The following is a 230,686-nucleotide window of genomic DNA, read 5'->3' as shown; positions in this document are numbered from 1 at the left end:
GAGTCGATCGGTCTGCAAGCGACTTTGATGATCGGTGCCGGTGTAACCCTGCTTGCCTTCTTCGTTTGCTTGGCCTGGGCTCCGGAAACCAAAGGTCGATCCCTGCAACAATCTGCGTCGCTGAGCATGGCGACATAATTGAATTCCCCAAGCACTTTTCTGGCTCGACGTTCGCAGGGCGTCACTGATAGGGTGGGGGCGGAACCTAACGGCGTTGGTGGCTACAAGTCATCTACGCCGCTGGGCGTTTCTGCAGGCTCAGCTTGGCAGCCCATTACTATGCCTTTCAGTATCCAGGACATCATCGACAACGTATCGCTGCGCACTCGCTTACTGACCGGCGCGGAAGGTGCGCTGCGAACCTTGCGATGGGCCCACGTATGCGAACTGTCTGACCCAAGCGAGTGGTTCGGGGAGGGTGACCTGCTGATGACCACAGGCATTGGTATACCTCCTGATGCCGAGCAGCAACGTGCATACGTCACTAGACTCTCCGAAGCCAAAGTGGCAGGCATGATGATCGGTGAGAACATGCAAGCCCCGGAAGACATCTCGGGCCTGCGTGACCAAGCATCGCTGTTAGGTTTTCCAGTACTGATCACTCATTACTCCGTGCCATTTTCTGCGGTCACGAAAGCCATTCTGGATGCAAGGCAACAGAACGAAGATCAGCGCCGAAGAGCTGTTGTACGGCTTTATGAGAGCGCAAGGATCGGGCTACGGCATCTCGGCCTGGATGGTCTTTTGCTAAGGCTCTCAGCCGATGTCATGGCAGACCTGTACCTGTTTGACACTCACACCTTAGGGCCTTGGGAAGAGGGACTTGCGCCGCTGCCTGAGCAATGGCGCGAAGTTCTCAGCTCCCGTGTACGACTCACCTACGATCTAACACGCTGTAATACCGGTGAAAGCGAAGCATTGGTTATGGCGCTACCAGCTCTGCCACAGTGCGCCATCCTTGCGACGGGTGGTCAGCTGCTTGATTACGGCATCCTCCACCACATTGCCTCAGTTCTGGCGATCGAACTGGAGCGCCTTCAGAGCGAGCACGAGCGGATGCTTCGATTGGGTTCTGAGCTCGTGGATGATCTTCTGAACAATAGGCTTACCGAGCGAGCTGCATCCGAGCGGCTGGAGCAATTGGATTGTCCACCTGGAACCGCCCATCTTGTTCTTGCCCGATTAGAGCATGAGGCACCAAACAACTGGCAGCTGGAGCTGAGTAGGCAGAGCTTGAAGTTGCTAGTCCGGCAGTCCGGTGATGAGCTCGTGATCTTGCTGACAAATCCTGCCGCGTGCCAACCACTACAAGCGGCTTTGGGATGTTGCATGGGAGTAAGCGCTGTGCTGGGAACGGGGCTCAGGGTGCAAGAGGCGCTACGGGAGGCCCGTCTAGCGCTTGCCCATTCGACACCGACACGGCAAATCGTTGAATACGGCAGTGCCTTGGACGAAGCGTTCTGGCTGCCCGGTGATCTCGAGCAAGCCAACAGAATGTATCGTCGGGTCATTGGCAGTCTAGTTGACTACGATGTTCAAAACGGAAGTCAGCTCATCCATACCTTGCGGGTGTTCCTGGAGCAGAATCGCTCGTGGCAAAAGTCCTCGCAGATTCTCAATGTTCACAAGCAGACGTTGATTTATCGTGTGCACCGGATTGAGGAAATCACCGGGCGATCGTTGGACGACACGGAAGGCGTGGTCGAGTTTTGGATTGCGTTGCGTTCAATGGACATAGCCGCAGAATCGCAGCCCTAGGCAATCGTGTGTAGGTGAGCAGGGAGGACCGATCAGCAGGCCGAATTCCCCTGAGAGACGCTAGGCGGCACCAATATTTCAAATGGCAATCCGAGCCCTTTCGGTTGTAGTGCGGGCGTCAGCGTCTTGGACGCTTCAACAATCGCATTTAGCATATATGGCTCCATAGGGCTTGCCTTCCGCAGCTTGGTGTCAACGTGGAGCATCATATGTTCCCCGGTCGCCACTGTGATATCTCCTTACATCCACGACATACGTGTACGGGTGCAATCGTACATCATCGTACCCGATGATTTCCGTATACACCTCAAGAGGTGCCAACTGTGCATTCTTTTAGATTTCGCTGCCGACCCTGGACCTTGAAAAAGCTATAGCCTCAGTCGATACTCTTCTGTGAAGCCTACCTTCCTGAGGAGCACCTCTCCTGCATCGGCCATGACTTTGTAATAATGCCATTCAGTCATGTGACCGTTGAGTCCCTTGAAGGCGTACTTGAAGTCAGCAATGCCACAGTACAACCCGATAGACTGGTTCGCGGTCTGCGCCGGGTAGCGCTTGAAAAGGGCATTAAAATTTTCGAGAACACCTCGATGGACAGCCTCGATCGCTCGGCTCCAGCAGTCCTAAAGACTCCTAAGGGTTCGATCACTGCCAACCGCCTCGTGCTTGCCCGCAATGCGTGGGCTGCCCAAATCCCTGAACTGCGCCGAACAATTCTTCGGTTACAAGCACGATAGTTGCCACTTCGCCTATCCCGGATCGACTGCAAAAAAATGGTTAGACAAGTGGAGAGGCAATTACCGACTCCCAGCTCATGGTTAATTACTACCGTATCACTAAGGATGCCCGTATAGCATTCGGCAAGAATACCGGGATGATTAGTTACGCCAGCCGCGTGGGTGGGGGGTATGCCAACGATCCAAATTTTAGCGAAGACACCGAGCGCGATTTCCGCCGCACCAATCCGGAACTCAACGATGAACCAACCACCCCACTCCTGGTGTGGCCCAATTGATCGCACTTACGACAGCCTGCCGGTCTTTGGAGGCCTGGGTGGCACCCGGCATATTTTAATATTCTCAAGATGTCTTTATGCCCCCGTGGCTCTCTGGCGTGGAATAGCAAATTCTTAGCAAGTGTTATCTGATTCCTAATCCCTCTAGGTAGATCCCTCGTTCATACGATTTTATAAATCGCATACCACCAATTTTGTTTTCCGTCTGGTGGTCAACACTGCGAAGGGTGCACACACTCGACTTGCATTCAGCGACTTGGGCTCCGGTGCCCAACCTCATTTGCGGAGAAAATAATGAATAATAAGCTCGCGCTCACCCTCGCATTAGCCTCAGCACCATTTTTTGGCCAGTATGCCATGGCAGACATCACTGTTATGTCCCATGGAGGAGCTAACAAGGAGGCCCAGGCCGTTGCGTTCTATAAGCCATATACCGATGAAGTGGGAACCAAGATTATTGCCGGTGAGTTCAATGGCGAGATGGCCAAGATCAAAGCAATGGTAGACACAGGTACCGTCACATGGGATGTGGTGGAGATGGAAATGCCTGTTTTGAGCCGCGCCTGTGATGAGGGCTTGCTTGAGGAATTCAGCCCGAATCCTTCAGTCGCTCAGCAGCTACTGCCTGAGGCTTTGAACACCTGTGGCGTGGGTTTCTTTGTGTGGTCGACAGTGCTCGCCTATAACGCGGATAAATTGAAAGTAGCGCCTACTGGTTGGGCGGACTTCTGGGATCTGAAAAAGTTTCCAGGGAAGAGGGGCCTCAGAAAAGGAGCGCTCAACACCTTAGAGTTTGCACTGTTGGCTGATGGTGTGCCTGCAGCTGATGTGTATACCGTGTTAGCAACCAAAGAAGGCCAAGATCGCGCATTTCGTAAACTTGATGAGATCAAACCAAGTATTCAATGGTGGGAAGCAGGTGCTCAACCGCCGCAGTTTCTGGCCGCAGGTGATGTTGTCATGAGCTCCGCTTGGAATGGTCGGATTAGCGCAGTACAAAAAGATAGTAACCTGCGTATTGTTTGGAACGGTGGGATTTACGACATGGATGCCTGGGTGATTCCTAAGGGATCTAAAAACGTTGCTGAAGCCAAGAAATTCATTGATTTCACGCTGGCATCTCAGCAGCAAAAAGCATTCTCCGAGAAAGTTAGCTACGGCCCGGTTAACATTTATGCCCTAAAATTACTGCCTACTGAACGGCGGGACTCTCTGCCAACAGCAGACGCGAATCTGTCGCAACAACTTCACGTGAATGCCGCTTTCTGGGCGGATTATGGCGAGCAACTGGAGCAACGTTTCAACTCTTGGGCGGCTCGATAATCGCTGACATTGCTTACCGATAGTGTACAAGACGCGGTGGTGATCTATCACTGCGTCCGAATTACAATTTTTACAAATTATAAAGTACTTTGATCTGGCTTAGCGGAAAGAAAATATTGAGGTGAATCCTAAATTCACTGCGAGCATAAAACTCATGCTATTTTGGAGTAAGAGTAAAGCAGTGCGAAAACGTATTCGCTCATACTTTAAATCTCTTTCGCGTGCTTTGCAGGGTTTAACGCACCGCAACATGTTACGACTGTTGCGGTTTTTTTCATTAGCTGTTGAGTTCCATCGATCTCTTCGTCCGAGCGAAGTCGGTTTGTCATGGTGATGCTTCACACTACAGACGGCAGAAAGAAGGGGTAAAGGCGCGTCGTTCGTCCGGTATGCCGCACGATCCATTACGTGATCAAACGATAAGTTATTCAAAATGGAATTCACGCTCACAAGTCGTAGTGAAATATCAAAACGACGCTGGTAATGTCCTGGCGTAAGCGCCCGGTAGCCACACCTTGACCACACGATTTTCCCCTGTGTTCCTCAAAACCACGCTCATTTGCAAGGCTTTAGTAAGCGCTTGGTAAGTCACCGTAGTTCGGAATCCCGCGCTTAGAGAACTCAAGAAGTAGTGAAGTGGGACGCCTCAGACCTCGACAGATGGTGCGGAGAAGATAAAGATTCGGTTGTCTTGGATTACCCGTACTCCGCGCCTTAGCTTCGGTCATCAGCGCCCATTATCAGACTGAGGGCTTTTTAGCAGGTCAATTCCCAGCGCGAGAATGTTCGTTCTTGCTACTGCCCTTGTGCCGATGAGGTTGCCAGATTTGCCCGGGCCCACTCCTCAGCGGTCGTGACTTGAATCGACTGCTGCGCGTTGAAAGTGCCTGCTTTAGGCCAGGCCACGCCTCTGCCCTGGGCGAACACAGCGCGGTACTTCTTGATGTGATGCGTTGGGTCTTTCTCCAGTTCTTGGAGCAAGTACGGAACAGTCCACACGTTACGTTTGAACGGGCGGCCCAGTACACGTTCGAGGAGGCTCGCAACCTCTCCGTACGTCACTGTGTCTCCCGAGAGGTACACAATCTGATTGCGGAAGCGAGGTTTGAAGAAGACGATTTCCGCTGCCAGTGCACCAATGTCGTCTGGAGTCGTGAGCGTCACGCTGGTCTCAAGACTGCCTAGTGCGTTCACGGTATCGTTTTCGAAGTCCACAACCTCGAATACAGGCTCGAACAGAAAGCTGGTGAACATTCCCGTCGAGATGATTACCCATTCAGTTTTATCCTGGGCACGAAGCAATTCGCGAACATCAAGCTGAGCATCGAACAGATCCTGAGGACTGCCCCGACCGATTACCTCGAAGTCGACACCAAACTGCCACGGGAAGTAGCGCTTCACACCGGACTTCAGAGCAGCGGTAGCCAGTTTCATCGGGGTTTCCCGGCCTGCAACCATGCCTGCACAGCCTATTACGGTATCGAAACGTGCGAATACTTCAGCCAGCTGATCGATTGAGTCATTCACGAGGTCTGCGGCCACCATCTGGATGCCGAGGCCCCGAAGCTCATCGATTTCGACCTTTTTCTCGGGCACTTGAGTGTTGATGGTCGAATCCCTGAGCAGGACGCTGATTGTGGAACCGGGCGCGCGCTTTGCTACTCGCGCAAGATTGCGCAGAACCGGCAGCCCAAGCTCACCGGCGCCTAGAACGAGAATGGATTGTGGGGAAAACTGGGTCACTTCGGTCATAATTTCTCCTGAGACCTGTTGCCTGTAAGATGAACAGATGCTTGCACGATTAGGCGACGTTCGTAAGAAGGCACACCTGTGATACCAGAGAATGAAATGACCAATCAGGATGTTCTCAGCCAGGCAGAGACAATCTGCCGGACGCTTAGAGAAGATGATGATGGCGTCAGGCGGGAGGTGCTTGCTCACGCAGGGAGCCGCTGGTCGTTAGGTATCCTGCATGCCTTGGGGGTGTACGGCACGATGCGCCATGCCGAAATAAAAAGGCAGATGACTGGTGTGACTCAGCGGATGCTGACGAAAACGCTCCGCTCTATGGAGCGGGATGGCCTGGTAGCTCGGCGGGAATTTGGTGAAATTCCCCCACGCGTTGAGTACGAGCTGACGCCGTTGGGGATGGAGCTGTTGATCCGCATGTCCCCTATCTGGACTTGGGTTGTCGAAAACGTTGAGGATTTCCGCAAGGCCCGACGCATTTTCGACAGCCAGGACGGCAAACAACCCGCATGGCAAACACCCACATCGACACCATTAGATTCAGAAGCGTCTGACTAATGGCTATTAAGAGCCCGGTGCCCATCGATGCGGTAGTAGTTGGTCAATCGCGCTGGCCTTTTGTGTCGGCAACCGCGTCAGTACATCCTTGAGGTACGCGAACGGATCATGCCCGTTCATGCGTGCCGACTGAATCAAGCTCATTATTGCCGCAGCCCGTTTGCCGCTCCGCAGCGATCCGGCGAACAGCCAATTGGAACGCCCAAGTGCCCACGGCCTGATCGTGTTTTCCACCGGGTTGTTGTCGATGGGCACAGCACCATCATCTAGGTAGCGCGTCAGCGCTACCCAGCGTTTCAAGCTGTAGTCCAAAGTCTTGGCCGTAGCCGACCCTTCAGGCACAAGCTCGCGTTGAGCCCGCATCCATTCGTGCAACTTCCCAGCGATGGGCACCGCCATTTCCTGGCGTAATCGCCTGCGATCTTCATCGCTCAATTCCTTGGCTTGCCGCTCGACATCGTACAGGCCGCCGATTGAGCGCAGTGCCCGTTCGGCCAGTTGGCTTTTGTTCGCCACATGCAGGTCGAAGAACTTGCGGCGGGCGTGGGCCATGCAGCCAATTTCGGTGATACCCAGTTCGAAGCTGGCCTTGTAACCCGCGAAGTCATCGCAGACCAGTTTGCCACTCCACGTGCCAAGGAAGTTACGCGCATGCTCGCCAGCACGGCTGGGGCTGAAGTCGTAAACCACGGCCCTCAGTGCCGAGAACGGCGTGGTGCAGTAAGCCCAAACATAGGCGCGGTGCGTTTTCTTCTCGCCGGGCGCCAGCATCTTTACAGGAGTTTCATCGGCATGAACGACTCGCTGAGCCAGCACCACCTTGCGCAGCGCATCCACCAGCGGCTGAAGTTGCACGCCGGTTTGACCTACCCACTGAGCTAGCGTTGAGCGCGGGATGGCCAGGCCAGCTCGGCCAAAGATCTTTTCTTGCCGATAAAGTGGAAGATGGTCGGCGAACTTGGCCACCATCACATGGGCCAACAGCCCGGCAGTGGGAATGCCCTTGTCGATCACCTGTGCCGGTATCGGCGCCTGGGTCAGAGTTTCGCACTGACGACAGGCCCACTTCCCACGCACATGTTGCTCAACGGTAAACACGCCCGGCGTGTAATCCAGTTTCTCGCTGACGTCTTCGCCGATACGCTGAAGTTGGCAGCCGCAGGCGCACTGAGTGCTTTCCGGTTCATGACGGATTACGGTACGTGGGAACTGCGCAGGCAACGGAGCACGCTTGGGCTGCTGACTGGGTTTGTCGGGCGCCGGGGCGGGACGAAGTGCTTTCAACTCGGCGTCGATGGCTTCGAGGTCGGTGCTGAGCAGGTCATCCAGCAAGCTGCCTTGCGCCGGGCTTATTTGCTCGCTGCGCTTGGCAAACTTGTGCCGTTTAAGGATCGCGATTTCGTGAGAGAGCTGCTCGATGATCGTCTCGTCACGATGAATCTTTCGGCCCATGGTGTCGACCTTCGACAGCAACTGCGCAGCGAGGGCGCGCAGTTGTTCAGGCGTCATGTGGTCGAGATTGGGCGAGGAAGTCATGCCGTGGATTTTACCAAAGCAGCCTACCCTGCCACAGCTGAAAGCCGAGGCTAAATCAATGTAATTGCGCCGTTAGAGCCAACCCGCAGCCATGGCAAACCGAGCACCAGCGCTTGCAGTTGTTCAGCGTCGAGTTCGACTTCCAGGCCGCGATGAGTGCCAGGCCAATGGAATTTCCCTTGGTTCAATCTCCGTGCTGCAAGCCAGATGCCCACGCCATCGTGTACGAGAACTTTCATTCGGTTAGCGCGGCGGTTGGCAAACAGATAGGCGCAGTGCGGCTTCGCCGCACCAAATACCGCGACAACACGGGCCAGTGCTGTTTCGGTGCCGGCACGCATGTCCATGGGCTCGGTGGCGAGCCAGATAGCGTCGATGCGTATCATTGCGAGAAGCTGCGAATGAAGCGGGCGCAGCCGTCCGGGTCGGAGACCGGCCATTTGACCGTCATGGATTTGTCGCCCAGCGGCAGCGTGATAACTACCACCTCATCAACGTGACGCTTGGGCATCGGTTGCAGGGGTACGAATGCTGGCAGCGATGCTGCGCGCTTGTCGCGGTAAATAGGCAGCCACTTGCGGATGACGTTGGCGTTGATACCGTGGCTGATGGCGACGCTCGAAACCGTGGCGCCAGGTTGGAGGCATTCCTGCACTACCTGAGTTTTAAAGGGTTTGGAATAAGAGCTTCGTTGGCGCATGGAAATCCTAGCAATAAGGGTGATCGCGTCCGCTAAAAATTAGGCGGACACCATCGGCCTTAATGCAGGAGTTCGGAAGGTGAGTTCGCCAGACGCTTAGTGCGCCAGTTAAAGCTGGCGGAGGATAGTCGATGAAAGTTCGATACTGGTAAGAAATGGCGAATCAACCAGACCCCGAGTCATGCACGTTGCACCGTGAGGTGCAGGGTGAAGCGTTGACAGGGGAAACCGATGGGCCAGCCATTGAGCCGCGTAATCAGGAATTCGGGATGCCGATGCTGTTAAGCGAAGCAGAAGGCAACACGGAGCATGGCGTTATACGCCAGTCATGCTCTGATCCCGCGCGGTCGGAGACCCTGTGCACGTCGGGAAGTCCACCGCACAGAAACTGGGAGATCTCAGCGGCGCCCAGTGCACAAGCACCGGGCGGAGCAGGAAAGGCCAAAAGCCGTAACCCTGCTGTTCACGTCGCTGAGAAGTCGGATACGTCCGTAGTACCTGAGAAGCCATCGAACAAAGGGCCTGGCCCGGCGGAGGTAGTGGAGGAAAGGGACGTAGCCAAGGGAAACACCGACACGCCCCCCGCGCCCCGGACACTGAGCCGGATCAGTTGCGCGTCGATGGGACTTGAAGGTGTACGTGAAGCAGCCCGAAGGAACAAGGGCATGCAGTTCACGGCATTGCTGCACCACATTACACCGCAGTTATTGGCGCAGAGCTTTTATGCGCTTCGCCGCGATGCGGCGGTGGGGGTGGACGGCATGTCGTGGCGAGAATATGAAGAAGGTCTTCTCCAGCGGGTAACCGATTTGCACGCAAGGCTCCACAGTGGAGCCTATCGGGCAACGCCATCGCGGCGGGTCTACGTTCCCAAAGCCGATGGCAGGCAACGCCCGTTGGGCATTGCCTCTCTGGAGGACAAGATCGTACAGCAGGCAGTCGTTACAGTTCTGAATGCGATCTATGAAGAGGACTTTCTGGGATTCTCGTACGGGTTTCGGCCGGGACGCAGCCAGCATGATGCGCTGGATGCGTTGACGGTCGCGCTGAAGGGCCAGAAGGTAAACTGGATATTGGATGCGGATATCACGTCGTTCTTTGATGAGATCGACCATGAATGGATGCTGATGTTTCTGGGACACCGGATTGCAGACCGGCGCCTGCTCGGGCTTATCTGCAAATGGCTCCAAGCGGGTGTTATGGAGGATGGCCGTAGGGTGGCTGCGACCAAGGGGACTCCCCAAGGCGCAGTGATCTCGCCATTGTTGGCGAATATCTATCTTCACTACGTGCTGGATCTGTGGGCAAGGCAGTGGCGCCAGCGGCATGCCCGTGGCGATGTGATTGTTGTGCGATACGCGGACGACAGCGTGGTGGGTTTCAGGTCGCAATGGCAGGCTCAGCAGTTTCTGGTGCAGTTGGAGGAACGCTTGGCCAGGTTCGGTTTATCCCTCAACGCCTCGAAGACACGGCTGATTGAGTTTGGTCGTTTTGCTGCGAGAAATTGTAGGAAGCGAGGGTTAGGTAAACCGGAGACGTTTGACTTCCTGGGCTTCACGCACTGTTGCAGTACCAACAGAAGCGGTGGTTTTCAAATACTGCGACTGACGGTCAAGAAGCGAATGCGTGCGACGCTGCTGGCTATTCGGAATGAGCTGAAGCGCCGACGTCATGAGCCCATCCGGGCTCATGGGCAATGGCTTACTCGGGTGGTCAGGGGCTACTTCAATTACCACGCGGTGCCGGGAAACCTGATACGCCTTGGTGGTTTTCGTTCAGCGGTCTGCCGTCTATGGCGGCAAGCCCTCAAACGTCGCAGCCAGCGTCATCGGCTTCAATGGTCACGCTACGGACGCCTTGCCGACCTCTACATACCTAGACCTAGAAATGCACATCCTTACCCTGAGGATCGCTTCGCGTCACATACCCGAGGCAGGAGCCGTATGCGGTAGTTCCGCACGTACGGATCTGTGCGGGGGGCGGCAGGTAACTGCCGTCCCTACCGCGACCGTCCTGGCCACGTTCGTCGAGCCATTAAAGGATGGAGGCGCAAATAGAAGCCCTGGAGCCGCGAACCTCCGGGGCTTCATTTTTTCAACAGATTTTTGGGCTATCGACTCGTTGCTTTGCCATTGCTTTTGTCCATATCTACTACCTTCAAGAGCTTTAAGAAGTTGAATATGGCGGAGGAGCGCAGTCAGACTCACACGCATGGCAGGAGAAATCGCTTCTTCGCGACGTATGTCGCGGCTAGATTTTTGCTTTGAACCACCCTAAAACCAGATCGGATTGTCGATATTGCTGGCCTAACGCGAAGGACTACATTGAGGCGTTCAGTAAACCGTCGGGAATGGTTTGAGAAGTGACTGAGGCTCGTGACTTAAAGGACAGGAATAAGGGCACATTGGTCTGATACAGGGTAGTGCTGAACCTTTTGCCTGACTGCTCATTTCTCCTCGGCGTTACCAGGCTGCCCGCTATCCCAGGCTTCAGTGAGCTCGTCTATTCGATCCGCGATTTGAGGCTTTTTTGATAGGACTAGGCACCGCGTGTTGCCGACAAATTCCTCTATCAAATACAGCGAGTCGCCAACATCAAGCTCGAGCTCCTGCAATGCTTCATCGGGAATTCGAATCGCACCGTCACCATCCCATTCTTCGATCATGATTTTCACAGGTGGCTTTATCACGTGTGGTCTCCGTTACGTTCAGTCGGCAAGCCGTTCCCGCCTGTAAATTCTCAGCAGCACTTTTTACAGGCCTGGGTAATCATCAAGTCTAAGGCTAGGAGCGGATCCATCCTCAGACTCGCACTTAGGCGTGTGTATTACTCCAGCTTCAGCGTCCGCACGCATCTGCTCGAGCTCTTTATGAAATGCTTTGTCCTGTACCGTGGGTTTGCTGGTGTATGGTTTACGCTCTGGTACAGGCTTGGCTGCATAAGTCGTTAACGCGTCTGGGTCGTGCTGCAGCTTTTCTTGTACTTGCGATTCGAGCATCGCACGGAGGGCGTCTTTATCGGGACGGCTAAGCATTTTTGTACTCCTAATTGGCAGCCAGCGATTAGCTCATCGGATGATGAAAGATGGCGCGTCCAAGCCTTAGCTGCAATCGCCTGCGGTGAATGGCTTTATCAAGTATGAAAATCGCAAAAAAAGGACGCATGTCTCAGTCTAATTTTGGGGGCCGGCCTCGGTTTAGCAAGGCCGACTTTCAACAAGCAGCAACTATTTGCAGTTGCCGGCCTTTCGATATCCCGCTGCCTGGGCCTCAGATTCTGACGTGAAGGAGATCTGATTTTTTTCGGACACCTGGCCATAACTAGGGCACCCCACTGAGAGGTGATACACCTGGCTCTTCCGATTACCGATGATCACACCTGTACCGGTCGCGCTCGCCAGGGTTTGCTGGGCTGCTACTCGCGGAGGATTGACGGGAAGGGCACTAACTACCCCATCACCAACTGCCTTGTAGCCTTGCGACCAGCGACGCTCGCCAGTTACAAACGGATTGGAGTGCCCCATGATTGCCGCGATACGGCGATCCCGTTCTTTTTCCCAAGCCGAAACCGGGTACTGCTTGTCCCAGGCCATCAGGAGCTGTTGCTGCTGACGTGACATGCTCAGTTTGTATCTGTCGAACATGTAAAAGGTTGTCCTCGCGACCAGCCCTTTGACTTCGTCACGCGGTTCCGCAGCACGTTGCTCAAAATCAACCCGCGTCTTGCACTGTCCGTACTGCGGCGCAATCCCGGAGGTCATGCCGTAGTTGAAATTACTACGGTCGCCATTCACCTCCCCAACAGATGGGTAGAGGTTGAACAGATCAGCTTCCATGGCTCGGAAAACGGGATCATCATCCACACAATGCTCTCGACCACCGTTCTGCCAGCATTGGCGCTGGTTACCGAATGTCCACGCAGGAACGATGTGTTCCCATTCAGTCCGTTCCGCTCGGCTCTGTTGTTTCCTGGTTTGATAGCCGCAAGATTCAGCATCAATCCGACCACCCGACTTACCTACCCATGTCCATTTGCAGCCGCAATACAGCTCGCCCATGGCACTGTTCGCCTGGTCAAGGTAGATCTTTTGCTTGGCGATGACCTTGGCTTCGGAAAAGGTCGATGGAGGGCTTGAGAAGGCGGGGGGGATTACTGAGAAGGTCAGCAGCGCTATTACGGAAAGCAGTTTTTTCATTGGAAAGCATTAGCCAATTAAGGGCGCGCATTGTACTCATGACGCCCATGCCCACTGCAGATTTTTCTCAGGAAAACGCAGCCTCGATAAATGCCTCTAGCGCTTTATCTTCCAGTATCTCAATAGAGAAGTGACCGAAGCGTTTGGGCAACCAAATGATGCGTGCCCCAGACGGGGATCGCAGGTTCGCACGAGCCAATGGCTTTCCATTTTCGTCTTCTGGCTGAACACCTGCAGCCATCAATTCGTCATAAGCTTTCTCGATGTCCGGCGTCGAGTAGCAGTGGCGGTAAATAATCCCTTCACCCGACGTATCCAATAGCTCTTTCAGGGTCCCCGCCAACGGCTGTACCAACATGAAGCGCTCTTGGCCCATCAGCGCAATCGCGTAGCGCACATGCAGACCGCCTCGTTCCCAGACGAGCGTTTTGGAGATACTGGCGTTGAGTATTTGCGCGTAGTAGGCACAGGCTTCGTCGAGATTCTTGACCAGTACATCTACGTGACTGAATTTCAGATCCATTTGCAGTCCTCCTGTTGAAACGGCGTCCATGGTAAACACGTCGCTGATCGAACACGTTTATCCAAAGTCGTAGTGAAATATCAAAACGACGCTGGTAATGTCCTGATCACGTTCGTCAAACCATTAAGGGATGGAGGCGAAAATAGAGGCCTTGGAGCCGCGAACCTCCGGGGCCTCGCTTCTAACCGAAATGCTCGCGTTTACGTTTGAAGCGTTCGGGCTGGCCGTGCGAATGGGCTGCTTTCAGGTCACGCCAGAAGGTCGACTAGGCGAATCACGCAAGCGAATCGCCGTCGCCTCATTTCTCCTAGGCATTGCCATATTGTCCGCTATCCGATGCTTCAGTGAGCGCGTCAATTCGATCCGCAATTTGAGGATTTTTGAGATAGGACTAGGCAGGGTGTGTTGCTGACAAGCTCGTATATCAAAAGTCACGAGTCACCAACATCTAGCTCCAACTCCTGCAATTCCTAATCGGGGACGTGTTGGGCGTATGCTTGCTAAATAGCAGTGGTAGGGCGCATTAAGTTAAACTTGAGGGGTGCCGATTCTTCATGAGCCGTCTAATGAGGGTAGTTAATTGAACAGTAAAGCTTCTTATGGAGAGTTGAAGTCAAAGCCGACATTGCGTGAGGATAAGGTGCTTCAACGCCAGTCCAGCATTCTTCGAGCGGTATTGGATGTAATTTCACAACAAGGGCTCACGGGGATCACAATGGGGGCGATTGCTAAGGCTGCTGGGTGCAGTTTTGGTGTGGTCGCGTTTCATTTCAAATCCAAAGAAGGTGTGATACTTGCGGCCCTTGATTACTTGGCCGAAGAGTATGATCAGCAACGGCGGCAGGTAATTTCTCCCACTGCAACACCTTTGGAAAATCTAAATGCTTTAATTGAAAACGACTTTGATACGCATGTCTGCACGCCCAGAAGCGCGGCACTTTGGTTGGCATTTTGGGCTGAATCAGTGAGAGTGGAAAGCTATAGAAAAAAATGCGCGGATATCAAGGCGCGGTATATTGAGCTGGACGGGGAGCTGATTTCAGCGCTCGCAAAGCAGCGATCGCTAAATCTGGATAGTACCTTTGTTGCCCACTCGTTGAATGCCCTGATCCATGGCCTTTGGACGTCGAACCTTGTGTTGAGAAATACAGGAGTCGAATGGCAGAAACTATCGAAAAACTCCTGCCGTGATTTACTAAGATCTTATTTTCCGGACGACTTCTAGTAACAATCTTTATCGTAGTTCCATTTCGAGCCAGCTGCAAAAAGCTTGAGCAGCAGCTGAAAGAGGTTTGTTGAATGGCTTGAGAAGGAAGAACCGTGCATGGCTGTCAATTGATAGGGGAGTTGGTGAGCCGAGCTGCCCTCGAAGTGTAGACATCTCTATCAATTCTTCATTCAACAAACAAATACCCGCACCTTCTATAGCCATACTGACAGCTATCCCGTAACTGTCGACATAATATCTTTGATAGCTTTCTGATTCATTATGCGGATGTGTGGCCAGCCAATCGCTCCAACCACTAGGGGTTCCCAGAACGTCAATTAATGGGAAATCCATAAAGTCAGAACCGCTTTCTTTCAGTCGGGAGGCGATTGCGTTCGAGCAATAAGGCCTTAATATAGAAGAAATTAGTGGGGTGATGTCGTATTGTGGCCAGTTACCAAGTCCATACCGAATATCCAGTTCTGCTTTTGACGGTGGGGCGTCTGCTTCCCAGTTTACTCCATAGATACGTAAGGATATTTGTGGGTACAAAGCAGTGAACCTGGACATGCGAGGTGCAAGCCAAAGTTGAGCAAAAGAGTTGTTGACGCTGATCTCAAGAACTCCTTGGGCAACTGAACTAAAGATATTCACTACACCTTGATGAATATGCCACAGTCCCTCGCGAACTACGCTTAAATAAGCGCGGCCGGCTATCGTTAACTGAATAGACCGGGTCTTGCGAACAAAAAGGTCTTTTCCCAGTTTATTTTCGAGCAGCCTAATTTGTTGGCTGACGGCAGACTGACTCATGTTCAACTCATCTGCTGCATCAGAAAAGCTCATATGCCGGCCAACCGCCTCAAACGTACGCAGCCAGTTCAATTGTAGATTTGAGAGCGACATATTGGCGAGTCCAAATTTATCTTACGAGAAACAGCAGCAGAGAAGAACCAACAAAGAAATTCCCTGAGTAATTCAGCCAGTGCATTTCTGCCGCTGGCTGAATGACTTCAGCAGCTTCTGCCCTCAAAACCAAGAAGTACATTCACCGCATTTACCCCTATATCCGACACGGCATACCCCCCTTCCATTATGAAAAGGGTGGGTAGCCCGAGATCAGCTATTCGCTCACCCATCCGTATGAAGTCCGTCGAGCGGAGCTTGAACTGTGAAATGGGATCGCCTTCAAAGGTATCAACGCCCAATGAAATTAAGATTGCGTCAGGGGCGTAAGCAGAGATTTTTTTACATGCGTCTTCCAACGCGGCAGACCATTCTTGCCAAGCGATTCCAAGCTCTAATGGATAGTTGAAATTGAACCCCTCACCGTCGCTTTCGCCACGTTCGTCCTTGTGCCCTACAAAATATGGGTACTCAGCTTGGGGGGTCGCATGTATGGACGCGAATAACACATCTTTACGCTGGTAGAAAATGTCTTGAGTACCGTTACCATGGTGGTAATCAACGTCAAGAATGGCGACACGCTTTGCTCCTTGCTCCAAAAAAGCCTGTGCGGCTAGAGCTGCATTGTTCAAGTAGCAATAGCCCCCCATAAAATTGGTGCCAGCGTGATGACCAGGAGGGCGGCACAATCCAAATGCGGCTCGAGCACCTTGCCGAATATGGTCTTGAGCGGTGAGTGCCACTTGGGCGGATCCGTATACCGCCTTCCATGTCCCTTCGCTAATTGGGGCTTCGTTATCAAAACTGTAGTAGCCCATCTGCCCAACAATGGCATCGGAAATCGGGCCTTGTCGGGACATTTTATGTGTCGGAAAGGTTGATGGGAAAATGTAGCCGGATCGGCCAGCGGCGACCCACCGGCCCCATGCTTCCCGGATGAAGGACACGTAGGCTTCGTCATGAACTTTGTGGATCACATCAAGCCCGAAATCATGTGGCGCCACGATGTCCCCTAGATTCTCCGACATCACTCGGTTTAGTACCATGTCTGCGCGACTCGGCTTCTCAAACCAGGGCTCAACTTTTCCGCGAAACATTTCAGACGGCCCGAAGTGTAGGCGGTGATCTTCACAGAAAACAGTTAGCATTGTAGTAATGCTCCTTTGAGTAACTTCGCGTTCGGTACGCACTGGAACAAAAATAAATTATAGAAGTTCTTCGGCGGCCAGTTTGATCCCTTTCCTCAAAATGCTGATGATGTCGTCGATCTGCTCTCGGGTGATAATCAAAGGTGGCGAGATGACGCACATATTAGCAATCGGACGCACAATTAAACCCAGGTCGAAGCATATGTCGTCGACCCTATTGGCGAATGCTTTATCTGCATCACTTGCAATTACAGAATCCTGCTGAGTCATGCATTCTACGCAACCCACCAGGCCGACTGAGCGAACATCAACAACGCCAGGAAGGTCTGCTAAAGTTCTTAATTGATTTTGGAAATATGGTGCTAACTCACGTGTATGTTCGAGAAGGTTTTCTTTTTCAATTAAGTCCATGTTTGCCAATGCAGCAGCACAGCTCACCGCATGGCCGCTCCAGGTATATCCATTTGTGAAGAAACCGCCCTTTGATGAGTCTCCGGACACTCGCGAGATTAGTTTTTCGGACACAGCCATCCCCCCGAGTGGTACATATCCAGAGGTAACACCTTTGGCGAAAGTGATGATGTCAGGTACGAAGCCAAAAGTTTTTTCTGAAGCAAACCACTCGCCGCATCGCCCAAAGGCTGAAACTACCTCGTCGGAGATATAGATGATGTCGAACTTCTCACAGAGCGCTTTAATACGAGAGTGGTAGCCTTTTGGCGGGATAATAACGCCACCTGATGCAAGGAAAGGCTCTGCAAGAAATGCAGCCACGGTGTCGGCGCCTAACTCCATAATTGTTGTTTCGAATTCAGTCACCAGCTGATCTAAGAAACGTTCTTCGGTCAAGCCGTTTGCCAAACGTATATTCGGGCTCGATATGAAACGAATGCGATCCTGATGGATATCGAAGTTTTGCCAATTACCTTCACGCCCAGAGCATGCAGCTGTCAGGTATGTGCTTCCATGGTAGCCGTCTTTTCGAACAATGATTCGCTTCTTCATTGGACGGCCAAGTACATTGTTGAAGTACTCAGTGAAACGCAATGCTGAGTCTACTGCGGTGGAGCCCCCAGTTGTAAAAAAAAACCGATTGAGGTCGCCTGGGGTGACGCGAGCAATTCTCTCCGCCAAGAGTGCTGCCGGGGAGTTTGTTGTGTACCACGGTGAGTTATAAGACAAACTCATCGCCTGCTTTGCGATCGCGTCAGCCATCTCGCCGCGCGAGTATCCGATTTGGGTGCACCACATCCCTGCCGGGCCATCAATCAGCCTGCGGCCCTCTGGTGTCGTTACATAAATCCCATCACCACTGGCTAGCATCGGGCGAGACGTGCTTCCAAGAGTCGACATGTTCTCAGCGGGCGTCAGCAGATGGCGTTTCGCCTTTTCATCAGTCGCAGTATTCATTTGTGCAGAATTCATCAAAGCCTCCAATTGATAACGACGCATGAGCTCGACTGACCTCCACATGGGCAGATCGGCTCTGCGCCAGAATTGTGGGTGGCAGAGTCTAGATATCAGAAAACTGATTGATCAATCAATCACAATCTGGGCTTTTCGAACGGTGGCTGCGTGTATCGTTGTCATCTCGTCAGTGGATCTCTATTGCGGCGGGTCGTATTACTTATGATGCGATTTTTTTGGTTCTGAGCATTTCCAGCTTGTCAAGCATCTGGTAGTACGTAGAGGTAGCTACGATTCCGACTCGACGGAAGGCATGAAACGCGAATGGGTCTAGCGCAGTAATCGGGCAGGACAGGGTGTCACGGCATGCCCCACTCACAAGCGCTGCCATTTCCCGGCCCAGGAATGTTGCATTGGCCACCCCACGTCCGTTGCAGCCGAGTGCTGCAAAGAGATTTGGCTCTAAAATATGTATATGTGGCATTGAGTCTTTGGTGAGCGCGACTTTGCCACTCCACACGTATTCCATTTCGATGCCTTCGACCTGTGGGAAGGTTTTGGTTAGCGCTCGATAAATGTTCTTCGCGTCATGGAATGTAGGCGCATCCTCAACAGGGCAGCGGCCGCCCATTAATAGACGACCATCTCCATCGAGTCGGAAATAGTGCAACAGGCGCCTGGTATCCGTTATTCCTTGACGACCTGGAAGGATGGAATCTAACTGCTGTACTGATAATGGTTTCGTTGCCAGTTGGAAACTTGTGACTGGTACTACCGTTTTGCTCAGCCCTGGTACCAATGACCCGGTGTAGGCGTTAGTTGCAATGATTACCTTGGCTGCGTTGATTGTGGTCGACGGTGTTTTAATTAGGTACCCGGCACCGCTACGTTCCATAGACAGGGCAGGGCAGTGCTTTATGATGCGCCCACCCATAGCCATAACGGAATTCGCCAAGCCTCGGGCGTAACTCAGAGGTTGCAGAGTTCCACCACGAGGGTCGAACCATCCGCCGACATATTCTCCTTTGGAAGAGCCTACAAGCCCTGCAACCTCATCGCGGTTTAAGAGTCGGCCTTGAATGCCTTCCAAACACCATTCTTGGTGCCTCGGAACTAAGGTATTGATGTAGGATTTGTCAGCGTGAGCGACTTGGATCCAGCCGGTTTTGACTAAGTTGCAATCAATGTTATACCGCTCCACCAACGAGTACAGCAACTCACCACTTGAACCAAACCCCTTAATTATTTTGTCTCCTACTTCTTTACCAAAAGTGGCTCGCAAATCACTGGGTAGCTGCTTCAAACCAGAAATTATCTGTCCGCCATTTCTTCCTGACGCACCCCAACCCGGTTCAGCTGAGTCAATGACCAAGACGTCCTGTTCTCCTTTCTCAAGAAGATGGAGTGCGGTGCTTAGCCCAACGTAGCCAGCACCGATAATCAAGTGGTGGGTTCTGACGCTATTCGGTAATTCTTGGCAGGAATTAAGAGCTGCAGCAGTCGCTGCCCAGAGACTGTTCGGTAGTGCTGCGGTTTCTGCTGACATGTTCTCACCTTCTAAAAATCGATGTATTGGACTAGGAAATGTGGTCGAAACGGCTTCGCTGTGTGACTAGCCGGTAAGGCGTCCGTAGGCATCTCCTTCAATTTCCTCAGCAGCGCTCAAGGTGTTTTTCATCAAGCAAGCGACTGTCATTGGGCCAACACCACCAGGAACGGGGGCTATAGCAGATGCGACCCGCATGACTGATTGTTGATCAACATCTCCCACCAATTTGACGATGCCGTCGACTTCGACTCGATTTATGCCGACATCTATAACAATAGCTCCTGGTTTTATGGCTGCTGCAGAGAGAAAGCCTGGCCTCCCCACGGCTACAATTACTATGTCAGCCTGTCGGCATTCTGCTTCCAAATTCTTTGTGTGAGAGTGCGCAAGAGTCACGGTGCAATTGGCCTGCGTGAGGAGAGCTGCCATAGGTTTTCCAACGATGTTGGATCGCCCCACTACGACAACCTTTGCTCCTTGCAAATCCCCGTAATGATGTTTCAACATGGTCATGCATCCCTGAGGTGTGCAGGGCACGAACCTGGAGTGACCTTGGGCGAGTAAGCCGACATTAATAGGGTGAAATCCATCAACATCTTTTGACGGAGAGAGGGCAGAAACTATTTTTGACTCATCAATGTGGGCAGGAAGCGGCAGTTGCACCAGTATCCCATGCACGAACCGGTCTTCATTCAGTTTCTGGATGAGGGCGAGCACCTCCTCTTCGGACGTTGATTCTTCAAGAAAATGAGGGAAAGACTCTATTCCCGAGTCTTGAGCCTTCTTGATCTTGTTGCGCACATACATTTGGCTTGCAGAATGCGCTCCAACCAGAATTACTGCCAGTCCCGGCGGATAGCCGCGACGGACACGAAATGCAACGGCACGAGCTGCCGTTTCTAACCGCAGACTCTCTGCCATCGCCTTCCCATCGATCAGGCTCGCGTTTGGCAAGTTCTCTTGCTCTGACTCGCAGATTGTAATATTAGCCACTTGGCACCTTTTCACGTAATTGAATAAATCGCATGGGGTACCGACGTGCACGGCAGGGTTTTCACGCGGTATTCGTATTTTGGGAAAATGCTACCTCGCTGACTTGCACGTCGACAAACGATCAATATCGGTGCCATGAATAAGATTGGCTTATAAGAAATTTCTCTTGGTAATCTGCTAAGTCATCTGGTGGCCAGGTTGTATGTTCTTGTGAGCGCATAGACTTAATCTTAGGTATGGGGTTTTTCTTTCAATGTCATAGAGTTAGCGTTGGGGCCTAACAAGTAATTTTTGTGTCTTTGCCAATCGATAAGGCTGACTAATCCATAGGCACTGAATCCATCGTTTGTCACAAGTTTTAACCTTCCCTAGGATCGCCTCCAAAGTATGCGAGGTTTCCGGGGGCTTTATGCAAGTGTTGGTCGCTGTCAAGCGTGTGGTGGATGCGAACATTCAAGTCAGGGTCAAGCCCGACGGTTTGGGCGTCGAACTTAGTAATCTCAAAATGGCGATCAACCCGTTCTGCGAAGTCGCAGTTGAGGCCGCTGTCCGTCTGAAGGAGGCAGGTAAGGCGTCGGAAGTAATTGCTGTCTCAGTCGGCAGTGAGGCGTGTCAGGAGCAGTTGCGCATGGCGCTTGCCATGGGGGTCGACCGTGCAGTGTTGGTTCGGGCGGCGGACGGGCTGGAGCCGCTGACGGTTGCCAAACTTCTACAGGTCATCGTCCAGAAAGAGAACGCTGACTTAATACTGCTTGGAAAGCAATCAATTGATGGTGATAACAACCAGACCGGTCAAATGCTGGCGGCGCTTATGGGGATTTCCCAAGGTGTATCTGCCTCGCATATCGAGGTGGCTGGTGTTGGTTTAAAAGTCACCCGTGAAGTCGATGGTGGAGTGGAAGTTCTTCACCTTAGTCTTCCTGCGGTAATAACCGCTGATTTGCGGTTGAACGAGCCACGTTACGCCTCGCTGCCGAACATCATGAAGGCGAAAAAAAAGCCGTTGGATGTTTTGCCTGTTGAGGGACTTGGGGTTGATTTGACCCCACACCTAAAAGTATTGGCGGTCTCTTCGCCACCGGTGCGCTTGGCAGGTAAGCAAGTGCAATCCGTCCACGAGCTAGTAGATAAACTAAAGAATGAAGCGGGGGTAATCTGATGGCCGTTTTGATTGTTGCAGATCATGACAACCACGTTTTGAAGCCTATTACTCTCAACACGTTAACTGCTGCCGTGGAGTTAGGTGCTCCAGTGGACATCTTGGTCGCAGGCCACTGCTGCGATGAGGTGGTTCAGCAGGTTGCGAAGCTAAATGGTGTATCTCGAGTTCGGGTTGCTGATGATGCGGCATATTCCGCTCAGTTAGCCGAAAACGTAGCGGCTCTAGTAGTGCGGCTTGTAGAGCAAGAGCATTACAGTCACGTCATTTCGGCTGCTAGTGTCTCTGGAAAAAATCTCCTGCCACGCGTAGCTGCTCTCCTAGATGTCGCGCAAATTTCTGACGTGGTGGAAGTTGTTTCTTCAGACACCTTCATACGCCCCATCTACGCCGGTAACGCGTTAGTTAAGGTGCAGAGCCAAGACTCGGTGAAAGTTATCAGTGTGCGTGGTAGTGCCTTCCTGTCGAGCCATCAGGGGGAGGGATGCGCAGTTATTGATGAAATCACAGATTGCCATGATCTTGGCTTATCGCAATTTGTTAGTGCTGAGCTGAGGGACTCAACAGGGGTCGACTTGAGCAGCGCCAGGATTGTGATCTCTGGCGGAAGAGGAATGGGCAGCGGGTCGAATTTCGCACTCATCGAGAAAGTAGCCTGCAAACTCGGTGCAGCAGTTGGGGCGTCTCGGGCCGCTGTGGACGCAGGTTTTGCAGACAATGATATGCAAGTTGGGCAAACCGGAAAAATTGTAGCGCCGGATCTGTACATCGCCGTTGGTATTTCTGGCGCCATTCAGCATCTGGCAGGGATGAAGGATTCGAAGGTAATCGTCGCCATTAATCAGGACGTAGATGCGCCGATCTTTCGTGTAGCGGATTACGCGTTAGTAGATGACCTGTTCGAGGCCTTGCCGGCACTTGAAGCCGCCCTTTCATAGTCATTTGAGCACATGATCATGGATCGTACTTATTGTCTTGCTTTCGACTGCCCCGACAAGGTGGGCATAGTTGCCCGGGTCTCGGGGATATTTGCAGATAATGGTGGCTGGATAGCTGAGGCCTCGCATCACTCCGACGAAGAAAGTCGCCGCTTTTTCAGTCGTATCCTGATTCGCGCAGACAGTGTTCCGTTCGACTATGAAGCCCTCAAACGCAAGATTTTACCGCTTGCTGAGGAACTGCAGATGAATTGGCGCCTAGTCGACAGTCACCGTAGAAAGCGGGTTGTGCTGATGTGCAGCAGGGGATCGCACTGTATGACTGATCTCCTGGATCGCTGGAAAAGTGGTGATCTCCATTGCGATATCGCGTGTGTCATTTCCAATCACGAAGATATGCGTGGATTAGCAGATTGGTTCGACATTCCGTTTCACTATGTCCCTATCGAAAAACATAACAAGGCTGAAGGTTTTGACCGGACTGAGGCGCTCATTGACGAGTATCAGGCTGATTGCATCGTGCTTGCTCGTTATATGCAAATCCTTCCACAAAATCTTTGTGAGAGATACCGCCACAAGGTGATCAACATTCACCATAGTTTCCTGCCCTCATTTATCGGTGCGAAGCCATATCACCAGGCTTCCCGTCGCGGGGTAAAACTCATTGGGGCGACCTGCCATTACGTCACTGAAGACTTAGACGAAGGCCCGATCATTGATCAAGACGTCGTCCGCGTGAGCCACCAGCAAAACGTCGATGATCTTGTGCGCCTAGGTAAGGACGTCGAGAAGACAGTCCTCGCTCGAGGTTTGCGTAGTCATCTGGAAGATCGGGTTCTTGTCTATGGCAACAAAACAGTCGTTTTCTAACCACTACCCATTGGAGTTGAAAAGTGAGTAATTCCGTACCGAGTTCGGCTCGAGTGGTGATTGTAGGCGGCGGAGTAATCGGCTGCAGTGTTGCATATCATCTGACGAAATTAGGCATAAAGGATGTCGTGCTACTTGAGCGCAAAACCCTAACTTGCGGCACTACCTGGCACGCAGCAGGTTTGGTGCCGACGTTACGCGCGACATACAACATGAGCATGCTCGCCAAATATAGCGCTGGCCTGTATGAGTCACTGGAACAGGAGACTGGTCAGGCAACGGGTTTCGTGCGCAATGGTTCGTTGAGCATTGCCACCCATGCTGAGCGTTTGACCGAGCTGAAGCGTGGTGCTTCCATGGCTAAACTCTGCGGTTTTCCTTGTGATGTTGTAAGTCCAGAGCAAGCTCTGGATTTGTGGCCGCTGCTGAATATTGAAGACGTCGTCGGCGGTATTTACCTGCCTATGGACGGCATCGTGAACCCTGTCGACGTATCCCAGGCGCTTGCCAAGGGGGCGCGGATGGGGGGCGCGAAAATTATTGAGAACACGAAGGTTCTTGATATAAAAATAAAAGATGGTAGAGCCGCAGGTGTCGTTACCGAATTTGGCGACATTGATGCCGAGTTTGTGGTGAATTGCGCCGGTATGTGGGCTCGGAATTTCGGAAAGAAGGCAGGCGTTAATATCCCCTTGCATGCTGCCGAACATTATTACGTGGTTACTGAACCGATGGCAGAAGTCACTGGTGTTTTGCCTACGTTGCGTGATCTTGACTCCTGTAACTACTTCAAAACCGACGCCGGCAAACTTCTGATTGGTACCTTTGAACCCAACGCCAAACCTTGGGGCCATGAGGGCATTCCGGATAGCTTCAGCTTCGATGAACTTCCGGCTGATATGGAGCATCTTGAACCTTATCTGGAGAACGCAATTCGGCGCATTCCAGCGCTTGAGAAAACCGGACTTCAGGTGTTTTTCAACGGCCCAGAGAGCTTTACTCAGGACGATCGCTATCATCTCGGCGAAGCACCAGAGCTGCGCAATTATTTCGTGGCTGCGGGCTTTAACTCGGTGGGTATACAGTCCGCCGGTGGTGCTGGGAAAGTTCTAGCTGAGTGGATTGTGAAGGGCCATGCTCCCATGGATTTGTGGGACGTAGACATTCGCCGCAGCATGCCATTTCAAGGAGCGCCGAAATATCTCTTTGATCGCACGACTGAAGGTCTAGGGCTGCTGTATGCCATGCACTGGCCATTCCGCCAATTTGAGACTGCGCGAAATGTACGGAAAAGTATTCTCCATGACCGCCTGGTAAAGGAGAACGCTTGCTATGGCGAGGTCTCTGGGTGGGAGAGAGCGAATTTCTTCGCGCCTAAAGGTGTAAAGCCGGAATACCAATATAGCTGGGGTAAGCAGAACTGGTTCGAGTGGTCTGCTGCTGAGCATCGAGCAGTTCGCGAAAATGTAGGTCTTTTTGACCAAAGTTCGTTCGCCAAAATTTTGGTGCAAGGGCGTGATGCGATGCCGATGCTCAATCGTATCTGCAGCAATGACATAAATGTTGAACCAGGAAAGATTGTCTATACCCAGTGGCTGAACGAGAGAGGAGGAATTGAAGCAGACCTTACCGTTACACGTCTCTCTGAAGAATCATTTCTCGTCGTTACTGGCCCCACTACTCAGACTCGTGACTTGAACTGGCTGCGCCGCAATACTCCACATGATGCGGCAGTGGTGGTCACAGATGTGACCTCCTCGATGGCGGTAATTAGTGTGATGGGCCCCAACTCAAGGGCTCTGTTGCAGTCGCTCACCGAAGACGACCTTTCCAACGAGGGCTTCCCGTTTGCAACGTCAAGGGAGATCGAACTGGGTTATGCCCGCATACGTGCATCTCGCATCACCTACGTCGGTGAGCTGGGCTGGGAGTTGTACATCCCTACAGAATTCGCTCCCGATGTATTCGACTGCATTTTTGAGGCGGGTAAAGCGTTTGAATTGAAGTTATGTGGCTACCACGCGCTCAATTCCCTGCGTATGGAAAAGGGTTATCGCCACTTTGGCCACGATGTGATGGAGGAGGATAGCCCCCTGGAGGCTGGGTTGGGATTCGCATCTGACTTCACCAAGGCTGGTGGTTTTATTGGCAAGGAAGCCTTGGAGGCACAGAAGCTCAAAGGCATCACTCGTCGCATGGTGCTTTTTCGTTTCATCGACCCTGATGGAATTAGCTACCACGAGGAGCCCATCTATAGAGATGGTTTAATTGTGGGGCGCACCACTTCTGGCATGTACGGTCATTACGTCGGAAGCAACATTGCAATGGGCTATGTCATCAATCAGTCCGGCGCTACACCTGACTGGATCAAACAAGGTGATTACGAAATCGAGATCGCCTGTAAGCGTTACAAGGTTGAGGCAAGTCTTCGAGCTTTCTATGACCCAGAAATGACGCGCATCAAGTGCTGATTGGATTTTTTTGTGATGCAGCGTAGCAGTGATAGACAGCGACATAGATCGTTGCTTTGAAGTATGTCCAACCGTTTCACCTCAACTGTCTAATTATCAAAAAAAATACGGAGTTGAAAATGAAGCGATACAAAATAAAAAGTCTTTTTGCTATAGCTGCCTCGTCCTTGGTATGTATGAGTGCTTTAGCAGCGGAAACAATGACGTTTGCAGGGTGGGGCGGAGTATTGCAGGACGCTCAAAGAAAAGCCTATCTCGTACCTGCGTCCGAGAAGCTTGGAATTAAAATCAATGAAGATACACTTGATGGATTGGCCGCTCTTCGTGCACAAGTTCTATCGGGAAAACCTACTTGGGATTTGGTTGAGCTAGGCACCAGCGAATGTACACAAGCCGAAGAGGAGGGTCTGGTTGAACCGCTTGACTTCAAAGTGATTAACGTCGAAGGCGTAGATCCGGCGGTCGTCAGTAAAACCTGGGTGGGGATTTTTGCGTACGCTACAGTGGTTGCGTGGGCGAAGGACACAGGTAAACCCGTTGCTCACAACTGGAAAGAGTTCTTCGATCCAAATGTAAAAGGAGCTCGAGCGCTGTATCGCCAACCTCACCTTACACTCGAAGCTGCACTACTTGGTGATGGTGTTGCTCCAAAAGATCTGTATCCGCTTGATGTTGACCGGGCATTTAAAGCGCTCGAAAGAATCAAGCCACAAGTGGTTAGCTGGTGGAGTGCTGGTGCAGACTCGGCGCAACTACTGCGCAGTCGCGAGGTGGATTTCCTGGCAATTTGGAATGGGCGGGTTGCGGATATAAAGGCCCAAGATGACCAAGTTGACTTCAGTATGGATGGGGGGATTCTCAACCATGACTGTGTTGTCATCCCTAAAGGCGCAGCGAACAAAGCCCTAGCGATGAAGTTAATCAATGAAATTCTCCAACCTAAAAGTCAGGCGACATTAGCTACCTTGGTTCCTTATGCACCTGTCAACTCAAAGGCTTATGAGTTAGGCCTAATTTCCCCAGAGCTCAGCCGTAAACTTCCAACTTCACCTGAAAATATCGGGAAAGTTGCAACTGTCGATCCCTACTACTGGATGAAAAACGAGGCAGCTTTGCGACAGCGCTTCAGCTTGTTCATCGTCAATTGATGTTCGGTGGCGGGCTCTTGTCCCGCCCGAATTTTGAGCTCACATGATTTAGATGAAATGAGGTGAGTATGACCACTGATAATAACCTTTCGTCCTCGATCACCATTGAGGGTGTGACAAAAAAATATGGTGAGTTCGTTGCTCTCGACAACGTTTCCCTAAATGTCCGCAGTGGAGAATTCCTTTCACTGCTCGGAGCGTCAGGATCCGGCAAGACCACTCTGCTAATGGCGCTCGCAGGATTTGTTCAGCCGGATACCGGGAGCGTTCGCTTCGGCGAGCGCGAAATGGTATTTGAGCCGCCACACAAACGTGATTTGGGCATGATGTTCCAGAATTACGCTTTGTTCCCTCACATGAATGTTTTTCAAAACGTCGCCTATCCATTGAAATTGCGCGGCTACTCGAGCAGCGACATCAAGAAACGGGTTCAAAACGTGTTAGAGATGGTCGAGTTGGCGCATCTTTCAATGCGGCGCATCGACGAGATGTCTGGCGGTCAACGGCAACGGATAGCTCTTGCCAGGGCAATCGTTTTTGAACCAAAGATCTTGCTAATGGATGAACCTCTTTCTGCTTTGGATAAGCGCCTTCGTGAATCCATGCAGCTTGAACTTCGGCGTCTGCATGAGCGTCTAGGGATGACTGTTGTATACGTAACTCACGATCAGCGTGAGGCATTGACTATGTCTGATCGCATCGCGGTTATGCAGGCAGGTCGTATTCAACAAATAGATATTCCGGAGGTTCTCTATGAGCGTCCTGCCAGCCGTTTCATCGCCGAGTTCGTTGGAGAGTCGTCTTGCATTCCGGTCGCCATGCGAGATGGCACTGCATGGTTCAGAGATAAACCGGTGAACGCCTTTGTAGTTCCAGGCGCAATGAAAAATCCTTGCCTGGTGATTCGCCCTGAGAAGTTGCGGTTTATTAGCTCGGAAGACGGCTCATACAATCAATTTCATGGGCGAGTCTTGGACATTATCTATCAGGGTGAAAGCCTGCTGTTGGAGGTGGATTTGGGTCAAGGCGAGCGTGTATCTATCCGCCGACCATCTCGTAATAAAGAAGGTGCTCCATTGCCACTTCGCGGGGACGCGGTAGTGCTTGGTCTTCATCCACAAGATAGTCTCGTGGTTGGGGATGCAGCATGACGGCACTAAACATGCAAAGTACGTTATATACAAGCGAGTTGCGTCGAGCACGAAAACGCCAAGGTTGGTTGCTGCTGACACCTATGCTCCCGGCTGTATTACTGGTGTGTTTCACGTTCGTGTTGCCTTTGCTTTGGCTAGGTGGGATGTCTTTCCTTGACGCGGAAGGCAACCTTAGTTTTGAAAACTACACGCGCCTTGTCCAACCCATTTACGTATTGGCTTTCACGCAAACTTTTAAAATCAGCCTTCTAGTAACTGCGGCATGCGTCTTTATAGGCTATCCGTATGCCTACTTCATGGTACATGGCCCTCGCAAGCTTGCGGGGCTGGCAATGGCTATCCTATTGATCTCTCTCTGGACATCGCTGTTGGTGCGAACTTATGCCTGGCTGGTATTGCTGCAGAGACGTGGATTGGTTAATGACTTGTTAATGTCGTTTGGTTTCGTTGATTCACCGCTCACGTTAGTACACAACGAAGTCGGCACGATGATTGGTATGGTGCACATCATGTTACCGTTCATTATCCTGCCGTTGTACGCAGCGATGAAGAGCATAAATCCGATCTATGTCCAAGCGGCTGCAGCTTTCGGTGCTTCTCCTTTGCGGGCATTCTTTGGCGTGTTCTTACCCCTGTCGTTACCTGGTCTCGCTGCCGGCGCAACTCTTGTATTTGTCTTGTGTCTTGGGTTCTACGTCACCCCATCACTTTTGGGGGGAGGACGAGTTCAGGTGCTGTCGATGCGAATCGAAAGTGACGTGTCTCTGAGCGCTAACTGGGGGGTGGCTTCGTCGCTGGGCGTCGTGCTTTTGGTAACGACCTTAGTCTTGCTGTTCACCGTTAAGAGAATTGCCGATAGAAGTCGGCGAAATGGGTGACCTCATGAAATCTAATTTCAAACGCAGACTAACTAGCGTTGCCAGTCAATCCTGGCTATATGCGCTTGTGATCCTCGCAATGTTGTTCTTACTGATACCGACACTAATCGTCATTCCGATGTCGTTTTCTGATGCTCGCTATCTTAGCTTTCCACCAAAGACGCTGAGCTTTCAGGCATATTTGAATTATGTGGCATCGGTGGAATGGCGATCCTCCACCACCGTGTCTCTGATCACAGCTACGATTACGACACTGCTGGCAACGATTTTGGGCACGGCTGCCTCTTATGCACTACATAACAGCACGCAGCGCTATGTCAGGATACTGCGTGGTCTGATGATGGCACCCATGATTGTGCCGACTATTTTCACCGCGCTCGGTCTGTTTTTTGTCTTTGCCCGTTTTGGCTTAAACAATTCAATACCAGGGCTAGTCATTGGGCACACTCTATTGGCGTTGCCCTACGTAATCATCAATGTAAGCGCTGGCCTCAAGACCTACGATATGACTCAAGAGCACGCTGCATGCATCCTCGGCGCATCTCGTATTCGCGCTTTTGTGGATATTACCCTCCCTCAAATCCGGTTTTCGGTAATCGCCGCTGCGTTGTTTTCCTTCGCCGTGTCGCTGGATGAAGCAGTTGTATCGCTTTTCATAAGTGGTGGTGATGGCGCAACGCTCACCAAGCGCATGTTTACCTCGCTTCGTTCGGACATTGATCCGGTAATAGCTGTGGTCGCGACCATCATGACGTTGCTCTCATGCGTCATGCTTGCAATTACCCTAATGAGCCAGCGGCGCGCGCGACGTTACGAAAACGTAACTGAAGCGTAAAGGAGAGAGCTGCTGATGGAGTCCAAGTGTAAAGAATACGATTACATTATCGTTGGGGCCGGGTCTGCCGGTTGTGTCCTCGCTAATCGACTTTCTGAAGATCCAGAGATTTCGGTGCTTCTGCTCGAAGCAGGTGGGAATGACAACAACTTATTCATCCACATGCCGGGAGGCGTGTACAAGGCTTGGCACGATGCGAGGTTTAATTGGAACTACGTGAGCCAGGCAGAAGCCCAAATGGAAAACCGGCGCATACCGATTCCGCGTGGGAAAGTTTTGGGCGGTAGCTCGTCTATCAACTCAATGGTGTACCTGAGAGGGCATCCATCTGACTACGACAGCTGGGCCAAAGATTTTGGTCTACACGATTGGGATTACGCCCACTGTCTCCCGTATTTCAAAAAGGCTGAACGTAGTGAGCGTGGTGCCAACGATTGGCACGGGGGAGATGGCCCTTTGGGCGTTAGCGTAAGCAGTTCCCCAAACGTGCTATATGACGCGTTTGTCGAGGCGGGAGCGGAATCAGGTTACGGGGCATCGGAGGATTTGAATGGTTACCGACCAGAAGGATTAGGTCGCTACGACAGTACCAAGTGGAATGGCCAACGCTGTTCCACTGCGGTGAGTTACCTGCGTCCTGCCATGCAGCGGGCGAATCTGACGGTTTTGACTCACGCGACAGTGCAGAAGGTAGTTCTCGAAGGGGCAAAAGCTACTGGCGTGCGCTTCCTTAAGGATGGCAGCCAACTATTGGCGTCCGCCAAGCTAGAAATTCTGCTGTGTGGTGGCGCGATCAATTCTCCGCAGTTACTCCTGCTCTCAGGGATAGGGCCAAGCGCGCATTTAGGCAGGATGGGGCTCAGAACTCTTATCGAGTTAGAAGGAGTTGGAATGAACCTGCAAGATCATGTCGACTTCATGATGCAATGGAATTGTCCTGAGCCCGTAACATTGGCGTATCTGCAGAATCCATTCGTAAAAGCTGTGGTTGGGGCTCAATGGCTCGTTACAAAAAAGGGCCCGGTTGCATCCAATATTTGGGAAGCTGGCGGCTTGGTTAGAACCGACTCGCGTATCTCTGTTCCAAATATCCAATTCCATTTTGCCCCTGTCGGTATTAACAGCGTTAACGGCCAACTGAAGTTAACACAAGGATTTCAGCTGCACGTAAGTCAGTTACGTCAAGAGTCTCGCGGCCGGGTAGAGCTTGCCGATGCCAATCCTAAATCTCCTCCAAAAATTATTTTCAACTTCCTCAATACAGAAAATGACAAGAGGGAGTTAATCGACGCAGTTCGTGTGGCTCGGCACATCATCGGCCAACCATCCATGAGCAAATTTCGAGGGAAGGAAATCTATCCAGGTGAGGCCGTGAGCACTGACCAGGATATTCTTCGGTTTATACGTCAGTGTGCGAATACCGAGTTCCATCCGTCCTGCACCTGTCGAATGGGAACTGATAGGGGGTCAGTAGTCGGGCCTGACTTGAGGGTACATGGTGTTGAAGGCCTGCGGGTAATCGACGCATCTGTCATGCCGAACGTGATCAGTGCCAACCTCAATGCGACAGTGATCATGATTGCAGAAAAAGCCTCCGACCTAATCAAGCGGCGAGAACCGCTTGCTGCCTACCGACCCCGTTTCTTTTTCGACGAATCTGCAGCAGATAAAGATTTTTGTTTCAGTGCCTCGTAACCCATATTCGGAGTTCTTTGATGCAGTCATATCTGAAATTTTACATTGACGGGTGTTGGGTTGAGTCTCAGGCATCCCTAAGGCTTGATGTTGTTAACCCCTCGAGCGAGGAAACAATTGCTCAAATAGCGTGCGGGGGAGCTGCTGATGTTGATATGGCGGTCGACTCTGCGAAACGAGCCTTCCATTCTTTCTCGCAGACCACAAGGCAGGAGCGTCTTGATTTGCTCCGCAAAATATTAGTGGCATACAACGAGCGTTACGAAGATCTCGTACAAGCCGTCAGTCAAGAGATGGGTGCTCCATTAGCATTTGCTCGTTCTGCACAGGTTTACTCCGGACGTGCTCATTTAGAGGAAAACATTCGGGCTTTGGAAGCATTCAGCTTCGAAGAGCGGCTCGGAAATACCCTCGTGATCAGAGAGCCCATTGGAGTGTGTGCACTTATCACTCCATGGAACTGGCCTTTAAACCAGATCGTCTGCAAAGTTGCGCCCGCACTGGCGGCGGGCTGTGCAGTAGTGCTGAAGCCTAGCGAGGTGGCTCCCCTTAGCGGAATTATTTTTGCAGAGATAATCCATGCCGCTGGTGTTCCACCAGGTGTCTTCAATCTAATAAACGGTACAGGTGCTCAAGTCGGTGAGCACTTGGTCAGCCATCCTCTAGTTGATATGGTCTCATTTACCGGGTCAACCAGAGCAGGGGTCAGTATTGCCAAAGCAGCAGCAGATACCGTCAAGCGAGTGACCCAGGAGCTAGGCGGAAAGTCCGCGAATATCCTGCTAGAAGACGCTGATTTTGAAATGGCTGTCAGTAAGGGTGTTCAAGCTTGCTTCTCGAACACAGGGCAGTCGTGCGACGCGCCCACTCGCATGTTGGTTCCAGCGAGTCGGCAAGACGAGGTGATCGAGATTGCCAAGCGTACCGCATCGCAAATAGTTACCGGGGATCCACGTCACGAAAATACCAATCTTGGGCCTGTTGTCAGCCTTCTCCAATACGAAAAGATTCAGGAACTGATATCCAGTGGCCTAGATGAGGGGGCTACCCCAGTTTGTGGCGGGCTGGGACGTCCGAACGGACTAACGTCGGGCTACTATGTGCGCCCCACGATTTTTGCCGATGTCACTCCTGGAATGCGAGTGGCTCGTGAGGAGATCTTCGGCCCAGTGCTGGTGATCATGCCCTATACAACAGAAGAGGAGGCCATCAGCATGGCCAACGACACTGTGTATGGCCTAGCTGCATATGTGCAGTCCACGGACAAAGCGAGGGCTCGAGAGGTTGCAAAACGCATGCGTGCCGGATCGGTATATTTGAATTATCCAGAGTGGAACATCCAAGCTCCTTTTGGAGGCTACAAGCAGTCCGGTAATGGACGGGAATATGCTCACTGGGGGATCCATGACTATCTTGAGATAAAAGGGGCTGTGGGCTGGTTCGCATCGGCCTAAATTCAGAGCATCGATAATGAGTGCGGAAGCTCCCCTCTCACCCTGAGCTATGTTATGCGGTCAAGTTAATTGGCCGCCTTTGGATGAAGTCAGCCATAGACTCGAATAGAGGAGATACTCGGTCGAACAGCGCCTGTCCCGATGCGATTAAGCAAATTCCTCGGCCATCTCTCCGAAACAGCGGGAAGTCAAACCAGTCTTCCAGGTTGCGGATCTGGTGCCTTACAGGGGCGTGAGTGTTGCCGCTGACCGAAAACTGACCCAGTAAAGGCTGTTCTGCCGACTGAAAACTGACCCAGGTGTTCAACTGCTTCTGCTCACTTTTCGAGCAGGAGAACACAGGGTGATCAGCATGGAAATGTTGGGAAAAATCCGGCGGATGTACTTCCGCGACAAGCTCTCGCTGCATCAGATAGCCAAGCGTACCGGACTGTCGAGAAATACCATTCGAAAATGGGTCAGAGCATCCGAAGCCACCCAGCCAGCGTACCAGCGGTGCGCAACCTTCAACAAACTCAGTCCATTTCACGAGACGCTGGAGCAGGCGCTCAAGGCCGATTCGTTTCGGGCAAAGCACAACCGCAGAAGTGCCAAAGCACTCTTCGAACAGATCAAGGCCGAGGGCTACGACGGCGGCTACAGTCAGCTCACCGCCTTCATACGCTCGTGGCGCGGCGAGCAAGGCAAGTCTTTACGGGCCTTTGTGTCGCTGACCTTTGCACTCGGGGAGGCCTTTCAATTCGACTGGAGCGAAGAAGGTCTGCTGATCGGCGGCCTGTTCCGACGCATCCAGGTCTCCCATATGAAGCTGTGCGCCAGTCGCGCATTTTGGTTGGTTGCGTATCCCAGCCAAGGCCACGAGATGTTGTTCGATGCCCATACCCGCTCGTTTGGCGCGTTAGGTGGGGTGCCGCGTCGCGGCATCTACGACAACATGAAAACGGCTGTCGACAAGGTCAACAAAGGCAAAGGCCGCACGGCCAATGCCCGGTTTGCCGTTATGTGTACCCACTACCTATTCGATCCGGACTTCTGCAACGTGGCCTCCGGCTGGGAAAAAGGCATCGTTGAAAAGAACGTCCAAGACAGCCGACGGCGCATCTGGCTCGATGCTCAAAACTGCATGTTCCATACCTTCGAGGAACTGAATGCCTGGCTCGGCCAACGCTGCCGTGTGCTCTGGGACGAACTGGTGCACCCGCAGTACAACGGGCTGACAGTGGCGGACGTCCTGGAGCTGAAACGCGCCGAATTGATGTCGATGCCCACCGCCTTTGATGGCTACGTCGAGCGCACCGTACGGGTCTCCAGCACCTGCCTGATCAGCGTGGCGCGAAATCGCTACTCGGTGCCGTGTGAGCGGGTCGGTCAGTGGGTCAGCAGCCGCTTGTATCCCACGCGGGTGGTGGTGATCGCCGAAGAAACGATGATTGCCTGTCACGAGCGCCTGTTTGATCGAGATCAGGTCAGTTTTGACTGGCAGCATTACATCCCGCTCATCGAACGCAAGCCCGGTGCGCTGCGCAATGGCGCTCCATTTGCCGATCTGCCGAAGCCGTTGCAACTACTAAAACGCGGTCTAAGGCGTCACACCAATGGTGATCGAGTCATGACGCAGGTACTAGCGGCGGTTCCCATCGCCGGGCTCGACGCCGTATTGGTGGCTGTGGAGTTGGTACTTGAATCAGGCAGCTTGACTGCTGACCACATCCTGAATGTCCTGGCTCGACTGACATCGACAGCAGCCCCTCCGTCCGCCGAAACCAGCCTTCAACTGAAGATAGCGCCTGTCGCCAATACGGCGCGCTACGACCGGCTCCGTACCACCGATGAGGAGACTCGCAATGCGTGATCTGATGGCTGAACTCAAAGAACTACGCCTGCATGGCATGGCCAGCGCCTGGGAAGAACTGGCGTCTCAAGGAGAAGCCTCGACAGCGTCGTCGAAATGGCTACTTGAGCATCTTCTCCAACAAGAACATGCGGATCGGGCGGTACGCTCAGTGAACCACCAGATGAACATGGCCAAACTGCCCATGCATCGAGATTTGGCCGGCTTCGACTTCAGCGCTTCCAGCGCAGACGCCCGCCTGATCAAGGATCTGTCCAACCTCGAGTTCACCGATACCGCACAAAATGTCGTGTTCATCGGCGGGCCTGGCACAGGAAAAACACATCTCGCCACCGCCTTGGCCGTTTCCGGGATCACGACGCATCACAAACGCGTGCGCTTCTACTCCACGGTGGATCTGGTCAATTTAGTGGAGCGCGAAAAGTACGACGGCAAGACAGGCCGAATCGCTCAAGGGCTGCTACGAACAGACCTGGTGATACTCGATGAACTGGGGTATTTGCCCTTCAGCCAGAGCGGTGGCGCCCTGTTATTTCACCTGCTATCCAAGCTGTACGAACACACCAGCGTGGTGATCACCACCAACCTCAGCTTCTCGGAATGGTCGAGTGTGTTTGGCGACGCCAAGATGACCACGGCGTTGCTGGATCGGCTGACACATCACTGCCACATCGTCGAAACGGGCAACGAGTCCTACCGTCTGCAACACAGCAGCCTGGTCGCCCAGACCAAGATCAAATCACGTGAACGAAAGCGCAAAGACGATGATGGTGCCGAGGACGATGAGCTGTTTTGATCTGCACCGAAAATACCCTGCCGCATGCCCACATGCGGTGGGGCTAAATGCCCCTTCCATCGGGACACGACTGCTAAGCTTATCCACAATTGCTGATGCCAAAATCAGCAATCCGCCCTAGGTCAATTTTCAATCGGCAGGGTGGGTCAGTTTTCAATCAGCGCCGACACATCCATCCATGCTAGTGCTTCTTGAGCATTGGAAATTGTGCGCGGCATAAAAGACCTCACTATCGGCAGTGGTGTAAAACATCGTCGGCTTCGCCGGGTGGTATCAATTGTCAATGGCTGCGGCAAGCGACTTTGCTGCAATTAGCGTGTTTTTCATTAAGCAAACTACTGTCATTGGGCCAACTCCTCCTGGAACAGGTGTTATCGCGCCGGCAACACTCAGAGCTGAGGCGTAATCAACATCTCCAACGAGCTGTTTGCCACTGTCGTCATCAATACGATTGATCCCGACGTCAATTACCACGGCGCCTGGCTTTATGTAGTTAGAGGAAATAAAGCGCGGCCGCCCAACAGCTACTACTAGTATGTCAGCCTTTGAACATTCATACCGCAGGTTCCGTGATCGTGAGTGTACGATGGTCACGGTGCAGTTTTCGTTCAATAGCAGGCTCGCCATAGGCTTTCCTACGATGTTCGACCTCCCCACTATTACCGCCTTCTTTCCCGCCAAATCTCCTAAGCGATCCTTCAGAAGCAGCAGGCATCCTAAAGGTGTACAAGGGACCAATTTAGGGTGCCCTTGACTAAGCATCCCCACGTTAACGGGATGGAAACCATCGACATCCTTAGCAGGATCGATCGCGGTCGTGATCAACCGTTCATCAATTTCGGGAGGGAGTGGTAATTGAACCAAGATGCCGTGAACTAAAGGGTCGCTGTTAAGTTTGCAAATGAGCGAGAGAATCTCCTCCTCGCTGCTGGTTGACTCCAGGAAGTACGGGTAGGATTTAATCCCCGCCTCCTCAGCTTTTTTCATTTTCGTAGACACATAGACTTGGCTGGCGGCGTCCTGTCCTACCAAGATGACAGCAAGCCCAGGAGCATGTCCATGCTGGTCACGGAATTCGAATGCCTCCACTGAAACCGTCTCAAGTAGACGAGCGGCGAAAGATTTTCCATCGATAATCAGGTCGGATTTTGTCATTGTTTTTTCTCAGGGAGTCGGGTAGAGAAATATTTACGATTAATTTCTTGGTAGCATTTTTCGCTATTTTTAGCCCGGTGCTGGATTGAGCATTCGCAGGATCTGGCGTTGCCCATGGCAAATAATTTCAGTGCTGGAGATTTCCAAAGTGCTCAAATGGTTAAGCATTGCTATGATGCTGGTCTTCGTGCACCGTAGATCGTCGTAAGCAAAAAGACCCACGTTCTTTCCCTGCTGCAATATGCAATTCAGCGAATGCTGCCAACGCTCGCGAGATTCTCGGATAACAACCTGCTGGTTAGGCGTTAGATTTCTATGCTCAAGCACCGCCAGTTGGAAATTCTCCGAATGGCTAGACAGGAAGCTTAAATATCGCTTGATGAAATCAAGAAGCTGAATCTTCGGAGTTGCTCCTCTTACAGCTTTAAGGGCCGCAGCCAGGGCGTACTCATGTTCCTCGAGTAGGTCGAAAAGCAGCGCTTGCTTACTCTCAAAATGGTGATAAAGCGAACCAGCGTGGATGCCCAGCTGATCGCCAAGCTTCCGCAAGCTTACCCCATGAAACCCTTTTGAAAGGAATAAGGTAGTGGCAGTGCTATACAGAAGCGAGCTACCGGATTCGATATTACGCCTTTTGTTTCCAGCAAAAGCCGAGGATTCAAGAACGGTATTGTTCATGGCTCGCATTCATCCGCGATGTTTAAATTTGCGCTCAAATTAAGCCTCCAAGTCTTAATTTTCGGGAGGCCGGATTGATGAATTAAATGCTTATGGGCAAGCTCTTGAAGAAAATACGAGCCGTTGTCAGCGGAAAATAATGGTCCGACTGCCGTTCATGAATACACGGCGTTCGATATGCCATTTCACCGCTCGAGAGAGGGCGAGAGTTTCGGTGTCACGGCCAACCGCGACCAATGCCTCGGCAACGTATGCGTGATCGACGCGTTGCACCTCTTGCTCGATTATTGGACCTTCGTCCAAATCGCTGGTGACGTAGTGTGCAGTAGCGCCGATGAGTTTCACGCCGCGTTCATATGCTTGATGGTACGGCTTCGCTCCTTTAAAGCCAGGAAGGAAGGAATGGTGAATATTGATAGCGCGTCCGGACAGCTGCTTGCACAGATTGTCGGAGAGAATTTGCATGTAGCGCGCTAGTACAACCAGTTCCGTGCCAGTGTCCTGCACGATTTTCATTAATGCAGCCTCCTGTTGCGCCTTTGTTTCCTTTGTTATTGGCAGGTAAACAAATCTGATTCCCTCGCGCTCTACCATGGGGCGTAAGTCCAGATGATTGGACACAACCGCAGTAATCTCCATTTCGAGATCCCCTTTGGCGCGTCGGTATAATAGATCAGAGAGGCAGTGGTCGAATTTACTCACCATTAAAAGCACCCGCATCGGGTCATTCTCGGGATGAATAGACCAGTGCATATCGAATCTTTCGGCGATCGAAGCGAAATCGTTTCGCACAGAATTGAGATCGATAGCCGCTCCATCGTTGCAGCGGAACAACGCGCGTGTGAAAAACCTTCCATTTTGCTCGTCGTCATACTGTGCCATTTCACTAATATAGAAACCGCTCTCAGCAAGGAAAGAGGAAATCGCTGAGATTATCCCCGACGTAGCCGGACAGCTTACGTTTAAAATGTAATTGTTGGCTGTAGTTTGCATAATCTCATCCCGATATGATTTGTGATTTGCCTAGTGGTCAAAACCGCCGATGTGACAATGTTATGACCGTGATGAATTCATTACCTGGAGCGGCCTCAGTATCAATCAGCTTCGGATGGCCAAATCCACCCAACCTGCCGCTGAGATCCAGGTAGGGCTCACACATCGCCACGGCGCATGGGCTTTCAGGGGATGGGAGCCTGGATGCTGGACGCTCGTGAACTATATTCTGATTTTGTTCATGAACGATAGAGTATTTCCGTTCATTGAGCAAGCTGCCAATCTTGATGTAGCGGTCGCGCCGTATGCCTGATGGGGCAAGAATGGGAGCGGGGGAACGCTGATGATGGCAACTGCTCAACACGGATCTGCGGGGGGGGCGTAGCTGCCGTTAAGCTTGTATGACGGCTATCTGGTTTTATGGGGGCCTTTCAGGGGGGATGCCTCTCGGCGCCTTTCTCCGAGATGAAACTGCCTCCTCAGTAGGCTGTGGCCGCCTGAGTGTTGGTCACGGTTTTACCGTATACCAGCTTGATCACCGCTTCTGCTTCTTTCACGCGGCCTTTGCTGGCCAGCCAACGGGGCGACTCAGGGATGCCGCGGCGGATTATCACCACGATCAGACCCACTACTGCGCCACTGAACAACATCCAACGCCACATAGAGTGGTCGCCAGTCCAGGCCACTACGACATAACCACGATGAAGGCTGTCATAGCGCCTACTGACCATGCCAGGCCTGACAGTCCGATCATGAAAACTCGCCCTTCGTGGTGGCCCTGCAAGGCCGTAACCAGGTCGCGGTCCATGCCGGGGTAGAGGGTGTCCTGCAGAACATCACTGTTTCGCTGCCGTATTTCGATCAGGTGAGCAAAATCAAGTGAGGGCGGGAGCTTCTCGCGGGATACAAGTGACCGGTAGCGGACTGTTGACGCTGTTGGTCACGCTCGTCGGCCTGTTGTTTTTCACCTTTGTGCTGACCACCTTGTCACCCGTGGATCCGGCATTACGCATCGCCGGCGACCGCGCCAGTGAATCAACCCTGACTCAGGTGCGTACGGATCTGGGGCTCGATCAGCCCTGGCCGGTGCGATTCGGTCGCTACCTCAAGCAGCTGACACAGGGCACCTGGGCGTTTCGAATACATCCAGCCAACCTGTGCTGGATGATTTGAAACGTGCACTGCCCGCGACGCTGGAACTGGCGACCCTGGCGATCATTCTGGGCGCCAGCCTGGGATTGTCGTTGGGGCTGCTGGCTGCGTGGCGGCCAGGTGGCTGGGTCGACACTCTGGTGCGATTGTTTTCCCTGATTGGTTATTCGGTGCCGGTGTTCTGGCTTGGCTTGCTGATGTTGTTGCTGTTCTACGCAAAGTTGCAGTGGGCAGGAGGTCCGGGACGCCTGGATGATGGGTATTTCTACAGCATCGAATTGTCCAGCGGCTGGGTGCTCTGGGGTACCTGGCGCTCCGGTGAGTCGGGAGCGTTGGCGAATGCGTTTTCGCACCTGGTGTTGCCGGTGTTGGTCTTGGGTTTTTATGCCATGCCGGTATTTGCCGGCTCACGTGCTCTGCGTTGCTGGGTGAGATGGGCAAGGAATATGTGATGACCGCATTGGCTAAGGGCGCCGGGCGCGGGCGGGTGTTGTTGCGCCATGTTTTGCCCAATGTCGCCGGCACGTTGGTAGTGGTGGTTGCGCTGTCCTACGCCAGTTTGCTCGAAGGATCGATTCTTACTGAAACCGTATTTGCCTGGCCGGGCATTGGCCGCTATTTGACCACGGCGTTGTTCGCCGGCGATGTACCGGCGATTCTGTTGATCGGACTGTGTTTCGTGGTCGTCAATGGCCTGGCTGATGTGCTGGCAGGCCTTATCGATCCACGTATCCGGGAGGTGTCATGAGTGTTTCCGTTGCCTTCGACGGCGTATTGGTCCGGCGCTGGTGGCGCAGCTCGCCTGCTTTGGCGCTGGGTGTATCGCTGATCGTCGTGCTGGTATTGGTGGCGGTGTTCGCGCCGCTGTTGAACGGCTTTGATCCGAACCAGCAAAATATTCAGGAACGCCTGTTGCCACCTTCGGCCCAACATTGGTTGGGTACCGACGGTTTTGGCCGAGACCTCTTCACGCGTTTGCTCTACGGCACCCGTCCAACCTTGTTGCTGGTGTCACTGGTCTTGCTGCTGACCTTGCCAATCGGCGTGCTGGTCGGTGTCACGGCGGGCTTCTATGGCTGCTCGACGAGCCAACCTCGGCGTTGGACATGACTGTCCAGGCCGAGATCCTCAACCTGCTCCAGACGCTGCGTCGTGACACCGGCATGACCATGATCCTGGTCAGCCACGATATGAACACGGTTGCTCATCTCTGTGACATAGCGCTGTTGATCAAGCAGGGCGGTATCGAGCAGCGACTCGATCGTGCTCAGTTAAGAACCGTAATCGCTCCAACCCCAATGGCGGCGATCAACATCACCAGTACTGTCCCGACCGTCCATTTCAGTGAGACGCGCTGATTGTCGCCGTAGTCGATATCCAGCAGTCCGCACAGCAAATACGTGGACGCAACCAGTGGGCTGAGCAAATGCACGGGCTGACCGATCAGTGAAGCGATCGCCATCTCGTGTCGATCTATTCCATAGTGAGCCGCCGTTTCTGCCAGGATGGGCAGCACGCCAAAATAGAAAGCATCATTGGTCAGAACGTAGGTAAACGGCATGCTGAGCAGTGCGGTAATCACCGACATGTAGTGACCCGACTGCTGCGGCAGGAGGGAGACCAGGTTTTCCGAGATGGCCTTGATCATCCCGGTGCCGCCCTTGATGCCGACGAAAATGCCCGCCGCGAAGATCAGCAAGGTGACGGCCATGACGTTGTCCGCATGCCGGGCGATGACTTCCTTTTGTTGTTTCAGCGTCGGGAAATTGACCAGGCATGCGAGGCCAAAGGCAATCATGAACAGGATTGGCAATGGCATCAGACTCAGCATCATGCAAGCGATCAGCGTAAGGGTGAGCGAGAGGTTGAACAGAAAGCGCGGATCATTCAGGCGAATATGAGCATAGCCTTTGAGCACTTCGTCCTCGCTCACGCTGACTCGCCCCAGGCGGCGATATTCCATGCGCCCCAGCCACCAGGCGGCAAAAATGACCCATAGCCCACCGGCGACCATAATCGGAATCATCTGCACGAACAATTCGGTGATGTCGACATGCATGGCGCTGGCGGCACGGGAAAACGGCCCTGCCCAAGGCAGGATGTTCATCACGCCAATGGCCATCAGCAACACCGTCGCCATCACCTGCAAGCGGATGCCCGTCAATCGGTACAGTGGCAGCAGCGCGGCGGTGGCGATGATGTAGGTGGTAGCGCCATCGCCATCCAGCCCGACGCATAGCCCGAGCACGGCCGTGCCGACGCCGGATCGCCCTGGACCAGTCGCAGGAGTACCTTGATGAGCGGGTTGAACAACCCCGCGTCGGTCATCATGCAGAAATAAAGGATCGCGAAGGTCAACATGATGCCGGTGGGGGCCAGCATCTTCACGCCATCGAACATCATGGTGCCCAGTTGCGGGGCGAAACCGGCCAGGCAGCCAAATGCGATGGGTACAAGCAGCAACGCCACCAGCGGTGACAGGCGCTTACTCATGATCAGGTACATGAAGCAAGTGATCATGGCATAGCTGAGAAAGATCAACATGGGATGCCCCCTTTTATTGGTTTTGTCGGGTGCGGGCAGGTGGCGCCCGCTTTTTTCAGGTCGAGCGAACCCCGTGCGCATTGCGCACAAGGTCTGCGTTTTAGGGAATTCAGCTGTGGGAGTACATGGGCTGGCCAGCGTGCTCGAGATCGGCGACCAGAATCGCGCTGCTGGATGAGTCGGTGATAAACAGCTGTTTATTGCCTTGGCCGCCAAAGGCCAGGTTAGTAACGGTGCGACCCTGGGTGCAGGCACGAATGCGGTAGAGCGGCACGGCGTGGGAATCGAAAACCCACACGCAGCCATTGCCCGCGTCGCATACGTACAGGTTGCCGTCGGTGTCCAGTGCCATACCGTCCGCGCCACTGACGCCGCCCGCCATGGCGGTGAAAATTCCGACCTTGCTGGTACTGCCATCGCGCTTGATCGGCAGCCGCCAGACCGCGTTCCCGCGGGTCATGGCCACAAATAGCGCATTCTGAGCGACGTCCATCACCAGCCCGTTCGGGCTGGGGCCGTTGTCGATCAGGCAGGTCAGCATTTCTTTATCCAGATCGTAGGTGAACACCCGGCCAGTGGGATCGTGCTGGCCTGTCTGTCCTTGATCGGTGAAGTAGAGTTTGCCGGCAGCGTCGAAAAACAGGTCGTTGACCCCTTTGAATCCTTCGCTGCGGTTATGAGTGAGAAACGGGTTGATCACGCCACTGTGAGGGTCCAGTACCAGGATGCCGCGTTTGTAGTCGGCGATGAAGATTCGGCCATCGCGATGGATCTTCAGTCCGTTGGGCCAGCCCTCGTATTCGACCACCAGCGTCCACGTGCCCTGCGGATTAATACGAAAGATTCGGCCATAGGGAATGTCGGTCACGTAAAGGTTGCCATGTACATCGAACGATGGACCTTCCAGAAAGCTCTCGACCCTTTGCCCGGGTTTGTTCGCCCGCACCCAGTCTGAGTCGCCATCCTTGTGGAATGCTCGGGGAAGGGTGGTGAATAAACGCGTGGTTAAATCGCGCGGGGGGGCATACAGGCTCACTGGGACGTCTCCTGGCAGGCGAAGAAACGCGCACCGGTTTTGCGGCTGCGAGCGCTTCGTTAGGTCTTGTTGTTCTGTCTAATAGAATTATATGCCTACAGACAGAACAAATGTCGATGTTATTGGCCCATCTGTCAACCGTTCGATCGTCATTCGTCGCCCCACTGTTCCCCGATTGCCGATCCGGTTTGCGCTGTGTGCATGCCATGTTTATTCGAATTCCGGATAGACGGTGCGTTGACAGCGGAAAAGACCAGGCTCATTCTATAAACAGAACGACGTTCTGGCTAATAGAACTATCTGATTTATACATCCGGAGACCGGGCGATGAACCATAAGAAAAACATCGACATTTTGATCAGTGAGGTAGGTCCGCGAGACGGGCTGCAAAGTGTCAGTGCGACAATGCCTACCGAATTGAAGCTTCAATGGCTAACCGCCCTGGCGGACGCGGGACTGGGGGAAATCGAAATCGGCTCCTTCGTATCGCCCAAGCTTTTGCCGCAAATGGCCGACGCCGCGCAGTTGGTCGAACACATGCGTCAGCGACCGGAAGTGTTCGTCACTGCCCTGGTACCCAATCTCAAAGGGGCACAGGCCGCGTTCGCTGCCGGAGTGCAAAAAATCACGTTGCCGATCTCGGTCAGCGAGCCGCACTCGATCGCCAACATCCGCAAGACGCATGATCAGGTCTACGAAGAGGTGCGCTCGATTGTCGCCCTGCGTAATGAGCGATACACCCATGTGGAAATTGAAGCGGGCTTGTCCACGGTGTTTGGCTGCACGATCCAGGGCGAGGTACGCGAAGACGATGTGATTCGCATGGCGCTGATCATGGCGCGCCTGGGCGTTGACGAGGTGGGGTTGGCCGATACCGTTGGTTATGCCAATCCAATGCAGGTCCGCAGTGTGTTCACGAGATTACGCCAGGAAATCGGGGGCATGGCCGGCAGTGCGCACTTCCACAACACTCGAGGGCAAGGCCTGGCAAACGTAGTGGCGGCGCTGGAAGTGGGCGTCACGACGATAGATGCTTCCCAGGGTGGCATTGGCGGGTGCCCATACGCGCCAGGCGCATCGGGCAATATCGTCACCGAGGACCTGGTCTACCTGCTCGAATCCATGGGGCTGCGTACCGGCGTCGATATCGACAAGCTGGTGGCGGCGCGGGAATGGTTGAAGAAAGGGTTGCCCGGTGAGCCGCTGTACGGATTCGTCCCCGATGCCGGTGTAGGCAAGAACTTCCACTATGCCGGGGGTGCACGATGAGTGCCCGTAACGCTAACCTGCAAACCTTGCCACTAGCCGGTGTGCGCGTCATTGAGTTCGTGCATATGGTCATGGGACCGACCTGTGGTCTGGTCCTGGCCGACCTGGGGGCCGAAGTCATCAAGGTGGAGCCTACTCCCGAGGGTGATAACACGCGTCGCTTGACCGGTTCAGGCGCCGGATACTGGGTGACGTACAACCGCAACAAGAAAAGCTTCGCCGTCGATATCAAGACGACTGATGGCATGGCCGCCGTACGCAAGCTGATAGAAACCGCTGACGTAGTCACCGAGAACTTTCGGCCTGGGGCGATGGAAAAGCTTGGCTTGGGATACGAGCAGGTCAAGGCCATCAAGCCCGATATCATTTACAGCTCCATGAAGGGCTTTTTGCCAGGGCCTTACGCGCACCGTACCGCACTGGATGAAGTGGTGCAGATGATGACCGGCCTGGCGTATATGACCGGGCCTGAGGGGCGACCCTTGCGGGCGGGCGCCTCGGTCAATGACGTGATGGGCGGAATGTTCAGCGCCATTTCGATCCTGGCTGCGCTCTGGCAGCGCAAGGCGACCGGGGAAGGGCAGTTCGTGCAGACCGGCCTCTTTGAGAACTCGGCGTTCCTGGTAGGCCAGCACATGATGCAAATGGCGACCACGGGCAAGCCCGCGGCACCGATGCCCAGCCGGCTTTCGGCGTGGGCCATCTACGACGTTTTTGATACCTGTGATGATCAACAAGTGTTCATGGGCGTTGTCAGCGACAGCCAGTGGCTGAGCTTTTGCCAGGCATTTGGTTTCGAGCAGTTTGGGCAAGATCCCTTGCTGGCTAAAAATACTCAGCGTGTGCAGGCACGCTCGACGATCCTGCCTGTGGTCAGAGAACGTCTTTCGCAACTGAGCAAGCAGTCTGTCATGGACATGTGTGAGCAGGCAGGTCTTCCTTTCTCGCCCATCCAGCGTCCCCAGGACCTGTTTGACGACGTCCATCTGAATCAATCCGGTGGTCTGGCGCATCTGGCTCTGGATAACGGCGACGAGGTGAAAGTGCCGATGCTGCCCTTTGAAATGAATGGCCAGCGTTTCGATGCGCGTCTCAATGTGCCTGCCCTGGGAAGCCATTCCGAGGAGCTACTCATGCAAATGGGCTATGCCGAGACGGACATCGACGAACTGCGCGCGCGCGGCATCGTTCGCTGATCAAAGCCGGCAGGCATCACAATCGCTGGTGGTAATTCCCGCCACCGGCCCTATAAAAATAATCCGAGGAACCTGTCATGGCGATTGTCACGGCAACCCCAAAACGTGCCGGTAGCACCGACTCGCAGTCACTGAGCGAGCAACAGACACGCGTACTGCACAAGGCCGCATGGCGCTTGATCCCGCTGCTTGCCCTGGCCTATTTTTTTAACTATCTGGACCGCACCAGCGTCGGTTATGCCGCCTTGCAGATGACTGAAGACCTGGGGCTGACTGCAACGCAGTTTGGTCTGGGCGCGGGCATCATGTTTTTTGGCTATTGCTTGTGCGAAGTCCCCAGTAACCTCGCCATGTACCGGTATGGCGCCAGGCTTTGGATGGCCCGGATCATGATCACCTGGGGGCTGGCTGCCGCGGCAACGGCGCTGGTGGTCGGGCCCAACAGTTTTTACGTGGTGAGGCTGATTCTCGGGATTGCCGAGGCGGGTTTCTTTCCCGGCGTCATATTTTTTCTGACCCTGTGGTTTCCGGCTCAATACCGAACCCGCGTACTTGCATGGTTTACCGTCGCCACGCCCATTTCATTCCTAGTTGGCGGTCCATTGTCAGTCTGGCTGCTGCAAATGCATGGCATTCTGGGGCTTGCGGGCTGGCAGTGGATGTTTCTGATCGAAGGGATTCCGGCCTGCATCCTCGGGCTGGTCACGCTGAAGGTGCTGACCAGTACACCCGCACAAGCCAAGTGGCTTTCCGATGACGAGCGTGAGCTGCTCAATGGCATGCTGGCGCAGGAGCAGAGCAAAGGTCAGCACAGCCACGGTTTCAAGGCGGCGTTGAAAGACCCTCGAGTATGGATTCTCAGTTCGATCACCTTCAGCTTTACGCTGGGCTCCTATGGCATCGGCATTTGGCTGCCGCAGATGCTCAAGGCTCACGGCGTAGAGGTGAGCATGATTGGTTGGGTTGCAGCCATTCCGTATTTCTTTGCAACCATTGGTTTGTTGATCTGGGCGAAACATGTCGATCGCACTGGCAAAGGCATTTTCAACCTGACCCTGGCCATGCTTCTGGCAGGCCTGGCGCTGGTGGTGGCCCTGCAGATGGATGCCCTGGTTCCCGCTTTGATCGGCATCACCTTGGCATTGGTCGGTACGATTGCCGGCAAGACTATTTTCTACACCCTGCCAGGCAAGTTTCTTCGTGGCCAGGCGGCGGCTGGAGGCATTGCGTTGATCAACTCGATCGGTGCCTTCGGCGGGTTCGTCGGCCCCTACCTGATGGGCTTTCTCAAGGATTACACCGGCTCTTTCACGGCTGGCTTGATGGTCATGGGCTGCATCATGTTTTTCGCTGCGGGGATGGTGACGTTGTTGCGTTTCTTTCTGCGCGAGGATTGATCCAGTGGCGGCAGTCGGGATTGAAAGGGTATGTTACTGCGACTGAAAAATGTCTGACGCGACGGTTGGACAAGGCCGTCCCTTTCGGTCGTCGACTATCTAGAGCTTGCGAGTAACCATGAAGAGTGACCCAGACAAGAATCCAGCGGAGCAAACCAGCCAATCCGAAGGAGGTGTAGCGGCAGTTGATCGTGCGTTTGCGATCCTCGGTGCATTCAATATCGATCATGAATACTTGAGCCTGGCGGAGATCGCGCGACGTACCGGGCTCTATAAAAGCACCATCCTGCGCCTGATTGCCTCGCTGGAAAAAGCCGGATTCGTGCGCCGCTCGAGCGATGGCAACTATTCGGTCGGTCCGGAGCCATTGCGCCTTTCCCAGTTGTACCAGGCGTCATTCCGGTTGCGTGACGTGATCCACCCGTTGCTGGAATCGATCACTGAAGAGAGCGGCGAAACCTCTTCCTTTTATGTGCTTGAAAACGGCAGTCGCGTGGTGCTCTTCCGCGTCGAGCCAAAGCGTGCCGTGCGGGTTTCCGTATTGGAAGGCGCACGCTTTGCGCTGCACTCAGGGGCCTCCGGGAAAATCCTGAGGGCATTCCTGCGCCACGCAGATCCAGCGCTGGCAGAGGTTCGGGAACGGTATTGGGCATGTTCCTTCGGAGAGCGAGACCCGGAGACCACGGCGGTGTCCGTACCCGTGTTTGCCATGGGCGGCGAATTGAAGGGAGCGCTCACACTTTCAGGGCCATCCGATCGGTTGGTGAAAGACCACATCGAGCACGCGGCGGCTGTCCTTCTTCGCAATGCGGTGATCGCCACCAGCGCTTTGGGTGGCAACAGTGCAGAGCTGCGAGCGGCATTGGAAAGACTCAGTCTGTAGGCCCGTCAGGCCGGGCCAGAACCTCGCGCAAATGCCCGAACTCAAACGGTTGGCAGCCTTGTGCTACTACGTCGTGGGCCGGGAATTGCCTGAGTCGACTTCTGCTGAAGACGACGAGCAGATCCTCACCATCCTGCGCCACAGTTGGTGCTTGCACGGTCGGGTCGCCAACGGCGAACGGGTCCATGTGCCCTCGCGCTTTGCCCAGCATCGACCCTGGCTGGATCGATTCCTGAGCGGGTGGCGTTAGGGATCGAGGATTGGCTGGCGCGCCCGAACATACCCGCCGGGTCTCTTCACCTGCGAACTCGGCCCGCCGCCTTATGCGATCACAGGGGCTGATGGGCGTGATATCACGGATCGCTGGGCAGAGGTGTTGATGTTGAAGGAGCTGGTGCGTGGGGTTTGGCGTAAAGTGTCGCGCGGCCAGAGCCGCGCGCAGTCGTGTTGAGGAATTACCAGAGTGGCAGCACGTAACTGAGGATCAGGCGGTTTTCATCCAGATCGTTGCCGAAATGGCTGGACCGCACGGTCGCGTTGCGCCACTTCACGCCGACGTTCTTCAACGGTCCGCTCTGTACTACGTAGCCGATGTCGGTGTCGCGTTCCCACTCCTTGCCTTCGGGTCGGCCGGCGCCCAACTCGATGTTGTCGCCGGACAGGTAGCGGGTCATGAAGGTCAGGCCGGGCATCCCGAGCGCAGCAAAATCGTAGTCGTAGCGGGCCTGCCAGGACTTCTCGTCACGGTTGGCGAAATCGCCGATCTGGACGAAGTTGACCAGGAAGGCATCGGCGCCGCCGATGTAGGCGAAGCCGGTGTCGCCGCTCATCGATTGATAACCGGCGCCGAAGCCGTGCCCGCCCAGGGTGTAGGTCAGCAGGGCGCCGAAGGCGCGGTTGTCGACGTTGCTGTGGCCGTCGTCGTCGGAGCGGGCATACCGCAGATCGGTCTTGAGCGACTGTCCTTGGCTGATCGGCAGCACATGCACGAGGTTGACGATGTGCTGGTCGTAGAGTCCGTCGAGCTTGGCGTAGCTGTAGCCGGTGGTGAGTTGCGGTGTCCACTTGTAGCTCAGGCCGGCGAAGTCGAACTGGTCGCTGGTAGCACTGGCGACAATGCCGCGCGCGTTGCCGGTGGTGACGGTCATGTCCTCGCGGTTGGAGGAGTCGCGCTGGCTCACTTGGCGCAAGCGGCCGCCGTCGAAAGTCAGGCCGGCGAACTCGCTGGAGTTCAGGTGCGCCCCTTCGAAGGTCTGCTGCAGCAGGCGCGAATCGTTGGCCAGTACGGTGGGCAGCTTGGGCAGCAGGGTGCCGACCTTGAGCACGCTTTTGGAGGCGCGCAACTTGGCGGTCAGGCCCAGCTCGCTGTAGTTGTCCGGCGCGCCGTTGACCCTTTCCCGATCGCGCGGTAGCAGGCCGGAGCCCGCGCGGTCGGGGCTGGAGTCGAGCTTCACGCCGAGCAGGCCAAGGGCGTCGACCCCCACGCCGATGGTGCCTTCGGTGTAGCCGGATTCGTAGCGCAGCAGGAAGCCCTGTGCCCATTCTTCCTGTTTGGATTGCGGGGCGTTGTCCTGGCGGAAGTCGCGGTTGAAGTAGAAGTTGCGCAGCTCGACGCTGGCTTTGCTGTTGGCAAGAAACTCGGCGAAGGCCTGGGGCGAGAGCGCGAGGGTGGAGCCCAGTGTGGCGAGAATAGCGGCACGGCTCATTAGTGATCTCCTGGCACGGCACCGTTTGCGAAGCGGGACCAGCCGTGGTGTCCGCAGAGGTGGATTCGCATTCGGGCAGCCTTGATTGTTGTTATGTCGGCTATGCGGGCTTAAGCCGCGTCGGCGACATAGCGAAGACCGTGCCAGATCTGTAATCGATTGACTTCCATGGCTTATTTTTGAAATCGAAGAAAACAAGGGATGATGGGAGTCTTTAAATCAAGACGGTCTTTGTGCTTTTTTCCTTTAAAGGCCAGCCCAATCGCGCAGGAAGAAAAATCTCTTTTTGGAGATATTTCTCTGTTTCGAGATGAGAGATGTCGCGTGAGCGTCTTCATACGGCGTCGAATGTCCGCGTGAATGGCTCGTTTCTGCCACGCTACGGGGCCTGCGCGCTCGAACTGGGCCTATGCCCTCGATGGTTCGTTGGCGAACACCTCGCGGATGATCTGCAGGTACCGTTGGGCACCCAGACCCAGCGGCTCCGACTTGATCCAGATGACATCGACCCACAGCCGCAGTCGGCTGGCCATGTTTGTCGAAGTGCACTTCCCTCAAGGCGCCCGAGGCGATCAGAGGTTGCACCAATGGCTGGGGCAGGTAGGCCCAGGCCGGACTGGACCAGATCCAGGGTGGCCAGGTAGCTGTCGGTCAGCCAGATCTGTCGGGACAGCACGATACGTGGATCGGAACCTGTGGGGGTTCCCGAGGTCACGATGATCTGGCGCTGCTTGGCAAGTTGTTCCTCGCTCAATGGAACGCCGTTTCCTTGCGCGACGGGATGCCGGGGCGAGGCAATCGCCACCAGCAACTGGCTGCCCGCCTCGAGAAAAGACTCGCGCTCATCGATGCCGGGCCGTTCGAAGACCAGAGCCAACTGCACGCTGCCTTCGTGCAGCATGCGTACCGCTTCGGTCTGCGAGGCCGAGCGCAGTTCGATCTGCAGATTGGGGAACTCCTGGGCCAGGCGTTCCAGGGGTTGGCTCCAGTTGCCGGTTTGCAGCTCTGGCGCCATGGCGATGCTCAAGCGCTTTTCCAGTCCCTTGTGCAGTTGCAGGGCCTGGGCGTCGAGCGCATTCAGCTGGCAGATGACCTGCCGTGCCTGGGGCTCAAGGGCGAGGGCCGCCGCCGTCGGCAGGGCCTTGCGCGTGGCCCGGTCGAACAGTTGCAAGTCCAGCTCCGCTTCCAATTGGGCGATCGCCCTGCCGATCGCCTAGGATACGCGGCCCAGTTTGCGTGCCGCATGCACAGCCGGCACCGGCAATCCTTGTTCGCGCAGGAAGGTCAGGGCCGCCTGTTGCGCTTCGAGTTCGACCCGGGCGTAGCTGCCGTGGCAGACCTTGAACACGAAGCGCCCTTGCCGCGTATCCAGTCGGTAATTGAGATCCTGTTGGCTACCGAGCGTTTGCAGGGCGCCTTCAAGGCCATAGTGCGCCCGCAGCAAGGCCTGGGCCTGGACTGCACTAAGTGAAGGGGCTGGTTGGCTGGAGCGTGTGAGCAGGGTGGTCGGGGGCGAAACGGGCACTTCTTGGGAGAACATGGACGTTACCATTGGGCAGGCAGTTGAGCGTGCCAATCTATGTCCGTCTCGCCTGATGAAAAAAGCTGATCATCATCAGTATTCCTGACAACACATGCCTTGGCGGATCGTCGCTCCTGCCGGGCGCCGGGCTTGTTTTTGGTCAGGAATGAGAAGGGGGTCATACGACCCCCTTCGGATTAATGAAACTCGTGGTCGACTTCGGACCAGAGGCTGACTCTCTGGCCTCGGCCTTTGAAAAACTCGATTTCGCGCTTGATGCCGGAGCTGATCTCCCAGCCTGGCAGGTCAAGGATGATGAGTTCTTCCATGACGTCCATGAACACCGCATCGACAGGGGCCCAGAGTTTACCGATTGCGGCGTTGTCCTTACCTGTAAACGCAAGGTTGATCGGGTGCGACATCGTCACTTGGCTGAAAACAGCGTTGCCCGACTCTACGATTTTGGCCGCCACCTGGTTGCAGGCCTGGAAGCGCTCGTGGATCACCTTGGCATCGGTATGGCTGTAAGGACAGGCCAGGAAAATCTTACGCATTTCTACCTCTTTCAATTTGGCGAGTCGCTCGCCTTCGTGGGTTGGCAATTACGCGGAGCGAGGAACCGGCATGTCTGCGCAGTCCTGCTCTTTATCTTGAGTGCGCTCCGCCGCCTCGTAGCGCTGGGCAGCCGGAACGGAGAACTTGATCGCGATACCCACTGCCAGCAGTCCGCCAAACAGTTTGGCCAGCAGAACGGGCATGATCAGCGAGGGCTGGAAGTTCGCAGTGAACGCCAGATGATCGCCGATGGTGGCCTGGGCACAGACGCCCAGGGCGACGCACAAGACTTTGTCGCGGGCGTTGAGATTCTTGAACACGTGGTACACGGCGATGATGTTGGCGAACACCATCACGAAGGCCGCGGCACCCGAGGGCGACAGGCCGAAGTGCCGGCCCAGTATGGTCATCGGTTTGCGGCAGTACTTCTGGAACAGGTAGCAGATGGGGAAGGTGCCGGCCAGCATGATGCCGATGTAGCCTGCAATCTCGATGGCTCGGAACAGCTCCTTCTGGTCGGCGAACATGGGGTCGAATCCCCAGAAGCCGAAATGCTTCATGAAGAAACCGGTGAAATGCTCCACGATCGCCAGGGCCAGGATGATCTTGATGAAGGCATCCATCGCCTTGCCGAACACCAGGAAGCCAGTGACCATCAGGTTCGCCTGGTATCGCAGCCCCGCAGCGAGGACGAAACAGAAGACGAACAGGGGCGCCAGCAGTTTCAGGCAGGCGACAAAGTCCAGGGTCAGGTAATGCAGGGCGGGCGAACTGGTCGACACGATTTCGCGCACGGGAATGTTGAAACTCGTGATCATCAGCATCGCGGTCAGGACAGCAAAGGGGATACTGATCAAACCGGCCATTGCGCCGAGGGCAAGGTACTTGTGGTCCTTGTGCTCGAGCATCATGAGGCCGACCGGAATCAGATAGACGATCGTTGCCCCCGAGGTGTAGCCAACGATCATGGCGGTGATCCAGACATCGCGGTTGGCCGCGATTGCATCGGCCAACTGGTAGCCGCCCATGTCCACGGCGATGATCGACAGTGCTGCGATCGAGACGTCGGAGCCCATCAGGCTGAAGTAGGGGCCAAGGGCCATCTCGATGAACTTCGACAGGAAGGGGATCGAGATCATGATCCCTGCCTGGGCCAGGAACACCGGTCCGATCGAGTGGATGCCATTCACGAACTCTTTTCCCAGACCGCTTTGCGGCTTCAGGACAGACGCAAAGGCGCCAACCATCGCGCCTATCATGATCAGGTAGATCACATAGTTTCCAAACTCAGCCATTGCTTCACCTTCTCTCACCGTGCCGGCGGGCTCCGCCCTGAGGGCGTCCCGCATGAACTTGTTGTTGTTTCGGTACCGATCTGGTCGCAGACCACATGCAGTCTTCCTGTGAAACCTGGCCTTGGCTGGGGTCGAGTACAGCCTTTTATGTTGAGGTTTCTGAGTGTTTACTAACCACTTCGCATGCCATTCGTTGTTTTGCTGTGGTTTTGCGGAATCTACTTACTGGATTCGGTCAATTCGACGGCGTAGTCTTCGACGAAACGCCTTGGACGCTGGGCGTGACGGAGTGGGAGCCATTTGTGTATTCCAACGCATCCGGCGCAACCAAGCAGTCCAGTCCTGAAGCGCAACGGTTACCCATGCCTCATCTGTGTTCCTCGGTAACAGAAGTGCGCGGTGATGGGGCAATGACGACATAACAGAGGAGTAACGATGCGTCCCAATGAACGACAGCAACACATACTGGAACTGTTGAGGCAGCGAGAAAGGATCTCGGTCGAGGAGCTGGCTCGAACCCTCGGTACATCTCAGGAGACGATTCGCCGAGACCTCACTACCTTGTCTGAAGGGGGGCAAGTCACCAAGTACCATGGGGGCGCATCGTTGCCCCCCAGAGGTGAGCACGAGAACGCATTCCAGACGCGGATGAACGAGTTCTCCATCGAGAAGCGCGCGGTGGCGCGTTATGCCGCTGGCTTATACTCGCCCGGCGACAGCATCCTGATCGATACCGGTACGACCACCTTGTTCTTCGCCCGGGAGCTGGCCAAGCTCAGCCGTATCACGGTCATCACCAACTCGCTGATGATTGCCGAAAGTATCGGTGCCAGTGGTAACCGGGTTTTCATGATCGGGGGCGAATACCGGCCGGACTCTGCCCAGAATACGGGGGCGCTGGCGATGGAGCAGATTGCGCGTTTCAACGCCGAGCATGCGGTCGTGACGATCGGGGCGTTGAGTGCTGATGGCGCTTTCGACTTCTCGATCGAGGAGGCCGAGATCACTCGGGCCATGATCGCGCGCACGCGCTTCCTGACGGTGATTGCGGACTCCTCGAAGATGGGCAAGCGTGCTTTGTTCCAGGTTTTTCCGCTGGAGCGCATCGATCGCTTGATCATCGACCGCAAGCCGGCAGGAGAGTTGGCGAGGGCGTTGGCCGAAGCCCATGTCGATGTGCACGAAGCACCATTGGCTGGCCGGCTGGAAGGGTGACAAGGCGTTGGAACGGCGGGGCAGAGTCAACCTGGCAGCAAGGCTTGCCCCGCTACCAGTTTCAAACTCTCCCGTGGACTTACCTCCAATCCCTGCAGCGTTTCACGGCGTCGGAAAATGTTTCGCGCCATTGCTGCGCTTGTCCGCTGTCGATGCGAGGACGGAACTTCGTGCTGGTGTTGCGAGGAGGCGTCAGCTCAATGCCCAGGCCCTTTGCGGCCAGGGCGGCACAGCCGAACGACGTCAACTCGTCGAAACGCTGCGTGACGATGCAGCGCTGCAGTGCATCGGCGAGGAACTGGGCGAAATACGGGCTGCGCGCGAGACCTCCATCGATGGACAGCTGGTCGGTCACATTCAGGAAGGCGTCCATGGCGGAGATGACCTCGACACTGCGCAGCGCGACGCCTTCCAGCAACGCCTGGCACATGTCCTGGCGAGTGGTACCACCGTTCATGCCGACCCACAGGGCGGCGGCACTGCGATCCCAGTGCGGGCAAGCCAGGCCCGACAGCGCCGGTACGAACGTCAGGCGCCGTGAAATGGCAGGTGCTTGCTCGAATGCGGCGAGTTCGGAAAAGTCGCTGAACAGGCCCAGTCGCCCGGCCCATTCGACGGCTGCGCTGGCATCGTAGACGCCACCGTCCATGGCATAGGTGGGCTTGCCGGCAATCTGCCAGGCGATGGTTGCCAGCAGGCCTTTCTCCGGTGCCTGGATGATCTGGTCTCCGGTGACGGTCAGCGCAAAGGCGCCAGTACCGAAGGTGATCTTGGCGTCGCCACCGGTCCGGCAGCCATGGCCATACAGGGACGCCTGTTGGTCGACGATGGACGCGGTGACAGGGGTAACCCCGATCTCGCCGAAGAAGCCGACGGTGTCGCGTATTTCCGGCAAGGTTTCCAGCGGTACGCCAAACAGCTCGCACAGTTCGCTGTCCCATTGTCCGGTGGCCAGGTTCATCAGGGAGGTCCGCGAGGCGGTCGTCACGTCGGTGGCGAACACCCCGGTGAGTCGGTCCAGGAAGTACGCGTCAGTGGTACCCAGACGCAGGCGTTTGGCCTTGAGCGCACTCTGGGCGGCGGGCAGGTTCTGGACGATCCAGGCCAGCTTGCTCGCGGAGAAGTACGGGTCCAGCGCAAGTCCCGCCCTGGACAGTGTCAGGGCCTCGGCGCCAGTGGCTCGCAGGCGGTTGATTTCTGCCGCGGTGCGGTTGTCCTGCCAAACAATCACTGGCGATAGAGGCTCGCCCGTTCTGGCATCCCAGGCCAGGCAGCTTTCGCCCTGGTTGGCGATGCCGATCGCATCGACCTTGCCGGTCGACTCCAGGCAGCGCTGCAGGTTGTTGAGCAGCTCGATCGGGTCATGTTCCACCCAGCCTGGGTGAGGATGGTGCTGTTGATGCCTCAGTGATAACTGAATATCGGCCGAGCCATTCTGATTGACGACCAGGACACGGGTGCTGGTGGTGCCTTGGTCTATTGCGGCAATACGCATTTCTTTTAGTCTCCTCGGCTATTGTCTTACTCGCCGACAAAGTCGACTTCAATCTGGCGCACGCCTGGCGCAACGTTCAACGCGGCAATGGGAACGAGAATCCGGCGCTCCGGCAGCGCCGAGATACTGCGCGACCAGAGTTCCTTGCCATCAGCGCTGATCAGTAGACGACCACGGCTGGCGCAGCTTACGCGCATCTGCAGGTTCTTCATGCCTTCGACCGGCGCAAGGCTCAGGCGCTGAGGCACGCAGAGCTTGAGCGGAGCCTTGCAGACGACCTCGATTTCCTGACCAGGCGCCGGCAGTGGGTCGCGCAGATCACGGGCCATCAGGGTCGCGATCTTGCGACCTTCGCGGTATGACCAGCCTGCGGTTTCAATCGGGCGCAAAAGGTTCCCGGCGGCGAAGTAGGCCGGGTCGGAACAGCGCCCGTACTGGTCAATGGCAGGGCCACCGCTCCTGGTGTCCAGCTTGAGGTCACTCAGCCTGACTAGGCTTGACTCGGGCACGAAACGTCCGGTCAACAGCACGCCATCGCACTCGAATTCCCTGACACTGCCATCCGCCAGCTTGACGCTTGCTCCCTCTACACGGCCTGTGCCGTGGATTTCCTGGAGCTGTGCGCCGAAGTACATGGGCACGCCGCAGAGCCGGGGGAACAGCGAGAGGGGCCAGCGCGCGGTGGCACGTTGATTGGCTTCAATCATCGCCACGGGCTGGATGCCTGCTTTGCGGCAACTCAGCACGGAGGAGAGGCTGACCAGTTCAGTGCCGACAATCAATGGCCGCTCGAACGGCTTGAGGTGCTTGAGGTAGAGGTAGGACTGGAAGGCCCCGGTATTGATGATGCCAAGGGGGCGATCGCCTCCGACCAGGCGTGCCGAGCGTGGCATCTCGCGTGCACCGGTCGCGATGAGCACCCGGCGGGCATGGATGCGCAGCGGACCTTGCGGGCTCACGACCTCCAGTTGTCCATGGGCACCCAGGCGGGTCACCGAATGCAGGACGCGTATGTCGACGCCGGCCTTTTTTGCTTCGTCGACATTGCGCTTGGCGTAGTCGGGACCGGAGTAGACGCGGCCGTATTCCCAGAACCCGAACGGCGGGTGCCCGCAGTGGCGAGGAATACCGCCTGCCTCGGGTTCGCGCTCGATGACCAGCACCTTGCCGATACCCTGCCTGCGCAGCTCGATGGCGGCAGAAAGTCCGGAGGGGCCACCTCCGACAATGGCGACGTCGACGTTTTCGATCTCAGTGGGACTCATGGCAATCACCTGTAGCGAGAGGAATGGCGAGATGGCCGGCGCTCAGCTCGGCGACGCGTGCCCCGCAGTAGAAACCCTGGCAACGGCCCATGCAGGCGCGGGTTCTACGCTTGAGCCCACCGAGGTCGCCTGGAGGGAGAGGGCTGCGCAGCGCTGCATCGATTTCGCGAAGCGTGACCATTTCGCAATGGCAAACGATCTCTCCATACCCAGGCTGCTGATAGTCCCGAGGCAAGTGTTCCGCCAGGTTCGGCATCGATGGCCACTGCTGATTGGCCGGGGGGCAGTGCTGGGTGTCATAAAGGCTGAAGACATGTTTAGCGATGCCCAGCGCAGCGGTCAGGCCAGTCGAGCGGATACCTCCTACGGTAATCCAGTTCTTGCCCTCGACCTTGCGTACCCGGTACTCCTTTTTCTCCGATGCCGGACGCAGGGCGGCATAGGTTGCGGTGACCGGCATGCCTTCGAGCGCCGGGATACGCTCGACTGCCGCGGCAATCAGTTGGCTGAGGACTTCGCTGTCGAGCCGGGCATGGAGGCGATCATCCTGTTCTTCGGCGGTTGGACCGACGAGCAGGTTGCCGTACACGGTCCTGGTGAGCACGATGCCCTTGGTGCGTTCGTTCGGTACGGGGAGCACGATGTTCTTCAGGTAGCGCGAGGCAGCCTTGTCGAACACCACGAATTGCCCTTTGCGAGGGTGAATCGAGAAACTGGATTGGCCGAGGAGCTTCTGCTCCAGGTGGTCGCCGAACAACCCGGCGCAATTGATGACCGTCCGCGTCAGGAACACCCCGCGAGAGGTTAACAGGCGCCATACGCCGCCATCGAATTGGCCGTTCGTGACCTCGGCGTTGAACTGCGTGTTCGCGCCATGCATCAGCGCCTGTTGGAGATAGGCCAGGGGGGCAGACCATGGATCGATCAGGAATTCGCCCGGCACTTCGGCGGCCCCAAGCGCGTGAGCGGCCAGGTGAGGTTCCAGGGCCCGAACCCGTTCACGGTCGATGATCCTGACGTCCGCGACGCCATTGTCATGAGCCTGCTCAACGATGCCGTCGAGCTTCCGCAGATCTTCCTCGCTCCAGGCGACCACCATGGCCCCCGATTTCAGTAACGGCAGGTTCATCCTGGCATGAATGTCCAGGTACTCCTGGTAGCCGTCCTGCATGCAACGCAGTTCAAGGCTGTCCCGAGGCGCATCGAAGCCGGTGTGGAGGATCGCACTGTTGCCCTTGCTGGCCCCCGACAGGATGTCAGAGCTCTTTTCCAACAGCAGCACGCGAGCCCCTTCCAGAGTGAATCGCCGCACCAATGCGCATCCCACGACACCGCCGCCGACGACGATAACGTCGTAGACATCGGTGCGATCAGCTAAGGGTTTCGTCATGTTATTGCTCGTTCGGATAAATCATTCATGGCAACGGAGGTGCATCCCCTATGCCGCTGACCGAATCAGTGCTGAATTGACCGGATCAGGACGATTGATCAGTCAATATGGGGCGTCTTTTCTGGCAACAGTGCAGGGCGGGCAAGAATACCCGATGTCTTTAACGGCCTTGAATGGTGGATCTATGCCCATTGCCTGGCGGTTTCAGGCAGGAACTGCCCGAGTCAGAAGTGACCGAGTAGATTCGGTCAGGAGCGGTAAGTGGTCAGCTGTTTGTGGTTTCAGTCATAAATCCCTCGGTTTGATACCGCGCTACACAGTAGCGCGCGTCAGTGTTACTGACGCGCGCTTGTGTCGCTGATCTGGAAGCGTGTTGAGCAAACGCTATCAGCGGAGTCACTTACCTCTCGGGAAGGGAAATCGTGGCCTCCATGAACGTCACGGCATTTCCAACCAGAAACACCCGATCCCCGGACAGTTCACAGTCGAGCCAGCCGCCTCGCATGGATGCCTGGTAAGCCAGGAGACAATTGCGACCCAGTCGGCCAGCCCAGTAAGGCACAAGAGTGGCGTGAATCGACCCGGTAACAGGGTCTTCGGGAATACCTGCGCCGGGGGCGAAGTAGCGTGAGACGAACTGCGCTTTTGAGCCTTCCGACTCTTGTCCCGTCACAACGAGTCCGACAGGACCGAGACGAGCGATCGCGATGAGGTCGGGAACGAAACGGCGCACTGCGTCGGCACTGCCGAGGTCGACAAATAGGTTCTCGAAGTTGCGGAAGATACGCGCAGGCGGCAGCTCGAAGATATCGGCGATTTCTCCTGGAAGGGCGTCCAGCGCCTCTGGCGAAAGGCAGGGAATATCGAGCTTGTATCCACGGACCTCTTTCGATACCCGCAACTCTCCGACGCGAGTGTGAAACACCAATGGAGCCTTCTCGTTCTTGCTCAATAGAACATGTGCGGTCGCCAAGGTAGCGTGGCCGCAGAAATCGACTTCATGCGCCGGAGCGAACCAGCGCAGATCCCACTCCCCGTCGGATCGGGCTTTGACAAAAGCCGTTTCGGCGAGGTTGTTTTCCTGGGTGATCGCTAGCATCAGGTCATCTGGCAGCCAGTCCTCGAGCACAAGAACGGCAGCGGGGTTTCCGGAAAAAAGCCGGTCGGTAAAGGCATCGACTTGATACATACGCATGATTGGGTCCTTGCTTGCAGAGGGTTCGTCGGCTTGTGGCGAGCGTTCAGTCAACAGCTGAGGTGATCTTCTACCTGACGCTGTCCTGCCCTTTCCATGGGGGCGTTCAGCCATTCAGGTATACAGGCTTTCAGGTGATGAAGGGCGAGGCGCTATTTTGGTATTCCCCGAGCGAATTCAAACCTTAGTTCGAGCGATACCTGGCGACGCTGGAACCCTGCGCGCCTCAATGGCCTCGCGACGTCTCTCAACGCTGGCGCCGAAGGCCTCGGCGATCCTCAGTAGGTGAACGCAATGGGCGGTGCATTGCCGTTGAGCAGGTAGTCGCCGATGGCCTTGTACTTGTAAGCCAGGGCATCATGGGTGGTGTGGGTGCGGGCGTTACGCCAGTGGCGATCGAAGTTGTAGCGCGATTGGGTGGTGGCGGCGCCGCCGACTTCGTACAGGCGCTCGCACACGTGCAAGGCAGCGCGGGTTGAAGCGATCTTGGCTTCTGCCACGGCAATCGAGGCGCGCACCAGAATCTCCTCCAGTTCGGCACCTTGCGCCAAGCCTTGCAATTGGCTGCGAGCGGCCAGGTCGACGGCGCCGGCAGCCTTCTCCATCAGCGCCTCGGCCCCATGGATGCGGGCCGCCAGATCACCCACGGTGTGCAGGATGTAAGGGTCGTTGCGTGCCTGATCGACGCCACTTTCACGCACCGGGCGCGAGCCGGTACGCGCCCAGAGCACCGCGTCGTCGAGAGCTGCCAGGCCGATACCGATATCGATGGCGCAATGAATCAGCTGCGCGCTGGCGCCGACGTAGTTACGCCGCTGGTACCACTGGGCCAGAGGGATCACTTGCTCCGGGCGTACCGAGACATTTTCCAGCAAGGTACTGCCGCTGGCGGTGACCCGTTGGCCCATGCCGTCCCAGTCGTCGAGCATGGAGATGCCCGGTGTATCGGCCGGCAGGATCACGTAGACCGCGTGGCCATCCTCGTCCACGGCCTGGACTTTGAGCAGGTCGGCGAACAGGCAACCGGTGCTGTAGAACTTGCTGCCATTGAGCACCAGACGCTCGCCATTCCGCTCCAGCCGGGTGTGGATGTCCCCGCGGAAGGTACCACTGCGTTCGGCAATGGCCCCCGAGGACAGCTGGCGCTCGACGAAGGCTCCGAGGTACAGGCGCTGCTGCTCGGGGCTGGCGATAAGACGCAGGTGCTCGACGGTGGCGAAATGCGGGAACAGCGCCTGGGCGACACTGGGATCGGCCTTGCCCAGGGCGATGAAGATCTGCGCCACCTGCAACTGGCTGATGTCGCCGCCGCCCAGCTCGGCAGGAACCCGGGCGGCGCCCAGGCCCGAATTGCGGATCAGGTCGAGTTGCGCATAGGGCAGGAGCCTGCCGGCATCGCGCTCGGCGGCGCCAGGTTGGATCTGAGTGGCCAGTTGTTGGGCAAGGTCGAGGTAATCGGTCATGGAAGTGTCCATCGAGAAGGTCAGGAAGCGTCGCGCAGGGCGTGCCGTGGCACGCCGAACAAAAGGATCAGGGTGCCGCTGGCCACCAGGGCCGCGACGATGTAGAGCGCCAGGCTGATATCGCCGGTACCGGTCTTGATCGCACCGATCATGATCGGCGTCAGCAGGCTGCTGATCTGCCCGCAGCAGTTGACCAGCGCCAGGCCGGCAGCTTTGGCGCGGTCCGACAGGTAGTAGGTGGGAATGGTCCAGAAGATCGCCGTGGCCACCAGGTAGCCGCTGGTCATCAGGGTCAGCACGGCAATCGCCGAGTAAGGGCTGAACAGGAAGCCGGGCAGAATCAGCATTGCCAGCGCCGCGCTCAGGCCACCTAGGGCGAAGTGCCAACGGCGCTCCTGATGCAGATCCGAATGCCGACAGGCCCATAGCATCAAGGTGACACCCACCACATAGGGCACGGCCGAGAGCAGCCCCAGTTGCCCGAGGTGACTGATCCCCGACTCGCGAATGATCGAGGGTGCCCAGATGTTGGTGACATTGCCGGTGCACATGATGGTCAGGCAGTAGGCCAGGGTGATGAACCAGACCTTGCGGTCCTTGAGGGCTTCGACGAAGCGCTGATGACCGCCGGGTTTGCGCTGTTGCCGTTCATGGGCCAGGGCCTGCGCGATGGCGTACTTTTCTGCATCGCTCAACCAATTGGCGGTGGCCGGCTTGTCATCCAGCCAATACCAGGCGAACAGCCCGGCGAGCACCGGGGGAATGCCAGTCACCACGAACAGCCATTGCCAGCCGGTAAAACCACCGAGCCCGGCGAAGTGCCCCATGATCGAGGTTGACAGCGGGCCACCGATGATCCCGCAGACGGCGATCGCCATGATGAACCGCGAGGTGATCCGCGCCCGGTGGGTCGCGGGAAACCAGTAGGTCAGGTACAGGATCACGCCGGGAAAGAACCCGGCTTCGGCTGCCCCCAGCAAGATCCGCAGCACATAGAACTGCGCCGGAGTCTGGGCGAACGCGGTGGCGATGGTCACCAGCCCCCAGAGGATCATGATTCGGGTCATGGTTTTCTTCGCGCCGATTTTCTCCAGCAACAGGTTGCTGGGGATCTCGAACAGCAGGTAGCCAATGGAGAACACCCCGACGATGATGCCGAAGGTGGCGTCGCTGATGTTCAGGTCGGTCTTGAACTGCAAATGCGCGAAGCCGATGTTGACCCGGTCCAGCCAGTTGAGGACAAAACAAAGGAACAGGAACGGCATGATGCGCCACACCAGTTTTCGATACAGGCGCTGGTCGAAGGCCGGTACCGCGCTGTCGGCGTGCGGATGAGCATGGGCGCTCAAGGTGCTGGGAGTGTTCATTGGCCCTTACCAGCTCACGTCGACTTTGGCGAAGTAATAGGCGCCTTCCAGACCGTAGGGCGAGTACCAGCTGTAGGTCGGGTTGTCGGTGGGGAAGAAGTAGAAGCGCTTGGCTTCGTCGTTGAGCTGCTGGGGCCGGCGGTCGAAGATGTTTTCCCCACCGATGGTCAGTTTCACCGCGTCGCTCAGGTAGTAGCCCAGGCTCAGGTCGGTGATGAAGGCCGGGCGGATTTCTTCGTCGCGGCTGGCGGAAATCTGATTGCGCCCGGTGACTTTGGAGTAACGGGTTTCCTTGAGCGTGAGGTCGAAGTCGCCCAGTTGCCAGGCGGCGGTCAGGGAGGTGACGTTCTTCGGGTAGGCGTCGGTCAGGTTGCCCTGGCGGTCGCGGCCGACCGCGCTGATCCCGGTGCCGGCCAGTGCCGCGGGCTCCTTGATCTTCTCGATGGTCTGCAGGCTCTGGTTGCTGAGCAGGGTCCACTTGGTCTTGCCATAACGGCCCAGGTCGTAACGGTAGTCGGCCACCAGGTCGATGCCGCGGGTGCGGGTATCGGCGAGGTTGCCGAAGTAGGAAACGATCTGGTTGGGGTTCAGTCCCTGGGTGGCCAGCAGGTTGGAAACCGCCGTACCTTGCAGGTTGCTGGTTTGCAGGATGCGATCCTTGATATCGATCTGATACAGGTCGACGGTGACGTCCAGGTTCTCGGTCGGCGTGGCGACAAAGCCCAGGCTGTAGTTCATCGAGCGTTCCGGTTTCAGATCCTTGGCGCCCAAGGCTTGCCCGGCTGCGTCGTCGACGGTCACATAACGCGTGGTCGCCTGCTCCAGTACGCCGCTGAACGGATTGGTGCGCCATGCGGTGAGTGACGAGGAGTAGTACTGCTGTTGCAGGGACGGTGCGCGAAAACCGTTGCTGATAGTGCCGCGCACGGCGAATTGCGGGGTAAAGGCATAGCGTGTCGAGAACTTGCCGCTACCGGTATCGCCGAAGTCGCTGTAGTGCTCGAAACGACCGGCCAGGCTCATGTCCCACTTATCGGTCAGGCTCTGGTTGAAGTCGACGTAGCCGGCGGTATTGGTTCGCGAGTAATTATGCGCGTCGGCCGGGGTGAAACCCACCAGCCCTGGCGCGCCCGGGTTGGGACGTTGGCCCGCCAGGGGGTGTCCGACCGGGAACACATAGCCGCCATCGGCGTAAGATGCGTACTCGCCGTCCTGGATTTCAAACCCATCGCGACGAAACTCCAGGCCTGTAGACACGTTCAACGGCTTGGCGAACAGCCCGGTGTCGAACGAGCGGGTCAGGTCCAGGTTGTTGGTCCATTGGCTGGCGATCAGGTTGCCACCATCCATGTTGCGGGGGCTGTTCGGCCCCAGGGACGGGTTGAGCGAGCGTTCGTTGCGGGTGTTGGCGTTGTTGTAGCCATAGCTGGTGCTCAGGTCCCAATGCCAGCCCAGCAGATCGTCGTTGCGTACACCGAACACGTTCTGGAAGTCGTCTTCCTCGACCACGAAACGCGGCGAGAAACCGTCCGGGTACACCGAGACGATGTTTTGCGGCGAGTTGGCGGTGCGATAGGTGCCCCAACTGGTGGAGTTGCGGTGGCTCAGGGTCGAGAACGAGTACAGGGTATAGGCGTCGTTGAGCGGCAGTTCGGTGTTATAGGCGAAATCGTAGGTCTGCGCCCGAGGCTGGCCCAGTTGCTGGCGATAGCGGCTTTCGCTGGTTTCCCGCGGATCGGGCCGGCCGTTCTGGCGAAAATAGATACTGGTGCGGTCTGGAACCGCGCCCGCGACGTTGGAGCTTTCCTGAATGCCGATATCGGCGCTGAGACTGAAGAAACCGTCGTTGGGCAGTTCGAAGCCCTGGTTGATCTGGCCCTGGCCGCGGGCGCCGAAATTGCCCTTGCCGCCAACCCGCTCCTTGTACTGCCCATACAGTGCACTGGCGCTACCACCGGAACGGTTGTCCTTGAGGATGATATTGATCACCCCGGCGATGGCGTCCGAGCCGTATTGTGCCGCCGCACCGTCGCGCAGCACTTCGACGTGATCCACGGCGCTGATGGGGATCAGGTCGAGATCTGCGGGTGACTGGCCGCTGGAGGCGGCGGCGTTCTGTACGAAAATCAGCGAGGTGTTGTGCCGGCGTTTGCCATTGACCAGCACCAGTACATGGTTGCCGCCCAACCCGCGCAGTGTCGCGGACTTGACCGACAGGCCGGTGCCGCCGGTGAAGCCCGCGGCGTTGGTATAGGACGGCACGCTGGCGGCCAGGGCGTCGCGCAGATTCTGTTTGCCAGAGCGAGCCAGGTCGTCGGCACTGATGACGTCGATAGGGGCCAGGCTCTTGGCCACGGTGCGGCCGCTGTCCCGGGCGCCGGTAACGACCACGGTCTGCAGGGCGGTTTCGTTGGCAGCCGCCGGTCGTGGTCTGTCTTCTTCGGCCAGGGTCACCTGGCTGGCGCAGAGCCCGAGGAGGCTGGCGCTTAGCAGGCTGAGCCTGGGATAAAAACGGGTGCAGGGGTGAGACATGGTGAGGCTCCAATGAAGAGGTGCCGCTTTCCATTCCTGGTGGTGGGTGTGCCTGACAGTACTGGCGAAGCTGGGTGTGTTGGTTTTTCGCTTATTGATGGGCGCTACCGGTCGCGCATGACGTCCTGGCGAGCCTGGTCGACCAGCGCCATATGGCGTTGCAGGCGGCTTTTCCTTTCCGCCAGTAACAAGGCCTTGGTCCATTCGACAGCCTTGCCGGAGTGCGCGGCCAGGCGTGTAGCCAGTTCCACGGCGCTGTCATAGGGGTTGTCGACCACGCGATTGACCAGGCCCATGGCCAGCGCCTGATCGGCATCGAACTGACGGGCGCTGAGCATGATGTCCAGGGCCGCCGCTTCGCCAATCAGGCTCGGCAGGGTGATAGCGCTGAAGCCGGACAGCATACCGTGCTGCACTTCCGGAAAATTGAATCGGGTGTCATGCCGAGCAATGCGGAAATCGCAATGGATGGCCAGGCTGATGCCCAGCCCCAGGGTGTAGCCGTGCAAGGCGGCAATCACCGGTTTGTTCAGGTCATGGCCAACGCCGGGCAGGGCGCGGGCGAGCAGCTCGCTGCTGACGGTCTCGCCGGTGGTGGCTATTTCCTTGAGGTCGGAGCCTGCGCAGAAGGCTCTCTCGCCAGCGCCCCGCAGAACGATTGCGCGAACGGCACGATCGTTCTGCGCGCGCTGCCAGGCCTCGCCCAGCTCATATTTGGCCTGGCTGTCCAGGGCGTTCAGGCGCTCCTGCCGATTGAGGGTGACCACCAGAACACCTTCGCCAACCTGTTGATACTCGACTGTCATGACTTCGATTTCATTGAGTGTGAAAGAAAGACGCATTGCCCCTTGAGGTCCGCGTCAAAGTGGGGAAAACTTAATTTATGCGCACAATGCGCACAACATGTTTGTTATACGAACATATTCTTACCAAATTACTAACGGTTATAAAAAATGAAAGCGATAGTTCTAAAAGCCTTTGGAGGGCCGGAGCAGTTGCAAGTGCAAGAGGTGCCGACACCCCAGGCCGGCCCGGGTGAAGTCTTGGTCAAGGTGCAGGCGGCCGGGGTTTGTCACCACGATCTGCTGCACCGCGCCGGTCATCTGCCAGGGGCGCATGTCGGGGTAGTGCTGGGCCATGAAGTGGCGGGCGACGTGGTCGAGGTCGGGGCGGGGGTGTTGCAACTGGCCGTGGGCGCCAGGGTCGTGATCTACCAGCGACGTTTTTGCGGGCAATGCCGGGACTGCCTGCGCGGGCGCCAGGATCTGTGCCGGGCCTTGGGCCTGCCCTCGGTGGACACCGAAGGGGCCTATGCGCAATACCTGCGGGTGCCGGCTATCTTGGCCGTCGAACTGCCCGAGGGCCTGGACTATGCCCAGGCTGCGCTGGCGTCATGCCCGATCGCGACCAGCGTCCGGGCCTTGCAGGGCGAAGCGGCCCTCAAGCCCGGCGAAACCGTGTTGATCAACGGTGCCAGTGGCGGTCTGGGAGCGCACCAGATTCAACTGGCTCGGGCGCTGGGCGCCAGGGTGATTGCCGTTACGGGCAGCCCGGAGAAACGCGACTTCCTGCATGCGCTGGGGGCCCATGAGGTGATCGTGGCGAACGAGGGATACAGCGCCCAGGTCTGGACGCTGACCGGCAAGCGCGGCGTGGACGCGGCCATGGATAACCTCGGGCATACCCTGCAAGACACTCTGCGCTGCATGGCCCTGGGGGGGCGGGTGGTGGTGCTGGGCAACGTGCGCCCTGGCAGCGTCCCAATCAATCCGGGCCTGTTGATCGGACGGCGGCTCAAGGTTCAGGGTTCGGGCAGTGCGACGCTTGAAGAGTTGCGCATGGCGCTGGCGCTGATCCACAGCGGCCACGTCAGGCCGTTGATCGACCGGGTGCTGCCTTTTCATGAAGTGGCCCTGGCCCATGCGCTGCTGGAGTCGCGTCAGGTCAGTGGACGTATCGTCCTGAGCGGGTGGTAGCCATGGACATCAGTACGCTGCTTGCCCAGGCCGCCTGCAAATGGCCAAACGAAACGGCGCTGCGGGAACCGTCCAGTGCTCGGACCCTGACCTTCCTGGAGCTCGATCGGGCCCTCGATGCTGTCGGCCACGCCTTGGACGGGCTGCGGATCGCCCCCGGAGCCCGGGTCGCGCTGTTGGCCGACGCCAGCATCGACTACCTGCTCGCCGACTATGGCTGCATGGCCAACGGCCGGGTACGGGTGCCCCTCGATCCGGCGCTGGCCGCGGACGAATTGCTGGCCCAACTGCGCGACGCCGGCGCCGTGTTGTTGCTGTTTTCACCCGCGTACACGGCACTGGTCGAAGACTTGCGCCTGGCGGGTATCGAGTGCCGGCCCTTGAGTTCAGTGAGTGAAGCCGCGCCCCCGGCAGGGCAGCCACGGCCAGCGCAATCCCCCCAGGCGCTGGCCTCACTGAATTACACCGGCGGCACCACCGGCGCGCCCAAGGCGGTCATGCACCGGCATGCGAGCCTTTGCGCGGTGCTGCAGAACATCGTCATGGCCCGCGGCGCCTCAGCCGGCGATGTGCTGTTGAATGTCCGCCCGTTGTGGCCGATCGCCGCTGTCGCGGTATTGGCGCATCTGCTCAGCGGTGGGCAAGTGGTGCTGGACGGGCGCTTCGATGGCGAACGCTTTATCGCGCAACTGCACGAGTATCGGGTCGCCTTCAGTTCGCTGGTGCCGACCCAGCTTTTGCGGCTGATACGCGAAGCGGGTGCCGGCCCCGAGGACTTGCCCTTCTTCAAGAGCCTCGACGTGGGGGCCGCCGCGCTGGCGAGCGACGTCCTGGACGGCGCGTACCAGTTGTTTGGCGAGCGGATCAGCGTGCTTTACGGCATGACCGAAGCGCCCTGGAGCTGCTACCTCTCGGCTTCGCAGATGGCTGCGGCACGGCGTGCCGGAGAGAGCGCCGAAGGCCTGGTGGGACGTCCGGTATTTGCTGCGGCGGTGCGTATCGACCAGGCCGATGCCAATGGCGTCGGCGAAATCCTGCTCGGCGGACCGCAGTTGATGAGCGGCTATTGGCAACTCGAAGCCCTCAGCGCCCAGACACTCGACCAGGGCTGGCTGCGCAGCGGCGATCTGGGGCGGCTTCGCGATGACGGGCAATTGCTGGTCCTGGGGCGCTGTAAGGACATCATTCGCAGCGGTGGAAAATCGGTACAGCCCGGCGAGGTCGAACAGAGCCTGTTGGGCCATCCCGGCGTGGCCGACGCCCATGTGTTCGGCCTGCCGGACGTCGAGTGGGGAGAACAGGTCTGTGCCGCGGTGGTGCTGGATGGCACGCGGCAAGTGTCGGCAGCGCAATTGATTGAGCACTGCCGCGCGCAGTTGTCGCGGTACAAGGTGCCGCGGCGGATTTACTTCACCGATCAGTTGCCACGTTCGCACTACGGCAAGGTGCAGAAGAACCGGTTGCTGGCGGCTCTCGGCCCCGACCTGCTGTCCTAAAGGCTGCCCAACTGCGCCGCGATGCCTTCGCAAGCTCGGCGCACATGGCTGGCCAGGGAGGAACCGGAGTGGGTCTCGTCCTCCATCTCCAGCCCGGCCACTACCACGGCGCCCATGGCGATTGTGGCCTCGGGCCGGATGGGGAAGGCCACCGAGGACAGGCCGGGCTTGAACTCACCGTGACCGAAGGCAAAGTCCGCCTCGCGGCGAATCTGCTCGAGGGCTGGCAGCACCCTGGCATAGCGCTCTTCACCCAGGATGGCCAGGGCCGTCGATTCGCCGTAGGTGGCCAGTATCGCCCGCCCGCTGGGGCTGCCGTCGATGGGAAACTGGTCGGCCAGGTCTACGATCACGTTGAGCGGAGTCGACGGGGTCCACATCCGTTCTATCAGCACCACTTGATCGCCTACGGGAACCGACAACGAAACGATGGCCTGGCGCTCGCCGATGACGCGCTGCAACTCGATGGCATAGGGCAGGGCGATCTTCCTCAGGTTCAAGCGATTCAGATAGGCCGCCGAATAGATCAGGCTCTCGGGTCCGATGCGGTAGGTGCCGCCCTGGGACTCGATCAGGCTCCAGTAGGTCAGGGTCTTGAGCAGGCGGTGGATGGTCGTCCGGTCGATCCCGGTCAGGCGCGCCAAGTCCAGCGCACTGGCGCCATGCTTGAGCCCGGCAAGGGTGCGCAGCAGCACAATCGAGCGGTCAATGACCTGAACGCGTCCGCCTCCAGCGTTGTCCTTGCCGTTGTTGAGTGCGGGTTGAGTCGAAGAAATATCCATTGTGGCAGTGGTTTCCGAAAGCTTTTTGATCGGCTGGCACGGAATGCCGGCTCGGCCGGAGGCCAAGGTTAACGGTGATCTGCGACGGGGTGAAGAGGAGAGTGAAGTAAACCTGGGTTAGTGCTTGGACATCTGGACGGTTGTGCACCGATCAGCGCCTACATCGCCACAGAGAAAGCGCGCAGCTCGGCCCTCGGTCGCCGCGAAACGAAGGGCGACGAGGATATGGTCAACGGAGGGCGCAGTGCCTTTTTGTCTGCACCGATGCTGACCTCTCTGGAAGGAGGGGTACTGGTGCTGATCGATGGCCAGGTGGTCGGTGCGATTGGCGTTTCCGGGGTCAAGGCCGATCAGGACGCGAAAGTCGCCCATGCCGCGGGCTCGGCCCTGGTGTGAATCGATCCATTAGCAACTGCGCCAGGACAGCATGGAACGCGATGAACCCAAAAAAGAGCCACAGGCCAGGCTAAGGCGCTGCGGCTAAAGGGTGATATCGGACAATCAGGTCTAAATTGCCCAGCCGACCTTCATTCCTTCGTAGATGGCTTCCTCGGCACTGCGAGGGGCAAGGCAGTCGCCGGCGCGATGAATTGCAATGCTGTCGTCCAGTTGATCAGCCAGATCGTCGATTGATTCGTGCCCGTTGCACAGAACCAGGGTGTCAATGTTCTCGAAGATGATGGGTTCGCCGCTCGCCGTGTGCTGCATGTAGACGGTGGAGTCATCGCAACCGTAAAGCCGGGCATAGGTGGTCACCGCGATCTTCAACTTGTGCATTTCACCGACCATGTTGTCGCGGACGTAGAGTGGCAGGATCTCACCGACGTTGAGTCCATTCACCGCAAGCTGAACGTTGTGGCCAGCCCTGGTCAGGATTTCGGCTATGCCGGGCCCGATCCAATCGCAGCGCCAATCCACGACGACAACGGAACGGCCCACCTTCACTTCGTTGCGAAGTATTTGCCAGGCGTTGACGACCTGCAGATCCCCGCCCGCTTCGTAGCAAGGGGTGTATGGCTTCGCGCCGGTTGCGAAGACGACAGCGTCAGGTTTGGCCTCATTGATGATTTGCGCTGTTACGCGGGTGTTCTTGAACACCTTGACGTTGGCCAGTTCAAGTTCGCGTTGGAGGTTCGTGCTTGCGCCGCCGAATTCGCTTCGCCGGGGAAGTAGTTGAGCGAGGAGGACCTGCCCGCCGAGTTGCGAAGTCGCTTCGTACAGGGACACGTCATGGCCTCGCTGCGCCGCGGTGGCAGCCGCCTTCATGCCGGCGGGGCCACCACCGATAACCATCACCTGCTTTTTTACCTGGGCCGCAGTGACAACGCCGTAGCGCAGCTCACGGCCGGTCTCGGGGCGCTGGATGCAGGAGATCGGGAAACCCTTGTGGAAGTGACCTATGCACGCCTGGTTGCAAGCGATACAGGCGCGTACGTCGTCGGCCTCCCCGCTGGAGGTCTTGTTTGGCATCTGCGGATCACAGATCAGAGCCCTTGTCATACCGCAGACATCCGCCTGTCCCCGGGCAAGGATCAGTTCGGCCTCCTGGGGCGCATTGATTCGCCCGGTCACGAACAGCGCAATGGACAGCTTCGACTTGAAACGGGCGGCTTCATTCGCTAGGTATGCCGCTTCAACCGCCATCGGCGGAACGATATGAATCGCACCGCCGAGTGTTGCTGACGTACCGGCGACGATATGCACGTAGTCCAGACGATCCTGGAGCCGTTGTGCGGCCTGAAGAGACTCCTCTTCAGTCAGGCCATCGGCATCGCGTTCATCAGCCGAAATGCGCATCCCGACCACGAAGTTTTCGCTCGTCCGGGCCCGCACCGCCTCGATGATTTCATCCATGAATCGCAGTCTGTCCGCGATGTCACCGTTATACTGGTCCGTGCGCCGATTGATGCGCGGGTTCAAGAACTGCGACGGCAGGTATCCGTGGCTGGCAACAATCTCCACGCCATCGATGCCTGCGGCCTCCAGCCTGCGAGCGGCTTCACCATACCCAGCAACGATCTCGTCGATCATTTTCTGATCGAGCGTTCGGGGCATGACGTGAAAGCGTTCATTCGGCGTGGCGGAGGCCGAGTAGGCGACGGCCAAGGGGCCATCGCTGGACTCCATGATCTCGCGTCCCGGGTGGAATATCTGCGAAAAGACCACCGTCCCATTCGCGTGGCAGATATCGGCGATCCGACGATAGCCGGCAATGCAGTCGTCATCGGTGGCCATCAGCACATGAGAAGTGTACCGGGCACTTTCGTGTACACCTGCAACTTGCAGAATAATGAGCCCTGCGCCACCTTCGGCTCGGGCCTTGTGGTACGCGACTAACTGCTCGTTAACCAGGTTGTCGGTGGGCATGGAGGTGTCATGCCCGGTAGACATGATCCGGTTCTTCAGGCGCTTGTTACGTATTTGAAGAGGTGAAAACAGGTGCGGGTACGCATCTTTTGAGGCAGGCATCTTAGAGGTCCTATCAGCGTGTTTAACAATGACGTGCTTTTAGTTGCTCCAGTTGACTGGGTACAGCGCGTAAAAGACCTTGGCTTTTTTGCCCGAGTAAGCGAGGGGTGTCTTTTCTGGAATCCAGATAACATCACCCGGTTTTGCAGCTATCGTGGTTTCGCCGAGAACGAGTTCAAACTCACCTTCCAGGACGACGATCAGCTCATCGTAAAGCACAGTCCAGTTGATCGAGATGTCATCGAAATAAGCGATTCCGGCGCCCATCGTCTGGCTTTCATCGGTGCCTACCAGGCGACAAATGGCAGCCCTGTTCAGGGGCTGTCCGCCATAAGACGAATAGACCATCTCATCACGCTTGAAGTGAATGGTGTTGGACATAGATCAGACCTCTGGGTGGTGTTTCCATTATTTATTGCACCAAAGTTGCATAGGGTTCTTGAGTGCGAACTAACGGGCTGGGTGGCAGTGCTTTGCCTGAGAGCGTTCCAGTGCAACAAGAACCCCATAGGCGACTGCTGTCATAATGATCATGATGTACGGTAGCCAGGCAAATACACCCTCGGATTCGATCATGAAGTAATAAGCCAGGATGACGGCAAACGTCAGGCCGCCGATGGCAATTGCCGGGATATTTATTACATTCTGCTCCCCGGATTTAATGATTTCTTTAATGGCATCTATGCTGAGCAAGACATATGGAATGATCCAGAACAGAGAGAACAGCGTAGAAAGATAGTTCGCCGAAAGGATCGGTGGTGCACCTGCAAAAACCTGAAGTGCCAGCGGAATAATCGCAGCCGAAGTAGCCATCAGAATCGTCGCGGCCGTGGGCGATCCAAACTCGGGATGCACACTCGAAAAGACCGAGGGAAGAAACTTCTCGGTTGCCGAGGTGGCAATACTCGGCTCCCATAGTTCATGAACGCTACAAGACTGGCAAATGCGGCTCCGGTAAGCAGAAGAGGAAGGCATCCGGCAGCCATTGCTGCGCTGGGGACAACTTGTTGGCCGGATAGGCCCAGCAGGGTTACTCGAAACAGAGACTTTGGTGGGGTATTAGCCTTGAGCGTTTCTGATGTATAGGATTCAAATGCCGTGCCGGCGTCTTGATATTTCGTCATGTTGTCTCGGACCTTAATTATTATTGTCAGCGGCCTGTAAGCCGGAAATAAAATCCATTGACGCTAGAGGCAATGCAGATAACGGCGTCTGCACTTCCATGTGCAGCCCGCAGGGCACTAAAAGTTAGTGCTTGATCATTACGTGGCGGATGGAGGTGTAATCTTCCAGGCCGTACATGGACAGATCTTTCCCATATCCCGACATCTTTTGCCCGCCATGAGGCATTTCGTTGAGCAGCATGAAGTGGGTGTTGACCCAGGTGCATCCGTACTGAAGGCGAGCACTAAGGCGATGGGCACGGCCCACGTCCTGCGTCCAAACAGAGGATGCCAATCCGTAGTCGGAGTCGTTGGCCCAGGCCAGTACCTGGGCTTCGTCGGTGAACTTGGTGACCGACACGACGGGGCCAAAGACTTCGCGCCGTACGATTTCATCGTCTTGCTTCGCGTCAGCAAGCACCGTCGGCTCGAAGAAGTAGCCGGGGCCATCAACCGGCTTGCCGCCAGTGACTACTCGGATGTGCGGTTGAGCAATCGCGCGATCGACCAACTCTTTCACCCGGTCACGATGTTGGGAGGTGATCAGCGGGCCCAGTTCGACACTGTCTTCATCCTGAAGACCGTACTTGAGGGTGCTTACCGCTGCGCCCAGTTTCTCCACGAACTGTTCGTAAATGCCTTCCTGGGCATAGATGCGGGTGGCGGCGGTGCAGTCCTGGCCCGCATTGTAGAAACCAAAGGTCCTGATCCCTTCGACTGCCGCATCGATATCGGCGTCATCGAAAATTAGCACGGGTGCCTTGCCTCCCAGCTCCATGTGCATGCGCTTGATCTCGCTACTGGTGCTCGAAATGATGTTCGCGCCAGTCGCGACGGAGCCGGTAAGCGAGACCATCCGAACTTTCGGGTGAGTCACGAGCGTCGCCCCAACCGAGGGTCCGCGACCGAAGACAATGTTGAGCGTACCTTGAGGCAGGACTGTGTTTACGAGTTCGGCCAGGCGCAGTGCCGTGAGCGGGGTTTGTTCCGAGGGCTTGAGGACGACCGTGTTACCGGCGACCAGTGCAGGTGCGATCTTCCACGCAACCATCATCAGCGGATAGTTCCAGGGTGCGATGGACGCGATGACGCCGATGGGATCGCGGCGAATCATCGAGGTATACCCCGGCAGGTATTCGCCGGCGGCGCTACCGTTCAGGCATCGAGCGGCCCCCGCAAAGAAACGAAACACGTCAGCCACGGCAGGCAGTTCATCGTTGAGCACGGCGGGATAAGGCTTGCCGCAGTTCAGCGACTCAAGGCGGGCAAGTTCTTCAGCGTGTAGGTCAATGAGATCGGCAATCTTGAGCAGTGCTGCGCTACGGTCTTTGGGCGAGAGGCGAGACCAGCCTTCAAACGCCGCTTCGGCGGCGTCGATGGCCGCATTGACCTGGCTGGCGTCAGCTTCGGGGATTTCGATGATGACCTCGCCGGTCGACGGATTCAGGACCGCCTGGGACGCACCAAGACCGGATATCAGTTTGCCATCGATCAGTAGTTTGGTTTGCATTGTTGTACCCATATTTATTGTTTGATCAGGGAATTACATGTTGGCGTAGTTGGGACCGCCGGTTCCTTCCGGGGCCACCCAGGTGATGTTCTGGGCCGGGTCCTTGATGTCGCAGGTTTTACAGTGCACACAGTTCTGGGCGTTGATCTGGAAGCGCTTGATCCCGTCATCGTTGTTCAACACTTCGTAAACACCTGCCGGGCAGTAGCGCTGCGCGGGTTCGTCGTAGAGGGGCAGGTTCTTGACGAGCGGGATGCTCGCGTCAGCCAGGCGCAGATGCACCGGTTGGTCTTCTTCATGGTTGGTGCTGGAGAGGAACACCGAAGAGAGTTTGTCGAAGCTGATCTTTGAGTCCGGCTTCGGATACTCGATGCGTGGGGACTCGGCGGCTGGCTTCAGGCAGGCGTAGTCCGGCTTGTTGTCGCGCAAGGTGAAGGGAGTTTTGCCACCAAACCAATTCTGGTCGATGTAGTTGAAGGCACCGCCGACCAAGGCGCCGAATTTGTGAATGGCGGCGCCGAAGTTGCGGCTGCGAAACAGTTCGTCAAACAGCCAACTGGATTTGAAGGCATCGACGTAGCCGGTGAGCTCGTCACCCTTGCGACCTGCAGCCAGCGCTTCAGCGGTCGCTTGCGCAGCCAGCATGCCCGACTTCATGGCGGTGTGGCTGCCCTTGATCTTGGCGAAGTTCAGAGTGCCCAGATCGCAACCGATCAGCGCGCCGCCTGGGAAGACCATCTTCGGCAGGGCGTTCAGGCCACCCTTGCAGATAGCGCGGGCGCCATAGGCCACACGCTTGCCGCCTTCCAGGTACTGCTTGACGACCGGATGGTGCTTGTAGCGCTGGAACTCGCCGAACGGCGACAGGTACGGGTTGCTATAGGACAGGTCGACAATCAGGCCGACGACCACCTGGTTGTTCTCCAGGTGATAGAGGAAGGAGCCACCTGGATTCTCGTCGTTCAGTGGCCAGCCGGCAGTGTGAACCACCAGGCCGGGCTGGTGTTTGCTCGGATCGATGTCCCAGACTTCCTTGATGCCAATGCCGTAGTGCTGGGTGTCGGCGTCGCAATCCAGGTTGTACTTCTTGATCAGTTGCTTGCCGAGGTGACCACGGCAACCTTCGGCGAACAGGGTGTACTTGGCGCGTAGCTCCATGCCGAGGGTGTAGTAACCTTCTTTCGGGTTGCCTTCGCGGTCGACGCCGAGATCGCCGGTGACGATGCCGCAAACAACACCGCCCTGGTCGAACAGCACTTCCTGGGCGGCGAAACCCGGATAGATCTCCACACCCAGGCCTTCCGCCTGTCGGGCCAGCCAGCGGCAGAGGTTGCCCAGGGAAATGATGTAATTTCCCACGTTGTGCAGGGTCTTCGGGACGAAAAAATGGGGAATTCGCTTAGCGTTTTCCGGTCCTTGGAGCAGGTAGATGTCGTCGCGGGCTACAGGGGTATTCAACGGGGCGCCCAGGTCTTTCCAGTCAGGGAAGAGTTCGTTCAGGGCGCGAGGTTCGAATACGGCGCCGGAGAGGATGTGGGCACCGATCTCCGAACCTTTCTCGACCACGCATACGCTGATCTCCTGTCCCGTTGCGGCGGCCTGCTGCTTCAGTCGGCATGCGGCAGAAAGCCCGGCAGGGCCAGCACCGACGATGACGACGTCATATTCCATAAATTCACGCATGTGCTTCGTACTTATTATAAGAGTGGCGTGTAAAAAGAAGCCGGCAGAACCGGCTAAAGCGGGAACCGTTGTTTCGAGAGCGGCAACCTATCCCTTAAAGGGCTTTCTCCAGCTCTGGAATGAGCTCGAACAGATCACCGACCAGGCCGTAGTCCGCGACCTGGAAAATCGGCGCCTCTTCGTCTTTGTTGATCGCGACGATGACCTTGGAATCCTTCATGCCTGCAAGGTGTTGGATGGCGCCGGAGATACCTACGGCGATGTACAGCTGCGGCGCGACAATCTTGCCGGTCTGGCCGACCTGCATATCGTTCGGTACAAAGCCAGCATCGACGGCAGCACGGGAGGCACCCACGCCGGCACCGAGCTTGTCCGCCAGGGAATAGAGCAGGCTGAAGTTGTCGCCATTGCCCATGCCCCGACCGCCGGACACGACGATCTTGGCGACGGTCAGTTCCGGGCGGTCGGACTTGGCCAGCTCTTCGCCGACGAAGGCGGATTTGCCTGCATCAGTGACGATATTGATCGCTTCAACCACGGCGTTACCGCCCTCAGCGGCGGCGGCGTCGAACCCGGTGGCACGCACGGTGATCACTTTCACGGCAGCCGAGGACTGCACGGTGGCGATGGCGTTGCCGGCGTAGATCGTACGCTTGAAGGTGTCGGCGCTTACAACAGCGATGATTTCGGAGAGCTGGTCGACGTTCAACAGTGCGGCTACGCGCGGCAGGTAGTTCTTGCCGTTGGTCGTAGCCGGGGCCAGTACGTGGCTGTAGTCCTTGCCCAAGGTGGCAATCAACGGCGCAACGTTTTCCGGCAACTGATGCGCATAAGCGGTGTTGTCGGCAACAAGTACCCGAGACACGCCAGCAACCTTGGCAGCGGCTTCGGCGGCAGCGCCGACATTGGAACCCGCAACCAGCACGTGGATGTCGTCACCCATCTTCTGAGCGGCAGTGACGGTATTCAGAGTCGCAGCGCCCAAGACGCCGTCGTTGAGTTCAGCGATTACCAGGATTGCCATCTCAGATCACCTTCGCTTCGTTTTTCAGTTTCTCAACCAGTTCAGCCACGGACTTGACCTTGATGCCGGCCTGGCGCGTGGTCGGCGCTTCAACTTTCAGGATTTTGACGGTAGATGCGGTGGATACGCCGAGGGCGTCCGGTGTGACCACGTCCAGCGGCTTCTTCTTTGCTTTCATGATGTTCGGCAGCGATGCGTAACGCGGCTCGTTCAAGCGCAGGTCTGTGGTAACGATGGCGGGCTGGTCCAGCACGATGGTTTGCAGGCCACCATCGATCTCACGAGTCACATTGACCTTGTCGCCCGTCACTTCGACCCTGGAAGCGAAAGTACCCTGTGCATAGCCGCTCAGGGCGCCCAGCATCTGGCCGGTCTGGTTGTTGTCGCTGTCGATGGCTTGCTTTCCGAGGATGACCAGTTGCGGCTGTTCCTTGTCGAGCACGGCCTTGAGCAGCTTGGCCACGGCCAGAGCGTTCAGCTCGTCGTCGGACTCAACCAGTACAGCGCGGTCAGCGCCCAGGGCCAGGGCAGTACGCAGTTGCTCCTGGGCGGCGTTCGGACCAATGGTGACGACGACGATTTCGCTCGCAATGCCTTTCTCTTTCAAGCGTACGGCCTCTTCCACGGCGATTTCGCAGAAGGGGTTCATCGACATCTTGACGTTGGCGAGATCAACACCGGAGTTGTCCGCCTTCACGCGGACCTTCACGTTGTAATCAACGACCCGTTTTATCGCTACCAATACTTTCATCTTGTTATTACCTAGCCTGCTGGAGGTGTAGCAATGCGTATTTGGAGCCATCTGCGTGGAGCGATGGCCGCGCTTTTTGGGTGACGGAACTCACGAACCGAGCCTGCGCGGGCTTCCTTTCGAAGGAGCAGGGAAAAGCGCTGACGGTACGAGAGATGCTCGTGAAATTTTATACGTTTTTTCACGGCGCCAGGCAAGCGGTTTGAAATGAGAGCTCGTCGATTTGAAAAAAACGTTATAAATCAGTTGATTACGCGGACGGTGAGAGGCTGGGCCCGCGTGAAAAACTCGGGGCCAGAGCTGGAAGGGGGGAGTGAAGAGCGGTGGATGTGCCCAAATAGGCGAATGAAATGGGGTTAGCGGAGGGCAAATACCCAAACAATTTTGGTTGGTATTTGGCCCTTGTTGACGTAGCTGTGCGGGGTGCTGGACGTGAAATGGAAGCTGTCACCCTCAACCAGGTGAAGTGTTTCTCCATTGATTGTCAGTTCCAGTTCACCATCCAGAACCAGGCCGCCTTGTTCTCCCGCATCCGTCATCAGATCGTCGCTTGATCTGGAGCCCGGGGCAATTTCTGTCAGCAGCATATGAAACTTGCCAGAAATATCGGGCGACAGAAGTTGGTCCTTTATGCCCCCGCGATAATCAAGCGCCGAGCGCTCCCGGCGTTTCACCAGGACAGGGTGCTTAGGCAGTTCCTGCTCGGAAGTAAAAAAGCTCAAGTAGTCGACTTCCAAAAGCTGAGCGATCGCCCCGATGTCTTCAATGCTCGGTTGGGAAAGTCCTCGTTCGATCTGAGAGACAAAACCAATCGATCTGCCAATTCGATCAGCTACCTGCTGAAGACTGAGACCTTTTTTCTTGCGCAGATATTTGATTCTCAGGCCTGCAACGTGGTCGTTCATTCTTGGCTCCAAGGGGTACACGCGGATGGCGAGTAGGTTTTAAGGGGTGGGGGATAGCGGGTGTTGCCGCAAATGATAACCAATGTCGGTTTTTGGTCGGGACGGCCTGCAGTATACCGGACGTCGTGAAAACTTCAGATTTTGTTCATGGGATTTTCACATTGGTGCTCTGACAAAGTCAGGGATGAGCAGCTCCTGACGGCCGCACAGGCCACTTGACCACAGGCTGTGCGCACTGGCGCCAATCGCCAGGTAGCCGGGCTCAGTCTGAGCGGGTGTGAAATAAATATATTTCCTTCATGAAATATATTGCATATTTTCATATGCTGTTTCACAGTGATGGCCATAACAACGTAAGGAGCGCCAAGCTCCTGGTCATCCAGAGGTACGTCCTGTGACGACAGATCCGCGCTATTCCATTCTCTTCGAGCCCGTGAAAATTGGGCCCGTCACGGCTCCCAACCGTTTTTTCCAGGTTCCTCATTGCAATGGCATGGGACACGTCCGGCCAAACATGCTCGCGGCTATGCGAGGCGTGAAAGCGGAAGGTGGTTGGGGGACGATCTGCACGGAAATTACTGACATTCACCCCACCTCTGACCAAGGGCCCTATGCCGAGGGCCGGCTTTGGGATGATGCCGACATCCCTGCCGTCCATGCCATGACCCGGGCTGTTCAGGCGCATGGAGCCTTGGCGGGGATCGAGTTGGCGCATGTGGGCCTGGCTTTTGGCAACCAGGACTCGCGGATGCCGCCAATCGCGCCGTCCCACCGGTCAATTGCTATGGAAGAGCCGATTCAGGCGCGGGGGATGTCGCTTCGAGACATCAAGGACTTCAGAACCTGGCATCGAAATGCCGCGCTGCGCGCCAAGCGTGCTGGCTTCAACATTATCTACGTCTACGCGGCGCATAACCTTTCGATCCTTCAGCAGTTCCTGCTTCCTCGCTACAACACTCGTACCGATCATTACGGCGGCAGCCTTAAAAATCGTGTTCGCCTGCTGCGTGAAGTGCTCGAAGACACTAAGGATGCTGTGGGCGACACCTGTGCGGTCGCGTTGCGTTTTTCGGTTGAAGAGCTCATGGGGGACGACGGCATTCAGCATGACGCCGAAGGACGTGAAATCGTCGAAATGCTGGCCGAGCTTCCCGATCTCTGGGACGTGAACGTTGGTGACTGGGAACACGACTCGGCACCCTCGCGTTTCTCGCAGGAGGGTTACCAGGAACCGTACATCTCCTTTGTAAAGCGAGTCACCAGCAAGCCTGTCGTCGGGGTAGGCCGGTACACCTCACCCGACACGATGGTTCGCCTGATCAAGGCTGGCGTCATGGACCTCGTCGGTGCAGCCAGGCCCTCCATCGCCGACCCGTTCCTGCCGAACAAGATCAAGGAAAATCGCCTTGAGGATATCCGCGAGTGCATCGGCTGCAACATCTGTGTTTCGTCCGACCAGAACATGGTTCCGCTGCGTTGTACGCAGAACCCGACCATGGGGGAGGAGTGGCGTCGAGGCTGGCACCCGGAGCGTATGAATCCGAAGCGTTCCGATGATTCGGTTCTGGTCATCGGCGCCGGTCCTTCGGGCCTCGAGGCGGCGCGTGCGTTGGGCGAGCGGGGTTATACCGTTGCCCTGGCCGAGGCCTCGGCTGAGTTGGGCGGTCGTGTATTGAAAGAAGGTGGCCTGCCGGGGTTGGCGGAGTGGCGTCGTGTTGCGGATTACCGTGTGCAGCAGCTTCTGAAATCCACGAAAGTAGACATTTACCGAGAGAGCAACCTTTCAACGGAGGACGTTCTGGGTTTTGGTTTCCAGCATGTACTGCTGGCAACCGGCGCGACCTGGCGGGGCGATGGTGTGGGTCGAAGCCTTCATCAGCCGGTACCTGGACTTGGCACCATCCCCGTCTTCACGCCCGACGACATCATGGGCGGCAACCTGCCCAAAGGCGAGGTAGTGGTGTTCGATGACGACACTTACTACATGGGCAGCGTTATCTGCGAGTTGCTGGCGAAGAAGGGATGCCGGGTTCGCCTTGTAACTCCCTTCCCCGTTGTTTCTCCCTGGTCCTATTTCACTTGGGAGCAAAGGCGAACGCAGGTACGCCTGATGGAGCTTGGGGTGGAAATCAACACTAACCGTTCGCTGTGCAAGCTGACGGATAACGGTGTCGTGACTGCCTGTACCTACACAGGGCAGGAATATGAGATTGCAAGTGCAGCCGTGGTGCTGGTTACCGAGCGTCTACCGAATGAAGGTCTCTACCTCGATCTGGTCAAAGACAGTTCTGCGCTTGACGTTGCGGGAATCAAATCGGTCCGTGCAATAGGCGACTGTTATGCGCCAGGAATTATCGCCAGTGCTGTTTACAGCGGTCATCTGGCGGCGCGTGAACTGCAGGAAACGGAAGAGGCAATTGCCTTCCGTCGCGAACGAATCATCGTCCACTCGTGAGTAAAAAAATGAACAAGAAACATGTAGAAGACGTGGTGTCTTTCTGCCGCTCTGCTGTGGAGCCGGCCATTGAGACTGTCAATCACGCTAACGTTCTCTCGGGAGAATACATCTCCACAACGTGGCTTCATTATTACGATGCTGAATCTGGATACTCTGTTGGTGTCTGGGAGGCAGGGAGTTTCCGGGAGGCATTTATCTCGGAGCAAAACGAATATTGCCATTTGCTCGAAGGCGTCGTTCGGCTGACCGACAGTGAAGGAAAGTCCGAGGATTATTCACAAGGAGACTCGTTCGTTATTCCAGCCGGCTTCGATGGAGTCTGGGAGAACATCGTTACGGTCAGGAAGTACTTCGTGATTAGCTAAAATATTTAACATATGAGCCGTGGAAGCGGCTCATATGCTTGGGTAAGTACTTTCTTCTTCATGTGTGTGGAGTCAGAAATGAATAAGATCCTGGCGTTTTCAGTTTTTGCTTTTGCGTTTGGTCTGAGTGCAGTTCAGGCACAGGAAAAACCTTCTGGTAATGTTGTAAATATCTATAACTGGGGGGATTACATTGACCCTGCTTTGAAAGAGCAGTTTCAAAAGGAAACGGGCATCACTGTCGTTTATGATGTCTTTGATTCTAATGAAACTCTGGAGGGCAAGCTCCTCTCGGGGAATACAGGATATGATCTTGTAGTTCCGTCAATTCAATTTCTAGCCCGGCAGGTCAAGGCAGGCGTTTATCGAAAGCTCGATAAGGAGAAGATTCCCAATCTCTCGAACCTGGACCCTGCAATGCTGAAGCTGATCGAGTCCAGCGATCCTGGTAACGTTTATGGGGTTCCTTACCTCTGGGCCTCGAATGGCATTATCTACAACCCGGTAAAGGTCAAGGAGACTCTGGGTATAGACGCTATTGACTCTTGGTCTGCGGTTTTTGATGTTGAAAATATCAAAAAGTTATCCAAATGTGGCGTGGCTTTTTTCGAATCGCCTGACGAGATTTTTCCTGCTGTACTTCAGTACCTCGGAAAGGACCCCAATACGACTGACCTGAAGGATTACAAGGAGGCGTCAGACCTTCTGGAGAAGGTAAAACCCTACGTAACCTATTTCAACTCGTCGAAGTATGTTTCCGATCTTGCCAATGGAAATATTTGCCTCGCCATTGGCTATTCCGGCGACCCGGGACTCATTAATTCGCGAGCTGAAGAGGCAGGTAATGGCGTTCATGTTAACTTCGCCGTCCCGAAAGAAGGGTCAAAGCTAAGTGTCGACATGATGGCGATTCCTGCGGATTCAAAGAATCCGGAAAATGCCGAGAAATTCATTAATTTCGTGCTCGACCAGAAGGTAATGGCGGCGATTACAAACTACGTTCACTACCCAAACGCAGTGCCAGGTTCAAAGCAGTTCACTTTGCCAGAAATTTCCAATGATCCAGTGATTTATCCGCCGGAAGACGTTGCTCAACGCCTGGTTGTCATTAAGTCACGTTCGCCTGAACTAGTAAGATTTATCACTAGGTCTTGGAATAAAATTAAGAGCGGTAGTTGAACTGTCGTTCACGGGTATGTTGGGAGTAATTCGATGACTGTTGCTGCTGTTGTTTCTGAATCAATGGATCAATCACGAAGTGAGATTGTTCTCAAGATTCAAGGGGTGTCGAAAAAGTTCGACGGTGTCGTTGCGGTTGATGATGTCAACCTGGAAATTCGGCGGGGTGAGATCTTTGCTCTGCTTGGGGGATCCGGTTCGGGGAAGTCGACCTTGCTGCGAATGTTGGCGGGTTTCGAACGGCCCACCGAGGGACAGATTCTCTTGGAGGGAGAGTCCATTGCAGATGTCCCTCCCTATGATCGCCCTATCAATATGATGTTCCAGTCCTATGCGTTATTTCCGCATATGACAGTCGAGCAGAATATTGCATTTGGCTTGAAGCAGGATGGGAAAGGGAAAGTCGAAATCGGCAAAATCGTGAAAGAAATGCTGAAGCTGGTTCAGATGACCAGCTTTGCAAAGCGCAAGCCTCATCAACTATCGGGAGGGCAGCGCCAGCGCGTTGCCCTGGCTCGTTCGTTGGCCAAGCGCCCCAAGCTTCTTCTTCTCGATGAGCCGATGGGGGCGCTGGACAAAAAACTGCGTACGCAAATGCAGCTCGAGCTCGTTGAGATCATCAGCCGAGTGGGGGTTACCTGCGTGATGGTGACCCATGACCAGGAAGAAGCCATGTCGATGGCTCAACGTATTGCCATCATGAACAACGGCCGTATCGAGCAAGTCGGGAGTCCTGTCGATATCTACGAGACCCCGATCAATCGTCACGTATGCGAGTTCATCGGTAGCGTTAACGTCTTTGACGGCGAGTTGGTCGAGGATCTGGAAGATCGTGCCTTGATCTCGTCACCCGTGCTCCAACAGCTCATATACATTGGCCATGGCATCAGTACCCGCGCTCAAAGCAAGTCAATTTCCTATGCAATTCGTCCGGAAAAAATGCTTATGACGTTGGAACGCCCTGATTCCGACTTCAATTGGACGCTCGGTTGTGTTGATGAAGTAGCGTACCTGGGTGGGCACACCAATTACTTTGTAAGGGTGGAGTCGGGAAAGAAAATCCAGGTACAGATCCCAAACAGTGAGCGGCATCTGAAGCGACCGACATTGCGTCAGCAAGTTTATATCTCTTGGTACGATGATGCTGGCGTGGTACTGCAATCATGAACATCGTTAAATTCATTGAGGCACGACGGCCAAGAGGGAGGCACGTCGTAATCGGTGTGCCGTTCTTCTGGCTGTTCCTGTTCTTCCTGCTGCCCTTCGCAATCGTGCTGAAAATCAGCCTGGCTTCGGCCGACGTTGCCATTCCGCCTTACATCGAAGTGGTCCAGTACGCCAACCAGTCCCTTCAGATCTTACTGAACTTGGGCAACTATCTGATATTGACGGGCGACCCGCTCTATATCGACGCCTACCTGGGATCGCTGAAGATGGCGGCGATCAGCACGGTCCTGTGCCTGTTGATCGGTTATCCAATGGCCTATGGCATCGCCCGTGCCAACAAGGAAATGCAGACCGTGCTGATGCTGTTGATCATGATGCCGACCTGGACGGCGATCTTGATCCGCGTGTACGCCTGGATGGGTATCCTCTCCAACAACGGTTTGCTCAATAGCTTGCTGATGTTCCTGGGGATCATTCCGGAGCCTTTGGTCATCCTCAACACGAACCTGGCGGTGTACATCGGCATCGTTTATTCGTATCTGCCGTTCATGGTCATGCCGCTCTACGCCAACCTGGTGAAGCACGACTTGAGTTTGCTGGAAGCTGCATCCGACCTTGGTGCGCGCAACTTCACCAGCTTCTGGAAGATCACCGTCCCGCTGTCCAAGAACGGCATCATCGCCGGCTGCATGTTGGTGTTCATTCCTGTGGTGGGCGAGTTCGTGATTCCGGAACTGCTCGGCGGCCCCGAGACGCTGATGATCGGCAAGGTGCTGTGGCAGGAGTTCTTCAACAACCGTGACTGGCCGGTGGCTTCCGCCCTCGCCGTGGTGATGCTGGCGATCCTGATCGTGCCCATCATCCTGTTCAACAAAAACCAGGCGAAAGAGCTGGAGGGCAAGGTATGAACAAGCGTTGGTCGTTTTCCAGCATCATGCTGGTGTTGGGTCTGCTCTTCATCTACCTGCCGATGGTCATCCTGGTCATCAACTCGTTCAACGCCTCCAAGCTGGTGACTGTCTGGGGCGGCTGGTCGGTGAAGTGGTATGTCGGACTGCTGGACAACCGACAATTGGTGGGGTCGGTGTTCCGCTCGCTGGAGATCGCCCTCTATACCGCGGTTGCCGCTGTTGCCTTGGGCACCCTGGCCGCCTTCGTGCTGACCCGCATTCCACGCTTCCGTGGCCGTACGCTGTTCGGCGGCATGGTCACGGCGCCGCTGGTCATGCCCGAGGTGATCACCGGTCTGTCGCTGCTGCTGTTGTTCGTCGCCATGGCCCAGTTGATCGGCTGGCCGCAGGAGCGCGGCATCGTGACCATCTGGATTGCCCACACCAGCTTCTGTTCGTCCTACGTGGCGGTCGTGGTTTCGGCGCGCCTGCGTGAGTTGGACCTTTCCATCGAGGAAGCGGCCATGGACCTGGGCGCCAGGCCCTGGAAAGTGTTCCTGCTGATCACCATCCCGATGATCGCGCCATCGCTAGCGGCGGGCGGCATGATGTCCTTTGCCCTGTCGCTGGATGATCTGGTACTCGCCAGCTTCGTGTCCGGTCCGGGTGCCACCACGCTGCCAATGGAAGTGTTCTCTGCCGTACGCCTTGGCGTGAAGCCGGAGATCAACGCGGTGGCCAGCCTGATCCTATTATCTGTATCGCTGTTCACTTTCTTCGCATGGTATTTCACCCGTAGAGGTGAGCAGCGCAGACGGCGGTCCGTCCAACTGATGCATGAGGACGTTTCGGCAAAAGCACCACTGCCGCAGTTACAGGCGGCGTAAGCCCGACAGCACGGCGGGAGGCGGTGCAGGAGATGCAGGAGATGCAGGTGTAAACCGGCACCGTTTGTCAGTTGATCGGGCTGTCCCGCCTAGTGTCGCGCTGTTGGTCGTGAAGTTCGTGAAAATACAAAAAATAATTCATGAAAAATATTGCATAATTTCATGAATGGTTTCACAGTGATGGCCATAACAACGTAAGGAGCGCCGAGCTCCTGGTCATCCTGAGGTACGTCCTGTGACGACAGATCCGCGCTATTCCATTCTCTTCGAGCCCGTGAAAATCGGGCCCGTCACGGCTCCCAACCGTTTTTTCCAGGTTCCTCATTGCAATGGCATGGGACACGTCCGGCCAAACATGCTCGCTACCATGCGGGGCGTGAAAGCGGAAGGTGGCTGGGGGACGATCTGTACTGAGAACACTGATATTCACCCCACCTCTGACCAAGGGCCCTATGCCGAGGGCCGGCTTTGGGATGATGCTGACATTCCTGCTGTCCAAGCCATGACCCGGGCTGTTCAGGCGCATGGAGCCTTGGCAGGGATCGAGTTGGGGCATCTGGGCCTGGCTTTTGGTAACCAGGACTCGCGTATGCCGCCAATCGCGCCATCCCACCGGTCAATTATTCTGGATGAGCCGATTCAGGCGCGGGGGATGTCGCTTCGAGACATCAAGGACTTTAGAACCTGGCATCGTAATGCCGCGCTGCGTGCCAAGCGTGCTGGCTTCAACATTATCTACGTCTACGCGGCGCATAACCTTTCAATCCTTCAGCAGTTCCTGCTTCCTCGCTACAACACTCGTACCGATCATTACGGCGGCAGCCTTAAAAATCGTGTTCGCCTGCTGCGTGAAGTGCTCGAAGACACTAAGGATGCTGTGGGCGACACCTGTGCGGTCGCGTTGCGTTTTTCGGTTGAAGAGCTCATGGGGGACGACGGCATTCAGCATGACGCCGAAGGACGTGAAATCGTCGAAATGCTGGCCGAGCTTCCCGATCTCTGGGACGTGAACGTTGGTGACTGGGAACACGACTCGGCACCCTCGCGTTTCTCGCAGGAGGGTTACCAGGAACCGTACATCTCCTTTGTAAAGCGAGTCACCAGCAAGCCTGTCGTCGGGGTAGGCCGGTACACCTCACCCGACACGATGGTTCGCCTGATCAAGGCTGGCGTCATGGACCTCGTCGGTGCAGCCAGGCCCTCCATCGCCGACCCGTTCCTGCCGAACAAGATCAAGGAAAATCGCCTTGAGGATATCCGCGAGTGCATCGGCTGCAACATCTGTGTTTCGTCCGACCAGAACATGGTTCCGCTGCGTTGTACGCAGAACCCGACCATGGGGGAGGAGTGGCGTCGAGGCTGGCACCCGGAGCGTATGAATCCGAAGCGTTCCGATGATTCGGTTCTGGTCATCGGCGCCGGTCCTTCGGGCCTCGAGGCGGCGCGTGCGTTGGGCGAGCGGGGTTATACCGTTGCCCTGGCCGAGGCCTCGGCTGAGTTGGGCGGTCGTGTATTGAAAGAAGGTGGCCTGCCGGGGTTGGCGGAGTGGCGTCGTGTTGCGGATTACCGTGTGCAGCAGCTTCTGAAATCCACGAAAGTAGACATTTACCGAGAGAGCAACCTTTCAACGGAGGACGTTCTGGGTTTTGGTTTCCAGCATGTACTGCTGGCAACCGGCGCGACCTGGCGGGGCGATGGTGTGGGTCGAAGCCTTCATCAGCCGGTACCTGGACTTGGCACCATCCCCGTCTTCACGCCCGACGACATCATGGGCGGCAACCTGCCCAAAGGCGAGGTAGTGGTGTTCGATGACGACACTTACTACATGGGCAGCGTTATCTGCGAGTTGCTGGCGAAGAAGGGATGCCGGGTTCGCCTTGTAACTCCCTTCCCCGTTGTTTCTCCCTGGTCCTATTTCACTTGGGAGCAAAGGCGAACGCAGGTACGCCTGATGGAGCTTGGGGTGGAAATCAACACTAACCGTTCGCTGTGCAAGCTGACGGATAACGGTGTCGTGACTGCCTGTACCTACACAGGGCAGGAATATGAGATTGCAAGTGCAGCCGTGGTGCTGGTTACCGAGCGTCTACCGAATGAAGGTCTCTACCTCGATCTGGTCAAAGACAGTTCTGCGCTTGACGTTGCGGGAATCAAATCGGTCCGTGCAATAGGCGACTGTTATGCGCCAGGAATTATCGCCAGTGCTGTTTACAGCGGTCATCTGGCGGCGCGTGAACTGCAGGAAACGGAAGAGGCAATTGCCTTCCGTCGCGAACGAGTCATTGTCCACTCTTAAGTTAAAGATGAATACAGAAGCATACGCTTCCTCTTCAATAGGCAGCATGCGCTAATACCGCTGAGGACAGAATGAACGATTTGACATATGACGTAGTAGTGATTGGTGGCGGGCATAATGGGCTGGTTACAGCTAACTATCTGGCCAAGGCGGGATTTCGCGTCTGCGTTTTAGAGCAGCGCCATATCGTTGGCGGGGCGGCAGTCAGCGAGGAGTTTTTCCCGGGTTATAGAAACTCGATAGCATCCTATGTGGTCAGCCTTCTGCGGCCAGAAGTGATTTCGGACTTACAGCTCGAGGCATACGGCTACGAGACAATGCCACTGGAAAATTCGTTCTATCCAGATATCAATGGTGAGTACCTATTACTTACAGCAGACGAAGAAGAGAATAAGCGACAATTCGCGAAGTTTTCAGGAACTGATTATTCTGCCTACCAGCAGTTCGAGCATCTTGTTGGAAAGGTTGGAGATATAGTTCGGGGGCAATGGCTACGAGAGCCGCCGAAGCTGGCCGGTGGAGGTATTCAGGATCTTTTTAGTGGACTGAAGTTGGGGCTGGACCTTTATAAAACAGACTCGGAAACACGGCATCGAATGCTGCAACTATTTCTCGGGACACCCAGCAGCATGATCGATCGCTGGTTCGAGAGTAAAAAAATCCAGTCAGTCATGGCTACGCATTGTATGCCGGCAACATTTGCTTCGCTGCATCAGCCGGGTGCTTGTATGCCGATGTTGCACCATGCGGTTGGTGAGTTGAACGGACGCAGAGGTGCTTGGGGAATAGTCAAGGGTGGGATGGGCTCGATAACGCAGGCTATGGCAAAGTCAGCTGTCGCTAAAGGCGTCGAGATACGTGTAAACAGCGAGGTCGAGAACATACTGGTTGAAAATGGCGCTGTGCGTGGAGTGCGCCTCAAAGGGGGCGAGCAGATATCAGCAAAAATAGTAGCTGCAAACACCGACCCAAAGCGCACGTTCCTGAATTTACTGGGAGAGCAGCATCTTCCCACTTCGTTTGCGGAAGATATCAAGGTGTTCCGCCAAGAATCAGCATCCTTGCGAATGAACCTCGCATTGAAGGGTATCCCGGAGTTTGCATGTATACCCTCGAAGGGAATTGGGTCGCACCATAAGGGCGGGATCTACTTCATAGAAGGAAAGGAGCATGTGGAGCGTGCCTATTATTCGGCTCGAAGCGGAATTCCTGCAAATCCCCCAATCGTTGAAGCGTTGATGCCGAGTACGATTGACGACACGCTTGCCCCGGCTGGCCATCATGTAATGAGTCTGCTGTGTAAATATATGCCTTACGACCTGTCTGAAGGAAGACATTGGGATGATGTAAAGAAGGAAGTGGCCGAAAATATCATCGATTATGTTGCGCGTTACATTCCTAATCTAAGAGAGATTCTGGTTGGCTATCAGTGCCTGACCCCTCTTGACTTGGAACGCATGTTTGGCATGACTCGCGGGGACATCTGTCATGGAAGACTCGAGCCAGATCAGTTATTCAGCTCTCGTCCTCATCCTGATGCCGCTCAATACTCGACCCCCGTAGCAGGTTTGTATCTATGCGGATCGGGTGCCCATCCAGGAGGAGGCGTTACAGGTGCGCCTGGGTACAATGCTGCAAAGCGCATCATAAAGGATAACTGATACTTGTAGTGCGGCCAGGGCCTGTCAATGGTTATTAGCCGGTTGACGCTGATGCGATATTGAAGCTGCCCGCCGGCGTTCATTCGCCTACCCGAATACTCGGCAAGAATGCTCTTGCGCTCTATTTGATGGGCAACATACCGGGCAATAAAAATAAGCCACGGTCAAAATCGCATTAGCCTCAACAAGTTTGAGTAACAGAAAGCTGTTTTTTGCGTTGTGTTGCCAGCACGACACTGCGAGTTCACGCAATAGAGATGTTGGAGCGGAATCGAGGCGATGAATGGCGCCTCTCCCAGACGGCATTACTTGATCTGCAACAACAATAACGGAGGAAGCAGATGAACATGAAGCAGATGCTGCACGCACTACTGGCAGTAGGCATCACGCTCGGCACATGCGCGTTTGCCGAGGAGCGTCAGGTCAATATCTACAACTGGACGGATTACATCGGCGATACGACGCTGGCTGATTTCCGCAAGGAGACCGGCATCAAGACTGTCTACGATGTCTTTGAGGCCAACGAAACCCTCGAGGCAAAACTACTTACGGGTAATACCGGCTACGACATCGTCGTGCCAAGCAGCCATTTCCTGCCTCGGCAAATCAAGGCTGGCGTTTACGCGAAGCTGGACCGTTCCAAGCTTACGAACTACAAGAACCTCGACAGCACTATTCTCAAGCGCCTTGAGGAAAATGATCCGGGGAATCAATACACCATTCCTTACATGTGGGGCACGAGCGGTATTGCTTATAACAAGGATAAGATCAAGCAGGCCCTGGGCGTCGACCACATCGATTCCTGGACGGCTCTGTTCGATCCGGAGGTCGTCAAGAAGCTCCATCGCTGCGGCGTGGCAGTGATGGACTCATCGGACGAGCTGTTTGGCGCAGTGCTCCACTTCATGGGCAAGAGCCCCAACAGCGCCAACATCAAGGATTACGAGGAAGCGTTGGATCTGATGAAGAAGATCCGCCCCTACATCACCTACTTCCACTCTTCAAAATTCATCAGTGACCTGGCCAACGGCGATATCTGTATCGCGATGGCAAACTCTGGCGACGGCTTCCAGGCCATGAAGCGCGCTGAAGAAGCTCACAGTGGCGCCCGAATTGAATACGTTGTGCCAAAGGAGGGTGGCAATCTCTGGATCGACGTGTTGGCAATTCCGGCAGACGCGAAGCACAAAGACGAAGCGCACGTGTTCCTCAACTTCCTGCTGGATCCTCGTAACATAGCCAAGGTCAGCGATTACATCGGTTATGCCAATCCCAACACTGTTGCAGATCCCTTGGTCTTGAAGGAACTGCTCGAGAATCCTGCGGTTTATCCGAATAAAGAGGTGATTGACCGTCTCTACGTCTCCACCTTGCTTCCTCAGAACGTGGTGCGTTGGATGACTCGTGCCTGGACTAATCTGAAAAACACTCAGTAATTTGGCTCGCTGGCGTCTATTGCAGACGGCTATAAGCATGGTTTGAAATAGACGTCGTATTATCCTGCTGGCAGCGCAGGATGAAACTCGAGAGGAGATTGCACGACTGACCGGGTTTTCTTGCCCGACGATCAGACTTGAAGCCTCACCTGACCCGCACCTTCAAGCTATCAAACGACCCGCAGTTCGAACACAAATTCTGGGATGTTATCGGGCTTTACCTGGCACCGCCGGATAAGGCATTGGTGCTGTGTTGCGATGAAAAAAGTCAGGTTAAGGCCCTGGAGCGAACGCAGCCCGGATTGCCTTTAGGCATCGGCCACATCCGGACAAAATCCCATGATTACACGCGCCACGGCACGGTTACGTTATTCGCAGCGCTGGATTACCTACAGGGCAAACTGATCAGCAGCATCGAGCGTCAACACCGTCATCAAGAATGGTTGGCCTTCCTCAAGAAAATCAGCAAGCAGACCCCCAAGCACCTCCAGCTCCATCTGATCGTTGATAATTACGCGACGCACAAGCACGCCGCCGTGAAAGCCTGGCTGGCGAAGCATCCGCGCTTTCATATGCACTTCACACCGACGTCCTGTTCCTGGACGAACATGGTCGAACGGTTTTTTCGAGACATTACGGTGTATCTACGGGACGGTAGCTTTGCCTCCGTGCGCGAGTTGGAAAGCTCGATTACAACGTTCATGGCATTACGAAATGCACAGCCGACCCGATACGTTTGGAGCGCAAAGGGTGAGGAGATTTTGAGCAAAAATCCAACGGGCTCTTGGGGTGCTTGAAGCCGTGCAAGAAAGGTAAATTATTTCGAGAACAGCACACTAGTAGGCACTTTCAAATAACTGCATTGGCTCTTTACAGACGAAATCGAATGTTCGCTCCTGGCCCAGTGTGTAAAAACTCTTTTGTATCTTGAGTGCGTCAACCAGACGTTCCTGGGCGATGCGATTGCCCAAGCGTTTGCCGCGATAAGCATTACTGATGGTCCAAAGGGGTTATGGAGCGGTTTAGCACCTTCTGGAGCAGAGAAAACCGAGGCTTTACGCCGCCATCGCCTTCCGGGTGCTAGCGGGTGAGATTGATCATAGGGACTATGTCCTCAGCGATGAGGAGCGAGCTTCCAATGCGGTCATTCTGCAGTGTGTTTCACGTGCCAAGTCATCAAGGCTGGTGCTTGATATCTGACTGACACTCCACGTCACTCTTTGATTGGTAGGCAAGAATTAGTAGTTGTGAACTGAATGCTATCCGTAATGAACTGCTCTCTCGAAGAGAAAATCCTCCTGGGTCGCTGCAGCAGGCTCGTAAGGGTTTTGACCACTTGTGCAAGCGTTTTTCGCCTCCGTCCGATTGCAGCTCCACGGCGCCGACACTCGATGGAGTTCCTGTGGGGAGGTTAACCGGTGTGAAGTCCCGGCGCTCTCTGCTCTATGTCCACGGTGGTAGTTTCATGGTGGGTAGCGCTGAAGGTTTTGAGGGAATCGCCGGCGCGCTTGCTGCCGGTACATCTTCCACGGCTTATGTCGTTGATTATCGACTGGCACCTGAACATGCATACCCTAGTACGCAGCAAGATGTTCTTGCTGCGTATGCGGCGTTACTCGCTAACAGCGAAGGAGCAAACGATAATGCTTTGGTGGGGGATTCGGCGGGAGGCCATTTGATCATGGCCGCCCTGATTCAGGCCAGGACCATGGGAATGTAAATGCCAGGTTGCGTGGTGATGTTTTCTCCTTGGCTGGATCTGGCTCTTACCGGAGAAAGCATCCATACCAAGACTGCAGTGGACTGCTTTCTTATACCTCAGAAGTTGCAAGTCAGTGCTGACGCCTACCTGGGAGATCAGGTCGAGACTGCTACCTTCAACCTGGAGGCTGACCTGCAGGGGTTGCCGCCGATGATGATTCAAGTGGGGGAGTGTGAAATCCTTCTTGATGATGCAGTACGTCTGGTGAGAAACGCAGGATCAGCGGACGTGGACACCAGGCTGGAGGTATGGCCCGGTATGTTTCATGTCTGGCAGGCGTATGCGCCGGCGCTCTCCGAGGGGCGTGAGGCGCTCGCCGCTGCCGTCAATTTCATAAACGGGGTGCTAGTACGGCAAGGGTCGTAGGCGGTTGACTCGCGTTGCAGGTGATTGCTTTGCGCTACCGAATCAGGAAGGCCGTCTGGTTTCATAGTTATGCCGTTAAAGGCTGAGGAAGTTTACTAGCTTGCATCGAGTTGAACGGCACCTGGGGGCAGGTGCCTTTTGAGTGCGGTTACAGCCAACCTTTAATCTGTGCGCAAACGGCTTGAGTTGAGATTCCGTAACGATCATGCAGCGTCGGCAGGGCACCTGCGTCAAGGAACGCGTCGGGCAAAGCAATCTGCCTGAAAGTGGGCGTCACTCCGTTACGCAGTAGCACCCCTGCAACGGCCTCGCCCAAGCCGCCAATGATCGAGCTGTTTTCAGCAGTGACCACCAGGCGACCTGACTTTCTCGCCTCGGCAAGAATGGTTTGTTCATCCAGTGGTTTTATCGTCGGCACGTGCAGCACGGCGACGTCGACGCCGTCGGCTTGCAGTGCCTTGGCCGCTTCCAGCGAGCGCATGGTCATCAGGCCAGTGGAGATGATCAGCACATCGTTGCCGGTGCGCAGGGTCTTGGCCTTGCCGATCTCGAACTGGTAGCCGTACTCGTCCAGCACCAGCGGCACGTTGCCGCGCAGCAAACGCATGTAGACCGGCCCCTGATGCGCGGCGATGGCGGGTACTGCCTGTTCGATTTCGAGTGCATCGCACGGATCGACGATCATCAAGTTAGGCATGGCGCGGAAGATCGCCAGGTCGTCCGTGGCCTGGTGGCTCGGGCCGTAGCCGGTGGTGAGGCCGGGCAGGCCGCAGACGATCTTGACGTTGAGGTTTTCCTCCGCGATGGCCATGCAGATGAAGTCATAGGCGCGGCGCGAAGCGAACACGGCGTAGGTGGTGGCGAAGGGCACGAAGCCTTCGCGGGCCATACCGGCAGCCGCGCTCATCAGCAATTGTTCGGCCATGCCCATTTGATAGAAGCGATCGGGATGGGCCTTGGCGAAAATATGCAGGTCGGTGTACTTGGACAGGTCGGCGGACAGGCCGACGATGTCCGATCGTTGATCCGCCAGCGCAGCCAGTGCATGACCAAACGGCGCAGATTGGGTGGCTTGGCCTTCCGAGGCAATCGAGGCGATCATCGCCGAAGTGGTCAGGCGCTTCTTGGCAGGCGTAGCCGTGGAAGTCGGAGTGTTGGCTGCGTTGCTCATTGGTTTTTTCCTTCTTCAAGGTTGTTCAGTGCCAGGTCCCATTCGTGTTCTTCCACGCGAATGAAGTGCGTCTTCTCACGGGTTTCCAGGAAGGGCACGCCTTTGCCCATTTTGGTGTCGCAGATGATCACTCGTGGCTGGGCGCCGGGATGATTGCGAGCGGCATCGAATGCCGCGACCAGTGCATCGATGTCGTTGCCATCGACACGCTGGGTGAACCAGCCGAATGCTTGCCAGCGATCGACAATGGGCTCGAACGACAGGATTTCACTTGAGTAGCCATCGGCTTGCTGATTGTTGACGTCGACGATGGCGATCAGATTGTCGAGCTTCCAGTGCGACGCCGACATCACCGCTTCCCAGGTCGAACCTTCATTCAGCTCGCCGTCCGACAGCAGGTTGTAGACGAAGGAGGCCGAGCCTTTGCGCTTGAGACCCAGGCAGGCACCGACCGCAATGCCTAGGCCCTGACCGAGCGAGCCTCCGGTGATTTCCATGCCCGGGGTGTAGGCGGCCATGCCCGACATCGGCAAGCGGCTGTCGTCCGAACCGTAGGTTTCCAGTTCATCGAGCGGGATGATTTCGGCTTCGATCAGGGCGGCGTACAGCGCAATGGCGTAGTGACCGATGGAGAGGTAGAAGCGATCACGCTGCTCCCATTCCGGGTCTTCGGGTTTATGGTTCAAAGCATGGAAGTAGGAGACCGCCAGCAGGTCGGCCGCACCGAGGGCCTGGCCGACATAACCCTGGCCCTGGACTTGCCCCATGCGCAGCGCGTGACGCCGGATGTTGTGGGCGCGCTGCGCCAGATTCTTGCTTGAAACCGGTGAAGATTGGGTTGTCATGATGAAACTCCGTTAACTCAACGATTGACCAGGGCGGCGGGAATGCGCAGGACTAGCAGGGCGCCGCTCACCAGCACACCGGTGATCAGGTACATGCCGATGGCGCTGGAGCCGGTCTGTGTTGTGATCCAGCCAATCAGGTATGGCGAGCAGAAGCCGGCGAGGTTGGCGAAGCTGTTGACTGCCGCGATGCCTGCGGCGGCAGAGACGCCCCCCAGCAGCGTGGTCGGCAGCATCCAGAACAGCGACGTCGCGGACAGAATGCCGGAGGCGGCCAGGCAGAGACTGAGGATGGAGAGCGTCACATTTCCTCCCATCAATGCCGCCAGGCTCAGCCCGATAGCGCCAGCGATCATCGGCACGATCAGATGCCAGCGGCGTTCGCGGTGCTTATCGCCACTGCGTCCGACCAGCAGCATCGCTACGATCGCGCAGAGGTAGGGCAGGCTGGTCAGGAAGCCGATATGCAGTGGATCGGAAACCCCAGCGTTGCGTACCAGCGTCGGTAGCCAGAAGGTGATTGCGTACTGACCCATCACGACGCAGAAGTAGATGGCGGCCAGCAACCACAAACGGCGATCACGAATGAACTCACCCACGGAGGCATGTGTGACTTTCTGCTGGTTGTCTTCAGCCAACTCGCGAGTGATCAGCTCCTTTTCTTCGTCGTTGAGCCAAGTGGCCTGATGCACCCCGTCCTTGAGATAACTCAGCACCAACAATCCGACCAGCACCGTCGGCACGGCTTCCAGGACGAACATCCATTGCCAGCCGGCCCAACCATGCATGCCGGCGAAGTGGTTCATGATCCAGCCGGAAAGAGGGCCACCCACCATGCCCGACAGCGGAATGGCGATGAACCACAACACGGTCATGCGTGCACGCCGGTAGGACGGGAACCAGTAGGTCAGGTACAGCAACAGACCCGGCGCCAGACCGGCTTCGGCGATGCCCAGCAGAAAGCGCAGAGCATAGAACTGCCAGGCGGTTTCGACGAAGGCGAACAGGGCGGAGACGATGCCCCAGGTGATCATGATGCGGGCGATCCAGACCCGTGCGCCGACCTTGTGCAGGATGATGTTGCTCGGCACTTCGCAGAGGAAATAACCGATGAAGAACATGCCTGCACCCAGGCCGTAGACCGTCTCGCTGAGGGCCAGGTCGTTCATCATTTGCAGCTTGGCGAAGCCGACGTTGACGCGGTCCAGATAGGCGCACAGATAGCACAGCATCAGGAACGGCATCAGGCGCCAGGCCGTTTTACGGTAGGCGGAGGAGCGCACGGTCGAAACCGCTTCGAGCGACAGGGTTGTCATGATGGTTCGATCTCTTGTTTTTATTGACCGCCAGGCCCTGAGGCCCGGCTGCATCATCGATCCAGAACCGCACGGGCCAGGCAGGCCCGCCCAGGTGTAGTCAGTGAATCAGCATGCCGCCGTTCACATCCAGGGTGATGCCGGTCAGGTAGGAGGATAGGTCGCTGGCCAGGAACAGCGCGGCGTTGGCAACGTCCTGCGCTTCGCCCAGGCGCCCCAGCGGGATGCCGTCGATGATCGCGTGACGGCGATCGTCCTGCATCAGGCCGCCGGTAATGTCGGTGTGAATCAAGCCAGGGGCGATGGAGTTGACACGAATGTTGTCGGGTCCCAGCTCCCGCGCCATGGCTTTGCCCAAGCCCAGCACACCGGCCTTGGCCGCACTGTAATGGGGGCCGCCAAAGATGCCGCCGCCTCGTTGCGCGGACACCGAGGACATGCAGACGATGCTGCCGGAAGAGTGTTGGCGCATGAATGGAATCACCGCCTGGGACATCAGCAGGGTGCCGCGCAGGCTAACGTCCAGCACCTTGTCGTAGTCCGAAGGGCGAATATCCAGGGTTTTCAGCGGCTGGGTAATGCCGGCGTTATTGATCAGAATGTCGATGCGGCCGAAATGCTCGATGATTTTTGCCACGGCCTGTTGGACCTGCGATTCATCAGCGACGTTGGCCGCCAGACCAAGATGACCTTCGCCCAGGCAGGCGGCGGCATCGCGGGCAGCGGATTCATCCAGGTCGAGGATCACCACATGGGCACCCTGTTGCGCGAAGGTGGTCGCTGTCGCACGGCCAATGCCACGTGCGGAGGCTGCACCGGTGATGATTGCGACTTTGCCTTGGAGAAGCATGGGAGTACCTCATTGTTCTTATTGGAGAGTGTTGTTGGGTCGATCCGCAGCGAACCGATGACCCAGCTTGTGCTCCACCCCGTCCCTGAGCAATAACGCAAACCTCACTGGGTGCTGAAAAAAATTCAGCACTCGTCATTTGTGCCGTTGGCTGGTTGAATGGCACGACGCCCAGTACACGCCACTTGCAGCGGAACAATGCTCATCATGCGCTCAGACGACGATGCTCCCGCCACACTGCCACCCCTGAAAGCCATTCAGGCCTTTGAGCAAACAGCACGCTTCGGCAACGTCGCCCGTGCCGCCGAATTGCTCGACCTGACACCCTCGGCCGTGAGTCATCAATTGGCCAAACTTGAGGCATTGATCGGACGACAGCTGTTTTTCCGAACTGCGAGAGGCGTGACCTTGACCCCAGTCGGTGAGCAGTACCTGACCGACGTGTCCGGCATCCTGCACAGTCTTGCGGTGGCAACCGAGCGCGCCACCAGTGATGTCAGCCTCGATTGCCTACGTTTACATTCATCGCCCAGTTTCGGGCTGCTGTGGTTGATGCCGCGTCTTGAACAATTTCGCCAGAGTCATCCTGACATTCAGCTCAACCTTTCGTGTTCCTATGAGTCACTGCACTTCAGCCGGGACAAGATCGACGTGGACATCCGCCACGGAATGCCCAACTGGCCCAGTTTCGAAGTGCGCACGGTGCGCAATGAAAAAATCGCGGTCATGGCGTCTCCCAAACTCCTGGAAAAACGACCCATCCGTGCCGTTGCGGATTTGTTGGACTGCAACCTGATTCTGTCGGAGGCGACGCTGATCAAGTGGCCACAGTTGTTTGCACAACATGGTCTGTCGCGCCCTGAAAAGCCTTACACACTGAGTTTTGACCGTTCCTATATGACGCTGGAGGCAGCCAGCCACGGTCTTGGATTTGCCCTGGAAAGCACACTGCTTGCGCAGGATTATCTAGCGCGTGGAACGTTGGTCGAGGTAGCGCCGGAGTTGAGTGCGGCAATCACCGCACACCACCTGGTTTTCCCGAGAGCGCATTCCAACTTCCCACGGGTCAGAAGATTTCTGGAGTGGATGCAGGCGGAGTTGGGGCATGACTTCAATTATTGATCTGGATGTCATTACACGCCGCGTCTCATCAGATTGCCTGGTGAGTGTCCGCTTTTGGCCGTGGCAGATGTGTAACTTGTGTCGATCTCGCAGAGCGAGACGAGGGTTTGGAGCCTTAGTGATACGTCTTATCAGTGAGGCCATGGAGCAAAATTTATAGCGCAGTGATGAATGCGTGTAGGTGAGGGCGCATGTTTTATAGACATACACCACCTCACCCACTATCGCCGGCTTACAAGCCGCCCAGTGCGACGTACTTGATTTCCAGGTAATCGTCGATCCCGTATTTTGAGCCTTCCCGGCCAAGTCCGGAGGTCTTCACGCCGCCAAAGGGTGCAACTTCTGTAGAGATCATCCCCTCGTTGACGCCCACCATGCCGAACTCAAGATTGTCGACGACACGGAAGATCAGACCCACGTCACGTGCGTACACATAGGCTGCCAAGCCAAAAGGTGTGTCGTTGGCCATCGCAATTGCCTCGTCCTCAGTCTCGAAACGGAAGAGGGGAGCAACAGGGCCGAAGGTTTCATCGTTGAAGATGAGTGCATCGCGTGGCACATCGGTGAGCACCGTTGGCTCGAAGTAACTACCGCCCAAGGAGTGACGCTTGCCTCCGGTAGCAATGCGCGCACCTTTTTCCACCGCATCGGCAATGTGCTCTTCAACCTTTTGCACTGCGTCCTCATTGATGAGCGGACCCAGTACCACCCCGTCATGCATGCCATTACCGACCCTGAGCGCGGCGGCGGCATCCGCGAGCTTCTTCGCAAACTGATCGTAGACACCCGATTGCACAAGCATGCGGTTGGCGGCAACACAAGCCTGGCCTGTGTTGCGGTACTTGGCGGCCAGTGCACCCTTTACTGCAGCATCGATATCAGCATCGTCAAAGACGATGAACGGCGCGTTGCCGCCCAGTTCCATGCTTGCTTTTTTGATGGTCGGAGCGCACTGGGCCAGCAGCAGCGATCCCACTTCGGTCGAACCTGTGAAGGACAACTTGCGAACGACCGGGTTTGCGGTGAGCTCCCCGCCGATTGCGCGGGCCGAGCCTGTGACGACGTTGCACACACCAGGCGGCAGACCGGCGCGCTCGGCGAGTACGGCCAGAGCTAGTGCCGAGAGCGGTGTCTGACTGGCCGGCTTGATAACTCCTGCGCAACCAACCGCCCAGCCTGGGCCGGCTTTGCGTGTAATCATCGCGGAAGGGAAGTTCCACGGTGTGATGGCTGCAAACACGCCGATAGGGGCTTTCTGCACGAGAATGCGCCGACCGTCCACATTCTGCGGAATGATGTCGCCATTCACACGCTTCGCTTCTTCCCCGAACCATTCGATGAAGCTTGCGGCGTAAAGGATTTCGCCACGGGATTCCACCAAGGGCTTGCCCTGTTCGGCCGTCAGTATGACCGCCAGGTCCTCGATGTTTTCAAGCATCAGCTCATAGAGCTTGCGCAGGACCTTTGCACGCTCCTTTGGCAGCGTCTTGCGCCATCCCTGCATGGCGCGTTCGGCCGCTGCGATTGCGCGCCGAGTCTCGGACTCGCCTCCATTTGGTACGCGCGCCACCAATTCACCGGTGGCTGGATTGCGGACCTCAATTGTCTGGCCACTTTCTGCCTGGACCCATTCGCCGTCGATCAACATCGCCTGACGCAGCAGGTCCGGGTCTTTCAGATTCAAGGTTGCGGTGCTATTCATCGGGCAGACCTCAAATGGAGTTACGACCGATGAAGAAGGCTTCATCGAGATCGGTGGTCGGGTTCAGCCCAGCAGCTTCCAGTCCTTTACGTAACACCGCCATGTCGCGTTGGTACACGCGTTGGGTAGGGTGCGGCATAGGACCGCCGTTGTAACCCTGCAACCAGCCTTGGTATTTCCACATCATGCGATTGAGAAGTCCGTTTGCCGCCATTGGCAGGCTTGCAAACGCTTTGCGTGCCGGATCCATTTTGTACCAGAGCTGAGTTGCCTCATCGTAGTTGCCCGCGCGGATCAACTTGTGGATCTGTGGAAGCAACGGGCCGTAATAAGAGGAGTAGTTAGTTCCACAGAACGGGATGTCCATGACCTGTGCCAAAGGCACGTACTCATACTCAAGCGGAGATGAGATAACGACTTCCTCATGGAACTCGCGGTGAACTTCGATCGCCGACATGATGTAAGGCAGTCCGCCTTCGGCTTTGATTGCAACGACGTTGGGGATCTCGTCGACCATTCGACGCAGCACTGCCAGTGGAATGTCAGCAGGGTGCAAGCGGCTGAAGCCCCAAGCCGGCAGCGGGAAGATTATTACGCCGAGGTTCGTCGCGGCGCAGATCGCCTTGGTGTACTCGAATACTTCGTCATAGGACTTCGGATAGAAGAACGGAGGATAGCCAAGCAGTACAAGATCGGCGCCGGCAGCTTCGGCTCGCTGCACGGCCTCAATGTTATCTTCCAGTGTGTTGAACACCGCGTGGTGAACGATCACGAGACGGCCGGCTGCTTGATCGGCCATGATTTGACAGAACTCGCCGTATTGCTCTTGGGTAATGGCTACCTCGGAGCAAGACAGCGAGCCGACGAAGCCGTGCTTGATTGCCAGTTCTACGTCGTGGCGAACAGCTTTCTCATTGATGCGTTTGAAGTCGGAGGTCATTGTTGGAATCGTAACGTTGGCGACCCCAACGAGTTTCTCGCGTGCCCAGTCTCGAGCGTCTTTCTTGTTGTAATTGGCCATGTAAGGCTCCTGTTAGTCAGGGTGGGTGATAGTCGTCGCTGTTCGCTCAGCGCTTGGTTTCAAAATCGATTGGCAATGGCGTTGCCAGTCCGGCTTCCAGTGCCTTGGTCAGGATGAGTTCCGCTACCACGATGTCTTGAAGACCACCGCCGACTGACTTGAACATCGGGGCCTTGGCTTGCTTCAACTGTTCGCTGCAGCCGCCGCTCATCAGGTCGGACAGGCTGAAGGCTTTGTGGCGGAATTCGATCCCGGCGGCATGGGCAGCAAGCATGTCTCCTGTCTCTTCCAGCACTTCTTCCAGGGTGTCGCAGATGATCAAGTCGCTGCGTTCCACCACTGAAACGTCTATTTCTCGCTGCTCCGGGATGGTCGAGCCGATCGAAACGACGGTGGCGCCCGGCTTCAACCAATCGCCAAACAGAATCGGCTTTTCATCGCGTGAGCGTGCGGCAGTCAGCACGATGTCGGCGCCTTCCACGGCCTGTTGTGCCGAGCCAACACCGCGAGCGGGTACACCGAGATCTCGTGTCGCCGCTTTGGCAAACGCTTCGCGCCGTTCAGGGGTCGGGCTGTAGACGGTTATTTCGGTCAGTTCGCGGACACTTGCGAACGCACGGGTGTGCATCGAGGCTTCCAACCCACTTCCAATGACGGCAAGACGAACAGCTTTCTGTGGGGCGAGGCGGTCAAGGGCCGCTGCCGACGTAGCTGCAGTCCGGAATCCAGTCACCAGATTTGCGTCAATGAAAGCGGCAATGCGATTGGTCGTTCGATCAAACAGAACGATGACGTATTCGATCCCCGGTGGCGCATCGCCCATGTTCGACCCCATCAGCTTGGCGCCGAAGTAGCGTCCACCTGCCGGAATTGCCGGCAAGGTGCGAAGCCAGGTTTTTTCAAGACTTGCAACGGTACGGGGCGGGGTAGCTCTGGCTGGCAAGTGTTGCCCGTAAGCGGCCTGAAGCGCGGCAATCGCATCTTTCCAACGGAAAACGGCCTGCGCGGCAGCGCTTGAAACGAACACGGGAGACTGGGAATTAGCGGTCATGCGTCGAGCTCCGAAACGGCAGAGTTGAAGTAAACACCAGGCGGCCTACGTAAGCCGCGCTCCGGCTATGAATAGCTATCTAACTGAAGGTAGCACTAACAAAACGATGCGTATACAAAGTATTGTTGTCTGAGATTGCCGTTGTCAATGGCTCCATTGCGTAAATCTAGGTTTTACTCGGCATGGTTGCGGAAACAAAACGGAACGTATAGATTTGATTTGTTCTTAGCAACGCCGATGTCTGGTGAGCGACATGAAGCGCGGGATGCGAGGGTAGTTGAAGGCTTGGACAGTCCTGCCCAGTGGATTTGCTCGTCGCTGCACTTGAAGCAGTACTGCGCGACGCCTGAAGGCTTGCCGCATATGACTACACGAGGGCTATACCCGGTCGCGGATGTCTCTTGCCGAGGCGTACTTCGATGTACCGGAACTGGCAAACAAGCTGTGTAATTGAATAGCAGCTACCACCCGCCATAGAAGCGGAGAGGAGACAAGAATGAGTCAAGTTAAACGCGTTTTGATTGTGGGCAGCGGAATCGGCGGTGCCACCGCAGCTTATGCACTGCGCAGGGCGGGAGTGGACGTCCACTGTATCGATATCAAACCGGGGATTCCCTCGGCAGGGTCGGGCATTTGCCTGTTACACAACACGGTCCGAGCATTGGACATGATCGGATTGGCGGAGCCTTGTCTCGACAGTGGTATGCGATTCGACGCGTTTCGGCAATTCGATTCCTCAGGTCAACTCCTGCGATCGGACCCTGCACCTCCCAGCTGTGGCATCCGTCGGCCGGAACTTGCTCGAATCCTGGAGTCGGCAGCGCAAGGGGCAGGGGCAGTTCTGGATAAAGGGTTGACGATCGAACATCTCGACGACCGTGGGGACTGCGTCGAAGTTAAATTCTCGGATGGTCGCGAGGCTACCTATGACTTGGTGGTGGCTGCGGATGGTGCCTACTCCAAGCTGCGCGATCAGGTTTTCGGTGCTGAGTGCAGGCCGCAATTTGCAGGTCAGAGTGTCTGGCGTTTCAACGCGCCGCGTCCGGCTCAGATTGATGGGTTCTGTTTGTACCGCAGCCCGACAGGGAAAACGGTGGGTTCTTTCCCGACATCGCAGGACAGCTGCTACCTGTTTTATCTCGAGAACAGCGTAGAGCCTCTGCGGGTACCAGAGGATCAAGCGGGCGCGATGATTCGCGAACGCCTTGCCGAATATACCGCGCCCGCTGTATTGGAAGCTCTTGAGCAGGTGACCGATGCCAGGCAGGTTATCTTCCGTCCGCTGGATATCACGCTGGTGCCGGCACCTTGGTACCGCGGCCGAGTAGTGCTCATCGGTGATGCTGCACATTCACCAACACCGCATATGACGTCTGGAGGTGGCATGGCCATCGAAGATGCCGTGGTGCTTGCAGACTGCATATCCAAGACCCAATCAGTTAACGAGGCATTGGCGATGTATAGCGAGCGCCGATTTGAACGATGCAAAATCATTTGTGATGCTTCATTGCAACTTTGTCGCTACGAGCAGGAAGACCCACTGAAAAATAGAGAGCAGTCGGCGGCTCTATTGCTGAAAACCTATCAATACTTGGGGCAGCCTATCTAAAGCACCAAGTTTACTTTATCTGTCAAAAAGTCCCGATTCACCTCTCAGGGTGAATGGGGACTGAGTCAACTCATACTTTTATAACGATCAGCAGCCAACAGTGCTGTTCAGTTTTCTGAGTTAGTTACTCCCAGCAAGTGGTATATGTAGTCGATATGCGACTTGGCAAATTCCTCGTTTAATGGGGCGTGGCCAACCAACAAGCGCATGTAGACTGCTGAGTAGATGATGTCCATAAGCGACTCGACATCGGTATCGCTTGGGATCTCACCGCTGCGTTTCCATTCTTCAAGTGTTTCTTTAACTATCGCGCGTCGCCCATAGTGGAATCGCTCTCGAAAGGCTCGTAATACTGAAGGGTCAGATTGTCCCTCGGCTATGATTTGAGCAAGTACTCGGCCTGGCCATCCAGAAAACTGTTCTACCAGTGTGCGGAAGTGCGCAGCGATGGCCTTTTGGGGACCGAGTTCAATTGGCAGTGGGGTCTTCAGAAGATGGTTTTCAATGAAGGCGTCAATCACGAGCAACGCTTTAGAGTCCCACCATCTGTAGATCGTTGCTTTGCTGACACCGGCTTCCTTTGCAATTGCCTCAATCGAGATGGCCTGAATAGAGTTCTCGTGTAGCAACTTGATGGTCGAATTCAGTATTTGCAGTCGAGTAGCTTCGCTGCGTGGTCGTCCTAAAGACTTCTCCTGCATAAAGTATTCCTTGATAAATGATTAATTTTAACAGGAGCGTAATGCTGCATTGCTCACTCTGCGGCGTGGGCGGCTGCCCGCTGAAATCGAGCTGAGACGTTTCTGATCGTAGCCAACAGACCACTCAAGAAGCAATGTAAAAAACGCTTTGGGTCTGGCTTGGCGAGTGTGGAAGGCCCGTGTGGGCTGACTCCGTGGGCAGATGAAGGCTGCCAGCTGACGAAATCGAAAAAAGTAAGCTTGCACAAAACGATACGGATCGTATATGTTTGTTCCGCGCATATGAAGCCCATCACGGGCACAACAACAAGAACGCGCGTAGGAGACAAACATGCATCAGGGTTCGAGCCTGAAAGGCGATGTTGCGACCGTTACCAGTGTGGGCAGCATCTGGCACTCAACCAGTGAGCAGGTGGCTGAACGTGACAAGCACTTCGCGTCCGCTGGTTTCCAAAAATTCCCCGTCAGCGCTGCCTCGGCGCGCGAAACCACCGGCTCGATCCTCGACACCGATCTCAGTCTTTCAATCGGCGTTCAGAGCTCCGCTAGATTCCTCAACGTTTTCGGGGAGTGAGTATGTCGATCCCCAATATTTCCAATCTCAGATTTGGGCGACGCAAGTTGCTCGTGTCCACCGCAAGTGCCGCTGCGCTCGCCATGCTGGGGGCGCTACCGGTGTTCGCGAAGCCATCCCGAGAGATTGCTCGAAAACCATTCGAAACCAGTCAGTTTGACGTTCGCTTTGTCGTGACCGACCGCCGATTACCGCAAAGCCTGGCTTTTGCCATTGAGCATGCCGAGAAGGGCAGTGCGCGGCTTGAAGTCACGAACGGGCTCACAAGGCTTTGGCAGGAATCGCTTGTGCCCTTATGGCGTGAGCAAGGTGGCGCTGTCACCGGACTCACCACGCGCGAGGTTTGGCATTGCCTTTCAGAACAAGCACGCAGCCAGTCGCGCCGTACGGTTGTGCTGCATCAGTACGACGTACCGGCGAGCCAACCCAATCCTTTGGTTTCATGGGTCATCGCGTGAAATATGAGAACACCCCCGAATGTTTCCCCCGAAGTTTTTTCCGTCGCGCTACAGGCGTTTGCTGGTGTAGTCGGAAAAGAATGGGTCTTCGTTGAGGACGAGGATCTGTTTCCCTACCGTGATTCTTATTCCCCGCTGCGCGACACGCCTGAGGATCGAAGCGCATCAGCTGCCGTGGCGCCCGGTTCGGTTGAAGAGGTGCAGGCGGTCGTGCGCATTGCCGATAAGCACCGCATACCGCTTTATACGATTTCCACCGGCAAAAACCTCGGCTACGGCGGTTCAGCGCCCAATCATGGCGGCAGTGTTGTGCTGGATCTGAAGCGGATGAACCGCATCATTGAGGTCAGCGAAAGCAACGGCTACGCAATCGTGGAGCCCGGCGTCAGCTATTTCGATCTGTATAACTACATCCAGGAACGTGGCCTGAAAGTGTGGTTGGATGTCGCCGACCCGGGCTGGGGCAGTGTGGTTGGCAATGCGCTTGATCATGGCGTGGGTCACACGTTGTCGCGCTTTCGCAACCACTTCGATTCGCACTGCGGAATGGAGGTGGTGCTGGCCAATGGGGAGGTGGTTCGCACAGGAATGGGAGCGCTTCCCGGTTCCCAGACGTGGGGGCAATTCAAGATGGGCATGGGGCCGATCCTGGATGGCATTTTTTCCCAGTCCAATTTCGGCGTTGTCACCAAGATGGGCATTTGGTTAATGCCGGCACCAGAAGCCTTCATGCACGGCATGGTGATGGCCGCGCGTTATGACGACCTGCACGCGGTAGTGGAATTGCTCAAGTACGTCGAGAACACTGGTTTGGCTCCTGGTGCGCCGGAGATGGGCAGTCCGCTGCTCGGTATCAGCAATTACACGAAACATCTAGTGGATGCCTTTTACGATGGTCCGCCGCAATTGCAGAAGCAGCATGCTGACTTGGTTGCGAAAGCCAGGATCGGTTATTCGGCTGAATTGCAGAAGTATGGGCAAGACAACAACATTCCTTACTGGGTGCTCAACCTGAAGTTCTACGGACCGCAGAAGGTGATCCAGGCGCAGTGGGAAGTGGTGCAGGAGCTGGCGGCAAAGTCGATCAAGGGCGTGCGCTTTCAGGTTGGCCAGGTTCAGACCGATCCGCGCAAAGCTTCTGCTGAGTGGACGGTTTATCCCCAGGATGTGGGTGTGCCGAACATGGATTTCTTCGGTATGGGCACCCGTGCCGGAGGCAACCCGCATCCGATGCGCGGCCATATGTGGTTCTCTCCAGTCATACCACAGACTGCACAAGGCATCCTCGAAGCCAACCGTGTCTTCGACGAAGCGCACCGCACCATGCCTGCGCTGCAGAATGTGCCGATCTGGAATCTCAGGCCTTTTGCGTTGCCTGCGCCGTTTTTCGAGCGCGCTTTCCTTTTCATCGTGGGCTTCCCGATCACCGATGATACGGCGATGAACAAGGCCTCCATCAAGGCGTATCGGACGCTGCTGGATATCGGCGCACAGCATGGCTGGGGCGAATATCGCTGCCACCCGGAATTCCAGGACCAGGCCATGGGCCTGTATTCGTACAACAACAACAGCCTGCTGCGCTTGAACGAGGTCATCAAGGACGCCATCGATCCTAACGGGACTCTTTCGCCGGGCCGCTACGGCATCTGGCCCAGGCACTTGAGGAAGGACGCCAAATGAAGACGATCCGTCTCATCGTGCTGATGATGCTGGCATGCATGGCTGGTCTGGCGGTCGCCTCCGAGCCGGCCAGACAAGCTATGTCGGCGCATCCTGGCAACCCGATTTTCGATCAATGGTGCGCGATCTGTCACGCCGCAGCGCCACGTATGCCCGGCACTGCTTCGCTGGCGGCCAAGTACGGCGGCAGCTTACCGGCTGCCTTGGAAGACCGCACTGACATGCCCCCGGTCTTCATCAAACATTTCGTTCGCAACGGCGTACTGATCATGCCGGCATTTCGTAAAACCGAAATAACCGACGCCGACCTTCAATTGCTCGTCGACTACCTAAAGGCTAAAGACCAATGAGCTCACATACTGTTTCTGACACCTTGAGCAAAGCTGCTGGCAACCGGAGGGCATCGCGCAACGGCACCGCAGCGCTCGTCATCGGGCATTGCGCTGGCCTGATGGATATCACCACTTTGCCGATCTGGGTTGGAATCGTCCTGATCGGGCAACTGGCACTTGATCCGCAGCGTGCTGGATTCCTGCTGACTCTTTTCCTCGGGTCGGTCGTGCTTAGCAGTCTGTGTATCGCACCAAAACTGTCCCGACTCAACCGCAAGCGCATGGCATCGGCAGCCTATGCAGTGGCTGGTATGGCCTTTGCCAGCATGCCAAGCGCGAGCGCCAGCTATATCCTTCTGGCTTCTGCGCATGTCGTCGCAGGCCTGGCGGTCGGCTGCGGCCTGTCGATAGTTCACGGGACGATGGGGGCGACCGCCAATCCGCACCGCACAGCGGCAATGGCTTTCAGCTCGTTGAGCCTGGTGTCCATCTTGGTGATGGCGACGCTGCCTCCGCTAGTGGGCAAGATCGGCCCGAACATATTCTTCTACACGATGTCGGGCATCATGTTCACTGCCGCACTGGCCGCACTGCTGGCTTTTCCGAACGTTGCCCGTACGGTCCAGCACGATGGATCCACTCTCAACCGGTTGCCTACCCGAGTGTGGTTCGGCATTGCCGGCGTGAGTCTTCTGATGGTGAGCCATTCGATGGTCTTCGGCTTTATCGAGCGTGTAGGCGGCTGGCATGGATTCGGCGCGGCGCAGATCACCACGGTGCTTGTCATCAGTGGTTTCGTGAATCTCGTACCTGTCGCCCTTTCCAGCCTGCTCGAACGCCACTTGCCGGCCTCGGGCGTAGTCATCGCCGGTCCCCTGATCCAAGCCACCGCAGCTGTCGCAGTGACCCAGTTCAGTGGTTACGGGGTTTACATCGTAGCAACCTCAGTGCTCATCGCGGTCGTTACATTTACCCATGTGTTCGCATTCGGGGTGCTGGCGCGACTGGACCCGTCCGGTCGCGTGGTCGCGGCCACCCCGGTGATGGTCATGGCGGGTTCGGCTACTGGCCCACTCCTTGGGGGCGTGCTCGCCCTGCATATTGGTTATGGCAGCTTGGGCTGGGCGGCATTGGTATTGGGCCTTCTGTCGGCCATCTGCTTTCGCCTTGGTACCCGCAAGGCTTGACGACAAACAACAATAATATGAAGTCCCTTACTAGAGGTTTGGCATGAGCAAGCGATTGCAGGACAAGGTCGTTTTACTGACTGGCATTGGCAGTGGGATGGGGCGCGAGACAGCTCGGCTTTTCGCCAGCGAAGGCGCGATCGTCGTTGGGTGCGACATCAATCTGCAGACGGCCGCAGAAACCGCGAAGCTGGTAGAAAACGATGGTCATTGCATCGACGTGGTTGCTCCTGTCGACCTCGGTAATCGCGACGATGTAGCGCGTTGGATCGATGGTGCGGCGGCTCGGCATGGCCGCATCGACGCGCTGTACAACAACGCCAGTCTGCCGCGCTTTGCGCCTTTTGCGGTGCAGAGCGACGCCGACTATGTCTTCACGATCCAGAATGAACTCGATCTTGTCTGGCGTGCTTGCCAGCTTGCCTGGCCACATCTGGTGAAGTCCAAAGGTGCCATCGTCAACATCGGCTCCGGTGCTGGCATGCAGGGGGCGAGAACGTTGCCGCAGGCTGCGCATGCCGCGGCGAAGGGGGCGGTCCTTGCCCTGACGCGCCAGCTGGCCGCAGAAGGCATAGCTGTTGGTGTACGGGTTAACTCGGTCAGCCCTGGTGTAATGAACACCCCGCCGGTTCAGGCGATGTATCGGGAGTTTGGTGACAAGGCACCCGTGGCCCCGATCGTGGAACGCACCCTGACGGGTAAGCCGGGCGAGCCGATCGCTGTCGCTTGGGCAGGTCTTTACCTGACCTCTGATGAGTCTAAATGGGTCACCGGGATCAATATTCCCGTGGACGGTGGTGCCAGCTCAATCATGTAAGTCGAGTTGGATTCAGCTGATTGAACCCGCAAGCCGACTCTAAACAGGCAAGAGTAGTTTTGACCATGTCCAACATTTCCATGAATACAAGCAATGCAGCAAAGGTGCTGGCAAGCTCGCTGCAGATCAATGGATTGCAGATAAAAAACCGCATTATCCTTGGGCCGATGGCGGTGCTTCGCCCGACCGAAGACGGCCGCCCAAGTGAGCAGACCATCGCGTTCCTCAAGCGTCGTGCGCAGGGCGGGGTGGGCCTGGTCATCGTTGGTGGATCGGTGTGCAGCGAACGCGCCTGGAACGAGTCACCGTTTGCGCCAAACCTGCGCTTTGACAAGGACGAATTTGTCGATGATCTCAAGCGCCTGACCGACGCCGTACATGAAAGCGGTGCGGCAGTGTTCGCACAGCTGTTTCCGAGTTTCGGCCGCATGGGCGTGCCGCGAAACGGCCAGTGGATTTTGGCGGCCAGCCCGAAGCCGGTGAACCTGGGGGCCGGTGGCTTGCCCAACCATCTCTACATCCCCGGCGGCCGAATCACACCGGTGCCACACGAGGCAAGCATCCAGGAGATCAAGGACATCGAGGCGAGCGTCGTCAGTGGTGCACGCCGGGCCAAGGCTTGTGGTTTCGATGGCGTCGAGATTGGCGCACACATGTGCTACTTCTACTCGTCCTTTTTGTCCCCGCTGGCCAATCAGCGCACCGATGAATATGGCGGCTCGGTGGCCAATCGCGCAAGAGCGTTGCGCGACGTGGTTGCAGCGGTGCGCGCCGAAGTCGGCCCGGATTATCCGGTGGGTGTGCGCATGAGTGTGAATGACCATATGCCCGGTGGCCAGGGGCCTGAGGGTTACGCTGAAGTGGCAGCGCACATCGCCGAAGTCGGCCTGGACTTCATCTCGCTCAGCGAGGGCAACTACGAGTCGATGCGTGACAATGTGCCGAGCACTTCCGGCAACATGCTGACCCACGGAGAGCCGCAGGCCTTTCGCAAGGCGCTCGGTAGCGGGGTGCTCCTGTTCCTTTCCAGTACTCCAGACCCCCGGCAAGCGGCGGCGGCTATTTGGGACGGTGATGTCGATGCAAGCATGCTGGCGCGGCAGATGCTGGCCGATCCTGATTATGCGGTGAAGGTAATCGAAGGTCGTGAGGCTGAGATCGTGTGGTGCGACCATGCCAATTCCTGTTTACGCAGGCTGATACTCAACGCGCCGGTTGCCTGTCATAAAAACCCGGAGATGGGACGCGAGGATCCGAAGGCCAAACGTTCCAGTCCGGTTCAGAACCTGGGCGTCTGGGTAGCCGGTAACAACGTGCTGATGGGCGTTGCCGATAAGCTCGCCCGCGCCACGAAAAAGAAATGACCCAATTGGGGCGAGCACTTCGATCAGTCTTATAGCGAGATGAGCGGGGTGTTCGTTTCCAATGGCTCCACGTCGGTATCCGATCAACTCAACGCTTGCGCACTGAACTTGATCAACAACGATCAGGCCTCGGGGTCAGTGCTCTTGACACCCAGTAAGTGGTACACAAAGTTTATGTGAGACTCGGCAAACGCCTGGTTAAGTGGGGCGTGTCCAATCATGAGTCGCATGTAAACGGCCCCGTAAATCAAATCCATCAGTATCTCGATATCCGTATCGGGAGATATCTCGCCGCTCACCCTCCATTCTTCTAGTGTTTCTCGAATTATCGCGCGCCTTCCATAATGAAACCGCTCTCGAAAATCTCTCAAAATAGAGGGATCTGATTGACCTTCCGCGAGTATTTGTGCGACCAGTCGACCGGCCCAACCAGAGTATTGGTCTACGAGTGAGCGGAAGTGCTGAGCAATTGCCTCTCTCGGACCCAGCTCTCGTGGCAAGACTGTCTTCAACATTTGGTTGTCTATGAATGCGTCGATAACGACTAACGCTTTGGAGTCCCACCACCGGTATATGGTTGATTTACTAACGCCAGCTTCTCGTGCTATCGCCTCGATCGAGATGGCTTGAATGGATTTTTCCTGCAGCAGCCTGATGGTGGCGTCCAGGATCTGACGGCGCGTAGCTTCGCTTCGTGGGCGACCCACTATCGATTTGGTGGTCGATACAGGTTTGTAAGTCGACATTTTCAAGATCCCTTACCCAGGTGCATTTGTTTCTAAAAAAAAAGCCCAGGATGGCTCTCGTCAAGAAATAATTAGTATACGCAGTGTTTAGTATATTGCCTGTGTGTGAAAAATTCTACCTTGGCTGTGCTCAATCCAGCAGGAAAATGTTCGCTCGAAATAAGCTTGTTTTGTTGTTTTTAGCGCGGTCTAGGGTGCTCAAGCTGAAGGCTCTGTTGCAGTGTAAATTGCTTCGCTTGGTCGACTCTCTACAAGTCATTACGTTTCGTTTGTATGAGGTTTTTTGCTCGGATCTGTTGTCGGTAAGTCGGCGGCGTGGGGGCAAGCCAGGAGGGAAGGGCAGCGGCCATTTTTAAACAGTCAGCGATGAACATCACTTTCAGGTCCATTTTTCTTCGCGTTTTGTTCGTTGCTTAAAGACTCTATGAAAAGTGCAATCTTCTATTTGTAACGTGCATTTTTCGTAGTGCCCCAGCACCTCATACTGAACAGGTGCTGACGCGCGTACCCGCTTGCCATCTACCGTACGGTGCCTTCTGGCGCTGTTCGCAAGCGCCTGCCAAGCGGAGCGCTACTATCCAATAATAAAGAGACCGCCCATGAAAACTCCAAACCCGCTGCTGGAAGACCTGAAAGGTGTTCTGCCTACTATCGCGGCTAATGCCTTCGAGGCCGAACGCTCGCGTTGTGTTCCCGCCGAAAATATCGCCCTGCTCAAAGGCATTGGTATGCACCATGCGCTGCAGCCGAAAAAGTACGGCGGCATGGAGATCTCTTTGCCTCAGTTTGCCGACTGCATCGCATTGTTGGCCGGTTCCTGTGCCAGTACGGCCTGGGCCATGAGCCTTCTATGTACTCACAGTCATCAAATCGCAATGTTTTCCAGCAAGCTGCAGGATGAGATGTGGGGAAATGACCCCGATGCCACTGCCAGCAGCAGCATCGCGCCTTTTGGTCGCACCGAGGAGGTGGAGGGTGGCGTCACTTTCAGTGGCGAGATGGGATGGAGTTCAGGCTGTGATCATGCCGAATGGGCCATCATGGGGTTCTTTCGCGAGAATACCGAAGGTACTCGGGATTATTGTTTCGCGGTGCTGCCAAGCAGTGACTACGAAATTCGTGATGACTGGTTTGCCGTTGGTATGCGCGGTAGTGGTAGCAAAACCCTGATCGTCAAGAATGCTTTCGTGCCCGAGCACCGAATCCAGAAAGCCAAGGACATGATCGAAGGCAAGTCGGCGGGCTTTGGTTTGTATCCGGACAGCAAGATTTTCTTCGCCCCTTATCGACCTTATTTCGCCAGCGGTTTTTCGACCGTCAGCCTGGGTATTGCCGAGCGTATGCTGGATGTCTTCCGCGAGAAAACCCGCAACCGCGTCCGTGCCTACACCGGTGCCGCTGTCGGTGCCGCCACCCCGGCATTGATGCGCCTGGCCGAGTCCACGCATCAGGTTGCGGCCGCCCGAGCGTTGCTGGAGAAAAGCTGGGAGGAGATTGCCGAATACAGTGAGCGCCACGAGTACCCTAGCCGCACCACGCTCACGTTCTGGCGTACCAATCAAGGCTATGCCACGAAAATGTGTATCCAGGCCGTGGACCGTCTAATGGAAGCGGCCGGCGGCGGTGCCTGGTTTGAAACCAACGAGTTGCAACGCCTTTTCCGCGATTCACATCTGACGGGTGCGCATGCATACACCGACTATGACGTCTGTGCACAGATACTCGGTCGCGAACTGATGGGTCTCGAGCCCGATCCGTCAATGGCCTGAGGCCGTTCGCCGCCAAGCCATAAGCCCCTCATAAAAAAATTCAGAGTACGCCTCAGGGTGTGCTCGGGAGCCTTGCATGTCCGATATCAATGAGATTGCCGTTTCTTCTGCCTTCGATGCCCGTGCATTTCGCCGCGCATTAGGTAACTTCGCCACCGGTGTAACCGTGGTGACAGCCGCCGACCACAACGGCCGCAAAGTGGGGGTGACGGCCAACAGTTTCAACTCGGTGTCGCTCGATCCTCCGTTAATTCTCTGGAGTATCGATAAACGATCTACAAGTCACGACGTATTTGCTGCCGCTACGCATTTTGCCGTGAACGTGCTTGCTGCCGATCAAATTGATTTGTCGAACAATTTCGCCCGTCCGAAAGACGATCGTTTTGATGGCATCGAATACGAATCAGGTCACGGGGGGGCGCCAATTCTTGTTGATTGTTCAGCGCGCTTTCAGTGCAAAAAGCATCAGCAGGTGGACGGCGGTGATCATTGGATCATGATTGGCAGGGTAGTGGCTTTTGATGATTTTGGTCGTTCGCCGTTGCTTTACCACCAGGGTGCTTACTCCATGGTGCTGCCCCACACACGCATGACAAAAAGTGCCGAAGGTCAGCCGCCGAGCAGCCACTTCCAGGGGAGGCTGAGCCACAATTTGTACTACCTCATGACCCAAGCGTTGCGCGCTTATCAGGCAAGCTACCAGCCGCGGCAATTGTCGACAGGTTTGCGGACCAGTGAGGCACGTATGCTGATGGTGCTGGAAAATGATGCGGGTTTAAGCCTCATCGATCTGCAACGCGAGGTGGCGATGCCCGTGCGGGAGATCGAAGAGGCCGTTGCCAATCTCACTCGCAAGGGGCTGGTCTGTGAGGAGGATGGGCGCTTGCGTCTGACGGTTAAAGGTATCGATGAAACAGAAGGATTGTGGTCAATAGCCCGAGAACAGCAGGAAAAAGTCTTCAGCCAGTTCAGCGACGACCAATTGGAAACCTTCAAGACTGTGTTGAAAGCGGTTATCAGGCTCTGAATTGCTCTGGTCAGTGATCAAATGGACGGCGCCAAAGGCGCCGTTTTTTTATGGAAGCAAGAAGCTTTATGGGTATCTCAGCGTGATAATATCATTAACATGCTAACTAAATTAGAGTCATATTAAATGTCCAGGCACCGACAGTCTTTGACACTCAACTTGCTCCAGGCCCGTGAAGTCGCCATGAGCTTTTTCCGGCCCTCTCTGAAGGATATAGGCCTCACTGAGCAACAATGGCGGGTGGTGCGAATTCTCAGTCAACAGGGCGAACTGGAGATCAATCGCCTGGCGGACCTGGCGTGCATTCTCAAGCCCAGCATGACAGGCGTACTGGCGCGGATGGAGACCGCAGAGTTGGTCGAACGACGGCGCTCAGAACACGACCAGCGTCGAGTGCTGGTGAAACTGACGGGGGCCGGAGATAGTTGTTTTGAAAGTATGAGGGGGCGCATGGAAGAGAACTATGAGCGCTTGCAGGAGCGCTTCGGCGCAGAAAAATTGCAGACGTTGTTGGGGTTGCTCAACGATTTGAAGTCACTGAAGCGTTGATCTGCGGAGGATCACTGCTGGCAGAAACGACCGCCAGCAGCGACTATCTGCAATTGACCTGAAATCAGTAAACGCCGCCAGTACTGAGGGTGGCCGGGGTATTTTTGAACTTGCTTGTCAGTGCTTGCAGGCCTTGCATCAGTACAGTGGTGTCGACGCCCACCGCTACGAATGCCGCGCCGAGCTCGATGTAGCGCCTGGCCAGTTTTTCATCAGCGCTGAGAATGCCGGGCGCTTTTCCCGCATCGCGGATTCGAATGATCGTGTCTTCAATGACTGCCTGAACTTCGGGATGGCCCGGGTTGCCGCGATGGCCCATTGCAGCGCTGAGGTCGGCGGGGCCGATAAACACCCCGTCAACACCTTCGACGTTGACGATGGCTTCCAGATTGGCCAGGCCTTTGAGGCTTTCAATCTGTACCAGCAGGCATATCTGCTCGTCAGCCTTGTCCAGGTATCCGGGCACGGTGTTCCAGCGCGATGCCCGTGCCAATGCGCTGCCTACACCGCGCACGCCACTGGGTGGATAGCGCACGGCGCGCACCAGTTCTCGCGCTTGCTCGGCGCTTTCGACCATCGGCACCAGCAAGGTCTGGGTACCGATGTCCAAAATCTGTTTGATCAACGTCGTGTCGCCAGCGACAGGGCGGATCACCGGATGACTGGCGTAGGGCGCTATCGCCTGCAGCTGGCCGAGCATGCTGCGTACGTCATTGGGCGCATGCTCGCCGTCGATCAATAGCCAATCGAAATCGGCATTGGCTGCCAGCTCTGCGCAGTAAGGGGTGGCCAGGCCGAGCCAAAGGCCGATCTGCGCTTTGCCGCTTTTCAGGCGTTGCTTGAATGTGTTGATGGGCATATCCATGAATCAGTCCTCCAGGAGTCAGACGAAGCGGCAGGAGATGGAGCCCAGCATGTCGTAGTCGACATGGAAGGTATCGCCTGGGCTGGCAGACACGGGACGGGTAAACGACCCGCTCAGAATAATTTTCCCCGGTTGCAACGTGACGTCGTAGGGGGCGAGTTTGTTGGCCAGCCAGGCGACACCTTTCGCCGGGTGATTGAGCACGGCGGCAGAAACCCCTGACTCCTCGATCACGCCATTGCGGTACAAGACAGCTGGCACCTTGCGCAGGTCGACTTCATGAGGGCGCACGGCACGGCCACCCATGACCACCCCTGCGTTCGCCGCATTGTCGGAAATGGTGTCGAAGACCTTGCGCGTTGCTTTGGTCTCGGGATCGATCTGCTGGATACGCGCGTCAATGATTTCCAGGGCAGGGATCACCCATTCAGTAGCATCCAGCACATCGAAAATAGTCACGTTGGGGCCTTTGAGCGGCTTGCCAAGGATGAATGCCAGCTCCACTTCAACCCGTGGCACGATAAAGCGGTTGAAGGGGATATCGGTGCCTTCGTCGAACAGCATGTCGTCAAGCAACGCCCCGTAATCCGGTTCTGTAATATTTGATGAAACCTGCATGGCCCGAGAGGTCAGGCCAATCTTGTGCCCCACTAGCTTGCGTCCGTTCTTTATTTTTTGCGCCACCCAGGCTCGCTGAATGGCATAGGCATCTTCGATGGTGATCTGTGGATGTGCGAGGGAGAACTGCCCGACTTGTTCACGAGTGCGTTCGGCGTTGTCCAGTTGAGCTGCGGCTTGCTGGATGAGTTCTTGATCAAGCATGACGTGGATCTCTCAATGAGGGTTGACGATGGCGGCGGGCGTGCGCAGCACCAGGAAGGCGCCTGCGACGATCAATGCCGCGAGGACGTAGAGGGCAAGACTGGCGCTGTGGGTCGTGTCACGCATCCAGCCAATTAGATTGGGTGTCAGAAACGAGGCAATGCTTCCCAGTGAACTGATCAGGGCGATGCCCGCCGCTTGGGTACTGTTTGACAGGAAAGCGGGTGGTAACTGCCAAAACATCGGTAGGGCGGCGCTCGCGCCCATGCCCGCAATCACCAAACCGCCGATTACCATGAAGGGATCGCCAGGCATCAGGCCAGCTACGGCGATACCGAGGGCTGACATGAGCAATGGCACACTCAAGTGCCACCGACGTTCGCGGCGCCGATCAGATGAACGTCCGCAGGCGATCATGAAACCGCAGCCGGCCAGGTAGGGCAGGGCACTGAGCAGGCCGACCTTGCCATCGCTGCCAATCCCGGAGCTGTGAATCAGGGTAGGCATCCAGAAAGCCAGCGTATTGACCGCCAACATGACCGCGCAATAGATGCCGACCAGCAGCCAGACTTGCGGATCTCGCAGAATTCCGCCAAAGGAGACGATGGATTTGCGTTGCTCTTCGCTAGCCAATTGGCTGCGCAGTTGGTCTTTCTGCTCGTTGCTCAGCCAGCTGACTGACTCGAAGTTGTCAGGCAACACCTTGAGTACCAGCAAGCCGAGAAGCACGACTGGCGCGCCTTCAATCAGGAACATCCACTGCCACCCACGCAGGCTCCCGACATCATGAAAGCCTTGCAGGATACCGCCCGATAGAGGGCCACCGACGACCCCGGCCAGCGGCACGGCAATTGCAAACAACGCGGTGACTTGGGCGCGCCTGCTGGTTGGATACCAGCGGTTCAGGTACACCAGAATGCCCGGGAAAAATCCGGCCTCGGCGACGCCGAGCAAGAAGCGCAACGCGTAGAAACCCTCAGCGGTTTTGATCAACAGCATGCTGGTCGAAAGGGTTCCCCAGACGACCATCAGCAGAGCGATCCAGCGTCGTGGGCCAATGCGATCCAGGGCAATGTTGCTGGGTACACCGAACATCGCGTAGGCAACAAAGAACAGGCCCGCACCAAAGCCGTAGACGGTATCGCTGAACTGCAGGTCGGCGCCCATCTGCATCTTGGCGAAACCAATGTTGATCCGGTCAAGATGAGCAAACAGGTAACACACCAGCAACAGTGGCATCAGCCGCCAGGTTACTGCGCGGTGGGTCGACATTGAGGCATCGCTCAAAGGCTGTGTAGCGGAAGTGGCTATGCTCATGATTTTGTACTTTTTGTGAGAGAGGCCGTGGGGGGGCTTGCTAATTCGCCTGCTGCTTGAGGAAGGCATGCACGTTGTTGAGCTTGAAGTTCAACTCGGGGTGCAGCTCGATCATTTCAAACGACAGCGCCAGCAGACGTTCTGCCTGCAGCGGTGCAAAGTGGGCGGTAATGACTTCGAACAGCTTTTCAGCGACCTGTTGGCGTGTCGCCAGGTCGCGGCCATGACCAACCTTCAGCGTCATGTGCACGAAGGCGTAATCGTGTTTGCCGTCGGCCATACGCCAGGTATCCAGTCGAACGCCTCGGCTACGGATACCCCCCAGCGGAAATACACCGCTGCCCCCAAGTGTCGCGTGAACTTTTTCGAACAGGCCCGGCAAGTCGGCCTGTTGCTCGACGTTGTCGGTGAATTCAGCAATAAAATGCGGCATGTGCCCTCCTGGTAGGCAGTTGCGCTGAACGGCGGGCGCGCCCCTGCCGCTTGAGCGAAATTCAGAGCGGGAAAATGGCGTTGATCTGGCCTGTTCCGGAGCTGCCAAAGGGCTCTGTGAGCACTTCGACCGGCTTGTTGTAGTCCGGGCCACCCAGCAGACCCAGAAGCATGGCGGTGTCGTGCATCTTGCCTTCGCCGAAGCAGTGTTCGGCGTAATCAGGAAGCATCGCGCAGAACTCTTTGAATCGACCTTCACGCCACAGCTTGACTACGTGCATGTCGACCTGCTTGTCGAATTCGCGCGTCCAGTTGTGGATATTGGCTTCTGCTTCGCGATCGTCAGAGAAGCGATGCGACAGTGAACCGGAGGCCAGCACCAGTACTTTGCGGTCGCTCTTCTCGATTGCGCGGCGCACGGCGGCGCCGAAAGTGAAGCTGTCTTCCAGACGATGCCAGGCACACCAGGCCGCGATGGAAATGACCTTGAGTTTGTCGGCGGCAGGTACATCCATGTGCATATAACGCATGGGCACCAGGGTGCCGTATTCCAGTTCCAGGCTCGGGATGTTATGCGACAGCGTGCGCACACCGGCTGCGTTGGCTTCTTCGGCGATCAGTTGTCCGAGTTCCGGGCAGCCTGGGTAGTGGTAAACCATGTCCTTGATGAAATGCGGCAGTTCATTGCTTGTGTAAACACCACTGAAGTGCTCACCGTTGTTCACGTGGTAGCCGCTGTTGACGAGCCAATGCACGTCGAACACGACGGCAGTGTCGGCACCCAATTCGCGCGCACGGCGACCTATTTCCTTATGCCCTGCGATGGCTGCGGCACGACAGCCGTGGTGTTTGCCCGGCAGTTCGGACAAGTACATTGACGGCACATGACAGACTTTTGCTGCCAGGACGACTTCGCCCATGATGATTCTCCTGAAATTATTCTTGTCGGTTCAATTCAGCGGCCAGTGAAAACTGCGATGAGCCGATGCGCGACTCATCGAAGCCTTCAGCAGCGGCTATCGGCTGCTCACAATCCCCAGCGAGGGATGTGATGATTGCCCATGGAAATGCAAACGTTCTTGATTTCGGCGAAAACTTCGAAGCTGTATTGGCCACCTTCGCGCCCGGTACCGGAACCTTTCACACCACCGAATGGTTGACGTAGATCTCGCACGTTCTGGCTATTGATGAATACCATACCGGCTTCGATACCGTAGGCCAGGCGATGAGCCTTGCCGATGTCCTGGGTCCAGATGTAGGACGCGAGGCCGTACTCGGTGTCGTTCGCCAGTTGAAGGGCCTCGGCTTCATCCTTGAACGGAATCAGGCACACCACCGGACCGAAGATTTCTTCCTGGGCAATGCGCATTTTATTGTTCACATCGGCGAACACCGTCGGCTGGATAAACTGACCTTTGCTCAGGTGAGCTGGCAGGTTCGCCGGACGTTCCAAGCCGCCGGCGAGGAGGGTGGCGCCTTCTTCGAGGCCGATCTTGATGTAGCCGGTGACCTTGTCGTAGTGAGCCTGGGTGATCATCGAGCCGACTTGGGTTTTCGGGTCTTGAGGATCACCAACGATCAAGCGTTTGGCACGTGCCGCGAACTCAGCCACGAACTGCGGGTAAACACTTTCCTGGATGAAGATACGGCTACCGGCGGTGCAGCGCTCGCCATTGAGCGAGAAGATGGTGAACAACGCCGCGTCGAGGGCACGCTCCAGATCGGCATCTTCAAAGATCAATACCGGGGACTTGCCGCCCAGTTCCATGGAGTACTTTTTCAGGCCGGCGGTTTGCATGATTTTCTTGCCGGTGGCGGTGCCGCCGGTGAAGGAAATCGCTCGTACGTCCGGGTGCCGAACTAGCGCGTCACCGGCAGTAGCGCCATAGCCCTGGATGACGTTGAGTACACCGTTCGGAATGCCAGCTTCGACGGCCAGGCGACCCAGTTCGTTGGCCGTCAGCGGCGACAGCTCGGACATTTTCAGCACGGCAGTGTTGCCCAGTGCCAGGCACGGCGCAGTCTTCCAGGTCGCCGTCATGAACGGCACGTTCCAGGGTGACACCAGGCCGCAAACGCCCACCGGTTGGTACAAGGTGTAGTTGAGCATCTGGTCGTCGACCGGGTAACTGTGACCGTCCATGCGGGTGCAGACTTCGGCGAAAAAATCGAAGTTGTGCGAAGCGCGAGGGATCAACACGTTCTTGGTCTGATGGATCGGCAAACCAGTGTCCAGGGTTTCCAGCTCGGCCAGATGTGGAACGTTTTGCTCAATCAACTCGCCAAGTCTGCGCATCAGTCGTGCGCGCTCTTTGGCGGGCGTATTGGCCCATTTAGGAAAGGCTTCCTTGGCCGCCGCCACCGCTTGTGCGACTTCTTCAGCACCGCCACTGGCCACTTCACCAATCGCTTCGCCGGTGGCCGGATTGTAGTTGGTGAAGGTGTCTTTGCTTTCGACCTCACGGCCATTGATCCAATGTTTGATCATATTGCTCAAGCCTCTTTACGTGCGGAGAAAAAATCCGCTTCGCTGACAATTCGATTAACGAGGCGACCAACACCTTCGACTTCCACGATCACTTCATCGCCTGGAACTACGTCTGCGAGGCCTTCCGGTGTACCGGTGGCGATCATGTCGCCTGGCTGCAGGGTCATGAAACTGGACAGGTATTCGATCAGGTAGGGGATGTCGAAGATCATGTCTTTGGTCGAGCCTTCCTGGCGAAGCTCACCATTGATCCAAGTGCGCAGTTTCAGATTTCCCGGATCGGGGACATCTGCAACATCGACAATCCATGGACCGACCGGGGTCGTGGCGTCACGGTTTTTTACCCGCAAATTCGGGCGGTAGTAGTTTTCCAGGTAATCGCGGATCGCGTAGTCGTTACACAGGGTGTAACCCGCCAGATAGCTCAGCGCATCTTCACGCTTGACGTTGCGCGCAGGCTTGCCGATGACCGCAACCAGCTCGCACTCATAGTGCATGTAGGCAACGTTGTCAGGTCGCCAGGTGACCTGATTGTGGCCGGTGTAGGTACCCGGTGATTTAACGAACACCAAAGGTTCGGTGGGCGGCGAGAAGGCGAGTTCGGCAGCATGATCGGCATAGTTCAGGCCGAGGGCAAACATGCTGCCATTGGCCGGTGGCAGCCACTCGACCTTGTCTTCGCTGAGGGAGCGGCCATCGCTCAGATGCACGATGTTGTCTGCATCAACTGTGACGGAATGTATTTGGCTTTCGAATCGGATACGAGCGTGTTTCATACGGTGCCCTCCTGCTCGGCAACGATGATATTGGTCAGGCATCCCAGACCCTGGATTTCTACGTCTACGCGGTCACCTGGCAGGACATCGACACGACCCAAAGGTGTCCCGGTGATCAACACATCTCCGGCATACAAGGTCATGAACTCGCTGATTTCGGCGATCAGCTGAGGAATCTTGCGTACGAAGTTTGCGGTGGAGTCTTCTTGTCGAAGCTCGCCATTGACTCGTAGTTGCAGGGTCAGGTCATGCGGATTGGCAAGCTGTTCACGTGGTACGAGTTCCGGGCCGATGGCGCAGAAGCCATCGCGACATTTTGCTTTCACGGCAGGGCGGTAATAGCTCTCTTCCGGAAGGCTGAATTCGTTGACGATGGTATAGCCGGCAACATGATCCAGAGCCTCGTCAGCACTGACTCGACTGGCATCCTTGCCGATCACCACCCCCAGGGCCGGACCAGGTTGCAATGAAACGCCTGCACCGGGATGCACCACGGTGCCGCCATGTACGTTGCGCGTATTGGGGGTCTTGATGAATAGAACCGGTTTGACAGGCAGCTTTTGATACGGCGGCTGCTCGAACTCAGAAACGCGTTTCAGCAGCAATCTCTGGTAGTTCAGCGCTACACCGAGCAGGGTGCCGGTCGCAACGTCATGCAAGGCATGGCTCATGCTTCTCTCCTGGCAATGGCGGGACTGGAGGTGTCCGGCCTAATTATCGTTAACATGTTATCGTTATAGTTAATATGTTAATGATCGTCAAGCACCTTCTCGTTCGTGGCGATTTACTCGCAACGGGTGCACCATGGGGCGGGGATGTCGGGACTAAAAAAATAATGAGTAGTGCGTGATGAACGATCGGTATCCAATTCCTAACATCAACATCGGCCAGGTCTACGATCAGCGCTACAGCGATAGCGAGGTGCATTACGACAAGCTCGGCAACCTGGCGGGTTTCTTTGGGCGCAACATGCCAGTGCACCGCCACGATCGATTTTTCCAGGTGCATTACGTCAAGAGCGGAACGGTGAGGGTCTATCTTGATGACCAGCAGTACGTCGAGTCGGGCCCCATGTTTTTTCTCACTCCACCGACGATTCCCCATTCTTTCGTGACGGAGGCGGACAGCGACGGCCACGTGCTTACCGTTCGCCAGCAGTTGATCTGGCAATTGATCGAAAGCGATCCCGGGCTGGCACCGGGTCCGCAACCACCCCCTGCTTGTGTGGCGCTTGATCACCTGAAGCCTGAGCTGCAAAGCGAAGCACGGCGCCTGGCATTTCTTTTCGAAGAGCTGCGAGGGGAGATGAACAGTGGGGCCGCCGGTCACAGTGACGCGGTGCTAAGCCTGACTCGACTGGTCATGGTCGGCGTATTACGGTTGTGCGCAAACCCACTCGAAGCGACGCCCACGCGACGTGAAGACTTACAGATCTTTCATCGATTTAATGCACTGATTGAAGAGCATTATCTGGAGCACTGGGCGCTTGGCCGCTATGCGCAGGCCATTGGTGTTAACGAAGCGCGGCTTAACGACGTGTGTAGACGTATTGCCGATTTGCCGTCCAAACGCCTGGTGTTCGAAAGAGTCATGCAGGAAGCCAAACGTTTGCTGTTGTTCACGGGCAGCTCGGCAAATGAAATCTGCTACCTGCTGGGTTTCAGGGATCCGGCGTATTTCAGTCGTTTTTTTCAACGCAATGCACAAATGACGCCAGGAGAGTATCGCCAGCGACATTCGGGGTTTCGCTGACGACCTGTATTTTGGGTGACTGAATCGTGTTTGTTTCAGGGTAAAGGGGCGCGGCCGATTTCCAGCCGGTTGCGCTACTGAAGCACCAACCGTAAGCTGTTGGCTTGTTCACATAGTCCACTCAATATGCCCAATCCCCGACCTTCCCTGACACTCACTTTGCTCCAGGCACGCGAAGCGGTAATGACGTTTTTCCGTCCTGGCCTGAACGATCATGACTTGACCGAGCAGCAGTGGCGAGTCATTCGAATCCTGCGCCAACAGGGCGAACTGGAAAGTCACCAGTTGGCGCATCAGGCTTGTATTCTAAAACCCAGCATGAGCGGTGTGCTCAAGCGCCTGGAGCGCGACGGCCTGGTCATTCGCAGGAAATCGGCTGAAGATCAGCGCCGCATTTTCCTCAACCTGACCGAGCAAGGGCATGATTGCTTTTTGTCGATGAGCGAGGGGATGGAGCGCAATTACCTCGAGATCCAGCGGCAGTTTGGCGAGAAGAAATTGCAGAAGTTGCTCGAATTACTCGAGGATCTTAAAAAGATCAAGCCCTGAAAAGGGCTACCTGCTTTTTCAAATCGGCGACATCCGCTCATCCGCAGTCATGGATTGCTCATCACAGACCGGGATCGTCAGAGCGTGCGAGCGGGTTTTCACTGAGGGGAGTGATCTCCATCCACCCGGCTTCCAACGAATGCAACAGATGGCCAATCTGATCAAGCTCACCTTCTTTGCTATCGAGCGAAGCGAGGCATTTGGAGCTTGATTCCGCCAGGCGGGTGATAGCGACATCAACCAGGCGCATTCCTTCCTCACTCAATTGAATCAATTGACCTCGGCGATCACGTGGATCGGGAATCCGGTTGGCGACGCCGCGTTCCACCAATTTGTCCGCTCGATAGGTGGCAGCGCCTGACGTCACCTTCAGCAGGCGAAAAACATCGGTAGGGCGCATGCAATAAGGCGGGCCGCTTCGCCGTAAAGCGAACAGCAGCATAAGATCCTTCATTCCCAGTTCAAGGTCGTCCGCGATGACCTCGATGTGGTGATCGATCAGCATGGCCAGGCTTCGGATCCGAAGCGTAATTGCCAGTCCATGGTGATCCAGATCCGGGCGTTCGTTACGCCACGCTTGCGCCACGGCCTCAGGGCTGGCGGCAGGAAACAATAAATCGTTCATGCAAAATCCATCAGGTGGCTTTGAGGTGATCATACCTCAGTGTGAACCAGGCGTGCCCTGCAGCTATGGCGCTGCCAGGGATGTCATTGAGGCGATGAACCCCAGTGCATGGGGGGGGGGGGCGACGGAGCGCTCACGGCAAAGCGTTAACATGCTAACGAATTTTCTTGACGAGCTCTAAAAGCGAGCATAGCCTAAAACTATCTTAAAGACTGAGATACTTTGTTATTAAGATAGTTTTGGCCGCCTAGCTGCGGCTCTTCTAAAAAACAAGAACGGGGCTCGCTATGCTGACCGCTGAACAGAACCGCCTGCTGACGGACGTTTCCCCTGGCACACCTCTGCACAGGTATTGGAAAAGGCAATGGATTCCTGCATTGCGCAGTGAGGCGCTTGAGCCGGGAGGAACGCCACAACGTGTCGAATTGCTATGCGAAAAATATGTCGCCTTTCGCGCGGATGATGGTCATGTCGGATTCCTCCATGAGGCATGCCCCCATCGCGGCGTTTCGCTCGCGCTCGGTCGAAATGAAGGTAACCGCCTGACTTGCATCTTCCATGGCTGGAGTTTTGACACGCAGGGCAACTGCACCAAAATGCCAACCGAGAAGGACCAGGCTTTTTGCAAAAAGGTAAAGGGCCAGGGGTTCAGGGTGCGAGAGGGTGGCGGTATTGTCTGGGTGTACTTGGGTGAGGGCGAAGCGCCGGCCTTCACTGATTATGCATTCACCTATTTTGATCGTAAGCACGCCAGACCGCGGGCTTCCTATAACGAAGCGAACTGGTTGCAAAACGTCGAAACGTTGATGGACTCGGCCCATATCGGACTGCTGCACCATGACACCACGGCGAACCCGGAGCTTCCCCAGGCCGGGCTTCAGCTCGTCACTGGCAACGACACCCCCAAGTACACACTGGAAAGCAAGCCGTATGGCTTACGGTCGTATTCGTTGCGCACCACTGGTCAGGAGCAGGACTACCTTCGGGTGACCGAGTTTGTAGCACCGGCGACCGCGTTCATTGGTACCACCGAACAAGAAGCAGGATTTCTGATCATCGTAGTGCCGGTCAACAACACGCGCAGTCTTCAGTGGTACGTCTATTGGGATTCGCGCCAACCCATCGATGAAAACCTCCCGGATTTCGCGCTGCTGGGTACCGATGAATCCGACGACAACTTCGCAGCGTCCCGCCAAGGTCTTCCCAACTATGGGCAAGATCGCGAAGCAATGCGTGCCGGTCGGAGCTGGACAGGCGTTCCGGGCGTTATTTTTGAGGATTACGCCGTTGCAGAGAGCATCCCCATCGTCGATCGGACGCGGGAGTTTCTGGGTAGCGGGGATCTCGCAATTGTCCGTTTACGGCGTGAATTGATGGAGCGGATCCGTCAATCGGAAGCCAGTGAAGACAGCGTCCAGGCGCAAGCGAGCGACTACCGTTCATTGAGGGCGTTGGCTGACATGATTCCTGTTGGGACCGTCATTCAGGACTACACGGAGCAGAAGCGTCAAGAACGCAGAATGACTTATCTCTGAGCCCGTTCGGCCGTCAGCTCGATGAGCTGGCGGCCGAACGCTCCAATAACAATCATGGTTCAGGTTAGGTTGCGAAATGCCAAACACATTCCAGGTGTACATCAAATCAGTTACCCATGAGGCAGATGGGGTACTGGCGTATGAGCTAAAAGGGCTGGAGGGCGTAACGCTTCCTGCCTTTACTCCAGGGGCCCACATTGACGTCATCGCTGAGGGTATTCCTCTGCGCAGTTACTCCTTGCTCAACGATCCGTCTGAGAGAAATCGTTACGTCATAGCGGTCGCCAAGGACCCTAAAAGTCGTGGTGGATCGATCATGATTCACGATCGCTTGCGTCCCGGAGACAGGTTGCAGGTCAGTGAGCCTAGAAATCTGTTCCCCGTCTCTGAAGGCGAGCATCGTTCTGTCCTGATTGCGGGTGGGATAGGGGTTACGCCGCTTTGGTGTATGGCACAGCATTTAAATAGCAAAAAAATGGACTGGGAGCTGCATTACTTCGCTCGCAGTGTTAACCACGCCGCGTTGATTGACGCGATGCAAGGTCATATTACCCAGGACAAGGTCCAGTTGCTGTTGGGGTACGACGTCGAGGCTACTGTCGCTCATATCCAAGAGGTTTTCCGTGGTGATGATGGAACCCGGCATTACTATTGTTGCGGGCCTGCGGGGATGATTCAGGCCTATTCCCAGCAAGCAAAGGCGCTTTCCATCTCTGATAGCAGAGTTCACTTCGAGAGCTTTATACCGCTGCAGGAAGCCGCGACGTCGGGTGGATATGAGATCGTACTGGCGAAGACCGGGAAGACCCTCAAGATGGAGCAGGGCAAAAGCATACTCGATGCGCTGATTGAAAACGGTGTAGAAGTGATGCACTCCTGTCGCGAAGGCATCTGTGGTGCTTGTGAAGTGCGGGTGTTGGAGGGCACGCCAGACCACCGCGATTCAATTCTCAGCGACGCGGAAAAGCAGGCGGGCAAGACGTTGTTTGTCTGCTGCTCAGGAAGCAAGACACCTCGTATGGTGTTAGACCTATAACCCGCCTTCAAGCGGGTTAATCAAGCATCGGTAGGTTCGTTGACAATACGGTACGTATAGTTTTATATATGGGTACTTTCAACGAGAATAAAAAATGCCCAACGACTCTCTCCGTGTGATGTGGTTTGTCCCTCCCGCCATTGCGGTAGCAGCCTCGTGGCAAATGCCGGCGGATTTGCGCCTCGAGTCTTCAATGACTCAATCGTCTGATGAGCAGTACTCGTCACTTTGTGCAGGAGGGGTCGACGCGGTCGTAACGTCGATCGACAACGTTCTGCACTGGAACCGCCGGCAAGGTCCACAAGACTTCGTGGTGATTGCTCAAATTGAAACCACCACGCCGTTACAGCTGGTCGGCTCCTCGGCCATGTCAGCTCCTGCGGATTTGCGCGGTGCCAACATTCTGGTGGATGCCCCCGAGAACGGTTTTGTCATTGCACTTCGAGCGCTTCTCAAGGAAGTAGGACTCGGTGCTGACGACTATCGCCTGACACCCGTTGGCGGGGTGCGAGAGCGGTTCTCGGCTCTTGTTGCGGGGGAGGGTGATGCGACTTTGCTGGGGCCGCCTTTCGACACCATGGCGGTGCAGCGGGGACTCAATAAAATTGCAACGATTCAGGATGTATTTGCCAATTTTCCGGGTCAAGGATTGGTCGTAAGGAAATCGGTGACCCATACGAACGAAGTGCTGAAAGCGTGGGTACGCATCCTCAACGCATCGCTAACGACTCTGCCTGGCGACACAGCCAGGCTGACCGAGGCTTTGGGGTTGCTTGGCATGCCTGCCGAAGCAGTAACAGCATTGGTTAATGCATTCCCTGTAACTCTGACGCCTTCTCGCGAGGGTATCGAACTGCTTATTGGTCAAAGAGCTCTACTTGGGTTACCCGGTGCGGATTTTACCTATGAGCAAATTGTCGACTGCTCATTCCTACAATAATTCGGAGATGCACATGAAGAAGTTCTCGCTCGGTACATTTTCTTTAAAAACCAATCCGCATCACCGCTTTGCTGGTCTGGTTGTCGACGCAAAGGTTGTTCCAGTCAGCAGCGTGGCAGAGGCGTTCGATGTTGATATTCTCCGAGAAAAAAATGTGCTATCGCTACTTGAAAACTGGGATGCTAGCTACACCGCTCTCGAATCGATTGTGAGTAAAGCCACTACTTCCTCTTGGTATAATGAAGATCAACTCACGTTTCATCCTGCGATTGACCTGCCGCGGCAAGTGTTCTGCACCGGTGCAAACTATCGAAAGCATGTAGTGGATTTGACCGTTGATTCCAATGTCGGTCCAGAAGGACTGAGCAAGGAAGAATTAAGAAAGTGGGCCGAAGACATGATGGATCAGAGGGTGACTAATGGAGAACCCTATGTATTCACCAAACCCGTCTCTGCAATTTCGGGTGCCTATGAAGACTTGGTTCTTCCACCCACAACCAGCAAACCAGATTGGGAGTTGGAACTGGCCGTAGTAATAGGCAAGGAGGGGTACAATATCCGGGCGGAAGACGCCATGGATTATGTCGCCGGTTATACGATCGTCAATGACATCTCTGCTCGTGATCTGATTCCACGCACTGACTACAAGATGCTCGGTACCGACTGGCTGAGATCGAAAGGGCAGCCAGGCTTTCTTCCGCTTGGTCCGTATCTGGTTCCCAAGCAGTTCGTTGAAAATCCACACAACCTATCGATGCAACTGACAGTGTCCGGCAAAACAATGCAGGATGAGACCACTGCTGATATGCTTTTTGGAATTGAACAACAAATTGCATACATCTCGAAGTACGCAAAGCTATTGCCAGGTGATGTGATTTGTACTGGATCACCTGCAGGCAATGGAACTCATTACAATCGTTTCTTGCTCGACGGCGATATTATGGTTGGCACAATTGCCGGACTGGGTGAGCAGCGACAGAAGTGCATCAGTTATCCAGGTTGAGGCAACGTATTATGCAAACGATCGATGACAATCCAGATCGGGCCTTTTTGGAACGTGTTATTTCAGAGACCCAATTCGACATCCCGTTTGAATTGACTGCTGGACTAAGTGCGCTTGGCGCCCGGTTGGTTCATGGCCGCCCTGGAGTTGTCGAGCTCAGTTTCGAAGCGCCAGTTTCAGCCATTCAGGGTAATGGTGTTATAGCCGGTGGCACCTTGATGACCATGCTCGACTATGCCATGGCTTTTGCAGTGCTCAGCATGCTGCCGTGTGGGCAAACCTGTGCCACTACCAGTATCACGGTGAATATGCAGGCGGCTGCGAAACCGTCGTTGTTGAAAGCAAAAGCAACAGTTGAACGTGTGGGTCGTCAAATTGCGTTCGCCAGAGCCGAACTGCATGACCCTCAGCGAGAAGTGCTGGTCGCCAGTTCGTCAGCAACATTTGTGGTTATGCCAGTGAGTCGCCTGAAGGCGCCCTGAGTCAAAAAAAATTTAACCTATTACGAAACTAAACGAACCGTTTTTGAGGTTGTATGATGAATAACATTACCGAAGTGGCCTATAAGCCAGTACGGAGAATTGTCACTGGTCATAACGAAGCTGGTGAGTCGATTTTTACCAGTGACGCAGATACTCCAAATGTTCTGGCACAAGCGGGTAAACCGGTTGCACAGGTCGTTTGGGCGACGGGGGCGGGGCGCGCGGACGGTCTGGATCCAGCGCCAGCCGGACACAAATTTGGTTTTCATTCTGACGATGGTTCGCTTCTTCGGATAGTCGACTTCCCATCAGATGAGGTTTATGACCAGGAAAAGTTGGTCGAATTTCTGGATAAAGAAGGTGTTCGCGACAAGAAGGAGCCCCGACATTTCTGGTTCCACAAAACGCAATCGCTTGATTACGCGGTGGTGCTCGAGGGCGAGATTGTCGCAATGATGGATCACGGTGAGACCGTTATGCGGCCAGGAGACGTACTGGTACAGCGAGCAACGAATCACAGTTGGTCGAATCGTTCAGGGCGTAACTGTCGAATGCTGTTTGTCCTGTTAGCGCTGAAAGAAGGAGAAGAACTGTGAGAAAAATTATCATAACCGCCGCTATCACAGGTGGTGCTCATACGCCGTCGATGTCTCCTCATCTGCCGGTGACTCCCGAAGAGATTGGCGATCAGGCGATCGAAGCAGTAAAAGCGGGAGCGGCGATCGTTCATCTTCACGCCCGAAACCCTGAGGATGGTCGGCCTACTGGCGATCCTGAAATTTTCCGTCAATTCGTGTCTCGAATTAAGGCCGAAACGGATGCAATCGTGAACATTTCTACGGGCGGTGGTGGTCCGGGAATGGCCATTAGCGAGCGTGCGGCAGCAGGTGTTGCGCTGCAACCGGAGATGTGTTCCCTGAACATGGGGTCTATAAACCTCAACCTTTCCGAAATGGCCAGCAAGGATCGAGAGTGGCGTTACAGCTGGGAGGTGGAGCATCTTAATGCCACAAAGGATCTTGTCTTCCGCAATACTTTTGCCGATATCGAATGGATCCTGCGAACCATTGGAGATAGCGGTACTCGCTTTGAGTTCGAGTGTTACGACGTCAGCCACTTGTACACGCTAAAGTATTTCCTGGATAAAGGATTGGTTAAACCGCCATTGTTCATCCAGACAATTTTTGGATTGCGTGGTGCCATGGGTGCTCATATTGAAGATGTGATGCATCAGAAGCGAACCGCAGACCGTCTATTTGGCGATCAGTATCACTGGTCGGTATTGGGCGCAGGTAAAGACCAGATGTCACTAGCGACACTCGCGGCCATTATGGGCGGCAACGTCAGAGTGGGTCTTGAAGATAGCTTGTACATTGGGCGCGGTGAGTTGGCGGTTTCTAATGCCGCACAAGTACGGAAAATCCGAAGTATCGTGGAGCAGTTGGGCTTTGAAATTGCTACGCCTCAAGAGGCAAGGGAAATGCTCGCGCTAAAAGGAAAGGCAAATACTGCGTTCTAGATCCAGCAGGCTCACAAAGTGACTGGGCATCCTGTAGATATAGCATTGACTCCGTTGTGAAATGTAAATGCCGGCCATCAGGCCGGCATTTTATTTTGGAAGCTATAACGATCTTCAGAATTTAGAGCCCAACAGTTCGCATATGTAATTGAAATGTGATTCAGCGAAGGATTCGTCTAGAGGGGCGTGACCTATCATCAGGCGCATATAAGCCGGCCCATAGATCAAGTCCATAAGCACTTCGACATTTGAATCTTTTGAAATGTCGCCGCTGTTTTTCCACTCTTCAAGCATCTCTCTGACGACTGCTCTGCGGCCGTAATGAAATCGCTCACGGAAGACTCGAAGAATGGCAGGATCAGATTGACCCTCGGCAATGATTTGAGCGACGAGCCGTCCAGGCCATCCCGAATACTGCGCCACCAAAGAACGGAAATGATGTGCTATGGCGTCGCGTGGACACATTCCACGAGGAAACTTTGTTTTAACCAAATGCTGCTCAATAAACGCATCAATCACCACGGAAGCCTTGGATTCCCACCATCGATAAATGGTCGCCTTACTCACTCCTGCCTCTCGAGCTATCGCTTCGATAGAGATCGCTTGAATCGATTTGTCCTGGAGGAGGCTGATAGCCGCATCTAGGATCTGTCGGCGCGTTGCTTCACTACGAGGGCGTCCAGCAGGCAATGAGGTTTTCTTAACCTGCATTGGTGGGTTCCTTGGCGCTGCGGCCTTGAGATGGTCTGACTGATTCATTGTAGGAACTTATAATCGAAACGAGACGAGTAGTATATTTGTCGTCTGCCTGACTTATCAATTCGACTGTTTCAGTCCCTCCCGATGCCTATTGATCTGTCTGAGCCAGGGGCTTGATGTATCAGCGGGACCTTCGAAATTGTACCAATTTTTGCTCTTTACAAAACGGTGCGTGTCGTTTAGCTTTAGGTCCTGGAAAGCTGATTCAGGCTCATTCAAGTCAATAAAAAGAGGGGAATCACATGAAGCTAGGTCGAATTTCTGTTAACGGGCCCGACGGCGCGGAAGCGCGCCTGGTGCTGGTATTTCCAGAGGAGCATCGGGTCATCGACCTGAAGCGCGCGCTCCATGAGCAGTTGGTCAAGGGCGGTTCTTCCCGGGAAAGCGCTCTGCAATATGCAAATGCTGTTTTCCCCGGCAGCATGTCGGCGGCAATTGCACTGGGCACGCCGTTTATCGAGGCGGCAGAAAAAATCAATGCAAAACGGCCAGATGCACATTCGATCTCATTCGATAGCGTGCAGTGGTTGCCAGCCTCGGATCCTTCTGTGGTGCGAGATGGACTGACATTCGTGGGCCACATCAAAGGCTTCCATGAAAAAATTGGCCAGCCGCCCACTCCAAATCTCTTGAAGGTGCCTGGCTATTTCAAAGGTACGCCGCATACAGTGATTGGGCATGAAGCGGAAGTTCCGTGGCCAGGATACATCCAGCACATGGACTACGAGTTGGAGCTTGGTTACGTCATCGGCAAGCGTGGAGAAAGCCTGCGCCCTGAAAACGCCCTTGATCACTTGTTTGGTATCACCATCTTCAATGACTTTAGTGCCCGCGATTGTCAGGCGGTCGAAATGCCGATTGGGATGGGCCCCACCAAGTGCAAAGACTTCGCCTACGGTATCGGGCCTTGGATTACCACCGTCGATGAATTCAAAGATCTGGACCGGATCGGCATGGAAGTCCGCGTCAATGGCGAGACTTGGGGTAAGGGTGACAGCTCCAACAAACTTTGGACGATTGGTGAGCTGATTGCCTGGGCCAGCCTTGGTGAAGCCATCGTGCCTGGCGATGTAATCGGCTCGGGTACGATGGGCGGTGGTTCAGCTCTGGAGCTCGATCGCAGGCTCCAGCCCGGTGATGTCGTCGAAATCATCGTTGATGGCGTTGGAACTTTGCGCAACAAGATGGGGCAACCTATCTCCGGTCTATGGTGGCCTGAAGAGCGCAAGCCATTCATGTGACGTGTATTTGAAACTCACGCGCGCATCAGAGATCTCAGGCCCTGCAATGGTTCGGGCCTGACATAACAAAAACGCATTCTTTGACAGGTGTTGAAATGAACATCCTTGGCCCGGACACTTTGTATTTTGGTGTTGACGATGTCGCGCTCTGCGAGCGCTTCCTGGAGGATTACGGCCTTGAGCCGGTAGGGGGCGGACGCTTTGAGGCATTGGATGGAACTGGTGTAGTTATCAAACATCGTGACGATCCCTCGCTACCTGCCTGGAATTTGCCGACCGCGAACATGTTGCGCAAGACAATGTATGGCGTAAAAGACGTCGCGACTCTCGCGAGCATCCGGAAGGAATTTGAGGGCGAGCGAGAAGTCAAGGTTCTGGCTGATGGTTCACTGGAGTTAGTGGACGATCTCGGATTCGCCCTGGGCTTTCAAGTTTCGATGAGAAAGCCGCACAAACTGCCTGCCGAGCGCGTAAACGCGCCTGGAGATATTCACCGTCCTGCAAACAAAACCGGTGTGGATGAAAGTTCCGAGCTCGCTCCGAAGCCACGAACGCTCTCCCACGTTGTCTATTTCGTTCCAGATATCGAAAAGGCCGAGCGCTTCTATGCGGATCGTCTGGGCTTCAAACTCACCGACAAATTTGTCGGGATGGGGCCATTTCTGCGTCCTGCGGGTACTTTCGACCACCACACCCTTTTCTTCATTCAAACCCCGCCGCATTTGCAGGGATGCGAACACTTTACCTTCCATATGGGGGGGCCGCAGGAAGTACTGCAAGCCGGCTATGCGTTTGCAGCTAAAGGTTATGAGTCATATTGGGGGCCAGGGCGACATAAGTTTGGGTCTAACTGGTTCTGGTACTTCAACACCCCATTGGGCTGCCACATCGAGTACGACGCCGATATGGATCAGCACGACGATGACTGGTCGCCGCGCGTAGCCCCTGCAATCATGGATAACTCCCAAGTGTTCCTGTTCCAATGGCGTGAAAAATGGGCTCCTGGCGGCAAGCCTGATTAATAAGGAGGGAAGTTAAAGATGGCAAAATCTGATCGCCGCAGGCTTTGCCATCTCGAGCAAATTGCGCCAGGCCAATCTTTGGGGTTCAGGAAGGGAAGCATAGGCCCCGACGACATTTTTTTAGTCAATGACTGCGGGAATATTTTTGGCTATAAAAACTCTTGTCCCCATTGGCCGGGCTCAACTATGCCAGTGCGCAAGAATCGATATCTCGACGGCGAGTCCAGGCATATCGTTTGTAGTGGTCATGGTGCGTTGTTTGAAATTAGTTCGGGTTTGTGCATAAAAGGTCCCTGTCTTGGCTTGCGTTTGATTCCTGTAAGTTTGGAAATTACTGAGGTGGGAGAAATATTTTTCCTGGAAGAGTAGCAGCCAAAGGATTTTTGGCAGACTCTTGTATTGCTTGATTGCGTCAATTTCCATTGCTAAGAACAAAAACAAGAAAGGAACGTGTGATGAAGACTCCCGCTGATTTTCGCCAGGTGATTTGTTTTGGTGTATTGCTGTTTGCCGCCAAATCGATGGCGCTTGAAGGAGGTGCTTCAAGTTATCCATTGGGTATTGTAACTGTCATGAGTGGGGCAGTAGGTGCTCCAGGCGAAACCCATGCCTATACATACAATAAAACTGTTGCCATAGATTCAATTCGCGATGGACAAGGAAGTAAGGTATTTCAAAAGGCTAAAGGAAGAGTTCACTCTCATGCTTTGAGAGTAGTACACACGCTTGATGGGCCAACACTACTTGGCGGGAACGTATCATTGCAGCTCGCAGTTCCTTACGTTGCCGGTCACCTGGATATTCCTGCATTGGGAGCATTTGGTAGAGACTCCTCGAATGGAATGGGCGACCCATTATTCGGTGCCTTGGTCAGTTGGCAGTCTCCAACCTATCTTCATAACATTGAGTTAGATTTTGTAGCGCCTTGGGGTAAATATGATGAACATGCCTTGATTAATCCAGGAAGCAATAGTAAGGCAATTTATGCTGCTTACGCCTTTACGTGGTTTCCAATGCCGAAAGTTGAGGTTAGCTCGAAGATCAGTGTTAACTATAGTTACGAAAATCCAAAGACTGACTATAAATCTGGAGTGCAGGTCGTTGCAGACTATGGATTTAACTATCGGCTGACCCAGAACTGGCTGGCAGGTATTGGTGGGTATTTATCGACCCAGGTGAATGATGACCAGTCCCAGGGGAATGATGTAGGTAATCGAACCAAATCCATAAAGGTCGGCCCGCAAGTGGGCTACGCAAGTCGGGATTTTGGAATAGTACTCGGCTATCAAAAAGATGTTTATGCTCGAAATACTTCGGAGGGCGACACGGTGATGCTCAATGGAATGCTTAAATTTTAATTAGGTGCTGCAACTTTACGCTTGGCTTCTAGTGCAAGCGTTTTTTTAATAAAATCATTGTGGCGATTTAGCTTTACGGCCCTTGACGCCACCTACCATTCAGCGCGTATCGATTCCCAGAGTATAGAGAAGCGATACGTGACGCTATTTTGTCCCCTTCAGGTTGACCTCTAAACCTTAACTTTTCTTGCAGTCATCTTGCAGAACATGACAAATGGGAACGCACTAAACGGTACGTTCTGTTTTATTTGTGCTTGTCGCCGCTTAGCAGATGAATGGTGAGATTGCGCCTGCGCGTCGCCTGTTAACACGGCAGGAAAGGGGGCGGCGACTTCCCAATCTCAAAAGATTACAACTATCTCTCCTTTAGCGCTTTCTGCTGGTGGGTCCGCGGATTTTGAGGCTGCCGGGGTACGCTATGCCAGCCAAAATCCCCCCAACAGGGAACCGTAGGCAAAACACCTCACCCTGGGCTTGACAGGCCTGGTTGATAGCTGTAAGTATACGAAACGTCCCGTATCGTTAAATCTTATGGGAATGGTCATATCGCTGGTGCTCGGTGAGACCCGGGTAGGTATATGAGTTTTTGGAAGGAGCGGTTAAGCAGCGTCAAATTTAAATTTAGCGAAGCCTAATACAAAAACAAAAGAGGTTCGTATATGCGTGTAATCAAGTCTACTGCGTACTCATATCCGTCGCCTTCAGGGCGGCCAAAGTTCTTATCATGCGTTCTCGCAGGTGGTGCGCTGAGTGTGATATCGATGAGTGCCAGTGCATTTCAAATTGATACGGGTGACAACGATCTTAGTGCACGCTGGGATAACACCCTCAAGTACAGTTCTGCATGGCGTCTGAAGGACCCAAGCAGCAAGCTTTCGAAAAGCCAAGTCAGCCTGAACCAGGATGACGGTGACCGTGCTTTTGATAAGGGCCTCATCTCTAACCGTTTCGACCTGCTCTCGGAAATGGATATCGGTTACCGCAATTTTGGTGGTCGTCTAAGCGGGGCAGCCTGGTTCGACACCGAATACCAGAAGGACAACGATAACAACAACCCCGCGCGCGCGAATCAGGTGTCGGTTGCCTATGACGAATTCACTGATGACACTCGACATCTACACGGCGGTGATGGTGAGTTATTAGATGCATTCGTCTATTGGAATGGTGAAGTTGCGGATCGAGCTTTGTCCTTTCGTTTGGGTCGGCATGGCCTAATTTGGGGGGAAAGTCTGTTTTTCGGGTCCAACGGGATTGCTGGCGGAATGGCTCCGGTGGACGTGGTAAAGGCTATTTCAGTACCCAACACCCAGTTCAAGGAAATCACCAGGCCAGTCAGTCAGTTGTCTACTTCCTACCAACTTACTGATGAGCTTTCGTTGGGTGCGTTCTATCAGTTTGAGTGGGAACAAACACGACTACCTGCGGCGGGTAGCTATTTTTCCACGCTCGACATGATGGGAGAGGGGGCTGAGCGCCTTATTGTTGGTGAGCCATTCCCGGATTTTCTCGGTGGTAATCCAAGCAGCCCCGCGGCCTTTTTTCATGGTAAGGACAAAAAAGCCCGGAATTCTGGACAGGGTGGCCTGCAGTTGCGCTATGCAGCAGAAACTGTCGATTACGGGCTTTATGCTATCCAATACCACGATAAAACCCCCCAGTTGTACCTGCGCCCTGGCGTAGGCGCCCCTAATTTTGCAACCGGGCAAGTAGGTGAGTTCTTCTGGGTGTATCCGGAGGATATACGCGCACTGGGTGCAAGTTTTACCACATCAGTGGGTGAGTATAACTTTGCCGGGGAAGCGTCTATGCGCTGGAATATGCCCCTGGTATCGAATGGTCAGGTCGTACTGCCTGATGTAGAAGCTGACAACGACAAGCATCCACTGTACGCGGTCGGGCGGACTGCCCATGTGAATTTGAACGTGCTCGCTTCTCTCGAGCCAACTTTCATATCCAATGAGGCTAGCTTGATCGGTGAAATTGCCTGGAATCGTTTGTTGAAGGTTACTGAAAACCGATCGGCACTGGATCCGAATGCTACAGACGACGGGGTAGGGCTCAAGTTGGTGTATACACCAACTTATCGTCAGGTCTTCCCAGGCATCGACCTTGGTGTTCCGCTGGGCGTCAGCTATTTCCCTATGGGTAAGTCTGCTGTAGTTGGCGCTTTCGGTCCTGATAAAGGTGGTGATTTCAATATCGGTGTAACCGCCACCTATCTTGATCGTGTCACTTGCGGTTTGACGTACACACATTATTACGGTCCATCTGACACTACGCTCAATGAGGCCAGCCAGTTTAATTATAAGCAATCATTTAAAGATCGGGATTACCTGGCCTTCTCTATCAAGAGCACTTTCTAAGAGGACTTGAGCATGATTTCTCGAATTAAATTCAGTGCCGCTTATTTTTTCATAGTGAGTGCTGTTGCTTTCAGTGCGTCCGCGATGGCTACCGGAGTAGATGATTTAGGTAAAAGCCTGACTCCCTTTGGCGCTGAGCGGGCTGGTAACGCGGATAAAACTATCCCGGCATGGGAGGGTGGATATACCACCGTTGATCCGTCGTATCAGAAGGGTGGTAAACGTGGCGATCCTTTCGCCGCGGATAAACCACTGTTCAGCATTACTTCGAAGAACATGGCTCAATACGCAGATAAGTTGAGCGATGGTGTTAAAGAAATGTTCAAGCGGTATCCAGACACCTATCGAATGGATATCTACCCAACACGTCGAACAGCAGCGGCTCCGCAGTGGGTATATGACAATACAGTCAAGAATGCGGTTAATGCCAAGCTGGTAGAGGGGAGCGCGGGTCCAATGCCCGAAGGGGCTTATGGCGGCATCCCATTTCCGATTCCGAAAAATGGTGACGAGGCGATGTGGAACCATCTGCTGAGTTGGAGCGGTACTTCCATTACGCGGGACGCTCGCTTTTATTTGATGACTGCCGATGGTCAACAAGTAATGACTACCGATGGTAAGGCTATCCAAGAGATGCCGTATTACTTTCAGGATGGCTCGGCGCAGACTTTCGATGGCGATTACTGGATGATTCGCCTGCTTAATATTGGCCCACCGATTCGTGCTGGTGAGCAGGCGATGGATCGGGCCAATCTCAATGCCGATAAGTCACAGACGCATATCTACCTTGCCGGTCAACGGCGAGTGCGCAAGGTACCTAACTCCTGTTGCGACACGCCAGCGCCTTCAACAGCAGGCGTGATGGCCTATGATGAACTGTCCGTTTATAAAGGGCGGCTCAACAGGTTCAATTGGAAGTTGGTAGGGAAAAAGGAACTATATATTCCCTATAACACCAATAAGTTCTTTACCGCAGGCAAACCGGAAGACGTACTTGGTAAGCGGCATCTTAATCCTGACGTCTTGCGCTGGGAACTGCATCGTGTGTGGGTTGTCGAGGCAAATCTGAAGCCTGGCGAGCGCCATCAAATGGTTAAAAGCCGTTACTACCTGGATGAAGATACCTGGCAAGCGTTGTTGGGCGATCGTTGGGATGCAAGTGGTCAATTGGCCAAAACACTGTGGGCGCTACCGGCAGTCATGCCAGATATCCCTGCCCAGGCTTCTGTCTCGTCGGGGTTCTATGACTTTATGTCCGGTACTTGGTTTGTACTTGACCTGCTCACTGGACAGCCCTCGCAATGGGGGATTGTCGATCGTTTCAAGAAGTCTGACTTCTCGCCAACAGTAATGGCGGGGCAGGGTGTGCGTTAACGCTAATACTCTCTGAAAAGCTCCGACAATCTCGGTTGTCGGTGCTTTTGCAACACGCGATTCAAGAGATAATAAAAATGATAATAAACAGTCGTTTAAGTGCCTTGGCATTAGCTTTGGCTTTGTCTGCTATAGCTTCGCTTGCTTGTGCTGAGGGTGGTGCCGTTGGCTCTGTCCTGAGCTCACCGGCGATGCAAATCGCCACACCCGCTCATGCTGTTCTGATTGATTTGGCACGTGCTGGTGATCGACTGATTGCGGTTGGTGAAAGAGGCGTCATTGTACTTTCCGATGACAATGGCCAGTCCTGGCGACAGGTGCAGGTACCGGTCTCAGTCAGTCTGGTTGCGGTTCAGTTCATCGATGACAAACATGGCTGGGCAGTCGGACACGGTGGCACCGTGTTGGCCACTGCGGACGGTGGTGAGCGCTGGAGCCTCCAGCTCACGGGTATACAGGCTGCAGAGATTGAGTTGAAGGCAGCTCAAGATAACAAGGCTGATGCAGTCGATGCCGACACAGCTGATATGCGCATTTCCAATGCCGAACGCCTGGTAGCAGATGGGCCGGATAAACCATTTCTTGCGCTGCATTTTCTTGATACCAGGCATGGCCTCGTAGCCGGCTCCTACGGAATGGTTTTTTCTACTCAGGATGGTGGGGCAACATGGCAGTCGCTGATAGGCCGCATCGAAAATCCGTCGCTTGTACACATCTACGCGATCGCTCGGAAAGACCACCTTTGGTTCCTGGCCGGTGAACAAGGTTATGTAGCTCGCTCAACAGATGACGGAGAGTCTTTCTCTCAATTGCCAAGCCCATATAACGGTAGCTTTTTCACCGCCAATATACGGGGTGACGGAGCTCTGCTGATTGCGGGTCTTAAAGGCCATGCCTATTTGTCATCTGATGATGGTGCCAGCTTTAATCAATTGAAGGTGGCTTGGCTGAATTCGATCAGTAGTTCCACTCGATTGCCAGATGGAAGTGTATTACTAGCCAATCAAACTGGAGATTTGTTCAGTAGCTCCGCCTCAAATGGTTTAGCACTTAATCCGGTGGGCAATCCGCTGGGAATTCCCGTGAGCAGCATTGTTGAGGCGGTCGACGGTAGTCTGATTGCCTCCGGTTTTGCTGGATTGTCACGTTTTTCACATCCCGCCACTGAAGTTTCGGAGTGAGCATATGAATTCCGCTCGTCATCCTTCCCTGCCTGAGTCAGGCATATTTGATCCAAGGTCAGGGACCTTGGTTGAGCGTGCTCTATTCAACCATCGCCACTGGGTGCTTCTGCTATGTCTACTGACGACGGTCCTGCTCGGCTGGCAATCCACTCGACTGGGATTGAACGCTAGTTTCGAGAAGATGATCCCGACTGGTCATCCCTACATTGCCAATTATCTAGCCAATCAAAAGGAGCTCTCCGGACTCGGTAATACGGTGCGTATCGCTGTTGCCAACAAGAAAGGGGATATCTACGACACTGATTACCTGCGTACTTTGCAGTCCATGAACGATCGTATCTTTTTGCTGCCAGGCGTGGACCGCGTTTACATGAAGTCGCTATGGACGCCTTCCACCCGCTGGGTTTCGGTGACGGAGGATGGGCTCGATGGTGGACCGGTCATTCCTGACAAGTACGACGGCAGCCCTGCATCCCTCGCTGAGTTACGCAGCAATGTGCAGTTGTCCAACGAGATAGGCCAACTGGTAGCCTTCGACCAACGGTCCAGCATCATTTCCATTCCTTTGCTGTCACGCACGCCGGACGGCCAGCCGCTCGACTACGCCAAACTTTCTGCTCAGCTGGAAGCGCTTCGCGCCGAGTTTCAAAGTGACAACATTGACATTCACATCACGGGGTTCGCAAAGAAGGTAGGTGACCTGATAGATGGACTGGGGCAAATCATGCTGTTCTTTGCCGCCGCCATCGCTATCACGACAGTAGTGCTATATGGCTACACCCGATGCCTGCGGAGCACATTTCTGGTTGTGCTTTGCTCAGTAGTGGCGGTTGTCTGGCAGCTTGGTTTGCTGCCGTTGCTGGGGTATGAGCTTGACCCATATTCGGTCCTGGTGCCCTTTCTGGTGTTTGCCATTGGCATGAGTCATGGTGCCCAGAAAATGAACGGAATCATGCAGGATATTGGTCGTGGAATGCACCGAGTGGTTGCCGCGCGCTTCACGTTTCGTCGACTGTTTCTTGCCGGCCTGACTGCGCTGCTTTGTGATGCGGTGGGTTTCGCCGTGTTAATGATCATTCAGATCAAAGTCATTCAAGACTTGGCCATTATCGCCAGCATTGGCGTTGCCGTGCTGATTTTTACCAACCTCATTCTGCTACCCGTCCTGCTCTCCTATATCGGCGTCAATCGCTGCGCGGCCGAACTGAGCCTCAAGAGCGAACGGGCAGAGCAGAGTGGTCAAGCGCGACACGGTTTTTGGCGATTCCTTGATCTTTTCACTCGCAAGCCATGGGCCTTGGTCAGCGTGGGTGTCAGCCTGGTGGCTGCTGTGCTGGGTTTTATGGTCAGCTTGCATCTGGCCATTGGCGATCTGGATGCGGGTGCGCCAGAGCTCCGTCCGGATTCGCGTTATAACCTGGATGATGCCTTCATGACGCGCAGCTACGGAGCCAGTAGTGACCTGTTCGCGATAATGGTGAAGACGCCGAAAGGTGCCTGCTCTCGCTACGACATCTTACGTAAGGTCGACGATCTGGATTGGCAGTTGCGTAGTTTGCCTGGGGTAGATTCAACGAACTCCATGGCGCTGCTAAATCGTCGTATGTTGGTGGGGCTGTCTGAGGGCAACTCGAAGTGGTACGAGCTGCAAAACAACCAGGCAATGCTCAACATGATTACCGCCAGCGCGCCGCGTGGACTTTACAACGAGTCCTGCAGCCTGCTGACGCTTTACGTTTTCCTTAAAGACCATAAGGCCGAAACTCTTACGCGCCTGGTAAATCACGTCGAGGCTTTTGCAGCGGCTAATGACACCGATGAAGTCAAATTCCAGCTTGCCGCCGGTAATGCGGGAATTGAGGCGGCAACGAACATTGTGGTTAAAGAGGCCAATCGCGAAATGCTGTTTTGGGTGTACGGCGCAGTTATTTTGCTCTGCCTCATCACCTTCAGGTCTTGGCGAGCGACTTTGTGTGCCGTAATTCCGCTCATGCTCACGTCGATACTGTGTGAGGCATTGATGGTCGGGTTAGGTATTGGCGTAAAAGTGGCGACCTTGCCGGTAATCGCTCTAGGTGTCGGTATCGGGGTTGATTACGCGCTGTATGTAATGACCATCATGCTGGGTTTCTTGCGCGAAGGAAAAAGCCTCTCCGAAGCTTACTACCGAGCCTTGGTCTCCACTGGGAAGGTTGTAATGCTCACAGGGATAACTTTGGCGATAGGTGTTGGTACCTGGATATTTTCCCCCATCAAGTTCCAGGCTGACATGGGTGTGCTCCTGGCGTTCATGTTTGTCTGGAACATGGTGGGGGCTCTTCTCCTGCTGCCGGCACTGGCTTACTTTCTTTTGCCTTCCACACCCCGCAGCGATGCTTCCAGCAGCAAGGTGGCCAACGCCGGTGGCGTTGAGTGAACAACCTACTTCAGGTCAACCACTGCGTCTGCACAGCGCCAACGCCTGATCGGCGCGCCACGGCGTATTACGGTTGATCAAGGGCTTTCACAACAACTGCCGTGGAGGAATATAGCGCCCGGATAATCCTGGACCTGGTTCAGGCTTATCCGGCCAGTGACGCTGCCTCCGTCGGCAAAGCAGTAGTGGCTCCGCCAATGGGCATATTTTCCTGTTCCTGGGTGCACCACCACTAGCGTGAAGAGGAGATTTGTATGTCTTTAGTGAGCCGGCTACTGGGTAATCTCTCGGTAGGAGCCAAGCTGTCGATCGGTTTTGGGTTGGTGTTGCTATTCACTCTCGGGGTGGGGATTACCGCCTTCCATTCTTTGAGTCTGTTAGGGCTTCGTGGTGAACAACTTCGTACCGAGGATTGGATTCAAACGTTGATCCTGCAGGCTCGTATCGCGGAAAAAGAATATGCGCTGAGTCTTTCTCCTCAGGCGCAGGATCAAGTGCGAGGGGCAGTTGAGCAGCTCACTCGGCATTTTGATGGCCTCTCCCAAAAAAATAGCGCCGACATCGCGATGCAGGATGCGTCCAGCGACTATTTAAAGCAGTTCCTAAGTTATGCCGAGTCTCTTCAGCAAGCACGAGAGGCTCGCATGCGCATGCAAACACTCGCGCAGACAGCGGGAGAAAGCTTCACCTTGGTATTTCTCGACCAGTTGGATGCGTTGAGTGCGCAACAGGAACGAGGTACCCCTCCGGACAGCGGGCAACTGTTGTTGCTGGAACAGACCGCTGCTCTGCGTGACAAGCTGGCCAGGCTCCGTGACAGTGAGCTGTATTATTCGTTGGATGGTGAGGAGCGCTTCCGTAGCGATTGGGAGATGAGCATGAGCGACCTGCTGTCTTCGATGCAGGTGCTCAATCTCGATGATCAGGAGAAGGTTTCGCTGCAGGCTGCAAGTCACGCACTGGGAGATTATCGAAAAGCCTTCGAACAGTTTGTTGCCAGCCGCAAGCAAAGCGCTCGTAGCAGCGAAGCGATGAACATGCAAACTCAGCAAGTCAGCGAGTTGTTGGATAAGGCCAACCAATTTCAGAGCCAGGCGATACAACGCGATAGTCGCAACGCATACAGTCAGCTTGGCCTCATTAGTCTACTGGCGTTAGCGCTGGGTATTGGCGCGAGTTTATTAATACGTCATTTGATACTGCAGCCGTTGCGTCGGGCTGTTCATCTTGCCCAGCAGGTTGCCGCAGGTGATCTGAGTTGTGTGCCTGATGGTGCAAGCGTTCGACACGATGAGCTTGGGCAGCTATTGGATACCGTCAATAGCATGCTAGGTAGTCTGAGAGGCCTGGTGGGTCGAATTGGTACCGGGGTAGGCCTGCTCAATGGAACAGCAGGGAGCCTGGCAGAAGTTATTCAGCGCAGCAGCCGGGGAGTTGAGAGACAACGACAGGAGACTGAAATCGCCGCTACCGCAATGCAACAGATGAATGCGATGGCCGGCGAAGTCGCACGTAACGTCAAGGACGCCAGTGCTGCAGTAGCCCTTGCTGATGACCAGGCGCGCGAAGGTGACGACTTAGCACGCCAAGCGGGGTCCAAGATCAACCAACTGGCTTTGGAAATGACCGGCTGCACTGACGCAATGCAATCGTTGCTGGCAGAAAGTACTGCTATTGGCGGTGTGCTTGATGTGATTAAAGCTGTAGCAGAACAGACTAATTTACTGGCGTTAAATGCGGCCATAGAAGCCGCGCGAGCAGGAGAGCACGGTCGTGGATTCGCTGTAGTAGCTGACGAAGTGCGTGGTCTGGCACGCCGCACGCAGAGTTCTACCGCCGAAATCGAAGACTTGATCAGTCGCCTGCGTGGCGTCGCCCAGCAGGCAACTGAACGGCTACTGGGTAGCCATGCACTGACAGGTGAAACAGTGATCCTTGCTGGTCAGGCATCTCAGGCGTTGACACGAATTACTCGCGCCGTTTCGAGCATTGAACAGATGAACAAACAAATCTCAGGGGCCGCGGAGCAACAACGGATTTTGGCGGAACAGGCTAGCCAGAACATAGTTCGGGTGCGCGAGGTGGCAGAGGAAAGCGCCCAAGAAAGTGAGAAGTTGCAGATTTTGACGCTTGAACTCCAGCGGGTGGATCAGGAGTTGAATGCAGCGGTCGGTCACTTTCGCACATAAATATTAACGATTAAGGCGAAAGATGATCGTCGTTGGATGGCTGAATCAATGTCGAGCAGGCTGCCATGGTCGAGGCTCAGTTGTTCGCTTGGGGATGGCGATTGGTGGGGGAAGTTGTCCGTTGATCGTCTCAAAGCGTTGGATTTTCTGGCCCATGAAATCGACTTGGTACAGCAACTGCATCACCTGCTGGGGTAAAGATGGCGGAGGTGTGTCTCAAGTCCCTACAAATCATCCTGGTCGATCATGATCTCAGAGAGCTTCTCGCTCAGCAGGCTCCAGGCTGCTTTTTTCTCTTCGGCATAATCATGATGTAAGTAGTGCCGGCGGACCCGAGAACCTGCGAGCACATGGTTCCGGCAGCGATCTATCACGTCAAGGCTTATGCCCCAGGCTTGCATCATGGTTGCTCCTGTTCGTCTCAAGTCATGGGGTGTCCATTCTCCATTCGCACCATCGGACAACACCAGGGTGTCATTATGTCGGCGACGGGAAAGCAGTTTGCGATTTTTGAAGCGTGATTGGCGGTCTCCCACCTGTTTGCTGACGACCTTGAGATCGACATGCCCATCATGATGCTTTACGGGGAAGCACCATTGAGAGTGTCCCGTGAGCAGCCGAAGCTTGCTGAAATAGTGGGTCACGAACACAGATACCTACAAGCAAATTTACACGAATTGCACGCACCATCGCAGTGCGCAAGATGGTCTACAAAAGGTCTGGCACTAAATCCGCCCGTCTGAGCTGGAACAAATAAGGACTGACCGTCTAGTGATCGCATGCACCGACAATGTGCGCCGCCTAAAAGGAAAGATTTCCTTTCCATATACGAAAAAATAAACAGCTTTTTTTTCCTTTCTGTGTCTCGCATATTCGATCTGCACCGCGTTTTTCAGTACGGCACTAGCCCGGGACTGAATCACGTTTCAGATACCTACAAGAATTTTTCGAGGCACAGATGAAACTCGCATTTATAGGCGTTGGACGAATGGGGTCGCGTATGGCGGCTCGCCTTGTCGAAGCTGGCCACGAGGTCCGTGTTTTTGACCCGAACTCAGAGGCGGTCAGCGAGCTAGTTAAAGTCGGAGCTGTCGCAGCGCAAAGCCCGGCCGGTGCAGCAGAAGGTGCAAACTTCGCGCTGTTGAGTTTGCCAAGTCCCAAGACTTTGGTAGATGCCGTAACAGGCGCCTCCGGTGTGCTCAAAACCATTTCTGCGGGCACTACAATCATCGATTTCAGCACCGTTGATCCCGCTACTTCCAAGGCTATGGCGCTTGAGTGCGCGAAGAAAGACGTATCTTTCATCGACAGCCCAGTCAGCGGTGGCGTTGCCGGTGCCGCATCGGGCAATTTGGTTTTGATGATTGGTGGTAAAGATTCCGTCATCGAAAACGCCCGTCCCGTCCTGGAAGTGCTTGCAAGCCGTATCGTTAAGTGCGGCTCAATTGGCGCAGGCCAGCTGACCAAACTAAGTCACAACCTGCTGACCGCCATTAACACGGTCGCGCTGGGTGAGGTGCTCTCGGTCAGCGTCAAAGCCGGCGCAGATCTCAAAGTTCTGTGTGATGTTTTCAGCGCAGGGCTGGCTGGCAGCAAAATGCTGGATTACCTCCCTCGCACGCTGTTCACCGAAGAGCGTCCCGCCAATTTCGCGATCGACCTGATGCACAAGGACATCTCCCTGTGCCTGCAGGAGTTCGCCAGTTACTCGATGCCTCTGGGGCAATTGGTCCTGCAAACCTATAACGCTGCACGTCTCAAAGGTCTTGGCGGAAAGGATTCGACTTCCGTCAACGAGCTGTACGAACAGTTGCTGGACCTTCGTCTGAGCCTGCCTGCCGCCTGAACATGTACTCGAGGAAAATTCAAATGACTGCGAATCAGATTAAAGTAGTTCTGCCTGATGCAGGCATCACGGGCTTGTTCGTGAATGGTGAGTGGCGCAAACCGGCGAAAGGCAAGTTCCTTTCCGTGGAAAACCCCTGTTTCCGTAACGAACTGGCCCGCGTCGGGGCAAGTGATGAACAGGATGTTGCCGCGGCAGTTGCCGCAGCGAAAGCTGCTTTTCCGGCTTGGCGCAAGCTGGCTGCTCGAACTCGTGGTGCGCTGTTGACAGAGCTGGGCAACCGCATCACCGCCAACGTGGAAGAGATCGCTCGCGTCTTGGCTGCCGAAACCGGTAATGCCCTGCGTACCCAGAGCCGCCCTGAGACCCAAAGCGCTGCTGAGGTCCTGCGTTACTACGGTGGCACCATCGCCGAGCAGAAAGGCGAAACCCTTCCCCTTGGCCCAGGTCTGTTCAGTTACACCACCCGCGAACCGCTGGGTGTCGTCGGTGCAATCATTCCTTGGAACTCACCGCTGGTACTGGCCGCTGTGAAGATCGCTATGGCACTGGGCACGGGTAATACACTCGTGCTCAAGCCGGCGGAGGATGCGCCACTGGCAGTGTTGAAGATCATTGAATTGGCCGCTGACCTGTTCCCTGCGGGCGTACTCAACGTTGTGACAGGTACTGGCATTGAAGCCGGCGCTTCACTGTCGAAGCATGATGATGTCGCCAAGGTCTCGTTTACCGGTTCCTTGGAAGTCGGCCAATTGATCGCCCATGCCGTAGCCGACCGTATTGGTCGCGCTACTCTCGAGCTGGGCGGCAAGAGCCCTTGTATCGTCTATCCGGACGCAGCAACCCCTGAGCGCATCGATACCACCGTCAACGGCATCATCGCTGCCATGCGTTTTGCTCGCCAAGGGCAATCGTGCACAGCAGGTTCCCGCCTGTTCGTTCACCGTTCGGTCTGGGACGAAGTGATGACTCGCGTAGTCGCCGAAGTGCGCAAGCTTAAGGTCGGCGACGCGTTGGACGAGTCAACAGATATCGGCGCTGTGATCAATGCGGAGCGCTACACCGAAATCCGCGAATTCATCAAAGAAGCATTCCAGCAAAACGCCGAGGTGCTGACTGGAGATGTTCCTGAGGCTTTGGGTGTGGCGAAGGGTTACTACCCGCAACCTGTAATTTTGACTGGCGTAGACAACTCCTGGCGTGTGTGCCGAGAGGAAATCTTCGGTCCAGTGCTCGTGGCCATTCCGTGGGATGACGAGGAGCAGGTAGTTCAGTGGGCCAACGACACCGTTTACGGTTTGGCAGCATATGTGTTCACCAATGATCTGACCACCGCGATGCGCGTCACTGGCCAGATCGACGCCGGCTGGCTGCAGGTCAATCGCGCAGGTGGGCAGATTCCAGGGATGTCATATGGCGGTGCCAAGCGGAGCGGCATCGGTGCGGAATATTCGATTGAAAGTGCACTGGAGAGTTATACATCGCGTAAGAGCGTCACCATCAACGTATAAAAATTATTAGCGCATGGCCGATGCCATGCGCACCCCTGAGGTGAGTTGCCATGATAATAAATACACAGGCAGAGCATGTTCCCGCAGGCACCCAGCAGGAGTCCGCGCATAGCACTTCTGTAAAAGCGGCCTGGGGCTCTTTCATCGGAACGACCATCGAGTGGTACGACTACTTTATCTACGGTACCGCCGCGGCAATTGTCTTCCCCAAAGTCTTCTTCAGCAACCTTTCGCCAGAAATGGCGACATTGATGTCGATGATTTCGTTCTCCGTCGCCTTCGCAGTACGGCCTATTGGTGGACTGGTAATTGGTCACTTTGGTGACCGCATGGGACGCAAAAAACTTCTGGTGTTCACCCTCATGCTGATGGGGTTATGCACAGCGGGTATCGGATTTCTTCCCACCTATGAGCAGGCCGGATTTTGGGCACCTGCGCTGCTGATTCTGCTTCGGATCATCCAAGGCTTTGCTTTAGGAGGCGAATGGGGTGGAGCAGCTCTGATGTCCGTGGAACACGCACCTCCGGGCCGACGGGGCCTCTGGGGCGCCACTATGCAAATGGGCGTTCCTGCCGGTCTGCTAGTTTCGGCCGGAGCCTTCGCACTGGTCTCTTCTCTGCCCGACGAACAATTTTTTGGCTGGGCGTGGCGCCTGCCTTTCATCGCCAGTTTGTTACTTCTGGTGATAGGGATGTACATCCGCTTGCAGGTGTCAGAGCCGCCGGCATTCGAGAAAGTGAGTAAGTCTGGCCAGACCGAAAACATGCCACTGCTGAGCGTACTCAAATTTGAAAAGAAGAAGACCGTCATCATGGCGTTCTTACAGAGTGCTGCTAACGTCGGCTACTTCCTGATTACCGTTTACTCGCTGACATACATCACTGGCACGTTGGGCCTTCCGCGAAGTGTAGCCACGACGGCATTGCTGGTGGGTGCTTCTGTTGACCTGCTGATGCAGCCCATCTTCGGCATGCTGTCGGACAGATACGGTCGCAAGAAAGTCTACGGGTTCGGTGCGCTGTTCTTTGCCTTCTATGCTTTCCCGTTCTTTGCGCTACTTAACACGGGCGATCCTGTGTGGATCACCTTGGCCTTGACCTTGGGCTTGGGTATTGGCCACGCCTCGACAGGTTCGTTGCACGGAGTGGTCTATGCCGAGCAGTACCCGACCAAATATCGCTTCAGTGGCGCCTCGGCTGCTTACCAATTGGCCGGCATCGTCTCCAGCGCGCCTACACCAATCATTGCGGCCTGGTTAGTAGCAACCACTGGCAACTCTATGGCTGTGTCCTGGTTCGTCGTTGCTTCCGCAGCGATCACGTTGTTGTGCCTGTTCTCGATCAAGGAAACCTACAAGGTAGATATCAATGAATAGCCACCCTCTCACCCATGATCAGCTATTGGTCGGCGATCGCATTGATAGATTGATGACAGTGGAGTTTCGACCGTTGTCCGGTGGCCTACCACCCGGGTACGTAGAGCCCCTTTATCAGGTTTGCCGAAATCATCATGGCGTCCCGCTCTCCATGTTGGCCGGTTCGAAACTGAAGAACACTGTAGGAGCCGCTGACACCGTTTACATCTGCACAGGAGCAGGTATCGCACCTAACCTGCCTTTTGGAGAAACCGATGGGCCGCCGGGCGCAGCAGTTCTGGCGCGGGCTCTCGTCCTGGGGCTGGGCTGTTCAGTGGTCATGGTTACCGAGCAACAACATCTTGCTCCAGTGCAAGCGTGCGTGGACGTAATCAACGCGGATTTGCCAGGCTCCGCTGCGGTTACCTGCGTTGCCTTCTCTAAAGGGCTTGGGCCGGGTCGATCAGAAGCTGCGGAGTTGTTTGCCGCGACTCCGCCAAAAGCGGTGATTTTCGTAGAGCGTGACGGGCCTAATGCCGAAGGATATTTCCATGGTGTCAGGGGCGACTTCCGGCAGCCTGAAGACGTTGGGCATGTTTATCTACTGGCTGATTTAGCCAGGGATAACGGCGTGCTCTCCATCGGCATCGGTGACGGGGGCAATGAGGTAGGTTTTGGTGACGTCCGTGCTGCGGTTGCCAATGCGCATCCTTTCAAAGGAATGTCGAAAGGTGGATTCGAGTCTGGCTTAGTAACTGTCACAGCTACGGATGTAGTAGTGGCCGCTTCGGTATCTAACTGGGGCGCTTATGGTGTGGCTGCCGGCCTTGCTTATCTGTGTAAGCAGATTGAGCTCATTCATTCGCCAGGTATGGAACGCGACTTGGTTGAAGCAAGTGTGCGCCACGGAGCACGCGATGGGGCTACTTCACGGCAAGAGAATGCCGTTGATGGTCTGGACCTAGAGGGCCATGCCGCGTTCGTCCACCTGCTCAGCGCGCTGATCAGCATTTCTTTGTAAAAACTCTCAACGAGTATTTGATATGAAACATTCAATTCAAGGTGCCCAAACCGGAGCGCCCACGGATTCGTTCGGCAATCTAATTGATCCGGTGGTGGGTTTTGCGCGAGGCAGCATCATCCGATCCAGCACGGACGAGGGTCGCCGGCTGCGCCAGGGCCAGGCAGTTGCTGCTCAACGTGTTGAAACCATGGGGTCTGCGTCTGTCGGAATATTTACAGGTAACCAGCGTGATTTTTTGGTGCGGCCTGAAGATTTGAACACTTACTGCGAGGAATGGGTGGGGCCTGGGTTATGCGCTGAAGCACTACGCAGAGCAGCAATCGAGCACCTGGGCGGCAATGACGACGATGCAGTGGCGGTATTCAATCGCACCAGTGCGGGCATTGTATCTGCCATCGCCTCCCTGGCTGACAACAAGGCCGTTGTCTCGATCGTACCTCAGGGAGGCCGCTCGCACGCATCCGTCAATCGAGGCGCGAAACTTGCGGGGGTCACCGTCACTGAAGTTCAAGGCATGTCTGATTGGCGTGCGGCCATTGATGCGGTCGAGCCGAGACTGGTAGTAGTCACCACCGTGACCAGTAGCCTTGAGCGTCTTGACGACAACATCACATTGCAGGTTGTGGAGTACAGCAAGAAATACAAGGCCCGCGTCTTCTTAGACGAAGCCTACGGCGCCCGCTTGAGAACGGTGCTTCATGGAGGGCTCAAGAGTCTCAAGTTGGGTGCTGATCTGACAGTCACCAACTGTGACAAGGCCGGTTTGCCTGGGCCGAGGGCTGGCGTCATGGTCGGCCGCCGCGATTTGGTCGCTGCTGCCGCTGCCAAAGGCTCCGAATACGGCATGGAGGCCAGGGCTCCAATCACGGCAGGTGTACTGCGCTCGCTGCAAAGTTTCCAGCCTGAGCATCTTCGCGACGAAGCACGTGCGGGCCAAGCGTTGGCCGCGGCGCTGCGGACCCAGCTCGGTGACTGCGTAAAAACCAGCGACTTGGGACCAATGGTTCATGAAGACGATGTCATGCGCATCATCCTGAACCGTGCAGGTGTCAACCCGACGCAAACGAACATCGTGCCATGCGAGGCCACTTCGGCCCTGGGCATGATACTACTGCGTGACTACGGCATTCTGACCGTGAACACCCATGGGCAGCCTGGCGCACGCATTTCGCTGCGACTGAAACCGTCGGGTGACTCGGTCGAGCGTATCGGAGGGCAAGCGAAAGTCGTGCAGGCAGTGGACGAGGCGTTATCCAAGGTCGCGGATCTGATAGTGGCTCCGCAGCAACTGGCCAAACTGATTTTTGGAGAAGGTTGATGTCTGTTAATCAATTCGATGCTTATGACAATCGACTGGATCAGCTCATTTCCCTTGATCTGGGCGGTCGAGGAGTAGAAGACCTGTTCGGGCTGGCCCGAGAAATCATTGGCCGCCCGCTTGTGGGTGCTGCTGCTGATGCAATGCTGGAGGCACCTGAAGGTTCCACGGTGGTGGTAACTACCGGTTCAGTATCGCGCGCCTGGCTTTCGCCAGAGATCGGTGAGAACGACGGTCCCGCTGGAGCGGCAGCCATCGTCCGCGCCTTGGTATTGGCGCGTAACGTGACCTGTGTTCTGTTAATCGAAGAGACGTTACGCAAGCCTATGGAGGCTGTACTGACGGCTGCTGGCTTGACCGTACTGCCTTACGAACAAGCCCGACTTGCTACACAGGATCGAAGCCTGGCTACTGTTTGCGTGCAGTCGTTCCCCGTTACTGACGAAGCTGCCTTGCCGGCCGCACGCGAGTTGCTCGACACCCTGCAACCGTCGGTACTGTTCTCAACGGAACGAGTGGGCCGAAACCGTAACGGCATCTACTACAGCATGCGAGGGATTGACTATGGCATGGAGCGCGCACGCATCGATTTTGTGTTTGAAGAAGCATCCAGGCGCGGAATGCGGACGGTAGCTGTTGGAGACGGCGGCAATGAAATCGGCATGGGGCTAGTTGATGTGGCTGTGCAGCGTTCGGTCAAATTTGGATCCGAGGGTTCTTGCAAGTGCGGCGGCGGCATCGGCGCTGTCACCGCCACCGACGTGCTAGTGACTGCTGCCTGTTCAAACTGGGGTTGCTACGCCATTGTCGCGGCCATGGCTATGCGTACCGGCAACCCAAAACTGCTACACACCGCAGATATGGAAGCGAACTTGCTACGCCGTGGAGTTGATGTCGGTCTGATCAACTCGGTCAATGGAGTGACGGATGCGAACGTTGACGGCATTCCGGTTTCCACCCATTTGGCGGTGACCGAGATGCTAGCCGCTATCGTGCGGCCAAAGTTGAACTGATATGTATCCTCTGAACTTTTTTGTGAGTGTTCAAGTGTCCCAGAGTCAGGACGACCGAGAGGCCTCTGCGGAGGACGTGGCGGTCCTGGGGTACAACTGAGGGGTGTGTACGCCTTAGGCCAAAGTGTTTGAGGCGTACATCCAATTCATTGGTTCCATCATCTTCTTTTTTCACAATAGCGTGCGGTTGCGGGCAGGCTGGCGCGCTTTGGTTCCTAAAAATGAAATATCGAATTGTGATCGTTGGCGGCGGCGCAGGTGGGCTGGAGCTTGCTACGCGCTTGGGTACAGCGTTCGGCGGCAACACTAAGGTCAACGTTACTCTGGTTGACTCCAATCTGACTCACATCTGGAAGCCGCTCTTTCACGAGGTGGCCGCGGGGTCACTCAATACAGGTACTGATGAAGTGAACTACCTTGCACAGGCACGGTGGAGCGGATTCGCCTTTCAGCATGGACAATTAACGAAACTTTGCCGGACGGAGAAATTGATCACCCTGAAGGATCCGTTCTCGAATGCTACTCGGACACTGGCATACGACACGCTGGTGATCTCGGTTGGAAGTTTGAGTAACGATTTTGGCACGCTCGGTGTGCAGGAGCATTGCCTGTTTCTCGACAGCCGCACCCAAGCAGAACGTTTGCAAAAAAAACTGCTGCAGCGCCATTTGAGATCTCATGCTGAAACCGTAGCCACACCGCTGCGTATTGCGATTGTCGGTGCAGGTGCAACGGGCGTGGAGCTCAGTGCTGAATTGCATCATGCAATGGTCCTTATCAACAGTTATGGAATGTGTAACTCGGACCGACAGTCTCTTCATGTAAGTCTGATCGAGGCGGCCCCTAGGGTCTTACCAGCCCTTAATGAGCGTATTTCCGATCGCGTAACGCGAAGCTTGAAGGAAATGGGCGTCTCGGTGCGTACCAGTGTCGCGGTGAAAGAGGTGACCGAGAACGGGCTGACATTCGTCGACGGCTCTTCACTCGACGCGGACTTCAAAATCTGGGCCGCAGGGATTCGCGCTCCAGCTTTTCTAAAAGAGCTCGATGGCTTGGAAGTGAACCGCATTAATCAGCTAGTCGTCAGACCGACGCTGCAGTCCAGCTTCGATGACAACATCTTTGCTCTGGGTGATTGCGCGGCTTGCCCGATGCCAGGGGAAGATAAAAAATTCGTCCCGCCGAGAGCACAAGCAGCTAACCAACAAGCGAAGTTTCTGGCCAGTAGTCTGCAGAAAGTTGTAGCGGGTCGAGCATTGCCGGAGTTCGTATATCGGGACAAGGGTACGCTAATTTCGCTCGCTTCATTCAACGCCGTGGGTGTCATCGGGCGTGAGAAACTGACCCAGGGACGTGTTGCCCGCCTATTGTACCGGTCGCTGTATCGCGCACATCAAGGGGTACTGTTCGGAGTGAACAGAACTCTGCTCAAGATTTCTTCGGAAATGCTGCAGAGAAAAACCAAACCTAGGCTTCGGCTGCATTGAGCGCGGACTTGGTGGACCGATACTGTCGACTGGGATATAGATAGCCGCTCGTTGGTCAAGGGGCTGCATCATGTTAAATCTGAATCGTCTTCATCTGTTGTCGGAGTTGTCAGTGCTGGGGACCATCTCGGCAGTGGCTGAAGCAGTCCATCTGACTCGTCCAGCAGTATCACAGCAGTTGGCGATGCTTGAACAAGAGCTTGACGTTACGCTTTTCCAGCGTGCCGGCCGCACAGTCGAATTGACCCCGGTAGGACGGAGACTCGCTTACCGGGCGACTGAAATCTTCAGATTGGTCAATGAAATCGAAGCCGAACTGGACCAGGGCAAAGATCAGATTACAGGTGATGTTCGTATCGCTGCTTTCGGTTCTGTTGCAGTTGGTATCGTGCCTAACGCCATCAGGAGCTTACTGGAATCCCAGCCTCAATTGAACGTAACCCTGATTGAGCAAGAACCTTCTGAGGGGGTCAAGGCGGCAGCGGCAAATCAGGTGGACTTATCGATTATCGATGATCTAACCAACGCAGAACCTTACGTCTCCAAGCTCGATTTTTTTCCACTCTGTATCGATTACTTTGATTTAGTAACCAGCTCTAACCATCGACTTGCCAACCGCAAACTGCTTCATTTAAACGAATTGGCGGGCGAGCGCTGGGCAATGAACACCTCAGCCACCACTTACTACTCTTTTCTCAATAGCGCGTTTCATGCAGCTGGATTTGAACCAAATGTCATTAGTAACTGCAGGAACATGGCCGCGACGCTTGAAATGGTGCGAACCGGTATCGCAGTCACGCTTCTACCTAGGCTGACACTGCAACGAACTTATCAAGATCCGGACTTCCAGTGTATCCGAGTCAAAGCTCCGCTAACACGAAGAATCTTCATGGTCGTGCCCAAGGGCGCCGCCAGGCGACCGTCAGTCAATGCAGTGATCAAAGCGCTGCAAGAAGCGGTACCGGTCAGCCTTGCAGAAGATGCTCCATCCATTTGAATCTGCCTGGATGTTGAGGCCTCTGGGTCTAGCAACGTGGTAAGGGTTCAAGACGGTGTGTTCTTGATCCAATGAATACTGCTTCTTACCGACTCCTCTGAAAAAGGAAAATCCCTCCTTGGTCAGGCAAATCTCTGCCTGGACCAATGGGAAATTTGCAAAGTACAGGGACCGTGATCGGGTGAGCAAAGCGATTGTTCGACCTTAAACAACTCCCTAAGTGGCCACGACATGCACCCGTTACGACAACGCCTTCACAACGAACTACACGCACGTCCGTCTCTTTATTTTGATGAGCCGGCGCATGTGTTTCACCTGGCTTTCCTCGGCAGGGAGGAGGTGTGTAATTCATTCCTCCACAATCTTTGCCCTTCCAACCTCGACCTCAATGCTGCTCAAGGTATTACTCAGTTCGATGGCAGTGCGTTGAAATGGGAACGCCATGCAGAATTTTTCACCCTAACTTTGGTTTCCACGACATCCTGCAATGATCCGTCTTGGACGACGATGCCTGCGGTACTGGCGCAGAAGATCGACAATTATTTATCGACGCTGATCAATTCGGTCCAAATAGTAGTGCGACGTGAAGCGGGGCTGGATTTGCCTCGTTACGGATTCAAAGATCCTTGTGGCTCATGCGTAGGTGGGGGCGATGCGGTGGTCTGGAGCGATTTTCGAATCAACGAGGCGGGTAACAACCGCATATTGTTCGTCAACCGACGCCTCAATGCGTATCGACAAGGCCGAATGATTCGCCGTCTTCTGGAAATCGAGACCTACCGGATGATGGCTTCGTTATCTCTGACCATGGCCAAGAACTTAACCGCTCAATTGAATGTTTTTGACGAGACGCTCGTGGTCCTTTCTGAACGCAACGCAGACCCCAAGGGCAGCAATGCGAAAGCGCTGCTTGCAGACATTTCCAATCTATCCGCGCAAGTGGTTAGCTGCACTGCAAAGTCCCGCCAGCGCTTCAGTGCCACACAAGCTTACGCCCAACTGGTGTTCGAACGTTTAGGGGAATTACGCGAAAGTCATGTGGGCGACTGCCAACGCCTTGGCGTATTTATCGAGCGTCGCTTCAAACCCACCGTCAGATATTGCGCTGCTACCGAACAAAGGTTGGAGCACCTTGCAAAGAGCGTAGCGAACCTAAGTGATTTGCTGCAGGCAAGAGTTCAGGTGGAAATGGAGGAACAGAACTCGGAAATACTCAAAAGCCTGAATGCCCGAGCCGATGCGCAGATCAAGATCCAGCATGCAGTGGAAGGTCTGTCTATTATCGCGATTACGTACTATCTAATTAGCCTGCTAAAACTGGGCTATTCAGGCCTTCATGTGCTTGGTGTCTCGATGACCCCGCGAGAGGCGATGCTGGCCATGACACCGATAACGATCGCAATTCTTACATTGATCGTGATCCGCATTAGGAAAGTCAAAGGGCATTGAGTCAATACGTTGGTTGGTGGGTTTGGTCAAACATTGATAATCCACCCCAGCTTGTGCTGGCTATGGCCGGCAGAGAACGGCCCAAAGCTGCCCCATATCCCTCCATAACGAAAGAGCCCAGCCGAAGCTGGGCTCTGTTTGCATGCTATTTCAGAGGCCAGTTGGCCTGGCCGTGGGCGATCACGCCAGGAGTGCGACCGTAGCGCTGGGCAAGAGAGGGAGCCAATTCGGGAAGCAGATCTTCGATGTACGGGACCATCATGGCCCCGTATTCCTCGAAGGATGGGTGCTTGCGCCATTGGCCTTCTTCGATAACGTTGCGATACGATCGATCAAACCATCCCAGTGCCCCCTCAATACGATCTTCTAGGGGGCCGACACTTCGCGCCTTAGTGTGGCCATCCTTTTTCAAAATTTCGCGCTCCACGTAAGTGCCAGGGCGATAACCAGTGATTTCGTGGACCTCCATGATCCTCTCGTGAATCTCACGGTGATGGCGCCTGACTCGCGAGCCTGCCGACACATAACTGAATCCGTTACTTCCTTGGTTGACCGAAACCTATCATTTCTTGAGTTGAGAATCGGCCGTCGGTTGAGCGCGAATGCTGAGCCACAGCACGAACTTATTGCTGATATTGAGATCCGGAGAACTCTGGATGCGGTTCATCTATGAGGGTGTCGCGACCCTGTCGCCGCGTACGCTGGAAAAGACAGCATCGACTCGTTCGGCGTGTGCTCATAGGTTGAGGACAGCACGGCACTGAGCCCGTCGCCCAACAGGTTCCAGGCACACTTCTTCTCTTCGGCATAGTCGTGATGCAGGTAATGGCGCCTCACCCGCGAACCGGCCAGCACATGGTTTTGGCAGCGGTCGATGACGTCCAGGCTGACCCCCAAGGCCTGCATCATGGTCGCGCCGGTGCGGCGCAGATCATGTGGCGTCCAGTCACCGTTCTGGCCGTCGGCAAGGACCAGGGTGTCGTCGTGACGCCGTCTTGAGAGGGCCTTGCGGTTTTTGAATCGGGCCTGGCGATCGCCGACCTGTTTGCTCACCACTTTCAGGTCCACATGCCCATCATCCTGCTTGTTCGGAAAGCACCACTGAGAGTCGCCCGTGAGGGTCTTGAGTTCCTGAAAGAAATGCAGGGCGAAGGGGGAGAGGAAGACATGGTGGTCTTGTTTCTTGCCTCGGGTGCCTTTGACGTTTTCACTGGGGAGGAACCAGGTCTGCCGGTCCAGATCGACATTTTTCCATTCGGCCTGCAGCAACTCGCCAATCCGGCACAAGGTGCCCAGGCTGATCCAGAGCGCGAGCTGCGTTTCCTTCTTTAATGGACGAATACCGCCGTACTTTTGGCCGGCGGGGAGGGCGTTGTAATCGGCGGTCATTTGCTGGAAGCGGCTGTGCAGTTCCAACAGCTCCGGCGGGGAAAGGATCCGACTTCGTTCGGCTTCGTAGTCGGCAGGGATCAAGGGGGAGATCTCGACCAGTTCCGTCGGATCACCCTCAACCAGTAACGCCCGCCAAGGTTGGCGCTTTCTCGCCCAACTAAACATCTGGGTGAGGTCGGCGAAGAAGCTGATGGCTTGCCGGTGAGCGCCGCGGTTGACCACAGCCCGGACCAGCGCCCGAACATCGTGCTCGGAAACATTGTTCACCGCTGTTCTACCGAGTGCTGGCAAAAGATCCTTGTTAAAGCGTCGTTGCAACTCGGCATTGCCGTCTTTACGCGCGACGCCATCCAGCAGCCAGGCCGTGGCCAGATCCTGGACGGTCAGTATTTGCGCCTTGCGCGTCTTTTCCTGTTCGGCCTCTACGGTAGCCGCGGCGTGCGCCTGTACCTTGGCGGCCTTCTTGTGCTCGTTGGGATTGATTTGCTCATCGATAAGCGCGCGTGCCTGGTTACGCGCCTTGCGGATGTCGGTAAGGGATTTTCGGGGCCAGGTTCCGCAGGCGTACTCTTTGTTCTGCTCGCCCCACCGATACCGATAGAAAAAGCTGACCGACACACCGTCCTTGCGGACTGAGATTCGACCGGCGAGATTGCCATCCTCCCTGAGTATTCGGCCTACATCATTGGCGGTCAGCGACTCGAGTTCTTTGATGGTGATTTTGGCCATAAAACGGACTCCCCCTACTTTTACCCCCACAAAAGTGTCGGCTCTTGATGGACGTTACTGGACTTTTTTAGAGCAGAACACCGCTGGAGCTCAAGTAAATACTAGCTTAGAAAAATCCAGAGTAAAATTTTGGAAGCTTTCAAGAAGTATGAAAAAGGAGATGGGGTGCTAGGGGTCGAGTGTTCGAATCACTCCGTCCCGACCATATAATTCAAGGGGTTGCGAGATTTTATCTCGCGACCCCTTTTTTATTTTTAAGGCGTTTTTACCCCTACAAAACGACTGGCTCTCGGTGGAGCCTTGGTCGCGCGTAGTTTCTGGAAAGGCTGAAAAAGGGGGGCGCGTAGGAAATTCCACTCGAGGTTCGCCCCAGGTCCGAACGTTATGCTTTAAATCGATCAGGCACTCAAAGAACAGGTGGCCGACGCACTGAATAGCACCTCGGATAAGATATGTTCTGCGCAACTCACAGTTCACCGAACTGTAGCGAGGAGGGTAAGTAACTTTGGGTTCACGCCTATAGAGCTTTGGATGTTCGTTGATCAGCGCTGGAATGATTTCGCTCTGCAGTCCCAGTGACCGAACTGGGGACTGCGGGGCTTTGGGGCTGAAACAGCCTTCGGACGAACGCCCGAAAGCGGCCGTTCATGAATGACCGCTATTGGCTGTGGATTCAACCGGTCGATGCAACAGATTGGCTCCCTAAAACATGACAGGGGGATTCGGCGCGCGCGGGAAATTCAGTGCGAGCGGCGCAGTTACGGTTCAATTCGGCACCTTACTCCTTTGATGCTAAAGAAACGAAGATTGGTTGTTGAGGACCAGTGAAACTCGACTTGATAGTCGACGACCCCCGGCACCCACCAATCGCGCAATTGATTGACCGGCCCGTCTTTGTCGATATTGACGTTCCTGAATGGAAACAATGGGCGATTCGCGGGTAGCGCCACATCAACTGACGAAGCCTCGCTTCCATCGCTCCTGAAGTAGGCTTGTGGTGTCTCGACACGCTGTTCGTGCGATATCGTGATGCTGAGATCGTGTGATCGCCACTCGCTGTCATTCGTGAGGATGGCCCGCCGGCCGTTGAGGCCGTTGTCGTTTGTGAAGTCGTGTTCCGTAAGCAGGAGTTCTGAGACGAGTTGCTCGACGGTAAGCGAGCTGGCAGCCAATTCAATGGACTCGTTCTGATAAACATCGACCACCGCTTCGATTGACAGTGGATCCGTGTTCGAAAGCTGTTCGCTGCTCATCCCGAACTCCGGAGCAAAAATGCGCCCCGGTGCAGCGCTGCCCGCAGTCATCGAGTTACGGGTTTGCAGCGCTTCAACCTGGTAACTGCGCCATACGGGTAGCTCTGCAAGAACGATCAGGACCAACGTACGTGCGGCCGCGTCTGCGTCATTGCGCAGTAAATGGGCTGTCACCCCTCCATCCTTGTGCGGCCACTCGTTGGGGACAATATCAATTTCAATTGTGTTGCCTGTCGATGCAGTCTTGAAATTGAGTGTGAGCCACTTCTCGCTTTCCTGTAGCGACGGAATCGTTGCAGGCAGAGCACTTTTACTCATCTGTATGAAGATGTCAGGCGATATTGCGAGATCGAAATCGTCCTTGGCTCTGTTGAAATCGATGGTGTCCGATAGCCGTTTGGCGAAATCGCTTTCGGCCTTCTGGGCCATGTTGGAGTTTTTAGGTTGATCCGGCATTACGACGTCGAGATTGATTCGCAGGGAATCGCTGTTCAGGCTTTCCATAAGCGTCTCTTCGTCGCCTTCGATCGTCATGATGAGGGCGACCATCGGATCGTCGAGACGATTGCTCAGCGGGGCAGGGAATGAGGAGCCGATCCAGCGGTACGCGTTGTTCTCATCCTTGTCTTTATCCTCCAGTCGGCCGTGTTTAAGCGCCGTGAGGCCGAATAGTTTGGTCCTGTCGAGATTGGTCCAGCCTGGCACTTCTTCAATCTTGATTGGGAGCGCTGCTAGCAGTTGAGGCATCTCGACTCGTTTTCGCGACGCCAGGAAAATGGAAGGCTGGGTAGCCGCTCCCATGACCCCATTCGGGATCGTGCATTGCGCGATGGGAATCGCAACGGTCGGTGAATCTTTATCAAATTGGCCGATCGATTTGTCGATGATGGCTTCGAAGGTTTGAAGCACCGGCACGGCCACTGTAAATTCATCGTCATAGCGGCGATCAGACAAGGGTTCGAGGAAGCCGAACTGCTCGACATTTGGGGAAAAACTTTCCGACACAGAAAGTGTGACCTGATCCTCGACGGCTGCAGTAGGGCCATCCTCTTTCGCGATCTGCCTGGAAGCCGACATTCGAAAGAAACTTGCGGGCAGCATTTTGTTAGCCGCTTCATCACCGGCGAGGCAGGAGTAGAGATAGGCTTTAGAGTCGAAAAATACGCTTGGATCGCGTTTGAAGTCCATTGCGATACGCGTGACCAACTGTGCCCGGACAACACCCCCGGTCGCCGTCGCTCGCGCCAGATCGATAATGGCTGTTGGAAAAATCGGCTTGTCCTGGGGGTCGACGCAAGCCGGATCGTGCATCGGCCACGCCAGCGCGGCGAGATTATCCATAAGTGCTGAATAGCCGTGAGCATCCTGCCCGTAATCATAAAGCGCCTTGAAGTATTGCGACCAGTCTGGCGCCGTGTTGGCCCCTGCGAGCTCTATGTTGCTGCAGTTGATCAGGCATCCAATCCACTGCAGGTAACGACGGTACATCGTGTCGGTTTTCGCGCCAAAGAGGGGATGAAACTGGAGTGGCCGGAATCCGATCGGCATCAATGTGACTTGTGCTTTGCCTGGTGCCGGGTCAACCGGCCCCTCGGGCACGATCCAGTCGTCAACGTCTACAACATCTTGCGGCGAGAGCCTGGTATCAGCGCTACTCGCCGCGCTTCCGCCAAGAAGACTGCGAAAAACCCGTGTCTCGGCCGTTTCCGAGCTGTCTGCGTCGATGCCATCCGATCGATTCTTGAGATTGCCAAGCCAGTCTGCGAACCCTGCTTTGATCCGCGAATCATCCGGGTCCGTTGTGTCGACGTTGCGCACCAAGCGACCTTCATGATCGTAAGTGTCGTCCAACGGCAACGGCTCACCGTCATCTTTCGTGGTCAGAAGACGCACCAGGGTCCAGGAAGACGGCCCCCCGACGGGAATTTTCTCCGCCGGCCGCTCGATGTCGAGCCGGAACTCGACCGCGTTTGAAAGCCGGTAGATGCGGTTCGCGTCACCGCTACGACTCATTACCACCTGAAGTTCCAGATCATCTTCCGGGATGGCGTCGTTGGGAATGCTGTAGAGCCTGGAGAGTTTGCTCTGCACCGCTGTCTTGATGTCATGAGCGAATTGGCCACGTGCCACCGGCTGTAGGGAATCTCCCAACCTGAACTTGCCCTCCCGGCCAAGACCGGAACGGAAATCGTAGCGGACGAGGTAAGGGGCGAGAAAAATCTTGTCCGCCGCGCAAAGCTCGGCCACCGCATTCCAGGCCTCGACAAAAAGTGCTTGTCGATCAGTGTTCGCGCCGACGTTATTCGCTTTCAAAAAGCGTTGTCTGAAAATCAGTGTGGCGACCTCGTCCTCTGTGTATGGCGCGGTTGCCGGGCTCGAGAATCTTACCGTCAGGAATTTGAGTGCTTCCTGACTCGTGCCGCTTTCAACCTTGGTGCTGACAGTCGTGGCCATGTTGATGGGAAAGTCGAGCGGGCGCGCAACGTGGAGGTCTGGAAGCATGACCTGCGTCGCACCGGAGATGTCGTTGTGTCCATCCAGCTCCGGCCCGAGTACGTGGGCAAGACGCGGTGACAGGGTGTAGGCCGTAGACTGCGATGATGCGCGGTCATACAGCGCCTTGAAATGGTCTGGAATCGAATGGAGATCCAATTCCTTTCCATCGGTGGTCATCGCACTGGCTGCCGTCGAAAAGTGATAGGTGTGCAATCGGCACTTCGCGTTCGCAAAGTCCTCCTGATAGACAGGATAGAGGTTTCCTCGGCCGGTCAGATCCTCAACCGGTTCACTTGAAACATGGCCGGAAAGCCGCAAATTGACGTAACTCACAAGATCGTCCTGGAACTCTTCGGACGGCGTGACCGTTTCTATCGCCTCGTGTTTGTCGTGGATGAGTGGGTAAGTGACCTTTGCCACGGCCTCGACACGGCTTGACGATTGGGCGAAGTGGAAAGTGATGTCCCCCGCCAATCCTATCGACGGAATCAGGTACTTTTGTTCGTCTTTCGGCACAGGAGTGACAAGTTTGAGACGATGGAATTCCTCCTTGTTATTCGATCCTCCAGGAGGTATCGGATATCGAGTCTCCCAATAGGGCGGATCAGCAGAACGCTGCAGTGCGGTCAGTCGTGTGGATCTGCCGATAAGTAGCGTGACCCCGTTGCCGTTCAAGTCGGCGTCCGCTTCTGGTTTTACAAAGAACAGCAGTGTCGGCAGTGCATCGCCGTTGATAGCATCCCAAGGCAGCTCTCCCCAGAAGACAAACTGGGGCTTTTCGCTTAAGGGACGGTCGTTCTCGTTCTCCCAGTCAACCTCATCGATGAAGAACTGGTGTAGCCTCGTCTGTTGCGCGGCCCAATCCAAGCCGTGTATCACGCGATTCAGTTCCGCGAGGAAATCGGCACGATCCTCGGCATGGGGTATCAGGCGCATGAGCGCGAAACCACTCGGGCCAGCTGTCTTGGGGAAACCGCGATAGAGACGCAGCCGACATTGCAGCGCAACAAATGGCCGAAACTCCAGCAGAGGCGGAATCACCGAGAGCCCGGACGCAGTTGATGGCGTGCGAGCGCTCAACTGGTCTGGCAAACGGACATCGACCCTCAAGCGCCGGACATCAGCCAGAGAGAGGTCATTCTCGGGCATGCCGGGCGCGGCTTCGCGGCGGCGCACGAAGCATTCTCCGGCGGCGCGATAGGGAAACGTCGTCAGCCCGTCGTTTACGTAGATGCGCCTGGCAAGATCCGGCATCCAGTTCAGGTCCACCTTGCCGGGAAACTGTGTATCGAGAGCGGCGAAGAAGCTTGCGATGCTGTCCTGCCCTGGTGTAACGAGGGTTGAAAAACGGAACTCTTTCAATACCACACCAGCGCTCTCGAGCGTGATCTTGAGGTCGGTGACGGTTTTCAGTTTCGCGAGGTCGGATCGTGCCCCCAGGCGTAATGTATGGCCAAGCAGACTATGAAGGCTTGCGGCCGTGACCCCTTTTTGTGGTGCAACAATCGGAATGATGGCTGTGTCTGTCGACACTCCCGCGATCATCGCATCAGTCGCGAGAAATGTTCGACCGAGTGTCTGAGCGCGCATCATCTCGTCAGCTAGGGTCTCAAGCGGCGCATTCTTCCTCAGCGCATCGTTGAGACTCTCGATGTAACCATAGGCAAACGCCTTCCCCTGTTTCGGAGGCTGAGGGGGTTCGGACTCGATTTTGTTCTCACCTTCGCCGTCGACTCCAGGTTTATTCAATTCGTAAAGCCCGTCGGGATCGACGACGCTCAGGCGTTTCGACCGCTGAACGATGTCGATTTCCGACCACGCTCCGCCGTCGTATTGAATGGCAACTTTTATGTCCACATCGCTGGGAAACGTAACCGGCTGGAAGCGTGCGGGAGGGGGGGGCACTACGACTTCCGAGACCATCTTGTAGTCGACGTCATTGCCGGTATGGCCGGCGACGATCCAGTCCTTGAAGTCTTCTTCGAATGCATCGGGATGGTTGACGTCGCCAATGATCACATGCGGCCGGAAAGAGAGCCACAACCCGCCTCTGGCAGGGCTCCCCCAGTCGGCAAAGAAGAGGTCTGAGGCGATCAGAAGAAGAGGGCGGCTCATTGTTTACCTCAGAACGAGGCGATGCCTGAATGGCATCGAGATTGAAGTGCTGATGCCGCGGCAAACCTTGAACCAGCCTGAGCCGATACAGGCACTTGCTGACGCGCGCGCGGAAAGCATGAAGTCCAGCTGTAAAGCGACATCGTCAACTCTGGGGAGGTTGACGTTTTCCGGATCCAATCCCCAGAGAAGGGTTGCACGCGCTTCCGCCTGAGCAATCACGGAGACATGCGCCGAGATGATCCACCAGCGTAGCGACCCATGACCTTCTACAAGAATTCCGACTGCACCGACGAGCCTAAGCCCTTTGAGAGCTTTGTTGTCAAGGTCGAGCACCACGGCGCCTTCGGCGACGACGTAAATCCCCGCTCTCACCCATACCTCGAAAATCCCACCGCCAAAGCTCGCTCCCAGACCCGCCTGCAGCGCGTAGCCACCGGCGAAAATAAGGTATTTGTCGGTGGTGTGGACGTCTGTTGTCTTGCGATATCGAACGTAGAGGCCGCCAGAACCCTGAAACGGCGTACAGATAGCGCCGAAGGTCCGGTTCCATGCACGTATTCCGTTGGGTGTCGTCCACGGGAAACCGACATCGAGTACAAAGCTGCCATTCGCTGCGATCTCGACCGACACCACACCGCCCATGAAGCGAAACGAGCCTGTCTGGACCGCTGGCACCGTAAAGGAAACGATGAAGCTGTCTTCCTCGGGTCGCTCGCGCTTCAAATAGAGGCAGGAAATCGCGAAGGGGTAGCCGAACCATTCATCGAACAGCGTGCCGCGCAACATCAGGCCGTAGAAAGCCCGATCCTGGAATAGGAATTTGCCGTCCAGAAGACCTTTCAGAACCGAAAAGCCGGCGGCGAACAACCAAGGCTCCGCATTCTGGTTGATGTCGAGCGGGAAGATACTTTCGTCTTGAATCGCTTTCGCGATGCTGGTTCTGGTTTCGTCCGAAGAACTCCATTCGCTGATATCGGTGTCAATGCTGATCAGGTCCTTCGCGAGCGCTTTATTCAGCGTCAAATTGTTACCGACGAGTAGCCAGGAGAAGTCCAGGAAGTTGTTCCCCGGTGGCGCAGGTTTCGCTGTTCCATCCAGTGGGTTACCGAAGAAGCAGACAAATCCACGGCGTCCGGTTTTCGGCACTGAGAAGAATGCAAGCGTGAGATCCGAGAGGATGGTTTTATCCAGAATCTTCAGTTCGACGCCTTCCATGATGATCCATGGCGTTTCGATGCCGTCCTTGTAGGTTTTCTTCTCGAGCACCAGCTTCGTGATATGCAGTTCGAGGATGCGGGCGAGATCAAGATGGAAATTATCGAAGCCGGCGGCGGAGAGTCCGATCTGTAAAGCGTCGGGCGAGAAGCCGAAATCGGGTCCCGACAGCACCTGTCCAAGGCCGAGCGAGAAGTCGAGGTTCAGTTTGTCGAAAAGCTTGCCTGCCAGTTCCGGCAGATCGGCGGCGGTGAGGCGAATGTCGACGAGGAAGATGCGCTTTGGATCGGCGGCCTTCCAACCTTTCAGAACCAATGTCTTTTCCCACCCAAACTTATTCTCCCAATCGACTCCAATGCGGCGGATCTTGAGGGCAAGCTGCGGCAGGTTGAACAACTGAAAATGCGGAACGTTGACGTCGAGCTTGATGGCGGGGTAGCTGATCCGTAGCCAGCTGAGATCCAGGCTCATTGTTTTGGGCAGGCCGATGCCTAGCCTCTCGAATGAGATCCGTCCGTTACCCCCCGAGTCGACGTTGAAGAAATCGTTGAACTTTGGATCAAGATCAAGCTTGCCAAGCTTGATGTCTCCATCAAAATCGATCCGCGCTCCTTTTTCCGGGTCGTAAACGACTTCCGCACCTTTAAACCATATTTGTTCAATGAGGCCGGGCGGGTTGCGTGGCTCAAGAAGTGCGATCTCTTGTTCGATCTCACCCCTGAAACGGATACGCGGCTCCCCCTCGTTCCTGGGGGGAACTTCCAGGCGTCCACGCAGCTTGACACTCCTCCAATCTTTGGGCTGCCCCTTATGTTTTGGGTACTGCATACCGAAGACACTTTGGAAAGAAAGCGTTGCTCCGGCATCGAAGCGCACGAGCCGACTGTCGCGCCACAAGGCGTCGACATAATCGAACCTGTAGGTCGTCTCATCGTCGTCGTCCTTCTGGGCAGGCAGTTTCGGATCCTCTTGGTTTTGGTACCAGACCCGTCCGTTAAGACTGGTGCCGCTCTCATCGCCTGACTTCGACGGAGTAAGGGCGAGGTAGCGGAAGCGGAGAGTAGGGGGGATGCCTGGAGGAGGAGCGGGCAGCAACGACCGAATGACTGGATGGTCGGAAAAAACGAAATCCAGGTTGAAGAGGATGAGTCCGAGCCAGGCCTTGGCTTTGATGGGGTGATCGACCACGTCGTTCAGAAAGTCTGCTGAACGCCCTTGAATTTCGAGATCGCGAACTGGCTTGAGACCAAGGCTTTCTCGCTCGAAAATTTCTTTAAGCGAGTAGCGTTCACTGAGTTTCAACACGGCGAGCGGAAGATCGGTTGCGGGCTCATCGTGAGCCACTGGCATTTCGAATTTCAACTCAGGGAATCGGTGCGAGTCTGGCGCAAGGGGTTTGGCTGGCGGGTGGATTATGAAGTCGGCAGTGCCTGATTTTCGGAGAATCAGGTAGTCGGGCGCTTTTCCCGCTGGAATTTTTACCTCAACCTTGAACAAGCCATAGTCGCGAATGACCTCATAGGCTGCGGGCTGCAAACCGTCTGCCTGAACGTTCACGGACGCGACCGCGACTGTTACCGCGGAGTGTGTTTCTGGCGCAAAGAGCTGCGTTAGCGTCATCCTTTGTACTCCGCCCGCCGGACTCTCGATTAGCGAGGTATCGTGCCTGGCAGAACCCAGCTGATGCGACAACGTGGCGGCGCGAGCATTTAGGTGGGCGTAGTACAGTTGGCGGACATCGTTCGTTGTGGTTACCGCGTGACGAGCGAGATTGTCCGCAATTAAAGCGAGGCCAATCTTGCCGTCCGCGAACTTCCAGACGTCTACAGATTCAGAGCCCGCCGTGTAAGCATCGCCCGCCTTGGGGTGCTCAAGACAGGTATCGAACTCGATCCACGGCAACGTGACATCGCGCAGCATCCGCGATGCGACAGGCGGAAACACTGCGCCGGGGAACGCGTGGGATTGCGTTTCATGCTCACAGCAGAGATGGGCGACTCCTTTCGACTCTACGCGCGCCTTGGCGAGTAAGCCGTGAACCGCTCCGCACGCCAGCTTGACGCGAACACCTTTGTCGGTGGGAAGTGACGCCGCGACCAGCAATGAGCCAATCTGCTTGTTTTGATGCAGTCTGGCCGACAAGGACAGCGGCTGACTCAGTTCTACTTCGATCGGTTTGTTGTCTGCCGACAAAAGCCCGAACAGTGTCATCGTCGGGCCACCGGCTCCGCCTGATCCGGCCAAGGTGGCGGCCGACAAAATCGTGCCGCTGCCGTTGCGCTCCAGATCGGTGATCAGCCGATAGTTATCCGCCCGAATCGGAACCCATACTGGATTTTCGGCAGACACAGCGGCTGCCCGGTCGTGGATATCCGCATTGAGCGGCAACCCGAACTTGGCCGGCTGCGAATCGAACTCGAGTTGCAATGTTCCGATGGTGGCTGACAGATTGAGAGTATGCGCGCGAGAGATATGCCTGCGCTTGAACAACCATGCTGTTATACCGTCCGGACGCTTAGCGACGATCCCTGTCTGCGCGGCACAGAAATTTTCTTCCAGTTGGATGCACATCGCGCCGAGGTTGGGCACGGCTCGGCCCTTCTCCAGACTTATCTCCAAGGGTAGTTCGCTGGGCTTCAGGATGTGGGTTGCCACCGAGCCAAAGCTTTGCCCGATCCAGCCTCCCTTCACGGTAACTGCATTCTTTGCCGTCGCATTGCCTGCGAGTTGCAGCGGGGGGACGGAGAGCGAAAGGGTGCCGCTTCCTTGGCCATTTTGCTCGATCGTCAGGCGACTGATAGATTCTGGAACGCCATCCTCGAGACGCCAGGTACCACCGTTTTTCACAACATGCATCGTGGCGCGCATGATGATCTTTGTGGATGAGGCTTGGACCTGGAGTTCGAGGTCGGCCCTGAGTTTTTTATCGGCGATGTGCACGACCCAAGCGTTCACCGTGAGGCCGTGAATCGCAGGGGGAGTGACCGTTCCGTCCTGTTTGACGGTGAGATCGAGACCGAGAAGTGAAATAGTGGACATAGAACTCCTTTCCCCGCCCATGCGTTATTGAGCCCAGAAGGAACCAAGGATCTGTTTGCGATGGCCTACAAGCAGGACGTCGCGGTGTGCGAGCAGCACGCTTTCCGGGCAAGCGTTCATCTCTGCACAGAGATTGGTTGCGTCGACCAGCTTGCCGCCGGGCGCCGCTGTCGCGCCAGAACGCAGCTCGATGGAGTAATAACCGTCGGGGCTCACTGTCGATTTATCGCTCCCTCTCAACGTGATGAGTCCGTCAGCGGTTGCGTCGCTCTCTTTGCCCTTCATCGTAAAATTGGATTGTTCTCGCCACAGGCCAACAATCTCGATTCCGAACATGCGCTCTATATCCGCGACCGTGGTGCATGGCGGGACATAACGTACTCCCTCCTCGCTGCTCAGGCGAACGGCGATACTTAGTTCGATATTGTTGCGCGCGCGCGCGGGCGTCGAGAGCGTGTACCTCATAAATTCGCTTCCCCGTTTTGCATCGATGACACCAACTTGGTCGGCGTAAAACCAGTCGTCCGATCCAATGGCAATAGCGCGCGGACCGTCATTTCCAGCGGGGAGTGTCACATGCAGGGTCCGGCTCGCAAGGCCGTTTCCTATCGTAGGATCTTGCACATCGGCGGAGCAGAACACACGCTTTGCGAGTTGAGACGTGGTTCTCTTCGGGATACCGCTCTTTTCTACAAACTGATAGTCGACACGCATCTTTTCCAGAAATGGTTTGAGAATACGGGTGGCATAGATTCCTGGCGCAGTCTTCACTCGACTGGAATAGGATTCGCTGTCGTTGCCATACATGAGCTGCCACGCGCCCGGATCATCGCGATCCTGTTCGGACATCGAGAGCAACGTTGTCATGAAGAAGGCATTCTCGCGCCCAAGAGCGAGGCCGTCGGCCATCGCTCCATCCACATCAGGCACCGTGTAGGTGTACGACGAAGGGAGGGTTTGTTGCTCTACTTTTTCGTTGCCGGAGGGGAGGGCAATTGAGTCGAGGCGGATCCTCATCCCGGCTCCAACATCAAGCTGACAGGAGCGCGCTGATTCCTGATTGTCGGGGTTCCAACAGTTCTTGTCGTTCAAACCCAGATAAGCGATGCGCTGATTCAGTGCATCCACTCCACCAGTAAGTCTTGCTGTGCATCCGGTCAAAGCCACTGCCATGACCACAGCAAAAAGAACTCCGTTCTTCATTATCGCCTCCGTTCCAACTCAGGAAATGTTCGCCACCATCGTTTCTCTAAATAGCGGGCAAGCTTCGGTCAGGCTGTTATTGACGTCTGTGTAAACCGACCAAGAACGGCAGGTCGTTTTCTAACAACGAAATACGGATGAAATTGCTCTGTTGGGTTTGTTCTTTCTAGCGCTGCGCAATATTAAAAAGTAAGCGACGACGCCAATCCTAGTCTCTAAATCTATGCCAATGTGCTTTGCTATCCAGTTCGAGGACTGCACTTCTCAGATGTAAACCAGACCTGGCCCTATAAAACGTCGGATGCGCCCCACCTAAACGACGCCCCGACTGGCGTAGGTAACACTATCGCGAGAAGCTTGGTCCCAGGCCCAGTTCACCGTCTTGTTGAATCCGGCATTCGCCGGGTCATTGAGCTTGCCCCAGTAGGCAAACGGGTACTTTCCGTGTGCGAGGGGGGAGCCTGCTACAACAACCACAACGTGTCCGTTACCCGTCTCCTTCCGCGCTCCGATCACGAACTCGCCTCTTGCGGCAGCTGCAGCAGCTCTTTGTCCAGCCTGAGCATCCGATCCCAATTCTGTCCAGCCATTGGCTGAGGTCAACTGACCGACAATGTCATTGGCCTGTCCGGTCAATGTGATTGCAAATTCCTGAGCTACTGCCTTGGCGAAACCTGAGCAATCGGAAGCGTTTTCAGGGATTTTCAAAAGCTTCTCGCAGCTTTGCTTGATTCGGTCTGTGCTTGAGATGGTGGTGAAGAACTCGGTAGTAGAATGCAGGGAGCGCGGACTCATGGTCGGGACAAGTGGTTGCCCCCCCCATTTCGGTAGTTGTGTGCGGACAAATCCCTCAATGAAATCGGTACCCGCATAGCCAATACCCACAACACCGAAGAACATCTCGGCAGAGATATTGATAGCGGCGCTTGCTTGGAAACCAGTTATGGTGAGGATGCCGATGCCGCCAGCGATCGCCCCAATAAAGAGACTGAAGATTAAACGAGAAACGTCCAGCCCTTCCGAGCGAAGTGTCGTTCCTTCTGCCGCTGCTTCATCGCTCGCCTTCTTGAGGCCGACGATCGTGCGTAGCCCTTGCCCAAATGCGCCGGCAATGACACCGATCACGATAAGCTGCAAAAGCTCATATCCAGCCATGGCTTTTTCCTCTCATCCTTAATGTTTGGTAGATGGTAGACGAACCTTTCGATTGGTCAAAAAAAGACCTACCAGAGATGGTTTGAAGTAACCATGTATTTGGGCCGACTTGATCCATCAAGCGATTCTAAAAGAGTAGAATCCACCGTAGCGCGCCGACACACCGCTCGATTCTGTGTTTCAAGCCGATGCAAGCACCTCGTAACAGCCATGCCCCAGCATAGGTACGGAATAGTCTTCCGGTAATATTCAGGCGCCACTCGGTCCGGGGTGTGGTTCCTAGATTTGTGGACGACTGGCCGCCTTAGGTTAGGTTCAATCGGTTCCAAGAGGCAGCTATCGGCCGACTCTGTTGAAAAAGTCGGATTTTCGGCTTGCTTGAACTCAGGCACGCCAACCAGTGGAGAACCTTGCAGACCGCTGGTAATCCGTCGTCGGTGCTGAATTCACTTGCCCCGAAACCCATCCACACCCCTTATCACTTGCACAAAAACGGCACCAGAGTACGCTTCAACCGGATCCAAAGGAGGGATTGCGGTGCCGAATTTTTTTGTTGAGCAAGCGGGGACGCTGAATTTGTTTCAACAGCAGCGTACTCCCAATCATGGATTCAGACCTGGGCAGCTGGGTGCGTTGCACTCCGTTTTGGCGCATTTCTCCGTACAGGACGACCCTGCCATCGTCTGTTTGCCCACAGGCTATGGAAAGACCTCCTTGATGATGGCGCTTCCCATGTTGCTGGGGCCGGCGCGTGTACTGATAGTGGAACCTTCAAGTGCCTTGAGAAATCAGGTGCATTCACATATTTCGGTCATGTCCACGCTCCGACGGATTGGAGCGCTGGCTGAAGATTGTCCGCTTCCTGACGTGCACCTGCATATCGGCCGTACTCAGTCCCTTGAAGAATGGCAATCGCTTCGAACCTACGACGTCGTCGTTTCGACACCTTCAAGCTCATCCCCCGACCTAGCCCCTGGTGCGCCCCCGGATTTCTTCGATCTTGTGATTTTCGATGAAGCGCATCATGCCCCGGCCGATTCCTGGATGGCCTACGTCGAACACTTCACAAAAGCTCGGTTCTTGTTTCTCGCGGCAACGCCCTTTCGACGAGATGGGCGCGTCATTCCAGGGAAGCTCGTTTATCGATATCCCGTAATGCGGGCTGTCGATGAGGGGGCCTTTGAGCCAATTAACTTCTGTGCGGCGCCGATCGAGGACGAACTCGATGATGAACACGTTGATCAAGCCATAGCTCGGGCGGCTGTTCAGCAGCTTAACGAGGACAGGGCAAACGGGTTCGATCATAGGCTGTTTATACGCGCAGGGACTATCAAGGCCGCGCAGGATCTAGTGCCGCTATATCAAGGCCTGGGCATAGCGGTCGAGGCCATTAGCAGCAAACTTACGAAGCGTCAGCAGGAGGCGATTGAGGAAAGGCTGATCAACGGTACACTGGCAGCGATCGTTTGCGTGGACATGTTCGGGGAGGGTTATGACTTTCCGAAACTCAAGGTGGCGGCGCTCCATGCTCCCCACCAGTCTCTGGTGCCCACAATTCAATTCATTGGACGTTTCGCCCGTGTGGACGAAACTACAGGCCCTCCAACGCTGATTGCACCAACTTTCCGTATCAAGGAAGCAACAGCGTCTCTTCTCAAGGAAGGCGTAAATCTTGCGCAGATGATTGATGAGGCTGCGGTCGCTCAACTGGCGGGATCTCTGGAGGAACAGGAGTTTATGGAAAGGCTCCCTGTGAGGAAGATTGCCGAATCTGACTATGAATCTGTCTCGCCACTGTCCTTTAACTTGTATGCCCATGTACGTGTTTTCGAGTGTGACGAGCCACCGAGTTTTGGGCTCCTTGACTCCACGATTGGGCGGCATTTGCGGATTGTGAAGCAGTGGGGAACCCAAGATGGGACAATCTCGTTGGTTTTGACGGCAGACGAGACGTCTCCCAATTGGGCCATCTCTGATGCTCTGATCGACGTGCGTCACGACGTGTTTCTCTTGATGTTTTTCGAGGCTGCAAAACTCTGCTACATAGGGTCGACCCGTCGAACGGAGAAGCTTTACCTCTGCATCATGGATACGATTTCTCCCGGTGGTTGCAGACCGCTCAGCTACCAACAGACCAGCAGGGCGCGCGCGGGCTTGGAGGAGGTCAAGTTTTACAACGTTGGGCTGAAGAACACGACGTTCAACTCGCAGGGAGAGACTTATCGAACCCTCACTGGCCCCCAGGCGGAGAGGGCGGTGACAGCCGGCGACAGTCGAGTCTTCTCCCAAGGACACTTCTTCGGCAGCGGTATGAATGGACAGGTCAAGGAAACGATTGGCGCAAGCAGCAGTTCCCGGATATGGAGCAATCAGCGCCTCTCGATCCTTGATTTCGTTGAGTGGGTGCAAACCCTGAACGGACGCCTCTCCGGTAATGCACCTTTTAGCGCAACCCAGTTAGACATCGTGCGCTCTAGCAAGCCTTTGAGTCGGTTACCAGATGTGGTCATAGCGGCGAACTGGCCTAAAAGCGGTTTCAAAAACAACCCGAAAGTACGCTTTCGGGCTGTCGCCCAGCAGCGCGTTCAATATTCGAGATTGGTTGAGTGGGACATCCAGAACTTTCAGTGCGACATACAGGCGGGGCAATTAGCCTTTTCGCTGGTTAGCGCCTTCGGCGTAGTGCCAATGCGATTTCACTTGGCAAACGCACTAATGGTGACGTGTCTGGATCCTGACGTCTCCATCGAGATCGAGTCTGCCCACGACTCCTGGGTTGCAATGGCGGACTGGCTCTGCGAGCACAGTCCAGTGTTCTACGCCGCCGACAAATCATCCTTTGAGGGGATGAATTTGATGGCCGCACCGTTGCTGCAAACCGAACGTTTGGCTCCTGGCGATGCAGAGATCATCGACTGGAGGGGCTGTGGCATACACATCGAATTTCTACCCCAGGATCAATCCCCCGAGACGCTGCGAAAGCGAGCCCTGCTCGCCGGAAACCTGACCGTGCAGGAGCACCTGGAGCGACACCTGGTCAACCTGCCGGATGTTCAAGGACTCTTCTACGACCACAGGGCGGGGGAGGCCGCCGATTATATCTGCGTAACCAAGAATGCTGAGGATGAGGTTAACGTTAGCTTCTACCACTGCAAAGGTGCGGGTGGGCCACCAAGTGGAGGCCGTGTGGGTGATGTCTACGAGGTGGCAGGACAGTTGGTCAAGTCGGTCTATTACTGCAACGTGCCGACGATTCTTCAGCACATGGAAGATAGGATGCTTCCAAGGCACACATCACCCTCCTACTTTGTTCGCGGCAACAGAGCTGACGTTACTCAGCTGTTGAAAACTACACCGGCCACCAAGCTCACGTTTTCCGTGATCGGCGTTCAGCCTGGCATTCGCCGCTCGGCGATCAATGCTCACCTGAGTGATCTTATGGCGTTCTGTATCAGTTACGCGAGGCAGGGAGGGGCAGCGAAGGCTTACTGGCTGGTCAACGAACCAGAGAATTGACTCCACGAAGCAGCTGAGGAGTACGCCGGCCTCTTCTTGTATTTCGCCATCGTGGATGACCTAGATTTGCCTATTGTTTAGCTCCACGGGCGGCTTTTGGTTCTTCGCATTTCCAGATTGCAGTCTTTACAGACGGTCTGTAACCAGCGGTTTTGCGTGCTACCAGCATGTGATCAATGCGGGATTTTGAATAGGCCGATCACAATGCTTTTCGCTCCACTAGCCGAAATACGAGAATGCTTCAGCGACGTCAGTCGGCGACAGTTATTTACTTGGCGTATATGTGTTATCGCAGATAGGTGCGTTTGGTACGCGTCATATTGATCATGAACGTATCTTCGTACAGACCATTGGTCTCTAGGACAATCTTGTCCTTCGTTGTGCTGCGAATGTCATATCGTTGTGACTGGGCGAGCATGATTTTTGGGCCAAGGTCCAGCGCAGGGCTGTCTGCGGGTAGTCCAATATCGCTGGCTGGAATGGTCGTTCCTCCGCGGTCTACGCGAGATGCTGGTGCCTTGACGTTTAGAGCTTTTATCACGAGTTCAGTGTTGGTCGCTTGCCACTCTCCATTTCCGTCATAGTCGTAGTGGATGACGAATGGAATACCCGGTACGGTACTGATCGCTTTCAAGTCGCCGGTGACCCTGTAGGTCTTGTTCGTGAAGTACTGGATGGTGCCTTGGAAATGGACGATGAAACCACGGTCTGGAAACTCGAACTCCTGGTACCAGTTTCCAAGAAGTGCTGGATTGATGCCGTCGGGTGATTTAGGTGGAAACAGGTATGGTAGAAGTGGGCCAGAGATGGTGGCTGTCGTCTCCAGTACCGATACGAGAACTATCACAGCCGGCAATGCTGTCAGCCACATAGCGCGGCTCTTCAACCATTTATTCATGTGTTCCCTATTTTACGGAGTCAAAGGTTTGCGCTTCGTCGATAGCGTTCTTCCCGCGCCCGCAGAATCTATGGGACGGGGATTGCCCGCCCTTTAATTTTTTCAAGCCCGTTACTGTATCTCCTTCGTTTGGATAACGATCTGCACGCGGCGATCCATTGCCAAGCATTCCTTGAGTTCTTGTTTGGGCAGATTGCGTGCGCAGGTTGAGATCGGCATGTGAGAACCTGCCGCCTTGATTTTTAACTGCAATTCGGGGCCAAGGGTTTTGAGTTTTTCGACGACACTCTCAGCCCGGCGGCGTGACAGCTTCTGATTACTATCGTTAGAAGCAAGCACTGGGTTCCGATCACTGTGACCGGTGACGGTGACTGCGATGACTTTGCGCTTGGACTCTTCCAGATAGGTTTTTACTTTCTCTGCAAAGGCTGTAAGAGCCGCGTCGCCATCTGGCGTCAGGGTGGAAGCAAAACTTTCGAACAGCAAGTCATTGCCTAGCGTAAAGCACAATGGAATGCCGCCCTTGTTGTCCGGGCGGCGAATGACATTCACTCCCGATCTGTTTAGTTCGAATTGGTATGCCGATCCGCTGCTGTCGGTCAGAAATGGCATTTCGATCAGAGTGCGCTCGCCCATTCCATGCCAGAGGACGTTGACATGGTGCACAACCTGTTCAGGGTGACTACTGTTGCCGCAGCTATGTAGCGTGAGATCTAACTCATCCACTACGCTCTTTATGATGTTTTGGTTGGTTGTATCTAGGCTCAGCGATACATCCATCTGCCGGAAGCCGAGGCGCTGCATTGAGTTCGAAATGATGTTGGCTGTGAGATCGGGTACGAAGAGCATCGGCAAAACGATTGCAATCAGTACGATCAGAATTTTTAGGCGCTGGTTTTTTTGCACTTGCGCAACTGGTGTGTAAAGCGGCAGGGGCTTCCAGTACCAGGGAATGATCAAAAGGATCATCGCACCCAGTAGCGGAGCCAATATTTTCACATTGTGAGCAGCCCAAGCGGCGATGCCGAGTACCGATGTCAACGCGATGCCGAGAATAAAGAGACCGCTGTCGAACTTGATCTGATCCGAGCGCCAATGGAAGACTCCGTGAACTGCACCGAGTGCGAGCAGATACCAGAGACCGTAGAAAAGTCCGAACATCAAGGCGGCAAAAACGAAGAGCAAGCTTTCACTTATCGTTATGCCGGTCGGGTAAAAATTTATGATGAGGGCCCAGTAGGCGAAAACCACGATCACGCCAAGGGTGATGGTGACTTGTAGCAGTGTGGCGGCATAGGCTTTGAACAGATCGAGCAGATACTTCAACGGTACTTCCTAGTCATTTTTTGTGGCGCTATGCCACTATACCGCTCCCTCCTCAAAAGCTACCAGGCGTATTGAAGGATTAATCGTCAATGAAGCTCACCACTGGCTGGTTGAAACCGCCTTATGCGAGCACCGGAATCGATCATCTGGGTACTCAGGCGCCCTGTGGGATGATCTATAGCCAGTTGCTTCCAGGCATCACCAACGTTACTGATCGGGCGCGCTACTACTCTTTCTACCCTTGGCTGGTCTGGTCTTATGACCAACGCTATTTGAAAGACGACCATGCCCATTTTGTTGAGCGTTTCCGGCGGGCAGATTGCCTGTTCACTTTGATTGCCGAGCGACACTCGCAGGTCAGTGATCAAGAGGGTGAGCAGCATGGCATTGCGATGGTTGGGCGCATCAAGCTCGTTCCGGCATTGGCTCGTTTGAAGGCCAGTGAGTCTCTATGTTTGTCGAAGTACGCAACGACCGAGAACTCTGCGGACCGTTACTTTGTGAATAAGTTGGGTGGTCTTTCTCAGTATTACGCTGGCACCTTGGCCAACTTGATGATCATGCAGTCTTCCACAACGTCATGGGCCACTTACAGCGAGGAGTACGGCGAGCTGCTGGCGAAAAACTTCGATGCGGACATTCCAGGCCAACGTTTCTGGGAGATAGTCGAGGGGGATCAAGTCACTCTGGCGGATCTGGATGAGCTTAGTGGCTTTTGCGCTTGCAATATCCCTTCAAGTTTCGCGGAGTGCCAGCAGCTCACCGATATTTTTTTCGACAACAAACGTGCATACGCGGAAGAGGGCGAGCAGCGTCGCCGAAGTCTGGCATTGATCCAGCAGTTGGTGGATGCACTGCCGGGTGGTCGGGATCTTACTGAGGACAATTTCCGTGCTTGTGTGTATACCCGCACGTTGCCAGCGGGTGAGCCATGGGTTATTCCTCAGGCACTGCAGAGTACCTGCGCACATTGGGTCGTATACGTACGTAACGATCTTCTATCAGTCGCTTTCCAGACCATCTTTGCCATTTGCTTGCAGGAGCTACAGTCACTGACGTCCGATCAACGCCAGGTGTTTGGATCGATTGAATCATTCGCCAATTGGTTTGCTCACTCTGAAAGCATGGCTGAAGTGGTGAATGCTTTAGGGAATACGAGCTTCGAGGCGTTGGTAACTCACACAAGGGTGCATGGACCGGACTTAGCTGACTGGGAAAACGCGGCACATGAAATTCAACTCGGTATGCAGTTGATCGCCGGGTGGGCGGGTGGAGAGGAAGTCACGTTGTTGCTCGCCAAAAGCCTTGAGTTGCTGGCCATGCTCGTCGCTCGTGATGATCTGAGTCGGCTGCCATATTCGGGGCTTGCGATAAGTAAGGAGTGGCTACGGGATTACCCAATCAATTTAACGAGCTTTCGCGATCGTTGCATCGACTGGCAGAAGATGTCTCTTGAAAAGGTGATGAGCGAGTTGATGCTCTGGAGCATGGATACTCATCTGCGCGTGGCACTGCGCAAGCTTCGGCAGTCAAGCCGATCAACTTTTCAGTTGCGGCCTTCGGAGCGAGGTTTGGAAGTTGTGTGCGATCAGGTTCCACCTCCCTCCCAGACAACGCCGAGATTCCGGCAAGCAGTACGCATCTTGCACGACTTGGGATTGTTGATGCGTGATGATGAGGGTAAGACTCGACTCACCGATTCGGGTAGGAGTCTGATGGAGGTGACCAGTGTCTGAAGTCGTCTCGATTCTGGATGTGATCAAGCGAGGAGGGTATGAAGCTTCGCTGATCACCACCTTCAACGCAACACTGCCCTTTTACGAAGAGGTATTGCTACGTAAGTTAGTGAGTGCTGGATGCCGGCATAACGTGGTGCTGATGGATCGTCGGCAATGTGCCGTCGCGTGGGAGAGTCGGGCGACCCGACCTCGTTTGGCTGGCCATGCGTACACGCTTTTGCCAATCGGGGTAAGTGGGGCCTTCCACCCCAAGATCTGTCTGTTGCTGGGGGCGAAGAAAGCCGCGATCCTGGTTGGTAGTCACAACCTTACTCTGTCCGGATTAGGCTTTAATCGCGAGATTACCAATTGGGTTGAGGTGGATGGCGTTAAGGATAGAGAGGGTGCCGCTATTCTCAGATCGCTCTGGCAGATGCTTCGGCACTGGATCAATCTGGAGCATGGCAAGGTGCCTGCGCCGATTCTGGAATCTGCACTGGCGATCAATCGCTTCGTCACGCCTTTGATCGCCACCTCAATGTCTCATGTAATCACGCCGGCGTTGCTAGGGCAGGGAGCGGGATCCCCATCGCTCATTGATCAAGTTGCGGCGTTTGTGACTGAACCGGTGCGAAGGATTGCAGTGTTGGGGGCGTTTTTTGATTCCAGGTTACTTCTTATTAGGAAGTTGAAGGATCGTTGGCCTGAAGCCCAAGTCGTAGTCGGCATTGACCCTGAGACAGTGCAGCTTCCCGGCGTTTATGCCGTCGAAGGGGTGCGGCACGTTGATGCAAGGGCTTTGTGGTGCCATCAGATTGGCTATCTGCATGCGAAGGTTTTCTACTTTGAGTGCGATCATGCGGCCGGCGACATCTTTGTCAGTGGCAGTGCGAACCCGAGTCGTCCTGCCTGGATGAGCGGCGAGGGGGATGGCAACGTCGAAGCCGTTCTACTGCAGAGTGGTGATCTTGCCCGCGAGGCCGCAGAGGCCACCTTGATGAGTGGGCTGTTCGATCTGCCTGACCTGGATCAAGAGGCGTTCGAACAGATCCGCCAGCGGAATTTGCTCAAAGAGAACACGTATCAAGAAGAGGGTCTGCCGATCCTCTCAGGTTTTTCCAACCCGCTGGGGTTGATACGAATCACGCTCCGAGGAGCTCCTCTCATTGTCACAAGTGCGGTGTTACTTGGTCCTAACCAGGAGGAGTTGGAGCGAGTCTATGTGATCGACTGTAGCGACAAGGAAGTCGAGTTCAGAACGACAATCGAGCCCACCGACATTCGCTCCTGCTTGCTGGAGGAGGACGGTTGCGCTGTTGCTCGTGCAATGATTCTGCATCCCTCCGTCATTGAGATGACTGCACAATCTTCCAGGCATTATCAGGTTCGTTCAGCGCTTAGCGAATTGGGATCGAGTGATGCCGATATTTCTCAGCTCATTGCTAGTGTTGAACGAGTCATTTTTGCGGAACAGACGAATCGAGAGATCGAGGAAGCTGTGCGCGAACATCGCGCAAGGACGGACAACTCTGAAGCTGGCTCATCTCCGGATACCCTGGCGATCAGCATCAGTGACATGACCAAAGGCAAGCACAAACCGCGCCTGCTGAAGTCGGGTGATTTGGCCTATTTGATCGATGTGTTGATGCGACGCTTAAATGAAGGTCTTGAGGCGCAAAGTATTGGGGTCGATCACGTTGGACGAACCGAAGAGGAGCAGGTAGGGCAGGAGGATGAAACGTCAGAGGATGACGTTATTGTCCCTGCTGAAGAAGCCAAGCTTTCAGATGCTGGCATCGCGCATATAGTCGCAAAAAAATCACGGGCATTGTGCAGGAAAATGGTTCAGCAGTTAGAGCTGGCAAGTCGAGATGAATCGCGACAGATCGTTACTCCAATCCAGTTGATTGCGGTGTTGGCGTTGATTCGAGAGTTGCGCCATTTGGACAAGCAGAAACGCTGGGCGGCCACGGGACTGCCTTTCGTCGAAGAGCGTGACCGCCGCTATCTGCTCAATGAGAGCCTCAAATATCTGTTGGGATCGCAATCACGATTACTTGCTGCGGTAGACGAGGCCGCTGCTGATTCTGTTGATGAGTCGATGCAGTTGCGGACGTTGCTTGTCTGGCTCGCGTGGGATCTGGGGGACGAGCTGACGGATCATGCAAATCGCATCTGGGAGTCATACGAAAGGCTTCCCATGTTGCAGGCCAATGCTATGTTTTTGGCACTTATGCCGGCTATCGCGGCTGACAGACAGGCCAGTACGGCGCTGCATGACAGCATTCAACGAACAATCAAAAGCACTCCAGTTGCCTCAATGCGGGCGGAGAAGTGGTTGAGGCAGCATATGGACTATGGCACCTCCTGGTCGGTGGGTGCACAGGAGTGTGACGAGATGAAGGTGGGTGGGTATTGCAGAGTGAAAGGATTGTACGAGGAACCACGGGTAGTCTTGGAGGTTACTCAACTGGCGGTGGGATTTTGGGATTTTGACCAAGAGCGGAAATTCATGCGGGAACATGTGGTTGCAGTGGTGCCAGGTCGTTAAGTGGGAGAGGTGGCGAATTGCTCATAATGTGATTGGTGAGTACAGATTTTTGAAGTTGGTGAGCTGTTCGTGGATCGTCGATTCAGTGTCTGCTTTCGTCCCGGAGTGTGTAAAAGCGCAGACATCAGGGCTCGGCCTGAGCTGGAGCACAAATGGCTCGAGTAGTCGGATCCACACATCAGAAGATGTCCGCTTTTGGCCGGTTGCTGTCTGTCATCAAGGGCAGTGATCGACCCATTGCAGCCGGTCAGCAGCGGCAGAGTTCACCAAAAGCAGTCATTCCGATGCGTCTACGAAATTAGTGGCGATTCAGTTCAAGCCTTCTCTATGGCGGAAGGTCTCCGATACAAAGTCGATGAAGGCAACCGCGGAAGCTACAGCAAGCCGAGCATGCCGCGGCTGAAGTCCGCGATGTTGACCGTCTCTCCCATGTCCTGTGCCGTATAGTCCACGCAACTGAGCAAGGTTGTTCGTGAGTTGGGTAAGATTCCGAAGAATCAAACGAATGTTATCCGCCCCCTTCGTAGCATCCGTAATGCCCTCTGGGACGAGCTGCAGCTCCTTCGCGACTTTCTTTGTGAGATCGCCGAGATCCTCGGATTTGGTAAATGGAATAGCCCGCTTTGTCAGAATGGATTTGCAGCATGTTTCAATGAGCTCTTTTGCTGTACCAATCGCTAAGGCAGGGTCTCGATCAACAGAATGTTCCAGGCGCTCGATTTCCTTCGCCATCCAGCCTGCGTCGAGGGCCTCTGCGACGGTCTTAGCTCTTAGAACGGCTCGGGACGAGCTGCTGCGCTGCCGGAAGGAAAAGCGTGGTCGACCGGCAATGCGCTCCTCTTCATAGATCTCCCAACCAGCAGATCGAAGCTGATCGTTGAAATGGAGCACTAATTTAAGTGCCTCATCGCGATCGGGACGGACAATTGGATGCACGACCTCACAGAGAAAACGTAGGAACTGTTCCACCGGGCCGTCAATCAGCTGAAAGCGAGAATCTGTGTAGACCCAGTCATTTTCCCAATCATCATTGTTATAACGATGCTGCCAGATATCACCTGCCGCATCCTTGAACCTACTGTCTGTGGACGGAAGTTGCTGAAGGTCGAACAGACGACTCAAGAACTCGACGTCGTCGAGCTGACCATACCAAGCCACATCTTCCAAACGTAGGCCATCCAAGATGTTAACGCGGACTTGCCGGGGGAGATCTGATGAGTCAGATCTCCAGTCAGTACGCTGTTCTCTTGCCGGCACGATTTTGGCTGAGTACCAATCCTGTGTTTCAGGCTCAATAGCAGTCCTCAGTCGAGCTGTAATTTGCTCTTCTAATTGGCTGCGTTTCGCTCCTAGCCGGGCGTAATCCTGAGCGGGCAGCTTGAACTGCACATCACAGATGTTTGTACCACCATTCCAATTGTCGTAACCCGTCTGCTCAATATGCGCCGGATACTCGCGTACGATGGCAGCCGCTTCGCTCATGCCCTCTGCACGTAGGAGCGCGTGGACCGTTGCAAGTATCTGTTCTGTCTGTTCCATCGCAACTGCTCCTATCCTTGCTGGTGATTGAGAATCTATGTACCCGCGCATAGCGATGTCCGCGCTAGGCCAAAAGCAGACGTATTTGCGCTAGGCACTGCTGCCCGATATGAGGTTCAGAGGTGCCCGCGCAACTAGGCGCGATTCTGGATCAGCACGGATGAAAAACAGTAAACCCTGCTTGATCGAGTCAGGTCTAGGCACCTTTGGGTAATACTCTCCGATCCGATGCCATGTCCTCGTTGAAGCCATCTGGCACAGGCTTGAAACCTGACGCTGGCGAGCGGTGGCTGGACTGGAACTGGCGCAGGCTCAGTACGTCGATTTCACCTGTAATGCAGTAGTCGTGGTTACCTCCCTTGACTCGTAATATGTCGCGCTTCCAGCGCTCCTTGTAAGGTGCGCGGATACGGCTATCACCGAAGCGGCGGTTGTTGCATTGGATGATGTAAGCATGAATATCCAGGGCGGCAGACTCCACCAGTGCGTTGAATGTGTCGGTGTCGCTGTTCCACTCTGGAACAAACAGCGCGTCGACCTGACCGCGTAGAGCCGCACGATAACGAATATTGGTCAGCTCGCTACAGATCATAATGGCAAAGCGGAAATCACCATGCTGGATTACCGGAGGCTTTTGCCACTGTTGCTCTTGAGTCGGCTGCATCTGCAGGCCTGCTAGGCGAAAGAGTTCTTGCTCCTCATGGAATGCTGGACGCTGTTTATCCTGGCGATAGAGCATCAGCGAAGGGAACCCAAGACCGTCGTGCGTTAGCGAAGCCCAAACCTGGTGGCGCACATACTTTCTCGGCGCGTGGAGGTACTCCACCCCGGTGATCAAAGATATGCCACGGCCCTTTAGCTTGTCGGCGATACGCATAAACCATTGGGGTGGTAGAGACACTTCCGGGAGGATCAAGTAACCAGCGCCGTCAGGCCGAGAGATAAGTTCGTTGATCAGGCGATTGATGCGTTGGTAACGGTGCAGGCCGTCCGGATCGGGTAACCCCATGATGGCGGCGGTAAAGCTTTCATCTTTGGTTTCCAAACTGGCCACAGCGATGGTCTGTTTGGCATTGGGTTCTCCGTCCGGGATATGCAAAACCTGCTTTTTGTCGAGGTGCGGCATCTTGTGCGCGGTCAGCTCAAAACCTCGCAGTGCTTGCACCACCAACCCCAGTGTTTGGCGGCTGGAGGCGGCAAAAGGAGTGGGAGCGATGAGGTAAAGCTCATTGAGGCTGAATGGGCGAGTGGCGAAGGTTAGTCCAGGTGGGGTGCCGCGTTTAAGCCTGAGCCAGTTCGCCAGTGTGGCGATGCCGTCGCTCATCTCGTCAGGCAATAGCTCTTCTGCGTCAAAAGTTGCGAGGTTTTTACGGAGTGGAATACCGCGCTGGCTGACCATTTCCTGAGGCAGGCCTGTAAAGCGCAAGGGGATATGGGCGAGATCGAAGCTGAACAGCCGAGCTTGAAGCTTCTGTATGTGCTGGCTGGTGATGTTCGTTGGCCTGTCCAGGAAGTTATTCCAAATGACGAAGGCAAGGCTCTCCATATGGCCGGTCATTTGGTTCTTCCAGGCGGTAGTCCCCGATTTGCTTAGGCGGGGCGGAAACGCAGAGACGATGCTCTGCGCTGTCACTTCCCAGATGGATCGCTTCCATAAATGTCGGGCTTCGGCTGGCACGTTGGCAGCAGCCAGGCTTTTGATCGCCAGAGTGCAGTCGCTCTCTACTTTATTGATCAGGCCACCCAGTGCATTGATGATTTTGTCTAGGTATTCAAAATCTTCACAGGCGGTTGCCATGCGGATGATGCGTGGGAGGTATTGAGCCAGTTCGAAAAACTTAACTGGGGTGAGCAAATGCTCGATGACTGCGGCGAAAAAGGCATGGCGGTGTGCTTGCCAATCCTTTGGGGGGATATCGCGTTCGAAGGCTTCGTAGTTGCGAAGGCTAAGGGCAAAACCGGCGCGGTGCAGCGTCAGTGCATCAGTCTTTCGCAGATTGTCTGCTTGCTCTCCAGCAAGGTTGGTAGCTTTGAGCAAATCCGTAGCCACGGTGTTGGGCGAATTCGGCAGGTCGGGTAACGCGCGCCATTCGCTTGCACGTTGGTTGATCTGTTCGGAAATGGCGTTGACCAGAGCAGTACCTGCAGACCCTGCAAGGATGAACAGCTTGTTTTTGCTGTTTTCAAAAGCGATGCGGTCTTCTTTGAGGTATCCAGGTTTGAACAGGATGCTGCCGTTATCTTTTTTGAGCAGGTCCTTGCCGCCGTCACGACTGAAGATCCACTCCCAAAACTGCTCAGTGGTTTTGATATCGCTGGCGTTTTCCATAACCAGCAGAATGTCGTCCACATAACGACCGTAATACAGTGGCACTACTTGTTGCTCGATGAACTGGTCGAGCCTGATTAGCGCCGCGTTTGCGACCACAGCAGACGCAGGCAAACCTACAGGTAAACCTTTTCGTAGTGGCGTTTCTTGTGCCCAGGCCAACAAGGCGGAAATGAACAGGCGGTTCAGTTTGGACTGCGATTCGCTCAGTTCAATTTTGGCTAATTTGAGGAAGCTATCGTCGAGCATAAAGCCGGGGCTTAGCTCGTGATAGAAACTGCTTACATCGGCTGTGAGTGCCAATACTTTTTTCTTCTCGCTCAGGGCCGTGCGCATCGCCTTGATGCCACCGTCGCGCCATTCACGGAAGGGTCTGAGATAGGGCTTGAATGATCCAAGGGCCCACGTGTTGATCTCATCGTGCCGGTTGCGGCGTAGGCGGCTGCCAAAGACGTTGCTGCTGAGCTGCTTGTCGAAGAGATCGCCGACTTCCATCATCCATAGTGATGACAGCACGTGAAAGTCGATGCTGCAGCGGGCCATGAGGCGGAATACGGCAGTGGGATGGTTACCGACCTCAGTCGCGCTTAGCCACTCGGCTTCCGGTGAGGCAAAGATCAGACTTTGATCCTGCTTTCCTTTCACAATCTGGATTTCTTTTGGTGCCAGCGTCCAAGTGCCGAGAAATGCAGGGTCTTTCACCCAATCCTCGTTCATCGCTTCGATCTGCTCTTTCAGGCGAGTGAGGTTTTTGCTCAGGTCGTCTTCATAGTTGGCAATGTCGAACAGCGACGGGTTGGTTGAGTAGTAGAGGTCAACCTTGGCCTTGCGATAGGCGAGGCCAAGGTCGTGCAGCGATAACGACATCTGGATGACGTCCATTTCTTAACCTTCGGCAATCCTGAGATATCCCGGATATTACCGAAAGCAAGCATGAGTGGGCTAAAGCATTGCAAGGCGCTCTATCTCTACTCACCGATTGTCATGACTGGACCACTGAGCAGCCCCTAGTTTAGTAGGCGCTTTAACGGGCCGCTTTTGGCCGATTGTTGACTGTCAGAAGGGCTGCAACCGACCCAAGCAGCCCTATCGCGCGACCAGCAGAAAACGAACCGAGGCGGGCATCCAAGAACGATCAAACACGGATAATTCATAGCTTTGTGCCATCTGCTAGAGTCAGGAGTGCAACTGCACGCCGATGTGCATGCTTGCCAAGGAGGGGGCTATGTACGACACACTGAAACAGACTCTAGACGCTGAGGGGCTGACGGTCGTCGAGCGATTTGTGTTGCCATCACGCCCGGCGGCTTATGCGCCGGTACCTCCGCTATTAGCCACCACCGCTGTCGGTGCATACCTTGCACTCACTGCTCCCGAAGGTCTTTGGCAGCATCAGGCAGCGGCTCTTGAAGCGTTGGGCCACCATCGGAATGTAGTCATTCCAACGGGGACTGCATCTGGCAAGAGCCTGATCTTCAGGTCTATTGCATTCCATCGTATTTTGAGTAACCCAAACTGTCGGGTGTTGGTGTTCTACCCGCTCAAGGCATTGGCGAGTGATCAAATGCGCGGATGGCGGGCCATGGCGCGGGCCCTTGGCATGCCAGACGAAACCATAGGTCGGATCGACGGCTCTGTATTGGTAACACAGCGCGACAACATCCTGCAGAAGGCGCGGATTGTGGTGATGACACCGGACGTGTGTCATGCCTGGTTAATGTCGCGGCTGGCTATGCCGGTGATAAAGCAATTTCTCTCCCAGCTTGCCGTAGTGGTAATGGATGAGGCGCACACACTGGAAGGTGTTTTCGGCAGCAATTTTGCCTATTTGATTCGCCGGTTGCAGGTCGCAAGACATCATTTGCAGAAGCAGGTCGAGACTCCTCAGGAGCTGCAGTTCATAGCCGCTACGGCAACGATCCTACATCCGGATGAGCATTTAGCTTCATTGACGGGGGTTCAGTTTGACGTCGTGCCAGAGACACTTGATGGATCACCACGATCAGAGCGTATTTGTGCGCACGTTGCAGCCCCACCAGGCGAAGAGATGGAACTCGCTAGGGAACTACACAATTTGCTCCTGAACGGAAAGGGAGTTGGCGGGTTCATAACCTTCATGGACTCCCGCAAGGGAGTCGAAATGCTCGCACGCTCCAACACTACAGAAATCGAGAATCTCTTGGGATCGGCAGACGTGCTGCCCTACCGGGCGGGATACGCAGCAGAGGACCGCGAGAAGATTGAGGAGCGCCTGCAGGCAGGCAAATTGCGTGGCGTGGTATCGACGTCGGCGCTGGAAGTGGGCATCGATCTGCCACACCTAACTGTGGGGATTAATGTCGGTGTTCCTGCTACGCGTAAAGGCTATCGCCAGCGACTCGGTCGTGCCGGGCGGGCATCCCCCGGCGCGTTTATTATCGTGGCCGGACCGAATGCCTTTACAAGCTACGGGATGTCCTTTCGAGAGTATCACGATCATTCGGTCGAAGATTCCTATCTGTATCTTGACAACCGGTTCATGCAGTTCGCACATGCCCGCTGCCTAGTGGACGAACTCGAGGCGCTCGGCTCCGGATTAACCCTACCACTCAAGGCAAGTTGGCCAGAAGGCTTTCAAGAAATATACGACTGGGCCAAGCCAGGCGGTAATCGCCCTCCAGCGTTTGACGCGATCGCACAGATTGGAGGGGACGCTCCGCATTACAGTTATCCACTGCGAAATGTCGGCGAGCTTAATTTTCGTATCGCGCAGGGAGATGGTGCATCTGCAGTTGCCATTGGTGAGGTCAATGAGCTACAGGCCCTGCGAGAGTGCTATCCGGGGGCAACATACTGGCACTTAGGCCGAGCCTATGAAGTCCAGGCATGGCAGACGAGCGGTTTTACCGGCCCACTTATTCGCGTAAAGCTGGGGGCTCCGAACCGATCGACGCGTCCACGGATTCGAACCTGGATCAACGCAGGAGTTACTTCGGTCGATCTACTAGAGGGACATTATCTTCGAGGAGAGTTTGGGTTTATTGCCGAATGTCAGATGCAGGTGACACAAAAAGTAGAGGGCTACGATGACGTGAGTGCCGGTGTCTATCGCCCATACAGCGAGTTACGACAGGGTAATCCAAATATGCGCGCCCGTATTCGGAACTTTCGAACCAGTGGCGTACTATTATGTATCGCTGAATCATGGTTCAGTACCGGTGAGGCAAAGAGTCGATTCGTAGAGCGTCTGAATGCTGTGTTTGCCCGTGAGTACAGTATCCTTCCGCAGGATGTCGGCTGCGCAGCAACTAACATTTCGGTGAGATCCATTAATGGCGGAGGACCGCGTAGCGACTGCATTGTGGTATTTGACCAGGTCTACGGCAGCTTGCGACTCACTGAGCGTCTTTACCTTCACTTCGACCTCCTGCTAAATCGTTTGGAGCGCGCTGCGTCAGTCGAAGCTGAGTCCGGCGACGAAGATTTTCTCTGTGACGTCCGAAAGATCCGCGACATCTTTGCCTCATTCTCAACTACAACCAGCGAGTCTTTGCTCGAGGCCGCTGGCATGATAGGTAAGCACATCCGCGTATTCACTCCAGAATCACGCGTTAGCTATCGTGAGAACGGAAAAATGGGGTCGGAAGTTGAAATCATTCGGCCGACAGTTATGAATGGAAAATTGATGTACCAAGTCAAGTGTCCTACCAGGCTATCCACCAATGTCTCAGCCAAGCAATGGGTTGCTGCGGAATATATTGAGCCCACCGCTGGCGATGGTGAGTGGGATCAGGCTTGGTGGAACTCGGAATCTGAGGAGTATGAAGATCCTCCCGACTCATTAGACGAATTAGCGAATGGTCAAAACTAACTGTGTTATCTTCTCACGGGATGATTGATGACGCTCTAGAGTGCTCGGAGCAGACGGTGGTGTGACCACCCTGGCAGTCGGTAGCAACCGCTAGGCGTCGAGGTAGGAGCGATTAATCAAGCGCGGACAAGTGCACTTTACCGGAAAGGATGCTAAGAATTAATGGATGTCATTCGGCGTGTCACTTATTTGCGCTTTTGGTAGCTAACCATCTTTATCATTAGTTCTTGATGTGGGTAAGGGAGTGGATCAATGACTGGGCACAATTTTGTCGTTGACAGGCGATACACGAAGGACGATATCTATCATGTTTGTAGGGTTCCAGTCGAAAAGCAGAAGGGAAATTGGAACACCGGATATACCAACTGGCAAGGAGATTGGTTCATATTCTGCAATATAGGTGCCGCTGGGCGAACGGGTCACGACTACAATAACAAATTCGAAGGCAGCCAATTGCACTGGTACGGAAAGACTGGATCACACCTCGGTCAAAGTTCCATTCAGAGTATGCTAAGACCAATAGGCAAGGTACATATCTTCTACCGTACTGATGATAGAAGCCCATTTAGCTATGCGGGTGCGGCTACTGCGGTAGCGTATAAAGATACCATCCCCGTCCAAATAACATGGGGGTTTCGGGATTCAAATAAGCCTTTCTCATCTGTTCAGTCTGATAACCAGGGTTCTCGTGCATCAGAGCCTCTTGAAGGAGGAGAGACACAATTCCCTGAGGAAATCGTAGATCCTGGTGTTTACTCAGAGGGGGCGGTAAAACAGATTTCGATTAATGCCTATGAGCGAAGCGCAAAGGCTATAGCTGCATGCAAAAAGCACTATGGCGCAACTTGCTTCGTTTGCGGATTTGAATTTGGGAGGGTGTATGGCGAAATTGGACGAGGGTATATCCACATCCACCACTTAACGCAGATTGCAGACGTTGGCAGAAAATACGAAGTTGACCCGGTAAAGGATCTGCGCCCTGTTTGCCCAAACTGTCACGCCATGCTCCATCAAAAGCGTCCGCCCCTTAGCATTGAAGAGCTGAAATCGCTATTAATTCGCAGCTAACAACTCACCGCTGGCGCGACAGCCCTGACGGGCAGCGGCCTTGATTCAGCCGTTAGCAAATCCGCATTGTGTGGCCTCCAAATGACCGCTTTTGGCTGTGGCTGCCTGTTGTCAATAGCTGAAGGCAGTCTGAGCATGCCGTCATCGGTCGAGTTGCAGCAGTAAATTTAGGCAGTCACCCAACGGGATTGTTTGGATACTTTTACCTGCGGAGGAATTAAACAGCGCGCGCCTTGTGACCCGCAGACGAAGTCACTCCGGCGCCATCAGCACCGCGAGTGTCATATTGATAAACTCTTCGTTCCTACTGATTGCTTCTAAGGCGCCGCGAACGTTATCGGCGACTTCTGCGGATCCGCGCTGCTCGACCCATAGAGTTAACTCCATGATGGCAGCCTCGAGGGCGAGTTGGTTTTGATTGATTTTGAAAAGCAGGGAAGGGAGCAGGTCTGAATTAGGCATTGGTTTTCCTCCGTGAGAGGATAGCGTAGCAGCAGGATAATTTGAGCCGACCAATTGTCTGTACGTTACGATCAGAGCCCATTCAAAGGCGCGTTACCTGAGTTTTACATCGCCGGCTGTGAAAGCCCGTTCAGCATCAACTAGGGATGACAATTACGCTACTAATCGCCAATTACTCAGGCCACCAACCTTTCTCTGCTTGTCCGTAGTGTGAACCACTGAACCAGCTTTCTAGTTGTACGTCCAAGGTGGTGATCAATGCCAGACTCTCCTGCAGAGGATCCAGAAGGTCAGCCTGCTTGTGCGCCCAATCGATCCAGGCCTGTGCCATCTCCTGATCTGCGAGTGGGGCAAATTTCAGGCAGTTTTCCACCCCTTTTATGAAGGCTCGTAAGCGCTCAGCGCGTTCCCATCGCTCTGTATGTTTAACGAGGCTTCGTCTGAGGCGACGTTGTGTTTCTGATTCTCGGGCATGTTCAAGGCGTCGTCTTTCATCTTCAACCCATTCACGTTCTCTTGCCTCCTCCTTCTCTCGGAGGGCCTTGATAGAAACTGATGCGGAACTCAAGCCCACCAGGATGCTAGAAAGTTTTTTCTCGAGCTGTGTGGTCTTGGTGTCCTTCCAGTTTTTCCGTTCTCCGTAATCCATCCGCGCTTCGATCTGAAACGTCAGTTCACCCGTTGAGGTCCATTCAAACTGTGGGCTTCGCAGGGACATGAAATTAGGCTCCCAAGGAGCACCTGGGCGGCGTTTGGGGGGAGGCGGTGGTGGTAACGGGAGTTTGTCTAATCGCTCAACGAGTCGTACGGCCATGCTCTCGCCGTTAACAGTGGCAATGGTTTTTCCTTCAGCGTTGATCTTCCATGAATAACCTTCAGCCTCACCCTCTTTGATCAGTGCATCAAAAAGGATTGCGCAGCGTTCGATCAATGTCGACGAGATCATCACGTTCAATACACGCTTGCCTCCGTAATCGAGATAACCTTCCTTGAGCTTCGACACTTCTGCAGTCTTTAGCCATTGGCTCACTAGCGCGTGGGGCTCAGTCAATTGAGAGGGGGCTTCAATCGTTCGCCGGGTTTTTGGTGAGTTCGAACCAGTGCCAGTCTTACCGGGCAGAGTGTCACGGTCGAGAACCTGGAATCGGACCTTGCCTTCGATCTGAGGAGGCTTGGGTTTGCGTTGTCGCTGCTTTTCCGATTTTGCCCAGTGGCCACGGCCAGGGAGAGGGATGCCGGCTTTCCGGCAAGCTTTGGCTACGGCGACGTCGGAAACACCAATGTCGTGGGCCAATTTGACCATGGGCGTTTGCCATACTTTTTCGAACAGTTCCGCAACGGTGAAACTCACGAATGTGTACATGCAGTCTGTCACCTTTGCTCATCGCGAATTCAAGGCCACAACACGGGTTGTCGCGGATGTTAAATTCTGGAGAACACTGGGTGCAACAGCCCTATGAGAGTGTCCGCGTCTCTGGCGCCGCGTACGCTGGAAAAGACAGCATCGACTCGTTCGGCGTGTGCTCATAGGTTGAGGACAGCACGGCACTGAGTCGATCGCCCAACAGGTTCCAGGCACACTTCTTCTCTTCGGCATAGTCGTGATGCAGGTAATGGCGCCTCACCCGCGAACCGGCCAGCACATGGTTTTGGCAGCGGTCGATGACGTCCAGGCTGACCCCCAAGGCCTGCATCATGGTCGCGCCGGTGCGGCGCAGGTCATGCGGGGTCCAGTCGCCGTTTTGGCCGTCGACCAGGACCAGGGTGTCGTCGTGACGCCGTCTGGAGAGGGCTTTGCGGTTTTTGAATCGGGCCTGGCGATCGCCGACCTGTTTACTCACCACCTTTACGTCCACATGCCCATCATCCTGCTTGTTCGGAAAGCACCATTGGGAGTCTCCAGTGAGGGTCTTGAGCTCCTGAAAGAAATGCAGCGCAAAGGGCGAGAGGAACACATGGTGGTCTTGTTTCTTGCCACGTGTGCCTTTGACGTTTTCACTGGGGAGGAACCAGGTCTGCCGGTCCAGGTCGACATTTTTCCATTCGGCCTGCAGCAACTCGCCAATCCGGCACAAGGTGCCCAGGCTGATCCAGAGCGCGAGTTGCGTTTCCTTCTTTAATGGACGAATACCCTCGTACTTTTGGCCTGCGGGGAGGGCGTTGTAATCGGCGGTCATTTGCTGGAAGCGGTTGTACAGTTCCAATAGCTCCGCCGGGGAAAGGATCCGACTTCGTTCGGCTTCGTAGTCGGCAGGGATCAGGGGAGTGATGTCGACCAGCTCCGTCGGATCGCCCTCGATCAATAAGGCCCGCCAGGGCTGACGTTTTCTGGCCCAGCTGAACATCTGGGTGAGGTCGGCGAAAAAGCTGATCGCTTGCCGGTGAGCGCCGCGGTTGACCACGGTGCGGATCAGCGCCCGAACATCGTGTTCGGATACGCTGCTCACTGCGGTCTTACCGAGTGCTGGCAAAAGGTCCTTGTTAAAGCGTCGTTGCAACTCGGCATTGCCGTCTTTACGCGCGACGCCATCCAACAGCCAGGCCTTGGCCAGATCCTGGACGGTCAGCGTTTGCACCTTCGTCGTTTTTACTTGTTCGGCCTCTACGTTAGCCGCGGCGTAGGCCTTTGCCTTGGCGGTTTTCTTGTGTTCGTTGGGATTGATCTGCTCATCAATGAGCACCCTGGCCTGGTTACGCGCCTTACGGATGTCCGTCAGGGATTTGCGTGGCCAGGTTCCGCAGGCGTACTCTTTGTTCTGGTCGCCCCAGCGATACCGATAGAAAAAGCTGACTGATATACCGTCCTTACGCACGGAGATTCGACCGGCGAGATTGCCAGCTTCCCGGAGGATGCGGCCGGCATCTTCAGCGGTCAGCGACTCGAGTTCTTTGATGGTGATTTTGGCCATAAAATGGACTCCCCCTACTTTTACCCCCACAAAAACGTCGGCTCTTGTTGGACATTCCTGGACTCTCGTAGAGCAGAACACCGCTGGAGCTCAAGTAAATACTAGCTTAGAAGAATCCAGAGTAAAATTTTGGAATCTTTCAAGAAGTATGAAAAAGGAGATGGGGTGCTAGGGGTAGAGTGTTCGAATCACTCCGTCCCGACCATATTTTTCAATGACTTAGCCCAACTCTAGCAAGTTGGGCTTTTTCATTGGTGGGGAGTTTTTCGGGACTTCATCCTGTTTTCCTCTTCAAGATCGTCAGCACCGGTCCGCGTGAGTCGGTTGCTGATACCATATTCGCAGCTTCAATCAGATGCCCGAGCTCAGCGCCCGAGTAGTGACTGGTGATGCTGCCGTTCTTGTGTCCCAGAAGTGCCTTGCGGTCTTCCTGCATGACACCTGCCGCCCGAAGGCGACGGCCAAACGTATGTTTCAAGTCATGCACCCTGATGGATGCGTATCCGGGGTGAGCGGGGCGAAGGTTTTCCTCCTGCCAGAGTTTCGCCGCTCTCACCCGCGCTTTCTTCCAGGCCGAGTCGTTCATCCGGTGCATTGCGTTGCCGTTGTACGGAAAAACCCAGTCCTTGCTCAGGCCGCGCTGCTTGTCGATGATCGATTTCGCCACGCTGTTCAGCACGACCAGTCGCTCATCGCCATTTTTCACACCTGACCGCTCGTTTCGGCCGCCAAAGTCGGAGGGGATCAGGAACACGCTGGTCCCGAGTTCCGGTACCGAAATTTCCCAGTCCCACCTCAATTTGCAGACCTCCTGCTCGCGGCAACCTGTGTTCACCTTGAACAGGGCCATCGTTTGCAGATGCGCAGGTTTGCGGTTTGCCAGATAAGGTGAGGCGATATCGTCGCGGCATTTACTGATGACAGCCTGCAACTCTGCAGCGGGGAGGCCAAATGAAAAAGCCCGATACGAGGCCGGGCTATGTGAGAGTAGAGCTTCAATAGACAATAGCTAAAGTGTGAATCCGCCGAAAAGGCGTCACTCAGCACAAGCTCCCGGGTCTTTATAGGCTTCGCACCAAACGGGTTTCAGTAAGGCTTGGCACTGGGCATCATACTTATCTCTGAAGTTTGCAACATTTTCGGAGGTCATTTTCCCAGGCATTTCTTTGCCAAGATCCACCATTTTCTGCGCAATGCGTTCCTGGACCTCGGGAGTATCTCCGGCATGCTTTAGAAATGCGTAAAAGGCTCGTGAGGACTGTTTGCGACTGATATCTGGTTGGTCACCAGCTACTGACAGTATTTCGTAGTAAGCCGCGCAGTGAATCCCCTTCTCATTTGAAGCATTGGCCAGGGCTATAGACGAGGCGCTGCAGCAGAGGACAGCAAGTAGCCAAGAACTTCTGATCATTACCTTCTTCCATAAAATATGTTGAGCAAAGTATGCAGTCGCAGTATCGGCGAGAAGGTGAGGGGCTTGAGTGCGGGAGGGGGGCAGTCAAAAAAGACCCTGCACCTGTGGGTGTTAAGTCTGTTGAATGTTGTGTCGGGCGGATGTGTCTAAATATTTCATTGACGTGTTTTTCTGATAACTCGAACTAACGTGCCAGGACACGCTTGACTCTGTCCTGCGGGACAGACTTTATGATTTTCTAGATCCTGAACAGAATGGTTCTCTTCCAGAAGAAGGAGTTTCAGTGAGCAAGTTATGTCTGGTCACGGGCGCCAATGGGCATTTGGGCAATACGTTGGTCAGAGCATTGCTCAGTCAGGGCTACAGAGTCCGAGCCGGAGTGCGTGACGTCGGTAACACGGCGCCCTTCGCGGGGCTTGATTGCGAGCTGGTCTATGCCGAATTGCTGGACGGGCCTGCAATGCTCAAGGCATTGGACGGTGTCGACGTGCTGTTTCAAGTGGCGGCGGTTTTCAAGCATTGGGCCAAAAGCCCGGAAACCGAGATTGTCGAGCCCAATGTGCGGGGGGCACGTAGTGTGTTGGAGGCCGCTGCACGGGCGGGCGTCAAGCGTGTCGTCCATGTCGGTTCCGTCGCCGCGGTTGGTCATGACGGCAGTGCTCTGGATGAAGCGCATTGGAATGACGAGGCCGATAATGCCTACTACAAATCCAAGATTCTCTCCGAGCAAATGGCCTGGCGGACCGCCAACGACCTGGGGCTCTGGATGGTGTCGGTACTGCCCTCGGCGATGGTGGGGCCAAACGCGACCCGGCTGACCGATACCATGGGGTTTCTGGAATCAGTCAGGCAGCGTCAGATCCCGCTGGACCCAGGGTTCCATTTCAATTTCGTGGATGTGCGCGACGTGGCGGAGGGTTTGATTCTGGCCGCCGAAAAGGGCCGGGCAGGGCAGCGCTATATTCTTGCGAATGAGCGCTCATCGTCGCTCGCCAATCTGGTCAAGGCCGTCAATGCGCTTTCACCGGGTTATCGCCAGCCACCGCGAGCCCCGCAGTGGCTATTGGTCTGCATTGCCTGGATGCAGGAACGGGCCGCGCAACTGACTGGCAAGCCTGCCAGGTTACTGCTCAGCCAGGTGCGCCTGTTCCATAACGTTCGGCAGGAGTACAGCATCGTCAAGGCGAAGACTGAATTGGGGTTCAATCCGCGACCGCCCGAAGAGGCGCTGATGTCAGCTTTTGTCTATCTGGGCAGGCGATCGACCCAGCCTTATGAAGAACTGACGTCGGTGCAGGACCGAACAATGAGTTCATCTCGCCTTTGAGCTCGTTTTTGGCGCTGATCAGGGGGCTCATCTCTGCCAGTTTGAAACCGGCAATTTGTGCCCTGCGAATGAGGTGGACGATTTCCAGATGGTGAGCGTTGTAGGTCCGGTATCGACCGTCGCGTTCCGGCTCGTTTATCAAGCCCATCTGTTCATACAGTCGAATGGCTTTTGGTGTGCAGCCGGTCAATCTGGCGAGTCGTCCAATGAACATTCTTAAATTCCTTTTTTAAATGTGTTGAATGCCTTGTCCGTTTGATTGCCTGTCAGCCCGTAACCGTCACAACCGTCATGCGGAGCACGCGGGTGATGTGGGTCTTTCGAATATGCCAGCCTGCGGCGACTCAGTAGTACCGTCGCGGGTCGGACTCGATCAGGCTGGCCAGTTTGGTCAGGGCGAAGCGCAATTCGTCCTGGCTCGTGGGCGACATCAATACCAGCCGTACACAACGGGAAATCCCGGAGCGTTCAGCCTGGAACTGGGTGCCACTGAGTACCAGCACACCGTTGGCCCGGGCGAGCATGGTGAACTCGTCGCTGGTCCACGGCTCGGGCAGCGTCAACCAGATGTGGTACGAATAGGGCTGGGTCTTGAGTTCGAAATTGGCAAAGATTTCCCGGGCAATCGCTTGTCGCCCGGCGGCTTCGTTGCGCTGGATGCGGATCAGTTTTTTGTCCAGGCCTTCGGTAATCACATTGCTGGCCAGTTGTGCGGTCAACGGCGACGGCATCCAGACGCTGCTGCGCACCATCGAGGTCAGGCGTGACAGCAGTTTCGGCGGGCTATGGATATAACCGACGCGCAGCGCCGGCATGATCGATTTCGACAGGCTGGTCAGGTACACCGAACGGTCCGGCGCAAATGCCGACAGCGGCTTGATTGACGGATCGGTGGCGAGGAAGCCATAGATGTCGTCGTCGAGGATGATGAAGTCGAATTCTTCGGCCAGTGCCGCGATTTGGGCCCGACGCTTTTGCGACATGATCGCCGCCGTCGGATTCTGGCAGGTCGCCACGCAAACCAGCATCGCTGGTTTCTCTCGCTCGCACAGTTCGCGCAACGCTTCGGGAATGATCCCTTCGTCGTCCATCGGTACGCCACGCAGGCGGCGCTCAAGGCCGTGGGCCAGGGAAATGATACCGGGGTAGCAAAGCGCTTCGCAGAGCACCAGGTCACCGGCGTTGGTCAGGGCGCTCATCGCGACCATCAAGCCATGCTGGGCCCCGGCGGTGATCACCACTTGCTGCCATTGCGCATCGGGCAACGAATGGCGCAACCACTGCGCGCCCGCCTCGCGATGCGCCGGGTGACCGCCGTCCGGCGCGTAATCCAGGGCTCGGGCGAAATCGGTGCTTTTGGCCATCCCCACAAGGGCGTCGCGCAACCAGTACTCCAGGGTTTCGCTATAGGGCTTGATGATCGACAGATCGAGTAACTCGGATTGCCCCAGATTGAGCGGTGCGGCGCTGTTGCTCGCCGGCAGTTCCAGCTGCTTCTGGTTGAGCACATAAGTACCGCGGCCCACTTCCCCCTGCACCAGGCGACGTCGATGGGCTTCGCTATAGGCCCGGCTGATGGTGCCCGGCGTGACATTCAGGGTAGTGGCCAGCTCCCGCAGGGTCGGCAAGCGATCGCCTTCATTCAACACGCCGTTGCTGATATCGCGCGCCAACGCATCGGCAATCGACAAATACATCGGCTGGTTGAACTCGCTTAGCTGGGGAACCCACATGAATGATCACTGCCCATCGTAGAAATGATGAATATCCGAGCATATCACATGGAGGTTAAGCAGCTGATAAATCGACTCAATCGATAAATTGATTCGATTGATCCTGTGATTGAGTCGATATCCAATGCTCAAAAAAGATATTTTTCACACGGCTAATTCGCTTGTAAATCATATATTTAAGCAGTAAATAGAGAAAAATCAGCCATTGATAGCAAAAAAACATCTCGTAACAACTCTGTCACCTATTGAATCAACTCAATTCTTTCAAATACACTCATATAGAATCGAAGCAATCGACTCAATCCTCCCTGTTCACTGCGCGACTCTGTCGTGCCAAGTCGAGACATCATGGACACACTCAGAAAGGATCTATCTCTGTCAGCCGTCATCGCGGGCTTTATTGCCGTGATCATTTCCTACGCCGGCCCTTTGATCATTGTGTTTCAGGCAGCCAAGGAGGCGCACCTGCCCAACGACTTGGTGTCTTCGTGGATCTGGGCCATTTCCATCGGCAGTGGTATTACCGGCCTGTTCCTGAGCTGGCGCCTGCGAGTTCCGGTGATCACCGCGTGGTCGACGCCGGGTGCGGCGTTGCTGGTGACGATGCTGCCCACCGTCACCCTGCCGCAGGCCATCGGCGCCTATGTCGTGGCGTCGGTGATCATTGCCGTGGTCGGTTTGTCCGGGGCGTTCGACAAACTGATGAAACGCCTGCCCAAAGCCATCGCCGCCGCCATGCTCGCGGGCATTCTGTTCCGCTTCGGCGCCGAGCTGTTCACTTCGATCAAGCTGCAACCGGAACTGGTGCTGTCGATGATCGCGGCCTACCTGATCTTCAAACGCTTTTCGCCGCGCTACGCGATTCTCTCGGTACTGATTGTTGGCTGTGCAGTGGCGGCCTCGTTCGGTGAACTCAACGGCAGCTCGATCACCATCGCCGTGGCCCATCCGGTCTTCATCGCCCCCGAGTGGAGCTGGCACGCGATCATCAACATTGGCCTGCCATTGGCGCTGGTGACCCTGACCGGCCAGTACGTGCCGGGCATGGCGGTGTTGCGCACCTCGGGTTACAACACCCCCGCGCGCTCGATCATTTCGGTCACCGCGATCGGCTCGGTCCTGATGGCGCCGTTCGGCTCCCACGGCTTTAACCTCGCAGCAATCACAGCAGCGATCTGCACCGGCCGCGAAGCCCACGAAGACCGCGACAAACGCTACATCGCCGGGATTGCCTGCGGGCTGTTCTACATTCTGATGGGCACCTTCGGCGCGACCCTGGCCTCGGTGTTTTCCGCCCTGCCCAAAGAGTTGATTGCCTCCCTTGCCGGCCTGGCCTTGTTCGGTGCAATCAGCGCCGGGCTGACCGGCGCCATGGCAGATGAGAAACAACGGGAAGCGGCGCTGATTACCTTCCTGGTGACGGCCTCGGGCATGAGCTTCCTCGGTTTGGCCGCTGCGTTCTGGGGGTTGATCTTCGGCCTCGTGGCGAACTTCGTACTGACCTGCACCCGGGAAAGCAAAACCGCTGCCCTCGCTGAGGGCCGCCGACCATGAGCCTGCAACATTTAGATCCCGCCATTGCCCGCCTGATCGACCACGAACGCAATCGCCAGGAAACCCACCTGGAGCTGATCGCTTCAGAAAATTATGTCAGCGCAGAAGTGCTCCAGGCCCAAGGGTCGGTGCTGACCAACAAGTACGCCGAAGGTTATCCGGGCAAGCGCTACTACGGCGGCTGCAAGGTCGTCGACGAGATCGAAAACCTGGCCATCGAACGCGCCCGCAAACTGTTCAACTGTGAATATGTCAACGTCCAGCCGCACTCCGGATCCCAGGCCAACCAAGCCGTTTTTCTGGCGGTGCTCGAACCCGGCGATACGATTCTGGGGATGTCACTGGCTCGCGGCGGGCATCTGACCCACGGTGCCTCGGTGAATTTTTCCGGCAAGTTCTACCGGGCGTTTTCCTACGGGCTGGAGAAAGAAACCGAAACCCTCGACTACGCCGAAATGGAAGCCCTGGCCCGGGAGCATCGGCCGAAAATGATCATCGCCGCCAAGGCCGTGGCGTTCAATGAAGCCTTGAGCGATGGGTTCAAGCATTACCAGCAACGGGTGATCAGCAACGCCAGGACCATGGCCGACATCCTCACCCGACGGGGTTTGCGGGTGGTGTCCGGGGGCACCGATTGCCATATGTTCCTGCTCGATCTGCGTTCGATGAACATCACCGGCAAAGATGCCGAAGCGCTGCTGGAAAGTGCCCACATCACGTTGAACAAAAACGCGATACCCGACGATCCGCAGAAACCGGCGATCACCAGTGGCATTCGCATCGGCACGCCGGCGTTGACCACCCGCGGTTTTGGTGAAGCGGAATGTGCGGAAGTGGCGAACCTGATCGCCGATCTGCTGGAGCAGCCGAACAACGCGGCGCTGCTGGATAACACCCGGCGTCGGGTGATGCATTTGTGTGAATGCTTTCCGGTGTATCTGCTGATTTGATTGCTGGAGGAGCTGTCTGCTTTTGGCCCGGAGTGTGTAAAAACGCTCACGGGCCTTATCGTCGTGGAGCATCGACGTTCATTGGATTGGCGATCGGCGCGAAACATTCCCGAGTACAACCGGCTGCCTGAGCGGCGTATGGCCCTCGATCACCAGAGGCAAGTCTTGATGGATGCTGGCGTACCAGCCTTGCTCGATGCCGGACAGCTCGTAGACCCCATCCACCACCATTGATGAAGTGCATGCTGCATTGATTACCCCGTTCTGCAGCAGGCACATTGATCCCCCTTCACCGTCTAGCCACATCCGAAAAGTAAAACTTGTCCAGGGTGTGCCTCGACTCGGTGTACTCGAACTGACGGCCGTCCTGCAAAAAGGTCTGGTTGCTGACCACGATCACATGGCTCTGCCCCTCCAGGTCCAGGTGCTGCTGGTCGTCCTTGCCTCGCGGTACGGCTTCGATGGTGCGCTGGGCGTAGCTGATTTGCAGTTGCAGCGTCTGTTCGATGAAGGCATAGATCGAATGCTCGGCAATCTCGCTATTGAGCCCCGGAATGAGATCGGCGACGAAGTGGTTGATGTCGAGGATGACCCGTTTGCCATCGATTCGACGCACGCGTTTGATCCGGGTGATCAGGCTGCCTTCTTCGGCTTTCAGGTGTTCACGCAAGGCACCTTGCAGGGGGAACTGCTCGAACGCCACCACCTCGGTGCTGACGTCATTGCCCAGCCTTGGGTGGGTTTCCTGGAAGCTGACGATGCCGCCGAGCTGGAATTCGATCGGATTGGGCGAAAGCACGAAGGTGCCTTTACCGTGAATTTTTTGCGCGAAGCCGCGTTCCTGAAGCATTTCTATGGCTTTGCGCACAGTACCGCGACTGGCCTGGTAGCTGTCCATCAATTCGGTTTCGGAAGGCAGCCGGGCGCCGGGTTCCAGACGTTCGGTGGTGATGCTGGTAAGCAGATCGCTGTAGATCTGGTTGTATTTGCTCATGGGAGTGGCTGCGTTGTGCTCAAGGCAGGAACCTTAGGGAACGCGTGAGGGTTTGTCTATTGCACGAATGGCGGGGCGGTCGTGGCTGTCGGAAATATTACCGCTGGGCGGGTTATTGATAAATAAATCCAAACTCGTCTGTACGAGTTGTTGCTTTAACTCGTACAGACGAGTATTTTTCGCTTCGGTGTGCTGCCAAACAACAAAAAAACACAGTGGATGAAAAGCATGAGCCATGATTACGCGACGATCGCCAGCGAGCTGCTTCATAGCCTCGGTGGTGCCGACAACCTTGAGCAGGCCGCACATTGCGTCACGCGCCTGCGCCTGGCCCTCAAAGACCCGCAGCGGGTCGACAGTACGACGCTGAATCAGATCGATTTGGTCAAAGGCTCGTTTTTCACGGGCGGCCTGTTTCAGGTGGTCATCGGTCCCGGCGAGGTCGAGAAGGTTTACGCCGCGCTGCGCGCGCAGACAGGGCTTGCGGCGTCGACCATCGCCGACGTGAAACAGAAGGGCGCCGATAAAACCAATGCCATGCAGCGGCTGGTGCGGGTGTTCTCCGATGTGTTCATGCCGATTCTGCCGGCGCTGATCATTGCCGGCCTGCTGATGGGGGTGAACAACCTGATCGGCGCCAAAGGCATGTTCATTGCCGGCAAGACTCTGCTTGAGGCCTACCCGACGCTGGACGGTGTCTGGAGCTTGATCAATCTGATGGCCAACACCTCGTTCGTGTTCCTCCCGGCGCTGGTCGGCTGGTCGGCGGCCAAGCGTTTTGGCGGCAGTGAAATCCTTGGCATCGTGCTGGGTCTGATGCTGGTTCACCCGGACCTGCTCAACGCCTGGAACTACGGCAAGGCAGTGGCCGGGCTGGACGGCCAGAGCCTGCCGTACTTCGATATTCTTGGCTGGTTCAAGATCGAGAAGGTCGGCTACCAAGGCCAGATTCTGCCGATCCTGCTGGCCGCCTACGTCATGAGCGTCATTGAAAAATGGCTGCGGGCGCGGGTACCCAATGCCATTCAACTGCTGGTGGTGCCGATTACCACGATCGTCGTGACCGGGGTGTTGGCGCTGGCCGTGATCGGTCCGGTGACCCGTCACCTGGGGATTCTGATCACCGAAGGCGTGGTGACCTTGTTTGACCTGGCGCCGATGGTCGGCGGGGCGATTTTCGGTCTGCTGTATGCGCCGCTGGTGATTACCGGCATGCACCACATGTTTCTTGCGGTCGACTTGCAGCTTATTTCCACTCAGGGCGGCACCTTCATCTGGCCGATGATCGTCATGTCCAACCTCGCACAAGGCAGCGCGGCACTCGGGGTGTTCTACATGACCCGCAGTGCGCGGGATAAAAGCATGGCCTCGACCTCAGCGATTTCCGCCTATTTCGGCATCACCGAACCGGCCATGTTCGGCGTCAATCTGCGCTACAAGTTTCCGTTCTACGCAGCGTTGATCGGCTCGGCGCTGGGCTGCATGTTCCTGTCGCTGAACAAGGTCCAGGCCTCGGCGATCGGTGTCGGTGGCTTGCCCGGTTTCATCTCGATCATCCCGCAGTTCATTCCGATGTTCGTGGTCGGGATGGTGATTGCCATGGTCGTGCCGTTCGTTCTGACCTGCGGGCTGAGCATGAAAATTGTCCGGCCTGGGTATCGGGTCGCCTGACAGATCGCATTCGTCAGTACATATTCAAAAAGGAATCCGCCATGCAAGACTGGCAGCGTTCGGTGATCTACCAGATCTACCCGAAGAGTTTTCACAGCCACGCCGGCAACCCCACGGGGGATTTGCTCGGTGTGGTAGCCAAGCTCGATTACCTGCACTGGCTGGGTGTCGATTGCCTGTGGATCACGCCGTTCCTGCGTTCGCCCCAGCGTGACAACGGTTATGACATCAGCGATTACTACGCCATCGACCCGAGCTACGGAACCATGGCCGACTGCGAATTGCTGATCGCCGAGGCCGGCAAGCGCGGGATCAAGCTGATGCTCGACATCGTGGTCAACCACACTTCGATCGAACACACCTGGTTCCAGCAGGCCCGCAGCAGCCTCGATAACCCTTACCGTGACTTCTACATCTGGCGCGACGAGCCGAATAACTGGGAATCCAAGTTCGGCGGTTCGGCCTGGGAGTACGAAGCCCAGACCGGTCAGTATTACCTGCATTTGTTCGACCACACTCAGGCCGACCTGAACTGGGACAACCCCAAGGTGCGCGCCGAAGTCTTCAACATGATGCGCTTCTGGCGTGACAAGGGCGTGGGCGGTTTCCGCCTGGACGTGATCAACCTGATCTCCAAGCCAGCAGATTTTCCCGAGGACAGCACCGATGGCCGGCGTTTCTACACCGACGGCCCGAACGTGCACGACTACTTGCAGGAAATGCACCGCGAAGTCTTCGAAGGCCATGACCTGATCAACGTCGGCGAGATGTCTTCCACCAGCCTGGAACATTGCATTCGTTACTCGCGGCCGGACTCGAAAGAGCTGTCGATGACCTTCAACTTTCATCACCTGAAAGTTGATTACCCGAACCTGCAGAAGTGGGTTCGCGCTGCCTTCGACTTCCTCGAACTCAAGCGCATCCTTTCCGACTGGCAGACCGGCATGCAGGCCGGTGGCGGCTGGAATGCATTGTTCTGGTGTAACCACGATCAGCCGCGAGTGGTTTCGCGGTTTGGCGATGACGGCGAACACCGTGTGGTATCGGCGAAGATGCTTGGCACCGCGCTGCATTTTCTTCAGGGCACGCCGTTCATCTATCAGGGTGAAGAGTTGGGCATGACCAACCCGGGCTTTGAGAGCATCGAGCAGTACCGCGATGTCGAGACGCTGAACATCTTCCGGCTCAAGCGCAATGCCGGGGAGTCCGAGGCGACGAGCATGAGCGCGATCATGCAGAAATCCCGCGACAACAGTCGCACCCCGATGCACTGGAGCACGCAAGCCAATGCCGGATTCAGCCGTGCCGAACCCTGGATCGGCGTGCCGGCCAACGCCATGCAGATCAACGTCGAAAACCAACTCGACGACACGACTTCGGTGCTGCACCACTATCGCCGGTTGATTGCCCTGCGCCGCAGCGAACCGCTGATTCAGGACGGCGTGTATCGCCAGCTCTTGCCCACGCACCCGCAGGTCTGGGTGTACCTGCGCGAAGGCGAAGGCGAGCATCTGCTGGTGGTGAACAACTTCTATGGCACGGCGTGTGAAGTCGAGTTGCCGGAACGGGTAATTACCGACGGCATGTTGCAACGCCTGGTGATCAGCAACTACCCGGATTGTGATACGCGTAGTCGGCAACTATTCCTGCGGCCGTACGAGTCGTTTGTTCTGCACCTCACCGATAACTAAACAAAACGATCTTCAAACAACTCGCAGAGCACTGCGCGGGGGCTTCCTGCGCGCAGGTTTTACCGGATGAGCACAATAAAAATAATGGGGTGGCTCTTGAAAACAACAATTAATCGCAGCCTTGCGGCATCGTGCGTGTGTCTGGTGTTGCCGTTCCCGGCACAGGCTTTGGAGTTCGCCGGTTACTTGCGTAGCGGCGTCGGGACTTCGGTCAACAGCGGTTCTCAACAGTGTTTTCAACTGCCGGGTGCCCAGTCGAAATACCGCTTGGGCAACGAATGTGAGCAGTACGCCGAACTGGAGTTGCGTCAGGACTTGTTCACCCTGGACGATGGCTCTGTGCTGAGCGTCGACGGCATGGCTTCGTTGTATAACCAGTACGATAAAGACCTGACGTTCAACGGTGATAACGGCTCGGTGCGCATGCCACAGATGTACGCACAATGGTCGAACTTGCCGAGTCTCAATGGTGGTTCGTTGTGGGCCGGTCGGCGTTACTACAAACGAAACGACATCCATATTTCCGACTTCTACTACTGGAACCAGAGCGCCACGGGTGGTGGTATCGAGGATGTGAAGATCGGCGACCTGAAATACAGCTACGCCTTTTCGCGCAAGGACAACCTGTACCAGAAGGATTATGTCACCCGGCAGGATTTCAACGTCGCGGGTTTTCAGACCAACCCCGGCGGTGAACTGGAGTTTGGCCTGAGTTACATCGAAAAGCCTGACCGCAACGATGCGCACGCAGGTTGGGCAATCACCGCCCAGCATGTGCAGAAAAACTTCCTTGGCGGCAAGAACAAACTGGCGCTGCAATACGGCGAAGGGCCTGGTACCGGGTTGGGTTACACCGGCGATGTGGGCCTGGACGACAGCAACAAGAGCTACCGGCTGGTGGAGTTTTTCGACTGGCAAGTGACACCGCGTTTTGGTGGTCAGGTCGAAGCGGTCTATCAGAAGGACATCCGCCCGGACGGTAACGCCCAGAACTGGATTTCCCTGGGCGTTCGCCCGGCTTACGCGATCACCGATCAATTCAAGCTGGTGACTGAGCTGGGACACGATCAGGTCGAGGCCCCGGGGGGGACGCGCAAGTTGAGCAAGTTCACCTTTGCCCCGACCTGGTCGCCAAACGGCCCGGGGTTCTGGGAACGTCCCGAGGTGCGTTTGTACTACACCTATGCCAGCTGGAACGAAGCGGCCAAGCGTGCGGCCAATGAACTGGCGCAAGGTTCAGCGTTGTCCGATACCGGCGCGTTCGGCACGGCGCTGCATGGTGCGAACGTCGGATTGCAAGTCGAGTACTGGTGGAAATAAGCGATGCTGTCGGAGCTCGCGCTCCATCGGCACTTCAAAGAATAAAACCGCAGGTGAAGTCATGACCATAACCCAACCATTGCAATTGCTGGCGCCGCTGTCCGGGGTGCTGGTGCCACTTGAGCACGTGCCGGATCCGGTGTTCGCCAGCCGGGTGATCGGCGACGGCCTGTGCATCGATCCGACCTCGCAGACCCTTTGCGCGCCGTTGGCCGGCGTGGTCAGCAACCTTCAACACAGTGGCCATGCGATCAGCATCACCGACGACAGCGGCGTACAGGTGCTGCTGCACATTGGTCTGGACACCGTGAACCTGGCGGGTAAGGGGTTCAATGCCTTGGTCGGGCAGGGCCAGCGTGTCGAGGCCGGACAGCCGTTGATCGAGTTCGATGCCGACTATGTAGCCCTGCATGCCCGCAGCCTGTTGACCTTGATGCTGGTGGTCAGTGGCGAGCCCTTCAGCCTGCTGGCACCTGACAACGGCCTGGTGGCCTGTGCACAGCCCGTGTTGCGCCTGAGCCTGGGCGATCCGCGTTCCAGCGTTGCGCAGGAGGAGGGCGAAGCGCTGTTCTCCAAACCGGTTCACCTGCCCAACCCCAATGGCCTGCACGCGCGGCCGGCGGCGATTTTTGCGCAGGCGGCGAAAGGTTTTGCGGCAAGCATTTGCCTGCACAAGCAGCAGGACAGTGCCAACGCCAAGTCCCTGGTGGCGATCATGGCGTTGCAGACGGTTCACGGCGATGCACTGCAGGTCAGTGCGGTGGGCGAAGATGCCGAACTGGCAATCAGCACGTTGGCCCAACTGCTGGCCGATGGCTGCGGTGAGGCCGTGACGGCGGTGGAGGTCGTCGCGCCAGTGGTTCAGGTGCAGGATGTGTCGACGAAGTTGTTGCGCGGTGTCTGTGCTTCGGCGGGTTCGGCCTTTGGGCAGGTGGTGCAGGTGGTTGAGAGCACCCTGGAGGTGCCTGAGTTTGCCGCGGATCAACGCGGGGAGCGCGAGTCGCTGGAGCGTGCGCTGGCACACGCGACGCAGGCGCTGCAACACTTGCGCGACAACGCCGAAGGCAAGGCGCAGGGGGATATCTTCAAGGCTCATCAGGAGTTACTGGAGGACCCGAGTCTGCTGGAGCAAGCCCAGGCCCTGATTGCCGAGGGCAAGAGTGCGGCGTTTGCCTGGAACAGTGCCACTCAAGCCACCGCTACGCTGTTCAAGTCACTGGGCAACACGTTGTTGGCCGAGCGGGCGTTGGACCTGATGGATGTCGGCCAGCGTGTGCTCAAGCTGATTCTCGGGGTGCCGGACGGTGTCTGGGAGTTGCCGGATCAGGCGATTTTGATTGCCGAACAACTGACACCGTCGCAGACCGCTGCCCTGGATAGCGGCAAAGTGTTGGGTTTCGCCACGGTGGGCGGAGGTGCGACCAGCCATGTAGCGATACTGGCCCAGGCCTTGGGTTTGCCGGCGGTGTGTGGTTTACCGGCGCAGGTGCTGTCGCTGGCCAGCGGAACCCGAGTGCTGCTTGATGCGGACAAGGGCGAGTTGCACCTGGACCCTGATCTGTCGGCCATCGAACAGCTGTACGCCAAACGTCAGCAGCAACGGCAACGGCATCAGCGCGAACTCGAGCAGGCTTCGCTGGCGGCCTGTACCCGTGACGGCCATCACTTCGAGGTGACAGCCAACGTTGCCTCGCTGCTGGAGGTCGAACAGGCGATGATGCTGGGCGGCGAGGGTGTCGGTCTGCTGCGTTCGGAGTTTCTTTATCTGGAGCGCAACAACGCGCCCAGCCATAACGAGCAAGCGGTCACTTACAGCGCCATTGCCCGGGCCCTTGGGCCAGAGCGCAATCTGGTGGTGCGCACACTGGATGTGGGCGGCGACAAACCGCTGGCCTACGTGCCAATGGACAGCGAGGCCAATCCGTTTCTGGGCATGCGCGGAATTCGCTTGTGCCTGGAGCGTCCGCAACTGTTGCGCGAGCAGTTCCGGGCAATTCTGAGCAGCGCCGGTCTGGCCCGTCTGCACATCATGCTGCCTATGGTCAGCCAGTTGTCGGAGCTGCGTCTGGCGCGGCAGATGCTGGAAGAAGAGGCGCTGGCGCTCGGGCTCAAGGCGCTGCCGAAACTGGGCATCATGATCGAAGTCCCGTCCGCGGCATTGATGGCGGACCTGTTTGCCCCCGAGGTGGACTTCTTCTCCATTGGCACCAACGACCTGACCCAATACACCCTGGCCATGGACCGCGATCACCCACGCCTGGCCAGCCAGGCCGACAGTTTTCACCCCTCGGTACTGCGTCTTATCGCCGGCACCGTGAAGGCCGCCCATGCCCACGGCAAGTGGGTCGGGGTGTGTGGCGCGCTGGCTTCGGAGACTCTGGCGGTGCCGCTGTTGCTGGGGCTTGGGGTGGATGAACTGTCGGTCAGCGTGCCGCTGATTCCGGCGATCAAGGCCGCGATTCGCGAGGTCGAACTCAGCGACTGTCAGGCTGTCGCGCATCGGATACTCGGGCTGGAGAGCGCTGAGCAGGTCCGCGAGGCCTTGTCTTCGCAGCAGCAGGCGATGGTCGAAACTTCACAGGTGTTGGAGAACTGAACATGTTCGAGAAAATGCAACGGGCGTTCTGGAGGGCATTGACCCCGGATCTGCTGGTGGATGAGCCGAAGGTAGCTGCCCTGCCTTCTACGGAGCTGCCGTCGAGTGTGGTCTGCGCGCTGGGTGGGCTGGAAAACCTGGCGTCGCAACAGCGCATTGCGATAACGCGAGTGCGGGTCCAGTTGCGTGATGTAACCCGACTGGACGAACAGGCCTTGCGTGCGGCGGGTGTGCCGGGGGTGATGGTGCTGGCGGATGGCGTGGTGCATGTATTGACCCGGCGCCCAAGTTGGGGCTGACTGGCGGCGCCGGTCGCTCTCGACGCGCGGGTCAACGCCTGCGCCAACGGCCAGGGCGACTGGCATTCCTGAAACTGAAAGGTCCATGTCAATGCAGTTTCAGTGCCTTATTTTTGCACTTTAGCCACCCGACGACCGCTCATGAAGCACAGGAACCCACCCATCGCGGTCAGTGCGCTCAAGGCATAGAACATCGTGGGCGCGGGGGTGTGCATCAATAGAAAGCCGCAAATCACCGGGCTCAGGGCACCACCGAGGGCTGCCAGGTTCTGGGCGCCGTAGTAACTGCCGCGCAGCTCTTCCGGGGCCAGGGTGTCGACGAAGAGGAATTCGGCCGGGTAAATGATCATTTCACCGAGGGTGAAGATGAACATCGCCACGCACCAGCTCAGCATGCTGTCGGCCAGGCTGAAACCGATCAGGCCAAGGATGAACAGGCTGGTGCCTGCGGCAATCCAGTAGCGCAACTTTTCGCGATTGAGGAACCGGCCGATCTGGTACTGCAGCAGGATCACGCTGATGGCGTTGCAGGCGAGCAGGGCGGCCATGATCTCCAGGGCGCGTTTGGAATCGTGGGTCACCAGCAGGTATTGGGACAAGTAGAGGGTGTAACGCCCGTGCACCACGGTGCTGAGCAGGCAGCCGCAAGTGAACATGATCAGGGTGCGGTCGTTTTTCAGGGTGACCAGGGTTTTCAGGAAACTCTGGGGTTGCCCGATGGCGGGTGCCTGCGCCGAATCCCTGGGAATGCCTGTCATCAGGAAGATGCTGAAGAACGCGATGCCACCGGCAATCAGGAACGGTGCAACCGGATAGACCCCGGCAATCACCACGCCGAGCATGGGACCTGTGGCATAGCCGATGTTGGTCAGCGTGTAGCGCAAGGAAAACGCCTTGGCCCGCTGGCCCATGGGCAGGTTTTCGCTGAGGATCGCTTTGGAGCCGATGAGGAACAGCGCTGACGCGGTCTCGGTGATCACCAGGGTGGCGGTGGTCAGGTAGAGGTTTTCGGCAAAGGTCAGCAGCACGAAGCCGATAGCGCTGGAGAGCATCGCCAGGATCAGCAGCCGGCGCTTTTCCAGGCGGTCGATGATGTAGCCGCCGTAAAGCGCGAGCAGGGTGGCGATGAACACCGCGATACCGAGCAGCAAGCCAACGTCCTGTTGGTTGAGGCCCAGCTTGTTGCTCAGGAACAGCGTGAGCAAGGGGCTGGTAATGGCGCGGCTGACCACGATGGTCAGTGAAACGATCATCAAGCGGCGGATAACGAGCGAGTAAGTAACCACGGTGGGGCAAATGTCCTTATTCAGATTGTTGGTGTTCGCCGCAATATCGCGTCGCTGCCATCGCGGGCAAGTCGGCTCGTACCTGTAGGAGCGGGCTTGCCCGCGATGAGGCCCTTGCGGATGGCACAAACATCAAGTCAGCCACCGATCCAGAGTACGAACCGATTCCAGTTCTTCAATCCGCCACAACTGCCCGAGCAGTTCCTCAACCCGCTCCCGGGACATGACCCGCATCGCCAAACTGAAAAACTTCTCCTCCAGCGCCACATCACTCAGCGGATTACCCGGCGCGCCCAACGGCACTTCAACGCACAGGCTCGCTTGCCGACCGTCCACGGTCCGCAGTGTCACCACGGGCTCGCCGTCCTCTGACAGTTGCGGGTCCACTTCAAGGCGAATGCGTGACATCCACTGGACAATGCGTGGATCGTTGCGCGCCTCATCGTCATAGGCCTGCAATCGACAATGGCCATGTACCAGCCGTGCCGCCAGTGCATACGCCAGGCTCATCTGCGCCGCCGCGAGGGTGCCGACATCCTGGCCGCCACACATGTCCTGGAGAAAACCGCACAGCGAAACCTGTATGTCTTCGACCTGATCGACTGGCACATTCAATTGGTCGAGCAAAAGCCCCAACGCATCGATGGCCGAATGCGTGCCGCGACACGAGGCGTAGGGCTTGATCGAGCAGCGGGCAAGTTTCCATACGGTGCCGAGGTCGGCATCCAGTGCTTCGGGGGTTGAGGTGGCGGCGGCAAGTGTCTGCAAAAAGCCGCCCCAGACATCCTCGAACAACCTGGTTGGACCACTGATGCCCTGCTGCGCAAACCGCGCCGCCAGCAACCCCCCTTCGGCGGCCCGGCCACTGTGCAGTTTTTTACTTTGTGAACCGTCGTGGATGAAAGCCCACAAGCCACCGCTGAAGCTGCCGGCGATGCCCAGTGCCGACAAGGTTTGCCCGGCATTCAATCGAAAGATCCGGGCACTGGCGGCTGCCGCGCCGAACACTCCGCAGGTCGCCGTGGAGTGCCAGCCAGCGCCGTTATGGGCTGAGTAGCCGCCGCAGGCTTCGAGCACCCGGCGCCCGACTTCGTAACCGATCACCACGGCCGTGATGAACTCGTGGCCGCTCACCGGTTGCCCGGTCATCGACACCGCCGCCATGACCGCCGGCAGCACTACGGCGCCGGAGTGGTCGCAGCCACCGGTGTCGTCCAGTTCCAGGGCATGGGCGGCGATGCCGTTGAGCATGGCGGCCTGAGCGGCGCCGACCCGCTGGCGAGTACCCCAGACCAGGGTGTCGCCCGTTTCGTCTTCGAATACCTGCCTTGCCGTTTTCGCGACTTCGCTGTCTGCCCCGGCGAGGGTCGCGCCGAAAGTATCGAGGATATGACGCTTGGCTTGTTCCACCAGTGCGGTCGGCAGGTCCTCGAACCGCGTATCCACGCAAAATTGCGCCAGTCGTTGCATGCGTTCGGTCATGACCGATAATCCCGATAGTGCCGCTCATACACTGACGCCGGATGATCCTCGGTCACTGGCGCAGCCGACTGCTCCCACCACTGGGCGACCTCGCTACCTGTGGCGATCCACACGTCATCGTGCTGCAAAATTCCCTCAAGCAATTCACGCAACACACCAATCCGTCCCGGCGTGGCGATGATCTCCGGGTGCAGGCGCAGCACGTAGCACAGGCCGAAGCGATGAAACCCGGCGAAGTCCATTTGCAGGTTGCCCAGGGTGTGGCTGTAGGATGCGATCCGCGATTGCGCCGGAGGCACCGCCGGGCTGAGGTTGAAGGCGAAATAGGGTTCGTCTTCCAGCTCGTAATGCAGGGGCAACTCGATCACGTCGGGTGCGGTCGGGTGAGCGAAGGGCAAGTCATCACCACGCCAAGATGACGACCAGCGAATTCCTTGATCCCTCAACGCCTCGATGAAGCCGGGTGCACCGTTACCGGCGGGGATGCGGAAACCAGTGGGACGCTGACCGGTCAGCGTCGTCAACGCCTCACAACCCTTGGCAATGTCAGCGCTCTGCGCGGCGAGGTCGAGGGTGTCGTAGTTCTGATGGTGATACCCGGCGCAGGCAATCTCATGCCCGCCCGCTTGGATCGCACGAATATGCTCGGGGTTTTCCTCGGCGACGATACCGGGTACGAACCAGCTGCTGGACACTCCGAGCTCCTTGAACAACGCGAGCAAACGCTCGACCCCGCGTTGGGTGCCGTAGCGCCAGACCGACAGGGTCTTGTCACGCCCGGCAACTTGCGGGGCCTGAGTGAGGATGCCGTGGATGTCGTTGTAGTCGACGGTCAGCACTACCGCGCAGCGATAGCCCTTGGGCCAGACAGTGGAATCAGCCATGGTGATGCTCCTTCAGCCACCACTGGGCGACATCGCGGCAGGTGGCGAACCACACGTCGTCGCGTCGGCGCATGTGTTCAAAGAGTTTTTCCAGCAGCAGGATGCGCCCAGGCTTGCCGGTGATCTTGGGGTGGAACAGGGTGGTCAGGCACAGCCCTTCATCCATGGCGCCGTCGTATTCACGGCACCAGTTGTCCAGGGTCAGGGCGTAGCTGGCGGTGCGGTCCAGCCCGGACGGGAAGTCCGGGGCCCGTGTGTAGGCGATGGAGGCGTAGTCGTCCATTTCCCAGCGGCCGGGGATTTCCACCAGCGGCGTGGCATGGCCCGGCACATTGACCAGGTAAGGCCGGTCATCGCCGCGCATGCTGCTGGAGTAAGTCACGCCGGCCTCCACCAGCATCGCCGGGGTTTCGGCCCGCCAGTCGCCGGACGGCGTGCGGAAACCTTCGGCGCGGATGTGCAGGTGCTTCCAGAACACCTCGCGGGACAGCTTCATCACGTCCTTTTGCTGTTCCAGCGTCAGGGCGTAGAAGGATTCGTGTTTGTAGCCGTGATAAGCCACCTCATGCCCACGCTCGACAATCGCCTGGCACTGTTTCGGCCAGTTCTCCACGACCCAGGCCGGGACGAAGAAGGTCGTCGGTATATGGAACTCGTCGAGCAGATCGAGAATCCGCGGCAGCGCCCGGTACGGGCCGTAACCGCCGAAACCGAAATACTCGGGCTTGCGCCAGATCGAGCCATTGAGCATGGCATCGCCGGTAGGGCCGTCGAGGTCGAAGGCCAGGGCCAGACAGGCCTTGTGCCGGTCGGGCCAGGTGGGTTGGGGTGAGGAGGACATCGTTAGTGCTCCGGTGATCCATAAACAATCACAAGACCTTGTGGGAGCGCCGCACTGGCGCTCCCACAGGTATTGCATTTATCCCTGCAAACTTACTTCCCGGCGTTAACCGTCACAGTCTTGATCGCACCCAGTTCCAGGTCCCATTTCTTCAGGATCGCCTGGTAGCTGCCGTCGTCGATCATGCTCTGCAGCGCAACCTTCACCGCTTCACTGAGCTCAGGTTTTTTCTTGCTCACGCCCATCCCGGTGTACTGCTCGGAGATCGGCAGGCCCACGGTTTTGTACATATCCTTTTCCTGGGTCTTGAGGTAGGGCAGGGTTTCGCTGCCCTGCATGGCGGCGTCGATGCGGCTCTGGCGCAGTTGCGCACGGGCATCGGCCGAGCCTTCGGTGCCGATCACATTGATCGCAGGCTTGCCGGCGGCTTCACAGTTGGCCTTGCTCCACTCGGCGATTTCCGCCGGGAAGGTGGTACGGCGGCTGGTGCCGACTTTCTTGCCGCACAGGTCGACGATCTCGTTGGTGTCCTTGTTTTTCTGCAAGGTGTAGAACTGCGGACCGCTGGTGAAGTAGTCGACGAAGGTCACGCTGGCCTGACGTTCGGCGGTGTCGGTCATGCCCGACAGCACCATGTCCACTCGGTCGGTGGTCAGGGCGTTGATCATTTGTTCGAAGCCGGTTTCCTGCCATTTGATCTTCACCCCCAGACGTTCGGCCAGGGCATTGCCCAGGTCATAGTCCAGGCCGGTGAGGGTGTTGGTGGCCGGGTCCTTGAAATCCATCGGCGGGTAGTTCGGCATGATCGCTACGACGATTTCGCCCTTGGCCTTGATGCTGGCCGGCAATTCGGCAGCGAAGGTGAAGCCGGATGCCATAACGCCGGCGAGTACTGCTGGAATAACGAAGTTCTTCATGGTCGTTCTCTTATGAGTGTTGTGAGGCGGCTCTTGTTTTCCAAGCACGGCCCTTAGGTTCGAACGGCAGAAATGAAGCTTTGGGTGCGAGGGTTTTGCGGACTTATTAGTATTTCTTCGGGGCTTCCAGCCTCCACGATCTGCCCGCCGTCCATGAACACCATGCGGTTGGAAACCTCGCGAGCGAAGCCCAGCTCATGGGTGACGACGATCATGGTCATGCCGGTCTGCGCCAGATCGCGCATTACCGACAGCACCTCACCGACCAGTTCCGGGTCGAGTGCCGAAGTGGGTTCATCGAACAGCATCAGCTTGGGGCGCATGGCCAATGCACGGGCAATGGCGACGCGTTGTTGCTGACCACCCGACAGTTCGATCGGGTAGCTGTTGCGCTTGTCGGCCAGGCCGACGCGAGCGAGCAGTTCCACGGCTTCTTCGTGCGCCTCTTTGGGCGAACGCTTGAGCACCTGGCACGGCCCTTCGATGATGTTTTGCAGCACGGTCATGTGCGGGAACAGGTTGAAACGCTGGAACACCATGCCGGTGGACAGGCGCTGGCGGGCGATCTGCGTTTCGTTGAGTTCGTGCAGCTTGTTGCCGACGATCCGGTAACCCACCAGCTCGCCGTCAACCCACAGGCCGCCCTTGTCGATCTTTTCCAGCTGGTTGACGCAACGCAGCAAGGTGCTCTTGCCGGAACCGGACGGGCCGATGATGCACAGCACTTCGCCTTGCTCGACTTCGATGTTGATGTCCTTGAGTGCGTGGAACTGGTCGTAATACTTGTTCAGGCTCACGGCCTTGACGATGCTTCTCATGTCGGATTCCTCAAGAACGCTTGCCGGCGCCGCGGGCGAAACGACGCTCCAGACGGCTTTGACCGAAGGACAGGACGGTGACGGTGGCCAGGTACCAGATACCGGCGACGATCAGCAGCTCCATCACGCGGGCGTTGGCGTAGTAGATGTTCTGCGCGTTGTAGAGCAGTTCCGAGTACTGGATGACGCTCGCCAGCGAGGTCATTTTCACCATGCCGATGAACTCGTTGCCCACCGGCGGAATGATGATGCGCATGGCCTGGGGCAGGATGATCCGGCGCAGTGCCTGCAGGCGCGGCATGCCGATCGACTTGGCGGCTTCGTATTGCCCGGTGTCCACCGAGAGCAGGCCGGCGCGCACCACTTCGGCGGTGTAGGCGCCCTGGTTGATGCTCAAGCCGAGCAGGGCCGCCACGAACGGCGTCATCAGGCTCACGGTGTCCATTTCGAACAGGCCGGGGATGCCGATGGTGGGGAAGATCAGCGCCAGGTTGAACCACAACAGCAGTTGCAGAATCAGTGGCGTACCGCGAAACAGCCAGGTGTAGGTCAGCGCCACATAGCGCAGGATCGGGTTGGCCGACATGCGCATGATCGCGGTGATCACCCCGAACACGATGCCCAGGGCCATCGCCAGCACCGCCATGACGATGGTGTTGAGCAAGCCCCACATGATCGCCTGGGAGGTGAGGAACTGGCCGATATACGACCATTCGATCTTGCCTTCGGCGAAGGCGCGCACCAGGCCAATGATCGCGATGACGATCACCGTGGCAAAGAAAATCCGCCCGTAGTAACGCCGCGGTACATGATCGTACTGGGTGATATCAAACTGGTTTTCCGCCAGTTTGCGCTCCGCCTGGAGTCGCTCTGCCTGTGTCTGGCTCATGGTTGTTTCTCCGTACACTTTATTCGGGTCAAACACTTATCCCTTGTAGGAGCGAGCTTGCTCGCGATGGTCGCCAACGATAACGCTGGGAACCTGACACCCCGTGGCGCTCTCAGGTCCATCGCGAGCAGGCTCGCTCCTACAGGAGTTTTGTGTTTTGGCTCAGAGGCGGAAGCCCTGATAGTTCTCGGTCCATGCTTGCTGGGCGGCGAGGGCGGTTTTCAAACGGCCGATCTGCTCGCGCACCTGTTGCGGCGCGGTGCCACCCCAGCCACTGCGGGCGGCGATGGCGGCTTCGAGGGTCAGGCTGTCGCGCACTTGCGGGGTCAGGCGTGGATCGATCTCGGCCAACAGTGTCGGCGAGGCTTCCCACAATTCGATGTCGTGTTTCTCACAAGCCTGGACCAACGCGCCGGTGATTTCGTGGGCTTCCTTGAACGGCACGCCGCGTACGGCCAGCCAGTCGGCGACTTCGGTAGCGAGGGTGAACCCCATAGGTGCCTGACGACGCAGCTCTTCGACGTTGACCTTCATGGTCGCGACCATTCCAGCCATGGCCGGCAGCACCAGCAGCAGGGTGTCGACGCTGTCGAGCACGCCGTTCTTGTCTTCGCTCAAGTCGCGGTTGTAGGACAGCGGCAGGGATTTGAGGGTGGACAACAGGCCGGTCAGGTTGCCGATCAGGCGACCCGCCTTGCCCCGCGCCAGTTCGGCGATGTCCGGGTTCTTTTTCTGCGGCATGATCGAGCTGCCGGTGGCGTAGGCGTCGTCCAGCGCGACCCAGCGGAATTGCCGCGACGACCACAGGCAGAACTCTTCGGCGAGGCGCGAGATGTTGATGCCGAGCATGCTGGCGATGAACAGGAACTCGGCGACGTGATCGCGGCTGGCCACGGCGTCGATGGAGTTTTCGCAAACACCGCTGTAACCCATTTCTTTCGCCGATTGCTGCGGCAGGCGAGCGATGGCAGACCCGGCCATCGCGGCTGCGCCAAGTGGCGATAGCGAGGTGCGAGCGTCCCAGTCCACCAGGCGCTGCACGTCACGCAGCATCGATTGCGAATGAGCCAGCAGGTGATGAGCAAACACGATCGGTTGTGCCTGCTGCAGGTGGGTGAAGCCGGGGCAGATGGTTTCAATGTGTTGTTCGGCCTGAGCCACCAGCGCCTGTTGCAAGGCCAGCACTTCGGCGGCCAGGGTGCGTACGTGATCGCGCAGAAACAGACGCAGGTCGTTGGCGGTCTGGTCGTTGCGCGAACGACCGGCGCGCAGCTTGCCACCGAGGGCGCCAAGGCGTTCGGTCAGCAGACGCTCGATGAAGGTGTGGACGTCTTCGTCGTCCAGGGTCGGGGCGATGCTGCCGGCGCGAAAGTCAGCGCCGATACGTTCCAGGGCGTCGAGCATGGTCCGGGTTTCTTGCTCGCTCAGCAGTCCGGCGCGCTGCAGTTCCCGGGCATGGGCCTTGGAGCCGGCGAGGTCGTACGGGGTGAGCCGGAAGTAGCGCTCAGGGCAACGGGACAGGGCCGCCAAGGCTTCGGACGGGCCGCTTTTGAAGCGAGCACCCCAGAGACGGTCGGTGGTTTGAGACATTGTTGTTTTCCTCGTCGGTAACGCGAACTGAAATGGGGATGCCGGGCCGCAACGTCGCTACAAAGTCAGCGAGCGAAATCAGGCCAGGGCAGTTTTCAAGAGGGCAGTTGCAAAGGAGCGAGAACTGATCGAAGTGTCAGCTTTTAATATTTTGAGATCAGTGGTTTGGCACTGATGTTCGGGATTTATTGGCGGTTGCCAAGCCTGGTTTTCTGTGTTCATTATTTATTAGGCCAGCTATGTTTTTGTTGTTGGGCACAGATTGTTGAATAGGGCGCCAGAGGTAAATAAGCATTATGGAAACCCCACTTTCCAATTCCGGAAACCCGCCGCCGAAAACCCTGCAACGGGCACCGTTAGCCCTCAGCGGGCTGGACTTCAAATTGCTCAAAGTGTTCAAGGCCGTGGTCGAGGCTGGAGGCTTCAGTGCCGCGCAAAATGAGCTGAATGTGGGGCTGGCAGCCATCAGCAAACAAATTTCCGACCTGGAAATCCGTATCGGCATGCGCCTTTGCACGCGAGGGCGAGAGGGCTTTCACCTGACGGAAGAAGGGCGTCTGGTGTATCAGGCGTCAATAGACTTATTTGCTTCGGTCGACAACTTTCGTGACCGCCTTAGTTCGGCGCAAAACGAACTTGTCGGTGATCTTGGTGTGGGGGTTATTGATAACACCATCTCTGACGCCAATTCGCCGTTAGTTGCCGCGCTTAGACGTATAAACGAACAGTCTCCCAAGGTTAGATTTCAACTTCAGGCAACGCAGCTTGATGAGGTTGAAAGAGGTGTCGTCGAGGGGCGGTTAGTTGCGGGGATTGTGCCGGTTTATCAAAAGCGCGAGGAGTTCGATTACTACGCGCTATACGAAGAACGCTCGGAGGTTTATTGCGCGCTCGGCCACCCGCTGTTCTCCATGGCGGACGCGGACATGGGTAGTAATGTGCTCAAGGATTACGAATGCATCAACCATCGCTACGCGATTCATCGCGACAAATTGAAATTTGCCCACTACGACAGCTTTTCCGCCTCGGCAACCCAGGTGGAGGCCGTTGCGCTGCTGATCAAGACTGGTCGTTTCCTGGGTTTCCTGCCCCAGCATTACGCCGCGCCGATGGTGGCGCGGGGAGAGTTTCGCGCGGTGCGCCCGGACCTGATCAACATCGTCACGCCGTTCAGTCTGATCCTGCGCCATAACACTGTGCGCAGCCCCTTGGTGAAGGCATTTGCCCAGGCGCTGGGCGTGGATTTAAAAGCCTCGGTTTGATTGTTCACCACGTTGAACACCAACTAACGAACACTGGCGGCCAATGGGGATGACTGGGCCTGGCATAAGGTTTCAGAATGTGCAGCAACACGAAATCGTCTTTATCGAAACGTTCGCTCAATACTGCTTGTAGAGTTCCCAATGCCGTGCCGTGAAGAGCGTGATATTCGCCTGGATCCATCATCACACAAGCAGGCGCCGCAACACTTTTCAGTCTCGGGATCGACTCGGCGCCCGGTTCGACCGGCAGCGACTGGATCAAAACAGTTTCTTCAGACATGACTTCGCCCTTGCCGTGTTAGCGGCTGACTTTGAAGGGGGGGAGTGGTGTTACTTGAGGGGCGAGGCAGAGATTTTGGAGTAAGTGTCGATATCAGTTGTAGCAAGAAGGGAGCGGCCATCCTTGAATTTTGCGTAGAAGGTTATTTCCCTTTCTTTATCACATAGCAACCAGCCCGCAACCAGTCCAATCGGCCCTAAAAGCAATGCTCCAGCCAGGCTCCATCGAATGACGCTTCCTTTCTTGTTAACGACCTCTTCGGTTGCTGTTTCCAGGGCTTCCAGTTTTGAAATGGATATCGTTAATTCGCGAGAAGGTTTTAATGCGGATTTTAGAGTGAACCGTCCAGATTGAAATTCGGCATCACCTGCCAGAAAGTCACCGGATATCACTGTAATTTTAGACATGGTGTTTCTCTTCTGATCAGGTTTAGCCGGCTGATAACTGAGCTCCCAAGGCCCCTGTCAGTCAATCGACTTGCGACAAAAGGTGAGGCCGATGATCACTCCATCGATACCAGATCATGGGCATTCACAGCCGGTGAAATCGAAACCTTCGCAGGGCGGTCCGAACGGCAGAACCTCTTTGCCTTGGGCTAGCGCCACCGGGCTGGCGTGATTCGAGTTTTTGGGCTATTGCTTGATGGCCCTTCATGAGTCCGGAAGACAGGGGACTACTAATGAAAACGCTGATAGTTGATCACTCTTGGAGCAAAATCATCGAGCGAGATGAGTTCGCCAAGGTCGCGCTGGCGGCAAAGATTGAGCAGATCGAAGAAATCGAAGCTGCCATTCGAGCGGTTGAAGGTGAAGAGGCAGCCCGTAATGTTCTAAATGATGGCTTGATAAAGCATGCATTAACGCGCTGCCTGGAGAACTTGCAGGGATCTGCATCCGTAACGGAGCAGGACTTCTGGGTCTGTTACGAGTTCGCGACAACCGCTGCGCAGAATGCAGAGCGAACCATTGACGAAGAACTTTCGCACATAGGGTCGTGATCGTATCTGCGAATGCACGCCTGGATGACATTGGAAACGGGCATGGGAACGGTGTCAGGGGGAAAGCTACTTGAGCATCAAACCTGCGGGTGGCGGCTCCCTGGCCCATAGTCACCAACATCTCAAGCGATGGATGTAATGGCTTGAATATCGAGAGGTGCGCCGTGAAGATGAACGCTTTCATGGGTACTGTTAGCACCACTGAATGCACGACCCGGAACTTGCAGCTCAGTCGAGGTAACTGATTGCAGGAATGACCGTTCAGGACGCGAAGTGCTCGTCACCCGGGTCCCTGCGCAGCTCCCGCAAACTTTCATTTCGAAACATCCGCACCACATTTCCTTCTCGTCGTACTCGATCCGCTTCTATGCAGCGTTCGCCGATCGTTCCTGTCCACTCTTGGCCATGGCCTGCCTCTTCAATTCCGTGGGCCGGTAGACCCAGCCATGTCTGTCGTCGGTGCTGGCGCAACGTGGTTGCTGCTGAGCAGCGCCCGGCAGGACTGCTCGATCCGTACCCGCATGTTGTCGGGCTTGCGTTTGCTCATAGTGAACTGGAAGTGAAGAGGGCGGCGCAATGACTGGTAAAATCAGCGTTAACAGCCAAGCCAGGCTCGCTGAGGCTATCACGAGGCTGAACACCATGTTCCGGGATAAGAAGTACGCTGTGGTCTCTCTGCGTCCGGGCAAGGACCATATCCTCGACCAGAATGCCCTCTGGTTTGCCCTTTACCAGCGTGTTGCCAAGATGACGCAGATCAATACACGGACCGCATCGTGGCTGATTTCACTGCGCGCGGTGTGGTGTTCACCGATCTGCTGGGCGAGGTGGCGGCATGAACCGGATTGATCGCTTCAAAATCAACGAAATCGGCCGGGACTTTGCGGTTGGTGATATCCATGGTTGCTTCTCCAGGTTGCAAGCCGCCTTGGATGCAGTTCAGTTCAATCCTGATGTTGACCGGCTTTTCAGCGTCGGCGATCTCGTGGATCGCGGGCCGGAGTCGGAGCAGGTTGACTCTTGGCTGGGCAAGCCATGGTTTCACGCCGTGCGCGGAAATCATGAGCAGATGGCAGTAGATGCCTACCGTGCAGACCCTGAAGGTCGCATGAAGGTAATGCACCTCATCAACGGTGGTTCTTGGCTTTATGCGCGCTCGTCTGTTGAGCAAGCTTGGTATTCCGAGCTGTTGGCCGACTTGCCACTGGTGATCGAAGTGTGGACGCCAGCGGGCCTTATCGGGATCGTCCACGCCGACTGCCCCTATGACCACTGGAATGAATTCGTACAGGTGATCGAGCAGGGAAGCTCCGTGGAAGCAGCTCACGTTGCAGCGATTGCCCAATGGTCGAGGAAGCGTATTTCTGAAGAAAGCTCCCAGGTGGTTAGCGGGGTCAGGGCTGTTGTGGTTGGTCATACACCGGTGCGCCAGCCAGCAGTTCTCGGCAACGTCTACCACATCGACACCGGCGGCTGGATGGACGGCCACTTCACCCTGCTGAATCTGCATACCCTCCAGCCGTCGCTGTGCTTATCGACGCGTTCAAGCGCGCTGACCAACGAGCGTTTGACCTGGCTGCAATTGCTGACCAAGCCAGAGCCCGGGGAGTGACTTGCGAGCAGGCGTACATTTCGCTTGAGGAAAAATTGGTAGGGTGGTGGCTAATTAGTATAATTGAGGTGCTGTTATTTCAGTGGGCGCCAGACATACGCGATCCCTAACCCTTTCAATCCACTCTCCACGACGAACCACAAACCACGGCGCATCTGCCCCGTCTTCGAATATGTCGTCGCTTTTGGAGCCTGTCCCTATATAGCGATATTGTGGTTTTGAACTGGCCTAATGATTTTGGACGCTTCATTCGGGCGTTATGCTTGCGAGGGCAGCTGCGTCCTGATTCCCGACAATGACCTGTACAACTCCTGCAAGGGTAGAGACCAAAAGGCACACGCTGCGAGTGCACCTTTCGCATCCTGCCACTGCCATTGGCGGCAGCCTTATCGGCGATCAGATCTCGCTGATATTGACCCAACGCTGTTCCCGTGCCGCCAATCGAATCGCCGTCGCCAGTCGCTCCACTTCCAGGGCTTGCTCGAAATCAGTGCCGGCTTGTCCTTGGCCGGCCAAGGCCATGATCAACTCATGCACTTCCAGCGTTTTCAACTCGTTGTAGCCCAGTTGATGCCCCGGCGCCGGACTGAACGCGGCATATCCGGGCAGGTTCGGCCCGGCCAGTAAGCGCTGGAAACCGTCCTGGCCGACACGGCACAGGCGTAACTCATTCAAACGCTCCTGATCGAATGACAGGGTCCCTTGGGTTCCACTGATCTCGAAACTCAGGTGATTCTTGTAGCCGTGCTTGAGCCAACTGCTGCTGAAGGTGCCACGTGCACCGTTGGCGAAGCGCAGCAAGGCATGGGCCTGATCGTCGACAGCAATGCTGCGCTGTTCCTGGCTACCGGCCGTGACCGGGCGCAGGCGGTGCACAGTCTGGGAATCGGCGCACACCGCTTCGACATTACCCAGCAGATGGCGCGCCATGGCGAGCAAGTGACTGCCCAGATCCGCCAGCGCCCCGCCGGCATGTCCGGCCTCGCAGCGCCACGACCAGGGGGACGCTGGATCGGCCATGAAGTCTTCGCTGAATTCGCCTTGAAAGCTGATGATTTCGCCGAGTTCACCGCTCTGAATCAACTCGCGCGCCAGGCCGATGATCGGGTTGTGCTGGTAGTTGTAGCCGACACGGGTGACCACGCCGGCATCCTTGGCCGCCAGGTACATGGCATTGGCCTGTTCAAGGTTCACCGCCAGCGGTTTTTCGCAGTACACCGGCTTGCCAGCGGCAATTGCGGCCATGGCCATCGGGTAGTGCAGGTGGTTGGGCGTGGTAATGGCGATCAGGGTGACCTTGGGATCGTCGATTAATTGCTGCCAGTCGCCATAGGCCTGCTCAAAACCCCAGGCAGTGGCGCATGCTTGCGCACGAACGGGATCGGCGTCAGCCAGGGCAGCGAGGCGAAGCGTGAAGGGCAGTTCGAATGCCGCACTGACGTTGCGAAAGGCCAGGGCATGGGCACGCCCCATGAAACCCGTGCCGATAAGTCCGATTCCGAGTTCGCGCATGACAGGATCCTTTGAATTCTTGTTTTCAGAGATCCAACTTATAGAATAAATATTCCCTAACATCAATTTTTAGAATAAAGATTTACAGCAGATCGCTGAATCGCTGCCGGTGAGTTGTGCGGGGAGCCGTAACGCCAGTGTCTCGGTCAGTCTTCGAACCCGACCTGCTCGTGAATCTCGTCGACCTTCAACTCCAGTCGATAGGCCACGGCGATAAACAGCGCCTGGCACAGGCACAGGGTCGCGCTCAATGAACGAAACGCAAACGAGCTGCCTTCGTTAACCAGCAGCAGGGTGTTGGCGCGCTTGGCCAGGGGCGAGAGATTGCTGTCGGTGATGATCAGGGTTTTCGCCTGATTATGCTGGGCGATGCGCAGGCAGTGCTGGGTTTCCTTGCCGTACGGCGTGAAGCTGATGGCGATCACCAGGTCGTTGGCGCGCACGCTGCGCATTTGCTCGCGGTAGCTGCCGCCGAGCCCCGACACCAGGTGAATGCGCTTGTTGGTGTGTTGCAGGTTGTAGACCAGGTAATCGGCTACCGCGAACGAGCGGCGCACACCGACCACGTAGATGTTGTCGGCATTGACCACCAGGTCCACTGCCTTGTCGAAGGCCTGGTCATCGAGTTCCAGCCCCAGTCGTTCGATGCCCGACAGGGTCGCGTTGATGCACTCGCGCGCCAGATCGCCACCGCTGGCTTTCTGCGACTTGTTGGCGATCATGCTGCGAATGCGTTGCTGGTAGTTCTGCACCGGGGTGGTTTTGTGGGTATACGCCTCGCGGAACAGCGCCTGCATTTCGCTGAAGCCGCTGAAGCCGAAACGTTGGGAAAACCGCACGATGGCCGACGGGTGTACTTCGCACTCGCGGGCGATGTCGCTGATGCGGTCGACCATGATCCGGTCGCTTTGCTGGCTCATGTAACTGGCGATGCGTTTGAGTTGGCGCGGCAGGCTTTCGTATTCCTGGGTGATCAGCTGCAGCAGACTCTCGGCATTGATCGGGGGGCTGGCAAGATCGCTCTCGGGCGTGCTCTCGGTCGAATCCGGCTGATCGGTGCGGGACATAGGGAATCCTTCTGGCTTGTTCTTGGCTTGTTCTTATAGCGACGATGTTTCACCGCGTCCCAGGACAATAGGTTGGCTGTGCGCAGTCTACAGGGTAGGCCCGAACAAAATCTTGAGCTTGCAGCAGTCAGCAGCTTGCTGAAACGATGCACTGCGTCTGGAACGCTTGTACTGAAGTTTATTGGAAAAAATATTCCACGTAAAAAATATTTGGAATAATTATTGATTGTTCGATCCCTGTCGTTTTAGTCTGCATCCACCAAGAGTGTTCGGCGCGGTCATCGTCCTGAACACAGGCTGATAAAAATAACAGGAGCCAGCATGGGCCAGACTCGTTTTGCCAGTGGACGTCAATTGGATCTGATTTGCCTGGGGCGCCTTGGCGTCGACCTTTATGCACAGCAGGTCGGGGCGCGGCTGGAGGATGTGAGCAGCTTCGCCAAATACCTCGGTGGATCGTCCGCCAACATCGCTTTCGGCACCGCTCGCCTGGGGCTGAAGTCAGCGATGCTGAGCCGGGTAGGGGACGACCACATGGGGCGTTTCCTGGTCGAGTCCCTGGCCCGCGAAGGCTGCGACACCAGCGCTATCAAGGTTGATCCGGAGCGCCTGACGGCGATGGTGTTGCTCGGCCTCAAGGACCGCGAAACCTTTCCTCTGGTGTTCTACCGCGAAAATTGCGCCGACATGGCGCTACGGGCCGAAGACATCAGTGAAGCCTTTATCGCCTCCAGCAAGGCCTTGCTGATCACCGGCACGCATTTCTCTACCGACGGCGTCTACAAGGCGAGCATCCAGGCACTGGACTATGCACAGAAGCATAACGTCAAACGGGTGCTGGACATCGACTACCGCCCGGTGCTCTGGGGTTTGGCTGGCAAGGCGGACGGTGAAACCCGTTTCGTCGCTGACCAGAACGTCAGTCAGCATGTGCAGAAAATCCTCCCGCGTTTCGATCTCATTGTCGGCACCGAAGAAGAGTTTCTGATTGCCGGTGGTTCCGGGGATTTGCTCACCGCGCTGCGCAATGTCCGTCGATTGAGCGACGCGACCCTGGTGATCAAGCTCGGCCCGCAAGGCTGCACGGTGATTCATGGAGAGATCCCGGCCCGTCTTGAAGACGGTGCGATTTATCCTGGCGTGCGTGTGGAGGTGCTTAACGTGCTGGGGGCCGGCGATGCCTTCATGTCGGGCTTCCTCAGCGGTTGGCTGGAGGACGCCAGCGATGAGCGCTGCTGCCAGCTGGCCAATGCCTGCGGTGGCCTGGTGGTGTCGCGCCATGCCTGCGCCCCGGCGATGCCGACCCGCGCCGAACTGGATTACCTGTTCAACAGCCCGGTACCGATTACGCGTCCGGATCAGGACGTAATGTTGCAACGCCTGCATCAGGTCAGCGTGCCGCGCAAACAGTGGAAGCAACTGTTCATCTTTGCGTTCGACCATCGCTGGCAATTGGTGGAGTTGGCCCATAAGGGCGGCCGTGACCTCAACTCCATCAGCGAGCTCAAGCAGCTTTTTATCCGGGCCGTGGAGCGGGTCGACGCCGATTTGCAAAAGCAAGGCATCGATGCCGATGTCGGGCTGCTGGCCGATCAACGTTTCGGCCAGGATTCACTGAACGCCGCCACCGGTCGCGGCTGGTGGGTGGCGCGGCCGGTCGAGGTACAAGGCTCCCGTCCGTTGGCCTTCGAACACGGGCGTTCGATCGGCAGCAACCTGATCGCCTGGCCACAAGAGCAGATCATCAAGTGCCTGGTGCAATTTCACCCCGATGACGAACCGTTACTGCGCCTGGAACAGGAGGCGCAGATCAAGGGTTTGTATCAGGCGTCCCAGGTCAGCGGTCATGAACTGCTGCTGGAAATCATCCCGCCCAAGGATCACCCCTCGACGCACCCGGACGTGTTGTATCGCGCCCTCAAACGCCTCTACAACCTGGGCATCTACCCGGCGTGGTGGAAGATCGAAGCGCAAAGCGCCGAGGAGTGGAAGCAACTCGACGAACTGATTCAGGAGCGTGATCCGTACTGCCGTGGTGTGGTGTTGCTGGGCTTGAATGCCCCGGCATCAGCGTTGGCCGAAGGCTTTCAACAGGCCAGCCAGAGCCGGACATGCCGTGGGTTCGCCGTGGGCCGGACGATTTTCCAGGAGCCCAGCCGCGCGTGGCTGGCCGGTGAGATCGACGATGAGGCGCTGATTCGACAGGTGCAGGGCACCTTCGTCGAATTGATCGATGCCTGGCGTACTGCCCGCGCTTGATGGAACACCGCGCGATCCCACAGGGGTGCAGCGCCAGACTTGATGGTTAATGTAAAAACAATAAAAGGTGCAGCCATGCCCGCTATCCGAATTGGCATCAACCCGATCTCCTGGAGCAACGACGACCTGCCGTCCCTCGGTGGCGAGACGCCATTGAGCACCGCCCTGAGCGAAGGCAAGGAAATCGGTTACGAAGGTTTTGAACTCAACGGAAAATTCCCCAAGGACGCCAAGGGCGTTGGCGATGTGCTGCGACCGTATGACCTGGCGCTGGTGTCCGGCTGGTATTCCAGTCGTCTGGCCCACCGCTCGGTGGCCGAGGAAATCGACGCCATCGGCAACCATGTCGAACTGCTGGCGAAGAACGGCGCCAAGGTGCTGGTCTATGGCGAGGTCGCGGACTCCATCCAGGGCCAGCGCATTCCCCTGGTCGAACGCCCGCGTTTTCACACCGAACAGGCCTGGCAGGAATACGCCGACAAGCTCACCGAGCTGGCGCGTTTCACCTTGTCCCAGGGCGTACGTCTGGCCTATCACCACCATATGGGCGCCTACGTCGAATCCCCGGCGGACATCGACAAGCTGATGGCGTTGACCGGCAGCGAAGTCGGCCTGCTGTTCGATTCGGGCCATTGCTACATGGGCGGCGGTGAACCCTTGCAGGTGCTGCGCAAACACATCTCACGCATCTGCCATGTGCATTTCAAGGACGTGCGCAAACCGGTGGTGCAGCTGGCGCGCAACAATCTGTGGAGCTTCCCGGACTGCATCATCAACGGCACCTTCACCGTGCCGGGAGATGGCGACATCGACTTCGCTGAGCTGCTCGACGTGCTGCTGGCGGCCGATTACCACGGCTGGCTGGTGGTCGAGGCCGAGCAGGACCCGGCGGTGGCCCCAAGCTACGCCTATGCCAAAAAAGGCTTCGACACCTTGCGCGCGCTGCTCGACGAGAGGACTGCACGATGAGCCTGCTGGTCAAAAGCAATGCCCGTGGCCGGACCATGGTCGAGTTGGGCAAGGGTGAGCTTGAATACGTCGGTTTCGCCGCTTACCGCTTGAGCCTCGGCGAAACCCTGCCGGTCGCTGCCGGTGACAAGGAACTGTGCCTGGTGCTGCTCAGCGGCCGGGTCAGCATCAAGGGTGAAGCGTCGGGGCAGGGCGCATTCGACTGGGACAACCTTGGCGATCGGCAGTCGGTGTTCGAAGACAAGTCTCCGGTCGCCGCGTACTTGCCGCCCGGCAGTCAAGCCCAGGTGGTCGCCCTGAGCGATGTGCAAATTGCCGTGTGCGCTGCGCCTGGTTCGACCACCGAAACCCTCGGCCCCCGCCTGATCAAACCTGAAACCATGAAACGCAGTGTGCGCGGCAAGGGCGCCAACACCCGTTACGTCTGCGACATCCTGCCGGACACCGAGCCGGCCCATTCGCTGCTGGTGGTGGAAGTGCGTACGCCCTCGGGGCACTCGTCGAGCTACCCGCCGCACAAGCACGACACCGACGATCTGCCGCACCAGAGCTTTCTCGAAGAAACCTATTACCACCAGATCAACCCGCCCCAGGGCTTCGTGTTCCAGCGGGTGTATACCGACGATCGCAGCATCGATCAGGCCATGGCCGTGGAAAACGGCGACCTGGTGGTCGTGCCCAAGGGCTATCACCCGGTCAGCGTGCCCTACGGCTACGAGTCGTATTACCTGAACGTGATGGCCGGTCCGAAACGCGTCTGGCAGTTCCATAACGATCCGCAGCACAGCTGGCTGCTGGATCTCTGAATTCCACTATCTGCACGGAGAGCAATAACGATGAGCGACGCCCCGGTAATCGGCCATTACATCGACGGTCAGGTGCAGGACAGCGGTAACGAGCGGTTCAGCAACGTCTTCAACCCGGCCACTGGCAGCGTGCAGGCGCGCGTCGGGCTGGCCAGCGACAAGACCGTGGACGAGGCGGTCGCCTCGGCCCTGAAAGCCTTTCCGGCCTGGTCCGAGCAATCGTCCCTGCGGCGTTCGCGGGTGATGTTCAAGTTCAAGGAGCTGCTCGATCGCCATCACGACGAACTGGCAGAAATCATCAGCCGCGAACACGGCAAGGTCTTTTCGGACGCCAAAGGCGAAGTCACCCGCGGCATCGAAATCGTCGAATACGCTTGCGGTGCGCCGAACCTGCTGAAGACCGAGTTCAGCGACAACATCGGTGGCGGCATCGACAACTGGAACCTGCGTCAGCCCCTGGGTGTTTGCGCCGGGGTGACGCCGTTCAACTTCCCCGTGATGGTGCCGCTGTGGATGATTCCGTTGGCGCTGGTTACCGGTAACTGCTTCATCCTCAAACCCTCCGAGCGCGATCCGTCCGCCAGTTTGCTGATGGCCCGTCTGCTGACCGAAGCCGGCTTGCCGGATGGTGTGTTCAACGTGGTCCAGGGTGACAAGACGGCGGTCGACGCCTTGCTGCAACACCCGGACATCGAGGCGATTTCGTTTGTCGGTTCGACGCCGATTGCCGAGTACATCCACCAGCAAGCCACTTCACGCGGCAAGCGCGTGCAGGCGCTGGGCGGGGCGAAGAACCACATGATCGTCATGCCCGATGCCGATCTCGATCAAGCGGCGGATGCCTTGATTGGCGCCGCTTACGGCTCGGCGGGCGAGCGCTGCATGGCGATCTCGATTGCCGTCGCGGTCGGCGATGTCGGCGACCGCTTGATCGCCAAACTGCTGCCGCGTATCGATCAATTGAAAGTCGGCAATGGCCTGCTGGGTGACACCGACATGGGGCCGCTGGTCACTGCCGAACACAAGGCCAAGGTTGAAGGCTTCATCGATCAGGGCGTGGCCCAGGGTGCACAGCTGATCGTCGACGGCCGCCACTTCAAGGTGCCGGGGGCCGAGAATGGTTTCTTCGTCGGCGCGACACTGTTCGATAACGTCACGACCGAGATGAGCATTTATCAGCAGGAAATCTTCGGCCCGGTGCTTGGCATCGTTCGCGTGCCGGACTTTGCCAGCGCCGTGGCCCTGATCAACGCCCATGAATTCGGCAACGGCGTGTCCTGCTTCACCAGCGATGGCGGCATTGCTCGCTCGTTTGCCCGCAGCATCAAGGTGGGCATGGTCGGTATCAACGTACCGATTCCGGTGCCCATGGCCTGGCACTCGTTCGGCGGCTGGAAGCGCTCGCTGTTCGGTGATCACCACGCATACGGCGAAGAAGGCATCCGCTTCTACAGCCGCTACAAAAGCGTGATGCAACGCTGGCCCGACAGTATCGCCAAGGGCCCTGAATTCAGCATGCCAACGGCCAAATAATTCACCTGTGCGGAGAACAACAATAATGAGCAAACCCCTGCGTTTCGCCCTGAACCGTATGGTTGCCCCACGTTTGTCCCTGC

The 230,686-nt window shown here is 55.9% G+C and carries 182 protein-coding genes and 14 pseudogenes (2 of these 196 only partly in view); 105 read left to right on the top strand and 91 right to left on the bottom strand.

Annotated features, from left to right (window positions below; genetic code table 11):
• The 5 genes from ACEN8Q_RS12445 to ACEN8Q_RS12425 form a co-directional block, all read left to right on the top strand.
• Nucleotides 1-138, top strand: partial view of an MFS transporter gene (locus ACEN8Q_RS12445; RefSeq protein WP_413423980.1) — the final stretch only. It extends 1,140 nt beyond the left edge of the window; only the last 138 of its 1,278 coding nucleotides appear in the window; its start codon lies off the left edge, out of view; the stop codon is at nucleotides 136-138.
• Entirely contained in the window at nucleotides 139-1,758 is a 1,620-nt protein-coding gene (locus ACEN8Q_RS12440; protein ID WP_413423978.1) for a PucR family transcriptional regulator, read from the top strand.
• Nucleotides 1,759-2,207: 449 nt separating this feature from the next.
• A complete protein-coding gene (locus ACEN8Q_RS12435) occupies nucleotides 2,208-2,495 on the top strand; it encodes an FAD-dependent oxidoreductase (protein WP_261398011.1) in 288 nt (95 codons plus the stop codon).
• A gap of 77 nt (nucleotides 2,496-2,572) precedes the next feature.
• The gene (locus ACEN8Q_RS12430; RefSeq protein WP_413423976.1) at nucleotides 2,573-2,773 is read left to right on the top strand and encodes a hypothetical protein; all 201 of its coding nucleotides are present in this window, start codon (nucleotides 2,573-2,575) and stop codon (nucleotides 2,771-2,773) included.
• A gap of 294 nt (nucleotides 2,774-3,067) precedes the next feature.
• Complete coding sequence (locus ACEN8Q_RS12425; protein WP_222585684.1) at nucleotides 3,068-4,096, top strand: ABC transporter substrate-binding protein; 1,029 nt, start codon at nucleotides 3,068-3,070, stop codon at nucleotides 4,094-4,096.
• A 795-nt stretch (nucleotides 4,097-4,891) separates the two neighbouring features.
• Here ACEN8Q_RS12425 and ACEN8Q_RS12420 read toward each other — a convergent pair.
• The gene (locus ACEN8Q_RS12420; protein WP_025755007.1) at nucleotides 4,892-5,848 is read right to left on the bottom strand and encodes an aromatic alcohol reductase; all 957 of its coding nucleotides are present in this window, start codon (nucleotides 5,846-5,848) and stop codon (nucleotides 4,892-4,894) included.
• 96 nt (nucleotides 5,849-5,944) lie between these two features.
• On the opposite strand from ACEN8Q_RS12420, the gene ACEN8Q_RS12415 reads away from it, so the two are divergent.
• A complete protein-coding gene (locus ACEN8Q_RS12415) occupies nucleotides 5,945-6,403 on the top strand; it encodes a winged helix-turn-helix transcriptional regulator (protein WP_025755008.1) in 459 nt (152 codons plus the stop codon).
• A 6-nt stretch (nucleotides 6,404-6,409) separates the two neighbouring features.
• Here ACEN8Q_RS12415 and tnpC read toward each other — a convergent pair whose 3' ends face one another.
• From tnpC to tnpA, 3 genes are read right to left on the bottom strand one after another with little or no spacing between them, the layout of a single operon-like run.
• Entirely contained in the window at nucleotides 6,410-7,939 is a 1,530-nt protein-coding gene (gene tnpC, locus ACEN8Q_RS12410; RefSeq protein ID WP_413705280.1) for an IS66 family transposase, read from the bottom strand.
• Nucleotides 7,940-7,989: 50 nt separating this feature from the next.
• On the bottom strand, nucleotides 7,990-8,325 hold the full coding sequence (gene tnpB / locus ACEN8Q_RS12405; RefSeq protein WP_413705279.1) for an IS66 family insertion sequence element accessory protein TnpB: 336 nt from the start codon (nucleotides 8,323-8,325) through the stop codon (nucleotides 7,990-7,992).
• Complete coding sequence (gene tnpA / locus ACEN8Q_RS12400) at nucleotides 8,322-8,639, bottom strand: IS66-like element accessory protein TnpA (protein WP_134926496.1); 318 nt, start codon at nucleotides 8,637-8,639, stop codon at nucleotides 8,322-8,324. Before tnpA ends, tnpB begins: the two co-directional genes overlap by 4 nt.
• Nucleotides 8,640-9,304: 665 nt before the next feature.
• Here tnpA and ltrA point away from each other — a divergent pair.
• On the top strand, nucleotides 9,305-10,591 hold the full coding sequence (gene ltrA, locus ACEN8Q_RS12395; protein ID WP_413705278.1) for a group II intron reverse transcriptase/maturase: 1,287 nt from the start codon (nucleotides 9,305-9,307) through the stop codon (nucleotides 10,589-10,591).
• A gap of 494 nt (nucleotides 10,592-11,085) precedes the next feature.
• On the opposite strand, the gene ACEN8Q_RS12390 is transcribed toward ltrA, so the two are convergent.
• From ACEN8Q_RS12390 to ACEN8Q_RS12380, 3 genes are all read right to left on the bottom strand, one after another.
• A complete protein-coding gene (locus ACEN8Q_RS12390) occupies nucleotides 11,086-11,328 on the bottom strand; it encodes an AbrB/MazE/SpoVT family DNA-binding domain-containing protein (protein ID WP_413423974.1) in 243 nt (80 codons plus the stop codon).
• Between the two features lie 537 nt (nucleotides 11,329-11,865).
• Nucleotides 11,866-12,834, bottom strand: coding sequence for an endonuclease (locus ACEN8Q_RS12385; RefSeq protein ID WP_413423972.1), 969 nt, complete (start codon nucleotides 12,832-12,834; stop codon nucleotides 11,866-11,868).
• A gap of 67 nt (nucleotides 12,835-12,901) precedes the next feature.
• Nucleotides 12,902-13,357, bottom strand: a complete 456-nt coding sequence (locus tag ACEN8Q_RS12380; RefSeq protein ID WP_413705277.1) for a VOC family protein — start codon at nucleotides 13,355-13,357, stop codon at nucleotides 12,902-12,904.
• Between the two features lie 580 nt (nucleotides 13,358-13,937).
• Between ACEN8Q_RS12380 and ACEN8Q_RS12375 the strand changes: the two genes are divergently transcribed.
• Nucleotides 13,938-14,582, top strand: a complete 645-nt coding sequence (locus ACEN8Q_RS12375; protein WP_413423968.1) for a TetR family transcriptional regulator C-terminal domain-containing protein — start codon at nucleotides 13,938-13,940, stop codon at nucleotides 14,580-14,582.
• A 9-nt stretch (nucleotides 14,583-14,591) separates the two neighbouring features.
• Here the strand turns inward: ACEN8Q_RS12375 and ACEN8Q_RS12370 are convergent, their stop codons facing one another.
• The 5 genes from ACEN8Q_RS12370 to folD (ACEN8Q_RS12350) all read right to left on the bottom strand — a co-directional run bounded on the left by ACEN8Q_RS12370 (nucleotide 14,592) and on the right by folD (ACEN8Q_RS12350) (nucleotide 20,567).
• The gene (locus ACEN8Q_RS12370) at nucleotides 14,592-15,470 is read right to left on the bottom strand and encodes a LysR family transcriptional regulator (RefSeq protein WP_413423966.1); all 879 of its coding nucleotides are present in this window, start codon (nucleotides 15,468-15,470) and stop codon (nucleotides 14,592-14,594) included.
• A gap of 107 nt (nucleotides 15,471-15,577) precedes the next feature.
• Nucleotides 15,578-16,618 carry a histone deacetylase family protein gene (locus ACEN8Q_RS12365; RefSeq protein ID WP_413423964.1) on the bottom strand — a complete coding sequence of 347 codons (1,041 nt, stop codon included), beginning with the start codon at nucleotides 16,616-16,618 and terminating at the stop codon, nucleotides 15,578-15,580.
• Between the two features lie 57 nt (nucleotides 16,619-16,675).
• Nucleotides 16,676-18,070 (bottom strand): aminotransferase, encoded by a 1,395-nt coding sequence (locus ACEN8Q_RS12360; protein ID WP_413705276.1) that lies wholly within the window; start codon nucleotides 18,068-18,070, stop codon nucleotides 16,676-16,678.
• A 175-nt stretch (nucleotides 18,071-18,245) separates the two neighbouring features.
• A complete protein-coding gene (locus ACEN8Q_RS12355) occupies nucleotides 18,246-19,571 on the bottom strand; it encodes an NAD(P)/FAD-dependent oxidoreductase (RefSeq protein WP_413423960.1) in 1,326 nt (441 codons plus the stop codon).
• A 66-nt stretch (nucleotides 19,572-19,637) separates the two neighbouring features.
• Nucleotides 19,638-20,567 (bottom strand): bifunctional methylenetetrahydrofolate dehydrogenase/methenyltetrahydrofolate cyclohydrolase FolD, encoded by a 930-nt coding sequence (folD, locus tag ACEN8Q_RS12350; RefSeq protein WP_413423958.1) that lies wholly within the window; start codon nucleotides 20,565-20,567, stop codon nucleotides 19,638-19,640.
• A 409-nt stretch (nucleotides 20,568-20,976) separates the two neighbouring features.
• On the opposite strand from folD (ACEN8Q_RS12350), the gene ACEN8Q_RS12345 reads away from it, so the two are divergent.
• The 12 genes from ACEN8Q_RS12345 to istB all read left to right on the top strand — a co-directional run bounded on the left by ACEN8Q_RS12345 (nucleotide 20,977) and on the right by istB (nucleotide 35,817).
• The gene (locus ACEN8Q_RS12345; RefSeq protein WP_413423956.1) at nucleotides 20,977-21,726 is read left to right on the top strand and encodes an electron transfer flavoprotein subunit beta/FixA family protein; all 750 of its coding nucleotides are present in this window, start codon (nucleotides 20,977-20,979) and stop codon (nucleotides 21,724-21,726) included.
• On the top strand, nucleotides 21,726-22,664 hold the full coding sequence (locus tag ACEN8Q_RS12340; protein WP_413423954.1) for an electron transfer flavoprotein subunit alpha/FixB family protein: 939 nt from the start codon (nucleotides 21,726-21,728) through the stop codon (nucleotides 22,662-22,664). Before ACEN8Q_RS12345 ends, ACEN8Q_RS12340 begins: the two co-directional genes overlap by 1 nt.
• A 12-nt stretch (nucleotides 22,665-22,676) precedes the next feature.
• Nucleotides 22,677-23,534: a formyltetrahydrofolate deformylase gene (gene purU, locus ACEN8Q_RS12335; RefSeq protein ID WP_413705275.1), complete on the top strand. Its 858-nt coding sequence runs from the start codon at nucleotides 22,677-22,679 to the stop codon at nucleotides 23,532-23,534.
• A gap of 23 nt (nucleotides 23,535-23,557) precedes the next feature.
• A complete protein-coding gene (locus ACEN8Q_RS12330) occupies nucleotides 23,558-26,005 on the top strand; it encodes a GcvT family protein (RefSeq protein WP_413423950.1) in 2,448 nt (815 codons plus the stop codon).
• A gap of 119 nt (nucleotides 26,006-26,124) precedes the next feature.
• Complete coding sequence (locus ACEN8Q_RS12325; RefSeq protein WP_413423948.1) at nucleotides 26,125-27,153, top strand: ABC transporter substrate-binding protein; 1,029 nt, start codon at nucleotides 26,125-26,127, stop codon at nucleotides 27,151-27,153.
• A gap of 68 nt (nucleotides 27,154-27,221) precedes the next feature.
• On the top strand, nucleotides 27,222-28,304 hold the full coding sequence (locus tag ACEN8Q_RS12320) for an ABC transporter ATP-binding protein (RefSeq protein WP_413423946.1): 1,083 nt from the start codon (nucleotides 27,222-27,224) through the stop codon (nucleotides 28,302-28,304).
• Complete coding sequence (locus ACEN8Q_RS12315; RefSeq protein WP_413705274.1) at nucleotides 28,301-29,185, top strand: ABC transporter permease; 885 nt, start codon at nucleotides 28,301-28,303, stop codon at nucleotides 29,183-29,185. Before ACEN8Q_RS12320 ends, ACEN8Q_RS12315 begins: the two co-directional genes overlap by 4 nt.
• Nucleotides 29,186-29,189: 4 nt before the next feature.
• On the top strand, nucleotides 29,190-30,020 hold the full coding sequence (locus ACEN8Q_RS12310; RefSeq protein WP_413705273.1) for an ABC transporter permease: 831 nt from the start codon (nucleotides 29,190-29,192) through the stop codon (nucleotides 30,018-30,020).
• 15 nt (nucleotides 30,021-30,035) lie between these two features.
• Entirely contained in the window at nucleotides 30,036-31,715 is a 1,680-nt protein-coding gene (locus ACEN8Q_RS12305) for a choline dehydrogenase (RefSeq protein ID WP_413423940.1), read from the top strand.
• Between the two features lie 20 nt (nucleotides 31,716-31,735).
• Nucleotides 31,736-33,169 (top strand): aldehyde dehydrogenase family protein, encoded by a 1,434-nt coding sequence (locus tag ACEN8Q_RS12300; protein WP_413705272.1) that lies wholly within the window; start codon nucleotides 31,736-31,738, stop codon nucleotides 33,167-33,169.
• 352 nt (nucleotides 33,170-33,521) lie between these two features.
• A complete protein-coding gene (gene istA / locus ACEN8Q_RS12295; RefSeq protein ID WP_413424031.1) occupies nucleotides 33,522-35,021 on the top strand; it encodes an IS21 family transposase in 1,500 nt (499 codons plus the stop codon).
• Nucleotides 35,014-35,817, top strand: a complete 804-nt coding sequence (gene istB, locus ACEN8Q_RS12290; protein WP_413423936.1) for an IS21-like element helper ATPase IstB — start codon at nucleotides 35,014-35,016, stop codon at nucleotides 35,815-35,817. Before istA ends, istB begins: the two co-directional genes overlap by 8 nt.
• 273 nt (nucleotides 35,818-36,090) lie before the next feature.
• Here istB and folD (ACEN8Q_RS12285) read toward each other — a convergent pair whose 3' ends face one another.
• From folD (ACEN8Q_RS12285) to ACEN8Q_RS12270, 4 genes are all read right to left on the bottom strand, one after another.
• Entirely contained in the window at nucleotides 36,091-36,972 is an 882-nt protein-coding gene (folD, locus tag ACEN8Q_RS12285; RefSeq protein WP_413423934.1) for a bifunctional methylenetetrahydrofolate dehydrogenase/methenyltetrahydrofolate cyclohydrolase FolD, read from the bottom strand.
• Between the two features lie 69 nt (nucleotides 36,973-37,041).
• Nucleotides 37,042-37,650 carry a TetR/AcrR family transcriptional regulator gene (locus ACEN8Q_RS12280; RefSeq protein ID WP_261398014.1) on the bottom strand — a complete coding sequence of 203 codons (609 nt, stop codon included), beginning with the start codon at nucleotides 37,648-37,650 and terminating at the stop codon, nucleotides 37,042-37,044.
• A gap of 126 nt (nucleotides 37,651-37,776) precedes the next feature.
• Nucleotides 37,777-38,643: a formyltetrahydrofolate deformylase gene (gene purU / locus ACEN8Q_RS12275; RefSeq protein WP_413423932.1), complete on the bottom strand. Its 867-nt coding sequence runs from the start codon at nucleotides 38,641-38,643 to the stop codon at nucleotides 37,777-37,779.
• Between the two features lie 479 nt (nucleotides 38,644-39,122).
• Nucleotides 39,123-39,374, bottom strand: coding sequence for an MFS transporter (locus tag ACEN8Q_RS12270; protein ID WP_413705271.1), 252 nt, complete (start codon nucleotides 39,372-39,374; stop codon nucleotides 39,123-39,125).
• A gap of 172 nt (nucleotides 39,375-39,546) precedes the next feature.
• Here ACEN8Q_RS12270 and ACEN8Q_RS12265 point away from each other — a divergent pair.
• Together ACEN8Q_RS12265 and ACEN8Q_RS12260 are read left to right on the top strand one after the other, a co-directional pair.
• A pseudogene (locus ACEN8Q_RS12265) lies at nucleotides 39,547-40,543 on the top strand (ABC transporter permease).
• Nucleotides 40,540-40,872: pseudogene (locus tag ACEN8Q_RS12260) on the top strand (ABC transporter permease); the annotation flags it as partial. The pseudogenes ACEN8Q_RS12265 and ACEN8Q_RS12260, both read left to right, overlap by 4 nt.
• A gap of 190 nt (nucleotides 40,873-41,062) precedes the next feature.
• On the opposite strand, the pseudogene ACEN8Q_RS12255 reads toward ACEN8Q_RS12260, so the two are convergent.
• A pseudogene (locus tag ACEN8Q_RS12255) lies at nucleotides 41,063-42,339 on the bottom strand (CitMHS family transporter).
• A 109-nt stretch (nucleotides 42,340-42,448) separates the two neighbouring features.
• Nucleotides 42,449-43,375 carry an SMP-30/gluconolactonase/LRE family protein gene (locus ACEN8Q_RS12250; protein WP_413427990.1) on the bottom strand — a complete coding sequence of 309 codons (927 nt, stop codon included), beginning with the start codon at nucleotides 43,373-43,375 and terminating at the stop codon, nucleotides 42,449-42,451.
• Nucleotides 43,376-43,702: 327 nt separating this feature from the next.
• Here ACEN8Q_RS12250 and ACEN8Q_RS12245 point away from each other — a divergent pair, with 327 nt between their 5' ends.
• The 5 genes and pseudogenes from ACEN8Q_RS12245 to ACEN8Q_RS12225 all read left to right on the top strand — a co-directional run.
• Nucleotides 43,703-44,644: a hydroxymethylglutaryl-CoA lyase gene (locus ACEN8Q_RS12245; RefSeq protein ID WP_413427991.1), complete on the top strand. Its 942-nt coding sequence runs from the start codon at nucleotides 43,703-43,705 to the stop codon at nucleotides 44,642-44,644.
• Entirely contained in the window at nucleotides 44,641-45,840 is a 1,200-nt protein-coding gene (locus tag ACEN8Q_RS12240; RefSeq protein ID WP_413427992.1) for a CaiB/BaiF CoA transferase family protein, read from the top strand. Before ACEN8Q_RS12245 ends, ACEN8Q_RS12240 begins: the two co-directional genes overlap by 4 nt.
• A gap of 77 nt (nucleotides 45,841-45,917) precedes the next feature.
• Nucleotides 45,918-47,237: an MFS transporter gene (locus ACEN8Q_RS12235; protein WP_413427993.1), complete on the top strand. Its 1,320-nt coding sequence runs from the start codon at nucleotides 45,918-45,920 to the stop codon at nucleotides 47,235-47,237.
• A 106-nt stretch (nucleotides 47,238-47,343) separates the two neighbouring features.
• The gene (locus ACEN8Q_RS12230) at nucleotides 47,344-48,120 is read left to right on the top strand and encodes an IclR family transcriptional regulator (protein WP_413427994.1); all 777 of its coding nucleotides are present in this window, start codon (nucleotides 47,344-47,346) and stop codon (nucleotides 48,118-48,120) included.
• Between the two features lie 22 nt (nucleotides 48,121-48,142).
• Nucleotides 48,143-48,571: pseudogene (locus ACEN8Q_RS12225) on the top strand (sugar phosphate isomerase/epimerase); the annotation flags it as partial.
• Nucleotides 48,572-48,575: 4 nt separating this feature from the next.
• Here ACEN8Q_RS12225 and ACEN8Q_RS12220 read toward each other — a convergent pair.
• From ACEN8Q_RS12220 to eutH, 5 genes and pseudogenes are all read right to left on the bottom strand, one after another.
• The gene (locus ACEN8Q_RS12220) at nucleotides 48,576-49,826 is read right to left on the bottom strand and encodes an OprD family porin (protein ID WP_413427995.1); all 1,251 of its coding nucleotides are present in this window, start codon (nucleotides 49,824-49,826) and stop codon (nucleotides 48,576-48,578) included.
• Between the two features lie 407 nt (nucleotides 49,827-50,233).
• A pseudogene (locus ACEN8Q_RS12215) lies at nucleotides 50,234-51,069 on the bottom strand (LysR family transcriptional regulator); the annotation flags it as partial.
• Nucleotides 51,064-51,366, bottom strand: a pseudogene (locus ACEN8Q_RS12210) (phosphotransferase); the annotation flags it as partial. The pseudogenes ACEN8Q_RS12215 and ACEN8Q_RS12210, both read right to left, overlap by 6 nt.
• A gap of 179 nt (nucleotides 51,367-51,545) precedes the next feature.
• The gene (locus tag ACEN8Q_RS12205) at nucleotides 51,546-51,902 is read right to left on the bottom strand and encodes a DUF1937 family protein (RefSeq protein WP_413427996.1); all 357 of its coding nucleotides are present in this window, start codon (nucleotides 51,900-51,902) and stop codon (nucleotides 51,546-51,548) included.
• 48 nt (nucleotides 51,903-51,950) lie between these two features.
• Nucleotides 51,951-53,198 (bottom strand): ethanolamine utilization protein EutH, encoded by a 1,248-nt coding sequence (gene eutH, locus ACEN8Q_RS12200; protein WP_413705495.1) that lies wholly within the window; start codon nucleotides 53,196-53,198, stop codon nucleotides 51,951-51,953.
• 435 nt (nucleotides 53,199-53,633) lie between these two features.
• Here eutH and ACEN8Q_RS12195 point away from each other — a divergent pair, with 435 nt between their 5' ends.
• The gene (locus ACEN8Q_RS12195) at nucleotides 53,634-54,413 is read left to right on the top strand and encodes a DeoR/GlpR family DNA-binding transcription regulator (RefSeq protein WP_413427997.1); all 780 of its coding nucleotides are present in this window, start codon (nucleotides 53,634-53,636) and stop codon (nucleotides 54,411-54,413) included.
• A 79-nt stretch (nucleotides 54,414-54,492) separates the two neighbouring features.
• Here the strand turns inward: ACEN8Q_RS12195 and ACEN8Q_RS12190 are convergent, their stop codons facing one another.
• The 8 genes from ACEN8Q_RS12190 to ACEN8Q_RS12155 form a co-directional block, all read right to left on the bottom strand.
• Nucleotides 54,493-55,908: an FGGY family carbohydrate kinase gene (locus tag ACEN8Q_RS12190; RefSeq protein ID WP_413705270.1), complete on the bottom strand. Its 1,416-nt coding sequence runs from the start codon at nucleotides 55,906-55,908 to the stop codon at nucleotides 54,493-54,495.
• A gap of 26 nt (nucleotides 55,909-55,934) precedes the next feature.
• Complete coding sequence (locus ACEN8Q_RS12185) at nucleotides 55,935-57,173, bottom strand: NAD(P)/FAD-dependent oxidoreductase (RefSeq protein WP_413705269.1); 1,239 nt, start codon at nucleotides 57,171-57,173, stop codon at nucleotides 55,935-55,937.
• Nucleotides 57,160-58,563 (bottom strand): NAD(P)/FAD-dependent oxidoreductase, encoded by a 1,404-nt coding sequence (locus ACEN8Q_RS12180; protein WP_413705268.1) that lies wholly within the window; start codon nucleotides 58,561-58,563, stop codon nucleotides 57,160-57,162. Before ACEN8Q_RS12180 ends, ACEN8Q_RS12185 begins: the two co-directional genes overlap by 14 nt.
• A gap of 400 nt (nucleotides 58,564-58,963) precedes the next feature.
• Entirely contained in the window at nucleotides 58,964-59,758 is a 795-nt protein-coding gene (locus tag ACEN8Q_RS12175; protein WP_413705267.1) for a PhzF family phenazine biosynthesis protein, read from the bottom strand.
• 278 nt (nucleotides 59,759-60,036) lie between these two features.
• A complete protein-coding gene (locus tag ACEN8Q_RS12170; RefSeq protein WP_413705266.1) occupies nucleotides 60,037-61,221 on the bottom strand; it encodes an acyl-CoA dehydrogenase family protein in 1,185 nt (394 codons plus the stop codon).
• Between the two features lie 20 nt (nucleotides 61,222-61,241).
• Nucleotides 61,242-62,588 (bottom strand): MFS transporter, encoded by a 1,347-nt coding sequence (locus ACEN8Q_RS12165; protein WP_413421125.1) that lies wholly within the window; start codon nucleotides 62,586-62,588, stop codon nucleotides 61,242-61,244.
• A 6-nt stretch (nucleotides 62,589-62,594) separates the two neighbouring features.
• Complete coding sequence (locus ACEN8Q_RS12160) at nucleotides 62,595-65,120, bottom strand: TonB-dependent receptor plug domain-containing protein (RefSeq protein WP_413705265.1); 2,526 nt, start codon at nucleotides 65,118-65,120, stop codon at nucleotides 62,595-62,597.
• A 104-nt stretch (nucleotides 65,121-65,224) separates the two neighbouring features.
• Nucleotides 65,225-65,962, bottom strand: coding sequence for an enoyl-CoA hydratase/isomerase family protein (locus ACEN8Q_RS12155; RefSeq protein WP_413421129.1), 738 nt, complete (start codon nucleotides 65,960-65,962; stop codon nucleotides 65,225-65,227).
• Between the two features lie 111 nt (nucleotides 65,963-66,073).
• Here ACEN8Q_RS12155 and ACEN8Q_RS12150 point away from each other — a divergent pair, with 111 nt between their 5' ends.
• Both ACEN8Q_RS12150 and ACEN8Q_RS12145 read left to right on the top strand, forming a co-directional pair.
• Nucleotides 66,074-67,096 carry an alcohol dehydrogenase catalytic domain-containing protein gene (locus ACEN8Q_RS12150; RefSeq protein WP_413421131.1) on the top strand — a complete coding sequence of 341 codons (1,023 nt, stop codon included), beginning with the start codon at nucleotides 66,074-66,076 and terminating at the stop codon, nucleotides 67,094-67,096.
• A gap of 2 nt (nucleotides 67,097-67,098) precedes the next feature.
• Complete coding sequence (locus tag ACEN8Q_RS12145; protein ID WP_413421133.1) at nucleotides 67,099-68,592, top strand: class I adenylate-forming enzyme family protein; 1,494 nt, start codon at nucleotides 67,099-67,101, stop codon at nucleotides 68,590-68,592.
• On the opposite strand, the gene ACEN8Q_RS12140 is transcribed toward ACEN8Q_RS12145, so the two are convergent.
• Nucleotides 68,589-69,374 (bottom strand): IclR family transcriptional regulator, encoded by a 786-nt coding sequence (locus ACEN8Q_RS12140; protein ID WP_413421135.1) that lies wholly within the window; start codon nucleotides 69,372-69,374, stop codon nucleotides 68,589-68,591. The genes ACEN8Q_RS12145 and ACEN8Q_RS12140 overlap by 4 nt on opposite strands.
• Before the next feature lie 117 nt (nucleotides 69,375-69,491).
• Here ACEN8Q_RS12140 and ACEN8Q_RS12135 point away from each other — a divergent pair.
• Nucleotides 69,492-69,770 (top strand): annotated as a pseudogene (locus tag ACEN8Q_RS12135) (heme-binding protein); the annotation flags it as partial.
• Between the two features lie 111 nt (nucleotides 69,771-69,881).
• Here ACEN8Q_RS12135 and ACEN8Q_RS12130 read toward each other — a convergent pair.
• The 8 genes from ACEN8Q_RS12130 to ACEN8Q_RS12095 form a co-directional block, all read right to left on the bottom strand.
• Nucleotides 69,882-71,843, bottom strand: a complete 1,962-nt coding sequence (locus tag ACEN8Q_RS12130) for an FAD-dependent oxidoreductase (protein ID WP_413705264.1) — start codon at nucleotides 71,841-71,843, stop codon at nucleotides 69,882-69,884.
• Nucleotides 71,844-71,882: 39 nt separating this feature from the next.
• The gene (locus ACEN8Q_RS12125) at nucleotides 71,883-72,224 is read right to left on the bottom strand and encodes a cupin domain-containing protein (protein WP_413421139.1); all 342 of its coding nucleotides are present in this window, start codon (nucleotides 72,222-72,224) and stop codon (nucleotides 71,883-71,885) included.
• A 69-nt stretch (nucleotides 72,225-72,293) separates the two neighbouring features.
• Complete coding sequence (locus tag ACEN8Q_RS12120) at nucleotides 72,294-72,656, bottom strand: hypothetical protein (protein WP_413421141.1); 363 nt, start codon at nucleotides 72,654-72,656, stop codon at nucleotides 72,294-72,296.
• A 435-nt stretch (nucleotides 72,657-73,091) separates the two neighbouring features.
• On the bottom strand, nucleotides 73,092-74,516 hold the full coding sequence (locus ACEN8Q_RS12115; RefSeq protein ID WP_413421143.1) for a gamma-aminobutyraldehyde dehydrogenase: 1,425 nt from the start codon (nucleotides 74,514-74,516) through the stop codon (nucleotides 73,092-73,094).
• 33 nt (nucleotides 74,517-74,549) lie between these two features.
• Nucleotides 74,550-76,199, bottom strand: coding sequence for a 4Fe-4S dicluster domain-containing protein (locus tag ACEN8Q_RS12110; protein ID WP_413421145.1), 1,650 nt, complete (start codon nucleotides 76,197-76,199; stop codon nucleotides 74,550-74,552).
• Between the two features lie 94 nt (nucleotides 76,200-76,293).
• Nucleotides 76,294-77,223, bottom strand: a complete 930-nt coding sequence (locus tag ACEN8Q_RS12105) for an electron transfer flavoprotein subunit alpha/FixB family protein (RefSeq protein ID WP_413421147.1) — start codon at nucleotides 77,221-77,223, stop codon at nucleotides 76,294-76,296.
• 1 nt (nucleotide 77,224) lies between these two features.
• Nucleotides 77,225-77,974, bottom strand: a complete 750-nt coding sequence (locus ACEN8Q_RS12100) for an electron transfer flavoprotein subunit beta/FixA family protein (RefSeq protein WP_413421149.1) — start codon at nucleotides 77,972-77,974, stop codon at nucleotides 77,225-77,227.
• 356 nt (nucleotides 77,975-78,330) lie between these two features.
• Nucleotides 78,331-78,879 (bottom strand): cupin domain-containing protein, encoded by a 549-nt coding sequence (locus tag ACEN8Q_RS12095; RefSeq protein WP_413421151.1) that lies wholly within the window; start codon nucleotides 78,877-78,879, stop codon nucleotides 78,331-78,333.
• A gap of 394 nt (nucleotides 78,880-79,273) precedes the next feature.
• On the opposite strand from ACEN8Q_RS12095, the gene ACEN8Q_RS12090 reads away from it, so the two are divergent.
• The 11 genes and pseudogenes from ACEN8Q_RS12090 (at nucleotide 79,274) to ACEN8Q_RS12040 (ending at nucleotide 93,346) form a co-directional block, all read left to right on the top strand.
• On the top strand, nucleotides 79,274-81,334 hold the full coding sequence (locus tag ACEN8Q_RS12090) for an FAD-dependent oxidoreductase (RefSeq protein ID WP_413421153.1): 2,061 nt from the start codon (nucleotides 79,274-79,276) through the stop codon (nucleotides 81,332-81,334).
• A gap of 8 nt (nucleotides 81,335-81,342) precedes the next feature.
• A complete protein-coding gene (locus ACEN8Q_RS12085) occupies nucleotides 81,343-81,702 on the top strand; it encodes a cupin domain-containing protein (RefSeq protein ID WP_413421155.1) in 360 nt (119 codons plus the stop codon).
• A 78-nt stretch (nucleotides 81,703-81,780) separates the two neighbouring features.
• Nucleotides 81,781-82,881 (top strand): polyamine ABC transporter substrate-binding protein, encoded by a 1,101-nt coding sequence (locus ACEN8Q_RS12080; RefSeq protein WP_413421157.1) that lies wholly within the window; start codon nucleotides 81,781-81,783, stop codon nucleotides 82,879-82,881.
• Between the two features lie 33 nt (nucleotides 82,882-82,914).
• Nucleotides 82,915-84,048: an ABC transporter ATP-binding protein gene (locus tag ACEN8Q_RS12075; protein WP_413421159.1), complete on the top strand. Its 1,134-nt coding sequence runs from the start codon at nucleotides 82,915-82,917 to the stop codon at nucleotides 84,046-84,048.
• A complete protein-coding gene (locus ACEN8Q_RS12070) occupies nucleotides 84,045-84,956 on the top strand; it encodes an ABC transporter permease subunit (protein WP_222585718.1) in 912 nt (303 codons plus the stop codon). Before ACEN8Q_RS12075 ends, ACEN8Q_RS12070 begins: the two co-directional genes overlap by 4 nt.
• Nucleotides 84,953-85,825, top strand: a complete 873-nt coding sequence (locus ACEN8Q_RS12065; protein WP_222585719.1) for an ABC transporter permease subunit — start codon at nucleotides 84,953-84,955, stop codon at nucleotides 85,823-85,825. Before ACEN8Q_RS12070 ends, ACEN8Q_RS12065 begins: the two co-directional genes overlap by 4 nt.
• A 235-nt stretch (nucleotides 85,826-86,060) precedes the next feature.
• Complete coding sequence (locus ACEN8Q_RS12060) at nucleotides 86,061-88,121, top strand: FAD-dependent oxidoreductase (protein ID WP_413421162.1); 2,061 nt, start codon at nucleotides 86,061-86,063, stop codon at nucleotides 88,119-88,121.
• Between the two features lie 71 nt (nucleotides 88,122-88,192).
• Nucleotides 88,193-89,782 carry a phytoene desaturase family protein gene (locus tag ACEN8Q_RS12055; RefSeq protein ID WP_413421164.1) on the top strand — a complete coding sequence of 530 codons (1,590 nt, stop codon included), beginning with the start codon at nucleotides 88,193-88,195 and terminating at the stop codon, nucleotides 89,780-89,782.
• A 341-nt stretch (nucleotides 89,783-90,123) separates the two neighbouring features.
• Nucleotides 90,124-91,218 (top strand): polyamine ABC transporter substrate-binding protein, encoded by a 1,095-nt coding sequence (locus ACEN8Q_RS12050; protein ID WP_413421166.1) that lies wholly within the window; start codon nucleotides 90,124-90,126, stop codon nucleotides 91,216-91,218.
• Nucleotides 91,219-91,349: 131 nt separating this feature from the next.
• Nucleotides 91,350-92,015 (top strand): annotated as a pseudogene (locus ACEN8Q_RS12045) (IS630 family transposase); the annotation flags it as partial.
• A 605-nt stretch (nucleotides 92,016-92,620) separates the two neighbouring features.
• Nucleotides 92,621-93,346 (top strand): annotated as a pseudogene (locus tag ACEN8Q_RS12040) (alpha/beta hydrolase fold domain-containing protein).
• A 148-nt stretch (nucleotides 93,347-93,494) separates the two neighbouring features.
• On the opposite strand, the gene ACEN8Q_RS12035 reads toward ACEN8Q_RS12040, so the two are convergent.
• From ACEN8Q_RS12035 to ACEN8Q_RS12020, 4 genes are all read right to left on the bottom strand, one after another.
• On the bottom strand, nucleotides 93,495-94,517 hold the full coding sequence (locus tag ACEN8Q_RS12035; RefSeq protein ID WP_413421168.1) for a transketolase family protein: 1,023 nt from the start codon (nucleotides 94,515-94,517) through the stop codon (nucleotides 93,495-93,497).
• A complete protein-coding gene (locus ACEN8Q_RS12030; RefSeq protein WP_413421170.1) occupies nucleotides 94,514-95,362 on the bottom strand; it encodes a transketolase in 849 nt (282 codons plus the stop codon). Before ACEN8Q_RS12030 ends, ACEN8Q_RS12035 begins: the two co-directional genes overlap by 4 nt.
• Before the next feature lie 17 nt (nucleotides 95,363-95,379).
• On the bottom strand, nucleotides 95,380-96,678 hold the full coding sequence (locus ACEN8Q_RS12025) for an MFS transporter (RefSeq protein WP_413421172.1): 1,299 nt from the start codon (nucleotides 96,676-96,678) through the stop codon (nucleotides 95,380-95,382).
• Between the two features lie 100 nt (nucleotides 96,679-96,778).
• The gene (locus tag ACEN8Q_RS12020; protein WP_413705263.1) at nucleotides 96,779-97,528 is read right to left on the bottom strand and encodes an SDR family NAD(P)-dependent oxidoreductase; all 750 of its coding nucleotides are present in this window, start codon (nucleotides 97,526-97,528) and stop codon (nucleotides 96,779-96,781) included.
• Nucleotides 97,529-97,735: 207 nt separating this feature from the next.
• On the opposite strand from ACEN8Q_RS12020, the gene ACEN8Q_RS12015 reads away from it, so the two are divergent.
• Nucleotides 97,736-98,650, top strand: coding sequence for a LysR substrate-binding domain-containing protein (locus ACEN8Q_RS12015; RefSeq protein WP_413705494.1), 915 nt, complete (start codon nucleotides 97,736-97,738; stop codon nucleotides 98,648-98,650).
• Nucleotides 98,651-98,882: 232 nt separating this feature from the next.
• Here ACEN8Q_RS12015 and ACEN8Q_RS12010 read toward each other — a convergent pair whose 3' ends face one another.
• From ACEN8Q_RS12010 to ACEN8Q_RS12000, 3 genes are read right to left on the bottom strand one after another with little or no spacing between them, the layout of a single operon-like run.
• A complete protein-coding gene (locus ACEN8Q_RS12010) occupies nucleotides 98,883-100,334 on the bottom strand; it encodes an NAD-dependent succinate-semialdehyde dehydrogenase (RefSeq protein WP_413705493.1) in 1,452 nt (483 codons plus the stop codon).
• 28 nt (nucleotides 100,335-100,362) lie between these two features.
• Entirely contained in the window at nucleotides 100,363-101,373 is a 1,011-nt protein-coding gene (locus tag ACEN8Q_RS12005; protein WP_413421178.1) for a dihydrodipicolinate synthase family protein, read from the bottom strand.
• Nucleotides 101,374-101,419: 46 nt separating this feature from the next.
• On the bottom strand, nucleotides 101,420-102,424 hold the full coding sequence (locus ACEN8Q_RS12000) for an ornithine cyclodeaminase family protein (RefSeq protein ID WP_413705262.1): 1,005 nt from the start codon (nucleotides 102,422-102,424) through the stop codon (nucleotides 101,420-101,422).
• A gap of 496 nt (nucleotides 102,425-102,920) precedes the next feature.
• Here ACEN8Q_RS12000 and ACEN8Q_RS11995 point away from each other — a divergent pair, with 496 nt between their 5' ends.
• Nucleotides 102,921-104,033 (top strand): FAD-dependent oxidoreductase, encoded by a 1,113-nt coding sequence (locus tag ACEN8Q_RS11995; protein WP_413421182.1) that lies wholly within the window; start codon nucleotides 102,921-102,923, stop codon nucleotides 104,031-104,033.
• Between the two features lie 107 nt (nucleotides 104,034-104,140).
• On the opposite strand, the gene ACEN8Q_RS11990 is transcribed toward ACEN8Q_RS11995, so the two are convergent.
• The gene (locus tag ACEN8Q_RS11990; protein ID WP_413705261.1) at nucleotides 104,141-104,734 is read right to left on the bottom strand and encodes a TetR/AcrR family transcriptional regulator; all 594 of its coding nucleotides are present in this window, start codon (nucleotides 104,732-104,734) and stop codon (nucleotides 104,141-104,143) included.
• 331 nt (nucleotides 104,735-105,065) lie between these two features.
• Here ACEN8Q_RS11990 and ACEN8Q_RS11985 point away from each other — a divergent pair, with 331 nt between their 5' ends.
• Genes ACEN8Q_RS11985 through ACEN8Q_RS11955 form a run of 7 tightly spaced genes read left to right on the top strand, consistent with a single transcriptional unit; the run spans nucleotide 105,066 to nucleotide 111,146 of the window.
• On the top strand, nucleotides 105,066-105,308 hold the full coding sequence (locus ACEN8Q_RS11985; RefSeq protein ID WP_413705260.1) for a hypothetical protein: 243 nt from the start codon (nucleotides 105,066-105,068) through the stop codon (nucleotides 105,306-105,308).
• Between the two features lie 2 nt (nucleotides 105,309-105,310).
• Entirely contained in the window at nucleotides 105,311-105,766 is a 456-nt protein-coding gene (locus tag ACEN8Q_RS11980; RefSeq protein WP_413705259.1) for a hypothetical protein, read from the top strand.
• Nucleotides 105,767-105,769: 3 nt separating this feature from the next.
• A complete protein-coding gene (locus ACEN8Q_RS11975; RefSeq protein ID WP_413421190.1) occupies nucleotides 105,770-107,446 on the top strand; it encodes an FAD-binding oxidoreductase in 1,677 nt (558 codons plus the stop codon).
• Nucleotides 107,443-107,796, top strand: coding sequence for a c-type cytochrome (locus ACEN8Q_RS11970; protein ID WP_413705258.1), 354 nt, complete (start codon nucleotides 107,443-107,445; stop codon nucleotides 107,794-107,796). The genes ACEN8Q_RS11975 and ACEN8Q_RS11970 overlap by 4 nt, the downstream gene beginning before the upstream one ends.
• On the top strand, nucleotides 107,793-108,965 hold the full coding sequence (locus ACEN8Q_RS11965) for an MFS transporter (protein ID WP_413421194.1): 1,173 nt from the start codon (nucleotides 107,793-107,795) through the stop codon (nucleotides 108,963-108,965). Before ACEN8Q_RS11970 ends, ACEN8Q_RS11965 begins: the two co-directional genes overlap by 4 nt.
• 43 nt (nucleotides 108,966-109,008) lie before the next feature.
• Nucleotides 109,009-109,782, top strand: coding sequence for an SDR family NAD(P)-dependent oxidoreductase (locus ACEN8Q_RS11960; protein WP_413421196.1), 774 nt, complete (start codon nucleotides 109,009-109,011; stop codon nucleotides 109,780-109,782).
• A 20-nt stretch (nucleotides 109,783-109,802) separates the two neighbouring features.
• Nucleotides 109,803-111,146, top strand: coding sequence for a hypothetical protein (locus ACEN8Q_RS11955; RefSeq protein ID WP_413705257.1), 1,344 nt, complete (start codon nucleotides 109,803-109,805; stop codon nucleotides 111,144-111,146).
• Between the two features lie 122 nt (nucleotides 111,147-111,268).
• On the opposite strand, the gene ACEN8Q_RS11950 is transcribed toward ACEN8Q_RS11955, so the two are convergent.
• Entirely contained in the window at nucleotides 111,269-111,892 is a 624-nt protein-coding gene (locus ACEN8Q_RS11950; RefSeq protein ID WP_413421200.1) for a TetR/AcrR family transcriptional regulator, read from the bottom strand.
• A 599-nt stretch (nucleotides 111,893-112,491) separates the two neighbouring features.
• On the opposite strand from ACEN8Q_RS11950, the gene ACEN8Q_RS11945 reads away from it, so the two are divergent.
• From ACEN8Q_RS11945 to hpaR (ACEN8Q_RS11935), 3 genes are all read left to right on the top strand, one after another.
• Nucleotides 112,492-113,661, top strand: coding sequence for a p-hydroxyphenylacetate 3-hydroxylase oxygenase component (locus ACEN8Q_RS11945; RefSeq protein WP_413421202.1), 1,170 nt, complete (start codon nucleotides 112,492-112,494; stop codon nucleotides 113,659-113,661).
• 76 nt (nucleotides 113,662-113,737) lie between these two features.
• The gene (locus tag ACEN8Q_RS11940; RefSeq protein ID WP_413421204.1) at nucleotides 113,738-114,688 is read left to right on the top strand and encodes a p-hydroxyphenylacetate 3-hydroxylase reductase component; all 951 of its coding nucleotides are present in this window, start codon (nucleotides 113,738-113,740) and stop codon (nucleotides 114,686-114,688) included.
• Nucleotides 114,689-114,814: 126 nt separating this feature from the next.
• A complete protein-coding gene (hpaR, locus tag ACEN8Q_RS11935) occupies nucleotides 114,815-115,237 on the top strand; it encodes a homoprotocatechuate degradation operon regulator HpaR (protein WP_413421206.1) in 423 nt (140 codons plus the stop codon).
• 64 nt (nucleotides 115,238-115,301) lie between these two features.
• Here the strand turns inward: hpaR (ACEN8Q_RS11935) and hpaI are convergent, their stop codons facing one another.
• The 8 genes from hpaI to ACEN8Q_RS11895 all read right to left on the bottom strand — a co-directional run bounded on the left by hpaI (nucleotide 115,302) and on the right by ACEN8Q_RS11895 (nucleotide 122,608).
• Nucleotides 115,302-116,102 (bottom strand): 4-hydroxy-2-oxoheptanedioate aldolase, encoded by an 801-nt coding sequence (hpaI, locus tag ACEN8Q_RS11930; protein ID WP_413705256.1) that lies wholly within the window; start codon nucleotides 116,100-116,102, stop codon nucleotides 115,302-115,304.
• A gap of 18 nt (nucleotides 116,103-116,120) precedes the next feature.
• Nucleotides 116,121-116,924 (bottom strand): 2-oxo-hept-4-ene-1,7-dioate hydratase, encoded by an 804-nt coding sequence (hpaH, locus tag ACEN8Q_RS11925; RefSeq protein WP_413705255.1) that lies wholly within the window; start codon nucleotides 116,922-116,924, stop codon nucleotides 116,121-116,123.
• Nucleotides 116,925-116,936: 12 nt separating this feature from the next.
• Complete coding sequence (locus ACEN8Q_RS11920) at nucleotides 116,937-118,241, bottom strand: MFS transporter (protein WP_413705254.1); 1,305 nt, start codon at nucleotides 118,239-118,241, stop codon at nucleotides 116,937-116,939.
• Between the two features lie 40 nt (nucleotides 118,242-118,281).
• The gene (locus tag ACEN8Q_RS11915) at nucleotides 118,282-118,674 is read right to left on the bottom strand and encodes a 5-carboxymethyl-2-hydroxymuconate isomerase (RefSeq protein WP_413705253.1); all 393 of its coding nucleotides are present in this window, start codon (nucleotides 118,672-118,674) and stop codon (nucleotides 118,282-118,284) included.
• Between the two features lie 61 nt (nucleotides 118,675-118,735).
• A complete protein-coding gene (gene hpaD / locus ACEN8Q_RS11910) occupies nucleotides 118,736-119,593 on the bottom strand; it encodes a 3,4-dihydroxyphenylacetate 2,3-dioxygenase (protein ID WP_110656885.1) in 858 nt (285 codons plus the stop codon).
• A 107-nt stretch (nucleotides 119,594-119,700) separates the two neighbouring features.
• A complete protein-coding gene (gene hpaE, locus ACEN8Q_RS11905) occupies nucleotides 119,701-121,161 on the bottom strand; it encodes a 5-carboxymethyl-2-hydroxymuconate semialdehyde dehydrogenase (protein WP_413705252.1) in 1,461 nt (486 codons plus the stop codon).
• Nucleotides 121,162-121,166: 5 nt separating this feature from the next.
• Nucleotides 121,167-121,937, bottom strand: a complete 771-nt coding sequence (locus ACEN8Q_RS11900; protein WP_413421215.1) for a fumarylacetoacetate hydrolase family protein — start codon at nucleotides 121,935-121,937, stop codon at nucleotides 121,167-121,169.
• Nucleotides 121,934-122,608 carry a fumarylacetoacetate hydrolase family protein gene (locus ACEN8Q_RS11895; RefSeq protein ID WP_413705251.1) on the bottom strand — a complete coding sequence of 225 codons (675 nt, stop codon included), beginning with the start codon at nucleotides 122,606-122,608 and terminating at the stop codon, nucleotides 121,934-121,936. The genes ACEN8Q_RS11900 and ACEN8Q_RS11895 overlap by 4 nt, the downstream gene beginning before the upstream one ends.
• A gap of 178 nt (nucleotides 122,609-122,786) precedes the next feature.
• Between ACEN8Q_RS11895 and hpaA the strand changes: the two genes are divergently transcribed.
• Together hpaA and hpaR (ACEN8Q_RS11885) are read left to right on the top strand one after the other, a co-directional pair.
• Nucleotides 122,787-123,689 carry a 4-hydroxyphenylacetate catabolism regulatory protein HpaA gene (hpaA, locus tag ACEN8Q_RS11890; RefSeq protein WP_413705250.1) on the top strand — a complete coding sequence of 301 codons (903 nt, stop codon included), beginning with the start codon at nucleotides 122,787-122,789 and terminating at the stop codon, nucleotides 123,687-123,689.
• Nucleotides 123,690-123,815: 126 nt separating this feature from the next.
• Nucleotides 123,816-124,238 carry a homoprotocatechuate degradation operon regulator HpaR gene (hpaR, locus tag ACEN8Q_RS11885; RefSeq protein ID WP_413421221.1) on the top strand — a complete coding sequence of 141 codons (423 nt, stop codon included), beginning with the start codon at nucleotides 123,816-123,818 and terminating at the stop codon, nucleotides 124,236-124,238.
• A gap of 61 nt (nucleotides 124,239-124,299) precedes the next feature.
• On the opposite strand, the gene ACEN8Q_RS11880 is transcribed toward hpaR (ACEN8Q_RS11885), so the two are convergent.
• A complete protein-coding gene (locus tag ACEN8Q_RS11880) occupies nucleotides 124,300-124,863 on the bottom strand; it encodes a MarR family winged helix-turn-helix transcriptional regulator (RefSeq protein ID WP_413421223.1) in 564 nt (187 codons plus the stop codon).
• Between the two features lie 287 nt (nucleotides 124,864-125,150).
• Between ACEN8Q_RS11880 and ACEN8Q_RS11875 the strand changes: the two genes are divergently transcribed.
• From ACEN8Q_RS11875 to ACEN8Q_RS11845, 7 genes are all read left to right on the top strand, one after another.
• On the top strand, nucleotides 125,151-126,398 hold the full coding sequence (locus ACEN8Q_RS11875) for a Rieske 2Fe-2S domain-containing protein (RefSeq protein WP_413421224.1): 1,248 nt from the start codon (nucleotides 125,151-125,153) through the stop codon (nucleotides 126,396-126,398).
• A gap of 76 nt (nucleotides 126,399-126,474) precedes the next feature.
• On the top strand, nucleotides 126,475-127,434 hold the full coding sequence (locus ACEN8Q_RS11870; protein ID WP_413705249.1) for a PDR/VanB family oxidoreductase: 960 nt from the start codon (nucleotides 126,475-126,477) through the stop codon (nucleotides 127,432-127,434).
• A gap of 94 nt (nucleotides 127,435-127,528) precedes the next feature.
• Nucleotides 127,529-128,374 (top strand): ABC transporter substrate-binding protein, encoded by an 846-nt coding sequence (locus ACEN8Q_RS11865; protein ID WP_413421228.1) that lies wholly within the window; start codon nucleotides 127,529-127,531, stop codon nucleotides 128,372-128,374.
• A gap of 13 nt (nucleotides 128,375-128,387) precedes the next feature.
• Nucleotides 128,388-129,377 carry a fumarylacetoacetate hydrolase family protein gene (locus ACEN8Q_RS11860; RefSeq protein ID WP_413421230.1) on the top strand — a complete coding sequence of 330 codons (990 nt, stop codon included), beginning with the start codon at nucleotides 128,388-128,390 and terminating at the stop codon, nucleotides 129,375-129,377.
• Between the two features lie 11 nt (nucleotides 129,378-129,388).
• Nucleotides 129,389-129,859, top strand: coding sequence for a PaaI family thioesterase (locus ACEN8Q_RS11855; protein WP_413705248.1), 471 nt, complete (start codon nucleotides 129,389-129,391; stop codon nucleotides 129,857-129,859).
• 56 nt (nucleotides 129,860-129,915) lie between these two features.
• Nucleotides 129,916-130,455: a cupin domain-containing protein gene (locus tag ACEN8Q_RS11850; protein WP_413705247.1), complete on the top strand. Its 540-nt coding sequence runs from the start codon at nucleotides 129,916-129,918 to the stop codon at nucleotides 130,453-130,455.
• Nucleotides 130,452-131,378 (top strand): 3-keto-5-aminohexanoate cleavage protein, encoded by a 927-nt coding sequence (locus ACEN8Q_RS11845; protein ID WP_413705246.1) that lies wholly within the window; start codon nucleotides 130,452-130,454, stop codon nucleotides 131,376-131,378. Before ACEN8Q_RS11850 ends, ACEN8Q_RS11845 begins: the two co-directional genes overlap by 4 nt.
• A 114-nt stretch (nucleotides 131,379-131,492) precedes the next feature.
• Here the strand turns inward: ACEN8Q_RS11845 and ACEN8Q_RS11840 are convergent, their stop codons facing one another.
• The gene (locus tag ACEN8Q_RS11840) at nucleotides 131,493-132,089 is read right to left on the bottom strand and encodes a TetR/AcrR family transcriptional regulator C-terminal ligand-binding domain-containing protein (protein WP_413705245.1); all 597 of its coding nucleotides are present in this window, start codon (nucleotides 132,087-132,089) and stop codon (nucleotides 131,493-131,495) included.
• 290 nt (nucleotides 132,090-132,379) lie between these two features.
• Here ACEN8Q_RS11840 and ACEN8Q_RS11835 point away from each other — a divergent pair, with 290 nt between their 5' ends.
• From ACEN8Q_RS11835 to ACEN8Q_RS11790, 10 genes and pseudogenes are all read left to right on the top strand, one after another.
• Nucleotides 132,380-133,378 (top strand): fumarylacetoacetate hydrolase family protein, encoded by a 999-nt coding sequence (locus tag ACEN8Q_RS11835; protein WP_413421239.1) that lies wholly within the window; start codon nucleotides 132,380-132,382, stop codon nucleotides 133,376-133,378.
• A 95-nt stretch (nucleotides 133,379-133,473) separates the two neighbouring features.
• The gene (locus tag ACEN8Q_RS11830; RefSeq protein WP_413421241.1) at nucleotides 133,474-134,400 is read left to right on the top strand and encodes a VOC family protein; all 927 of its coding nucleotides are present in this window, start codon (nucleotides 133,474-133,476) and stop codon (nucleotides 134,398-134,400) included.
• A gap of 18 nt (nucleotides 134,401-134,418) precedes the next feature.
• Nucleotides 134,419-134,769, top strand: coding sequence for a Rieske (2Fe-2S) protein (locus ACEN8Q_RS11825; RefSeq protein ID WP_413421243.1), 351 nt, complete (start codon nucleotides 134,419-134,421; stop codon nucleotides 134,767-134,769).
• Nucleotides 134,770-134,855: 86 nt separating this feature from the next.
• The gene (locus ACEN8Q_RS11820) at nucleotides 134,856-135,758 is read left to right on the top strand and encodes a transporter (RefSeq protein ID WP_413421245.1); all 903 of its coding nucleotides are present in this window, start codon (nucleotides 134,856-134,858) and stop codon (nucleotides 135,756-135,758) included.
• Nucleotides 135,759-136,417: 659 nt separating this feature from the next.
• Nucleotides 136,418-138,121, top strand: a complete 1,704-nt coding sequence (locus tag ACEN8Q_RS11815; RefSeq protein ID WP_413705244.1) for a DUF1302 domain-containing protein — start codon at nucleotides 136,418-136,420, stop codon at nucleotides 138,119-138,121.
• 12 nt (nucleotides 138,122-138,133) lie between these two features.
• Nucleotides 138,134-139,495, top strand: coding sequence for a DUF1329 domain-containing protein (locus ACEN8Q_RS11810; RefSeq protein WP_413705243.1), 1,362 nt, complete (start codon nucleotides 138,134-138,136; stop codon nucleotides 139,493-139,495).
• 77 nt (nucleotides 139,496-139,572) lie between these two features.
• Nucleotides 139,573-140,676 (top strand): WD40/YVTN/BNR-like repeat-containing protein, encoded by a 1,104-nt coding sequence (locus ACEN8Q_RS11805; RefSeq protein WP_413705242.1) that lies wholly within the window; start codon nucleotides 139,573-139,575, stop codon nucleotides 140,674-140,676.
• Between the two features lie 4 nt (nucleotides 140,677-140,680).
• Nucleotides 140,681-143,095 carry an efflux RND transporter permease subunit gene (locus tag ACEN8Q_RS11800; RefSeq protein ID WP_413705241.1) on the top strand — a complete coding sequence of 805 codons (2,415 nt, stop codon included), beginning with the start codon at nucleotides 140,681-140,683 and terminating at the stop codon, nucleotides 143,093-143,095.
• A 254-nt stretch (nucleotides 143,096-143,349) separates the two neighbouring features.
• A pseudogene (locus tag ACEN8Q_RS11795) lies at nucleotides 143,350-144,426 on the top strand (HAMP domain-containing protein); the annotation flags it as partial.
• Nucleotides 144,421-145,284: a methyl-accepting chemotaxis protein gene (locus ACEN8Q_RS11790; RefSeq protein ID WP_413705492.1), complete on the top strand. Its 864-nt coding sequence runs from the start codon at nucleotides 144,421-144,423 to the stop codon at nucleotides 145,282-145,284. The pseudogene ACEN8Q_RS11795 and the gene ACEN8Q_RS11790, both read left to right, overlap by 6 nt.
• Nucleotides 145,285-145,508: 224 nt before the next feature.
• Here the strand turns inward: ACEN8Q_RS11790 and ACEN8Q_RS11785 are convergent.
• Nucleotides 145,509-145,940 (bottom strand): annotated as a pseudogene (locus ACEN8Q_RS11785) (site-specific integrase); the annotation flags it as partial.
• Nucleotides 145,941-146,242: 302 nt separating this feature from the next.
• Between ACEN8Q_RS11785 and ACEN8Q_RS11780 the strand changes: the two are divergent.
• The 9 genes from ACEN8Q_RS11780 (at nucleotide 146,243) to ACEN8Q_RS11740 (ending at nucleotide 157,284) form a co-directional block, all read left to right on the top strand.
• Nucleotides 146,243-147,130 carry an NAD(P)-dependent oxidoreductase gene (locus tag ACEN8Q_RS11780; protein ID WP_413705240.1) on the top strand — a complete coding sequence of 296 codons (888 nt, stop codon included), beginning with the start codon at nucleotides 146,243-146,245 and terminating at the stop codon, nucleotides 147,128-147,130.
• Nucleotides 147,131-147,153: 23 nt separating this feature from the next.
• Complete coding sequence (locus ACEN8Q_RS11775; protein ID WP_413705239.1) at nucleotides 147,154-148,641, top strand: aldehyde dehydrogenase family protein; 1,488 nt, start codon at nucleotides 147,154-147,156, stop codon at nucleotides 148,639-148,641.
• 50 nt (nucleotides 148,642-148,691) lie between these two features.
• A complete protein-coding gene (locus ACEN8Q_RS11770) occupies nucleotides 148,692-150,017 on the top strand; it encodes an MFS transporter (RefSeq protein ID WP_413705238.1) in 1,326 nt (441 codons plus the stop codon).
• On the top strand, nucleotides 150,010-151,017 hold the full coding sequence (locus tag ACEN8Q_RS11765; RefSeq protein ID WP_413705237.1) for a glutamate cyclase domain-containing protein: 1,008 nt from the start codon (nucleotides 150,010-150,012) through the stop codon (nucleotides 151,015-151,017). The genes ACEN8Q_RS11770 and ACEN8Q_RS11765 overlap by 8 nt, the downstream gene beginning before the upstream one ends.
• 22 nt (nucleotides 151,018-151,039) lie before the next feature.
• On the top strand, nucleotides 151,040-152,338 hold the full coding sequence (locus ACEN8Q_RS11760; RefSeq protein WP_413705236.1) for an aminotransferase class I/II-fold pyridoxal phosphate-dependent enzyme: 1,299 nt from the start codon (nucleotides 151,040-151,042) through the stop codon (nucleotides 152,336-152,338).
• A complete protein-coding gene (locus ACEN8Q_RS11755) occupies nucleotides 152,338-153,351 on the top strand; it encodes a glutamate cyclase domain-containing protein (RefSeq protein ID WP_413705235.1) in 1,014 nt (337 codons plus the stop codon). The genes ACEN8Q_RS11760 and ACEN8Q_RS11755 overlap by 1 nt, the downstream gene beginning before the upstream one ends.
• A gap of 221 nt (nucleotides 153,352-153,572) precedes the next feature.
• Nucleotides 153,573-154,838 carry an NAD(P)/FAD-dependent oxidoreductase gene (locus ACEN8Q_RS11750; RefSeq protein WP_413705234.1) on the top strand — a complete coding sequence of 422 codons (1,266 nt, stop codon included), beginning with the start codon at nucleotides 153,573-153,575 and terminating at the stop codon, nucleotides 154,836-154,838.
• 70 nt (nucleotides 154,839-154,908) lie between these two features.
• Nucleotides 154,909-155,835, top strand: a complete 927-nt coding sequence (locus ACEN8Q_RS11745) for a LysR family transcriptional regulator (protein WP_413705233.1) — start codon at nucleotides 154,909-154,911, stop codon at nucleotides 155,833-155,835.
• Between the two features lie 231 nt (nucleotides 155,836-156,066).
• Nucleotides 156,067-157,284 (top strand): DUF3422 domain-containing protein, encoded by a 1,218-nt coding sequence (locus ACEN8Q_RS11740; RefSeq protein ID WP_413705232.1) that lies wholly within the window; start codon nucleotides 156,067-156,069, stop codon nucleotides 157,282-157,284.
• Between the two features lie 145 nt (nucleotides 157,285-157,429).
• Here the strand turns inward: ACEN8Q_RS11740 and ACEN8Q_RS11735 are convergent, their stop codons facing one another.
• From ACEN8Q_RS11735 to ACEN8Q_RS11710, 6 genes are all read right to left on the bottom strand, one after another.
• The gene (locus ACEN8Q_RS11735) at nucleotides 157,430-157,753 is read right to left on the bottom strand and encodes a hypothetical protein (protein ID WP_413705231.1); all 324 of its coding nucleotides are present in this window, start codon (nucleotides 157,751-157,753) and stop codon (nucleotides 157,430-157,432) included.
• Between the two features lie 194 nt (nucleotides 157,754-157,947).
• Nucleotides 157,948-159,405, bottom strand: coding sequence for a tyrosine-type recombinase/integrase (locus ACEN8Q_RS11730; protein WP_413705230.1), 1,458 nt, complete (start codon nucleotides 159,403-159,405; stop codon nucleotides 157,948-157,950).
• 758 nt (nucleotides 159,406-160,163) lie between these two features.
• Nucleotides 160,164-165,269, bottom strand: a complete 5,106-nt coding sequence (locus tag ACEN8Q_RS11725; RefSeq protein ID WP_413705229.1) for a hypothetical protein — start codon at nucleotides 165,267-165,269, stop codon at nucleotides 160,164-160,166.
• Between the two features lie 3 nt (nucleotides 165,270-165,272).
• Nucleotides 165,273-169,526, bottom strand: coding sequence for a hypothetical protein (locus ACEN8Q_RS11720; protein ID WP_413705228.1), 4,254 nt, complete (start codon nucleotides 169,524-169,526; stop codon nucleotides 165,273-165,275).
• A 24-nt stretch (nucleotides 169,527-169,550) separates the two neighbouring features.
• Entirely contained in the window at nucleotides 169,551-170,729 is a 1,179-nt protein-coding gene (locus ACEN8Q_RS11715) for a hypothetical protein (protein ID WP_413705227.1), read from the bottom strand.
• A 312-nt stretch (nucleotides 170,730-171,041) separates the two neighbouring features.
• On the bottom strand, nucleotides 171,042-171,884 hold the full coding sequence (locus ACEN8Q_RS11710; RefSeq protein ID WP_413705226.1) for a hypothetical protein: 843 nt from the start codon (nucleotides 171,882-171,884) through the stop codon (nucleotides 171,042-171,044).
• A gap of 537 nt (nucleotides 171,885-172,421) precedes the next feature.
• Here ACEN8Q_RS11710 and ACEN8Q_RS11705 point away from each other — a divergent pair.
• The gene (locus ACEN8Q_RS11705; protein WP_413705225.1) at nucleotides 172,422-175,400 is read left to right on the top strand and encodes a DEAD/DEAH box helicase; all 2,979 of its coding nucleotides are present in this window, start codon (nucleotides 172,422-172,424) and stop codon (nucleotides 175,398-175,400) included.
• Nucleotides 175,401-175,686: 286 nt separating this feature from the next.
• Here ACEN8Q_RS11705 and ACEN8Q_RS11700 read toward each other — a convergent pair whose 3' ends face one another.
• Entirely contained in the window at nucleotides 175,687-176,298 is a 612-nt protein-coding gene (locus tag ACEN8Q_RS11700; protein ID WP_413705224.1) for a hypothetical protein, read from the bottom strand.
• 111 nt (nucleotides 176,299-176,409) lie between these two features.
• On the bottom strand, nucleotides 176,410-177,624 hold the full coding sequence (locus ACEN8Q_RS11695; RefSeq protein ID WP_413705223.1) for an OmpA family protein: 1,215 nt from the start codon (nucleotides 177,622-177,624) through the stop codon (nucleotides 176,410-176,412).
• A gap of 89 nt (nucleotides 177,625-177,713) precedes the next feature.
• Between ACEN8Q_RS11695 and ACEN8Q_RS11690 the strand changes: the two genes are divergently transcribed.
• Together ACEN8Q_RS11690 and ACEN8Q_RS11685 are read left to right on the top strand one after the other, a co-directional pair.
• On the top strand, nucleotides 177,714-179,360 hold the full coding sequence (locus ACEN8Q_RS11690; RefSeq protein WP_413705222.1) for a hypothetical protein: 1,647 nt from the start codon (nucleotides 177,714-177,716) through the stop codon (nucleotides 179,358-179,360).
• The gene (locus ACEN8Q_RS11685; protein ID WP_413705221.1) at nucleotides 179,353-181,893 is read left to right on the top strand and encodes a hypothetical protein; all 2,541 of its coding nucleotides are present in this window, start codon (nucleotides 179,353-179,355) and stop codon (nucleotides 181,891-181,893) included. Before ACEN8Q_RS11690 ends, ACEN8Q_RS11685 begins: the two co-directional genes overlap by 8 nt.
• Nucleotides 181,894-182,202: 309 nt before the next feature.
• Here the strand turns inward: ACEN8Q_RS11685 and ACEN8Q_RS11680 are convergent, their stop codons facing one another.
• Together ACEN8Q_RS11680 and ACEN8Q_RS11675 are read right to left on the bottom strand one after the other, a co-directional pair.
• The gene (locus ACEN8Q_RS11680) at nucleotides 182,203-183,432 is read right to left on the bottom strand and encodes an abortive infection family protein (protein ID WP_413705220.1); all 1,230 of its coding nucleotides are present in this window, start codon (nucleotides 183,430-183,432) and stop codon (nucleotides 182,203-182,205) included.
• 196 nt (nucleotides 183,433-183,628) lie between these two features.
• Nucleotides 183,629-186,643, bottom strand: coding sequence for an RNA-directed DNA polymerase (locus ACEN8Q_RS11675; RefSeq protein ID WP_413705219.1), 3,015 nt, complete (start codon nucleotides 186,641-186,643; stop codon nucleotides 183,629-183,631).
• 343 nt (nucleotides 186,644-186,986) lie between these two features.
• Between ACEN8Q_RS11675 and ACEN8Q_RS11670 the strand changes: the two genes are divergently transcribed.
• Both ACEN8Q_RS11670 and ACEN8Q_RS11665 read left to right on the top strand, forming a co-directional pair.
• Nucleotides 186,987-189,611, top strand: a complete 2,625-nt coding sequence (locus tag ACEN8Q_RS11670) for a DEAD/DEAH box helicase (RefSeq protein WP_413705218.1) — start codon at nucleotides 186,987-186,989, stop codon at nucleotides 189,609-189,611.
• A 252-nt stretch (nucleotides 189,612-189,863) separates the two neighbouring features.
• Entirely contained in the window at nucleotides 189,864-190,679 is an 816-nt protein-coding gene (locus ACEN8Q_RS11665) for a DUF3427 domain-containing protein (protein ID WP_413705217.1), read from the top strand.
• Between the two features lie 252 nt (nucleotides 190,680-190,931).
• On the opposite strand, the gene ACEN8Q_RS11660 is transcribed toward ACEN8Q_RS11665, so the two are convergent.
• The 5 genes and pseudogenes from ACEN8Q_RS11660 to ACEN8Q_RS11640 form a co-directional block, all read right to left on the bottom strand.
• Nucleotides 190,932-191,141 carry a hypothetical protein gene (locus ACEN8Q_RS11660; protein ID WP_007992519.1) on the bottom strand — a complete coding sequence of 70 codons (210 nt, stop codon included), beginning with the start codon at nucleotides 191,139-191,141 and terminating at the stop codon, nucleotides 190,932-190,934.
• A 172-nt stretch (nucleotides 191,142-191,313) separates the two neighbouring features.
• A complete protein-coding gene (locus tag ACEN8Q_RS11655; RefSeq protein ID WP_413705216.1) occupies nucleotides 191,314-192,504 on the bottom strand; it encodes a hypothetical protein in 1,191 nt (396 codons plus the stop codon).
• A gap of 91 nt (nucleotides 192,505-192,595) precedes the next feature.
• Complete coding sequence (locus ACEN8Q_RS11650; RefSeq protein ID WP_413705215.1) at nucleotides 192,596-194,050, bottom strand: tyrosine-type recombinase/integrase; 1,455 nt, start codon at nucleotides 194,048-194,050, stop codon at nucleotides 192,596-192,598.
• Nucleotides 194,051-194,324: 274 nt separating this feature from the next.
• Nucleotides 194,325-194,918: pseudogene (locus tag ACEN8Q_RS11645) on the bottom strand (tyrosine-type recombinase/integrase); the annotation flags it as partial.
• Nucleotides 194,919-195,086: 168 nt separating this feature from the next.
• Entirely contained in the window at nucleotides 195,087-195,461 is a 375-nt protein-coding gene (locus ACEN8Q_RS11640; protein ID WP_413421253.1) for a hypothetical protein, read from the bottom strand.
• Between the two features lie 286 nt (nucleotides 195,462-195,747).
• Between ACEN8Q_RS11640 and ACEN8Q_RS11635 the strand changes: the two genes are divergently transcribed.
• Nucleotides 195,748-196,791, top strand: coding sequence for an NAD-dependent epimerase/dehydratase family protein (locus ACEN8Q_RS11635; RefSeq protein ID WP_413705214.1), 1,044 nt, complete (start codon nucleotides 195,748-195,750; stop codon nucleotides 196,789-196,791).
• A 28-nt stretch (nucleotides 196,792-196,819) separates the two neighbouring features.
• Here the strand turns inward: ACEN8Q_RS11635 and ACEN8Q_RS11630 are convergent.
• Both ACEN8Q_RS11630 and ACEN8Q_RS11625 read right to left on the bottom strand, forming a co-directional pair.
• Nucleotides 196,820-197,005 (bottom strand): annotated as a pseudogene (locus ACEN8Q_RS11630) (MerR family transcriptional regulator); the annotation flags it as partial.
• 130 nt (nucleotides 197,006-197,135) lie between these two features.
• Complete coding sequence (locus tag ACEN8Q_RS11625) at nucleotides 197,136-198,524, bottom strand: PLP-dependent aminotransferase family protein (protein ID WP_413705213.1); 1,389 nt, start codon at nucleotides 198,522-198,524, stop codon at nucleotides 197,136-197,138.
• 348 nt (nucleotides 198,525-198,872) lie between these two features.
• Here ACEN8Q_RS11625 and ACEN8Q_RS11620 point away from each other — a divergent pair, with 348 nt between their 5' ends.
• Both ACEN8Q_RS11620 and glyA read left to right on the top strand, forming a co-directional pair.
• Complete coding sequence (locus ACEN8Q_RS11620) at nucleotides 198,873-200,078, top strand: benzoate/H(+) symporter BenE family transporter (protein ID WP_413421259.1); 1,206 nt, start codon at nucleotides 198,873-198,875, stop codon at nucleotides 200,076-200,078.
• Nucleotides 200,075-201,028 (top strand): serine hydroxymethyltransferase, encoded by a 954-nt coding sequence (gene glyA / locus ACEN8Q_RS11615; protein WP_413705212.1) that lies wholly within the window; start codon nucleotides 200,075-200,077, stop codon nucleotides 201,026-201,028. The genes ACEN8Q_RS11620 and glyA overlap by 4 nt, the downstream gene beginning before the upstream one ends.
• A 78-nt stretch (nucleotides 201,029-201,106) precedes the next feature.
• Here the strand turns inward: glyA and ACEN8Q_RS11610 are convergent, their stop codons facing one another.
• Together ACEN8Q_RS11610 and treR are read right to left on the bottom strand one after the other, a co-directional pair.
• Nucleotides 201,107-201,307: a hypothetical protein gene (locus ACEN8Q_RS11610; RefSeq protein ID WP_413705211.1), complete on the bottom strand. Its 201-nt coding sequence runs from the start codon at nucleotides 201,305-201,307 to the stop codon at nucleotides 201,107-201,109.
• A gap of 10 nt (nucleotides 201,308-201,317) precedes the next feature.
• Entirely contained in the window at nucleotides 201,318-202,022 is a 705-nt protein-coding gene (treR, locus tag ACEN8Q_RS11605; RefSeq protein ID WP_413421263.1) for a trehalose operon repressor, read from the bottom strand.
• A gap of 228 nt (nucleotides 202,023-202,250) precedes the next feature.
• Here treR and treP point away from each other — a divergent pair, with 228 nt between their 5' ends.
• The 5 genes from treP (at nucleotide 202,251) to ACEN8Q_RS11580 (ending at nucleotide 209,599) form a co-directional block, all read left to right on the top strand.
• Nucleotides 202,251-203,693 (top strand): PTS system trehalose-specific EIIBC component, encoded by a 1,443-nt coding sequence (gene treP, locus ACEN8Q_RS11600; RefSeq protein ID WP_413421265.1) that lies wholly within the window; start codon nucleotides 202,251-202,253, stop codon nucleotides 203,691-203,693.
• Nucleotides 203,694-203,734: 41 nt separating this feature from the next.
• Nucleotides 203,735-205,384 carry an alpha,alpha-phosphotrehalase gene (treC, locus tag ACEN8Q_RS11595; RefSeq protein WP_413421267.1) on the top strand — a complete coding sequence of 550 codons (1,650 nt, stop codon included), beginning with the start codon at nucleotides 203,735-203,737 and terminating at the stop codon, nucleotides 205,382-205,384.
• A gap of 96 nt (nucleotides 205,385-205,480) precedes the next feature.
• Complete coding sequence (locus ACEN8Q_RS11590; protein ID WP_413421269.1) at nucleotides 205,481-206,704, top strand: maltoporin; 1,224 nt, start codon at nucleotides 205,481-205,483, stop codon at nucleotides 206,702-206,704.
• 61 nt (nucleotides 206,705-206,765) lie between these two features.
• Entirely contained in the window at nucleotides 206,766-209,300 is a 2,535-nt protein-coding gene (gene ptsP, locus ACEN8Q_RS11585; RefSeq protein WP_413705210.1) for a phosphoenolpyruvate--protein phosphotransferase, read from the top strand.
• A gap of 2 nt (nucleotides 209,301-209,302) precedes the next feature.
• Nucleotides 209,303-209,599, top strand: a complete 297-nt coding sequence (locus tag ACEN8Q_RS11580) for a PTS glucose transporter subunit IIB (protein ID WP_413421273.1) — start codon at nucleotides 209,303-209,305, stop codon at nucleotides 209,597-209,599.
• Between the two features lie 107 nt (nucleotides 209,600-209,706).
• On the opposite strand, the gene ACEN8Q_RS11575 is transcribed toward ACEN8Q_RS11580, so the two are convergent.
• The 8 genes from ACEN8Q_RS11575 to argH all read right to left on the bottom strand — a co-directional run bounded on the left by ACEN8Q_RS11575 (nucleotide 209,707) and on the right by argH (nucleotide 218,306).
• Nucleotides 209,707-210,885, bottom strand: coding sequence for an MFS transporter (locus tag ACEN8Q_RS11575; RefSeq protein WP_413421275.1), 1,179 nt, complete (start codon nucleotides 210,883-210,885; stop codon nucleotides 209,707-209,709).
• 132 nt (nucleotides 210,886-211,017) lie between these two features.
• A complete protein-coding gene (locus ACEN8Q_RS11570; protein WP_413705209.1) occupies nucleotides 211,018-212,367 on the bottom strand; it encodes an MmgE/PrpD family protein in 1,350 nt (449 codons plus the stop codon).
• Complete coding sequence (locus tag ACEN8Q_RS11565; RefSeq protein ID WP_413705208.1) at nucleotides 212,364-213,251, bottom strand: polysaccharide deacetylase family protein; 888 nt, start codon at nucleotides 213,249-213,251, stop codon at nucleotides 212,364-212,366. Before ACEN8Q_RS11565 ends, ACEN8Q_RS11570 begins: the two co-directional genes overlap by 4 nt.
• Nucleotides 213,244-214,092: a polysaccharide deacetylase family protein gene (locus tag ACEN8Q_RS11560; RefSeq protein ID WP_413421281.1), complete on the bottom strand. Its 849-nt coding sequence runs from the start codon at nucleotides 214,090-214,092 to the stop codon at nucleotides 213,244-213,246. Before ACEN8Q_RS11560 ends, ACEN8Q_RS11565 begins: the two co-directional genes overlap by 8 nt.
• 92 nt (nucleotides 214,093-214,184) lie before the next feature.
• On the bottom strand, nucleotides 214,185-215,009 hold the full coding sequence (locus ACEN8Q_RS11555; RefSeq protein ID WP_413421283.1) for an ABC transporter substrate-binding protein: 825 nt from the start codon (nucleotides 215,007-215,009) through the stop codon (nucleotides 214,185-214,187).
• A 53-nt stretch (nucleotides 215,010-215,062) separates the two neighbouring features.
• Nucleotides 215,063-215,827 (bottom strand): amino acid ABC transporter ATP-binding protein, encoded by a 765-nt coding sequence (locus tag ACEN8Q_RS11550; RefSeq protein ID WP_413421285.1) that lies wholly within the window; start codon nucleotides 215,825-215,827, stop codon nucleotides 215,063-215,065.
• Between the two features lie 10 nt (nucleotides 215,828-215,837).
• A complete protein-coding gene (locus ACEN8Q_RS11545) occupies nucleotides 215,838-216,716 on the bottom strand; it encodes an amino acid ABC transporter permease (RefSeq protein ID WP_057396441.1) in 879 nt (292 codons plus the stop codon).
• Between the two features lie 162 nt (nucleotides 216,717-216,878).
• Nucleotides 216,879-218,306: an argininosuccinate lyase gene (gene argH, locus ACEN8Q_RS11540; protein WP_413421287.1), complete on the bottom strand. Its 1,428-nt coding sequence runs from the start codon at nucleotides 218,304-218,306 to the stop codon at nucleotides 216,879-216,881.
• Between the two features lie 296 nt (nucleotides 218,307-218,602).
• Between argH and ACEN8Q_RS11535 the strand changes: the two genes are divergently transcribed.
• Nucleotides 218,603-219,568 (top strand): LysR family transcriptional regulator, encoded by a 966-nt coding sequence (locus ACEN8Q_RS11535; RefSeq protein WP_413705207.1) that lies wholly within the window; start codon nucleotides 218,603-218,605, stop codon nucleotides 219,566-219,568.
• A gap of 4 nt (nucleotides 219,569-219,572) precedes the next feature.
• Here the strand turns inward: ACEN8Q_RS11535 and ACEN8Q_RS11530 are convergent, their stop codons facing one another.
• Both ACEN8Q_RS11530 and ACEN8Q_RS11525 read right to left on the bottom strand, forming a co-directional pair.
• Nucleotides 219,573-219,848, bottom strand: coding sequence for a hypothetical protein (locus tag ACEN8Q_RS11530; protein ID WP_413421291.1), 276 nt, complete (start codon nucleotides 219,846-219,848; stop codon nucleotides 219,573-219,575).
• 50 nt (nucleotides 219,849-219,898) lie between these two features.
• Nucleotides 219,899-220,255 (bottom strand): hypothetical protein, encoded by a 357-nt coding sequence (locus tag ACEN8Q_RS11525; protein WP_085716578.1) that lies wholly within the window; start codon nucleotides 220,253-220,255, stop codon nucleotides 219,899-219,901.
• 272 nt (nucleotides 220,256-220,527) lie between these two features.
• Here ACEN8Q_RS11525 and ACEN8Q_RS11520 point away from each other — a divergent pair, with 272 nt between their 5' ends.
• From ACEN8Q_RS11520 to ACEN8Q_RS11505, 4 genes and pseudogenes are all read left to right on the top strand, one after another.
• Nucleotides 220,528-220,845 carry a hypothetical protein gene (locus tag ACEN8Q_RS11520; protein WP_413421295.1) on the top strand — a complete coding sequence of 106 codons (318 nt, stop codon included), beginning with the start codon at nucleotides 220,528-220,530 and terminating at the stop codon, nucleotides 220,843-220,845.
• Nucleotides 220,846-221,421: 576 nt separating this feature from the next.
• Nucleotides 221,422-221,604: pseudogene (locus tag ACEN8Q_RS11515) on the top strand (hypothetical protein); the annotation flags it as partial.
• 76 nt (nucleotides 221,605-221,680) lie between these two features.
• On the top strand, nucleotides 221,681-222,457 hold the full coding sequence (locus ACEN8Q_RS11510; protein WP_413705206.1) for a metallophosphoesterase: 777 nt from the start codon (nucleotides 221,681-221,683) through the stop codon (nucleotides 222,455-222,457).
• On the top strand, nucleotides 222,373-222,567 hold the full coding sequence (locus tag ACEN8Q_RS11505) for a hypothetical protein (RefSeq protein ID WP_413705205.1): 195 nt from the start codon (nucleotides 222,373-222,375) through the stop codon (nucleotides 222,565-222,567). Before ACEN8Q_RS11510 ends, ACEN8Q_RS11505 begins: the two co-directional genes overlap by 85 nt.
• Before the next feature lie 286 nt (nucleotides 222,568-222,853).
• On the opposite strand, the gene ACEN8Q_RS11500 is transcribed toward ACEN8Q_RS11505, so the two are convergent.
• Together ACEN8Q_RS11500 and ACEN8Q_RS11495 are read right to left on the bottom strand one after the other, a co-directional pair.
• Nucleotides 222,854-223,969 carry a Gfo/Idh/MocA family protein gene (locus ACEN8Q_RS11500; protein ID WP_413421301.1) on the bottom strand — a complete coding sequence of 372 codons (1,116 nt, stop codon included), beginning with the start codon at nucleotides 223,967-223,969 and terminating at the stop codon, nucleotides 222,854-222,856.
• Between the two features lie 146 nt (nucleotides 223,970-224,115).
• Nucleotides 224,116-225,036 (bottom strand): MurR/RpiR family transcriptional regulator, encoded by a 921-nt coding sequence (locus ACEN8Q_RS11495; RefSeq protein ID WP_413705204.1) that lies wholly within the window; start codon nucleotides 225,034-225,036, stop codon nucleotides 224,116-224,118.
• 321 nt (nucleotides 225,037-225,357) lie between these two features.
• Between ACEN8Q_RS11495 and ACEN8Q_RS11490 the strand changes: the two genes are divergently transcribed.
• The 5 genes from ACEN8Q_RS11490 to ACEN8Q_RS11470 form a co-directional block, all read left to right on the top strand.
• Nucleotides 225,358-227,295 (top strand): bifunctional 5-dehydro-2-deoxygluconokinase/5-dehydro-2-deoxyphosphogluconate aldolase, encoded by a 1,938-nt coding sequence (locus ACEN8Q_RS11490; RefSeq protein WP_413705203.1) that lies wholly within the window; start codon nucleotides 225,358-225,360, stop codon nucleotides 227,293-227,295.
• A 75-nt stretch (nucleotides 227,296-227,370) separates the two neighbouring features.
• Complete coding sequence (gene iolE / locus ACEN8Q_RS11485) at nucleotides 227,371-228,264, top strand: myo-inosose-2 dehydratase (protein ID WP_413705202.1); 894 nt, start codon at nucleotides 227,371-227,373, stop codon at nucleotides 228,262-228,264.
• Nucleotides 228,261-229,070, top strand: coding sequence for a 5-deoxy-glucuronate isomerase (iolB, locus tag ACEN8Q_RS11480; RefSeq protein ID WP_413705201.1), 810 nt, complete (start codon nucleotides 228,261-228,263; stop codon nucleotides 229,068-229,070). Before iolE ends, iolB begins: the two co-directional genes overlap by 4 nt.
• Nucleotides 229,071-229,100: 30 nt before the next feature.
• Entirely contained in the window at nucleotides 229,101-230,603 is a 1,503-nt protein-coding gene (locus ACEN8Q_RS11475; RefSeq protein WP_413705200.1) for a CoA-acylating methylmalonate-semialdehyde dehydrogenase, read from the top strand.
• A 25-nt stretch (nucleotides 230,604-230,628) separates the two neighbouring features.
• Nucleotides 230,629-230,686, top strand: partial view of a TIM barrel protein gene (locus ACEN8Q_RS11470; RefSeq protein ID WP_413421313.1) — the 5' portion only. Its footprint extends 764 nt past the window's final position; only the first 58 of its 822 coding nucleotides appear in the window; the start codon lies at nucleotides 230,629-230,631; its stop codon lies off the right edge, out of view.

Origin of the sequence: Pseudomonas sp. Pseusp16, assembly GCF_047324915.1 — a bacterium.
In the GTDB taxonomy this organism is placed as follows: Bacteria; Pseudomonadota; Gammaproteobacteria; order Pseudomonadales; family Pseudomonadaceae; genus Aquipseudomonas; species Aquipseudomonas fluorescens_CD.
This window is presented reverse-complemented; position numbering and strand designations above follow the sequence as displayed.

What these genes read in the sequence shown, in the direction of transcription:
- ACEN8Q_RS12435 (WP_261398011.1), top strand. Translation starts at nt 2,208, where the DNA reads ATGCCATTCAGTCATGTGACCGTTGAGTCCCTTGAAGGCGTACTTGAA.
- ACEN8Q_RS12430 (WP_413423976.1), top strand. Translation starts at nt 2,573, where the DNA reads ATGGTTAATTACTACCGTATCACTAAGGATGCCCGTATAGCATTCGGC.
- ACEN8Q_RS12425 (WP_222585684.1), top strand. Translation starts at nt 3,068, where the DNA reads ATGAATAATAAGCTCGCGCTCACCCTCGCATTAGCCTCAGCACCATTT.
- ACEN8Q_RS12420 (WP_025755007.1), bottom strand. Translation starts at nt 5,848, where the DNA reads ATGACCGAAGTGACCCAGTTTTCCCCACAATCCATTCTCGTTCTAGGC.
- ACEN8Q_RS12415 (WP_025755008.1), top strand. Translation starts at nt 5,945, where the DNA reads ATGACCAATCAGGATGTTCTCAGCCAGGCAGAGACAATCTGCCGGACG.
- tnpC (WP_413705280.1), bottom strand. Translation starts at nt 7,939, where the DNA reads ATGACTTCCTCGCCCAATCTCGACCACATGACGCCTGAACAACTGCGC.
- tnpB (WP_413705279.1), bottom strand. Translation starts at nt 8,325, where the DNA reads ATGATACGCATCGACGCTATCTGGCTCGCCACCGAGCCCATGGACATG.
- tnpA (WP_134926496.1), bottom strand. Translation starts at nt 8,639, where the DNA reads ATGCGCCAACGAAGCTCTTATTCCAAACCCTTTAAAACTCAGGTAGTG.
- ltrA (WP_413705278.1), top strand. Translation starts at nt 9,305, where the DNA reads ATGCAGTTCACGGCATTGCTGCACCACATTACACCGCAGTTATTGGCG.
- ACEN8Q_RS12385 (WP_413423972.1), bottom strand. Translation starts at nt 12,834, where the DNA reads ATGAAAAAACTGCTTTCCGTAATAGCGCTGCTGACCTTCTCAGTAATC.
- ACEN8Q_RS12380 (WP_413705277.1), bottom strand. Translation starts at nt 13,357, where the DNA reads ATGGATCTGAAATTCAGTCACGTAGATGTACTGGTCAAGAATCTCGAC.
- ACEN8Q_RS12370 (WP_413423966.1), bottom strand. Translation starts at nt 15,470, where the DNA reads ATGTCGCTCTCAAATCTACAATTGAACTGGCTGCGTACGTTTGAGGCG.
- ACEN8Q_RS12365 (WP_413423964.1), bottom strand. Translation starts at nt 16,618, where the DNA reads ATGCTAACTGTTTTCTGTGAAGATCACCGCCTACACTTCGGGCCGTCT.
- ACEN8Q_RS12360 (WP_413705276.1), bottom strand. Translation starts at nt 18,070, where the DNA reads ATGCGTCGTTATCAATTGGAGGCTTTGATGAATTCTGCACAAATGAAT.
- ACEN8Q_RS12355 (WP_413423960.1), bottom strand. Translation starts at nt 19,571, where the DNA reads ATGTCAGCAGAAACCGCAGCACTACCGAACAGTCTCTGGGCAGCGACT.
- ACEN8Q_RS12345 (WP_413423956.1), top strand. Translation starts at nt 20,977, where the DNA reads ATGCAAGTGTTGGTCGCTGTCAAGCGTGTGGTGGATGCGAACATTCAA.
- ACEN8Q_RS12340 (WP_413423954.1), top strand. Translation starts at nt 21,726, where the DNA reads ATGGCCGTTTTGATTGTTGCAGATCATGACAACCACGTTTTGAAGCCT.
- purU (WP_413705275.1), top strand. Translation starts at nt 22,677, where the DNA reads ATGATCATGGATCGTACTTATTGTCTTGCTTTCGACTGCCCCGACAAG.
- ACEN8Q_RS12325 (WP_413423948.1), top strand. Translation starts at nt 26,125, where the DNA reads ATGAAGCGATACAAAATAAAAAGTCTTTTTGCTATAGCTGCCTCGTCC.
- ACEN8Q_RS12320 (WP_413423946.1), top strand. Translation starts at nt 27,222, where the DNA reads ATGACCACTGATAATAACCTTTCGTCCTCGATCACCATTGAGGGTGTG.
- ACEN8Q_RS12315 (WP_413705274.1), top strand. Translation starts at nt 28,301, where the DNA reads ATGACGGCACTAAACATGCAAAGTACGTTATATACAAGCGAGTTGCGT.
- ACEN8Q_RS12310 (WP_413705273.1), top strand. Translation starts at nt 29,190, where the DNA reads ATGAAATCTAATTTCAAACGCAGACTAACTAGCGTTGCCAGTCAATCC.
- ACEN8Q_RS12305 (WP_413423940.1), top strand. Translation starts at nt 30,036, where the DNA reads ATGGAGTCCAAGTGTAAAGAATACGATTACATTATCGTTGGGGCCGGG.
- ACEN8Q_RS12300 (WP_413705272.1), top strand. Translation starts at nt 31,736, where the DNA reads ATGCAGTCATATCTGAAATTTTACATTGACGGGTGTTGGGTTGAGTCT.
- istA (WP_413424031.1), top strand. Translation starts at nt 33,522, where the DNA reads ATGGAAATGTTGGGAAAAATCCGGCGGATGTACTTCCGCGACAAGCTC.
- istB (WP_413423936.1), top strand. Translation starts at nt 35,014, where the DNA reads ATGCGTGATCTGATGGCTGAACTCAAAGAACTACGCCTGCATGGCATG.
- folD (WP_413423934.1), bottom strand. Translation starts at nt 36,972, where the DNA reads ATGACAAAATCCGACCTGATTATCGATGGAAAATCTTTCGCCGCTCGT.
- ACEN8Q_RS12280 (WP_261398014.1), bottom strand. Translation starts at nt 37,650, where the DNA reads ATGAACAATACCGTTCTTGAATCCTCGGCTTTTGCTGGAAACAAAAGG.
- purU (WP_413423932.1), bottom strand. Translation starts at nt 38,643, where the DNA reads ATGCAAACTACAGCCAACAATTACATTTTAAACGTAAGCTGTCCGGCT.
- ACEN8Q_RS12270 (WP_413705271.1), bottom strand. Translation starts at nt 39,374, where the DNA reads ATGGTCAGTAGGCGCTATGACAGCCTTCATCGTGGTTATGTCGTAGTG.
- ACEN8Q_RS12245 (WP_413427991.1), top strand. Translation starts at nt 43,703, where the DNA reads ATGAACCATAAGAAAAACATCGACATTTTGATCAGTGAGGTAGGTCCG.
- ACEN8Q_RS12240 (WP_413427992.1), top strand. Translation starts at nt 44,641, where the DNA reads ATGAGTGCCCGTAACGCTAACCTGCAAACCTTGCCACTAGCCGGTGTG.
- ACEN8Q_RS12235 (WP_413427993.1), top strand. Translation starts at nt 45,918, where the DNA reads ATGGCGATTGTCACGGCAACCCCAAAACGTGCCGGTAGCACCGACTCG.
- ACEN8Q_RS12220 (WP_413427995.1), bottom strand. Translation starts at nt 49,826, where the DNA reads ATGAGCCGTGCCGCTATTCTCGCCACACTGGGCTCCACCCTCGCGCTC.
- ACEN8Q_RS12205 (WP_413427996.1), bottom strand. Translation starts at nt 51,902, where the DNA reads ATGCGTAAGATTTTCCTGGCCTGTCCTTACAGCCATACCGATGCCAAG.
- eutH (WP_413705495.1), bottom strand. Translation starts at nt 53,198, where the DNA reads ATGGCTGAGTTTGGAAACTATGTGATCTACCTGATCATGATAGGCGCG.
- ACEN8Q_RS12195 (WP_413427997.1), top strand. Translation starts at nt 53,634, where the DNA reads ATGCGTCCCAATGAACGACAGCAACACATACTGGAACTGTTGAGGCAG.
- ACEN8Q_RS12190 (WP_413705270.1), bottom strand. Translation starts at nt 55,908, where the DNA reads ATGCGTATTGCCGCAATAGACCAAGGCACCACCAGCACCCGTGTCCTG.
- ACEN8Q_RS12185 (WP_413705269.1), bottom strand. Translation starts at nt 57,173, where the DNA reads ATGAGTCCCACTGAGATCGAAAACGTCGACGTCGCCATTGTCGGAGGT.
- ACEN8Q_RS12180 (WP_413705268.1), bottom strand. Translation starts at nt 58,563, where the DNA reads ATGACGAAACCCTTAGCTGATCGCACCGATGTCTACGACGTTATCGTC.
- ACEN8Q_RS12175 (WP_413705267.1), bottom strand. Translation starts at nt 59,758, where the DNA reads ATGCGTATGTATCAAGTCGATGCCTTTACCGACCGGCTTTTTTCCGGA.
- ACEN8Q_RS12170 (WP_413705266.1), bottom strand. Translation starts at nt 61,221, where the DNA reads ATGACCGATTACCTCGACCTTGCCCAACAACTGGCCACTCAGATCCAA.
- ACEN8Q_RS12165 (WP_413421125.1), bottom strand. Translation starts at nt 62,588, where the DNA reads ATGAACACTCCCAGCACCTTGAGCGCCCATGCTCATCCGCACGCCGAC.
- ACEN8Q_RS12160 (WP_413705265.1), bottom strand. Translation starts at nt 65,120, where the DNA reads ATGTCTCACCCCTGCACCCGTTTTTATCCCAGGCTCAGCCTGCTAAGC.
- ACEN8Q_RS12155 (WP_413421129.1), bottom strand. Translation starts at nt 65,962, where the DNA reads ATGCGTCTTTCTTTCACACTCAATGAAATCGAAGTCATGACAGTCGAG.
- ACEN8Q_RS12150 (WP_413421131.1), top strand. Translation starts at nt 66,074, where the DNA reads ATGAAAGCGATAGTTCTAAAAGCCTTTGGAGGGCCGGAGCAGTTGCAA.
- ACEN8Q_RS12145 (WP_413421133.1), top strand. Translation starts at nt 67,099, where the DNA reads ATGGACATCAGTACGCTGCTTGCCCAGGCCGCCTGCAAATGGCCAAAC.
- ACEN8Q_RS12140 (WP_413421135.1), bottom strand. Translation starts at nt 69,374, where the DNA reads ATGGATATTTCTTCGACTCAACCCGCACTCAACAACGGCAAGGACAAC.
- ACEN8Q_RS12130 (WP_413705264.1), bottom strand. Translation starts at nt 71,843, where the DNA reads ATGCCTGCCTCAAAAGATGCGTACCCGCACCTGTTTTCACCTCTTCAA.
- ACEN8Q_RS12125 (WP_413421139.1), bottom strand. Translation starts at nt 72,224, where the DNA reads ATGTCCAACACCATTCACTTCAAGCGTGATGAGATGGTCTATTCGTCT.
- ACEN8Q_RS12120 (WP_413421141.1), bottom strand. Translation starts at nt 72,656, where the DNA reads ATGGCTACTTCGGCTGCGATTATTCCGCTGGCACTTCAGGTTTTTGCA.
- ACEN8Q_RS12115 (WP_413421143.1), bottom strand. Translation starts at nt 74,516, where the DNA reads ATGCAAACCAAACTACTGATCGATGGCAAACTGATATCCGGTCTTGGT.
- ACEN8Q_RS12110 (WP_413421145.1), bottom strand. Translation starts at nt 76,199, where the DNA reads ATGCGTGAATTTATGGAATATGACGTCGTCATCGTCGGTGCTGGCCCT.
- ACEN8Q_RS12105 (WP_413421147.1), bottom strand. Translation starts at nt 77,223, where the DNA reads ATGGCAATCCTGGTAATCGCTGAACTCAACGACGGCGTCTTGGGCGCT.
- ACEN8Q_RS12100 (WP_413421149.1), bottom strand. Translation starts at nt 77,974, where the DNA reads ATGAAAGTATTGGTAGCGATAAAACGGGTCGTTGATTACAACGTGAAG.
- ACEN8Q_RS12095 (WP_413421151.1), bottom strand. Translation starts at nt 78,879, where the DNA reads ATGAACGACCACGTTGCAGGCCTGAGAATCAAATATCTGCGCAAGAAA.
- ACEN8Q_RS12085 (WP_413421155.1), top strand. Translation starts at nt 81,343, where the DNA reads ATGAACAAGAAACATGTAGAAGACGTGGTGTCTTTCTGCCGCTCTGCT.
- ACEN8Q_RS12080 (WP_413421157.1), top strand. Translation starts at nt 81,781, where the DNA reads ATGAATAAGATCCTGGCGTTTTCAGTTTTTGCTTTTGCGTTTGGTCTG.
- ACEN8Q_RS12075 (WP_413421159.1), top strand. Translation starts at nt 82,915, where the DNA reads ATGACTGTTGCTGCTGTTGTTTCTGAATCAATGGATCAATCACGAAGT.
- ACEN8Q_RS12070 (WP_222585718.1), top strand. Translation starts at nt 84,045, where the DNA reads ATGAACATCGTTAAATTCATTGAGGCACGACGGCCAAGAGGGAGGCAC.
- ACEN8Q_RS12065 (WP_222585719.1), top strand. Translation starts at nt 84,953, where the DNA reads ATGAACAAGCGTTGGTCGTTTTCCAGCATCATGCTGGTGTTGGGTCTG.
- ACEN8Q_RS12055 (WP_413421164.1), top strand. Translation starts at nt 88,193, where the DNA reads ATGAACGATTTGACATATGACGTAGTAGTGATTGGTGGCGGGCATAAT.
- ACEN8Q_RS12050 (WP_413421166.1), top strand. Translation starts at nt 90,124, where the DNA reads ATGAACATGAAGCAGATGCTGCACGCACTACTGGCAGTAGGCATCACG.
- ACEN8Q_RS12035 (WP_413421168.1), bottom strand. Translation starts at nt 94,517, where the DNA reads ATGAGCAACGCAGCCAACACTCCGACTTCCACGGCTACGCCTGCCAAG.
- ACEN8Q_RS12030 (WP_413421170.1), bottom strand. Translation starts at nt 95,362, where the DNA reads ATGACAACCCAATCTTCACCGGTTTCAAGCAAGAATCTGGCGCAGCGC.
- ACEN8Q_RS12025 (WP_413421172.1), bottom strand. Translation starts at nt 96,678, where the DNA reads ATGACAACCCTGTCGCTCGAAGCGGTTTCGACCGTGCGCTCCTCCGCC.
- ACEN8Q_RS12020 (WP_413705263.1), bottom strand. Translation starts at nt 97,528, where the DNA reads ATGCTTCTCCAAGGCAAAGTCGCAATCATCACCGGTGCAGCCTCCGCA.
- ACEN8Q_RS12015 (WP_413705494.1), top strand. Translation starts at nt 97,736, where the DNA reads ATGCGCTCAGACGACGATGCTCCCGCCACACTGCCACCCCTGAAAGCC.
- ACEN8Q_RS12005 (WP_413421178.1), bottom strand. Translation starts at nt 101,373, where the DNA reads ATGGCCAATTACAACAAGAAAGACGCTCGAGACTGGGCACGCGAGAAA.
- ACEN8Q_RS12000 (WP_413705262.1), bottom strand. Translation starts at nt 102,424, where the DNA reads ATGACCGCTAATTCCCAGTCTCCCGTGTTCGTTTCAAGCGCTGCCGCG.
- ACEN8Q_RS11995 (WP_413421182.1), top strand. Translation starts at nt 102,921, where the DNA reads ATGAGTCAAGTTAAACGCGTTTTGATTGTGGGCAGCGGAATCGGCGGT.
- ACEN8Q_RS11990 (WP_413705261.1), bottom strand. Translation starts at nt 104,734, where the DNA reads ATGCAGGAGAAGTCTTTAGGACGACCACGCAGCGAAGCTACTCGACTG.
- ACEN8Q_RS11985 (WP_413705260.1), top strand. Translation starts at nt 105,066, where the DNA reads ATGCATCAGGGTTCGAGCCTGAAAGGCGATGTTGCGACCGTTACCAGT.
- ACEN8Q_RS11980 (WP_413705259.1), top strand. Translation starts at nt 105,311, where the DNA reads ATGTCGATCCCCAATATTTCCAATCTCAGATTTGGGCGACGCAAGTTG.
- ACEN8Q_RS11975 (WP_413421190.1), top strand. Translation starts at nt 105,770, where the DNA reads ATGAGAACACCCCCGAATGTTTCCCCCGAAGTTTTTTCCGTCGCGCTA.
- ACEN8Q_RS11970 (WP_413705258.1), top strand. Translation starts at nt 107,443, where the DNA reads ATGAAGACGATCCGTCTCATCGTGCTGATGATGCTGGCATGCATGGCT.
- ACEN8Q_RS11965 (WP_413421194.1), top strand. Translation starts at nt 107,793, where the DNA reads ATGAGCTCACATACTGTTTCTGACACCTTGAGCAAAGCTGCTGGCAAC.
- ACEN8Q_RS11960 (WP_413421196.1), top strand. Translation starts at nt 109,009, where the DNA reads ATGAGCAAGCGATTGCAGGACAAGGTCGTTTTACTGACTGGCATTGGC.
- ACEN8Q_RS11950 (WP_413421200.1), bottom strand. Translation starts at nt 111,892, where the DNA reads ATGTCGACTTACAAACCTGTATCGACCACCAAATCGATAGTGGGTCGC.
- ACEN8Q_RS11945 (WP_413421202.1), top strand. Translation starts at nt 112,492, where the DNA reads ATGAAAACTCCAAACCCGCTGCTGGAAGACCTGAAAGGTGTTCTGCCT.
- ACEN8Q_RS11940 (WP_413421204.1), top strand. Translation starts at nt 113,738, where the DNA reads ATGTCCGATATCAATGAGATTGCCGTTTCTTCTGCCTTCGATGCCCGT.
- hpaR (WP_413421206.1), top strand. Translation starts at nt 114,815, where the DNA reads ATGTCCAGGCACCGACAGTCTTTGACACTCAACTTGCTCCAGGCCCGT.
- hpaI (WP_413705256.1), bottom strand. Translation starts at nt 116,102, where the DNA reads ATGGATATGCCCATCAACACATTCAAGCAACGCCTGAAAAGCGGCAAA.
- hpaH (WP_413705255.1), bottom strand. Translation starts at nt 116,924, where the DNA reads ATGCTTGATCAAGAACTCATCCAGCAAGCCGCAGCTCAACTGGACAAC.
- ACEN8Q_RS11920 (WP_413705254.1), bottom strand. Translation starts at nt 118,241, where the DNA reads ATGAGCATAGCCACTTCCGCTACACAGCCTTTGAGCGATGCCTCAATG.
- ACEN8Q_RS11915 (WP_413705253.1), bottom strand. Translation starts at nt 118,674, where the DNA reads ATGCCGCATTTTATTGCTGAATTCACCGACAACGTCGAGCAACAGGCC.
- hpaD (WP_110656885.1), bottom strand. Translation starts at nt 119,593, where the DNA reads ATGGGCGAAGTCGTCCTGGCAGCAAAAGTCTGTCATGTGCCGTCAATG.
- hpaE (WP_413705252.1), bottom strand. Translation starts at nt 121,161, where the DNA reads ATGATCAAACATTGGATCAATGGCCGTGAGGTCGAAAGCAAAGACACC.
- ACEN8Q_RS11900 (WP_413421215.1), bottom strand. Translation starts at nt 121,937, where the DNA reads ATGAAACACGCTCGTATCCGATTCGAAAGCCAAATACATTCCGTCACA.
- ACEN8Q_RS11895 (WP_413705251.1), bottom strand. Translation starts at nt 122,608, where the DNA reads ATGAGCCATGCCTTGCATGACGTTGCGACCGGCACCCTGCTCGGTGTA.
- hpaA (WP_413705250.1), top strand. Translation starts at nt 122,787, where the DNA reads ATGAACGATCGGTATCCAATTCCTAACATCAACATCGGCCAGGTCTAC.
- hpaR (WP_413421221.1), top strand. Translation starts at nt 123,816, where the DNA reads ATGCCCAATCCCCGACCTTCCCTGACACTCACTTTGCTCCAGGCACGC.
- ACEN8Q_RS11880 (WP_413421223.1), bottom strand. Translation starts at nt 124,863, where the DNA reads ATGAACGATTTATTGTTTCCTGCCGCCAGCCCTGAGGCCGTGGCGCAA.
- ACEN8Q_RS11875 (WP_413421224.1), top strand. Translation starts at nt 125,151, where the DNA reads ATGCTGACCGCTGAACAGAACCGCCTGCTGACGGACGTTTCCCCTGGC.
- ACEN8Q_RS11870 (WP_413705249.1), top strand. Translation starts at nt 126,475, where the DNA reads ATGCCAAACACATTCCAGGTGTACATCAAATCAGTTACCCATGAGGCA.
- ACEN8Q_RS11865 (WP_413421228.1), top strand. Translation starts at nt 127,529, where the DNA reads ATGCCCAACGACTCTCTCCGTGTGATGTGGTTTGTCCCTCCCGCCATT.
- ACEN8Q_RS11860 (WP_413421230.1), top strand. Translation starts at nt 128,388, where the DNA reads ATGAAGAAGTTCTCGCTCGGTACATTTTCTTTAAAAACCAATCCGCAT.
- ACEN8Q_RS11855 (WP_413705248.1), top strand. Translation starts at nt 129,389, where the DNA reads ATGCAAACGATCGATGACAATCCAGATCGGGCCTTTTTGGAACGTGTT.
- ACEN8Q_RS11850 (WP_413705247.1), top strand. Translation starts at nt 129,916, where the DNA reads ATGAATAACATTACCGAAGTGGCCTATAAGCCAGTACGGAGAATTGTC.
- ACEN8Q_RS11840 (WP_413705245.1), bottom strand. Translation starts at nt 132,089, where the DNA reads ATGCAGGTTAAGAAAACCTCATTGCCTGCTGGACGCCCTCGTAGTGAA.
- ACEN8Q_RS11835 (WP_413421239.1), top strand. Translation starts at nt 132,380, where the DNA reads ATGAAGCTAGGTCGAATTTCTGTTAACGGGCCCGACGGCGCGGAAGCG.
- ACEN8Q_RS11830 (WP_413421241.1), top strand. Translation starts at nt 133,474, where the DNA reads ATGAACATCCTTGGCCCGGACACTTTGTATTTTGGTGTTGACGATGTC.
- ACEN8Q_RS11825 (WP_413421243.1), top strand. Translation starts at nt 134,419, where the DNA reads ATGGCAAAATCTGATCGCCGCAGGCTTTGCCATCTCGAGCAAATTGCG.
- ACEN8Q_RS11820 (WP_413421245.1), top strand. Translation starts at nt 134,856, where the DNA reads ATGAAGACTCCCGCTGATTTTCGCCAGGTGATTTGTTTTGGTGTATTG.
- ACEN8Q_RS11815 (WP_413705244.1), top strand. Translation starts at nt 136,418, where the DNA reads ATGCGTGTAATCAAGTCTACTGCGTACTCATATCCGTCGCCTTCAGGG.
- ACEN8Q_RS11810 (WP_413705243.1), top strand. Translation starts at nt 138,134, where the DNA reads ATGATTTCTCGAATTAAATTCAGTGCCGCTTATTTTTTCATAGTGAGT.
- ACEN8Q_RS11805 (WP_413705242.1), top strand. Translation starts at nt 139,573, where the DNA reads ATGATAATAAACAGTCGTTTAAGTGCCTTGGCATTAGCTTTGGCTTTG.
- ACEN8Q_RS11800 (WP_413705241.1), top strand. Translation starts at nt 140,681, where the DNA reads ATGAATTCCGCTCGTCATCCTTCCCTGCCTGAGTCAGGCATATTTGAT.
- ACEN8Q_RS11790 (WP_413705492.1), top strand. Translation starts at nt 144,421, where the DNA reads ATGCTAGGTAGTCTGAGAGGCCTGGTGGGTCGAATTGGTACCGGGGTA.
- ACEN8Q_RS11780 (WP_413705240.1), top strand. Translation starts at nt 146,243, where the DNA reads ATGAAACTCGCATTTATAGGCGTTGGACGAATGGGGTCGCGTATGGCG.
- ACEN8Q_RS11775 (WP_413705239.1), top strand. Translation starts at nt 147,154, where the DNA reads ATGACTGCGAATCAGATTAAAGTAGTTCTGCCTGATGCAGGCATCACG.
- ACEN8Q_RS11770 (WP_413705238.1), top strand. Translation starts at nt 148,692, where the DNA reads ATGATAATAAATACACAGGCAGAGCATGTTCCCGCAGGCACCCAGCAG.
- ACEN8Q_RS11765 (WP_413705237.1), top strand. Translation starts at nt 150,010, where the DNA reads ATGAATAGCCACCCTCTCACCCATGATCAGCTATTGGTCGGCGATCGC.
- ACEN8Q_RS11760 (WP_413705236.1), top strand. Translation starts at nt 151,040, where the DNA reads ATGAAACATTCAATTCAAGGTGCCCAAACCGGAGCGCCCACGGATTCG.
- ACEN8Q_RS11755 (WP_413705235.1), top strand. Translation starts at nt 152,338, where the DNA reads ATGTCTGTTAATCAATTCGATGCTTATGACAATCGACTGGATCAGCTC.
- ACEN8Q_RS11750 (WP_413705234.1), top strand. Translation starts at nt 153,573, where the DNA reads ATGAAATATCGAATTGTGATCGTTGGCGGCGGCGCAGGTGGGCTGGAG.
- ACEN8Q_RS11745 (WP_413705233.1), top strand. Translation starts at nt 154,909, where the DNA reads ATGTTAAATCTGAATCGTCTTCATCTGTTGTCGGAGTTGTCAGTGCTG.
- ACEN8Q_RS11740 (WP_413705232.1), top strand. Translation starts at nt 156,067, where the DNA reads ATGCACCCGTTACGACAACGCCTTCACAACGAACTACACGCACGTCCG.
- ACEN8Q_RS11735 (WP_413705231.1), bottom strand. Translation starts at nt 157,753, where the DNA reads ATGGAGGTCCACGAAATCACTGGTTATCGCCCTGGCACTTACGTGGAG.
- ACEN8Q_RS11730 (WP_413705230.1), bottom strand. Translation starts at nt 159,405, where the DNA reads ATGGCCAAAATCACCATCAAAGAACTCGAGTCGCTGACCGCCAATGAT.
- ACEN8Q_RS11725 (WP_413705229.1), bottom strand. Translation starts at nt 165,269, where the DNA reads ATGAGCCGCCCTCTTCTTCTGATCGCCTCAGACCTCTTCTTTGCCGAC.
- ACEN8Q_RS11720 (WP_413705228.1), bottom strand. Translation starts at nt 169,526, where the DNA reads ATGTCCACTATTTCACTTCTCGGTCTCGATCTCACCGTCAAACAGGAC.
- ACEN8Q_RS11715 (WP_413705227.1), bottom strand. Translation starts at nt 170,729, where the DNA reads ATGAAGAACGGAGTTCTTTTTGCTGTGGTCATGGCAGTGGCTTTGACC.
- ACEN8Q_RS11710 (WP_413705226.1), bottom strand. Translation starts at nt 171,884, where the DNA reads ATGGCTGGATATGAGCTTTTGCAGCTTATCGTGATCGGTGTCATTGCC.
- ACEN8Q_RS11700 (WP_413705224.1), bottom strand. Translation starts at nt 176,298, where the DNA reads ATGAATAAATGGTTGAAGAGCCGCGCTATGTGGCTGACAGCATTGCCG.
- ACEN8Q_RS11690 (WP_413705222.1), top strand. Translation starts at nt 177,714, where the DNA reads ATGAAGCTCACCACTGGCTGGTTGAAACCGCCTTATGCGAGCACCGGA.
- ACEN8Q_RS11680 (WP_413705220.1), bottom strand. Translation starts at nt 183,432, where the DNA reads ATGGAACAGACAGAACAGATACTTGCAACGGTCCACGCGCTCCTACGT.
- ACEN8Q_RS11675 (WP_413705219.1), bottom strand. Translation starts at nt 186,643, where the DNA reads ATGGACGTCATCCAGATGTCGTTATCGCTGCACGACCTTGGCCTCGCC.
- ACEN8Q_RS11670 (WP_413705218.1), top strand. Translation starts at nt 186,987, where the DNA reads ATGTACGACACACTGAAACAGACTCTAGACGCTGAGGGGCTGACGGTC.
- ACEN8Q_RS11665 (WP_413705217.1), top strand. Translation starts at nt 189,864, where the DNA reads ATGACTGGGCACAATTTTGTCGTTGACAGGCGATACACGAAGGACGAT.
- ACEN8Q_RS11660 (WP_007992519.1), bottom strand. Translation starts at nt 191,141, where the DNA reads ATGCCTAATTCAGACCTGCTCCCTTCCCTGCTTTTCAAAATCAATCAA.
- ACEN8Q_RS11655 (WP_413705216.1), bottom strand. Translation starts at nt 192,504, where the DNA reads ATGTACACATTCGTGAGTTTCACCGTTGCGGAACTGTTCGAAAAAGTA.
- ACEN8Q_RS11650 (WP_413705215.1), bottom strand. Translation starts at nt 194,050, where the DNA reads ATGGCCAAAATCACCATCAAAGAACTCGAGTCGCTGACCGCTGAAGAT.
- ACEN8Q_RS11640 (WP_413421253.1), bottom strand. Translation starts at nt 195,461, where the DNA reads ATGATCAGAAGTTCTTGGCTACTTGCTGTCCTCTGCTGCAGCGCCTCG.
- ACEN8Q_RS11625 (WP_413705213.1), bottom strand. Translation starts at nt 198,524, where the DNA reads ATGTGGGTTCCCCAGCTAAGCGAGTTCAACCAGCCGATGTATTTGTCG.
- ACEN8Q_RS11620 (WP_413421259.1), top strand. Translation starts at nt 198,873, where the DNA reads ATGGACACACTCAGAAAGGATCTATCTCTGTCAGCCGTCATCGCGGGC.
- glyA (WP_413705212.1), top strand. Translation starts at nt 200,075, where the DNA reads ATGAGCCTGCAACATTTAGATCCCGCCATTGCCCGCCTGATCGACCAC.
- ACEN8Q_RS11610 (WP_413705211.1), bottom strand. Translation starts at nt 201,307, where the DNA reads ATGTGCCTGCTGCAGAACGGGGTAATCAATGCAGCATGCACTTCATCA.
- treR (WP_413421263.1), bottom strand. Translation starts at nt 202,022, where the DNA reads ATGAGCAAATACAACCAGATCTACAGCGATCTGCTTACCAGCATCACC.
- treP (WP_413421265.1), top strand. Translation starts at nt 202,251, where the DNA reads ATGAGCCATGATTACGCGACGATCGCCAGCGAGCTGCTTCATAGCCTC.
- treC (WP_413421267.1), top strand. Translation starts at nt 203,735, where the DNA reads ATGCAAGACTGGCAGCGTTCGGTGATCTACCAGATCTACCCGAAGAGT.
- ptsP (WP_413705210.1), top strand. Translation starts at nt 206,766, where the DNA reads ATGACCATAACCCAACCATTGCAATTGCTGGCGCCGCTGTCCGGGGTG.
- ACEN8Q_RS11580 (WP_413421273.1), top strand. Translation starts at nt 209,303, where the DNA reads ATGTTCGAGAAAATGCAACGGGCGTTCTGGAGGGCATTGACCCCGGAT.
- ACEN8Q_RS11570 (WP_413705209.1), bottom strand. Translation starts at nt 212,367, where the DNA reads ATGACCGAACGCATGCAACGACTGGCGCAATTTTGCGTGGATACGCGG.
- ACEN8Q_RS11565 (WP_413705208.1), bottom strand. Translation starts at nt 213,251, where the DNA reads ATGGCTGATTCCACTGTCTGGCCCAAGGGCTATCGCTGCGCGGTAGTG.
- ACEN8Q_RS11560 (WP_413421281.1), bottom strand. Translation starts at nt 214,092, where the DNA reads ATGTCCTCCTCACCCCAACCCACCTGGCCCGACCGGCACAAGGCCTGT.
- ACEN8Q_RS11555 (WP_413421283.1), bottom strand. Translation starts at nt 215,009, where the DNA reads ATGAAGAACTTCGTTATTCCAGCAGTACTCGCCGGCGTTATGGCATCC.
- ACEN8Q_RS11550 (WP_413421285.1), bottom strand. Translation starts at nt 215,827, where the DNA reads ATGAGAAGCATCGTCAAGGCCGTGAGCCTGAACAAGTATTACGACCAG.
- ACEN8Q_RS11545 (WP_057396441.1), bottom strand. Translation starts at nt 216,716, where the DNA reads ATGAGCCAGACACAGGCAGAGCGACTCCAGGCGGAGCGCAAACTGGCG.
- argH (WP_413421287.1), bottom strand. Translation starts at nt 218,306, where the DNA reads ATGTCTCAAACCACCGACCGTCTCTGGGGTGCTCGCTTCAAAAGCGGC.
- ACEN8Q_RS11535 (WP_413705207.1), top strand. Translation starts at nt 218,603, where the DNA reads ATGGAAACCCCACTTTCCAATTCCGGAAACCCGCCGCCGAAAACCCTG.
- ACEN8Q_RS11530 (WP_413421291.1), bottom strand. Translation starts at nt 219,848, where the DNA reads ATGTCTGAAGAAACTGTTTTGATCCAGTCGCTGCCGGTCGAACCGGGC.
- ACEN8Q_RS11525 (WP_085716578.1), bottom strand. Translation starts at nt 220,255, where the DNA reads ATGTCTAAAATTACAGTGATATCCGGTGACTTTCTGGCAGGTGATGCC.
- ACEN8Q_RS11520 (WP_413421295.1), top strand. Translation starts at nt 220,528, where the DNA reads ATGAAAACGCTGATAGTTGATCACTCTTGGAGCAAAATCATCGAGCGA.
- ACEN8Q_RS11510 (WP_413705206.1), top strand. Translation starts at nt 221,681, where the DNA reads ATGAACCGGATTGATCGCTTCAAAATCAACGAAATCGGCCGGGACTTT.
- ACEN8Q_RS11500 (WP_413421301.1), bottom strand. Translation starts at nt 223,969, where the DNA reads ATGCGCGAACTCGGAATCGGACTTATCGGCACGGGTTTCATGGGGCGT.
- ACEN8Q_RS11495 (WP_413705204.1), bottom strand. Translation starts at nt 225,036, where the DNA reads ATGTCCCGCACCGATCAGCCGGATTCGACCGAGAGCACGCCCGAGAGC.
- ACEN8Q_RS11490 (WP_413705203.1), top strand. Translation starts at nt 225,358, where the DNA reads ATGGGCCAGACTCGTTTTGCCAGTGGACGTCAATTGGATCTGATTTGC.
- iolE (WP_413705202.1), top strand. Translation starts at nt 227,371, where the DNA reads ATGCCCGCTATCCGAATTGGCATCAACCCGATCTCCTGGAGCAACGAC.
- iolB (WP_413705201.1), top strand. Translation starts at nt 228,261, where the DNA reads ATGAGCCTGCTGGTCAAAAGCAATGCCCGTGGCCGGACCATGGTCGAG.
- ACEN8Q_RS11475 (WP_413705200.1), top strand. Translation starts at nt 229,101, where the DNA reads ATGAGCGACGCCCCGGTAATCGGCCATTACATCGACGGTCAGGTGCAG.